At 68.2% G+C, this 230,686-nt stretch carries 201 protein-coding genes, 5 tRNA genes, 3 rRNA genes, 4 pseudogenes and 2 riboswitches (2 of these 215 only partly in view); of the genes and pseudogenes, 122 read left to right on the top strand and 91 right to left on the bottom strand.

The features are described from left to right. The 6 genes from G4H71_RS03230 to G4H71_RS03210 all read right to left on the bottom strand — a co-directional run. Positions 1-1,019, bottom strand: the 5' portion of a protein-coding gene (locus tag G4H71_RS03230) for an isopenicillin N synthase family dioxygenase (protein ID WP_072736974.1). 13 nt of this gene lie to the left of the window's left edge; 1,019 of the gene's 1,032 nt are visible here — the first part of the coding sequence; the start codon lies at positions 1,017-1,019; the stop codon falls past the left edge of the window. Next, positions 1,016-1,813, bottom strand: a complete 798-nt coding sequence (locus G4H71_RS22505) for a hypothetical protein (RefSeq protein ID WP_246442610.1) — start codon at positions 1,811-1,813, stop codon at positions 1,016-1,018. The genes G4H71_RS03230 and G4H71_RS22505 overlap by 4 nt, the downstream gene beginning before the upstream one ends. Before the next feature lie 282 nt (positions 1,814-2,095). Beyond that, positions 2,096-5,323, bottom strand: coding sequence for an arabinosyltransferase domain-containing protein (locus G4H71_RS03225; RefSeq protein ID WP_083343175.1), 3,228 nt, complete (start codon positions 5,321-5,323; stop codon positions 2,096-2,098). A gap of 47 nt (positions 5,324-5,370) precedes the next feature. Beyond that, positions 5,371-6,339: a GTP pyrophosphokinase gene (locus G4H71_RS03220; protein ID WP_072736977.1), complete on the bottom strand. Its 969-nt coding sequence runs from the start codon at positions 6,337-6,339 to the stop codon at positions 5,371-5,373. Between the two features lie 31 nt (positions 6,340-6,370). Then, positions 6,371-7,765 (bottom strand): dicarboxylate/amino acid:cation symporter, encoded by a 1,395-nt coding sequence (locus G4H71_RS03215; RefSeq protein WP_072736822.1) that lies wholly within the window; start codon positions 7,763-7,765, stop codon positions 6,371-6,373. A gap of 228 nt (positions 7,766-7,993) precedes the next feature. Beyond that, positions 7,994-8,365, bottom strand: coding sequence for a VOC family protein (locus G4H71_RS03210; protein WP_072736978.1), 372 nt, complete (start codon positions 8,363-8,365; stop codon positions 7,994-7,996). Between the two features lie 115 nt (positions 8,366-8,480). On the opposite strand from G4H71_RS03210, the gene nhaA reads away from it, so the two are divergent. The 9 genes from nhaA (at position 8,481) to G4H71_RS03165 (ending at position 15,318) form a co-directional block, all read left to right on the top strand. Continuing rightward, complete coding sequence (gene nhaA / locus G4H71_RS03205) at positions 8,481-10,322, top strand: Na+/H+ antiporter NhaA (protein ID WP_072736823.1); 1,842 nt, start codon at positions 8,481-8,483, stop codon at positions 10,320-10,322. A 94-nt stretch (positions 10,323-10,416) separates the two neighbouring features. Beyond that, positions 10,417-11,586 (top strand): WXG100 family type VII secretion target, encoded by a 1,170-nt coding sequence (locus G4H71_RS22770; RefSeq protein ID WP_072736824.1) that lies wholly within the window; start codon positions 10,417-10,419, stop codon positions 11,584-11,586. After that, positions 11,583-12,338, top strand: a complete 756-nt coding sequence (locus G4H71_RS03195) for an ESX secretion-associated protein EspG (protein WP_072736825.1) — start codon at positions 11,583-11,585, stop codon at positions 12,336-12,338. The genes G4H71_RS22770 and G4H71_RS03195 overlap by 4 nt, the downstream gene beginning before the upstream one ends. Positions 12,339-12,393: 55 nt before the next feature. Continuing rightward, positions 12,394-12,840: a hypothetical protein gene (locus G4H71_RS03190; RefSeq protein ID WP_072736826.1), complete on the top strand. Its 447-nt coding sequence runs from the start codon at positions 12,394-12,396 to the stop codon at positions 12,838-12,840. Beyond that, positions 12,837-13,376, top strand: a complete 540-nt coding sequence (locus G4H71_RS03185) for a DUF3558 domain-containing protein (RefSeq protein ID WP_072736827.1) — start codon at positions 12,837-12,839, stop codon at positions 13,374-13,376. Before G4H71_RS03190 ends, G4H71_RS03185 begins: the two co-directional genes overlap by 4 nt. A gap of 148 nt (positions 13,377-13,524) precedes the next feature. Then, a complete protein-coding gene (locus G4H71_RS03180; RefSeq protein ID WP_072736828.1) occupies positions 13,525-13,971 on the top strand; it encodes a hypothetical protein in 447 nt (148 codons plus the stop codon). Then, positions 13,971-14,507, top strand: a complete 537-nt coding sequence (locus tag G4H71_RS03175) for a DUF3558 domain-containing protein (RefSeq protein WP_072736829.1) — start codon at positions 13,971-13,973, stop codon at positions 14,505-14,507. The genes G4H71_RS03180 and G4H71_RS03175 overlap by 1 nt, the downstream gene beginning before the upstream one ends. A 29-nt stretch (positions 14,508-14,536) precedes the next feature. Continuing rightward, positions 14,537-14,842 carry a hypothetical protein gene (locus tag G4H71_RS03170; protein ID WP_072736830.1) on the top strand — a complete coding sequence of 102 codons (306 nt, stop codon included), beginning with the start codon at positions 14,537-14,539 and terminating at the stop codon, positions 14,840-14,842. A 23-nt stretch (positions 14,843-14,865) separates the two neighbouring features. Continuing rightward, entirely contained in the window at positions 14,866-15,318 is a 453-nt protein-coding gene (locus tag G4H71_RS03165; protein WP_139183296.1) for a hypothetical protein, read from the top strand. 6 nt (positions 15,319-15,324) lie between these two features. Here the strand turns inward: G4H71_RS03165 and G4H71_RS03160 are convergent, their stop codons facing one another. The 4 genes from G4H71_RS03160 to G4H71_RS03145 form a co-directional block, all read right to left on the bottom strand. After that, a complete protein-coding gene (locus G4H71_RS03160; RefSeq protein WP_072736832.1) occupies positions 15,325-16,338 on the bottom strand; it encodes an MBL fold metallo-hydrolase in 1,014 nt (337 codons plus the stop codon). An 88-nt stretch (positions 16,339-16,426) separates the two neighbouring features. Beyond that, a complete protein-coding gene (locus G4H71_RS03155; RefSeq protein WP_072736833.1) occupies positions 16,427-18,001 on the bottom strand; it encodes a bifunctional 3-(3-hydroxy-phenyl)propionate/3-hydroxycinnamic acid hydroxylase in 1,575 nt (524 codons plus the stop codon). Further along, complete coding sequence (locus G4H71_RS03150; protein WP_072736834.1) at positions 17,994-18,668, bottom strand: YceI family protein; 675 nt, start codon at positions 18,666-18,668, stop codon at positions 17,994-17,996. Before G4H71_RS03150 ends, G4H71_RS03155 begins: the two co-directional genes overlap by 8 nt. Before the next feature lie 39 nt (positions 18,669-18,707). Beyond that, the gene (locus tag G4H71_RS03145) at positions 18,708-19,988 is read right to left on the bottom strand and encodes a glycosyltransferase (RefSeq protein WP_072736835.1); all 1,281 of its coding nucleotides are present in this window, start codon (positions 19,986-19,988) and stop codon (positions 18,708-18,710) included. Positions 19,989-20,204: 216 nt separating this feature from the next. Between G4H71_RS03145 and G4H71_RS03140 the strand changes: the two genes are divergently transcribed. From G4H71_RS03140 to G4H71_RS03125, 4 genes and pseudogenes are all read left to right on the top strand, one after another. After that, positions 20,205-21,254, top strand: a complete 1,050-nt coding sequence (locus tag G4H71_RS03140; RefSeq protein WP_072736836.1) for a type III polyketide synthase — start codon at positions 20,205-20,207, stop codon at positions 21,252-21,254. A gap of 142 nt (positions 21,255-21,396) precedes the next feature. Then, positions 21,397-22,194, top strand: coding sequence for an SDR family NAD(P)-dependent oxidoreductase (locus G4H71_RS03135; protein ID WP_072736837.1), 798 nt, complete (start codon positions 21,397-21,399; stop codon positions 22,192-22,194). Positions 22,195-22,356: 162 nt separating this feature from the next. Beyond that, positions 22,357-23,298, top strand: a complete 942-nt coding sequence (locus G4H71_RS03130; protein ID WP_072736979.1) for a TauD/TfdA dioxygenase family protein — start codon at positions 22,357-22,359, stop codon at positions 23,296-23,298. A gap of 55 nt (positions 23,299-23,353) precedes the next feature. Further along, positions 23,354-24,414, top strand: a pseudogene (locus G4H71_RS03125) (NtaA/DmoA family FMN-dependent monooxygenase); the annotation flags it as partial. A gap of 3 nt (positions 24,415-24,417) precedes the next feature. Here G4H71_RS03125 and G4H71_RS03120 read toward each other — a convergent pair. The 3 genes from G4H71_RS03120 to G4H71_RS03110 are packed head-to-tail and all read right to left on the bottom strand — an operon-like array spanning position 24,418 to position 27,965. Then, the gene (locus G4H71_RS03120; protein ID WP_072736838.1) at positions 24,418-25,350 is read right to left on the bottom strand and encodes a TIGR03564 family F420-dependent LLM class oxidoreductase; all 933 of its coding nucleotides are present in this window, start codon (positions 25,348-25,350) and stop codon (positions 24,418-24,420) included. Positions 25,351-25,362: 12 nt separating this feature from the next. Next, on the bottom strand, positions 25,363-26,739 hold the full coding sequence (locus G4H71_RS03115; protein ID WP_072736839.1) for an NtaA/DmoA family FMN-dependent monooxygenase: 1,377 nt from the start codon (positions 26,737-26,739) through the stop codon (positions 25,363-25,365). 14 nt (positions 26,740-26,753) lie between these two features. Continuing rightward, positions 26,754-27,965, bottom strand: a complete 1,212-nt coding sequence (locus tag G4H71_RS03110; protein WP_072736840.1) for an LLM class flavin-dependent oxidoreductase — start codon at positions 27,963-27,965, stop codon at positions 26,754-26,756. Positions 27,966-28,300: 335 nt separating this feature from the next. On the opposite strand from G4H71_RS03110, the gene G4H71_RS03105 reads away from it, so the two are divergent. Further along, positions 28,301-29,026, top strand: a complete 726-nt coding sequence (locus G4H71_RS03105; RefSeq protein ID WP_072736841.1) for a GNAT family N-acetyltransferase — start codon at positions 28,301-28,303, stop codon at positions 29,024-29,026. 4 nt (positions 29,027-29,030) lie between these two features. Here G4H71_RS03105 and G4H71_RS03100 read toward each other — a convergent pair whose 3' ends face one another. Further along, positions 29,031-30,452 carry a purple acid phosphatase family protein gene (locus G4H71_RS03100; protein ID WP_072736842.1) on the bottom strand — a complete coding sequence of 474 codons (1,422 nt, stop codon included), beginning with the start codon at positions 30,450-30,452 and terminating at the stop codon, positions 29,031-29,033. A gap of 100 nt (positions 30,453-30,552) precedes the next feature. Next, on the bottom strand, positions 30,553-31,158 hold the full coding sequence (locus G4H71_RS03095; protein ID WP_072736843.1) for a hypothetical protein: 606 nt from the start codon (positions 31,156-31,158) through the stop codon (positions 30,553-30,555). 117 nt (positions 31,159-31,275) lie between these two features. Between G4H71_RS03095 and G4H71_RS03090 the strand changes: the two genes are divergently transcribed. The 5 genes from G4H71_RS03090 (at position 31,276) to G4H71_RS03070 (ending at position 34,785) form a co-directional block, all read left to right on the top strand. Next, entirely contained in the window at positions 31,276-31,728 is a 453-nt protein-coding gene (locus G4H71_RS03090) for a YbaB/EbfC family nucleoid-associated protein (RefSeq protein WP_072736844.1), read from the top strand. Beyond that, a complete protein-coding gene (locus tag G4H71_RS03085; RefSeq protein ID WP_072736845.1) occupies positions 31,725-32,075 on the top strand; it encodes a type VII secretion target in 351 nt (116 codons plus the stop codon). Before G4H71_RS03090 ends, G4H71_RS03085 begins: the two co-directional genes overlap by 4 nt. Further along, a complete protein-coding gene (locus tag G4H71_RS03080) occupies positions 32,072-32,833 on the top strand; it encodes a hypothetical protein (protein WP_072736846.1) in 762 nt (253 codons plus the stop codon). The genes G4H71_RS03085 and G4H71_RS03080 overlap by 4 nt, the downstream gene beginning before the upstream one ends. A 107-nt stretch (positions 32,834-32,940) precedes the next feature. Beyond that, positions 32,941-33,762, top strand: a complete 822-nt coding sequence (locus tag G4H71_RS03075) for a hypothetical protein (RefSeq protein ID WP_139183295.1) — start codon at positions 32,941-32,943, stop codon at positions 33,760-33,762. A 51-nt stretch (positions 33,763-33,813) separates the two neighbouring features. Beyond that, positions 33,814-34,785 (top strand): LLM class flavin-dependent oxidoreductase, encoded by a 972-nt coding sequence (locus G4H71_RS03070; RefSeq protein ID WP_072736848.1) that lies wholly within the window; start codon positions 33,814-33,816, stop codon positions 34,783-34,785. On the opposite strand, the gene G4H71_RS03065 is transcribed toward G4H71_RS03070, so the two are convergent. Genes G4H71_RS03065 through G4H71_RS03050 form a run of 4 tightly spaced genes read right to left on the bottom strand, consistent with a single transcriptional unit; the run spans position 34,745 to position 39,644 of the window. Beyond that, on the bottom strand, positions 34,745-36,145 hold the full coding sequence (locus G4H71_RS03065; protein ID WP_072736849.1) for an ABC transporter ATP-binding protein: 1,401 nt from the start codon (positions 36,143-36,145) through the stop codon (positions 34,745-34,747). The two genes, G4H71_RS03070 and G4H71_RS03065, sit on opposite strands and share 41 nt — an antisense overlap. Further along, entirely contained in the window at positions 36,142-37,047 is a 906-nt protein-coding gene (locus G4H71_RS03060; RefSeq protein ID WP_083343173.1) for an ABC transporter permease, read from the bottom strand. Before G4H71_RS03060 ends, G4H71_RS03065 begins: the two co-directional genes overlap by 4 nt. After that, on the bottom strand, positions 37,044-37,985 hold the full coding sequence (locus tag G4H71_RS03055; RefSeq protein WP_072736850.1) for an ABC transporter permease: 942 nt from the start codon (positions 37,983-37,985) through the stop codon (positions 37,044-37,046). The genes G4H71_RS03060 and G4H71_RS03055 overlap by 4 nt, the downstream gene beginning before the upstream one ends. 12 nt (positions 37,986-37,997) lie before the next feature. Then, a complete protein-coding gene (locus G4H71_RS03050) occupies positions 37,998-39,644 on the bottom strand; it encodes an ABC transporter substrate-binding protein (protein WP_169847119.1) in 1,647 nt (548 codons plus the stop codon). A gap of 15 nt (positions 39,645-39,659) precedes the next feature. Beyond that, a riboswitch (cobalamin riboswitch) is annotated at positions 39,660-39,849 on the bottom strand. A 61-nt stretch (positions 39,850-39,910) separates the two neighbouring features. Here G4H71_RS03050 and G4H71_RS03045 point away from each other — a divergent pair. After that, a complete protein-coding gene (locus G4H71_RS03045) occupies positions 39,911-40,231 on the top strand; it encodes a hypothetical protein (protein ID WP_072736852.1) in 321 nt (106 codons plus the stop codon). A gap of 237 nt (positions 40,232-40,468) precedes the next feature. Here the strand turns inward: G4H71_RS03045 and G4H71_RS03040 are convergent, their stop codons facing one another. The 4 genes from G4H71_RS03040 to G4H71_RS03025 form a co-directional block, all read right to left on the bottom strand. Next, complete coding sequence (locus G4H71_RS03040; RefSeq protein WP_072736853.1) at positions 40,469-41,323, bottom strand: NgoMIV family type II restriction endonuclease; 855 nt, start codon at positions 41,321-41,323, stop codon at positions 40,469-40,471. Positions 41,324-41,368: 45 nt separating this feature from the next. After that, entirely contained in the window at positions 41,369-42,442 is a 1,074-nt protein-coding gene (locus G4H71_RS03035) for a NaeI family type II restriction endonuclease (RefSeq protein ID WP_072736854.1), read from the bottom strand. Positions 42,443-42,644: 202 nt separating this feature from the next. Beyond that, positions 42,645-43,739 carry a DNA cytosine methyltransferase gene (locus G4H71_RS03030; RefSeq protein ID WP_072736855.1) on the bottom strand — a complete coding sequence of 365 codons (1,095 nt, stop codon included), beginning with the start codon at positions 43,737-43,739 and terminating at the stop codon, positions 42,645-42,647. 279 nt (positions 43,740-44,018) lie between these two features. Next, a complete protein-coding gene (locus G4H71_RS03025) occupies positions 44,019-45,263 on the bottom strand; it encodes a PucR family transcriptional regulator (RefSeq protein WP_072736856.1) in 1,245 nt (414 codons plus the stop codon). A gap of 130 nt (positions 45,264-45,393) precedes the next feature. On the opposite strand from G4H71_RS03025, the gene G4H71_RS03020 reads away from it, so the two are divergent. Genes G4H71_RS03020 through G4H71_RS03010 form a run of 3 tightly spaced genes read left to right on the top strand, consistent with a single transcriptional unit; the run spans position 45,394 to position 48,537 of the window. After that, complete coding sequence (locus tag G4H71_RS03020) at positions 45,394-46,257, top strand: SGNH/GDSL hydrolase family protein (RefSeq protein WP_139183294.1); 864 nt, start codon at positions 45,394-45,396, stop codon at positions 46,255-46,257. A gap of 41 nt (positions 46,258-46,298) precedes the next feature. Beyond that, positions 46,299-47,648, top strand: coding sequence for a spinster family MFS transporter (locus G4H71_RS03015; protein WP_083343171.1), 1,350 nt, complete (start codon positions 46,299-46,301; stop codon positions 47,646-47,648). A 28-nt stretch (positions 47,649-47,676) separates the two neighbouring features. Then, positions 47,677-48,537, top strand: coding sequence for an alpha/beta hydrolase family protein (locus G4H71_RS03010; RefSeq protein WP_072736857.1), 861 nt, complete (start codon positions 47,677-47,679; stop codon positions 48,535-48,537). On the opposite strand, the gene G4H71_RS03005 is transcribed toward G4H71_RS03010, so the two are convergent. Beyond that, positions 48,534-48,776 carry a hypothetical protein gene (locus G4H71_RS03005; protein WP_072736858.1) on the bottom strand — a complete coding sequence of 81 codons (243 nt, stop codon included), beginning with the start codon at positions 48,774-48,776 and terminating at the stop codon, positions 48,534-48,536. The two genes, G4H71_RS03010 and G4H71_RS03005, sit on opposite strands and share 4 nt — an antisense overlap. 62 nt (positions 48,777-48,838) lie before the next feature. After that, positions 48,839-49,486 (bottom strand): hypothetical protein, encoded by a 648-nt coding sequence (locus tag G4H71_RS03000; RefSeq protein WP_139278256.1) that lies wholly within the window; start codon positions 49,484-49,486, stop codon positions 48,839-48,841. Between the two features lie 104 nt (positions 49,487-49,590). Between G4H71_RS03000 and G4H71_RS02995 the strand changes: the two genes are divergently transcribed. The 6 genes from G4H71_RS02995 (at position 49,591) to G4H71_RS02970 (ending at position 53,378) form a co-directional block, all read left to right on the top strand. Further along, positions 49,591-49,890 (top strand): hypothetical protein, encoded by a 300-nt coding sequence (locus G4H71_RS02995; RefSeq protein ID WP_139183293.1) that lies wholly within the window; start codon positions 49,591-49,593, stop codon positions 49,888-49,890. A gap of 16 nt (positions 49,891-49,906) precedes the next feature. After that, a complete protein-coding gene (locus tag G4H71_RS02990) occupies positions 49,907-50,653 on the top strand; it encodes a hypothetical protein (protein WP_139183292.1) in 747 nt (248 codons plus the stop codon). Between the two features lies 1 nt (position 50,654). Further along, positions 50,655-51,053, top strand: coding sequence for a hypothetical protein (locus G4H71_RS02985; protein ID WP_072736861.1), 399 nt, complete (start codon positions 50,655-50,657; stop codon positions 51,051-51,053). A 102-nt stretch (positions 51,054-51,155) separates the two neighbouring features. Next, positions 51,156-52,133, top strand: a complete 978-nt coding sequence (locus tag G4H71_RS02980) for an ABC transporter substrate-binding protein (protein ID WP_072736862.1) — start codon at positions 51,156-51,158, stop codon at positions 52,131-52,133. Between the two features lie 310 nt (positions 52,134-52,443). Continuing rightward, a complete protein-coding gene (locus G4H71_RS02975) occupies positions 52,444-52,785 on the top strand; it encodes a hypothetical protein (protein WP_072736863.1) in 342 nt (113 codons plus the stop codon). Next, positions 52,782-53,378, top strand: a complete 597-nt coding sequence (locus tag G4H71_RS02970) for a DUF3558 domain-containing protein (RefSeq protein WP_072736864.1) — start codon at positions 52,782-52,784, stop codon at positions 53,376-53,378. The genes G4H71_RS02975 and G4H71_RS02970 overlap by 4 nt, the downstream gene beginning before the upstream one ends. A gap of 122 nt (positions 53,379-53,500) precedes the next feature. Here G4H71_RS02970 and G4H71_RS22980 read toward each other — a convergent pair whose 3' ends face one another. The 8 genes from G4H71_RS22980 to G4H71_RS02930 form a co-directional block, all read right to left on the bottom strand. Beyond that, positions 53,501-54,199: a DUF5710 domain-containing protein gene (locus G4H71_RS22980; RefSeq protein ID WP_072736983.1), complete on the bottom strand. Its 699-nt coding sequence runs from the start codon at positions 54,197-54,199 to the stop codon at positions 53,501-53,503. Between the two features lie 93 nt (positions 54,200-54,292). Then, complete coding sequence (locus G4H71_RS02960) at positions 54,293-56,068, bottom strand: sulfite reductase subunit alpha (protein ID WP_072736865.1); 1,776 nt, start codon at positions 56,066-56,068, stop codon at positions 54,293-54,295. Next, positions 56,065-61,566, bottom strand: coding sequence for a glutamate synthase-related protein (locus G4H71_RS02955; RefSeq protein ID WP_072736866.1), 5,502 nt, complete (start codon positions 61,564-61,566; stop codon positions 56,065-56,067). The genes G4H71_RS02960 and G4H71_RS02955 overlap by 4 nt, the downstream gene beginning before the upstream one ends. 223 nt (positions 61,567-61,789) lie before the next feature. Next, entirely contained in the window at positions 61,790-62,395 is a 606-nt protein-coding gene (locus G4H71_RS02950; protein WP_072736867.1) for a DinB family protein, read from the bottom strand. Positions 62,396-62,451: 56 nt separating this feature from the next. Next, complete coding sequence (locus tag G4H71_RS02945; protein ID WP_139183291.1) at positions 62,452-63,252, bottom strand: hypothetical protein; 801 nt, start codon at positions 63,250-63,252, stop codon at positions 62,452-62,454. After that, positions 63,230-64,390 (bottom strand): DUF1269 domain-containing protein, encoded by a 1,161-nt coding sequence (locus tag G4H71_RS02940; RefSeq protein WP_072736869.1) that lies wholly within the window; start codon positions 64,388-64,390, stop codon positions 63,230-63,232. Before G4H71_RS02940 ends, G4H71_RS02945 begins: the two co-directional genes overlap by 23 nt. After that, entirely contained in the window at positions 64,387-64,674 is a 288-nt protein-coding gene (locus G4H71_RS02935; RefSeq protein ID WP_072736870.1) for a hypothetical protein, read from the bottom strand. The genes G4H71_RS02940 and G4H71_RS02935 overlap by 4 nt, the downstream gene beginning before the upstream one ends. After that, complete coding sequence (locus G4H71_RS02930) at positions 64,671-64,973, bottom strand: SAV_915 family protein (protein ID WP_072736871.1); 303 nt, start codon at positions 64,971-64,973, stop codon at positions 64,671-64,673. The genes G4H71_RS02935 and G4H71_RS02930 overlap by 4 nt, the downstream gene beginning before the upstream one ends. Positions 64,974-65,251: 278 nt before the next feature. Here G4H71_RS02930 and G4H71_RS02925 point away from each other — a divergent pair, with 278 nt between their 5' ends. The 6 genes from G4H71_RS02925 to G4H71_RS02900 are packed head-to-tail and all read left to right on the top strand — an operon-like array spanning position 65,252 to position 73,047. Then, on the top strand, positions 65,252-66,505 hold the full coding sequence (locus G4H71_RS02925; protein ID WP_072736872.1) for an aspartate aminotransferase family protein: 1,254 nt from the start codon (positions 65,252-65,254) through the stop codon (positions 66,503-66,505). Next, a complete protein-coding gene (locus tag G4H71_RS02920) occupies positions 66,502-69,393 on the top strand; it encodes an FAD-binding and (Fe-S)-binding domain-containing protein (RefSeq protein WP_246442821.1) in 2,892 nt (963 codons plus the stop codon). The genes G4H71_RS02925 and G4H71_RS02920 overlap by 4 nt, the downstream gene beginning before the upstream one ends. Beyond that, positions 69,390-70,853 (top strand): NAD-dependent succinate-semialdehyde dehydrogenase, encoded by a 1,464-nt coding sequence (locus G4H71_RS02915; RefSeq protein WP_072736874.1) that lies wholly within the window; start codon positions 69,390-69,392, stop codon positions 70,851-70,853. The genes G4H71_RS02920 and G4H71_RS02915 overlap by 4 nt, the downstream gene beginning before the upstream one ends. Positions 70,854-70,855: 2 nt before the next feature. Then, positions 70,856-71,554 carry a GntR family transcriptional regulator gene (locus G4H71_RS02910; protein ID WP_174561824.1) on the top strand — a complete coding sequence of 233 codons (699 nt, stop codon included), beginning with the start codon at positions 70,856-70,858 and terminating at the stop codon, positions 71,552-71,554. Further along, positions 71,551-72,504 carry a D-2-hydroxyacid dehydrogenase gene (locus G4H71_RS02905; protein WP_072736875.1) on the top strand — a complete coding sequence of 318 codons (954 nt, stop codon included), beginning with the start codon at positions 71,551-71,553 and terminating at the stop codon, positions 72,502-72,504. Before G4H71_RS02910 ends, G4H71_RS02905 begins: the two co-directional genes overlap by 4 nt. A gap of 3 nt (positions 72,505-72,507) precedes the next feature. Then, positions 72,508-73,047 (top strand): GNAT family N-acetyltransferase, encoded by a 540-nt coding sequence (locus G4H71_RS02900; RefSeq protein WP_072736876.1) that lies wholly within the window; start codon positions 72,508-72,510, stop codon positions 73,045-73,047. Between the two features lie 135 nt (positions 73,048-73,182). On the opposite strand, the gene G4H71_RS02895 is transcribed toward G4H71_RS02900, so the two are convergent. Further along, positions 73,183-73,677: an FBP domain-containing protein gene (locus G4H71_RS02895; protein ID WP_072736877.1), complete on the bottom strand. Its 495-nt coding sequence runs from the start codon at positions 73,675-73,677 to the stop codon at positions 73,183-73,185. A gap of 128 nt (positions 73,678-73,805) precedes the next feature. On the opposite strand from G4H71_RS02895, the gene G4H71_RS02890 reads away from it, so the two are divergent. Both G4H71_RS02890 and erm read left to right on the top strand, forming a co-directional pair. Beyond that, complete coding sequence (locus G4H71_RS02890) at positions 73,806-74,321, top strand: GNAT family N-acetyltransferase (RefSeq protein WP_072736878.1); 516 nt, start codon at positions 73,806-73,808, stop codon at positions 74,319-74,321. 240 nt (positions 74,322-74,561) lie between these two features. Next, positions 74,562-75,425, top strand: coding sequence for a 23S ribosomal RNA methyltransferase Erm (gene erm / locus G4H71_RS02885; RefSeq protein ID WP_072736879.1), 864 nt, complete (start codon positions 74,562-74,564; stop codon positions 75,423-75,425). Here the strand turns inward: erm and G4H71_RS02880 are convergent. Next, a pseudogene (locus G4H71_RS02880) lies at positions 75,344-76,063 on the bottom strand (maleate cis-trans isomerase family protein); the annotation flags it as partial. The gene erm and the pseudogene G4H71_RS02880 overlap by 82 nt on opposite strands. A 65-nt stretch (positions 76,064-76,128) precedes the next feature. Here G4H71_RS02880 and G4H71_RS02875 point away from each other — a divergent pair. Next, positions 76,129-76,632: a DUF3830 family protein gene (locus G4H71_RS02875; protein ID WP_072736881.1), complete on the top strand. Its 504-nt coding sequence runs from the start codon at positions 76,129-76,131 to the stop codon at positions 76,630-76,632. 111 nt (positions 76,633-76,743) lie between these two features. On the opposite strand, the pseudogene G4H71_RS02870 reads toward G4H71_RS02875, so the two are convergent. Continuing rightward, positions 76,744-77,265 (bottom strand): annotated as a pseudogene (locus G4H71_RS02870) (maleate cis-trans isomerase family protein); the annotation flags it as partial. A gap of 258 nt (positions 77,266-77,523) precedes the next feature. Here G4H71_RS02870 and G4H71_RS02865 point away from each other — a divergent pair. Further along, complete coding sequence (locus tag G4H71_RS02865) at positions 77,524-78,969, top strand: amidase (RefSeq protein WP_072736884.1); 1,446 nt, start codon at positions 77,524-77,526, stop codon at positions 78,967-78,969. Positions 78,970-78,988: 19 nt separating this feature from the next. Here the strand turns inward: G4H71_RS02865 and G4H71_RS02860 are convergent, their stop codons facing one another. After that, positions 78,989-79,279 (bottom strand): hypothetical protein, encoded by a 291-nt coding sequence (locus G4H71_RS02860; protein WP_072736885.1) that lies wholly within the window; start codon positions 79,277-79,279, stop codon positions 78,989-78,991. Between the two features lie 290 nt (positions 79,280-79,569). On the opposite strand from G4H71_RS02860, the gene G4H71_RS02855 reads away from it, so the two are divergent. The 6 genes from G4H71_RS02855 to G4H71_RS02830 all read left to right on the top strand — a co-directional run bounded on the left by G4H71_RS02855 (position 79,570) and on the right by G4H71_RS02830 (position 85,724). Continuing rightward, a complete protein-coding gene (locus G4H71_RS02855) occupies positions 79,570-80,946 on the top strand; it encodes an NAD-dependent succinate-semialdehyde dehydrogenase (RefSeq protein WP_072736886.1) in 1,377 nt (458 codons plus the stop codon). 46 nt (positions 80,947-80,992) lie between these two features. Continuing rightward, entirely contained in the window at positions 80,993-82,327 is a 1,335-nt protein-coding gene (locus tag G4H71_RS02850) for an NAD(P)/FAD-dependent oxidoreductase (RefSeq protein ID WP_083343185.1), read from the top strand. A 69-nt stretch (positions 82,328-82,396) separates the two neighbouring features. Continuing rightward, a complete protein-coding gene (locus G4H71_RS02845) occupies positions 82,397-82,828 on the top strand; it encodes a pyridoxamine 5'-phosphate oxidase family protein (RefSeq protein ID WP_072736887.1) in 432 nt (143 codons plus the stop codon). Positions 82,829-82,927: 99 nt separating this feature from the next. Then, on the top strand, positions 82,928-84,550 hold the full coding sequence (locus tag G4H71_RS02840) for an FAD-dependent oxidoreductase (RefSeq protein ID WP_072736888.1): 1,623 nt from the start codon (positions 82,928-82,930) through the stop codon (positions 84,548-84,550). Continuing rightward, positions 84,547-84,900, top strand: coding sequence for a 4Fe-4S dicluster domain-containing protein (locus G4H71_RS02835; protein WP_072736889.1), 354 nt, complete (start codon positions 84,547-84,549; stop codon positions 84,898-84,900). Before G4H71_RS02840 ends, G4H71_RS02835 begins: the two co-directional genes overlap by 4 nt. Positions 84,901-85,043: 143 nt before the next feature. After that, positions 85,044-85,724 (top strand): hypothetical protein, encoded by a 681-nt coding sequence (locus G4H71_RS02830; protein ID WP_072736890.1) that lies wholly within the window; start codon positions 85,044-85,046, stop codon positions 85,722-85,724. 41 nt (positions 85,725-85,765) lie between these two features. On the opposite strand, the gene G4H71_RS02825 is transcribed toward G4H71_RS02830, so the two are convergent. The 10 genes from G4H71_RS02825 to G4H71_RS02780 all read right to left on the bottom strand — a co-directional run bounded on the left by G4H71_RS02825 (position 85,766) and on the right by G4H71_RS02780 (position 94,909). Next, entirely contained in the window at positions 85,766-86,224 is a 459-nt protein-coding gene (locus G4H71_RS02825; protein WP_072736891.1) for a 6,7-dimethyl-8-ribityllumazine synthase, read from the bottom strand. A gap of 63 nt (positions 86,225-86,287) precedes the next feature. After that, a complete protein-coding gene (locus G4H71_RS02820; RefSeq protein WP_246442611.1) occupies positions 86,288-87,667 on the bottom strand; it encodes a T3SS (YopN, CesT) and YbjN peptide-binding chaperone 1 in 1,380 nt (459 codons plus the stop codon). Between the two features lie 47 nt (positions 87,668-87,714). Next, positions 87,715-88,446 (bottom strand): ESX secretion-associated protein EspG, encoded by a 732-nt coding sequence (locus G4H71_RS02815; protein ID WP_072736892.1) that lies wholly within the window; start codon positions 88,444-88,446, stop codon positions 87,715-87,717. Positions 88,447-88,449: 3 nt separating this feature from the next. Beyond that, positions 88,450-89,370: a PPE domain-containing protein gene (locus G4H71_RS02810; protein ID WP_139183290.1), complete on the bottom strand. Its 921-nt coding sequence runs from the start codon at positions 89,368-89,370 to the stop codon at positions 88,450-88,452. A 100-nt stretch (positions 89,371-89,470) separates the two neighbouring features. After that, the gene (locus G4H71_RS02805; RefSeq protein ID WP_072736894.1) at positions 89,471-90,091 is read right to left on the bottom strand and encodes a hypothetical protein; all 621 of its coding nucleotides are present in this window, start codon (positions 90,089-90,091) and stop codon (positions 89,471-89,473) included. A 108-nt stretch (positions 90,092-90,199) separates the two neighbouring features. Further along, complete coding sequence (locus G4H71_RS02800; RefSeq protein WP_072736895.1) at positions 90,200-91,288, bottom strand: alpha/beta hydrolase; 1,089 nt, start codon at positions 91,286-91,288, stop codon at positions 90,200-90,202. Positions 91,289-91,503: 215 nt separating this feature from the next. Then, entirely contained in the window at positions 91,504-92,322 is an 819-nt protein-coding gene (locus G4H71_RS02795) for an ABC transporter ATP-binding protein (RefSeq protein ID WP_072736896.1), read from the bottom strand. Continuing rightward, a complete protein-coding gene (locus tag G4H71_RS02790; protein ID WP_083343169.1) occupies positions 92,315-93,151 on the bottom strand; it encodes an ABC transporter permease in 837 nt (278 codons plus the stop codon). Before G4H71_RS02790 ends, G4H71_RS02795 begins: the two co-directional genes overlap by 8 nt. Beyond that, positions 93,135-94,166 (bottom strand): ABC transporter substrate-binding protein, encoded by a 1,032-nt coding sequence (locus G4H71_RS02785; RefSeq protein ID WP_072736989.1) that lies wholly within the window; start codon positions 94,164-94,166, stop codon positions 93,135-93,137. The genes G4H71_RS02790 and G4H71_RS02785 overlap by 17 nt, the downstream gene beginning before the upstream one ends. Further along, positions 94,163-94,909: a TenA family protein gene (locus G4H71_RS02780; RefSeq protein ID WP_083343184.1), complete on the bottom strand. Its 747-nt coding sequence runs from the start codon at positions 94,907-94,909 to the stop codon at positions 94,163-94,165. Before G4H71_RS02780 ends, G4H71_RS02785 begins: the two co-directional genes overlap by 4 nt. Beyond that, a riboswitch (TPP riboswitch) is annotated at positions 94,903-94,998 on the bottom strand. Its footprint overlaps the gene before it by 7 nt. Before the next feature lie 64 nt (positions 94,999-95,062). On the opposite strand from G4H71_RS02780, the gene G4H71_RS02775 reads away from it, so the two are divergent. Together G4H71_RS02775 and G4H71_RS02770 are read left to right on the top strand one after the other, a co-directional pair. Then, entirely contained in the window at positions 95,063-96,619 is a 1,557-nt protein-coding gene (locus tag G4H71_RS02775; RefSeq protein WP_246442613.1) for a carboxylesterase/lipase family protein, read from the top strand. A 272-nt stretch (positions 96,620-96,891) separates the two neighbouring features. Then, positions 96,892-97,218: a hypothetical protein gene (locus tag G4H71_RS02770; RefSeq protein ID WP_072736898.1), complete on the top strand. Its 327-nt coding sequence runs from the start codon at positions 96,892-96,894 to the stop codon at positions 97,216-97,218. A gap of 38 nt (positions 97,219-97,256) precedes the next feature. Here the strand turns inward: G4H71_RS02770 and G4H71_RS02765 are convergent, their stop codons facing one another. The 3 genes from G4H71_RS02765 to G4H71_RS02755 form a co-directional block, all read right to left on the bottom strand. Further along, a complete protein-coding gene (locus G4H71_RS02765; protein ID WP_072736899.1) occupies positions 97,257-97,943 on the bottom strand; it encodes a Type 1 glutamine amidotransferase-like domain-containing protein in 687 nt (228 codons plus the stop codon). A gap of 3 nt (positions 97,944-97,946) precedes the next feature. Next, positions 97,947-98,783: a maleylpyruvate isomerase family mycothiol-dependent enzyme gene (locus tag G4H71_RS02760; RefSeq protein ID WP_072736990.1), complete on the bottom strand. Its 837-nt coding sequence runs from the start codon at positions 98,781-98,783 to the stop codon at positions 97,947-97,949. A gap of 172 nt (positions 98,784-98,955) precedes the next feature. Continuing rightward, positions 98,956-99,351: a DUF488 domain-containing protein gene (locus G4H71_RS02755; RefSeq protein ID WP_072736900.1), complete on the bottom strand. Its 396-nt coding sequence runs from the start codon at positions 99,349-99,351 to the stop codon at positions 98,956-98,958. Positions 99,352-99,597: 246 nt separating this feature from the next. On the opposite strand from G4H71_RS02755, the gene G4H71_RS02750 reads away from it, so the two are divergent. From G4H71_RS02750 to G4H71_RS02740, 3 genes are read left to right on the top strand one after another with little or no spacing between them, the layout of a single operon-like run. Then, on the top strand, positions 99,598-100,710 hold the full coding sequence (locus tag G4H71_RS02750) for an NAD(P) transhydrogenase subunit alpha (RefSeq protein ID WP_072736901.1): 1,113 nt from the start codon (positions 99,598-99,600) through the stop codon (positions 100,708-100,710). Next, entirely contained in the window at positions 100,711-101,037 is a 327-nt protein-coding gene (locus tag G4H71_RS02745; RefSeq protein ID WP_072736902.1) for an NAD(P) transhydrogenase subunit alpha part 2, read from the top strand. Beyond that, complete coding sequence (locus G4H71_RS02740; RefSeq protein WP_072736903.1) at positions 101,037-102,467, top strand: NAD(P)(+) transhydrogenase (Re/Si-specific) subunit beta; 1,431 nt, start codon at positions 101,037-101,039, stop codon at positions 102,465-102,467. The genes G4H71_RS02745 and G4H71_RS02740 overlap by 1 nt, the downstream gene beginning before the upstream one ends. Before the next feature lie 115 nt (positions 102,468-102,582). On the opposite strand, the gene G4H71_RS02735 is transcribed toward G4H71_RS02740, so the two are convergent. After that, positions 102,583-103,224 (bottom strand): hypothetical protein, encoded by a 642-nt coding sequence (locus G4H71_RS02735; protein WP_072736904.1) that lies wholly within the window; start codon positions 103,222-103,224, stop codon positions 102,583-102,585. 420 nt (positions 103,225-103,644) lie between these two features. On the opposite strand from G4H71_RS02735, the gene G4H71_RS02730 reads away from it, so the two are divergent. Beyond that, positions 103,645-104,673: a phosphotransferase family protein gene (locus G4H71_RS02730; protein WP_072736991.1), complete on the top strand. Its 1,029-nt coding sequence runs from the start codon at positions 103,645-103,647 to the stop codon at positions 104,671-104,673. A gap of 20 nt (positions 104,674-104,693) precedes the next feature. Here G4H71_RS02730 and G4H71_RS02725 read toward each other — a convergent pair whose 3' ends face one another. Beyond that, a complete protein-coding gene (locus tag G4H71_RS02725; RefSeq protein ID WP_072736905.1) occupies positions 104,694-105,155 on the bottom strand; it encodes an acyl-CoA thioesterase in 462 nt (153 codons plus the stop codon). Positions 105,156-105,251: 96 nt separating this feature from the next. Beyond that, entirely contained in the window at positions 105,252-105,983 is a 732-nt protein-coding gene (locus tag G4H71_RS02720; RefSeq protein ID WP_371842142.1) for an HNH endonuclease family protein, read from the bottom strand. 189 nt (positions 105,984-106,172) lie between these two features. On the opposite strand from G4H71_RS02720, the gene G4H71_RS02715 reads away from it, so the two are divergent. The 5 genes from G4H71_RS02715 (at position 106,173) to G4H71_RS02695 (ending at position 114,267) form a co-directional block, all read left to right on the top strand. After that, the gene (locus tag G4H71_RS02715) at positions 106,173-108,002 is read left to right on the top strand and encodes an ABC transporter ATP-binding protein (RefSeq protein WP_072736906.1); all 1,830 of its coding nucleotides are present in this window, start codon (positions 106,173-106,175) and stop codon (positions 108,000-108,002) included. 59 nt (positions 108,003-108,061) lie between these two features. Further along, on the top strand, positions 108,062-109,885 hold the full coding sequence (locus tag G4H71_RS02710) for an ABC transporter ATP-binding protein (protein ID WP_246442615.1): 1,824 nt from the start codon (positions 108,062-108,064) through the stop codon (positions 109,883-109,885). Between the two features lie 78 nt (positions 109,886-109,963). Next, complete coding sequence (locus tag G4H71_RS02705) at positions 109,964-110,623, top strand: TetR/AcrR family transcriptional regulator (protein WP_246442618.1); 660 nt, start codon at positions 109,964-109,966, stop codon at positions 110,621-110,623. 75 nt (positions 110,624-110,698) lie between these two features. Continuing rightward, positions 110,699-113,500: a DEAD/DEAH box helicase gene (locus G4H71_RS02700; protein WP_072736907.1), complete on the top strand. Its 2,802-nt coding sequence runs from the start codon at positions 110,699-110,701 to the stop codon at positions 113,498-113,500. Beyond that, the gene (locus G4H71_RS02695) at positions 113,497-114,267 is read left to right on the top strand and encodes an SWIM zinc finger family protein (RefSeq protein WP_072736908.1); all 771 of its coding nucleotides are present in this window, start codon (positions 113,497-113,499) and stop codon (positions 114,265-114,267) included. Before G4H71_RS02700 ends, G4H71_RS02695 begins: the two co-directional genes overlap by 4 nt. Here G4H71_RS02695 and G4H71_RS02690 read toward each other — a convergent pair. Next, positions 114,260-114,898, bottom strand: a complete 639-nt coding sequence (locus G4H71_RS02690; RefSeq protein WP_246442621.1) for a TIGR03086 family metal-binding protein — start codon at positions 114,896-114,898, stop codon at positions 114,260-114,262. The genes G4H71_RS02695 and G4H71_RS02690 overlap by 8 nt on opposite strands. 245 nt (positions 114,899-115,143) lie before the next feature. Between G4H71_RS02690 and G4H71_RS02685 the strand changes: the two genes are divergently transcribed. Genes G4H71_RS02685 through G4H71_RS02665 form a run of 5 tightly spaced genes read left to right on the top strand, consistent with a single transcriptional unit; the run spans position 115,144 to position 120,597 of the window. Continuing rightward, on the top strand, positions 115,144-116,646 hold the full coding sequence (locus tag G4H71_RS02685) for a CoA-acylating methylmalonate-semialdehyde dehydrogenase (protein ID WP_072736996.1): 1,503 nt from the start codon (positions 115,144-115,146) through the stop codon (positions 116,644-116,646). Positions 116,647-116,659: 13 nt separating this feature from the next. Then, complete coding sequence (locus tag G4H71_RS02680; protein ID WP_072736909.1) at positions 116,660-117,814, top strand: acyl-CoA dehydrogenase family protein; 1,155 nt, start codon at positions 116,660-116,662, stop codon at positions 117,812-117,814. After that, entirely contained in the window at positions 117,811-118,863 is a 1,053-nt protein-coding gene (locus G4H71_RS02675) for an enoyl-CoA hydratase/isomerase family protein (protein ID WP_072736910.1), read from the top strand. Before G4H71_RS02680 ends, G4H71_RS02675 begins: the two co-directional genes overlap by 4 nt. A 55-nt stretch (positions 118,864-118,918) precedes the next feature. Next, the gene (mmsB, locus tag G4H71_RS02670; RefSeq protein WP_072736997.1) at positions 118,919-119,824 is read left to right on the top strand and encodes a 3-hydroxyisobutyrate dehydrogenase; all 906 of its coding nucleotides are present in this window, start codon (positions 118,919-118,921) and stop codon (positions 119,822-119,824) included. Further along, positions 119,821-120,597, top strand: coding sequence for an enoyl-CoA hydratase (locus G4H71_RS02665; protein ID WP_072736911.1), 777 nt, complete (start codon positions 119,821-119,823; stop codon positions 120,595-120,597). The genes mmsB and G4H71_RS02665 overlap by 4 nt, the downstream gene beginning before the upstream one ends. Before the next feature lie 26 nt (positions 120,598-120,623). On the opposite strand, the gene G4H71_RS02660 is transcribed toward G4H71_RS02665, so the two are convergent. Next, entirely contained in the window at positions 120,624-121,154 is a 531-nt protein-coding gene (locus tag G4H71_RS02660; protein WP_072736998.1) for a MarR family winged helix-turn-helix transcriptional regulator, read from the bottom strand. Between the two features lie 130 nt (positions 121,155-121,284). On the opposite strand from G4H71_RS02660, the gene G4H71_RS02655 reads away from it, so the two are divergent. Then, positions 121,285-121,355, top strand: a tRNA-Cys gene (locus tag G4H71_RS02655). Between the two features lie 63 nt (positions 121,356-121,418). Continuing rightward, positions 121,419-122,156, top strand: a complete 738-nt coding sequence (locus G4H71_RS02650) for an esterase/lipase family protein (RefSeq protein ID WP_072736912.1) — start codon at positions 121,419-121,421, stop codon at positions 122,154-122,156. A 40-nt stretch (positions 122,157-122,196) separates the two neighbouring features. Here G4H71_RS02650 and G4H71_RS02645 read toward each other — a convergent pair whose 3' ends face one another. From G4H71_RS02645 to G4H71_RS02625, 6 genes are all read right to left on the bottom strand, one after another. Continuing rightward, positions 122,197-123,282, bottom strand: coding sequence for a YeiH family protein (locus G4H71_RS02645; RefSeq protein WP_072736999.1), 1,086 nt, complete (start codon positions 123,280-123,282; stop codon positions 122,197-122,199). Positions 123,283-123,338: 56 nt separating this feature from the next. Continuing rightward, positions 123,339-123,473 (bottom strand): hypothetical protein, encoded by a 135-nt coding sequence (locus G4H71_RS22485; protein WP_255314906.1) that lies wholly within the window; start codon positions 123,471-123,473, stop codon positions 123,339-123,341. Between the two features lie 83 nt (positions 123,474-123,556). Next, the gene (locus G4H71_RS02640) at positions 123,557-124,114 is read right to left on the bottom strand and encodes a hypothetical protein (RefSeq protein WP_217631330.1); all 558 of its coding nucleotides are present in this window, start codon (positions 124,112-124,114) and stop codon (positions 123,557-123,559) included. A gap of 453 nt (positions 124,115-124,567) precedes the next feature. Next, entirely contained in the window at positions 124,568-125,719 is a 1,152-nt protein-coding gene (locus G4H71_RS02635) for a sulfotransferase family protein (RefSeq protein ID WP_072737001.1), read from the bottom strand. 19 nt (positions 125,720-125,738) lie between these two features. Further along, complete coding sequence (locus G4H71_RS02630) at positions 125,739-126,530, bottom strand: SDR family oxidoreductase (protein ID WP_072736913.1); 792 nt, start codon at positions 126,528-126,530, stop codon at positions 125,739-125,741. Further along, a complete protein-coding gene (locus tag G4H71_RS02625; protein ID WP_072736914.1) occupies positions 126,527-127,693 on the bottom strand; it encodes a DUF1214 domain-containing protein in 1,167 nt (388 codons plus the stop codon). Before G4H71_RS02625 ends, G4H71_RS02630 begins: the two co-directional genes overlap by 4 nt. A gap of 159 nt (positions 127,694-127,852) precedes the next feature. Here G4H71_RS02625 and G4H71_RS02620 point away from each other — a divergent pair, with 159 nt between their 5' ends. The 5 genes from G4H71_RS02620 to G4H71_RS02600 all read left to right on the top strand — a co-directional run bounded on the left by G4H71_RS02620 (position 127,853) and on the right by G4H71_RS02600 (position 133,628). After that, positions 127,853-128,779, top strand: a complete 927-nt coding sequence (locus G4H71_RS02620) for an IclR family transcriptional regulator (RefSeq protein WP_072736915.1) — start codon at positions 127,853-127,855, stop codon at positions 128,777-128,779. Positions 128,780-128,890: 111 nt separating this feature from the next. Next, positions 128,891-129,820, top strand: a complete 930-nt coding sequence (gene cysD, locus G4H71_RS02615; RefSeq protein WP_072736916.1) for a sulfate adenylyltransferase subunit CysD — start codon at positions 128,891-128,893, stop codon at positions 129,818-129,820. Beyond that, positions 129,820-131,661 (top strand): adenylyl-sulfate kinase, encoded by a 1,842-nt coding sequence (gene cysC / locus G4H71_RS02610; protein ID WP_072736917.1) that lies wholly within the window; start codon positions 129,820-129,822, stop codon positions 131,659-131,661. Before cysD ends, cysC begins: the two co-directional genes overlap by 1 nt. Next, entirely contained in the window at positions 131,658-132,773 is a 1,116-nt protein-coding gene (locus G4H71_RS02605) for a 3'(2'),5'-bisphosphate nucleotidase CysQ (protein ID WP_072736918.1), read from the top strand. Before cysC ends, G4H71_RS02605 begins: the two co-directional genes overlap by 4 nt. Positions 132,774-132,926: 153 nt before the next feature. Then, a complete protein-coding gene (locus G4H71_RS02600; RefSeq protein WP_083343182.1) occupies positions 132,927-133,628 on the top strand; it encodes a GTP pyrophosphokinase in 702 nt (233 codons plus the stop codon). Positions 133,629-133,743: 115 nt separating this feature from the next. Here the strand turns inward: G4H71_RS02600 and G4H71_RS02595 are convergent. Further along, positions 133,744-133,816 (bottom strand) — tRNA-Arg (locus tag G4H71_RS02595). A 203-nt stretch (positions 133,817-134,019) separates the two neighbouring features. Between G4H71_RS02595 and G4H71_RS02590 the strand changes: the two genes are divergently transcribed. Then, the gene (locus G4H71_RS02590) at positions 134,020-136,413 is read left to right on the top strand and encodes a phosphoketolase family protein (protein WP_072736920.1); all 2,394 of its coding nucleotides are present in this window, start codon (positions 134,020-134,022) and stop codon (positions 136,411-136,413) included. 42 nt (positions 136,414-136,455) lie between these two features. Here G4H71_RS02590 and G4H71_RS02585 read toward each other — a convergent pair whose 3' ends face one another. Then, a complete protein-coding gene (locus tag G4H71_RS02585; RefSeq protein WP_072736921.1) occupies positions 136,456-137,199 on the bottom strand; it encodes a DUF305 domain-containing protein in 744 nt (247 codons plus the stop codon). After that, positions 137,199-138,131 carry a thioredoxin-like domain-containing protein gene (locus G4H71_RS02580; RefSeq protein WP_072736922.1) on the bottom strand — a complete coding sequence of 311 codons (933 nt, stop codon included), beginning with the start codon at positions 138,129-138,131 and terminating at the stop codon, positions 137,199-137,201. Before G4H71_RS02580 ends, G4H71_RS02585 begins: the two co-directional genes overlap by 1 nt. Positions 138,132-138,343: 212 nt before the next feature. Between G4H71_RS02580 and argS the strand changes: the two genes are divergently transcribed. From argS to G4H71_RS02475, 21 genes are all read left to right on the top strand, one after another. Then, positions 138,344-139,996 carry an arginine--tRNA ligase gene (gene argS, locus G4H71_RS02575; protein WP_072736923.1) on the top strand — a complete coding sequence of 551 codons (1,653 nt, stop codon included), beginning with the start codon at positions 138,344-138,346 and terminating at the stop codon, positions 139,994-139,996. Continuing rightward, positions 139,996-141,417, top strand: a complete 1,422-nt coding sequence (gene lysA / locus G4H71_RS02570; RefSeq protein WP_072736924.1) for a diaminopimelate decarboxylase — start codon at positions 139,996-139,998, stop codon at positions 141,415-141,417. Before argS ends, lysA begins: the two co-directional genes overlap by 1 nt. Beyond that, positions 141,414-142,724: a homoserine dehydrogenase gene (locus G4H71_RS02565; protein ID WP_246442622.1), complete on the top strand. Its 1,311-nt coding sequence runs from the start codon at positions 141,414-141,416 to the stop codon at positions 142,722-142,724. The genes lysA and G4H71_RS02565 overlap by 4 nt, the downstream gene beginning before the upstream one ends. Then, on the top strand, positions 142,721-143,812 hold the full coding sequence (gene thrC / locus G4H71_RS02560) for a threonine synthase (RefSeq protein ID WP_072736925.1): 1,092 nt from the start codon (positions 142,721-142,723) through the stop codon (positions 143,810-143,812). The genes G4H71_RS02565 and thrC overlap by 4 nt, the downstream gene beginning before the upstream one ends. A gap of 45 nt (positions 143,813-143,857) precedes the next feature. Then, positions 143,858-144,802 (top strand): homoserine kinase, encoded by a 945-nt coding sequence (thrB, locus tag G4H71_RS02555; RefSeq protein ID WP_072736926.1) that lies wholly within the window; start codon positions 143,858-143,860, stop codon positions 144,800-144,802. 349 nt (positions 144,803-145,151) lie between these two features. Further along, the gene (rho, locus tag G4H71_RS02550) at positions 145,152-147,227 is read left to right on the top strand and encodes a transcription termination factor Rho (RefSeq protein ID WP_072736927.1); all 2,076 of its coding nucleotides are present in this window, start codon (positions 145,152-145,154) and stop codon (positions 147,225-147,227) included. A 274-nt stretch (positions 147,228-147,501) separates the two neighbouring features. Then, positions 147,502-147,759 carry a 50S ribosomal protein L31 gene (rpmE, locus tag G4H71_RS02545; protein WP_072736928.1) on the top strand — a complete coding sequence of 86 codons (258 nt, stop codon included), beginning with the start codon at positions 147,502-147,504 and terminating at the stop codon, positions 147,757-147,759. A gap of 136 nt (positions 147,760-147,895) precedes the next feature. Continuing rightward, on the top strand, positions 147,896-148,975 hold the full coding sequence (gene prfA / locus G4H71_RS02540; protein WP_072736929.1) for a peptide chain release factor 1: 1,080 nt from the start codon (positions 147,896-147,898) through the stop codon (positions 148,973-148,975). Positions 148,976-149,002: 27 nt separating this feature from the next. Beyond that, positions 149,003-149,995, top strand: coding sequence for a peptide chain release factor N(5)-glutamine methyltransferase (gene prmC / locus G4H71_RS02535; RefSeq protein WP_083343167.1), 993 nt, complete (start codon positions 149,003-149,005; stop codon positions 149,993-149,995). Then, positions 149,992-150,660, top strand: coding sequence for an L-threonylcarbamoyladenylate synthase (locus G4H71_RS02530; protein WP_072736930.1), 669 nt, complete (start codon positions 149,992-149,994; stop codon positions 150,658-150,660). Before prmC ends, G4H71_RS02530 begins: the two co-directional genes overlap by 4 nt. 91 nt (positions 150,661-150,751) lie before the next feature. Further along, on the top strand, positions 150,752-151,960 hold the full coding sequence (locus tag G4H71_RS02525; protein WP_174561826.1) for a glycosyltransferase family 4 protein: 1,209 nt from the start codon (positions 150,752-150,754) through the stop codon (positions 151,958-151,960). An 82-nt stretch (positions 151,961-152,042) separates the two neighbouring features. Next, positions 152,043-152,540, top strand: coding sequence for a Cg1360 family ATP-synthase-associated protein (locus G4H71_RS02520; protein ID WP_072737004.1), 498 nt, complete (start codon positions 152,043-152,045; stop codon positions 152,538-152,540). Between the two features lie 324 nt (positions 152,541-152,864). Then, entirely contained in the window at positions 152,865-153,656 is a 792-nt protein-coding gene (atpB, locus tag G4H71_RS02515) for a F0F1 ATP synthase subunit A (protein WP_072736931.1), read from the top strand. Between the two features lie 96 nt (positions 153,657-153,752). Further along, positions 153,753-153,995 (top strand): ATP synthase F0 subunit C, encoded by a 243-nt coding sequence (locus G4H71_RS02510; protein ID WP_072736932.1) that lies wholly within the window; start codon positions 153,753-153,755, stop codon positions 153,993-153,995. 9 nt (positions 153,996-154,004) lie between these two features. After that, positions 154,005-154,568: a F0F1 ATP synthase subunit B gene (locus tag G4H71_RS02505; RefSeq protein ID WP_072736933.1), complete on the top strand. Its 564-nt coding sequence runs from the start codon at positions 154,005-154,007 to the stop codon at positions 154,566-154,568. A 5-nt stretch (positions 154,569-154,573) separates the two neighbouring features. Then, positions 154,574-155,401, top strand: coding sequence for a F0F1 ATP synthase subunit delta (locus tag G4H71_RS02500; RefSeq protein WP_072736934.1), 828 nt, complete (start codon positions 154,574-154,576; stop codon positions 155,399-155,401). A 74-nt stretch (positions 155,402-155,475) separates the two neighbouring features. After that, positions 155,476-157,119, top strand: a complete 1,644-nt coding sequence (gene atpA, locus G4H71_RS02495) for a F0F1 ATP synthase subunit alpha (RefSeq protein ID WP_072736935.1) — start codon at positions 155,476-155,478, stop codon at positions 157,117-157,119. Positions 157,120-157,167: 48 nt separating this feature from the next. Beyond that, positions 157,168-158,148: a F0F1 ATP synthase subunit gamma gene (locus G4H71_RS02490; RefSeq protein ID WP_072736936.1), complete on the top strand. Its 981-nt coding sequence runs from the start codon at positions 157,168-157,170 to the stop codon at positions 158,146-158,148. Positions 158,149-158,151: 3 nt separating this feature from the next. Then, positions 158,152-159,600, top strand: coding sequence for a F0F1 ATP synthase subunit beta (atpD, locus tag G4H71_RS02485; protein ID WP_072736937.1), 1,449 nt, complete (start codon positions 158,152-158,154; stop codon positions 159,598-159,600). A 6-nt stretch (positions 159,601-159,606) separates the two neighbouring features. Beyond that, positions 159,607-159,975, top strand: a complete 369-nt coding sequence (locus tag G4H71_RS02480; protein ID WP_072736938.1) for a F0F1 ATP synthase subunit epsilon — start codon at positions 159,607-159,609, stop codon at positions 159,973-159,975. Positions 159,976-160,036: 61 nt separating this feature from the next. Next, on the top strand, positions 160,037-160,465 hold the full coding sequence (locus G4H71_RS02475) for a DUF2550 domain-containing protein (protein ID WP_072737005.1): 429 nt from the start codon (positions 160,037-160,039) through the stop codon (positions 160,463-160,465). Positions 160,466-160,474: 9 nt separating this feature from the next. Here G4H71_RS02475 and G4H71_RS02470 read toward each other — a convergent pair whose 3' ends face one another. Beyond that, a complete protein-coding gene (locus G4H71_RS02470; protein ID WP_072736939.1) occupies positions 160,475-161,047 on the bottom strand; it encodes a cob(I)yrinic acid a,c-diamide adenosyltransferase in 573 nt (190 codons plus the stop codon). A 54-nt stretch (positions 161,048-161,101) separates the two neighbouring features. Here G4H71_RS02470 and murA point away from each other — a divergent pair, with 54 nt between their 5' ends. The 5 genes from murA to G4H71_RS02445 all read left to right on the top strand — a co-directional run bounded on the left by murA (position 161,102) and on the right by G4H71_RS02445 (position 171,067). Further along, positions 161,102-162,376: a UDP-N-acetylglucosamine 1-carboxyvinyltransferase gene (gene murA / locus G4H71_RS02465; protein ID WP_072736940.1), complete on the top strand. Its 1,275-nt coding sequence runs from the start codon at positions 161,102-161,104 to the stop codon at positions 162,374-162,376. A gap of 636 nt (positions 162,377-163,012) precedes the next feature. Further along, positions 163,013-164,532: ribosomal RNA gene (locus G4H71_RS02460) — 16S ribosomal RNA — on the top strand. Positions 164,533-164,869: 337 nt separating this feature from the next. After that, a 23S ribosomal RNA gene (locus tag G4H71_RS02455) occupies positions 164,870-168,003 on the top strand. 129 nt (positions 168,004-168,132) lie between these two features. Continuing rightward, positions 168,133-168,249: ribosomal RNA gene (gene rrf / locus G4H71_RS02450) — 5S ribosomal RNA — on the top strand. The 16S, 23S and 5S rRNA genes sit together here, the layout of an rRNA operon. Before the next feature lie 130 nt (positions 168,250-168,379). Then, complete coding sequence (locus G4H71_RS02445; RefSeq protein WP_072739166.1) at positions 168,380-171,067, top strand: cation-transporting P-type ATPase; 2,688 nt, start codon at positions 168,380-168,382, stop codon at positions 171,065-171,067. Between the two features lie 43 nt (positions 171,068-171,110). Here G4H71_RS02445 and G4H71_RS02440 read toward each other — a convergent pair whose 3' ends face one another. Continuing rightward, the gene (locus tag G4H71_RS02440) at positions 171,111-172,652 is read right to left on the bottom strand and encodes an adenylate/guanylate cyclase domain-containing protein (protein ID WP_072739168.1); all 1,542 of its coding nucleotides are present in this window, start codon (positions 172,650-172,652) and stop codon (positions 171,111-171,113) included. A gap of 43 nt (positions 172,653-172,695) precedes the next feature. Between G4H71_RS02440 and nucS the strand changes: the two genes are divergently transcribed. Further along, positions 172,696-173,355 carry an endonuclease NucS gene (gene nucS, locus G4H71_RS02435; protein WP_072739169.1) on the top strand — a complete coding sequence of 220 codons (660 nt, stop codon included), beginning with the start codon at positions 172,696-172,698 and terminating at the stop codon, positions 173,353-173,355. 5 nt (positions 173,356-173,360) lie between these two features. On the opposite strand, the gene G4H71_RS02430 is transcribed toward nucS, so the two are convergent. Continuing rightward, a complete protein-coding gene (locus tag G4H71_RS02430; protein ID WP_072739308.1) occupies positions 173,361-174,845 on the bottom strand; it encodes a flavin monoamine oxidase family protein in 1,485 nt (494 codons plus the stop codon). A gap of 266 nt (positions 174,846-175,111) precedes the next feature. Here G4H71_RS02430 and G4H71_RS02425 point away from each other — a divergent pair, with 266 nt between their 5' ends. Beyond that, positions 175,112-175,480, top strand: coding sequence for an Rv1322 family protein (locus G4H71_RS02425; protein WP_072739171.1), 369 nt, complete (start codon positions 175,112-175,114; stop codon positions 175,478-175,480). A 7-nt stretch (positions 175,481-175,487) separates the two neighbouring features. On the opposite strand, the gene G4H71_RS02420 is transcribed toward G4H71_RS02425, so the two are convergent. Together G4H71_RS02420 and mce are read right to left on the bottom strand one after the other, a co-directional pair. Continuing rightward, on the bottom strand, positions 175,488-176,573 hold the full coding sequence (locus G4H71_RS02420; protein WP_072739172.1) for a coiled-coil domain-containing protein: 1,086 nt from the start codon (positions 176,571-176,573) through the stop codon (positions 175,488-175,490). Between the two features lie 65 nt (positions 176,574-176,638). Next, positions 176,639-177,112, bottom strand: coding sequence for a methylmalonyl-CoA epimerase (gene mce, locus G4H71_RS02415; protein ID WP_072739174.1), 474 nt, complete (start codon positions 177,110-177,112; stop codon positions 176,639-176,641). Positions 177,113-177,218: 106 nt separating this feature from the next. Here mce and G4H71_RS02410 point away from each other — a divergent pair, with 106 nt between their 5' ends. From G4H71_RS02410 to G4H71_RS02400, 3 genes are all read left to right on the top strand, one after another. Then, a complete protein-coding gene (locus G4H71_RS02410; protein ID WP_072739175.1) occupies positions 177,219-178,412 on the top strand; it encodes an acetyl-CoA C-acetyltransferase in 1,194 nt (397 codons plus the stop codon). An 81-nt stretch (positions 178,413-178,493) separates the two neighbouring features. Further along, positions 178,494-178,853, top strand: a complete 360-nt coding sequence (locus G4H71_RS02405; RefSeq protein WP_072739309.1) for a DUF3817 domain-containing protein — start codon at positions 178,494-178,496, stop codon at positions 178,851-178,853. 222 nt (positions 178,854-179,075) lie between these two features. Next, positions 179,076-179,978, top strand: a complete 903-nt coding sequence (locus tag G4H71_RS02400) for a tetratricopeptide repeat protein (RefSeq protein ID WP_072739177.1) — start codon at positions 179,076-179,078, stop codon at positions 179,976-179,978. 54 nt (positions 179,979-180,032) lie between these two features. Here G4H71_RS02400 and G4H71_RS02395 read toward each other — a convergent pair whose 3' ends face one another. Genes G4H71_RS02395 through G4H71_RS02385 form a run of 3 tightly spaced genes read right to left on the bottom strand, consistent with a single transcriptional unit; the run spans position 180,033 to position 185,725 of the window. Next, positions 180,033-181,487 (bottom strand): neutral zinc metallopeptidase, encoded by a 1,455-nt coding sequence (locus tag G4H71_RS02395; RefSeq protein WP_072739178.1) that lies wholly within the window; start codon positions 181,485-181,487, stop codon positions 180,033-180,035. A gap of 3 nt (positions 181,488-181,490) precedes the next feature. Continuing rightward, entirely contained in the window at positions 181,491-183,770 is a 2,280-nt protein-coding gene (gene glgB / locus G4H71_RS02390; protein WP_083342894.1) for a 1,4-alpha-glucan branching protein GlgB, read from the bottom strand. Then, positions 183,686-185,725 carry a maltotransferase domain-containing protein gene (locus G4H71_RS02385; protein ID WP_072739180.1) on the bottom strand — a complete coding sequence of 680 codons (2,040 nt, stop codon included), beginning with the start codon at positions 185,723-185,725 and terminating at the stop codon, positions 183,686-183,688. The genes glgB and G4H71_RS02385 overlap by 85 nt, the downstream gene beginning before the upstream one ends. Before the next feature lie 192 nt (positions 185,726-185,917). On the opposite strand from G4H71_RS02385, the gene glgP reads away from it, so the two are divergent. Beyond that, positions 185,918-188,545 (top strand): alpha-glucan family phosphorylase, encoded by a 2,628-nt coding sequence (gene glgP / locus G4H71_RS02380; protein WP_072739181.1) that lies wholly within the window; start codon positions 185,918-185,920, stop codon positions 188,543-188,545. A 53-nt stretch (positions 188,546-188,598) separates the two neighbouring features. Here the strand turns inward: glgP and G4H71_RS02375 are convergent, their stop codons facing one another. The 5 genes from G4H71_RS02375 to G4H71_RS02355 all read right to left on the bottom strand — a co-directional run bounded on the left by G4H71_RS02375 (position 188,599) and on the right by G4H71_RS02355 (position 195,361). Further along, positions 188,599-190,188 carry an ABC transporter permease gene (locus G4H71_RS02375; RefSeq protein WP_072739312.1) on the bottom strand — a complete coding sequence of 530 codons (1,590 nt, stop codon included), beginning with the start codon at positions 190,186-190,188 and terminating at the stop codon, positions 188,599-188,601. Then, positions 190,188-191,108 (bottom strand): ABC transporter ATP-binding protein, encoded by a 921-nt coding sequence (locus G4H71_RS02370; protein WP_072739183.1) that lies wholly within the window; start codon positions 191,106-191,108, stop codon positions 190,188-190,190. Before G4H71_RS02370 ends, G4H71_RS02375 begins: the two co-directional genes overlap by 1 nt. Positions 191,109-191,172: 64 nt before the next feature. Next, entirely contained in the window at positions 191,173-193,236 is a 2,064-nt protein-coding gene (locus tag G4H71_RS02365; protein WP_072739184.1) for an ATP-dependent DNA helicase, read from the bottom strand. A 146-nt stretch (positions 193,237-193,382) separates the two neighbouring features. Continuing rightward, positions 193,383-193,976 carry an isochorismatase family protein gene (locus G4H71_RS02360; protein WP_072739186.1) on the bottom strand — a complete coding sequence of 198 codons (594 nt, stop codon included), beginning with the start codon at positions 193,974-193,976 and terminating at the stop codon, positions 193,383-193,385. Further along, entirely contained in the window at positions 193,973-195,361 is a 1,389-nt protein-coding gene (locus G4H71_RS02355; RefSeq protein WP_255314917.1) for a nicotinate phosphoribosyltransferase, read from the bottom strand. The genes G4H71_RS02360 and G4H71_RS02355 overlap by 4 nt, the downstream gene beginning before the upstream one ends. Positions 195,362-195,433: 72 nt before the next feature. Here G4H71_RS02355 and clpS point away from each other — a divergent pair, with 72 nt between their 5' ends. The 10 genes from clpS (at position 195,434) to G4H71_RS02305 (ending at position 202,327) form a co-directional block, all read left to right on the top strand. Then, a complete protein-coding gene (gene clpS / locus G4H71_RS02350) occupies positions 195,434-195,772 on the top strand; it encodes an ATP-dependent Clp protease adapter ClpS (RefSeq protein ID WP_174561878.1) in 339 nt (112 codons plus the stop codon). Positions 195,773-195,828: 56 nt separating this feature from the next. Beyond that, positions 195,829-196,404 carry an oxidative stress transcriptional regulator AosR gene (gene aosR, locus G4H71_RS02345; RefSeq protein ID WP_072739190.1) on the top strand — a complete coding sequence of 192 codons (576 nt, stop codon included), beginning with the start codon at positions 195,829-195,831 and terminating at the stop codon, positions 196,402-196,404. A 34-nt stretch (positions 196,405-196,438) separates the two neighbouring features. Next, positions 196,439-197,533, top strand: a complete 1,095-nt coding sequence (locus G4H71_RS02340; RefSeq protein ID WP_072739192.1) for a P1 family peptidase — start codon at positions 196,439-196,441, stop codon at positions 197,531-197,533. Positions 197,534-197,594: 61 nt separating this feature from the next. Then, positions 197,595-197,999, top strand: coding sequence for a M67 family metallopeptidase (locus G4H71_RS02335; RefSeq protein WP_072739193.1), 405 nt, complete (start codon positions 197,595-197,597; stop codon positions 197,997-197,999). 55 nt (positions 198,000-198,054) lie between these two features. Next, positions 198,055-198,327, top strand: coding sequence for a MoaD/ThiS family protein (locus G4H71_RS02330; protein ID WP_072739195.1), 273 nt, complete (start codon positions 198,055-198,057; stop codon positions 198,325-198,327). A gap of 6 nt (positions 198,328-198,333) precedes the next feature. Next, positions 198,334-199,296 carry a PLP-dependent cysteine synthase family protein gene (locus tag G4H71_RS02325; RefSeq protein WP_072739197.1) on the top strand — a complete coding sequence of 321 codons (963 nt, stop codon included), beginning with the start codon at positions 198,334-198,336 and terminating at the stop codon, positions 199,294-199,296. 40 nt (positions 199,297-199,336) lie between these two features. Further along, entirely contained in the window at positions 199,337-199,969 is a 633-nt protein-coding gene (locus tag G4H71_RS02320; protein WP_072739314.1) for a rhomboid family intramembrane serine protease, read from the top strand. Between the two features lie 133 nt (positions 199,970-200,102). Further along, the gene (locus G4H71_RS02315) at positions 200,103-200,861 is read left to right on the top strand and encodes a cyclic nucleotide-degrading phosphodiesterase (RefSeq protein ID WP_072739199.1); all 759 of its coding nucleotides are present in this window, start codon (positions 200,103-200,105) and stop codon (positions 200,859-200,861) included. Positions 200,862-200,913: 52 nt separating this feature from the next. Beyond that, positions 200,914-201,696 (top strand): ribonuclease PH, encoded by a 783-nt coding sequence (rph, locus tag G4H71_RS02310; RefSeq protein ID WP_072739201.1) that lies wholly within the window; start codon positions 200,914-200,916, stop codon positions 201,694-201,696. Continuing rightward, positions 201,689-202,327, top strand: a complete 639-nt coding sequence (locus G4H71_RS02305; protein WP_072739203.1) for a non-canonical purine NTP pyrophosphatase — start codon at positions 201,689-201,691, stop codon at positions 202,325-202,327. The genes rph and G4H71_RS02305 overlap by 8 nt, the downstream gene beginning before the upstream one ends. A gap of 148 nt (positions 202,328-202,475) precedes the next feature. Here G4H71_RS02305 and G4H71_RS02300 read toward each other — a convergent pair whose 3' ends face one another. The 6 genes and pseudogenes from G4H71_RS02300 to G4H71_RS02275 all read right to left on the bottom strand — a co-directional run bounded on the left by G4H71_RS02300 (position 202,476) and on the right by G4H71_RS02275 (position 205,491). Beyond that, complete coding sequence (locus G4H71_RS02300) at positions 202,476-202,859, bottom strand: DUF3817 domain-containing protein (protein WP_072739205.1); 384 nt, start codon at positions 202,857-202,859, stop codon at positions 202,476-202,478. After that, complete coding sequence (locus G4H71_RS02295) at positions 202,856-203,278, bottom strand: transcriptional regulator (RefSeq protein WP_072739207.1); 423 nt, start codon at positions 203,276-203,278, stop codon at positions 202,856-202,858. The genes G4H71_RS02300 and G4H71_RS02295 overlap by 4 nt, the downstream gene beginning before the upstream one ends. Positions 203,279-203,356: 78 nt before the next feature. Next, a complete protein-coding gene (locus tag G4H71_RS02290) occupies positions 203,357-204,079 on the bottom strand; it encodes a GOLPH3/VPS74 family protein (protein WP_246442624.1) in 723 nt (240 codons plus the stop codon). Between the two features lie 76 nt (positions 204,080-204,155). Then, positions 204,156-204,238: transfer RNA gene (locus tag G4H71_RS02285), tRNA-Leu, on the bottom strand. Between the two features lie 129 nt (positions 204,239-204,367). After that, positions 204,368-204,829: pseudogene (locus tag G4H71_RS02280) on the bottom strand (HNH endonuclease signature motif containing protein); the annotation flags it as partial. A gap of 2 nt (positions 204,830-204,831) precedes the next feature. Further along, entirely contained in the window at positions 204,832-205,491 is a 660-nt protein-coding gene (locus G4H71_RS02275) for a DUF8548 family protein (RefSeq protein ID WP_072739210.1), read from the bottom strand. A 414-nt stretch (positions 205,492-205,905) separates the two neighbouring features. Here G4H71_RS02275 and G4H71_RS02270 point away from each other — a divergent pair, with 414 nt between their 5' ends. Both G4H71_RS02270 and acpS read left to right on the top strand, forming a co-directional pair. After that, positions 205,906-215,226: a type I polyketide synthase gene (locus G4H71_RS02270; protein ID WP_072739212.1), complete on the top strand. Its 9,321-nt coding sequence runs from the start codon at positions 205,906-205,908 to the stop codon at positions 215,224-215,226. A 32-nt stretch (positions 215,227-215,258) separates the two neighbouring features. Beyond that, positions 215,259-215,651 carry a holo-ACP synthase AcpS gene (gene acpS / locus G4H71_RS02265; protein WP_072739213.1) on the top strand — a complete coding sequence of 131 codons (393 nt, stop codon included), beginning with the start codon at positions 215,259-215,261 and terminating at the stop codon, positions 215,649-215,651. Between the two features lie 26 nt (positions 215,652-215,677). Here acpS and G4H71_RS02260 read toward each other — a convergent pair whose 3' ends face one another. The 3 genes from G4H71_RS02260 to G4H71_RS02250 form a co-directional block, all read right to left on the bottom strand. Then, positions 215,678-216,358, bottom strand: coding sequence for a TetR/AcrR family transcriptional regulator (locus G4H71_RS02260; protein ID WP_072739215.1), 681 nt, complete (start codon positions 216,356-216,358; stop codon positions 215,678-215,680). Positions 216,359-216,467: 109 nt separating this feature from the next. Next, the gene (locus G4H71_RS02255; RefSeq protein WP_072739217.1) at positions 216,468-217,274 is read right to left on the bottom strand and encodes an ABC transporter permease; all 807 of its coding nucleotides are present in this window, start codon (positions 217,272-217,274) and stop codon (positions 216,468-216,470) included. After that, positions 217,271-218,278, bottom strand: a complete 1,008-nt coding sequence (locus tag G4H71_RS02250; protein WP_072739218.1) for an efflux ABC transporter ATPase subunit, DrrA-related — start codon at positions 218,276-218,278, stop codon at positions 217,271-217,273. Before G4H71_RS02250 ends, G4H71_RS02255 begins: the two co-directional genes overlap by 4 nt. Before the next feature lie 108 nt (positions 218,279-218,386). Between G4H71_RS02250 and G4H71_RS02245 the strand changes: the two genes are divergently transcribed. Next, entirely contained in the window at positions 218,387-219,172 is a 786-nt protein-coding gene (locus G4H71_RS02245; protein ID WP_246442625.1) for a TetR/AcrR family transcriptional regulator, read from the top strand. Positions 219,173-219,204: 32 nt separating this feature from the next. Here G4H71_RS02245 and bcp read toward each other — a convergent pair whose 3' ends face one another. Next, positions 219,205-219,678 (bottom strand): thioredoxin-dependent thiol peroxidase, encoded by a 474-nt coding sequence (gene bcp / locus G4H71_RS02240; RefSeq protein WP_072739317.1) that lies wholly within the window; start codon positions 219,676-219,678, stop codon positions 219,205-219,207. A 220-nt stretch (positions 219,679-219,898) separates the two neighbouring features. Here bcp and G4H71_RS02235 point away from each other — a divergent pair, with 220 nt between their 5' ends. The 7 genes from G4H71_RS02235 (at position 219,899) to G4H71_RS02205 (ending at position 225,013) form a co-directional block, all read left to right on the top strand. Next, the gene (locus G4H71_RS02235) at positions 219,899-220,120 is read left to right on the top strand and encodes a DUF3618 domain-containing protein (RefSeq protein ID WP_072739318.1); all 222 of its coding nucleotides are present in this window, start codon (positions 219,899-219,901) and stop codon (positions 220,118-220,120) included. A gap of 99 nt (positions 220,121-220,219) precedes the next feature. Beyond that, positions 220,220-220,292: transfer RNA gene (locus G4H71_RS02230), tRNA-Lys, on the top strand. A 330-nt stretch (positions 220,293-220,622) separates the two neighbouring features. After that, positions 220,623-221,858 (top strand): L,D-transpeptidase, encoded by a 1,236-nt coding sequence (locus tag G4H71_RS02225; RefSeq protein WP_083342892.1) that lies wholly within the window; start codon positions 220,623-220,625, stop codon positions 221,856-221,858. 112 nt (positions 221,859-221,970) lie between these two features. Continuing rightward, entirely contained in the window at positions 221,971-222,612 is a 642-nt protein-coding gene (locus G4H71_RS02220; protein ID WP_072739221.1) for a TetR/AcrR family transcriptional regulator, read from the top strand. Continuing rightward, the gene (locus G4H71_RS02215) at positions 222,609-223,382 is read left to right on the top strand and encodes an SDR family NAD(P)-dependent oxidoreductase (protein ID WP_072739223.1); all 774 of its coding nucleotides are present in this window, start codon (positions 222,609-222,611) and stop codon (positions 223,380-223,382) included. The genes G4H71_RS02220 and G4H71_RS02215 overlap by 4 nt, the downstream gene beginning before the upstream one ends. Further along, entirely contained in the window at positions 223,379-224,257 is an 879-nt protein-coding gene (locus tag G4H71_RS02210; protein ID WP_072739225.1) for an ABC transporter ATP-binding protein, read from the top strand. Before G4H71_RS02215 ends, G4H71_RS02210 begins: the two co-directional genes overlap by 4 nt. Positions 224,258-224,272: 15 nt before the next feature. Then, complete coding sequence (locus G4H71_RS02205) at positions 224,273-225,013, top strand: ABC transporter permease (RefSeq protein WP_139183161.1); 741 nt, start codon at positions 224,273-224,275, stop codon at positions 225,011-225,013. A 66-nt stretch (positions 225,014-225,079) separates the two neighbouring features. On the opposite strand, the gene G4H71_RS02200 is transcribed toward G4H71_RS02205, so the two are convergent. Together G4H71_RS02200 and orn are read right to left on the bottom strand one after the other, a co-directional pair. Beyond that, positions 225,080-225,155 (bottom strand) — tRNA-His (locus tag G4H71_RS02200). Between the two features lie 85 nt (positions 225,156-225,240). Further along, complete coding sequence (gene orn, locus G4H71_RS02195; RefSeq protein ID WP_072739321.1) at positions 225,241-225,840, bottom strand: oligoribonuclease; 600 nt, start codon at positions 225,838-225,840, stop codon at positions 225,241-225,243. A gap of 105 nt (positions 225,841-225,945) precedes the next feature. On the opposite strand from orn, the gene G4H71_RS02190 reads away from it, so the two are divergent. Beyond that, positions 225,946-227,730: a helicase HerA-like domain-containing protein gene (locus G4H71_RS02190; protein ID WP_072739228.1), complete on the top strand. Its 1,785-nt coding sequence runs from the start codon at positions 225,946-225,948 to the stop codon at positions 227,728-227,730. Between the two features lie 232 nt (positions 227,731-227,962). Here the strand turns inward: G4H71_RS02190 and cmrA are convergent, their stop codons facing one another. Next, the gene (gene cmrA, locus G4H71_RS02185) at positions 227,963-228,766 is read right to left on the bottom strand and encodes a mycolate reductase (RefSeq protein ID WP_072739230.1); all 804 of its coding nucleotides are present in this window, start codon (positions 228,764-228,766) and stop codon (positions 227,963-227,965) included. Between the two features lie 19 nt (positions 228,767-228,785). Further along, positions 228,786-230,686, bottom strand: partial view of an NADPH-dependent 2,4-dienoyl-CoA reductase gene (locus G4H71_RS02180; protein ID WP_072739231.1) — the 3' portion only. It continues 124 nt past the right edge of the window; the window shows 1,901 of its 2,025 coding nt (coding positions 125-2,025); its start codon lies off the right edge, out of view; it ends in the stop codon at positions 228,786-228,788.

Raw genomic sequence — 230,686 nt, 5'->3', positions numbered from 1 at the left:
GCGCCGGCCTCGCGGCCGAGCGAGTACAGCGGGCGGGCGCCTTCGGGCAGAGTGATCTGGCCGCGGGCCCGGCGCTGTTGGAGGTAGCGGAAGCTCTGGGCGGTCTGCGCGAAGAGGTGTTCCCCGGCGACGACCGGTGCGTACCCGGGTCCGTCCGCGCCGACGAACCGCTCGAGCGGTGCGACCGGGGTGTCGTAGTCGACGTTGAAGAACAGCGGGAACGAGTACCGCTCCTCGGCGACCTTGCGCACTCGGTGCGACGTCGCGACGAAGACGCCGTTCGTCCAGATTTCCAGCAGGTCACCGGTATTGAGGACGAACGCGTCGTCACGGTAGGGGACGTCGATCCACTCGCCCCGCCCGTTCATCACCTCGAGCCCGGGCGCGGTCGGCTTGAGGAGCGTGAACACCTCGTAGTCCGTGTGGGCGCCGATACCCGGCCGGTCGTCGGCGGAGGCGTCGTACGGATAGTGGATCAGCCGCAGCTGGGACGGGGGAGTGCCGACGAAGCGGTCGAACAGGTCCTCCGGTTCACCGAGCGACGCCGCGAAGGCACGCAGAACGCTCCGGCCGAGGGCGAACACCGCGTCGTAGTAGGACATGACGGACTCCGCGAATCCGTCGAGTTCGGGCCACTGGTTCGGTCCGAGCAGCGGGTTGCCCGCGAGGTAGTCGGGATGGTCGGCGGGCAGATCGAGCGAGAGATCGAATGCTTCCTTGCGGTCGGGTGTTCCGCCTGCGAACACCTCCTCGCCCGCGGGTACGTACCCGCGGTGGTTGGTCGAGTGGCCGATGTAGACCCGCATCTTCTCCTCGTGGGGCAGCGCGAAGAACCGTGTCGCCGCCGTCGTCAGGGTGTCGAACAGTCGGGGACTCACGCCGTGGCCGACGATCTGTGCGAAGCCGACCTCCCTGGCCGCTCGGCCGAGTTCGTCGATGGCGGCCCGACGTACTGCCGAGTCGGCGGACTGCAGGCCCGAGACGTCGATCGTGGGAATGGTGGTGAACGTGTCGGTCACGCGATGCTCCTTCGGGGCCGGGCCACGCGCCACCGCCGGGTGGCGGGCCGGCCGGACGGTTCGATGTCGGAGGTGGTGACCTCCGTGCCGTCCACGACGACGGCCAGGTCGGTGCCCTCCCGGAACGGCAGGGTGGAGCGGGTGATCGTCCACCGGTCGTCCCCGACGATTCCGAGGGACACCTCGCAGTCGAGCAGGCTCCGCGCCTCGGCGACGGTCACCGACGCGTCGAGGAGAGCGGAGAGCGATGCCCGTGCCGGGAGCGCTGTGCTGCGGGGCCGGGCGTACCCGAAGTTCCGGCCCGCGCGGAGCAGGACGGCGCGCGGGCTCTCGGTGTCGGCATCGGCATCGGCATCGGCGAGAAGGAACTCGGTGACCGGACCGGTCGAGTCGACCCGCCATTCCTCGATGTAGTCCGCGTGGAAGCCTCGTTCGAGGACGGTGTCCACGTCGAGGTGTTCGAGGGTGCCGGCGTCGGGGGCGACCGCCGGGTGCAGGTCGACGTCGCGGATCCATTCGACGTGGTCGGGGTGTTCTGCCAGTCGTCCGGCAAACGCTTCCTGGCGGGCGAGCAGGTGGAGGTCGTCGAGCGTCATCTCGTCCAGGCACCGCGCCGTCGGAGGCACGAAGCCTTCCGGCCGACGGAGATCGCAGTACAGGGCGTGGCCCTGCAGCCAGGTGACCGCGGATGTGACGTCTTCGCGGCCGTCCCCGTCGCGGAGCAGTGTGCGCTCGAGCCGGGTGCCACGGAGCGCGCTCACCACTCGCTGCTCGTGCGCAGTAATACCTGTCATGCGAAAGGAAACTACGCATCGCTGCACGTCAGCGGGTTACGCAACCGTAAAGGCTGATGAAGTGCAGATGCCGCCCGTGTTACGGGCGTGTGTTCCCGCAGCCCGCGGCCCCCACTGACCGTGCCTTTACCTCACCCCACCCCGCCCCACCCCCCTCAGTGGGTGAAGGTGGCCTTCAGCTCCTCAGACCGGTCGAAGGCCACCTTCACCCAGGGGGTGAGCGGGCGGATGTGGGGTCGGGCGGCGGGGTAGGCGGTGACGGTCAGGGGTAGGCGGTGACGGTCAGGGGTAGGCGGTGATGATGGGTGCGGGTGTCCACATCCCGGACCGGCGGACGGTCTCCGTGTCGAGCTGCGCGGGCGCCGCATCAGGGGCGAGGCGCTCGTATTGCTCGAGTCCGCCCCAGTCGCGATCCCAGTCGTCGCGCAGATAGGTCGGAATCGTCCGGCCCGACTGCAGCAGATCGATCCATCCCAGCGGTCCGCCGCCGAAGTGGTCCTGCCACAGCGTCGTCATGATCGCCGCAGGCCGGTCCGGGAGGATGCGGTACTCCGGCACCTCCGCCACGCCGAGGCGATGATCGAACGGCCGCTGGCACGGGAACTGCAGACCCACCGACCAGTCGATCATCACCGGCGTCGACGAGCCGAGAAGATCGTTCAGCGTCTGGGTCCGGGGCACTCGCGGCGGGGTGACGGCGACCCAGTCGTCGGCACCGGAGCCCTCGTCGGCGACCACCAGTCGGACCGCGTTCGCCTCGAGCGGCAGATCGTCCAGCGGGACACGCAGATTCCGCCAGGACGGCCGGGGGCCGATGTCGAGTGGCTGGGCGCGCCCGAGGACGTCGACCGCGCCGTCGGTGCGGCGCGAACCGTACTCGACCTCGACCGACGGGCCGTCGGTGACGATGCCGTCCGAGTTGACCGAACGCACACTCCCGGCGACGGCGATCGAGATGATGTCGCCGTCCCGGTCCAGTTGATACCAACTCGACGTCAGCGACGCGGGCTCGGGAAACCCGAAACTGCCGAGCACCGGGGTGGTCGCCGGGTCGAGCCCGAACGGCAGCGCCACGGTGCTGGCGTTGACGCCCACGGCACCCTGTCCGCCGCCGGTGCCGGCGGCGCTGCTGGATTGGCCGTCCTCGTTGTCCACCGAGTTCGCCATACCTTCCGAGGCGGCCTGCTCGTCCGCTCGCAGGTCTCCGGCGACGCCGTTGGGATCGAATCCGACGTTGGTCTCCGCGCCGAGCGCGCCCGGGACGTCGCCGGTGAGCGGCATCAACATCGAGGCGTTCGGATCGGTCTCGACGAGCACGTCGCGGGCCAGCCCACACGAGTCCCCGGCAACCGCCTCGACGTTGGACCGGGCCAGCGAGAACGCCGGGTACTGGGACACCGCTCCCTTGGACAGGGACAGCACCTCGAACAGCACCATGGCGGCGGCGGCCACGGTGAGCGGTGGGATCGCCCACCAGCGGGAGACCGGTTCGTCCCCGCCCCGGAACGGCTCGCGGAAGAAGCACCACGCCGCGAGCAACAGCATCGCCACGGTTGCGGCCAGCAGGATGGTTCCGGCGCCGAGCCCGGCGATCGACACCGGCTTGTCCCACCAGGGCACGCTGTAGGCGGAGACGTACCACCAGCCGTTGCTGCCCGTGAACGACAGTGCGAGCACGAACAGGACGGCGGCGCCGAACAGCGCACGGTTGCGTCGGGAACGCATCACCGCCGGAGCCACCGCGACGGCGGTGAGGATCGCCAGTGACCCCGCGAGACCGGCATAGATGCCGAAGTGGTGGGTCCACTTCGTCGGCGTGAACATCATCAGCAGCATCGCGGCGAGGGTGATCCCGACGATGCGCCGCGACGGGCCCGCGGACGTGCCCGGAATGCGTCCGCCCTTGCGCAGCATCACCAGGGTGCAGACCAGGATCGACAGGATCATCACCAACACGCCGAATCGACGGGCCAGCGAGCCGTCGGCGCTGATGTTGAACAGCCACTGGTAGCGCATGTGCTCGCCGAACCACGGCTCGTCCGGCCCGATCGCGTGCACCTTCTGCATCTGGAGCACCGCGGCCAGGGTCTGGTCGGAGAACACGACGGCGAGGATCACGGTGCCGGCCGCGATCAGCGGCCCGACGGCGGCGAGGTAGCCGATGCTGCGGGCGCGCGCGGTCACGATCTGGATGACCGGGCGGGCCCCGGCGATCAGCGCGCCGAAGCAGATCAGGCCGGACGGTCCCGAGGTCACGGTGATCGCGCCGATGAGGATCGCCGCCGCGGCCGGGAGCAACCGCCGGGTGGCGATGGCGCGTTCCACCGAGCACCAGGTGAGCAGCACACCGACGGCGACGATCGGTTCCGGGCGCAGGCCGTTGTTGTACGGCAGCCAGAAGGCGAGGAACACCAGGGCGCCGGTCCACAGCGGTATCCGGCTGCCGCGCACCGCGGCCCCGAGCCGGGGTGCGACCTCCCGGCTGATCACCAGCCACCCGACGATGCCCGCCAGCAGTGCAGGCAGCCGCATCCACGGACTCGCCGTGCTCACGTTCGCCATGAGTGCGAGAAGGTCGTAGTAGGGGGTGCCGAACGGGGCCTCCGGGACACCGAACCAACGGAAGTAGTTGGACATGTACCCCGCGTGCTCGGACGCCCGGGCCATCGTGAACTGGTAGCCGTCGTCGGACGTGGTGGCACCGATGAAGTGCCACAGCACCAGCGTGCCGATGACGACCGCGTCCAGGCCGGTGAAACTCCACCACCGCTGGGGGAGGAACCGGCGCGAGCGCCTGCCGTCGCTCGCGTCCAGCCGGTGCAGTGCGAGGAGGGCGAGTGCCGTGGCCAGGATGCCCACGACCATCGCGACCAGCTTGATCGCCGACGGGCTCGAGGAGAAGCGGGAGTCGAGTTCGGCGTCCACCCGCATGCCGGTCGGGGCGGCGCCGTCGAGGTCGGTGAAGATACCCACCATCTGGGGGCGCAGGTCGCCCTCGAACACGGTCGGTGCGCGGTCGGAGACGCCCACCGTGGTCCGGGACGAGTCCGCGCGGATCTCGACGGTGCAGTCGGTGAGCGTGGTCACCGGCTCGGACAGCATGATGCGGTCGCGCACGGTGACCTGGAGTTGTGCCGGTTCTCCCGCGGTGACCCGGGCGACGAGACCGTAGCGCTCGGCGTCGGCGGCTCCCGGTGGGGCCGTCGAGAGCAGCACCCCGCCGCCGCCGGCGGCGAGCGGGGCGACGGCGGTGCAGGGGATATCCGCGTCGAGGCTCAACGGCGCGTACGAGACGAGGGGGGCCTCGACGCCGGTGGTGGTGCCGTCCTGCGGCCAGGACAGGGACGCGGCCTCCTGCTGGACCGGCAGGAACGGGATCGAGAGCGTCGAGACGATCGCGATCAGCGACGCGAGCACCGCGAGCAGGCGCGGCTTCGACAGATCGGGGACGGTCTTCTCGATCGCCGGGGTGGGAGGGCGGATCGGATCGTCCACAGCGCTGTCGGTCACGACGCCCGATGCTAGCGAACCGGCCAGTAGCTCGGCCGGAGGGTCGCTCAGCTGGGGTTCTTCCGATCGGGCAGCGCCGCGGGATGGAAGTAGAGGGCGTCCTCGGTCTCGTCGACGAGCACCGCGACCCGGTCGCCGACGTCGAGGTGGTCGCTCACCCGGATCCGGTCGGACGTCCCGAGGACTGCGCGCACCGACTTGGCGGGAATCAGCCCGCGGCGTCCGTCCGGTCCCACGGCGAGCGCGTAGCGCGGCCCGGTCCGGGTGACCCGGGCGAGGATCGTCCGCTCCTTCGCCGCGTCGAGATCGTCGCCGACGAGCGGACGGCTGGGATCGGCCGTCGTCTTGGTGTCCAACTCGATCGCCAGGGTGTCGGCCATGTCGTCGACCGTGGTGAGCAGATCCGCCATCCGGCGCGCATAGTCCTGGTGCACCGGGTCCGCTTTGAGTGCTTCGCCCGGTCGGTACATGTCCTCGTGGGTGAGTTCACTCCACGCGTCCTGTAGCCGGGTCTTCACCTGGACCTCGATCTTGACCATCTGGTCCCCGTGGTTGGTGGCCACCGGGACGTCGAGCACCGCGTGGTACGCGCGGTAGCCGCTCTCCTTCGGGTTCTCCACGTAGTCGATCGGCGGGACGGCGAAGCGCACCGACGAATCGCCCGCCGTGCACGCCGACTCGAGGGCCGTGGTGAACGCGCGCAGATCACGTGGGCTCTTGCACAGCACCTTGACGCCGAGCAGATCGTGGAGGGCCGCCTCCACGTCTTCCATCGTCCGGGGTGCCGGAAAGACGCCCTCGGCGATCTTGCGGCGCATCTTGTCGGCGGCGCGGCTGCGCTTCTTGATCCGCGACGTGCTCGCGTCCAGCCGGTCCCGATCCTGGCTGTCGAGGACGTCGTCGGAAATCGACTCGAGGAACTGGGTGCCGGCGACCATCGCGACGTCCCAGGCCCGTGAGCGGGCGCGATACAGCTGCGCCACGAGCCGCTCGATGCTGGGTGTGTCTGCTGCCACCGTCGTTCCTTCCGCCTGTTCAGCGGTGAGGTTACGCGGGTGCGGCCACCGACCGTTCGTCAACGGTGGTCGTGTCGTCCGCGAACGGATCGCCGTCGCGCGGCGCGTCGTAGAGTTCGCGGTTCAGCAGCCCTTCCCGCTTGGCCACGATGGTCGGCACCAGCGCCTGCCCCGTCACGTTGACGGCGGTGCGGCCCATGTCGACGATCGGCTCGACCGCGAGGAGCAGGCCGACGCCGGCGAGCGGCAGCCCCAGGGTCGACAGTGTCAGCGTGAGCATGACGGTGGCACCGGTGGTCCCCGCGGTGGCCGCGGAGCCGATGACCGAGACCACGATGATCAGGAGGTAGTCGGTGACGGACAGCGGCACGTCGTAGAACTGGGCCACGAAGATCGCCGCGATCGCCGGATAGATGGCGGCACAGCCGTCCATCTTGGTGGTCGCGCCGAGGGGCACCGCGAACGACGAGTACTCACGTGGCACACCGAGGTTGCGTTCGGTGACCCGCTGCGTCAGCGGCAGGGTGCCGATCGAGGAACGGGAGACGAATCCCAGTTGCGTTGCCGGCCAGACACCGGAGTAGAAGCTACGCACCGACAGTCCGTGCGCCCTGATGAGAACCGGGTAGACCACGAAGAAGACGAGGGCGAGGCCGAGATAGATGGCGGCGGTGAACCAGCCGAGTGAGCCGATCGCGTCCCAGCCGTAGCTGGCGACCGCGTTGCCGATCAGCGCTGCCGTGCCGATGGGCGCCAGGCGGATGATCCACCACAGCACCTTCTGGATGATCGCCAGCAGGGATGCATTGAAGTTCAGGAACGGCTCGGCCTTCTCGCCGACCTTCAGTGCGGCGATGCCGATCGCTGCCGAGATGACCAGCAACTGAAGGACGTTGAAGCTCAACGACGTCGTCGCGACGTCGTCGGCAACGGTGGTCCTCGCGTTCAGCCCGAGGAAGTTGCTCGGGACCAGGCCGGTGACGAAGGCCCACCACGAGCCGGTGCTCGCGGGTTCCTTCGCGGCCTCGGCCGCGACGCCGGCGTGGTTGCCGGGCTGGGTGATCAGGCCGACGGCGATGCCGATGATCACCGCGATGAACGCGGTGATCGCGAACCACAGCAGTGTCTGCACTGCCAGGCGCGCGGCATTGGCCACCTCACGCAGATTCGCGATCGAGCTGACGATCGCGGTGAACACCAGCGGGATCACCGCCACGGTGAGGAGCTTGACGTAGCTCGAACCGATCGTGCTCAGCGTGCCGATCAGCCAGTTGTCGTTGCCGTCGGCGGCGTCGGGCATCGCCCGGGCGACCAGCCCGAGGACGACACCGATCACCAGGCCGGCGAGGACCTGGGGGCCGAACGAGGTGGCCCACCGGGGGAAGCGGGACTTCTCCGCGAGCGTGGGCGCAGCAGAATCGGACACGGGTGTACCTTTCGCGCGGCGGCGCACGGCAGACGGGCGCGGCCGAAGGAAGTGAAGTGAGGGGGAAGGGTGTTGCCGACGATCAGGCCGAGCGCGGACAGATCGCGCTCGCCTGGAGGCGAAGGTCGACGTAGCGCCGACAGGTCAGGAACAACACTCGACAGAGGGTACTCCCGGCTCACGGTAGGTCGTCGCGGGGTGTGAGCAGCGGCTCTCCCGGCGTGTTCGTCAGTCGGCCGAGGGCCGTTGGTGCAGGCCGAACGGTGAGCCCTGATCGTCTCGGCACAGCCGGAATCGGCCGAACCGCGGGACGGTGTCGGGGTCGTCCTCCACGTGGTCGTCGCCGAGCGATTCGATGCTGCCGCCGAGTTCGCGGACGCGGGCCACGGCCGCGTCGAGATCGTCGACCGCGAAGAACAGATACGGGCCACCGCCCGCATCCCCGCCGTGCATGCCGCCGGGAATGTTGGGGGTGTCCACGACGAATCCGTCACCGCCGGGGCTGGGCTCGAACGACCAGCCGAACAGCGACCGGTAGAACTCCCGGCCCTGGGCCGGGTCGCCGACGCCGAGTTCGAAGAAGGACAGTTCGCCTGCCATGGTCCGCTCCTTCATGTGCGGTCGCGTGACGTCCGTCGCCTCCCGACGGTACTCCCGGGCGCGGGCTCTCCGGATGGTTACGCTGAGCGAACGTCGAGTTCGGGAGAGGAGTTCGATGGTCGCCGAGCAATCCCGGCTGCGCCGGGCGTCGATGCGGCTCGCGGTACTGCGCGACGACACCGGCGACGACAAGTTGGCGGCGGGATTCCTGCTCGCGGCGACGGCACTCGCCCTTCTCTGGGCGAACATCGGGGATTCGTACGCGACGTTCTGGCACACCCCCGTGTCGGTGCAGATCGGCGACTACGGCATCACCCTCGACGTCAAGCACTGGGTCAACGACGCGTTGATGACGCTGTTCTTCTTCGTCGTCGGTCTCGAGGTCAAGCGGGAACTGGCGATCGGAGAGCTCACCGACCGGAGCCGGGCCGCGGTGCCGCTCGTGGCCGCGGCGGCCGGGCTCGCGCTGCCCGCGCTGGTGTTCCTGCTTCTGAATCCGACCGGAGAGGAAGCACGGGCGTGGGGCGTCGTCGTGTCGACCGACACCGCCTTCGTGCTCGGTGCGCTGGCCCTGGTCGGCCCGAAGAACGCAGCGCGGCTGCGGGTCTTCGTGCTCACCCTCGCGGTCGCCGACGACATCGGGGCGCTCACCATCATCGCCGTCTTCTACACCGAGGACCTGTCGTTCGGGTTTCTGATGCTCGGCGGACTCGGACTACTCGTGATCATGCAGTTGCGGCGGCTCGAGGTGTGGCGTGGGGTCGCGTACTTCGTGGTGGCCGCCGCCACCTGGGTGGCGTTCTTCGAGTCGGGCGTACATCCCACCCTCGTCGGTGTGTTGATCGCGCTGATCCTCCCGGTGTACGCGCCGCGCCGCAGCGAGGTCGAGCAGGCTGGTGCGCTGGCCCGGGCGTTCCGGCAATCACCCAGCTCCGATCATGCACGCGCCGCACAACTCGGGGTGCTGCGGGCGGTGTCGATGAACGACCGGCTGTTGCGGTTCTATCAGCCCTACACCGCATATCTGGTGGTGCCGATCTTCGCGCTGGCGAACGCGGGAGTGGAGTTGTCCGGACAGACTCTGCGCCAGGCGATCTCGTCTCCGCTCACCTGGGGGGTGGTGCTGGGATTGGTGGTGGGAAAGTTCGTCGGGATCACGGGAGCGACGTGGCTGATGCGCCGGCTACAGCCGGCGAGCGTGCCGCCGGGCCTGCCGTTCGCTCATGTGGCCGGAGGCGCGGCCCTCGCCGGCATCGGGTTCACGATCTCGTTGTTCATCGTCGATCTCGCGATCGAGTCCCCTCTGCTCGCCAACGAGGCCCGGGTCGGGGTTCTGTTCGCGGCGATACTCGCGACCCTGTCGGGCTGGGCCATCTTCCGGATCTCGGACTGGCGCACTCCGCCGACCGAGCCGGCGGGCACCCATCTGCTGCGTCCGGTGGACCCGGCGCGGGACCACATTCGCGGCCCGGTCGACGCACCGCTGACGCTCGTCGAGTACGGCGACTTCGAGTGCCCCTTCTGCAGCAAGGCCACGGGCAGTCTGCGGGAGGTGTTCGAGCACTTCGGTCCGTCGCTGCGCTACGTCTTCCGGCACCTGCCGAAGGAACAGGAGCATCCGTCGGCCCGCTATGCGGCGGAGGCGAGCGAGGCTGCCGGAGCCCAGGGCCGGTTCTGGGAGATGCACGACCTGCTGTTCCGGCACAGCGACGCACTCGGCGAGGACGACATCTACCGGTATGCCGAGGCACTCGGTCTGGACCTGGACAGATTCGAGAAGGATCTGCGGACCGACGAGTACGGTCTGCGCGTCGACGACGACGTCCTCGATGCCCGCACCAGCGAGATCGGGATGACCCCCACCTTCTACCTGGGCGGGCCCGGGCAGGATCCGATGCGGCACACCGGACCGTTCGATGCGGCGTCGTTGATCGCGGGGCTCGAGCGGAATCGTTGAGCGGTCGCCGGGCTCGGGCCGATGGGAACCGGTTAGGGTGTCAGCGCGTCATATACTTCGAGCGCTGCGACTTTTCTCGCCGAGGGGGGACCTCATGACAGAACCGATCTATGTCCAGGACGTGGAGCGCTTCGACGGCTCGGAGTGGAGCCTGGAACAGCTGCGTGATCTGGCCCAATCGATGAACCCGGGGACCGTCGAACAGGTGCAGCGCACGTGGCGGGCGCTCGGGGCGGAGGCGAACACGAAGATCGTCGAGTTCGCCGACGCGGTCCGCCGCGAGATCGCGGCCTCCTGGCAGGGCGACGCGGCGAGTGCCGCGGACCAGAAGACGGCGAATTACTCCAGGTCGGCGGAGGCCGTGTCCACGCAGCTCGACGGGGTCGCGCTCTCGCTGGACCCGATCTACCAGGCGGCCTCGTCGCTCAAGGGCGGCGCCGTGCCCGAGGTCATGCCGCTCACCTGGTGGGACAAGATCACCCCGTGGAAGACCGACAGCGATGACGAGTACTACCGCAGGCGCGACGAGGCGCTGGAGGCGATCAACACGATCTATCCCCCCGGCGTGAAAGGCACCGACGGATCGGTGCCGGTGTTCCCGCCGTTGAAGGACGTCGTCGAACCGCCGGACCCGGGTGCGGACCCGCGGGGCCGACCGTTCACGGGTGGGACGGGTGGTGGATCCGGGGGAACTTCGGGTGGGGGTTCCGGCGGAGTGCCGGTCGATCCCACCGGCGATATCTCCGGGGACGTGGGCACGGGAGTGGACCCGTCGGGACCGTCGCCGACGGACTCCGGCGTCTCCGGTCTCGATCCGTCCACGGCGCCGCAACTCGGCGGCGATCCCGCATCGACGGCTGCCGCATCCGCCGGTGCGCCGCTCGGGGGCGGACCGGGTGCAGGCATCGGCGCGGATGGCTTCCGTCCCTCCGGCGGAGGCGGCGGCGGTGGACTCGGTGCTGCCGGAACCGGTGGGGCCGGTGGTGGGCTCGGTGGAGGTGGCCTGCTCGGCGGCGTCCCCGGCGGGCAGCCCGGCGCGGGCGGCACCGCGCCGGCGTCGGGCGCTCGGCCCGGCGCGATGGGCGCGGCACCGGGCCGGGGAATGGGCGGCGGGATGGGCGGAATGATGGGTGCGCCCGGAGCGAGGGGCGGCGGCAGTGACGACAAGGAACACAAGACGCCCGACTACCTCGTCACCCTGGACAACGGCAACGAACTGATCGGCAAGCTACCGACCACTGTGCCGCCGGTGATCGGCGCATGATCCGCAACTGGCAGATCCGCGGCGACCAGTTCGGTGCTCTGTGGCACGGTGCGGGCCAGGACCGATCGCCGCTTCCGTTCTCTCTCGTCGGGTCGGCTCGTACCCACGATGCACACGAGCGTGAGCAGGAGGCGATCCGCGCCGCATTCGCCGTCGAGGAACGCGAAGGAGTCCGGGACGCAGTACGGGTGCTGGCCGACCCCGAGGTGTACGTGGAGATTTCGGGTGAGACCGTCGACGAGCGTCCGCTGCGCATCATCGGTGCACAGGTGCAGCGATGGTCCGCGGTCGCCGTGCAGCTGCCGGGTTCGAATCCCGAGGTGGGCGGGGACGTGGTGCTGGGCGCCGGCATCACCGACGATCTCGCGCCGTTGCTGATCGGTGTGATTCCCCAGAACGCCGGAGGCTCGAAAACGTTCGCCCGCAACGACGAACCCGAACCGGACCACTTCTCCGGAAGCGTCCTGCAGAGCGCGGGTTCCGTCCCCGCCGCTCCTCGGTTCGAGGACGCAGTGCGGGCCGGGTACGCCGGGCGCGGGACGATCCGGGTGTTCCGGGGGCCGCGGCACACCCGCGCCGACCTCGCGATGATCCGGTGGTTCGACCTCGCCGGTGACGGCCGCTACATGATCGGCCCGAGCGATCCGCATGCTGCGGTCCCGGCCGGGCCGCGGGTGCTCGTCGACACCCTGTCGACGACTCTGCGGCGCGGTATCCGCGTGCAGCGGGAGATGGCGGAGCAGCGGTGGTAGGGAAATACGTTGGTAGCGGGCGTGTATGGGCAGAGCCCGAGCGAGGAGGACGGTCATGAGCGGTCCGGAAGATCAGCAGCCGGCAGCGCCGGGCACGGAGAATCCGCTGGCGAGTTCGTGGAAGCCGGTGCTCGATTCCGCGTTGAGCGGTGGACCGCTCAGTGTCGATCCTGAGGGGTTGCGGCGGTGCATTCAGCTGTGTCAGGACCACGCCAAAGAGATGGGCGACTGCGCGGAGCGTGCGAGAGATGAACTGAGAGTGGATGCATTGGGTATCGGGGAGGCTGATCTGGACTCGGCCCGTCTGCTGGTGGAGAAGTTCAATGACAAGGCGGTCGGTGGCGGGAAGATCCCTTTCGGCAGTTCCGCGGTCGGTATGTTCCGCGCCCACGAGGCGTTTGCGCTCGATATGAAGTCGACCTTCGAGGGTGTACTGCGCGCGTACGAGGAGCAGGAAGGGATAACGGTGGACAACCTTGGCAGCGCGGGTGGCGACCTGTGACGAACTTCAAGACGATCCGTTCGTTCGGCGTGGTGATGGCCGTGGTCGCGATCGGAACTTCATCCGCGGCATGCGGGGCATCGCAGGGCGAGGATGTGCCCGAGCCGCAGGCGAGTCTCACCTCTCACCCGTGTGATGTGTTCGGACCGGACGCGTTGTCGGCCGCTGGTTTCGACCCCTCTGAGTCGGAGCGATACGACGATCGTGAGGAGCCGTTCCAACGTCGTGCGTGCTCGTACTACGCCGGCGAGTCGCACAAGAGAGCGTTGGTCTCGTTCAACGGCATGCCGCTCGCCGACGTGGAGAGCGACGAGCGGTTCACCCTCGTGGAGGATGTCGAGGTAGCCGGGCACCGCGCGTTGGTCCACGATTTCCCCGGCGGGGTGCAGTGCCTGGCATCGGTGGAGATCGACCCGGGCGTGCTCGAGGTGATGGTCGGGTACAAGGCGATCGGCATGGAGACGCCCGAGGAGGCGTGCTCGTTTGCGCTGCAGGTCGCTGAGGATCTGGCCCCGTACTTCCCCGAGCATCTCTGACCCGCTGTACCGCGGGTGCTCGTCGACACTCTGGCGGACACCCTGCGGCGTGGCATCCGCGTGCAGCGGGAGATGGCGGAGCAGCGATGGTAGGGAAATACGTTGGTAGCGGGCGTGTATGGGCAGAGCCCGAGCGAGGAGGACGGTCATGAGCGGTCCGGAAGATCAGCAGCCGGCAGCGCCGGGCACGGAGAATCCGCTGGCGAGTTCGTGGAAGCCGGTGCTCGATTCCGCGTTGAGCGGTGGGCCGCTCAGCGTCGATCCGGACGGGCTGCGGCGGTGCATTCAGCTGTGTCAGGACCACGCCGATGCGATGGGGCGTTTCGCCGAGCGGGCCCGACACGAGCTGCGAGTGGACTCCTTGGGAATAGGCGAGGCGGACTTGGAGTCTGCACAGCTGTTGATGGAAAAATTCAATGACAAGGCCCTCGGCGGAGGGCAGATTGCATTTGAAAGCTCAGCTTTGGGTCTGTTTCGTGCTCACCAGAGCTTCGCCAGGGACATGAAATCGACCTTCGAGGGTGTACTGCGTGCGTACGAGGAGCAGGAGGGTATCACCGTGGACAACCTCGGCAGCGTAGGGGGCGATCTCTGATGGGAGCGACAGCCGTTCGTTCGTTCGGTGCCATGATGGCTGTGGTGGCCATCGGTACTTCGTTGGCGGCGTGCGGGACATCGCAGGATGAGAAGCCACCCGAGATCGAGGAGAGTTTGACGTCGCATCCGTGCGATGTATTCGGCCCTGAGGCATTGTCGACTGCGGGGATCGATGGATCCTCGGCGGAACGCTACGACGACCGTGAAGAGCCGTTCCAGCGGCGGACATGCGCCTACATTTCTCGAGACCCGTACTCGATGGTATCGGTGTCATTCAACGGGCTGTCGCTGTCCGAGGTGGAAGGTGACTCCCGTTTCACCGTGAGTGACGAGGCTGATATTGCCGGCCATCGAGCAGTGGTCCATGACTATCCACGCGGGTTGCAGTGTCTGGCGTCTGTCGAGATCGAGCACGGTGTATTGGAAGTAATGGTCGGATACCAACAGAGCGATATCGAGACGGCCGACCAAGCTTGCTCGTTGGCCCTGCAGGTCGCTGAGGATCTGGCCCCGTACTTCCCCGAGCATCTCTGACCTTGGAGCGGAAAGCAGGACTCACCCCCGTGTATCCACAGCAGCTGCAGGGCGGCTACTTTCCTCCGCCGCCCGGCACATTCGCACAGGCCGCGCCTGCGCACTTCGGTGGCCCGCCGCCGACCGGGTTCGTCGGAGTTCCCCCGCAACGAACCGGGCGGAGTATCGGGAACAAGATCGCACACGGCGTCGCCGTCACCGTGCTGTCGCTGGGTCTTGCCTTCGCCACGCTCCTCACCGTCGGCTATGCGATCCATGTCGCGACCACCGAGCGGACCGTGTACGAGAAGGCCGAGCACCTGGGATTCGGCCTCGCGGCGGGGCAGGGACGGTGACCGGCTCCCGGCAGCCGCCGTACGTGCCTGCGTATCCAGGAACGGCTCCACAGCTTCCGGCCGCACCCCCTCGTCGGCGACGTTCCAAGCTCGCGATCTTCTACGTCGCGGCAGCGGTGTGGTCGGTGGTCCTCGCGGTCACCGTGGCGATTTCCCTCCACATCGACGGTCGGGCAGCGCATCACGCCGTCCGCTTCGAGGTCGACGGCGGTGGTTTCGCAGCGCCGGTCGAGATCACCTACGGCGCCGCCGGTCTCGGCAGTGTCACCCAGGCCGTCCCCCGGCTGCCCTGGGTACACGACACCGAGGTTCCGGACGGAACGAACGGGATCACGCTGAGAGTCGCGCCGATCGAGGGCTTCGACGCATCGGGCATCACCTGTCGGATCTTCGTCGAAGGCGAGCTGTACGAGGAAGAGACGAGCACCGGGACGTCCGCACCCTACTGCTCCGTACGGGCCCGATCACGCTTCTGATCGACGTCAGGTCCGCACGAAACGGGCCGGATCGCTGCCGGGCACCTGTGCCACCTGCCCGCGGGCGACCAGGTGGCGGAGGTGCGCTGCGCCCTCGGAGAGGGCCATCGTCTTGCCGAGTGGGGAGATCGCGTCCCACGGCCGGTACCACTTCATCCGCGCGGCCACCTGCCACACGGTGAGTTCGTCGTCCGAGAAGGCGCCGACCAGGTGGGCCAGCCGCTCCTCGTGATGATCGATGAGGTCACCGGTGCGTCCCGCGACGTCCTCGATCGGCAGACCGTGCGCACCGAGGCCTCGGGTGACGTCCATCTTCTGCACGCGCCGCAGCGATTCCAGGAAGTCCGCGAGAGCATCCCGCTCGTCGAGGGGATAGACGAAGTTCCCCACGTGCGGTGTGGTCTTCTGCAGGACGTGGTCGCCGGTGAACATCGTGTCCACGTCTTCGAGGTAGAAGCAGACGTGACCGGGTGTATGTCCCGGTGTGTAGACGGCGCGCAGGTTCCGGCCCGCGAGCGGGATCACCTCGTCGTCGCCGAGTACCCGGTCCGGTCGGGAGTGGGCACCGGTGGGCGTCCCGCCGCGGGAGGACTCCTCGAAGGCGTCGAGATCCGTGGGGCTCGCTCCCGCCGCGGCGAGGTTGGCCCGCTGGACGTCCAGCCAGCCGCGATCGTGGGGTTCGACCATCTTCTCGAACATGTCGTAGTCGTCGCCGTGCATCGCGATCCATGCGCCGGACGCATCCCGCACCCGCCCGCACAGGCCGGTGTGGTCGGGGTGGAAGTGGGTGAGGACGACTCCCTCGACGTCTCCGACCGAGTGCCCGATGTCCTCGAGTCCGCGGACGAGGCCGTCCCACCCGTTGTCGTCGTCCCACCCGGCGTCGACGAGGACCAGGCCGCCGGGCGATTCCAGGGCGTAGACCAGGGTGTGTCCGAGCGGATTGCCCGTGATGGGCACCGGAATCTGGTAGATCCCGTCGCCGAGGGACGACGCACTGGACGGTGACCTGTCGGACATGGACACAACCTCGGGTGGGAGTAGATCGTTCAATCGGGTAACTACATACTCACCACATCGGCGTTCTCGACGCCACCCGGGGTCCCGTTCAGTGGTTCGGGCCACCGTCCGGAACGCAGTCGTCGACGCCCAGCACGCTTCTCCACGACTCCGGTTCCCGGAGGCGTCCGCGCTGGTCCACGGTGGCGAGCACGGCGCGATCCGGCCGGATCAGAACCTCCCGCAGCCGCCGGCTCCGCATCCACGAGCCGACCGTCGGCAGGGTGGTCTCGGTGACCGTCACAGTTCGCGCGCCGAGGCGTGTGCCGACCTCTGCGAGAGCGTGGTCCGTGTCGGAGCGTCGGAGCAGGGCGAATCCCGGGCCCAGCAGTTCGTCCGATCGGGTGCCGTCGGCAGCCACGTCCTGGGGGAGGGGCCGGCCGACCGCGACGGGGCCGATCCGGCGCCGGACCCGGGTCAACGCGCTGCCTCGGAGCGGGGGTTCGAGCAGACGGCGGACGATCGGATCGGGACCGGGTAGCCGTCCGGCTCCCCTGAGCGCGATGTGTGTCGCCCGGCCGGGCACGCCGGGGGGAACCGACATCACGTGCCCGATGAGAGTTGCGGCTCCGACCGCGCGGAGTACGTGTCGTCTCCGTTCCGGCCCGTAGGTGTCGAGCAACGCCTCGGACGCTCCACCGCGCAGGACGGCGGCGACCTTCCACGTGAGGTTCGCAGCGTCGCGCTGGCCGGCGCCGAGGCCCTGGCCGATGAACGGCGGAGTCAGATGCGCGGCGTCGCCGAGAACGAACAGCGGGCCCGCGCGCCAGGTCCGTGCGACGTGGGCACGGTGCGAGTAGGTGGTGTGCCGGAGGATTCGTAGCGTCGACCCGCCCGGAGGCGCCCAGGGCTCGAGCAGCGCGTGGATCTTCTCCTCGTCGAACGGGATTCGGGGATCGTGAGCCGCGGGAAGACGGAACTCCCAGCGGTATCTGGTGTCCGAGATCTGCATGAAGGTCGCGGAGTCGAGGCCGCCGCACACCTGGTGCACGCCGGCCCACATACCCAGGTCTGCCTCGCACTCGGCATCGACCACGAGCCACCGCTGAGAGAAGCCGAGATCGGTGGACCCGTCCGCGATGTGCGTGCGCACGACGCTGTGTGCGCCGTCGCACCCGAGGACGAATCGTGCGGTGACAGTGGACGTGGCACCGGTCGCGATGTCCCGGACGGTGACCTCGGCGACGCCGTCGGGGCGTATCCGGATTCCGGTGACCTCGATTCCGGGGCGCACCGTGACTCCGGTGAGGTCGCGAAGGTTCGCCCGCAGCACGTTCTCGAGGTGCGGCTGATCGAACATGTTGGTCTGCGGCCACCCGTGGACACCCACCCGCAGATCGCGCCTGATCTCGAGCAGCTCACGAAGATCGGTGTCCACCAGCCGCATTCCGAGGGCCGGACGGCAGAGGGAGGAGACCTCCTCGCCGACGCCCGCGGCCTGGAGGATACGCAGGACCTCGTCGTCCAGGTGGACGGCGCGGGGGAGTGGATACGGCGTCGAGGATCGTTCGAGGACGGTGCAGGGCACTCCCTGGCGGGCGAGCAGTGCAGCGGCGGTCAAGCCGGTGGGTCCGGCCCCGACGATCAGGACCGGGACCGTCGGATACGAGCTCGGGTCAGTCACGGTCGAGCACGATGGCGAACTGCACCTGTCCGGCGTCCTCGACGACGATGTTGGGGAACATGGTGGGCTTGGGAACCTCGTAGTCCGTCCAGACGACGTCGATCGCCCCAGCGGTCTCGAGGCGATCACCAGACTGGCGGATATCGAAATCTGCTGTCACCGGCCGTGTCTGGCCGCGAATGGTCAGTTCGCCGGTCACCGGGACGGTGGCCGAGGTGCCGTCCGACGGCAGCGACGACAGGTCGACGGACTCGGTGAGGGTGAACGTGGCCTCGGGGTACTGGGCGGTGGCCATGATCATCGTGTCGAACATCGAGTCGCGGCGGCTGTCGTCGGTGGCGATCGAGGCGACCGTGACCGCCACGGACCCGGAGATCAGGGTGGAGTTCTCGATGACGGCCCCGCCGGTGACGTCCTCGGTCTGTCCGCGGACGAACACGCGCTGCCCGTTGAGGGTCTCCCACACCTCGTAGCCGGCCTGGGAGCCGGGCCCGGCCACCCAGCTGCCGTCGAGCGGTCCGGACGCGGCGCTGGCCTCGTCCGACAATCCGAGGGCCTCGGGCTGATCGCCGTGCAGGAAGGTGGCGTAGACCCACGGGCCCACGCCGATCACGAGTGCGGCCACCACCACGAGGCCGCCGACGATCCACAACAGTCGCTTGCGCATGAGAAGAGAAGGTAGCGGACAGATCGCCCAAATGGGGAGCTACGTTGTTCGAGCGTCAACTTGCCGCGAGATTGCGTCCAGCGAGTCGAGTTCTCCCAGCTCGCGCTGGAGCTCCTCCGCCCGAGAACGATAGTGGCTGTTGCTAATTACCTCGTCGATGGCCCGCCCTAGAACCGCACTGGACGGTCTGCCGGAACGAATTCGCAGTCCGGCACCGGCTCGTTCCAGGCGTGCGCCGACCTCGGCCTTGTCCTCGGTGCTGCCCGCGACGACGATCGGGACTCCGTGTGCGAGCGCGAAGTGCACGCCGCCCCACCCGCCGTTGGTCACCATCACGTCGACGCGGGGAAGCAGCAGGTCGAAGGGCACGAATTCGGAGACGATCAGGTTCGGGGCGTTCCGGCGAACCGCATCGACCGGCCGGCCTCCCGTGGTGGCGACGATCAGGACGTCCTGGCCGGCGAGGGCGTCGATGGTGGGTTCGATGAGGCGGCTCAGGTCGTCGTTGTCGAGCGTGCCCTGTGTCACCAGCACCACCGGGCGGTCCGTGTCGAGCCGCGTCCACCACGGGGGGACCGCCGAGTCGGCAGGGGCCGGGGGGAGGATCGGGCCGACGAAGCTCAGGCGGTCACCGATATCGCTACGGGGATACTCGAAACCGGGTGTGGTCAGCACGAATACCTTGTCGGCGAGCAGTGGCCAGTCCAGCAGAAAGGTCGCTGCGCCGCGGCCGGTGACCGACCGGGTGCCCGCGTCGGCGACCTGCTGTGCCCGCCGCAGGACCAGTTTCCTTGCCCCGGTGTTGAGAAGTCCGTTGACGGTCTTGCGGAGCCCGGACGCTGCGGGCGGCAGCCCGGGGCCGAACGGGGCGGTGTCCACGCTGGTCGCCATGAGTGGAGATGTGCAGACCGCGAACACCTTTGGCCGATCGGAGACTGGACGTTCGACCAAGGGGAGGGTGCCCATGAAGAGATTCTCGGCGAGTACGAGGTCCACGTCGAAGGCATCGATCGCCTCGTCGATCGCCCGGTACTGCTCGGCGAGGGGAGCGGCGAACATGTGCTCGGCATCGAACCGGGACCGGAGGAACGCCGGCCTGCGGCCCCGGCCGGGGAAGTGATCGTCCAGCCTCGATTCGTCGTAATCGCAGGTGGAAGGCAGTGGCTGGAAACGGATTCCCGAGCGCTCGGCGCGTTCGCGGAACTTGCGGCCGGTCAGGATCGTCACGTCGGTTCCGCTCTCCACGAGGCGGCGCCCGATGGCGAGCATGGGCTGGACATGGCCCGTGAGCGGCGCACTGCACAGCAGAACGGATTGCATCGAAGTTTCCCTTCGGAGCGGAGCCGACGGAGTCGGAAGCCCGGGTGACGGGGCGTCGACCTGGGCGATGATGGACGACCGTACAACGCGGGTGGCGGAAAAACGAACGTCTTGCGCACCGGTGCGAGCTGCGTCTACGTTGAGCGCTCGCCGGGTTCGACGTCGAACCAGTGCTGCACACCCTGCATCCCTACTCCCGTCACGGAGCCCCCTGCCATGACCACTGCCTACATCAATCGCATCAGTACCGCGGTGCCCGAACACGATGTCCACCAAGCCTTCGTCGACTTCGCCGACAACACGTTCACCGAGCGCCGCAAGCAGCTGTTGTTCCGACGCATGGCCGACCGGGCTCAGATCTCCCACCGCTGGGCGGGAATCGGATCTCCGGATTCCTTCTACGGTGACGACCCCAACTCGGTGACCACAGAGACCCGGATGATCGAGTTCGAGCGCAACGCTCCGGGATTGGCGACCCGCGCAGTCGACGGGTTGAACCTCGGGGACCAGGCAGCGGAGGTCACTCACCTCATCGTCATCTCGTGCACCGGATTCTTCTCGCCGGGAATCGACTTCGAGATCATCGAGAAGTGTGGTGTCCCGATGTCCGTGGAGCGGACGACGATCGGGTTCATGGGTTGCTTCGCGGGAATCAACGGGCTCAAGACCGCACACCACATCGTGCGCTCCGAGCCGAACGCCAAGGTGCTCGTGGTCAGCCTCGAGCTGTGCTCGCTGCACCTGCAGCGCTCGGACTCGCTCGAGACCATGCTGTCCTTCCTCGTGTTCGGGGACGGCTGCGCGGCGGTGCTGGTGTCCGCGGAGGAGGAGGGCATCGCGATCGACTCCTTCAAAGCGCTCATGGTTCCGGAGAGTGCGGAACTCATCACCTGGCGGATCGGGGACATCGGGTTCGACATGGTGCTGTCGGGCAAGGTTCCCGGTGTCCTGTCGCGGACTCTGGACGAACCCAACGTGAAGTCGATTCTCTCCGGTGCGGAGAAGGACTCGATCAATCTGTGGGCTGTCCACCCCGGAGGGCGCTCGATTCTCGACGCGGTGGAGGAGGCAGTCGGGCTCGAGCCGGAGGCGCTGTCCCCGTCGCGGCACGTACTGGACAACTATGGCAACATGTCCTCGGCGACTGTGCTGTTCGTCCTCGCCGAGATGATGGAACGGGCGAAGAACGGCGGTCCCACCGGTTCGGGCTGCGCCATGGCGTTCGGTCCGGGCCTCACCGCGGAGACGATGCTCTTCCACATCTGATCCGCGCGCTCCGCAGCCGCGTCCCCCCGTCCGTGCCGTCCTTTCGGTGACCTGGCCCTTTCGGTCACCTCGCGCCGAACACGTGACCGACCCGTCGTCGTTGCCTACCGTCGGGGGTAGCAGCGACCACGAGGAGTGCGGGATGGATCTGGGATTGACGGGCAAGCGGGCGATCGTCACCGGCGGTAGCAGGGGGATCGGGCTGGCGACGGCTCGGGCGTTGGCCCGCGAGGGCGCGGACGTGGTGATCGCGGCGCGCGGTGTCGACGCACTGGAACTCGCAGCGAAGACACTCACGGCCGAGACCGGCAGCACGGTGGTGCCCGTCGCGGTGGACACCGGGGACGAGGAGTCGGTGCGGGCGCTGGTGCGTCGTACCGTCGACGAACTCGGGGGTGTCGACATCCTGGTCAACTCCGCGGCAACGCCGTGGAGCGCGGGCAAGCCCACCGATTTCGAGGCGATCACCGACGACGTGGTGCGCGAGGAGATCGAGATCAAGGTGCTCGGCTACCTGCGCACCGCGCGGGCCGTCGCGCCGCACTTCGTCGCCCAGGGCTGGGGGCGGATCGTGAACATCAGTGGTCTGGGTGCACGGCAGGCGAATTCGATCGCCCAAACCGTACGGAACGTCAGTGTCGCGGCACTGACGAAGAATCTCGCCGACGAGCTCGGCCCGAAGGGTGTCAACGTGACCGTCGTTCACCCCGGGATCACCCGCACCGAGCGGCTGGTGGACCGGCTCGCGGCGCAGTCGGCCGAGCAGGGGGTGTCGGTGGACGAACTCGAATCGCGTCTGGCGACCAACTCGATCCGACGGATCGTGGATGCGAGCGAGGTCGCGGACGTCGTGGCGTTCCTCGCGTCTCCGCGCAGTATCGGCATCACCGGCGACGCGGTCGCGGTCGGCGGAGGTGCACCGGGCGCGGTGTACTACTGAGGTGAATCGGCGCGCGGGCGGCCGTCCCGAGACTGATGTCACGTTGTGCTCCATGGCATCACGGTGATCGCAACTCGTGGCTTGCCGGCGCGCCACCCTTACGGTCGTGGACACGCCGGTGGGGCGTCCGCCCCGCCGAACCGTCCCCTGTGAGGAGTGTCGATGACGACATCGGTCACCGAATCCCGTATCACCGTCGAACCGCAATCGGGCTGGACCGGTGCCCTGATCTCCGGTGTCGACCTGTCGAAGCCGCTGTCGGAGGAGGCCGTCGCCCGGATCCGGGAAGCCCTCCTGACATGGAAGGTGGTGTTCTTCCGCGATCAGGACCTCGACCATGCCGGACAGATCGCCTTCGGCAAGCAGTTCGGTGAGGTCACCCCGGGCCATCCGTACGAGGGTGACGCTGCGCCTCCCGGTTTTCCGGAGATCCACACCGTCTCTCCCGAGGCGTACGACCAGCGCTACGGTGTCGCCTACCGAAAGAAGCAGGGTGCCAACGGTCCTGGCTGGCACGCGGACGTCACCCCACTGATCAACCCGCCGTCGCACTCGATACTGCGGGCCGAGGTGGTTCCGCCCTACGGCGGGGACACCCAGTTCTCCAATGTCGCCGCGGCCTACGACGGCTTGTCCGCGCCGCTCCGTCGGTTCATCGACGGACTGCGTGCCGAGCATCGGTTCGGGAGCAGCTTCTCGGCCGAGCGCAGCAAGGAGAAGATCGGCGAACTCGTCCGCAGCAGCCCGCTGGCGTCCGTCCACCCGGTGGTGAGAGTGCACCCGGAGAGCGGCGAGCGGGTGATCTACGTGAACCCGTCGTTCACCCGCGAGATCGTCGATCTCTCTCCCCGGGAGAGCAGGCACATCCTGGACCTGCTGTTCGAGGAGGTCGCTCGGCCCGAGTACACGGTGCGGTTCAAGTGGGAGCCGGGCAGCGTAGCATTCTGGGACAACCGTGCCGTCCTCCATCTCGCGCCCAAGGACGTCGAACATCTGGGACACGACCGGGTGCTTCACCGCATCACCCTGGTCGGCGATGTCCCGGTGGGAGTGGACGGCGAGGAATCGCAGTCGCTGGCCGGTGAGCGGTTCGGGGCGGCCTGAATCGAGGTGAGCGAAACCCTGGCACGCGAGAGACGGGATTCCCAGCGTCGAAGGAATGGGATACCAGCCTCGACGCAGACCGCTCGAGACGGTGACCGGGGTCAGCGGCGGAGAGGACATCTATTCGGCTGCAGTGGATCCGGCGAGGTCGACGCTGGACACCTCGCTCGAGATCGCGAGGATCGCCGAGGAGCACAGGTTCGATGCCCTCTTCGCCGCAGATCTGTTGAGTTTCGGGGCCCAGGGGGCGATCGGCGCTCAGGAGCCGATCGTCTACCTGGCGGCGCTCAGCGCCGTCACCTCGCACGTGGGGTTGATCGCGACGGTGACCACCACGTTCCACCACCCGTACAACCTGGCCCGGTTGTTCGGCACCCTCGACCACGTGAGCAACGGCCGGTCGGCGTGGAATGCGGTCACCTCCTCGGTCGGGGAGGAGAACTACAGCGATCTCGATCTCCCTTCGCCGGAGGAACGGTATGCACGGGCCACCGAGTCGCTCGAAGTGGTCAACGCGCTCGTCGATTCGTGGCAGGAGGGTGCACTCGCCCCGGACGGTCGGGGCGGGGCGATCCTCGACGCGCACCGGGTACGTCCGATCGAAACACACCGGGCAGTACTTCACGGTGCAGGGGCCGCTCAACATTCCGCCGGTGCCGCAGCGACGCCCGGTGCAGTTCCAGGCGGGTCAGTCCGCCGGCGGGGTCGAGCTCGGCGCGCGTTTCGCCGAGGTCGTCTTCACGTCGCTGCCGACGCTCGAGGACGCCGTCACCTACACCAAGACCATCCGGGCCCGCGCCGTCGATCTCGGTCGGGCGGAGGGTCTGCCACTGATCTTCAGCTCGTTCCACGCCACCTACGGGGCTTCCGAGGAAGAGGTCGCGAGGCTGGTGCGTGAGCAGGAGGAATCGATCGACCTCGATGCCGGTCGTCGGCGACTCGAGGACATGCTCGGAGGTGCCGACCTGTCGGATCTGCCGTTGGACAAGCCGATTCCGGAGAGCATGCTCCCCGAGGTGAACTCGGTGAACCGGCGTCGCGGCAGGGTGGAGATCTTCAGCCGGCTCGCCGCTACGGGGCGCACGCTCCGGGAGCTGATCGTCGCGTCGAAGGCCGCCGCTACCCGAGTGACCGCGCGATCTCGCCGAGCGCCTTCCAGGCGCGCGAACGAGACTCCGGACCGAGCAGATCGGTTTCGGTGACGACGATGTCGGTCGCGCCCGCGTCGCGGTAGCGCCGGACGGCGTCCTCGAGAACCTGCTCGTCACCCACGACGGCCAGGTCGGCGGCGCGGTCGTGTCCTTCCAGTGCCACCACCCGCTGATAGGACGGAATCCCGTCGTAGAACGCGGTGTGCTCTGCCGCGGCTGTCTTCCCGGCGTCGATGTCGTCGGTGACGACTGCGGCGAGGAAAGCGAAGATGCGGGGCGCGGGGCGCCCGGCGTTCGTTGCGGCGGCCGTGATCGTGGGCACGATGTGCTGTTCGAGGGTCCGGGGGCCGGCCAGGAACGGCAGTGTGCCGTCGGCGAGTTCACCGGTGACGCGCAGGGCCTGCGGGCCCATCGCGGCGACGAGCAGCGGCGGCGGTGGCTGGGCTCCCGCAAGCGGTGCGGGCCGGACCGTCACCGCGGTGAGCGTCTCCCCGTGGTAGTCGACCACTCCGTCGACGGTGACGGAGCGGGTGGCGATCAGGAAGTCCCGCAGGCGGGTGATCGGACGCTCGTAGGGCACGCCGAACGCCGGCTCGATGAGGCTTCGCGCCCCCAGGGCGAGTCCGAGGCGGAACCGGCCGTGGGTGGCGGCCTGGGCAGTGTTCGCCTGGCCGGCAACGAGAAGCGGATGCCGGGGGTAGATGGGTACCGCGGAGGTGCCGACACGGATCTCGGGCACTTCCCGCCCGACAGTGGCGGCGAGCGCGATCGCGTCGTAGTCGAATCGCTGCCCGAACCACGCTGCCTGAAGTCCGGCATCGGCAGCCTCCCGGGCTTGCGCGACGACATCGTCGACGGCGTTGCCGGTGGTGGCCGGGGACAGGGACACACCGATCTCCATGCTGTTGTCTCCTTATGCGTGCGCAGCGTGGGTGGGCGCGGCGTGCGCCGCGCGCACGTCGGGTAGGCCGAGGTTGTCGCGCAGGGTGGTGCCGGTGTAGTCGGCGCGGAGCGCGCCGCGGTCCTGCAGCAACGGCACCACCTGGTCGACGAACTCGTCCAGACCCCACGGCACCAGGTGTGAGCCGATGATGAAACCGTCCGATCCGTCGCTCTGTACGAACGAGTCGATCTTCTCCGCGACCTGGGCTGCGGTGCCGACGACGGGGCCGCGCTCGAACTGGTCGATGACGACCTCGCGCAAGCTCAGCTTCTTCGTCTCGGCGACCTGGCGCAGCCGGGCCACCGTGTCGAACCGGTCCTGATGGACGAAGGCGCGACCCTGGATGATCGGTGGTGCATCCGGGTCCGGGTCGACGTCGGGCAGCGGGCCGTCCGGATCGTAGCCGGACAGGTCCCGGTTCCAGATCTGTTCCAGCAAGATCTGCGCCGTCTGGCCGGTGACCTGCTCCTCGCGGACGGCGTGATACTTCTCCAGAGCGTCGGCCTCGCTGTCGCCGAGCACGAAGCTCGCCGACGGCAGGATCTTGATGTCGTCCGCGCTCCGTCCGGCGGCGACCGCACGCGACTTGATGTCGCGGTAGAAATCCGCGGCTTCGGGGAGTGCGCCGTACGGGGAGAAGATCGCGTCCGCGTTGGCGGCGGCGAAGTCGCGGCCCTGCGGCGACACGCCTGCCTGCAGGACCACCGGGCGACCCTGGGGGCTGCGCGGCACCGTGAACCGACCGGAGATGTCGAACTGGTTGCCGTGGAACTCGAACTCCCCGGCCTCGGCCCGGCGCAGGTATCGGCCGGACTCCTTGTCGGCCACGATGTCGTCGACGTTCCACGAATCCCACAGTTGTCGCACGGCCCGCAGGGTCTCCTCGGCTCGCTCGTATCGCTGCGACCGGTCCAGGAAACCGCCGCGCCGGAAGTTCTGTCCGGTGAAGGCGTCGAACGACGTCACCACGTTCCAGGCGGCTCGCCCGCCGGAGAGGTGATCGAGGCTCGCGAACTGCCGGGCGAGTTCGTACGGCTCGTTGAAGGTGGTGTTGATGGTGCCGGCGAGACCGAGATGTTCGGTGACGGAAGCCAGGGAGGCGAGCACGGTGAAGGTGTCCGGGCGACCGATGACGTCCTGGTCGAATATCCGGCCCGCGCGTTCGCGAAGGATCAGCCCCTCGGCGAGGAAGAAGAAGTCGAACTTGCCGCGTTCGGCGGTGCGCGCCGTGTGCTCGAACGTCCCGAAGTCGATCTGACTTCCGGCGTCCGGGTGCCACCACGCGGTGTGATGGTTGACGCCGCCGAGGTAGGCGCCGAGGATGACCTGCTTGCGGACGGTGCTCATGGGAACCTCGATACTCAGACGGTGGCGTAGCGGTTGGGGACGTCGGTGGGCAGGCCGAGCAGCCCACGCAGCGGGAGATCCGGATACGCGGTGCGGAACAGGCCGCGCCGCTGCAGGATCGGGACCAGTGTGTCGCTGATCGTGGCGAGATCGTCGACCGCGACACCGGGCCGCAGCCGGAAGCCGTCGAACCCCAGGCCCCGCCAGTCGGTGAGCAGATCGGCGAGCGTCTCGGCACTCCCGGTGAACACGGCGGCATCCGAGTGGAATTCGCGGCCGTCCAGGGTGTTCAGCCGGTCCAGCCGGGACGCCCCGGGCTCCTGCGACGTATCGAGGAACACGACGAGATCGGCGTACACCCGTAGAGGCTCGCCCTCACGACCGGTCCGCGCGAGCGCGCCGGCGACGTCGTCGAGAACGGTCTGGGGCCCGTCGACGGACGGTGTGACGAACACGAGATCGCCGCCGCGGGCGGCGAGCTCGTACGGAACCCGCTGGTGCGCCAGCGCCGCCACCACGGGCTGGCCCTGCGGCGGCCGGGGCGTGATCGACGGTCCGCGCACGTCGAAGAACCGGCCCTCGAAGTCGATGTAGTGCAGCTTGTCCCGGTCGATGAACCGGCGGGTCGCGACGTCACGGATCTCCGCGCCGTCCTCCCAGCTGTCCCAGAGGCGCCGCACGACCTCGATGACGTCCTGCGCCTCGTCGAACAGCTCGAGCACACCGGCGGGGAGGTCGCCGCCCGCCAGCACGTTCGCGATCTCCTCGTCGGCGGGACTGTGGACTTCCCGCCGGCCGAAGTGTGCGGCTTCGTCCGCGGTGCCCGAAATCCGCACCTGCCACCCGGCGCGACCGCGCGAGGTGTAGTCGAGCGTCGCCAGTGCCTTCGAGACGTGGAACGGTTCGGTGTGGGTGGTCGTGATCGTGGGGATCAGGCCGATCCCCGACGTGACCGGCGCGACTCGGGCCGCGATCAGGTGCGCATCGATCCGCGCGCGGACCCGGTCCACGGCATCGTCGGCGCGGAGGTGGCGCTCGGTGGGCGCTGTCAGGGTGTCCTCGATGCTCACGAAGTCGAGCAGCCCCCGCTCTGCCGTGGCGACGAGATCGGTCCAGTACGACGGGGCGAACAGTTCAGTGGGGCGCGAGTTCGGCTCGCGCCATGCCGCCGGGTGCCACCCGGCGCCGTCGAGTGCAACGCCGAGGTGGAGGGAAGTCGATGCCATCGTGGTGGGCTCCTGGGATGCGCCGGACGGGTCTCCCGTCAACGTAGGAACGACCGTTCGCGGGATCAACGGTTCGGATCACGGTGATACCCGGGGAATAGATCGGCGCGAGCGTGAAGACCGTGGTCGGGGCGGCGGCGCGTCCGGCCGGTGTCGGCTGCCCGGCGCCGGGCCGGGATGCCTGCAGCTGGTGTGTGCCGTCGCGGACGGACGGAGGAGACGGCGGTGAGCGGGACGCGGGGTTTCGGAATCTCGGTGAGTGCAAACGCTGCCATGCTCTCGTGTGCGTGGCTAACGTTCGGGATGGTGTCGGGTGTTCGGTACGGAGGACTGTGGTGACTGCTGATTCGACCGTCGACCTCGATACGTCGTTGCATCCGTTGGACGACCCGGTGCGAGCCTCGCTGCGGGGCGCGCACAGTGGATTCGCGCAGTGGGTCGGGCGGATCGGCCGCTATGAACCGGAGGTCGCCCGATTCGTCGGTCACCCACCGGTCCTCGCCGATCGGGACTGGGCGGATCTGGCCACCCTGATCGGCCCGGGCGCCGTGACCGCGCTGCGCGGGCCGGGCCACGTCCCTCCGGACGGGTGGACGGTGCTCGAGCAGTTCGGCTCGGTGCAGATGGAGGGTCGTGGCCTCCGCGTCGCCGGCCCGGAAGTCGGTGACGAACCCGAACCGGAGGTGCTCACGGCGGCCGACGTGCCGGAGATCCTCGACCTCGTCGCCCGCACCGAGCCAGGGCCGTACGCGCCGCGCACCATCGAGATGGGCACCTATCTCGGCCTGCGGGTGCACGGGCGTCTGGTCGCGCTGGCAGGCGAGCGGATGCACCCGCCCGGCTGGACCGAGATCAGCGCCGTGTGCACCGATCCCGAGTTCCGCGGCCGTGGCTATGCCTCGCGGCTGATCCGCGCGGTGGGGGCGGGGATCCGATCCCGGGGAGAGGTGCCGTTCCTGCACGCCGTCGCTCACAACACGACGGCGATCAGCCTCTACGAGACACTGGGATTCACCCTCCGCAAGCGATCGATGCTCACGCTGGTGCAGACCCCCGCCTGACCGATCAGCGCGCGGCGGGACCGTCCACCACACGCTTGCCGGCCGCCGTCTTCTCGATCGTGAACTCGTCGAGCACGGAACCGACGTCGCCTGCTCCGATCGGCCGGTCACCGATGTGCGCGTCGTCGCCGACCGCGGCGATCACCGAGCGGTAGGAGAGGGTGCTGCCGTCCACGGTGATCTGCTGGAACGTCGACGTCTCGTTCGCGGTGACCACGCGACGGGCGCCGTTGTTCAACCAGTTCGAGTTCTCGTCGCTGTCCACGTCGTAGTACTTCGGCCCGGCCACCGTGACGGCATACACCGGACCGGTGCTCTCCGACGGCGTCGCACCGTCGTTGGCGAAGAGGTGTCCGCGCGTGTACGCGTGATCGTGGCCCATCAGGACCAGGTCCACGTCGTGGCGTTCCAGTACCGGCACCCACGCCTCGCGCAACGTCGTGTTGTCGCGGCCGCTGGTGGCCGAGAAGACGGGCTGGTGGAACGTGACCACCGACCACCGATTCGGGTTCTCCGCGAGCACCGCGTCCAGCCAGCGGGCCTGCAGGTCCTCCCACACCGTGAGGAAGCCCGATGCGCTGCTCCCGGTCGGCAGGTAGCTCAGCAGCTGACCCGGGGTGTTGGCGTTCATCGAAATGAACCGCACCCCTTGGTAGTCCGTGTAGTAGGTACCGCCACCGAGATACTCGGACAGCAACCGCTCCGTGTCGTCGACCGGCTGCGGTCCGTTGTCCGGGAACCGGAAGTGGCTGCGGAACTGTTCGATCCGCGCATCGCCCACGTACTCGTGGTTGCCCGGCGTGGCGAACACGTTGACCTCGCGGCCGTGCTCACCCAGGGCGTCGAACCACTCGCCCCACTCGCTGTCCGTGCTCGAGGTGTTGATGAGATCCCCTGCGTGCAGGTGCAGCTTCGCACCGGGGGTGGCGGCGAACGCGGCGTCCACGACGGGCGTGAACGTGGCCGCGACATCGTTCTGCGCGTCGCCGAAGTAGAGGAACGTCAGCGCCTCGTCGGCGGATGCGGTGGTGAACGTGGCCCAGTCGCTCCAGTGCGCGTCGGACCCGACACGGTACCGGTAGTCGGTGCCGGGTGCCAGACCCTCCGCGACGGCGGAGAAGTGACGGGCTCCGACCGGCCACCCGGCCAGTTGGACATCGTTGCTCCGGTCGGCGGCGAAGTCGACGGTCCCGGACCCGGGGACCTCGACCTGCAGGACACCATCGGTGGTGTCCGTGGACACTCGCCAGGACACCGCCTGGGACGTCTGCGGATTCGCGGTCGGGGTCAGGACGATTCGATCCGGGACGGCGCTGACCGCGTAGCCGGTGGACGGATCCGCGGCGGCCACGGTCGGAGCCACGAGTGTGGCGCCCAGGATCAGTGCGGCGTAGGCCGCGAACCGGCGAGTCCTCGTCAGATACATGAAATTCTCTCCGTGTTCGGCGGGTGGTGAGCGAAGCGTACGAGTGCCCGGTGAACGGAATCTGTCGAATCGGTGATGTGGGGGTGGGTGGCCGCCCGGGTCACGAGGACGACGGCGTCGAGGAATGGAGAACCGGGAGGTAGCCCGCACGCAGCGCGTCGATCGTCGTTTCAGGAGTGAGGATCGGGACCTCGCCGGTGGGCAGCGGCCCGGGGTCGACGTACCCGGAGGGGGTCCACCGGGCGACGCTGGTGCCGAGCACCAGGTGCGGCACGTGCTCCACGAGGATCATCGAACCCGGTGGCAGATCTGCTGCGTTGCCTCTTCTCGGGCGCGCGCGGCGTTCAGCCGCCAGCATCAGATCCATCTCGTCGGCGGAGGGCGGTGCCGTGAGGCGGCGAGCGCTCGCCCAGGCCGCTCGGTAGGAGTTGTACTCGGGCCGACGGCACTCCGCACACGGTCGATGTCCCGCGGCGAGTGCGGTGGCCTCGTCGAGGAAGAATAGTTCCGTGTAGCGGTGCGGTGTCATCACGGTGCGGCGTCGGCCTTTGAATTCGAGTAGGCAGATGATCCAGCGGCGGGTCTGACCGTGACGGACGATCCGGCGGTGATCGTCGTGCAGCACACCCCGGTTGCCCATCAGCGTGCCCCGTGAGGTGGTGGCGATCAGTTCACCCGTCGGGGTCACGCGGTTGCGCAGCGGCATGGTGTCCAGGCTAGGAGATCGGTGGCGCAATGGTGGCGTGTGATCCGTGGTGCTAGCGTGGCGCGGTCGACGCTGAACCACTGCCGGGGGCAGGGGCAGGACCATAGGGGGGAAGTCGTGATCAGTACCGATCCGCATCGCGCCGCGGACGAACTCGCGAGCTGGGCCGAGGGCTTGGAGCGCAAGGCACAGCAGTTCCGCGAACTGCATACACAGATGGCGTCCGCGCACGTCACGCACACATCCAGGTCCGGGCGGGTGCAGGTGTCGATCGACGGCAACGGCCTGCCGTCCGACATCCTTCTCACCGACTCGGCTCGCGGGGTGGACCCGTCGTCGCTGTCCGCGGAGATCATGGAGACTCTGCGCGAGGCACAGGCACAGCTCCGTGAATCCGTGGCATCCGCCGTGCAGGCCACGGTGGGCGACGATCCCGCCGGGGCGGACATCCTCAACCAGTATCGGCAGCGTTTCCCCGATCCGGCCGAAGGGGAAGAGCGTCCTGCCGACGACGACGAGTACTTCGAGAATCGGTCGATCCTCGACAACGGGGACGAGGGCCGACGATGACTACCCCGTTGTCGGTCGACCTCGACCAGTTGACCTCACATTCGGAATCCGTCGCCGACTTCGGCGGGCGAACCGGAAGCGCGGCGGACGATGCGAATCAGTTGTCCTCGATGGACGAGGCCTACGGAGTCTTCTGCCAGGTGTTCGGTGCGATGCTGGTCGAACCCCAGCAACAGGGTGCGGCGAGTATCCGCGCGACGGCCGAGGCGATGAAGGACGTCAGCGTCAAGCTGCGTGAGGCGGCCGTTGCGTACAAGGAGGCCGACGAGAGGCTGGCAAAAGCACTCGGAGAGATTCTCGAGAGCCTCGGTCCGGCTGGCGGCCCGGGTCGTGGGGGTGGACGATGACGGACAGTCTGATCGCCGAGTATCAGCCGACAAGTACCGGACTCACGACCGGCTTGACACTGTTCGAGGCAGCCTGGCAGGTATCGGATGGAATTGAGGCCGGAGACCTGGGTTCGGCGGCGTCGGGCAGGCTGGGTGTCGCAGTGGATACCGCCTCGGCGGTGATCGACCCTATCGGTTACGTGGCGAGTCAAACTATTTCCTGGATGCTCGAACACATCGAGCCTGCTCGTGAGGCTCTCGACAACCTTGCAGGAAACCCGGCAATGGTGGCCTCCTACGCGCAGTCCTGGAGCAACATCGAGAACGAGCTCACTTCGGTGCGCGAGTCGATGGGCAGCGAGGTGAAGTCGGGTACCAGTGATTGGTCCGGGCAAGCTGCCGAAGCCTATCGCGCTCGCGCAGATGACATTGCGAACATCGCCGGGGCGGCGGCTGCCGCGGCGAACGGCCTCGCAACGGCGACGGAAGGCATGTCCAAAATCGTGGCCGGCGTGCGGACGGCTGTACGTGACCTGCTCGCCAGCATTGCGGCCTCGCTGCTCAGTTGGACAGCTCAGATCCTTGCGTCGGTCGGTTTCGCCGCTCCCGCTGTCGTGGCTCAAGCGGTGACGCGTATAGCGCAGGTGGTCAGGACTGTAGGGAACCTGTTGGGTGACCTTGCCAAGTACGTGCAGCTGGGACTGGAAGCGATCGCCATGATTCGGAGTCTCCTCGACGGGTGTTACAACGCACTCCAGGTGACGACCGCACAGTGATCCCGGCTCCTGTTCCTACCCGTCCGCCGGGACTTGTCGCTGATCCTGCTCCCGACGTCGCCGCACTGTGGGCACGAGTTCGGATGCTCCTCGCCTGTGTTTACGTCGTGGCTCCCGCGCTCATCGTCACATTGGTGCTCGTCGTCACGACCATGGCGCGGGGTGGTGTTTTCACGGGTGACCTGCTGATCGGCCCGGCTGTGGGTGCGCTCCCCGCGGTGGCCGCCGGCGTCTGGCTCCGACGTACGGGCTACCAGGAGCCTGCGGCGTGGGCGTCGACGGCTTTTCTGGCAGGGCTGGCACAGGCATTCGGTGGTGTCGTCAGTTCGGTGTTGATCCGCGACGATTCGGGGGTCGACGTCTCGGTCGCACTCGAGTGGATGTGGCTATGGATATGGCTGCTGCCCATGGTGTCCACGTACGTCGCGAATCAGGCACGCAAGTTGATCGTGCCTCCGACGACATCTGCGCTCGGCGACACGTCGCTGCGCCTGCCTTTCCACACGCGATACCTCGGACATCCCAAGGGGCATACGATGCGTCCCTTGTTCCGGTTCGAGCGTTGGAACAAGGGAATTCAGCTCGCCACGATCGAGCTCACAGGCGAGCAACTGGAACTGGCAGTCGTCAGCCCCGGGAACCTCGGTCCGGCCACACTCCCTGACGAGGGGTTGTACGCGTCGGTGCCGTACAACCAGATCCGCAGGTGCCGCACCATCACCCTCGGCCCCGAGGTGAGTGCGTCGCCGTGGATGGTGCTGCGTACCGGCACGCAGCTGTGGGCAGTGCCCGGCGAGGCAATCCTCCTGACCACCGACGAGTTCGAGCGGTACATCCCGGTCGACAACGCCACCTTGATCTGCCAGCTGATCGAGAGAAGGATCCGCCGCGCCCACCTCATCGAGGCCGGGGCGCAGACGCTACGGTGAGCATCGGCAAGAGGCCTCGGTGGTGGCCCCGGTGACGAGGAGTGCGAGGCAATGCGGTTCGGATTCATCTCGCACGTCGTCGGTGACGGCGACTCGGCTGCCCTTCTGCGAGAGACCGTCGAACTCGCCGTTCACGCGGAGGAACTCGGCTTCGATTCGTTCTGGGTGGCGCAGCACCACTTCGGCGCGCAGCGTGCGCACTGTCCGTCACCCCTGATCCTGCTGACCGCGATCGCCCAGCACACCGAACGACTCCGCCTGGGTACCGCCGTCGTCGTCGGGTCGCTCGAGGATCCGATCCGTTTGGCCGAGGACGCCGCGACGCTCGACGCACTGAGCGGTGGCCGCCTCGAACTCGGCCTCGGTGCCGGTGCGGACGAGGCGACCTCCCGGCGCTTCGGGAGTGACCACGACCGTCGCCACGAACGCTTCCTGCACACCGTGCAGGTGCTGGGGGAGTTGTTGGCGGACAACAGCGATCTGGTGCCCGCCACTGCGGGACTACGTGACCGGCTGTGGATCGGCACCGCGTCCGAGTCCGGTTTCGCCCTGGCCGCCGAGCACGACCTGGGCGTGCTCACCGGGCGCTCGTCCTCACCGCACGGGCCACGAGACGAGATTGCGGCCGACCGGGTGGCGCGCTATCGAGCCGCGCAGGAGGAGCAGGGCCGGGTGCCACGTGTCGGGGTGTCCCGATCCGTGCTGTGCGCGGACAGCGGTGACGCCGCGTTCGCGCAGATGCGGCCGGGCATCGAGCGATGGGTGACCACATCGATTGCGGCCGGACGGTTTCCGGAGGGGTTCACCGCACGTGACTACGTCGGCACCGGGCACAGCTACCTCGGTACCGGCGCCGAGGTCGGTGAGGCAATCGGCCGCGACCTCGTGGTCCCGGATGCCACCGACTTCCTCTGCAACGTCCAGCCCGCGGGGCCGTCGCAGGCGGCCGTCCGCGAGAGCCTGCGCGTGTTCGCCGACGAGGTCATTCCACGCTGGAACGCTCCTCGGTCGGTTCGATTCTGACCACGGTGTCGGCGACCCGCCGGAGCATGCGGTCCGCGTGCGAGACCATCACGACGGGCAGACCGTCGTCCGCGAGGCCGCGGAGGATGTCGAGTATCCGCTCCGAGGTGGCATCGTCCAGGGAGGCCGTGGGCTCGTCCGCGAGCAACAGCCACACGTCTCCCACGAGTGCCCGGGCGATGGCCACTCGCTGTGCCTGACCGCCGGACAACTGTCTCGGTCGCCGGGTGGGGTCGAGGTCGCCCAGCCCCACCCGGTCGAGCGCCGTGCGAGTCACGGACAGTGCTTCGGTCTTCGCGAGTCGGCTCCGCAGCCGCGGGGCCAGAGGTTCGGTGAGGCTGCGGTAGATCGGCCAGTGCGGGTCGAGACTGCCCACTGCGTTCTGGAACACGATGCCCACCTGCCCGGGGCGCGGCGGTCCGTCCAGCCCGTCCCAGGTGAGTGTGCCACCACTTGCCGGCTCGATTCCGGCGAGCACCCGCAGGAGGGTGCTCTTGCCTGCTCCGGACGGGCCGGCGAGGCCGACGATCTCGCCTCGGTGCACGTCGAGATCGGTCGGGTGCAGCCCGCCGCCCGTCGGGTACTTCTTCGTCAGCCCGCGTGCCCGCAGAATCGGTTCCGTGTCGGGGCGCGCGGTGTTCCGCGGCGGAACCTGTTCGGAGACAACGCGGACCGACGGCGCGGCCTCGACGAGGGTGCCGTGATCAGCCACGTAGACCCGGTCCGCGTACTGCTCCACCAGCGCCCGGTCGTGGCTGACGATCAGCAGCGCCGCCGCACCGTCGGTGAGCGTCGCCATCACCCGGTGGGCGTTGGCCTCGTCGAGTGCGGACGTCGGCTCGTCCGCCAGGACCAGCTTCGGCTCCAGGGCGCGGGCAGTCACCACCGATCCCCGTTGCAGCATCCCGCCGGACCAGGTGAAGGGGCGCTCGCGCACCCGAGCGGAGGCGTCGGCGATGTCCACCGCGGCGAGATCGGCAACGATGCGGCCGTCCGGGACCGGGCGCTTCTTGATCCGCCATGCCTGGGCGATGTTGGTGCCCACGTCCATGATCGGGTCCATCGCGCCGAACGGGTCCTGGCTCACGTACCCGACGACGGATCCTCGTAGGTCCCGTCGTTCGCGTTCGGTGCAACCGGTGAGGTCGACGCCGTCCACGACGACGGAGCCGCCGACGCGCGCCGAGGCGTCGAGCATTCCGAGGATCGCGCGGACCACGGTGGTCTTGCCGCTTCCGCTCGGACCCACCACTGCGACGGTCTCGCCGCGTCGGACGGTGAGGTCGATGTCGTGGAGAACCGGAGGCTCGTCGCCGAACGAGACGGTGAGCCCGCGGATCTCGACGATCGGGGCGCTCATCGGACGGCCCCCATCCCGCGCCTGCTCTGCATGCCCTCGGCGATGAGATTGGCCGCAGTCGCCATCGCGAGGATCGCCAGCGACGGTGCGAGGAGGAGCCACGGTGCGGCGGTGAGGAATCGGCGGGCGTCGCCGAGCATGGCACCGAGTTCGGCTTCCGGCATCTGCACCCCGAGCCCCAGGAACGACAATCCGGCCAGTGAGACGACGATTCCGCCGAGGCGCAGCGTGGTGACGATGAGGAATTGCGGAAACACCGCGGGCATCAGATGCCGGACCCCGATCGCCGGGCGGCTCACCCCCGCGACCCGCGCGGCCACCACATAGGGGCGGGTGCGGGCCTCGAGAGTCAGCGCCCGGGCGATCCGGGCGTCGGCCGCCCAACTGGAGATGACCAGGGCGATCAGGAGGTTGACGTAGCCCGGGCCGAGGAGCCCGACCACGGCCAGTGCCAGAACGAGGCCGGGGATGGCGAGGACGATGTCGATGCAGCGGGACACGGCCCGGTCCAGGCGGCCGCCGTAGAGGGCGGACAGCAAGCCGACCAGCAGGCTGATCGTCGCGGAACCGGCGAGGACGAGGAACGCCGACAGCAACGACAGCCGCAGGCCGTGCACCACCCGGGAGAACTGGTCGCGGCCGTACTGGTCCGTGCCGAGCCAGTATTCGGCGTTCGGGGCGACGAGCTTGTCCGCGTAGTGCGGCTCGTCGGGCGGGTATTGCGCGATCCACGGACCCACGATCGCGACCAGGATCAGCGCGGCGAGCAGCACGATCCCGGCGCGGACCGACAGCGGAAGGGAGTGGCCGGGCAGCCGGAACCGCCGTGGGTCGCGGGGCTGTTCTCGGTGCGGCGGCGTGGTCGTCGTCGGCGCCGGAGTGGGGCGTCGGGTTCGAGTCATGCGTCCACCGTGATTCTGCGGTCGACGACGGCCGACACGATGTCGGCGGCGACACTGGTGACGATGTAGGACAGGGTGGCGAACACGGTGAACGCCTGGATCACCGGCAGGTCCCGGTGTTTGACCGACTCCACGACGTAGGAGCCGAGTCCCGGCCAGGTGAAGACGGTTTCGACCACGGTGGCTCCGCCGATGAGGATCGCGACGCCGACTGCCAGCGCGTGCAGGGAGGGCACCGCGCTGTTGGGCAGCCCGTGCCGCCACAGGATTCGCCGGCGGGAGGCGCCCCGGGCCGCGAGTACCTGCGCGGTCGGTGTTTCCATGAAGGCGAGGAGATTGGCGCGCAGCAGCCGCGACCAGGTGTCGGACAGTCCGACGGCCAGGCAGAGCGCGGGCATCCACACCTGCTGCCAGGTGCCGTCCAGTGCGGCTTTGCCCACGCCGAAACCGACTACGAACACCTGGATCAGCAGCAGGGCGATGACGAACCCCGGGATCGAGGCGAACAGCAGTGCCAGGCCTCGGGTTCCGTGGTCCGGCCAGCGTCCGGGGAACTGGGCGGCGGCGACACCGAGCGCAACGGAGAGAACCAGTGCGAGAACCAGGGACGCCGCCGCCAACGTGAGGGTGGCCGGGAGGCGACCGGCGAGCTCGTCCGAGACCGGACGCCCGGAGGCGAAGGAGAGCCCGAAATCGCCCCGCACGGCGCCCCACAGCCAATGCACGTACTGCGAGAGCAACGGCTGGTCCAGGTGCAGCGCCCGCTCGAGGTCGCTGATCTGCTGCGGCGTCGGTTCCGGGATGCCCTGCGCGACGAGGATCATTCGCGCAGGGCTGCCCGGAGCCAGCGGCATGAGCGCCCAGATGAGCACGCTCGCACCCAGCAGGGTGATCAGCGCCTCGACGACGCGGCGCCGGGCGATAGCCAGGACACGCATCGTGAGGCGGTGTTACTTGCCGGTCTGGCTGGTGATGTGCCGGCGAACGCTCGACACGTGGTAGTCGGCCCATTCCGGACCGGTCACCACCGTGAAGTACTTGAACGTCCCGGCCACCACGTAAGCCTGCTCGGCGACGAGGATCTCCTGTGCGCGCTCGAGCAGCTCGTCCCGGCGCTCGGTGTCGAACTCGCCGCGCAGCTGCTCACCGATCGCGTCGATCTCCGGGTTGCTGATGCCCTGGGCATTCGAGGAGCCGTCGGTGGTCCAGCGCACCAGGTACGGCTGGATCGGGTCCGCGGTGCCGGACAGCGAACCGCTCAGTGCCACCGATGATTCCCACGCCGTCGGATCGTTCTTCACCGCTGCGGAGTCCTCGGCGTTGTCGATCTGCAGGTCGAACCCGGCGCGCGAGACCTGGTCCTTCATCGCGATGGCGACGTCGTTGGTCTCCGGTCCCTGCGCCTGGGTGACGAAGCGCACCACCAGCTTCTGGCCGTCCTTCTCCCGGATGCCGTCACCGCCGGTGACCCAGCCCGCCTCGTCGAGGAGGCGGTTCGCCTCGTCCAGGTCGTGGACCTGGTTGTCTACGGCGAAGGACATGGTGTCCGGGTAGAGGCCGGCCGCGGGGGCGAACTGGCCGTTGCCGACGTCCGCGGCGATGCCTTCGTAGTCGATGGCGGCGGTGAACGCCTTGCGCACGTCGGTGTCGGTGAAGATCCCGTCCTTCAGGTTCATCTCCACCAGCAGCGACTGGAGAGCGAGTTCGGAGGACAGCACGTGCATGTCGTCGTTGCCCTGGAGCTCGAGCTTCGCCGACGTGGACGGGTAGAAGGCCATGTCGGCCTCCCCGCTCTGCACGCCCGCGAGCCGGGCCTGCTCGTCGGGAACCACGCGAACGGTGATCCCGGTCAGCGGGGGAGTGCCCTCCCAATGGTCCGCGTAGGGGGCGAGGACGAGGTTGTCCGGGTTCCACTCGGTGATCGCGTAGGGGCCGGAGTAGGCGCCGGCGTTCACGATCTGCGCTGAGTCTCCTGCCGCTGCTTCCATGGCCGCGACGTCGTAGATCTGCAGCGAGTTGTCGCGGGCGGCGAGGGCCGCGGGAACCATCGCGTTGGGTTCGGGCGTGGTGAGCACGACCTTGCCGTCGTCGACCGTCGCGGTCGTCGCAGGGTCGAGGTAGACCTGCGCGTTGGAGGATTCGGCGATCTGGCGGGACAGGGCGGCCGCGACGGCCTCCGCGTCGACGGGCTTGCCGTTCTGGAAGGTGACGCCGTCCCGCAGGGTGATGATCCAGCGGGTGTCGCCGTCGCGGGAGACGTCCTCTGCGAGCCACGGCTCGATGTCGCCGTCGTCGGTGACCTGCAGCAGGTTCTCCGCGATGCCCCAGTCGAACAGCCAGTTCGTGCCGGTGCCGATCGGGTCCAGGCCCGCGATCTTGTACGAGTTGTAGATGGTCAGGGAGCCGTCGCCCTCCTCTCGGAGCTGCTGCGCCGAGGCGGTCGCGTCGTCGGCGGTGTCGCCGGACGCGCAGCCGGCGAAGACCAGCGCGACGGCCAGCATCCCGGCCGCGAAGATCGAGCGGCGCCGGGCCGGGGTGGGGGCATGGTGGGGTGGCCGCGCGGCAGACTGCCGGGTGCGGCGAGTGAACACTCGCATCTTCATCCTCGTGAACTCGGTCCTGACTACGGTGCAGGTGTCCTGGCTCCCGGATCAACACTCGCCTTCGGCCTTCCAACCCAGGGAGGTCGTGGCCATCGGATGAAGGTCTGCTACTCGGTGACAGTTGCGGGACAGCCCCGGATTCGCACCGGTGTTCCCTGCGGAAGTGAACCTAGCATCCGCTCCGGATTCGGGTATACGGCCGACCTGCGCTGAAGTAGCATGCCCAGCCAAGGGGAGGAAGATTTCGACGGGGGGATACCGTGACATTTCGCTTGGACGACGACGCGATCGAGCAGTGCGTCAGGATCTGCGATCAGATGTTGGAGATGCTGCGCGAGGCGCAGAGCGAGGCCTCACGCCTCGACCAGCTCACCGGCCTGGGCGACTTCGCGACCGGCCGACAACTCACCGCCGGGTACGTGGCGAAGGCTGCGGTGGTCCGCACTCGCATCGGGCAGTACGAAGAGGTCATCGTAGCCATGCGTGAGGCATTCGCGGCCGGTGGTGAGGCGTTCGCCGATGTCGATGGGCGGATTGCTCGGACGTTGGGGGTGGTCGAGGGGCGGGTGGGTATGGGTTGAGGGGTCCGCACCGGGCGATCGCTGGTGCCACAGGGTCGAGCTGCCCCTGCTATGTAATGATCGGATCATCGGCGACGGCGCGCGCGAGGTTGGGATCTGACGAGTGGGAGATAGTTAGCGCACACAGCACGGTTCAGTGAGGCCCCTGGCTAGTGGTACAGGAGCCGCAGGGGTGAACAACGGGAATGACCTGCTTACTGCGTGGAATAACCCAGACTGGACGTCCGTGGGTTGTGACTATGGCAGGAGATTGATCTCATCGAGGAGCGCCGAAAATGGTCTGATGCGATTCTGCTTGATCATCCGGTCGAGTAGATCAAGCTGCTCCGGCATTCTCGGGATCGATTGCTTAGAAAGACTGTTGGCGGCGGTCTTGAGGGCGCCGAAGGCAACGTGATAGACGCAATCGACGGATCCAGAACCATCTGTGAGCAGGCGGAGCATCGATGGACGAGGTTCCATCGTGATGACTGCGAAGTGTGGCATATGGCCTCTACGCAGCGATACGAGTTTGCTTCCCTGCGACACGCAATCCTGTGCTCGGTCAGTCCGCAGCGACCATTTGGAGCTGAGTGCGACTAGTAGGCGCTGGCCACTTCGAGGGGAAGTTACGGCGATGTCCGTCCTCAACATTGACTCTTCGGCGAGGTTCTCCTTCAGCGCGCAAAAAAAGCCGCGGTTCGAGGCGGCATGGTTCCGAATGGTGTTCAGCTGCCGCCGTAGCGCTGTTACAGATTTCGAGGTATCGAGTTGTTTCGTTTCAGCGATTGCCATCTCGATACGATCGAGATCATCGTGAAAGCTGGACATATAGTTCTTCAGCTGTGAAAGATGTCGATACTGATCGAAATCGGTAGCGATACGTGACCGATCAACGATTAGGTCGGGGCGCCGCGCGCGGAGATCCTCGACAACGGCGACTTCGAGTGCCGTGCCGACATCTGAGATTTCGGGTGTTGCGTGGGCGACACCTAGCGCATCGAACATCGCTCGGCCCCATCGGATCGAGTTGACATCACCCTTGTCAGAGGTCGATGGCAATGCCGTCCCTGCGCGGTACCCGCAGAGAGTACGCGCGAACTTAGGATCCATGCCTTGAACCTGCCAAATTGTGCTCTCTCTCGGGTCTGAGAACGGTCACGGCGCCCATGTGATATCCGTTCGGCTGGTTCCTGTAGCGGCCGGAGGGGCGAATCGGAGCCCATCCCATTTTTTCGTCGGGAAGGTCGGCGCTTCGCTCTCGTCGTCGCCGGTGGCTCGTGCCCACCACTGTTCATCGAGGAAGAAGCTGCTGCGTACGTCGTCAGGCGGGACAGGGGCAACGCGCGTGGAAATCCACGAGCCTTTACTAGGAATCTCAAGTCCTAGCGAATCGGCGATCCTCTGGTGTGGCCGGTCGTGTCCGAGCACAATAATACCGTGCGGTCTCAAGTGTATGCGGGCGTCTCTTGCCCGTTTGGGCGCGTCATCCTGTTGTCCGACCGTAAGGACTACATTGCGATTGATCAGTCGATTCTGGACGTGGCGGAAAAGCGCGTCCACGCGACCCTGCCCACTCGATCCCGGTTTGAGGATTTCGTCACGGGTTGATTTGGGTAGGTGGCGGAGGAGATTCGTGGGCAGATCGGTCTGTATCCCTCCCCATAGCCAGTAGATGTCTGCCAACGAGCTCTCAGAGATTCTGCGTTTGAAATCTTTATTGTAGGCGCGGACGTCTGCTCCCGACTTGTCCCGCCGCCAACGGAGGCGGCTGTCGGAAATTCGAAGAAGTCCAGCAGCCCACTCTTTGGTGTCATCGTTCAACCAGGTTAGGAGGGCAATCTGGTCGTAATCTGCTGACTGCTCTCCGTGGTGTGCACAGACGTACATCTCTGTGGGAATTTCCCATCCTCCCAGATCGCGGGAGAACTTGCAGTCGACTTCAGTGTCAAGGATCCTCCAGTCGAGGTCGTGCCCATCCGAGATGTCGAACTCGCGAGTCAGGTTGATTTCGACAGCCGTTCCGAGATAGGTCTTTTCCGTCTTCCGGAGGTGTTGGTAACACCATCGACCGGTGCGTTGACCGTCGAGGGCTTCATCGAGTGAGTCTCTCAGGGTCCAGCGGAAACGCTCGCGGCCGTCTGGAGCACTCTCGAAGAACGAAGCCACATGCTCGAGGTCGTTCGGTGGGGATGGTGGAGCTTGCTTCGGCCGATAGCGAACCGTGGACATCGGGCTCGTTGGGTCGGGGTGCTTTCGGAACCCATTCCGAACGCGACGCATTGCCGTTGCTCGTGCATCTGACGGACGCTTCGAGGCTCCTGTGCTGGGAACGGTATCTACCTCGAATAGTCCTGTGCTGTCGGTCATGTGTCCAAGCATGCTGGTGGTGGACTCCAATGAGTAGCTGAGGCAATCGGCAAGTGCGGACGCATCACAGGTAATCTGAAATGTGCTTGGCTATAGCACGAGCTAGCCCGACGGGCACCGCGTTGCCGATCTGCTTGGCTATCTGAATTTTGCTCCCACACCATAGGAAATCCTCGGGAAAGTCTTGTAGTAGTGCAGCCTCGTAGTGTGTTATTGGACGGTTGACGCGGTGCTTGCCGAGGGCGTCCCACTGGGGATGCAGATATGCACCCTTTTCGGGCTTGAAGAACTCAGTCCGAATCGTATGAGATGGCATGTCCCACCGCATCCTGCCCATGACATCGGTCGTGCCGGAAGGCTTTTCGCGCCAGCACCGTGGAAGGAGATGGTCAGGTACATCGAAACGACCCCCGCCGGGCGGGACGTGGTCGTAACGTTGCAGGGACAGGGGTGTCGGTGTTCGTCCAAGGTGGATGTCGAGGCCTTTAAAGACACCGGGAACATTCTCACCGAAGACCCTGACAGTAGAATCGGGAAGCGATGTTGAGGTCGGTGTCTCAGGTGCATCGCCAATGCGTTCGCGAGTTGTCACCCAGGGGGCCACGTTGCGGGCATCCGGCACGCGGGCGTGCGTCGCAGCAGGCAGCTCGATCTTTCCGATGCGGGAGCCGATGACTATCGTGCGCTTTCGTCGTTGGCCTACGCCGAAGTCTGCCGCATTGAGGTGACCGTACGACAGCTCATACCGTTTGAGTGAACCGTGGTCGGCCTCGGCGAGGAGCAACTCGAACTCCTGCGACCGCATGAATCGGTCAACATTCTCAATGACGAAGACCTTGGGGTTCGCCGCACGAACGACACGTAAGTACTCGCGCCATAGCTGGTTGCGGGGATCGTCGACGTCTCTTGAACCTAGGTTCGAGAACCCCTGGCACGGTGGACCGCCGATGACCACATCTGCCTTCGGAATCTGCTGATTTCTGACCGCACCGATATCTTTCCACAGTGTGTGATCCTCGCCGAAGTTGGCAGCGTAAGTTGCCGCGGCATGGAGGTCGAACTCGATAGCGAGTGTTGACGTGAATCCCTCGGCGGTGAAACCGCTGGTCATGCCCCCGCAGCCGGCGAAGAGATCGATGAGTGTGCGCACGCTGTTCATGGTAGGGCTCGGGTATGACGAACTCTGTCTGGGCGCGCCAGTCAGGAGTGATCTCACATCTCGGTTGGCTGCTTCTGGAGCGAGTGAATGGCACGGCGCTTGCACTCTCCATCCCAGGTGTCGGCGGCGACGGTTCGTGAAGTGGCCGCCGGATCAGCGCTGGCTCGCCGGTTTGAGGGCGGGCGATACCGCCCGAGGGTAGCGCGAAATTCGACCTACGGTTGGCTTCAGATCGCGACGAGTTGGAGGCCGCGCAGTGTCGTAGTGCGGACCACTCACTCACTCACGCACCCGCCGCGCCGCCAACGCCGCGACGAGCCGCACCAGATCGGGCGCCGAGCCGACGTCCAGGCCGGTGAGAGTGGCGACCTTCCGCAGTCGATAGACCACCGTGTTCGGGTGCACGTGCAGCGCTGTTGCCGCGGCGGCGCGGTCGCAGCCGGCGTCGAGGTAGGACTCCAGGGTCTCGAGGACGGCGGGGTGAGAGTTCAACGGGGACAGCAGGTCTGCGAGCAGCGGCGTCGCGGCGCTCGGCCGGGTGAGCTGGTATTCGAGCGCGACGTCGCGCAGCCGCACCGCGCCGCTGGCCCGGCCGTAGTGGCGGGCGACATCCAGGACGGCCCGCGCCTGCTCGTATGCACCCGGCACATCCGGAGGCGCCGCCACCGCCACTCCTGCCACCACGGCGGCGCCGATCGTCCGTTCCATGTCCCGCAGGTTCCGATGCAGTAGCGCGTACTGCGGACTGTTCTGCCAGTCGTCCACGCCGGGCTCCGCCTCGAGGATCGGAATCAGTACTCCGCCACCGCTGCTGGTCACCATGCTCAGTGCGTTGTCGCGGCCGACATTGTCCAGCTCCCGCTGCAACCGCCGCACCTTGCGGCGTTCGGCGACGACGGCATCGACCTCGGCGGATTGCTCGTCCGGATGGGGGTCGATGTGAAGCGCCGCCACCCAGTACAGGCGCGGCAGGTCGACCCCCACACGCTCCGCCGTCCCCGTCGCGTCCGTCCCGGACGTCAGGGCCAGGAACAGGGCGCGCCGCGCCGAGTCGTCCTCGCCTGGCGTCGCCCGATCCGACCCGTAGCCGGCCAGCACCGCAGCCGTGGCCGCTTGCAGGTGAGTCTGCAACAACGCCCCCGCGCGCCCCAGGTCCGCGACATCCCCCGGCTCGGCGAGCTCGGTGATCGCGGCCCACCAGTGCTCGGTGCCGAGGTGATACGCGTGCAGTACCTCCGCGAGCGGCACCAGCTCCTCGGCCCGTCGCCCCGCGGACTCGCGGACCCGTACCAATTCGTCGTCGCTCGGTGGCCGCAGCGACCGCAGGCTCGCGATGAAGACCTCGAGGTTACGTCGGATGATCGCGGTGACATCGCTGCGCACGGCTTCCTCGGGCAGCGACCGGTAGAACGGCACCTGCGTCCACACCGTGTCGACGGTCTCCGCCACGATCGCGTGGGTGCGCTGGGCGAGCTGATCCGCCAGCGGCCGGCCACCGAGCACGATGGTTTTGTCTGCAGACACAAATTCCTCCCGATAGTCGAGCCGCCCGAACAAGGACGACCTGTCACTTTCCAGAGAATATGTAATCCACGCCACTCCGGAATCGACAAATCCGATCGTACGGTGGCGCCGACCAGAGGAGACCAGCCCCGTGCCATCCGTGCGCCGAACCGCCTACACCGTCACCGCCGCGGCGTGTCTCCTGGCCGCCGCAGCAGGCCCCGCCGCGGCGGGGCCGACGGAGCCGCTCGAGTACGTTGCGCTCGGCGACTCGGCAGCCGCGGGGCCGCTGATCCCGGACCAGGACCTCACGAGCCCCGGCTGTCTGCGCTCGCATCTGAACTATCCGTCCGTGCTCGCCGCGTCCCTGGGCGCGCAGCTCACCGACGTCACGTGCTCGTCCGCGCGCAGCGCTCACGTCACGAGCAGCCCGCAAGCCACCGTCTCCGGCCCCGTTCCGCCGCAGATCCACGCACTGAGCGAGGAGACGGACCTCGTCACCCTCACCATCGGTGCCAACGACATCAACCTGTTCGCGACCGCGCTCGGCTGCCTCAACCCGCTCCCGGAACCGAACGGGACGTCGTGCGCCGACGCGTCCACCGTCGACGGCGTCGACCGGCAGCAGGCGCTCGTCGACGACGCCGCTCCGCAGTGGGGCGCGGCGCTCGACGAGGTGCGCGCTCACGCGCCGAACGCCGAGATCGTCGTCATCGGCTACGGGACGTACACCCGGCCGGGTGGATGCCCCGACCGTCAACCGATGTGGCCACGCGACGCCGACTACCTCCAGGGCGTCATGGACGCGGTCAACGACGCGATGGCCGAGCAGACACGCGCGCGGGCAATGACATTCGTCGACATCCGTCCGGTCACCGCGGGGCACGACATCTGTGCCGACCCCGGACAGGCGCACTACGCCGGCGCCGTGCCGACCGAATCCGCGGCACCGCTGCATCCCACGGCGCTGGGAATGCAGGCGATCGGTGCCCACGTCGCCGACCGGCTCCGCTGACCACCACCCCACCCGTTCACTGTCGTCAACGAGGACCCTCCATGTCACTGCACCAGACCGCGCCGACCACCCCTGCCTCGGGTACCGGCCGCACCACCATCCTCGGCGGGGCGCTGATCGCGCTGTTCCTCGCCAACCTGCTCAACTTCTTCGACCGTGCCATTCCGGCCGTCGTCGCCGAACCCATCAAGATCGAATTCGGGCTCAGCGACCTGCAACTCGGGCTGATCACGTCGGCGTTCACCGTCGTCTACGCGATCGCGGGACTGCCGCTCGGCCGCCTCGCCGACCGCGCGCATCGCCCGAAGATCATCGGCGCCGGGCTGCTGGTGTGGAGCGGATTGACCGCTGCCACCGGTGCCGCCGGCAACTATCTGTTGTTCATCCTCGCCCGGCTCGGTGTCGGCGTGGGTGAGGCCAGTTTCACCCCGGCCGCCAACTCGATGATCGGTGACCTCTACCCGGCCGACCGGCGTTCCCGCGCCCTCGGAATCTTCATGCTCGGGCTCCCGATGGGGCTGATGCTCGCGTACTTCACCGTCGGTAAGATCGCCGAGTCGTTCGATTCCTGGCGCGCACCGTTCTTCGTTGCCGCTGTTCCCGGAGTGCTCCTCGCGCTCGTCATGTTCCGGATGCGCGATCCCGAACGCGGTGGGGCCGAAGAGGTGTCGGCCACCGCATCGGAGCCCGTCACGCAGCCGATCCGGAAGCTACTCACGATCCCTACCCTGCGCTGGCTGATCCTTGCGGGCTTGACCTTCAATTTCGCTGCCTATGCCGTCAATTCGTTCACCGTGCCGCTGCTGATGCGACAGTACGAGCTGAAGCTGACGTCCGCGGCGGTCGTCACCGGAGTGATCGTCGGGCTCACCGGACTGCTCGGCCTGCTGATCGGCGCCCGCTACGCGGACCGCGCATCGGCCACCTCGCCCCGCGCCCGGCTGATGATCGGCGTGGTCACCAGTGCTGTCGCGGCGCCGCTCACCGCGCTCGCGCTGATGCAGAACGGGGGCAGCGTCTTCCTGTTCACCCTGCTGTTCGCGCTCGGATGGCTGCTCGCCTACGGCTTCTACATCAGCGTGTACCCGGCGATCCACGACATCGTCGTCCCACGGCTGCGGGCCACCGCGACCGCACTGTTCTTCGCCGCGATGTATCTGCTGGGTGGGTTCGCCGGCCCGGTGGTGGTCGGCGGAATCTCCGACTGGTTCGCCGAACGCGCCGCAGCCGACGCAGGCGTGCAGGAAGTGACCGCGTTCGCGGGGGAGGGGCTCAACTCGGCGCTGTACCTGGTGCCGTTGACGCTAGCGCTCACCGCGGTGTTCATCTACCTCGCCACCCGAACCGTGGGGGCGGACTCCGCGCGCATGCGGGCGAGCCTCACCGACTGACCGGCCAGATCCCGAAAGGTGCACTCCCATGCGGAAACCCCTCGCGCTGCTCCGAAGAACCTTCGTAGCCGTGGCCCTGTGCATGACACTCGGGGCAACCGGGTGGGTCGGGACGGCTGCCGCGGAACCGGCGGCCGTCCCGAGCGTGGGACACCGATGGGCCGAGATCGGGCCGTACACGCCGGAGGTTTCGATCGGGCTGGTGCACACCCTGTACTACCCGCGTGACCTCGGTCAGCGCGGCGAGAAGCATCCGATAGTCCTCTGGGGCAACGGCACCGGAGCACTCCCCGGTGCCTATGCGTCCCTGCTGCGTCACTACGCCAGCCACGGGTTCGTGGTCGTCGCGGCGAACAGCCCGAACGTGAACTTCGCGATCACCATGCGTTCCGGGATCGACCTCATGGAACGCGAGGCGGCGGACCCGAACAGTGTGTTCTTCGGGAATGTGGACCTGGACCGGATCGGTGCGGCGGGGCACTCACAGGGCGGCTCGGGCGCGATCAACGCGGCGATCGACAAACGCGTCGATACCGTTGTCGCCATTCAGCCCGGCCCGCTCAACGACGTCGATCTCATCGACGTGCCCGTCCTCTACCTTGCCGGGCAGTTCGACCTCATCGTCCGGCCGGCACTGGTACGTGCGTTGTATGAGGACGCCGATCACGTACCTGCCGAGTACCTGGAACTTCGGGGGGCCATCCACTTCGGGACAGCCATCACCGGAGGTGCCAACCGCGGACCGAGCACGGCATGGTTGCGGTACTGGCTGCTCGACGACCCGAACGCCGCCACCGAGTTCTTCGGCGAGAACTGCGGCTACTGCTCGGATACCCGGCAGTTCTCGGGATTCGAGCGCAACGAGCTGGCGCGGCAGATACCGGGCTAAGGCGTGCGCTCGCTGGAACCTGGCGCGAGGCGCTCCGCGCCCATCGCCAGGGCGGCGTTCACGTAGTCGGGGTGTGCGTCCCTGATGACCAGGTGGCTGCCGTCGTCGCTGACGGAAGCCCGGGAGAAGTCGACGACCCAGTGCCAGGACTTGGCAGCCAGAGCGACGGCGCCCAGGCTCGCAAGCAGTGAGAAGAAGACGAACTGTGGGATCGACGCCAGGACCCTCGCACGTGGCACGGCGAGAAAAAAGCTTGTGTTCTGTTCCGCCGCAATCGATGTCTGGATTCGTCCTCGCCTCGTCAGGATTGCGAATCCCTGGATGCGGCAGGGGCAAGGTGCGCGCCCGCAACCAATGAAGCCCTCACATAGTCCGGGTGTGCGCGACTGATGATCAGTCGGGTGCCGTTGTCGCTGACCGAGGCCCGCGAGAACTCAACGAGCCAATTCCACGACTTCGCAGCGAAGAGAAGGACGATGATTCCGGCAATCAGGGACAGTTGCGCCAAGCCGTGCTGAGACGCCAGAACCAACGCGCGTGGAACGGCGGTCAGTAGGCAGATAGCGACAATCGCCAGCAGCGCGGTCTGCGCCCGTCGGCGCCAGACCCACCGCGTGCACTCGCGGCAGCCGTGAGCAGTGACGGCAACAGACGGTGCGGTCTTTGCTCGCTCGATGCCGCGGTTCAGGCGACGCGGCCCAGGCCCCAAGTCATGCAGGATTCTGCGTAGGCGAGATTTTCGATGGTAGTCGGTCTCGGGGTCCGCCCAGATTCGCAACTGCTTGGACCAGACCGAAGGGGCGCCGTGAGCCGGGCACAGTTCTGGTAGTGGGACAACCTCGAACCTCATGAGTCTAGGTACGTGCCGGTGCGAGATCCAGCGGCCGAGTTCTTCTTCCGTTCCCTCGCGCAGTGGAAAGGCCACTCGGTCGTCCGTCTGCTGGTGCACGCCACTCAGTCAATCGCCGGCGGTTCAGTTTCGCAAGTTCGCCCCTGGTACTCTCGCAGCCGATGTGCGACCCGGGGTGGGGTCGGACTGAGAAGGGGGCGCTGATGGATGTCGATGCAGCTGAGCTCGACGTGTTTGCAGCCAGGTTGGATGATCTGGCAGGGCAAGCCGCTGAGGCAGTGAGGTATCTGGAGGAACACCTATCGATCGGCATGGGTGACGCACGGATATTCGCCACAGTTGCACCCGCGGTTGCCGACACGCGGACGCAGCTTGTCGACAACACGAACGAGATAAAGCGGCTCATTGAAGAATCTGGCAAGGAAATGGCCAAGGTTGCCGACCACTATCGCACTACTGACCGTGTCACCACGTCGAACCTGGCCCAGATTCAGCCAGGCTGACTTCCAGGAGCGCTGAATGTTGAGTAATCCGTACAGTGCTCTCGTCGCTCCAACTGCGACGGATCCAGTTCCCGATATCCTGGAGAACGCGCTGAGCGGCTCCTACCTCAGCCCGACGTATTGGCTGACAGCTCCAGTCAATGCAGCGTTGGGTTTCATCAATGCGCCGAATCCGATTGACTGGATTGCTGATTTCGTTGCCGGCGACTGGATGTCTGTCCAGGAGGCCGGCCTCGCCGTGGCACATCTCAGCAAGTTCAACGGGCTCCTGTCCGGTGAACTGTCTTCTGCTATGGAAGTGGCAACGAAGACTTGGCAGGGGGACGCCGCGAACTCGGCCTCCCAGTACTTCGATGGGCTGGCGCAAGCGATCGAGTCTCAGAAGTCGGCGATCAATTCACTGGGCAAGCAGATCGAACAGACAGCGATCGGCATGTACGAGGCATCCCAAGCCATCAAGGGCGGCCTCGCGATTGCTACCGACAGCATGATCGAGTTCCTCATCACCCTCGCCGCGGCGAAAGCGTCGACCGCACTGGCAGCGACGGGGGTGGGCGCAGCGGTGACGGCCAGTGCGTGGGCGGCTGCTGTCGCGATGGGCTATCGCGTCTACAGCAAGATTGACAAGGTTCTCGATCTCCTCAACTACGCCTTCCAGGGTGCGCAGGCCACCGTTGGTGTCATTGCCGGCTATATGGCCACCGTCAAAGATGTGAAGCTCCCCAACCTGCCGGACGCCGCGTACGATCACGGCGAGGTCTGAGATGGCTGACGAACGCCCACTGCTCCCCTCGTTGGACGACGACCCGGCGGCAGCTTTGCACCTGCGGAAGTCGCTTCGGACACTCGCGGCGGTCACCCCCGACCCGGCTTTCAAGAAGCTTGTCGGCGAGGTGCTGGACGGTCGCGCCGACCTGCGCGACGTCTTCGACTCCCAGACTTTCACCGGGGTCGTCGGTCCGCTCGTCACCGGCGCCGTCGAGGAATTGTCTGCTCTGAGCGACGAGGAGCGCGAGGCGCTGGCCGAGCAGGGGCGGCAGCAGATCGAGGACGCCTACGCCGCGGAGAAGGCGGCACAGGCGAGTCGCGATCGAGCGGTCGACAGCAGTGATGACGACGACTATTTCGACGACCCGCCATCGATCTTGAGCACCGACTGGTAGCAGAGGGTTCCCCGGCCACTGAGCGCAGCGGGGAGAGGGGCACTGCACGTCACTCCGGCGACACGTTAAGGTAAGCCAACCCTGATGCGAGGAGTCTGTTCGATGACAGTGGCGTATGCGGCGAAGACGGTCGACGACGTGCGATGGAATCAGATCGTGGACGACCTCACCCGGCGGCAGTTCGGTGCAGGTCTCGGCGTCGCGGCGCTGGCGGCATTGGCCGCCGCATGCAGCGGATCCGACGCGGCCACCGGCGACACGTCGGGGACGCGGGCGGTGGAACATGCTCGTGGTGTCACCGATGTGCCGTTCCGCGCGGAACGAGTGGTCGTCCTCGACAGCCTCCCGATCGACACCGTCGTCAGTCTCGGCGTCACACCTGTGGGTGCGGCGGAGGCCGGGTCCGCCTCCTCGTTGCCCGAGTACCTCGGCAGCGGGCTCGACGGCACCGAGTCCGTCGGCAAGATCGCGGAGCCGAACCTCGAATCGATTGCGCGCCTGCAGCCCGACTTGATCCTGTCCAACGATCAGCGGCACGGCGAGATCTACGAGTCCCTGTCGAACATCGCACCCACCGTGTTCGCCGCATCGCCGGCCGTCGACTGGCAGGGCAGCATCCACCTCTACGCCGACGCCCTGGGACGCACCGAGACGGCGGACGAAGCACTCACTCGCTACCACGAGCGGACCGCGGCGCTGAAGGAACGTTTCGCGGCGAATCCCCGTACCGCGCACATCCTGCGGGTCGTCGACCCGGGAGTTCGGCTGCACGGCCCGCGCACGTTCGGCGGATCCGTGCTCACCGAGGCCGGTCTGCTGGTCACCGGGCACGAGTGGGATGCCAAGAACGACATGGCCGAACTGTCACTCGAGCATGTCGGTCTGGTCGACTCGGACCTACTGTTCATCGCCAACAACCTGCCCGAGGGCGATCTCGGTCTGCCGCCCGAACTGGTCTCGCAGTTCGGTGCGGCCGAGAGCGGGGGTATCCGCCAGGTCGACTACCGGATCTGGATCACCGGCATCGGACTCGCAGGCGCCAACCGCATCCTGGACGATCTCGAGACGGCGCTCGCCTGACCACGTGACGGCGCCGCAGGCGGCCGGGGCGACACGATCATGCTGGTGGCTTGCCAAGCGGACGAGGTTCGCTCAGCACTGGTCTATCCTGCCCATGGAATCCTCGCCCCAGGGTGAGGTGTCGGGCACCTTCCACCCTGTGCCGAGCCCCGCACCACCACACTGGTGAACCGATCGTGAAGTTCGGCTGCTGACTCCTGCGATGGGCACTGGCCCACGACACCATCCTGGTTCGGCAGCGTTCTCTGTTTCGCTTGTCGACTAGCATGTCCACAGATCGGACGTAATGAGCAGCCAGGGGGGATGAACCGTGAGTGAGCAAAAGCCGTTGCGCCTCGAGGAGGGGACGATCGAGGAGATCGTCGGGATCTGTGACGAGATGCTGGCGAAACTGGACCAAAGAATAGTCGACGCGTCCGAACTCGGTTCGGTGTCCGGATTCGGCGGATTCGAGTCGGCACAGCAACTTGCCGAGGGATATCGCCGCAAAGGGGTCGACGGGCCTGATTCCGTACTGGGACGGTTGGTGCAGTTCCGCGAGGCGATCGAGGCGATGCGAGCCGCATTCGTGGGCGGTGGCGAGGCCTTTGCGGATCAGGACAGTGCCGTAATGCAGCAGATCACCACCATTTCCCAAGGGTTCGCCTCATGACACTGCGGCGCTGGGCCGGTTCGGCCGGGATCGTCACCGTTCTCGGACTGTCCCTTGCCTCGTGCGGCACGGACAGCGACGATCCCGACGCATCCGGGGACACTCTCGCGGTAGCAACCTCGACAACTCGCGAACCCCGGTCCACCGATGAATCGGGGCGGCCTCCGGTGCTTTTCGACCCCTGCCTCGACCTCCCCGACGACGCGATCGAGGCGGCGGGGCTGGACCCCTCCACGGAGAAGGTCAGCGATCTGACCGGCGGCGAAGACCGGACCTTTCTCACCTGCGCGTACATGGATCCACGAGTGAAAGGCGTCAATGTCATCTCCACGAATACCACATTCGAGGAGTACGTCGAGAGAGACGAACGCGCCCAGATCACCGATATCAGCTACGCCGACATCGACGGCAGACGCGCCATGTTCAATGCCGACCGGCACTTCGACAAATGCGTGCTCACCGTCGAAACCTCGTTCGGAGCTCTCACGATCACGCGGGACGTCTTCGGCGGCGATACGCCCCCCGGAGAGAGATGTGCGGGGATGGACGGGATGATGCGAGTGTTCTTACCGTACCTGCCGGTGGGCGCATAGGTTGGGGGCCGCCGACCTGCTATCGCAACGTCGTCCCGGCTGGCGCACGCTGGTCGGATCGACCGGGATTACGGCGGCTCATGTCGTAGTGTCGCTGCGCGCGGCTTGCGGCGAGAAGACTACTATGCGCCGGAAGTGTGGGGGATGGCAGCTTCGACCCGCTGCTGCGGTGATGGAGGTCGCTGAAGGCCGATGCCCGCATTGATCAAGATGGAAAGGTCGAGATGCCAAGCGTACTGCGACCGTTGGTTCCAGAGACGGAATGCGTCGGATACGTGCGCGTTCGCCTGATCGCGATTCATACGTGTGACGATCGACAGGTGGGTGAGTGCCTCAACGTCGTGTCCTCGTAGTTGAGCGAGACCAAAATGGGTTGCTTGATGACATGGAGTGCAGAGCACGATCAACCGACGCAGACTCTGGGTGAGGCTGGCGTTGTCATAGTTCCAACGTTCGTGGGCTTCGAGCCAGCGTCGGGCAGCACGGTCCTCACCGCTGCCGCATGCCTCGCAACGCTGCTCCGCGCGGGTGATCAGCATTCGACGCAATCGATCCCAATCTTGCTGTGAGACGCACGACCTGACGTTGGTGAACCAGCAAGAACTTGGCACGAGGTCGACGAACAGGCCCGATCCGAATGTCCTATCCTCCCCTGGAAGAAGTGCTGGCACTGGAGGCTTCGGTGCCCATCGTCCGAGCTGACTCATGGATTGCGGTGTCGGTGCAAACCAGCGCCTCGCGCCGCCGTCCCACCGTGCTCCACTTGCCTTCGCGTCGTCCTTTTCACTGAACGGAACGTCGAGCCACAAACGCTCAGCCATGGTTGCCCTCGCTCTGTTGATCGTGCCGGTGTTCTCCAACAACACAGAGCATAGAAGCTGACACCGACACAGCGTTGCGATCGCGGCTGTCGGTCAGTACACGTCGCGCAGGTACCGCTTCTCCCGCTTGAGGGTGTTCACGTACTCGCTCGCCGCGTCCGCGGACATGCCGCCGTGGGTTTCGATCACCGCGTGCAGTGCCCGGTCGACGTCCTTCGCCATCCGGCTCGCATCGCCGCACACGTAGAAGTGCCCACCTTCCTCGAGCCAGCCGAACAGTTCCTTGCCGTGCTCCGCCATCCGCGTCTGTACGTACACCTTGTCGGCCTGGTCGCGGGAGAACGCCAGGTCCAGCCGGTGCAGCACACCCTCGTCGGCGAACTGCGTCAGCTCGTCCTCGTAGATGTAGTCCGACGCCCGGTGCTGATCACCGAAGAACAGCCAGTTCTTCCCGGACGCACCGCGTGCCCGGCGCTCCTGCAGGAAGGCCCGGAACGGTGCGACGCCGGTACCCGGGCCGACCATGATCATCGGCGCGCCGTCGTCGGTGGGAACGCGGAACGACTTGTTGGGCGAGACGAAGATTCCCGCACACTCGCCGTCCCCGATCCGGTCCGCGAGGAACGTCGAGCACACACCACCCCGGTCGCGTCCGTCGGTGCAGTGCCGGACACTCGCCACGGTGAGGTGGACGGAGCCCGGGACCGCCTTGGGACTCGACGAGATCGAGTAGGCGCGGTGCTGCAGAGGCCGCAGTAGTCCGGTGAACTCGTCCACCTCGAACGCCGGGGACGGGTCGAGGAGGAGAAGATCGAGCACATCCTTGCCCCAGAGCCAGGCGTCCAGGGCTTCCTTGTCGCCGTGCCGGACCACGTGGCTGAGTTCGTCGTCGCCGGCGCGCTGTTCGATCTCGGTGATCAGCTCGTGCGACGGGGTCCGGATCTCGAGGCTGTACGCCAGAACGTCGCGCAGCGGCCGATCGTGGCCGGCCACCGAGGTGTCACCGTCGATGCCGAGCCGGTCGATGACGGCCTGGACCAGGACCGGGTCGTTGATCGGCATGACCCCGAGCGCGTCCCCGGCCTCGTACTCGAGTCCCGACTCGGCGAGGGCGAATTCGTAGTGCCGGATTTCCTTCGCGGAGCCGGGCTTCGACAGGCAACGGTTGACGGCGACGGTCGAGGCGTACGGGTTCTTGCGGGTCCACTGTGAGCGCTTGCGCTTCGGCTTCGCCGCGACCTCGGGCAGTGTGGCGTCGGCTCCGGCCCCGGCCCCGGCCCCGGCCCCGGCCTCGGCAGCCAGCAGCGGCACGGTCTCGGCGACCCATGCGGCCGCAGCGTCCTCGTAGTCGACGTCGCAGTCCACCCGGGCGGTCAGACGCCTGGCACCGAGCTGCTCGAGCCTGGTGTCGATCACCTTGCCGGCCTGACAGAAACCGTCATAGCCGGTGTCGCCGAGGGCGAGCACCGCAAACTCACACTGCTCGAGTCGCGGCGTGCCCTCGGCGGACAGCGCCTCCCAGAACAGTTCGGCGTTGTCGGGCATCTCGCCCTCGCCGTACGTGGACGTGACGACCAGGAGTCGCTCGACCGTCGTCAGCCGATCGAGGTCCATGTCGTCGAGTGCGGACACGACCGGGGAGAGGCCCTGTGCGCGAGCCGCTTCGGCGGCGTCCTCGGCGACGGACTCGGCGTTGCCGGTCTGGCTGCCGTACAGCACGTGCACGACCGGAGCCGAACTCGTTGCGCCGGACCCGGCGGCGTCGGCGGCGACGAGGAGCCGCGATTGCACGCCCGCGAGGAACCCGGACAGCCACACTCGCTGGTCGGTGCTGAACGGGGCATCCTGCGGGATGTACAGCGCGGTCACGACGCCGGTGCGATCGTGCGGGCCGCCGCGGCGGCGACGTCGGGGAGCGCGTGCTGGGCGAACAGCTCCTCGAACCCGGGCAGGCGGCCGATGCGCTCCCGGTTCTTGGTGTCCTGGTGCAGGATCCAGCCGTACGTTCCCGGGCTGTCCATGGACCGCACGTCACGGCGGCGCAGGGACTCCTTGTAGTCGCCGACCCGCTTGGCCGCCACCATCACCGCGAGCTCCTCGTCTCCGTACCCGGCCAGTGCCTCCCGGGCGTACCGCTGCAGCTTCTGGACCAGGAAGAAATCCTCGGTGAGAAGCAGGTTCCGGACAGCCTTGTCCACGGCCGGATCCGACGTGTCGGTGACGCCGGGGAGCTTCGACAGCGCCAGCTCCTGCGCGGCGCTGAGCACCGTGTAGTTGTTGAGCAGCGCGAACATGGTCTCCGTGTCGGTCTCGCCGTAGGAGGGAACGGCCCCGCCCAGCACGCTGCGCCCGGCGCGGTAGTCCTCCTTGAACTTGCGGACCTGATGGGCGACCAGTGCGGATCCCAGCTCGTCGACGAGTTCCTTGCGGGGCTTGGCTGCCAGGATCTCGTCCGCGTCCTGGTACTGCAGAAGCGCCCGCGGCATGCCGTACACGAAGTGCACCTGCTCGGTGTCCCAGTGCTCGAGCAACCACAGGGCCTTGGTGGATCCGGTGGCCTCGGCATGCCAGGCCAGCAACAGGTGCACCGCCTCGCGGTGCAGCACGGCCTGCTCGTCGTCGCCGACGATCGACCCGAGCAGGATCGAATCCACACTGGCCTTGCCGGACAGCAGTCCGTGCGGATCGTACTGGTAGAAGAAGCCACCGGACATGCCGTTGCCGACGCCCTTGCCGAACCCGCCGAGATTGAGGACGGCGCCGTTGGTCATGTACTCGCAGGCGAAGTCGCCGACGCCTTCGACCACCGCGGTGGCGCCGGAGTTGCGCACCGCGAAGCGGTCCCCGGCCGCGCCCTCGACGAACGTGCGTCCGCCCGTGGCGCCGAACAGAGCGAAGTTCCCGATGAGGACGTTCCCTCCGGTGGCGGGGGAGCCGCCGCCGGGGGAGCGCACCACGATCACGCCACCGGACGCGCCCTTGCCGACGCCGTCGTTGCAGGTTCCGGTGTGCGTCATCCGCATGCCGTCGTTGCAGAACGCGGCGTACGACAGGCCCGCGGACCCGGTGGTCTCGATCCGCACCGAGTCCGCTCGCAGGTACCCGCGGCCACGGTCGTCCCGCAGAGCCGCCGGCGGAAGCTGCTCGCCCAGTTCGTGGTTGAGCATCCGCTCGATGTCGACCGACAGCTGACCGCCGACCGTCTTGTTCCGGTTGCCGAGCACGACTCCGCCGCCCAGCCGCACAGTCTCGGCGCCGTCGTCGATCAGGGCCGCACGCAGTTCGGTGAGCCAGCCGTCGTCGAGGGTGTAGTCCTTCTCGAGGTACACGGGGTTCTCCACGCGGATCTCGTCGACGACGGTGAGCATGGCCCGCAGGTCGAGCGCACCGACACCCGAGGGGTGGTCGAGAAGTTGCAGCAGGTCAGTGCGACCACGCGCTTCGCGGAGCGAGCGCAGGCCCAGTTCGGAGAGCAACTCGCGGGTCTCGTGCGCGATGTTGAGCAGGTACTGCGCCATCGCCCGCGGATCGCCGTCGAAGACCTCCGGGTTGGTGGTGAGCCCGGCCGGGCACTTGACGTTGCAGTTCTTGGCCATCACGCACTTGAGCATCATCAGTGCGGTGGTGCCGAACTCGAAGCTGTCCGCGCCGAGCAGCGCCGACTTGACGACGTCGCTGCCGGTCTGGTGCGCGCCCGAACAGCGCAGCAGCACCTTGTCGCGCAGCCCGTTCGCACTGAGCGCCTGATGGACCTCGGCGACACCGATCTCCGCGGAGCGGCCCGCGTACTTGAGGCTGGTGACGGCGGCGGCCCCGGTGCCGCCGGTGTTTCCGGCGACGTTGATGACGTCCGCCCCGGCCTTCGCGACACCCACCGCGATGGTGCCGATGCCTTCCGAGGACACCAGTTTGACGATGACGCGGACCCGGGAGGCCTTGCAGTCGTGGATCAACTGCGCCAGGTCCTCGATCGAGTAGGTGTCGTGATGTGGTGGGGGAGAGACCAGTTCGACTCCGGGAGTGCCGCCGCGGGCGGCGGCGATCTCGACGGTCACCTTCGGTGCGGGCAACTGCCCGCCCTCGCCGGGTTTGGCGCCCTGCGCGATCTTGATCTCGAGTTCCTCGAGCATCGGGTCGGCCAGGTAGCCGGCCCACACGCCGAACCGGCCGGACGCGAACTGCTTGATCCGCGAGCCGCGGATGGTGCCGAAGCGGGAGATGTGTTCGCCGCCCTCACCGCAGTTGGACATGCCGCCGACCATGTTCGTCCCGTGTGCGACGGCCTCGTGGGCGTTGGCGTTCAGTGCGCCGTGGCTCATCGCACCGGACGTCAGGCGCGGGGTGATCGCGCCGGCCGGCTGCACCTCGTCGAGGGAGATCGCGGCGGGCGCGGCCCGCAGCAGCCCGACGTACGCCAGAGCCGGCCCCGCCACCCGCACCACGAGTGCCTCGCCGTCGACCACGCGCTCGAGCACGTCGGCACCGAAACGTGCGGCCAGCGACGTGCCGAGCGCCTCGAGGCGTCCGCCGTCGCCGCGGTGCGGACCGGTGAGGCGGAGCCGGAAGCGGTCCTCGCCCAGCGCCTCCGGTTCCAGTCCGCGCACCACGTAGTGGTTGTTCCCGGTGCGGCTGTACGGGCCCATCTCGCGGGTGAAGTCGTCGGCCGTGACCGCGAACGTCACGTCGGCAGGCAACTCGAGCACGTCCCGCAGCGCGGCGGGGCGGCGGGAGCGCTCCTCGGCCATGGTCCGGGAGAAGGCCCGGTAGCCGGGGGTGATGGTGAAGCCGTCGACCGCCTCCGGTGTGAGTGCTCGGAACCCGGCGTTGCGGTAGGCGTCGTCGTCGATGCCGAAGGCATCCTCGAGCCGGTGGAGCGGTAGCAGACGCAGTGCGTCGGTGTGGTCCTGCGACCCGGAGGTGTCGAACGAGATGGGCTCCTCGGTGAGGTCGACGAACCCGCGCACCGCAGTGGTGCCGTACGAGTGACCCGCGCCTTCGGCTCGCTCCTTGAACAGCCCGAGCAGAGGAATGTCCTTCTCACCCTGGACGGTCCGTGCCCGCTCGTGCCAATCGGCGACGGCCTGGGCGACGGTGGTGAACCCCACACCACCGACCGGGGTCTTCATGTTCGGGAAGTACCGGTGCAGCACCGGGTCGTCGGTGTCGAGGTAGTTGGGCTCGAAGAACTCGCCGCCGATGTAGCTCTCCACGGTGCACAGTCCGACGCGTCCCATGGTCTTCATGAGCGACTTCTCGGATGCCTTCGCGAACTTCCGGAACGCGGCGTCCGGGTCGGCGGCGAACTTCTCCTCGGCGCGCAACTGCACGGCCAGCGGGTAGATCGCGGACGCACCGAAACCGAGGGCGGTCGCGACATGGTGCGAGGACGAGATCTGGCCGGACTCGGCGACGAGGGAGGCACGCAGCCGCAGGCCCTCCTCGATGAGGCGTTGGTTGATCGCCGAGACGACCACGATCAGCGGCAGGGCCGCCGCATCGGACGCCACGTGGCGGTCGGTGACGATGACGATGCCCCCGCGCTCCCGGGCGAACGCCTCGACTTCGTCGCAGAGCGCATCGATCGCGGCGACCACCGCGGCGGCATTGGCGTCCCGGTCGCCGTACACGGGGGTGTAGAGCATCGGGAACCGCTGCACCGGCGTGGCCGTCTGCTTGCGGATCCTGAGCATGTCGGCATGCGTGAGGATCGGTGTGGGCACCACGATCTGGGGAGCGTCGACGGCGCCGCTGCCCGGCCGCGCGCCGAGCGCCACCCGCAGAGTCATGCCGTCCGCCTCGCGAATACTGTCCAGTGCCGGGTTGGTGACCTGGGCGAAGCGCTGCGAGAAGTACTTGGCCACACCGCCTTCGACGTCGGAGAGTGCGTTGATGGCGTTGCCGTACCCCATCGCGGAGATCTTCTCCTGGCCCGACGCGAGCATCGGGTCCATCATGAACTTGAAGCTCTCCTGGTTGTGCGAGTACGCGACGTACCGTTGATGGCGCTCCAGGTCGCCGTTGTAGCGCTGCGGCCCGGGTTCGACCGGGATCTCGGGCAGCGACTCGAGAGTGTTGCGCGCCTGCGCGACGAGCGCCGCGTAGTCCTCACGAGCGGCGAGCAGTTCGAGAGCCTCGTCGGTCGAATACGCCCGTCCGGCACGGTGATCGAAGTACAGCATCCCACCGGCTTCGATGCGTCCGCGGTGCAGGACGGTCTGTGGGTCGAAGTCGAACTGACCCGCCTCGGAGGTGACGCAGAGGTACTCGTCGGTCTCCACCGAGCGCAGCGGCCGCAGCCCGAGCCGGTCGAGCCGAGCGCCGACGACCGAGCCGTCGCCGAAGATCAGCGCGGCGGGGCCGTCGTTCTTCTCCTCGTAGAGCGAGAAGAACTCGAGCATCGCGCGGACGTCGGGCGACAGCGACGTGTCGTTCTCCCAGGCGGGCGGCATCATCGACACGACGGCGGCGACGAGACCGAGGCCGTCCTCGACGACGCGGCTCTGCAAGGTCTGGTCCAGCCGGCAGCTGTCGGACTGTCCGGGCGGACGGATGATCTCGCGGTTGCGAGCGCGGGCGACCGCCGCCTCGGAGAGACGGTTCTTCTTGTCTGTGTTGAGCTCACCGTTGTGCGCCATCAGCCGGAACGGCTGCGCCATCGTGGGGTGCGGATCGGTGTTGGTGGAGAAGCGAGTGTGGAAGTACAGGGTGTGCACTTCGTGATCCGGGTCGACCAGATCCCGGAAGTAGGGGATCACCTCTCCCGAGTTGAGCCGCCCCTTGAGGACCTGGGTGCGGGCGCTCAACGAGAGTGGATAGAGACCGGTCAGCGCCGGATCGGTGTAGGCGACGGACTCGATCTCGAGCAGTGCCTCGTGGATGCGCAGATCGAACTCGGTCGCATCGGTACAGCCGTCCGGGGCGGCGAACACCCACTGTCGGATCGGCAGCTGGTATGCGGCTGCCGCCGGCCGCAGGGCCGCGGCGTCGACGGGCACGTTGCGGGTGAGCAGCACGGTGAGGCCCTGTGCGGCGAGCCCGCGGGTGATCACCGACTCCGCGTCGGGGTACGACTCCGGGTTGTTCGGGAGGAAGAAGTTGCCCACACCGAAGCGGCCGGCCTCGAGGTCGGCGATACCGGTGAGCTTGCGGAACAGGCGCACCGACAGGTCGACGCTGACCCCGGCCCCGTCTCCGACACCCTCGGCGTTCATGCCGCCTCGGTGGGGCACCTCACACAGTGCGGCGTGCGCCTTGGCGAGAATCTCGTGGGTTTGCGTGCCGTCCTTGCGGGTGATGAAACCCACACCGCAGCTACTCTTCTCGAGCACGGGGTCGTACAGGCCCGTCCGGGCGGCACGTGTCGTCAATCGACCGTCTCCTCATGTGTGTCATCGACAGAAGGTGGTTCCCGGAAAAGGGGACCGGTGGCCAGCGGTGAGAGGTTCGTGTCGGATGACCGGCCTCGAAACCGATAGCCGGTGAGGCAGACGTCGTTGTCTGAAATGGTGCAGATCGGGCCGAAACCCGGGCACAACGGCAGAGTAGTCCTGCCTGGGTAAATTCGGCAATACGCTCGCGTTACGACGTCCGTCACACAGGGTGATCAGCGCGTTCGGCGGCGAAATGGACCCGATCCCAGTGTGCCTGTAGTTCGGACCGCGTGCGCGGGGAGGCGGGATCGTCCGGTAGCCGGCCGACGGAACCGTCGACGAGCTCGCGAACGATGTCGGCATGCCCCGCGTGGCGGTGGGTTTCGGCGATGGCGAGGACGAGCATCTCGTGCAGTGTCACGTCCCGCCGGTCCGGCGGCCAGGGCTCTACCCGGCCGGCGGCATCGAGGGGTAGGGCCGCGATGGTGGCGTCCGCGTGGGCGCGGGCCGCGCGGTAGTCGTCGAGGATCTGTTGCCGGGTCTCCGTCTCCTTCGCCCACATGTCGACGTTCTCCTCGGCCGTGCTGTCCTCCGCGCCGGGAACCAGCCACGCGGGCAACCGGCGGGCCGGCCGCCCGAACGGCTCACCGAAGTATCCGAACTCGACTCCGGTGAGATGTTTGACGAGACCGAGGAGATTGGTGCCGGTGGGTGTCAGCGGGCGCCGGGCGTCGTACTCGCCGAGGCCGTCGAGCTTCCACAGCAGCGCATCCCTGGCCTCGTCCAGCGTGCGATGCAGGACGGTCTTCGGGTCGGCGGGTGCCATGGCTTCTCCCTTCGCGGGTGGCCTCCAGTGTCCACGAGGGCCTGTCCGAGTAGGCTTCAACGTCGCAACGGGCGCCTGTTTCGTTCCACCTGTTCCACGATGAACGCGTGGACGAGGGCCGCGTCGTCACCGATCTTTCGATAGTCGATGTCCATCATCGGGGTCGGGGGAATGCGATCGATTCTCCAGAGACGCGCGGTATATCTTCTGCGCCAACCCTCGTCGTTGTAGGCGATGATCAAGGTCATGGGGAATCCCTGGTAGCCGGCGCTGACGCCCATGACGGAGTCCCACGGCAGAAACGATTCGAATGCCCAGCCGCGCTGGTGGATTCCTTCGGTCGTGAACGCAATGTAGCCACGGCGAAGACGTCCCAGCAGGTAGCTGAGCGGGAAACTGCCGAAGAAGAGCGCGATCGCCGCGAAGATGACTGTGGAGCCGTACCCGTCCGACTCCGCTTCCAGCGAGTAGTCGTAGGCGCCGAGTCCCATCATCAGCGAGACAAACCCGGTGAGGATCGACATCACTGTGAGCGGACCCGAAGAGTACTCGATAGTGGTAGCGGGGCTTCCGTTCAGCGTGCGCTCCGTGGGGGCGAGTCGTCCGTTCGCTTTCGGTTTGTATACGAGTGGGAAGGCCAGGATTGGCACCCAGAGCAGGCCGAACAGCACGAAGTACTTAGCCGACTGAGGGCTTCCCTCGTCGAGCATCACTACCACCCCGGCCGCACACACGAACATGACTACCGCGCCGAACACGGCCGCCAATGCCAGTTTGATCCGCTCCCGGAGGGTTCTCCAGTTTCCCGACGGCCATTCCGCCGGTCGGGTGGCTTCAGAAGATTGCATTCCACGCACCGCTGAACACCCCCCCGACCGCTTTCGTCGTGTCCGCGACTGCGCTGCCTCCGCTGCTCAGCGCCTTCCCGACGTCGAGCCCATTGTCGAACACTGAATCAATCGCTCCCGAGGTGAAGATGCCGACACCGGCACCGACAATTGCGCCGGTTGCGGTTCCTAGCACAGGAACCGGGATGGCGGTACCGATGAGTGCGCCCGCAGCAACCGATGCTCCGAAACCGAGCCCGCCCGAAACCAGAGCCTGGTCGACCGGCTTTCCGTCGTAGATGTCGTATGCAACACCTGCTGCGGCGAATGCGCCGCCGAGCTTCAGCCCACGAGCGTCAGTCGCTTTGGCGCTGTCCGCGGCTGCATCGACGAGTTCGTCAGCTTGCCGGAGGAACTGTCTGCCCAGGTCGACATCGCGATACACGGTTGCGGCCGGGGTTCCGGGGCCGGCGTTCCGCGCCAGTTCGAGGTACTTGATTCCGTCTATGCGTAGGAGTTCGGCACGCTTACCCATGAGATAGGGATTCAGGTCGGTCCATGCGTTGGCATGGGCGCTGATCATGTCCGCGATCAGGAACCATGTCTTGGTGGTCGATGCCTCGAAGGCGCCGACCAAGAGTTTCAGCGCTTCCTCCCAGTTCGAGCGGGCAGCCGCGGCTTCGACCTCGGCAACCTCGTACGCCTCGGCCTTCCTCGCGTACTCCTCCGCCGCGATCACCGCGGCGTTGTAGGCGCTGACGGCGGCCGGTGTCGCGGCATCGCCGGTGGGTGGCGAGATCGGCGTCGGAGGAGCGTCGCCGGGGTGTTCGATGACGGTTCCGTTGACGGTGAGGCCCGCGGCAGCAGCGTCGGAGCGGATCTGTTCCATCATCGATTGCGCCGTCTGTAGGGCGGCTGCCGCATCGTCGATGGACGTTGCGGACTCGCGGGCGGCAGAGGAAAGGTCGTTGCCCTTGTTGCCGGCCGACTTCATCTTCTCGGAGAAATTGTCTCCCGCTTCCCCGTCCCAGCCGCCGTCCGCCGCCGAGCGCGAAGCATCTATCGACTCCACTGCGGTGTCGATACCGGTGGCGAGAGACCCGCGCAGCCAGTCGGACGCGGTGCGAATACTGTCCGGATTTCCCTCGATGAGCGTCTCGATACTCATTCGTGATCCGACCACGCCTCGATCAGGGCGTCGGCGGTCTCGACATCCTGTTCCCGATACTTCGCGTCAGCGTCTGCGACGGCCTGCCCGGCGGCATCGAGGCCGACAACCAATTGCCCCGCATCGTGCATCAGTCGGGACAGGATTCCCAGGACGGCGGCAGTGGCGTCCCCTCCGTCGATCGACTCCGGCGCGGAAGCCGCAACTCCGTCCAGTTCGCTGCTCGCGCCGCTGAACGATTGAGCGATTGTGTCCAGGGTCGCGTGGTCGACGTAGACGGTCACGTCGTCGACCTCCGACGCTCGTGCTCGGGGATCTCCACGTCGAGCAGAACGAGATCGAAGGGCCGGATCGCGCGAAGCTGCTCGAGGAACGCAGAGGGAGCCACCAACCACGGCTGGTCGTCACCGCAGCAGGACTTGAGCCGGTCCAGCGCCGAGTAGGTGAGTACCGCTGTCCGTCCGTCCCGTGTCGTACGCATGTCGATCACGGCGTCCTGCGGATCGCTGACATGTTCTTGGCACGGTAGGTACACCACGGGTGGAAACTCGGCCGTGACGTCGCGCAATTGCTCGTCGCTCAACGTGCCCCCCTGAAGACGAGATGGAGAATGAACGGCCAAAGGCTATCGCATCTGCGCAGGTTCCTGCCGCGTCGCGCAGGGTGCAACGTGCGCGGATGCTCGGGGGCTGCGCTACGCGCCACCGACCACGGAGTCGTCGCACGCGCTCTGGAACGTCGCAATGGCTGTACCGGTAGCGATTGTCCACACCGCCTGCGACGACCGCCTCCTGGTGCACCAGTCCACGCCAGAGTTGTCAATTGTTGACAATCCTCGCCCGCGCCACGACGATGGACCCCATGACCACGCTGAGCCCCATCCTCAAGCAGGCCACTCCCGTGGTGGTCGACCATGCGCTGGGCAGTTGGATCTACGGGACCGACGGCCGCAGCTACCTCGACTTCACCACCGGGATCGGGGTGACCAGCACCGGTCACTGTCATCCCCGCGTGGTTGCCGCCGCGCAGGAGCAGGTCGGCAAGATCGTGCACGCCCAATACACGACCGTGATGCACAAGCCGCTGCTGGAGCTCACCGACAAGCTGGGCAACTACCTGCCTGCCGGTCTCGATTCCGTCTTCTACGCGACGACGGGCGCGGAGGCGGTGGAGGCTGCGGTCCGGCTCGCGCGCATGGCCACCGACCGGCCCAACATCATCGCCTTCCACGGTGGTTTCCACGGCCGCACCGTCGCCGCCGCATCGCTCACCACCGCGGGTACGCGTTTCCGCAGCGGCTTTGCCCCTCTGATGAGCGGCGTGCACATCGCGCCGTTTCCTTACGCCTACCGCTACGGGTGGGACGTGGACACGGCCGTCGACTTCGCGTTGCGCGAGCTCGACCACATTCTGCAGACCGTCTCGTCTCCCTCGGACACCGCGGCATTCCTCATCGAACCGGCGCTCGGCGACGGTGGCTATCTGCCCACCCCACCGTGCTTCCTCGACGGGCTCCGGGAGCGGGCCACCGCCCACGGCATCGCCCTCGTCATCGACGAGGTGCAGGCCGGTGTCGGACGTACCGGCAAGTTCTGGGGGCATCAGCACTCGAATGCGACCCCGGACATTCTCATCACGGCGAAGGGGATCGCCTCCGGATTCCCGATCTCCGCCATCGCGGCCTCGACCGAGACGATGAGCAAGGCATGGCCCGGGTCGCAGGGCGGCACCTACGGCGGCAACGCAGTGTCCGCGGCGGCTGCGGTCGCCACGCTCGACGTCATCGAGGACGAGCAGCTCGTCGAGAACGCGCGTGAGCGCGGCGAGCAACTCGCCGCCGGGCTGCGGGAGCTGAAGGAGCAGTACCCGCGCATCGGCGACGTCCGAGGCCTCGGACTCATGCAGGGTGTCGAGTTCACCGCAGCCGACGGGACCCCCGATGGCGCAGCGGCTCTGGCCGTTCAGCAGGCCGGCGTCGACGAGGACCTGCTGCTCCTCACCTGTGGCGGGTACGGCAACGTCGTCCGCGTCATTCCCGCACTCACGGTCACGCCCGACGAGATCGACCAGGGCCTGGCCAGGTTCGGTGCGGCATTGAAAGCGGGGCTGCACTGACCGGATACGCCGACCTGCAGGCCGAGCTGGCCGCCCAGGGTGTCGCGCTCGACACGTCGAGCCGCCGCCGCGCGGAATACTCCTACGACGCCTCGAACTACCGGGTGCCGCCGGTCGGCGTCGTGTTCCCGCGAACCCCGGCCGACGTCGTCGCCGTCGTCCGCGGCTGTGCGTCCCGCGGGCTGGCGATCACCGGGCGCGGCGGCGGAACCTCGCTGGCAGGCAACGCCATCGGGAGAGGAGTTGTCCTCGACTTCTCCCGGTACATGAACCGTGTCGTCGAGATCGACGCCACCGCGCGCACCGCGGTGGTCGAGCCGGGCATCGTGCTCACCGACCTGCAGGCGGCCGTGCAGGCCGAGAGCAGCGGCGACCTGACCTTCGCACCCGACCCGTCGAGCAAGTCCCGCGCCACGGTCGGCGGCGCCATCGGCAACGACGCGTGCGGCAACCACTCGGTCCGGTACGGGCGTACCAGTGATCACGTGCTCGCACTCGATCTGGTCACCGCTGCCGGACATCGCCTGACCGCCACCCGAACCGGCCTGCGGGCCACGGATCCCGCCGACGACGCGGCGGTCGAGGCGGCGGAGATGCTCACCGACGAGTTGACGGCCCTGACCGCCGACCACCTCGCGGACTTCCGGCTCGAGCTCGGCCGCATCCCCCGGCAGGTGTCCGGATTTCACCTGGCGAACCTGCTCCCCGAGAACGGCTTCGACGTCGCCCGCGCCCTGGTGGGCAGCGAGGGAACCTGTGTGATCGTGGTTGCCGCGACGGTACAGCTGGTCCCGGTGCCGCCCAACGCGATCCTGCTGTGCCTCGGCTACCGGGACATCGTCGATGCGGCTCGGGACACCACCACGATCCTCGACTATCACCCGGCCGCACTCGAGGGCATCGACTCCAAGATCGTCGACACCATGCGCTGGCGCCGGGGAACCGATTCCGTCGTCGGGCTTCCGGACGGCGCGGCCTGGCTGTACGTCTCGCTGGACGGCGACGACCCCGCCGAGGTACGTGACCGCCGTGACGACCTGATCGCGAAGCTCCACGCGAACGGACGGCTGGTCGACTCCCGTGTGGTCGACGACGCGGGGGAGCGTGCCTCCCTGTGGCGCGTGCGCGAGGACGGCGCCGGGCTTTCGGGACGGCTCGAGGAGGGCGGCGAATCCTGGACCGGGTGGGAGGATTCGGCCGTCGCGCCCGATCAGCTCGCCGACTATCTGGTCGCGATCACCGCCCTCCTCGACGAGTTCGGGCTCACCGGAATCTTTTACGGCCACTTCGGCGCCGGCTGCATGCACATCCGGATCGACTTCGATCAGCGCACACCCGAGGGACGCGACGTGATGGAACGGTTCGTCCGCCGCGCCGCGCAGCTGTGCGTCGACTTCGGCGGGTCGATGTCCGGCGAGCACGGGGACGGCCGGGCCCGCTCCGAGCTGCTGCCGATGATGTACTCGTCCCGGATGATGCAGGCCTTCGCCCGGTTCGCGCGGATCTGGGATCCGAATGCCCTGCTCGGCCCGCACGCGATCGTCGATCCGGAACCGTTCATGGCCGACCTGTCCCAGGAGGGCATCAGCCCCCGTGAGTGGCAGACCAGCTTCGATCTCACCCCGAGCCACCGCGTTCCCGTCGCCGACTTCGTTCACGCGGTGCAGGGATGCATCGGCGTGGGTCGATGCCGCGCCGACACCGGGGGAGTGATGTGCCCCAGCTACCGGGCCACCCGGGACGAGAAAGACTCCACCCGCGGCCGCGCCCGTGCCCTGCAGGAGATGGTGCGTACCGCTCCCACCGTCGCCGACGGGTGGGCGTCCGAGGACGTGCGTGAATCGCTGGACCTGTGCCTGTCGTGCAAGGCGTGCGCGACGGACTGCCCGGTGGGCGTGGACATGGCGACGTATCGGTCCGAGTTCTTCGATCACTACTACCGGACACATCGCAGGCCGCTCTCGCACCACTCGCTGGGACGTCTCCCGTTGTGGCTGCGCCTCACCGAGCGGGCCGCCCCGGTGGTCAATGCACTCGCCCGCACCCGGCTGGCCGGCATCGGCGCCCGGCTCGGTGGGCTCACCGACCGCCGGGAGATCCCGGAGTTCGCCTCGCGCAAGGCCGTCCGGGCCAATCTCGGCCCGCGCGACGAGTCGGCGGCCGTCGTCCTGCTCGCCGACACCTTCACTCGCGGCTTCCGGCCGGAGGTGATCGGCGCGGCCCGGCGAGTACTCGGCGACGCCGGGACTACCACCGACTGTCGTGCCGACGCGTGCTGCGGGCTCACCTACATCTCCACCGGGCAGCTCGACACCGCCCGCACACACCTGCGCGCGGCGGCGCAGATTCTCGACGACGGTACCGAGCGGCCGATCGTGGTGCTGGAACCGAGTTGCGCCGCCGCGTTCCGGACGGATCTGCCCGAACTCGTGCACACCGACTCCGCCCGTCGCGTCGCCGCTCGCGTCCGCAGCTTCGCAGACCACGTCGTGCACCTCGCTGCCGACGGCTGGGTGCCGCGCACGGCGGTGCCGGACGCGGTCACCGTGCAGACCCACTGCCACGAATACTCGGCGTTCGGCGCGGCCACTCAACGCAAAGCGCTGGCCGCCGTCGGCGTCACCCAGGTGCGGGAGGCCACCGGATGCTGCGGCGTGGCCGGAAACTTCGGATTCGAGAAGGATCATTACGAGTTGAGCATGAAGGTCGCCGAACAGGCACTCGCCCCGGCTCTGCGCGCGGACACTGCACCCGTACTGACGGACGGCTTCTCCTGCCACATGCAGGTACGCCAGCTCGACCCCACGCGGAGTTCGCTGCACCTGGCGCAGATACTCGACCCCGCTCCACCCACACCCTCGACCCTCGACGGAGGCGGATACCGATGACCACCACCGAACTCCAGCCGGCCACGCTCCCTGCCGTACCCACCGGTCTCTTCATCGACGGCCGCTGGCGCGACGGTGCCCGGACGTTCGACGTCGAGAACCCTGCCACCGGCGTCGTCCTCGCCTCGGTCGCCGACGGCACCGCCGACGACGCGCGCCGGGCGATCGACGCCGCCGCGGCAGCCCAGGACCAGTGGGCCCGCACCGCGCCCCGCGAGCGCAGCGAGATCCTGCGCCGTGCCTACGAACTCGTGATCGCCCGCACCGAGGACTTCGCCACTCTGATGACCCTCGAGATGGGCAAACCGCTCGCCGAGGCCCGCGGCGAGGTCGCCTACGGTGCCGAATTCCTGCGCTGGTTCTCCGAGGAGGCTGTCCGCATCGCCGGGGACACCACCGTCACCGGCGACGGCCGCAACCGCATCCTCGTCGGCCGCGCCCCGGTCGGGCCGTGTGTGCTCATCACCCCGTGGAACTTTCCGCTCGCGATGGGCACCCGGAAGATCGGGCCCGCCGTCGCGGCCGGGTGCACGATGGTGTTCAAGCCCGCCCCGCAGACACCGCTGACGGCTCTGTTGCTCACCGAGGTCCTCCGCGAGGCGGGCTTGCCGGACGGTGTTCTCAACACCGTCGCCACCACCGATGCGGCGGCGGTGGTCACCGAGTGGGTCGAAGGCGGAAAGGCGCGCAAGATCAGTTTCACCGGCTCCACGAACGTCGGGAAGATCCTGCTCGGGCAGGCGGCGAAGACGGTGATGCGGACCTCGATGGAACTCGGCGGAAATGCGCCGTTCCTGGTGTGTGCCGACGCCGACGTGGACAAGGCCGTGGACGGCGCGATGGTGGCCAAGCTCCGGAACATGGGCGAGGCGTGCACCGCGGCCAACCGGTTCTACGTGCACCGTGACGTCGTCGACGAGTTCACCACCAAACTCGCCGAACGTATGTCGGCGTTGACCGTCGGCGACGGCACCGCACCCGGCACCGATGTCGGCCCGCTGATCGACGCGGCCGGTCTCGGGAAGGTCGAGCGCCTCGTGGCGGACGCCGTCGCGAAGGGCGCCCGGATCGTCACCGGGGGCGAACGGGCCGGGGAGACCGGGTACTTCTATCGGCCCACCGTGCTCGCCGACGTGCCCGCCGACGCCGAGCTGGCGGCCACCGAGATCTTCGGCCCCGTCGCCCCCGTCCACGTCTTCGACGACGAGGACGAGGCGATCGCCGCGGCCAACGACACCGACGCCGGCCTCGTGGCGTACCTGTTCACCCAGGACATCGACCGCGCATGGCGGCTGAGCGACCGCATCGAGGCCGGCATGGTGGGCCTCAACACCGGGCTGGTCTCCAACCCGGCCGCCCCGTTCGGTGGTGTCAAGCAATCCGGTCTCGGCCGTGAAGGCGGCCGCGTCGGAATCGACGAGTTCCTCGAATACAAGTATCTCGCCATACCGAAGGGCTGAGCATGAACCGACCACTCTCACCCCTCAACGCCCCGCAGACGGCGGTGGTGATCGCCGATCAGCTCCGCGAGCGGATCCTCGACGGCTCGTACGGGCCGGGCGAACAGCTGAGCGAGGCGAACCTCGCTGCGCAGCTGGAGATCTCCCGCGGCCCCGTGCGCGAGGCACTGCAACGGCTCGCGCAGGAAGGGCTGCTGGTGAGCCACCGCAATCGCGGCGTGTTCGTCGTGGAACTGTCCGCCCACGACGTCGCGGAGATCTACGCTGCCCGGGAGGCAGTGGAGACGGCCGCAGCGCGGACGGTGTTCGAGTTCCCGGACGAGCGGCGCGGATCCGCCGTCGACCGGCTGGCGGCGATCGTCGCGCGGATGCCGCCGCTGATCGAGGCAGGAGACTGGACCCGGCTGGCGAAGCTGGATCTCGAATTCCACACCGCGCTGGTGGAAGCGGCCGGAAACAGTCGTCTGGCGCGGATCTACTCGACACTCGCCGCCGAATCCCGGATCTGCATGGTGCATCTGGAGAATGCCTACCATCGCCCCGGTGCGCTGACCGAGGAACATCAGCGCCTGGTCGACCGGCTCGCCGGCGATTCCTGGGACGATCTGGCGAAGGCCATCCACACCCACCTGGTCACCGCCGTGGAGGATCTCACGCTGCTCATGGCTCGGCGTGACGCCCAGCGGGAGGATCGACAGTGATCGTCGTCGTACTGCATGCCGACAACCGCCCGGAAGGGCTCGACAAGGTCGCGGAGTTCGCCGAGGTGCGGCACGCGACCGCGGACACGCTCGCCGACGCGCTCGACGGCGCCGACGTGCTGCTCGTCTGGGACTTCTTCTCGGATGCCCTGAAAGAGGCCTGGCCGCACGCAGGTTCGCTGCGGTGGGTGCACGTCGCCGCCGCAGGAGTCGACACTCTGCTGTTCGACGATCTGGTCGACTCCGACGTCGTCGTCACCAACTCGCGCGGCATCTTCGACCGGCCGATCGCCGAGTTCGTGCTCGGCGCGATCCTCGCGTTCGCCAAGGACGTCCCCACGTCGCTACAGCTGCAACGCGAGCACGAGTGGCGCCACCGCGAGACCGAACGGATCGCGGACGCCCACGTCGTCGTCGCCGGGACCGGAGCGATCGGACGGGAGATCGCCCGGCTGCTGCGTGCGGTCGACATGCGCGTCAGTGGGGCCGGACGGCGGGCCCGCAGCGACGACCCGGACTTCGGCGAGGTGCGGCTCAGCGAGGAACTGCCCGACTATATCGGTGAGGCCGACTACCTCGTCCTGGTCGCCCCGCTCACCGAACAGACCCATTCGATGGTGGACGCGACCGTTCTGGACGCGATGAAGCCCACCGCGCGGCTCGTCAACGTCGGCCGCGGAGAACTCGTGGTGACCGACGATCTGGTGGACGCGCTGCGGACCGGGAGGATCGCCGGTGCGGCCCTCGACGTCTTCGACACCGAGCCCCTGCCGGTGGACTCCCCACTGTGGGCGCTGGACTCGGTGCTGATCTCGCCGCACATGAGCGGCGACGCCGTGGGCTGGCGAAATCGGTTGGCCCAGCTGTTCGTCGACAACGCCGAGCGGTATCGCAGCGGCGAGCAACTACACAACGTGGTGGACAAGAAGCGAGGATACGTAAGCTCCTGAGCCATGTGTGAGATCCGCACCCAGCGCCTGATCCTGCGTCCCTTCACCGTGGCCGACGAGGCGACCGTCCTGTCGATCCACTCGATCTACGACGTCATCCGCTGGCTGAGCAACCCGCCCTGGGTGCCGATGGAAACCCTGGCCCAGGCCGAGGAATGGATCGACCGCACACACGAGCGGCACGCCGTCGACCCGCACCAGCGCACCCTGGCCATCGAGGTCGCCGAGATCGGCACGGTGGTGGGTGCCGTGAACGTGACCAGGCTGCACCGTCTCGACGGCGGGTTCGTCGGCGAGTACGAGACCGGCTGGCACCTGCACCCGGATGCTGCCGGTCGTGGGTACGCGACGGAGGCCGCGCGGGCGATGATCGCCAGTGCCTTCGACGGCGGACTGGACGAACTGACGATCGGGATGTGGCCGGACAACGAGCCGTCCGCCGCACTCGCTCGGCGGCTGGGTGCCGAGGAACTCGGCGTCGACGACGATCCCTGGTACGGCGGGCAGACGCTTCTGTTCCGGATCAGCCCGCCGCACCTGTGAGGGCGCGCTCACGATCCGTCGACGAGGCCCGCGTCGAGTGCCAGGACCGCCGCATGGGTGCGGTTGCGCGCGCCGGGATCGACGAGACGTGGGTCTTCACCGTCTTGTGCGTGATGTCTTCCGCGAGCGGGTGAGTCACGCCGCTCCCACCACGGACAGGAAGCTGGTGAGCCGGTGTACGAGACCGTCGATACGGTCCGGCACCGGCACCGACTTCTCGGGCTGGGTGCCCGGGAGGGTGCGGATGCCGCGTACGTACAGCGAACAGTTCAGGTCCGTGCAGATGTATGTTCCGGCGCTGTTGCCTGCCCTCCCGGCCGGCCCCACCTTCGTCGCGCTGAACAGGGCGGTGCCGCCGCGCCGGTGCACCGACCGGCAGAGCGTGCACATCGACGCCGATGCCCGGGCGCCGCCGCCCTCGGAAACCCGCATCTCGATCGCGACGAGTCCGCTCCCGGTCGGCGCGACCAGGTAGGCGCGGCGAGGTGACTTGGGGTCGATCCAGCCCAGGAAGTCGAGTTCCTCCCAGGCGGTGGCCTCCAGGCCGGCGGGATAGGTCACCGATCGGACCTTGCTTCGGCTGCTGTTCCGGAAGGCGCCGGCGATCTCCGCCGTGGTGACGGCGTCCATCTTTGATCCTTACTCGAGGAAACGATCTTGACCCGGATCAGTGTCGTCGCCGGGCCCTCGGGGACGCAACCGAGTTTTCGGCCGGCGATATTTCGCTGGACAGCGGGCCGGCCGCGCCGGATGCTGGAATGGTGCCGAATGCCGAATGGAACTCCCGCGTCGAGAGACGGTCCGACATCGCAGCCGTTCGAGCGATCAACCTGGCTGCATTCGAGACTGACGAAGAGGCCGACCTCGTCGATGCCCTGAGAGGTGACCCGGCGTGGATCGACGGGCTGTCCCTGGTGGCGACGGGCACCGACGACACTCCCGTGGGATACGCGCTGTTGACTCGCTGCCACGTGGGCGACGTCCCGGCTCTGTGCCTGGCGCCGTGCGCCGTCCTGCCCGAGTATCAGCGCACCGGAGCAGGTTCCGCGGCCACTCGTGCGGCACTCGACGCCGCGACGAGGCAGGGCGAGCAGTTCGTCATCGTGCTCGGCCATTCCACCTACTACCCGCGATTCGGGTTCACCCGCGCGTCGGAGGCAGGTATCCGGCTGAGTATCGAGGTTCCCGACGAGGCGCTGATGGCGCTGTCCCTGAACGGGGAGGCACTGCCGGCCGGCACCGTGCGGTACGCCGCGCCGTTCGGGATCGACTGACGGTCGGCCGTTCGGGTGCGGGATCGACGCGATATTCGGTTGCTCCCGGCGCCGCGCTCTCGTAGCTTCTGCGTCATGTGTTGTACAGGTGCCGTCTGCTGCATCGCCATGGCGAGGATCCGCCGCCCCTAGCGGCGGTCGATCCACGCATCGAATCACGGATACGTACCGCCGCACCGGTGAATTCGCCGGGCGGCGTCTTGTGCTGCCCGGGTCACTTTCCGAACTGCGGAGATACCTGTGCACACCTTTCACTCAGGCCGACACGAACTCGGCCAGAACTTCCTCGTCGACACCTCGGTAGCGCGCTCGATCGTCGATCTCGCCGCCATCACGTCCGGACCCATCGTGGAGATCGGAGCGGGCGCCGGCGCCCTGACCGTGCCCCTGCAACGCCTGGGCCGGCCGCTTACCGCCGTCGAGATCGATGAGCGCCTGGTGCGAGAGCTACGGCGGTCGACAGTGCCTCCCACTCGCGTCGTGCATGCCGACTTCCTGCGCTGGCGATTACCCACGGCCCCCTACGTCGTGGTCGGGAACCTGCCCTTCCATCAGACCACCGCTGTGCTGCGTCGGCTGCTCCACGCCGGGCACTGGACCGACGCCGTACTGCTCGTGCAATGGGAGGTGGCGCGGCGCCGTGCCGGTGTCGGCGGGGCATCGATGATGACGGCGCAGTGGTGGCCGTGGTTCGAGTTCCGGCTCGTGTCCAAGGTTTCCGCCTCGGCGTTCGTGCCGCGCCCCGGGGTCGACGGTGGTCTGCTCACGATCACCCGGAGAGCGGAACCGTTGGTGCGGTCCGAAGACCGCGATGCCTATCAGCGCCTCGTGCACCGGGTGTTCACCGGACGCGGGCGTGGACTCACGCAGATAGTGCGTTCGGCGCGGCCGGGGGTGCCGAAAGCCGCTGTGGCCTCGTGGATGCGAGCGAACGGTCTCGTCGACAGCGATCTGCCGAAGTCCCTCGCGGCGCATCACTGGGCGGAGCTGTTCGCCCTCGCGTCGCCGGTCCGGACCGCTGGGCGCTCCCGGAACAGTGCACCCAGGCCGGGACGCACCAGGGGGGCGTCGACGAGGCGCAACGCCTCCCACACGGACACCTGATTCGCCGTCAGTACCGGCTTCCCGAGGTGTGTGTCGAGAGCCTCCAGATGTTCCGCGGTGTGGAAGGCGGTGTCCGGCAACAGGACTGCCTGGGCGTCGGGGTGGTCGCCGGACTCGGCGACGGCGAACAGGCGGTGGCGGTCCAGGGTGCCGACCTCGGCAGCGGTGACGATCTCGTGACTGGACACCGCGACGACGTCGATGCCGCCGTCCTCGAGGAACGCGCGGAACAGGTCGGCGACGTCGGCGGGGTAGGTCGCCGAGATCGCGACCCGCTCGATGCCGAGCGCATCGAGTGCGTGCGCGAAAGCGAGTGACGTGCTCGATGCGGGGACACCGGCGTGCGCGGCCAGCGCCGCGGCCTGGTCATGGGCGCCGGCCCACCCGTAACAGAAGCTGCCGGACGTGCACGTCCACACCAGGGCGTCCACCGGTCCTGCGGCATCTGCTCCCGCGGCGAGCGTGTCGTCACGGCCCCAGTCGAGCAGGGCGTCGAGCCGGTGCGCGTCCTCGTTCATGAGGGTGTGCTGGACCGGGAGGGCGACGTCACCGCCGAGAAGTCCTTCGAACCTGGGGAAGTCGTCCTCCGCGGAGAAGCCGGGGTAGAGGATGCCCACAGTGGGTCGACTGGCGGCCATGTCACCTCCGTTGCATGATGATTGTCAACAATATACATCTCGAGAGTGGACGGGGAAGGGCGCGGATGACCAGGTACATCGACATCACACTCACCAAGCGAGGCGTCACCTGTGTAGCCGAACTGCTCGACGACGTGGCGCCGAAAACCTGTACGGCCGTGTGGAATGCGCTCCCTCAGGGCGTGAACGCCTATCACGCGAAGTACGCGCGCAACGAGATCTACACCCTGGTGGACGCGTTCGCGGAGGACGAACCACCGCTCGAGAACCCGACGATCACCCCGATCCCCGGCGACATCATGTACTTCACCTTCGCGCCCTGGCAGCTCAGTCCGAAATCCCACGGATACGGTGACGCCGGCGACGAAGCGGTGGGCAAGATCGATCTCGCCCTCTTCTACGAGCGGAACAATCTGCTACTCAACCCGGACTTCGGCTTCGTGCCGGGCACCGTGTTCGCCTCCGTGGTGCGTGGCCTCGACGCGATGGCCGCCGCATCCCGCGACATGTGGATGCGTGGCGTCGAAGGTGAGGTTCTCCGGTACAGCCGCCACGAGGGTCCGCTCTGACGGCATCGGCACCAGGGCGGTGGTCGGGGTGTGGTCGTCGGAAAGGTGCTGGTCGGGGGATCGGGTGTCGAGAAAGAGGCGCTGTTCGAGGTTCGGCTGTGTGATTCCGGCCACGCGCAGTGCGTTCCAGACGGATACCTGGTTGGCGGTGAGGACGGGTTTGCCCAGCTCTGCTTCGAGTTCGCGGATGAGCCCATACGTGCGCAGGTTCGTGCAACTGATGAAGACCGCGTCGGCGTCGGGCCGGTCGGCGGCGCGGACCAGGCGGCGGATCATCTTCGTCTCGATCTGCCAGATTCGTTCGTCCCGTCCCAATCGGGAGTCGCCCACGACCTCGAGGCCGGACTCGCCGAGGAAGTCGCGCAGTTTGTCCGTGACCGTGTCGATGTACGGCGTGGCCACGGCGAGTCGCCGGACGCCGAGGGCGTGTGCCGCCGTGACGAGGGAGCCCGAGGTGGTCACGGCCTCACGCGCACCGGCGTCGATCATGACCTCGCGCATCTGCCTCTCGGCGTCGGCCCCGCGTACGAAACTGCCTGATGTGCAGAGGTAGAGGACGACGTCGGGTTCCGCGGTGAGTAGCGCCTGGGTGCGGCTGCGCAGGGCGTACTCGCTGCTGATTCCCTCCGCCATCGCGACCGTGGACGGCAGTCCGAGGTGCGAGGTGCGGGTGAGCATGAGCGTGACCCGCTTGGGGGCCCACTTCCAGATCTCGCGATCGAGCGCGAAGTCGTACGGCGCGATGACCCCGATGTATCGCTGTCGGGTAGTTGCCTTACTCATCATCTCACCCCATTATTGTTGACAATCTACCATCGACGAAGCGACGGCCGATGCCGTGCACTGTGTGTATCGATGAAGTAGACGGGCCGATGGCGAAGGAAGTGTTCCGTGACCGAAAGACTCGCATCCGATGAACTCACCGGCCTCACGGCCACCGAGCTGGCCTCCGCGTACCGGCGAGGGGAACTCTCACCACTCGAGGCGACCCGGGCAGTGCTGGAACAGATCTCTCACCGTGACAACACTGTCAACGCCTATTGTGTGCTCGATCCGGACTTCGCGCTAGAGGAGGCGGCGGCCTCGGAGAAGAGATGGCTCGCGCGGGAGCCGCTCGGGCCGATCGACGGGGTCCCGACCTCGGTGAAGGACATTCTCCTCACCAAGGGGTGGCCGACCCGGCGCGGCTCGCTGAGCGTGAACCCGGACCAGGAGTGGATCGAGGACGCGCCCGCGGTGGCGCGGCTGCGCGAATCGGGCGCGGTCATCGTGGGCAAGACCACCACGCCGGAGCTCGCCTGGAAAGGCGTCACCGACAGTCCGCTGACCGGCATCACGCGCAACCCGTGGAACACCGACCGCACCTCGGGTGGGTCGAGTGGGGGAGCAGCGGCCGCGGTGGCCGCGGGCATGGGGCCGCTCGCGCTCGGCACCGACGGTGGCGGCTCGGTGCGTATCCCCGGGAGCTTCTGCGGAGTCGTCGGATTCAAGGCGACGTACGGGGCCGTCCCGCTGTATCCGCCGAGCCCGTTCGGCACTCTCGCACACGTCGGGCCGGTGACCCGCACGGTCGCCGACACCGCCGTGTTGATGGACGCCGTCACCGGACGGGACTCTCGGGACTGGTCCGCGCTGGCCCCGCCCGCAGAGAGTTTCGCCGCCCGCCTCGCGACGGCTCTACCCGGCTCCGGGGACACCCCACTGAGCGGCTTGCGCGTCGCCTACAGCCGGGATCTGGGCTTCGTGTCGTCCCTGGATCCGGAAGTCGGACGCGCGGTGGACGAGGCCGTCGGCGTGCTGGCAGACCTCGGAGCCCGGATCGAGGGGGTGGATCCGGGCTTCACCGATCCGGTCTGGGCTTTCGAGTGCCTGTGGTTCTCCGGGGCGGCGAAAGCCACCGAACATCTCACCGACGCCCAGCGCGCCGAACTCGATCCGGGCCTGGCCGACATCTGCGAGCAGGGGCGCGCCTTCAGCGCGCAGGACTACCTCGAGGCCATGGCGCAGCGGATGAACCTCGGAGTGAAGATGGGTGCCTTCCACGAGCGCTACGACCTGCTGGTCACCCCGACCATGCCGATCACCGCGTTCGAGGCGGGAATCGAATCGCCCGCCGACGGCCGATGGACGCGGGGCCGGTGGACCGAATGGACGCCCTACACGTATCCGTTCAACCTCACCCAGCAGCCCGCGATCTCGGTGCCGTGCGGGTTCACGGCGGAGGGCCTGCCGGTGGGGTTGCAGGTGATCGGTGCCAGGCACGACGACGCACGAGTGCTCGCCGCCGCCGCGGCCTTCGAGAATGCCACCGACTGGTGGCGTCGTCGTCCGTCCTGATCCAGGCAGACTGGGTAGGTCAGGAGCGGGCGGCGCGATCCTGCCGCTCCTCCTCGCGCTGCACCCGTCGGTGTTCGAGCAGGACCAGGGCGACGCCGACGATCATCAGGCCGGCGAACGTCCCGCCGGTGATGGCCGCCCAGCCGGTGAAGCCGTACCCGGCGGCGACGAGGAAGAGCCCGAGCACGGCGATGGCCGTGCCGATCATGGCGTATCCCGGCCAACCGCGGGTGTCGGTGAGCGCCTCGCCGACATGGCTGCGATTGGTACGGACTCGGTCCTGCTGCGGAAAGCTACGGGAGACGGTCACTTCGGAACCTCCTCGGGAGGGGACACACTGGCCGTACCCGGATCGGCCGGAACCGAAACGGTGGATCCATCAGAGCATGTTCTGCTGCACCCCCGCCGGGGAACGGGCGACAATTGCCCGGTCGGACGAGCCGGGCCCCATCTGGGGTGGGCCGACGCGGGGCATCTCCTCCGCTTCGGGGTGCTTCCGGTAGATGCGCAGTGAACTGCGCCGGGCCCACGAGGTGACCGTTCGGTCGACTATGGCTGATTCCGTGGCACGGGCAGGTGTGATGCCTACGCTGGAGAGGCATGACCACTTACGCGACCGTCAACCCTGCCACCGGACGCGAGGAGCGTCGTTTCCCGACCCTCGACGACACGGGCGTCGAGGACGTGCTGTCCCGCAGCAGTGCCGAGTACCAGCGCTATCGAGCGACCGATCCGCAGCAGCGTGCCGCGATCCTGGCCCGTACCGCGGATCTGTACGAGCAGCGCGCCGAGGAACTCGCCCGATCCATCACCACCGAAATGGGCAAGCGCCACAAGGAGGCTCTCGGTGAGGTCCAGCTCGCCGCGGCGATCTACCGCTGGTATTCCGAGCACGGCCCGGACCTGCTCACCACCGAGCAACTCGACGTCCAGGGTGCCCTCGAATCCGTCGTCCAGCTCGAACCCGTGGGGCCACTCGTCGGGGTGATGCCCTGGAACTACCCGTACTACCAGGTGGCCCGGTTCGCGGCGCCCAACCTGATGCTCGGCAACACGGTGATCCTCAAGCACGCCGGGATCTGTCCGGCGTCGGCGCAGCTCATGGAGGGACTGCTGCACGAGGCCGGACTGCCCGCCGATGCCTACATCAACGTCTTCGCCTCGACCGATCAGATCGCGGAGATGATCGCCGACCCCCGGATCCAGGGCATCTCTCTCACCGGCAGCGAGCGTGCCGGCGCCTCCGTGGCCGAGACGGCGGGCCGCAACCTCACCAAGGCGGTGCTCGAACTCGGCGGGTCCGATGCGTTCATCGTGCTGGACAGCGACGACATCGGCGCGCTCGCGACCACGGCCGCGAAGGCCCGGCTGTCCAACACCGGGCAGGCGTGCAACTCACCGAAGCGATTCATCGTGCCGGGCGAGTACTACGACGACTTCGTGCGCGGGGTGACCGAGACGTTCGAATCGGCCACCGTCGGTGACCCGGCCGAGCCCGATACCGGAGTGGGTCCGCTCTCCTCGACCTCGGCACGAGACACCGTGGTCGAGCAGGTGCAGCGCGCGGTGGAGCAGGGCGCGACCCTGCACACCGGCGGGGACCCGCTGCCCGGCGACGGCGCCTTCATGCGCCCGGCGGTCCTCACCGGCGTCACGCCGGACATGGACGCCTACCGGGAGGAGATCTTCGGGCCCGTCGCCGTCGTGTACCGCGTCGATTCCGTCGACGAGGCGGTGCAACTCGCCAACGATTCCGACTTCGGCCTGAGCGGCTCGGTGTGGGGCACCGACCTGGACGCCGCGCAGGAGGTCGCCGACCGTCTCGAGGTCGGTATGGCGTACGTGAACGAGCACGGTACGACGCTCCCGGGCTTGCCCTTCGGCGGTGTCAAACGGTCCGGGTTCGGTCGCGAACTCGGCAAATGGGGGCTCGGTGAGTTCGCCAACATCCGGTTGCGGCGCACGTCGAAACGCTGAGGCAGCACAGGCCGCACGACGGAGAGACCGGCAGGAAGGAGTGTTCGTGACCGAACGATCGGTACCGAGGATCGTCGTCGTCGGAGGAGGATTCGCCGGCTTCGAATGCGCACGACACCTGGTGCGGGGTGCGAGGAAGGCCGGCGTGGACGTGTCGGTGACCCTGGTGTCCGCCGACGACTACATGCTGTACACGCCGCTGCTCCCCGAGGTCGCCGGAGGGCTGTTGGACCCGAGATTCGTCGCGGTGCCCCTCGCCAACAGCCTGCCCGGGGTGGACCTGGTCACCGGGAGGGTGGACGGTGTCGATCTCGAGGCGAGGTCGCTGCACCTGACGTCCCGGAGCGGTGAGACCGAGACGCTCGGCTGGGACCGACTCGTGCTCACCCCGGGCTCGGTGACCCGGCTGTTCGACATTCCGGGGCTGGCCGACCACGCTCGTGGCCTCAAGACGACGACCGAGGCGCTCTACCTGCGCGACCAGCTGATCGGTCAGCTGGAACTGGCCGGGCGCGAGACCGACTCGGAGGTGATCCGGCAGCGACGCACCGTCGTCGTGGTCGGCGCCTCCTACGCCGGCGCCGAACTCGTGTCGCAGATGCGTGCACTGGCCGACGAGGTGGCCCGTCAGCGCGGATTCGACCCGACCGAGGTCCGGTTCGTGTTGCTCGACACGTCCGCGCAGGTGATGCCGGAGGTCGGCGACAAGCTCAGTGGCAAGGTGCTGGACGTGCTGCGCAGACGCGGTATCGACGTCCGGCTCGAGACGACGCTCGAGAGTGTCGCCGACGACCACGTGGTCCTCACCGACGGGACGACGGTGCCGACCCGCACCGTCGTGTGGGTCGCAGGTGTGACTGCGAGCCCGTTGATCGAGACGCTGGGGTTGCCGACGGAGGGGGGACGGCTGAAGGTGCGGCCCGATCTCACCGTGCCGGGCCGTGCCGACGTCTTCGCCGGGGGAGACGCCGCCGCGGTGCCCGATCTCACCGCCGACTCAGGGGATGTCACACCGCCCACCGCGCAGCACGCCGTCCGGCAGGGAAAGGCATTGGCGCGCAACGCTCTCGCCAGCATCGGGATCGGGACCGCGAAAGCGTACCGGCACCGGAACCTGGGGCTCGTCGTGGACCTCGGGCCCGGGTTCGCGGTGGCGAACCCGATGGGCGTGTACCTGTCCGGGCTGCCTGCGAAGGCCGTTGCCCGCGCCTATCATCTCCTCGCCCTGCCGCGAGGAGTCAATCGCTGGGCGGTCGGGCTGGCGTACCTCACCGATGTCGTCGCCCCGCGTTCGCTGGTCTCCTTCGGGCTCGTGTCCGACGACGAGGCCAGATTCTCGGCCAGCCAGGCCATTCCGACGCCCTCGTCGAACGGCCCGTAGCCGTGACGGATGTCGGCGGTCGACGCCGGCGCGTGTACGGGAGATACAGCCACTGTAGGGAAGGAACCCATGTCGACAACCACGATGACCCGTGCCGAACGTGAAGAATTCCTCGCCGGACTGCACGTCGGGGTGCTCTCGGTGGCACGCGCCGGGCGGGCACCGCTCACCGTTCCGATCTGGTACGCCTACACGCCGGGGGAGGACGTGTGGGTGTGGACCGAACACGGAACGGTCAAGGAGAAACTCATTCGGGAGGCGGGCCAGTTCAGTCTCGTCGCGCAGCAGGAGGAACTGCCCTACAAGTACGTCGGTGTCGAGGGCCCGGCGACCTTCGTCGAGTCCCCGTCCCTCGCGGACGTACGCCCGATGGTGGAGCGCTATCTCCCCGCGGACGCGGTCGATCCCTATCTCGAGCAGATGTTCGACGATCGCGCGCTGATCATCCGGATGCAGCCGCAGCACTGGCTCAGCGGGGACTACGCGAAGGCGGGATTTTGACCGCGTTCCGTTCACGCTGATTCTGACTGTGGTGGCTACCAGCGTATTTCGCGATGCTGGCGGAGCGAACCGTATGTTCCCCTGCCGACAGGAGCCCCCATGTCCGACCCGTTGGAACTGGACACCGACGTCCTCGTGATCGGTGGAGGCCCGGCGGGAACGTGGGCTGCGCTGCGGGCTCGTCGGCAGGGCGCGGAGGTCGTCCTCGTCGACAAGGGGTACTGCGGGACCAGCGGCGCCACGGCGCCGGCAGGTACCGGCGTCTGGTACGTGGCCCCGGACCCGGCACTCCGGGCAAAGGCCAAGGCGGGACGCGAGGCGCTCGGCGGGTTCCTCGCCGACCACCACTGGATGGATCGCGTTCTCGAGCAGACCTGGGAGAACATGAACCTCCTGGGGACCGAGGGGCGCTACCCGTTCCCGATCGACCCGGAGACCGGGCTTCCGGTCCGTACCGGCGTTCAGGGGCCCGAGTACATGCGTCGCATGCGCGCGTGGATCCGGCGCGCCGGTGTCCGTATCCTCGATCACTCTCCCGCGCTGGAACTGCTCGTCGACGAGGACGGGGTGGTGCGCGGAGCCGCGGGCCACCAGCGGCAGGAGGACCGCGACTACACGATCACCGCGGGAGCCGTCGTGCTCGCCAGCGGTGGTTGTGCATTCCTGTCCCGCGCGCTCGGAACCAACGTCGACACCGGGGACGGCGCACTGATGGCAGCCGAGGTCGGTGCACGCTTCTCCGGGATGGAGTTCTCCAACGCCTACGGGATCGTCCCCGCGGGATCGACGATCACCAAGACGGCCTACTACTCGTATGCGACGTTCTTCCACGCGGACGGACGGGTCCTGGAAGGCGCCGGGTCCACGGCAGGAAGGTCCGTCATCGCACGCACCCTGCTCACCGAGCCCGTGTACGCGCAACTCGATCGCGCCGACTCCGACGTACAGGCGAAGATGCGCCTCGGCCAGCCCAACTTCTTCCTCCAGTTCGACCGCCGTGGCATCGATCCGTTCACCGACCGTTTCGAGGTCGACCTGCTCGCCGAGGGCACCGTGCGAGGCACCGGAGGGATCGACGTCCTCGGCGACGACTGCTCGACCACCGTTCCCGGCTTGTACGCGGCGGGGGACGCGGCCACCCGGGAACGGATCTGCGGTGGATTCACCGGCGGCGGTAGCCACAACGCGGCGTGGGCGATGTCGTCCGGGACCTGGGCCGGCGAGGGTGCGGCGCGGTTCGCCCGCGATCAGCGCCACACCGTCGCCGCACCCGAGGTACGACGTACGGGTACCGTCGGCCTCCGGCCCACGAGTCGCCCCGTTCTCGATGCCGCAGCGGTGGTCGCCGCGGCGCAGGCCGAACTGATCCCGTACGAGAAGAATTATCTGCGCGACGGCGCTCGCCTCCGGCCCGCCCTCGGCGAGCTCGAGAACCTGTGGACCGCCCTGGCCTCCGGTCTCGGTGGCAGCAGCGGAGACGAGCGGATCCGGGCGCGGCAGGCCGCCGCGATCACCGCCGTCGGCAGGTGGATGTATCACTCCACACTCGCACGTACGGAGACGCGGGGGATGAGCAAGCGCGCGGACTACCCGGACCAGGACCCCGGACAGCATCGGCACGTGTTGACCGGCGGCCTCGGCACCGTCTGGACCGGCACCCGCGAGGCCACCTCCACGCCCGCGAGTTCGGCACCGGCACCGGCACTGCGAGCGGCCTCGTGATCGAACTCCTCCTGGCGGAGCCCTGCATCGAGTGCGACAAGTGTGTCGACGTCTGCCCGACCAACGTGCTCGATCGCACCACGTCGGGTGTCCCGGTGATCGCGCGGCAATCCGACTGCCAGACCTGCTTCATGTGTGAGGCGTACTGCCCCGCCGACGCCATCTACGTGGCTCCGGATGTGGCGCCGGTCGGTGACGCGGCGCTGCCGCTGCCTCTCCTCGGCAGCTACCGGGAGCGGATCGGATGGGGTGGCGGTCGCGCACCGGGTGCGCTCGTCGCCGTCGGGCCGGAGCTGCCCAAGGGCTCGCCGCCACCGCGTCTTCCCGGCACGGGCACCCGGACCGACTGACCGGGTCCCGGGCTGCGCCTGCCGCCACCTGCATGTCCGCTACCGTGTGTACCGTTGTGTGCAGGGAGTTTCCACAGCGGACGCTCACCGGGGTCCCGTGATCGCGGGGCTGGGCGGACAACGAAGGGTGGGCACGAGGAACCATGCGCATTCGCACCATTGTCGAGGCCGAAACCACTGCGGCCGAACGGATGCGCGAGTGGGGGTACTCGGACGCCACACCGTTGTTCGGCGGAGCGGGTGGGGGCATCGACGTGTACTCGTCGGGTGCGTACGCCGTCGTCTGTTGGCGCGGTAAATCTGCGACCGCGCACGACGTCGAGCGCCTCTACGGTGCGCGGGGCCTCGGCCGGCGCGATCTGCTGTTCTTCTCGGGCAGGGGCTACGACGACGACGCGTACTCCTACGCCGATTCGGTCGGTATCGCGCTGTTCGAGATCGACGCTTCCGGTACCGCGGAACCGGCCAACGATCAGGCCCGCGCCGTCGTCGAAGCGGCACGCTCGAGGGCTGCCGCCGATACGGCGCCGGCCGATGCTCCACCGGACCCCGCCGAATCGCGGTCGCTCCTCCGTCGACTGGAACCCGCTGCACGGGTGGCCCGTTCGATACTGCGTCCGGTGGTGGCTCCGCTCGCCGCCGTGGGCCGGGCGCACTGGCGGATACTCTCGGCGGTGTTCTTCACCGTGCTCCTGGTGATCGCACCCTTCGGGAGCGACATGGTGGCGTTACGGGTGTTCGCCACCCTCGTCGCCGTGGTCGGCGCGCCCGTGTGCTGGTTTCTGGCCTACCAGTATCGGCAGACCCGCGCCCGACGTCGCTGACCCCGGGGTGTCTCCGACGCCTTCGCCGCCGCCGGCTCCGCTCAGTGGGGCAGTTCGTGCAGGGCGGTCAGCGTTGCGTCGCACGCACGTGCGGCCTCGGCGCCCTTCTTCACGAAGTGCTCCGTGAAGTACCGGATGTGCTCGTCGTGCTCATGGAAGTGATGCGGCGTGAGGACCACCGAGAAGACGGGGATGTCGGTGTCGAGTTGGACCCGCATGAGCCCGTCGATGACGGCACCGGCCACGAACTCGTGCCGGTAGATGCCCCCGTCCACGACCAGCCCGGCCGCGACGATGCCGTCGTAGCGGCCGGTGGCGGCCAACCGCCGTGCATGCAACGGGATTTCGAATGCGCCGGGGACCTCGAAGAAGTCCAGCGAATCACGGCTGTATCCGAGCGAGAGCATCTCGTCCGTGAATCCGTTCCGCGCCTGGTCGACGATGTTCCGGTGCCAGGTTGCCTGGACGAAGGCGACCCGCCGCTTCTCGACTGAACTCATGCACTCAACCTAGTCGATGGGCACCGTGGATTCCTCCCCGGTCGCGAGATCGCGGCCGGGGAATCACGGTGACGGGTCGTCGAACAGCGTCGGCTCGCCCGGGCTGCTGAACAGGCCCGGCTGTTCGCCGCGAGGGAGTTCCCCGGAAGTGTCCGGTCGGGGTGCCACCAGGCGCAGTGCAGTACGCAGATTCGAGACCACGTTCTCCCAGGCGTCGCCGAGGCTGTCGATGGCTTCCGCCTCGAACTCGTCTCCCCGGGCACTGGCCTCGCTGGCGTCTCGACGGTGCTGGGCGACCCACTCGTTGCCGATCTGCAGCACCTGCAGGATGCGGTCCCGGTCGCCGCCGCAGATGGCCGCGACCGCAGCGCCGTCCAGCGCGCCGGAGCAGCCCGGATCCACACGGAACAACTCGGTGAGTTCGTCCGGGAGATCGGTGGCGCGCAGTCGGGATCGTCCCGGCGCCTCCCGGGCGTCTTCGTGCAGGAAGTAGGGCGTGCCGCCGAGCCGGTGCGCGAGCGAGGCATCGACCGTCTCGAGGAAGGTGGAGAACATCTCCACGGCATCCGTGAGGTGGCGCGGGACGAACGGATTTCCGGACACCACGAGCAGTGCGGTGAGGCGGTCGTCGAGCAGGAGGAACTTGATCCGTGACCAGCGGCGGTTGAGGTCGGCGGTGACCTCGGCGGCCCGTGTCCGGTCGCTGATGGTGTGGACCAGTGGGGCGAACACCTGGATGTCGACGGTGCCGGCGAGCGGTCCGACGAACATGATCGCGGAGCCGACCCGGATCGGGACGTCGCCGTCCGAATCGCGTTCGGGGAGCAGGCCCAGAGCGGGAATCAGGGTGCGGGTGACGAGATCGTGGAGGTGGTCGTGGTCGAGGGGCTCGACGGCCAGCGACGGGTCGAGAGAGGGCAGGACCTCCGCCTCCCGGACCACGAAGGTGCTGCCGCGCCCTTCGCTGCGGAGGAACGACGGGTGTGTCACGCCCCAGACGTCGCGGAAGGCGGAGACTGCCATCGCGGCGAGGTGGGCCGACCACGAGCGGTGGTGGTCCACATGGAACGCAGGTGATCCGTTGACCACGGACTCGCGGGGAGCATCCTCCCCCGGGGAAGGGGTCGGCGGATTCCAGCCCAGGTCGAGCAGTTTTCGCTCATCGGAGCGGGACAGCGCGCGGGTACGGTCCAGGAAGGCGTTGGACGGAACCTCGCAGCGCACGATGTTGCCGTCCCAGACCAGGAACTGCACGCACGGCAGGACTCCCGGGGCCTGTGGTTCGGTGTCGAAGCCGGTTTCGAGGAGCAGAACGTCGTTGTCGAGCATCGCGGCGACGTGGTCGGCCAGCCGACGTTGGAACGACGCCCAGGCGAACGCGACGCTGCGATCGAGGTCGAACTCGGGCATTTCCGGCATATCGGAGCTGTGGTCGTTGTTCATCGCACCCCCTTCGTAGAAACCGTATCGTCGTCGGCCGACAGAATGTGTCAGCGTGCCTGCCCCGCGGGTACCTCGCCGACGACCGCGGTGATCCCGGCGAGCAGGTCCCAGGCCGTGCCGGGCCGGACCGTGACCGTCGATTCCCCGAACACCAGGTAGCGGCCGTCGCCCACGATGTCCCGCCACGCCGCCCCACCGACGCGGCGGCCGGACAGACGGGAGCCCCGCACCACCGTGACCACCCCCTGGCCGAAGTCCGGACGGTTCACGACGGCCTCGAACTCGCGGCGGACGTGGGCATCGTCCTGCGCACCGCGGGTGGCTCCGGCGGGAGACGACCCGCGACGGGGGACCGCCACCGGTCGCGCACCGCCCGCGTCGACGTCGGGGATCTGGGAGACCAGCTGCCGGACGAGGTCGTACGGTTCGCACCCGCGCAACACCACGGGTCCCGAGCGCCCGTCGACATCGGGTTGCTGCACGGCGACGACACCGTGGCCTCGGCTCATCGCTCCGAGCATCCGGATCGGCACCCGGTCCGGTCCGTACCGTCCGGCGACTTCGATCCGAAGTTCGGGTTCGGCGAGGATCAACAGGGCAGCCTCGAGCAGATCGTGCGCGGGACCGCCGAATCGCTCGCGGTCCACGCGGCGGCACGTCTCGTACTCGGCGGCCGTCAGGGCGTCGCTGACCACCCGGACCGGGTAGGGCAGACGATCCTGCCCGGTGCCGTGCCAGAGAGCGGCGAACTGATCGGCGGTCAGGCCCCAGTGACCCACCTGCTACTCCCCGATCACCGGGGGAGCCACCCGCGGAAGCTCACCGACCAGGGGGCTGTCCGCATCGATGGTTTCGAGCACCGAGTCGGGATCGTCGGCGAGTGCGTCCTCGGTGTCGGAGAACAGCAGCTGGTCCACTGCCTGATCCGCCGACTGTTCGGTGGCCTCCGCGCGGTGTGCTGCGACGACGCGCCCCGCGTACTGGGCCATTCCGCCGCCGAGCGCCCCGGCGATCGCGCCGGTCGCGAGTGCGGAGCCGTACGCATCCGCCGAGCGGGGGGCCGGGGCCGGGGCATCGGCGGGCGCCGAGAGGACGGCACCGGACTCGGGGGAGGCCTGGGACACGGACGGAACCGCGTGAATCCCGTTGGGGCCGACGTCGAAGCCGGCGGATCGGGTCGACGTGTCCGGCACCGACGCCGGCGCGGCGAAATCCGGCGTGCTCTGTGCCGCCGCAGTGAGCGCAGGGCCGAAGACCGATTCCATGGTGGAGCGGGCGGCCTGTTCCGCGGCAGCCGCCTCCTCCGGACGTGACCAGTTCCAGGGCAGCACCGAGGTCCAGTCGTCGGGTACCGGTACCGGATCCCCGACCGACGCCCGGGCGGACTCCGCGGCGCTCGCGACCCCGGACACGGCGGTGGACATCGTGGCGAAGCCGGTGCTCGCATCGAGCGAGTCGCTGACGTGCCTGGACACCGCGGATCTCACGGAATCGGCAGCCGGGCCGCTCCATCCGCCCGCACCCGCGGAGTCGACCGATGCGGCGAATGCCGCCATCGCGGCGTCGTACCGGGAGCCGAGAGTGCGCCACACCGTGGCGATCCGCTCGGCCTCGACCGGATCGACCGCACGGAGCGCATCCGTGATCGACGCATGATCCCAACGGGACGCTCGGAAATTCTCGGTGTCGAATGCTCCGGCCACCACTGCCTCCATCCACGGACGTCGCGAGCCCGGAATGGATCCCCCCAATCCGGCAACGCACACACCATACCGGCGGCCCCGGGTGTGGGAGTGACGGGCCTCAGCGGGGCCGAGTGGTGATCGGGGGCATCGTGACGACGGGCCGAGTGGTCGTGGTCGTCGTGACCGCAGGGGGCTGGGGCGGGCGTTCGGCGGCGACCGGAGGTGCCGTGGCCACGGGGGGCGCAGGGGCGGCGGAAGGTACAGGGGCGGCGGGAGGTACAGGGTCGGCGGGAGGTGCGGGTGCGACGGGCGCCTGGGCGACGGGTGGCTCGGCAGGTGGCGACGGCGGGATCGTCACGGTGGTGGGAGCGACGGGCTCCACGGTCGCCTGCTCCACTGCCGGGGGCTCGGGGGCCGGGGGCTCGGCGGGACCGGGAGGAGGTTCGGGTGTCGGCAACTCGGCGGCGACCGCGTCCACGGCGGCAAAGGTCGGTTGTGGACGCGGAGCGGTCACGTCCGCGACCCGCCACGTCGGCGAGGGTGGGACGACGACCGCGCGGGTGACGGGTTCGGCGGTGTAGGAGTCCCCCTGCTGGAGATCGGCGGTTGCCAGCGGCGGCGGTGGGACGTAGACGTCGTCGCGACCGAACACGCCGCCGCCGGCACCGACGGCGAGGCCCGAGGTGACGAAGAGGCTCGCAAGTGTCAGCGCGCCGATCATGACCGTCTTGTCTTTCATGGCTACCCGTCGTCGTCCGAAGGTCGAGGCTGCCGTCCGGGACGGCGCTGCGGCCACCGATCCGGCCGGTGGGGGAACCAGCTCGGTCGGCGTCGTGGTGGATCCACCTTAGAGGGTCGATGCCCGCGGTGCCCGGCGACCTCGCCGCGACCGAGACGACGGACTGTCGACCTGCGAGGATGCGGTGTCCGCCCCGTCGGCGGACTTCGTCGCGGAACGAACGAAGCGGCCGACCTCCCGGATGGCACCCGTGCCCTCGGGCACGAGTCCGGCTGCGGCCTGGAAGACGTGTACCTGGCGCTCCCAGACCTGGAGGCGGCAGTGCACCCCGGCCTCGGCCAGGCGCTGCGCCATGAGTTCGGCGTCGGCGTAGATCATCTCCTCGGACCCGGTCTGGATCAGCGTCGGAGGCAGACCGGTGAGAACCCCGTCCACCGGTGACGCGGACGGGTCGCCGCCGAGTCGGGTGTCGACCCGGGCGATGACGTCGGTGAGTGCGCCGACCGCGCGCCGGGGGAACACGGCGCATCGGTCCGCGTTGGCATGTGCGAGCTTTCCCGCGGGGTCGAGGTCGGTCAGGGGCGAGAGCGCCGCGGTTCCCGCGGGCCGCGGCAGGCCGCGGGCGACCGCCTCCATCGCCACCATGAACGTGAGGAAGCCCCCTGCCGAATCGCCCATCATGACGATCCGTTCGGCCGGGTAGCCGTGGTCGAGGAGCCAGCGGTAGCCGTCGATCCCGTCGTCGACGGCCGCGCGGATGGGGTTGCGCGGGATCATCCGGTAGCCCACGTTGAGGATGCGCGCTCCCGAGGCCGCGGCGATGCGGGAGACCATCTGCCGGTGCGAGCGGACTCCGCAACAGATGAACGCGCCGCCGTGCAGGTAGAGGATGGCGCGCTCGGGGGCCGTTGCCTCGGGGTTCTTGCCGAGCGACGGAGGGGTGATCAACTCCGCCCCGACCTGCGGGAGGCGGACGGTCTCGCGTCGGGTACCGCGAACGGGCGCCAGGGAGGTTCCGAGGTAGTCCACCAGCCCGGCGGGCCAGGGGAGTTGAGGATGCCGGGCCCAGGCCTCCAGGAACGGCTTGACCGTGTGACGCAGGGATTCCGCGAGAATCCGGGACTGGAAGCTGACCCCGTCGACCTCCTCGCGAACGAGCGGCGCGGATTCGGGGCGCAGGAGTGGAGCGGTGGTCATCGCAGCTTCCCTTCGTCCGCGCGCTCCGTTGCGCGCACCCGGCGGGTCTTCTCGAATCAACACACCGATCGGCCGGCGTATTTCGTACATCGGTCCGTCGGATCCGGACGCTACCGCCCGTCCTTCGATGGGAACCCCGCTGTGACTCGATAGAGACTTGGCGACGAGATCCGCCCAGCTCGGCGACCTTCGGGTTACCGATTCGAGATCGGCCGTCAGAGGGAAGCGGCGCGTGCGCGGCGCGATTCGTCGTGCAACACCGCGAGCAGTTCGCCTTCGAGGCGCACGAACTCCGACGAGGTCGTCACCGACAGTTCACGAGGCCGAGGCAGATCCACCACCATCTCGCAGCGCACGGACGCCGGCCGCGCGGACAAGACGATCACGCGATCCGACAGGTACAGCGCCTCCCGGATGTCGTGGGTGATCATCAGGGCGGTCCAGCGGTACTTCTGCCACACCTCGAGCAGCCACGTCTGCATGTCCGTGCGGGTGAGTGAATCGAGGGCGCCGAAGGGCTCGTCCAGCAGCAGGATCGGGCGATCCTGCACCACCGTGCGCAGCAGCGCTGCCCGCTGGCGCATCCCGCCGGACAGCTGTGACGGACGCGCATCCTCGAATCCGGAGAGACCGAAGGCGGGGAACAGCTCCCGCGCCCGCTCGCGTGCCTGCCTTCTCGACACACCCTGGACCTCGAGGCCCAGCGTGGTGTTGTCGAGAACCGTCCGCCACGGAAACAGCAGGTCCTTCTGTGGCATGTACGCGCAGGACGAACGGCCGTCGGCGGGTTCACCACCGATCGTCACCGCCCCGGAATCCGCGGATTCGAGGCCGGCGAGGGTATTGAAGACGGTGCTCTTCCCACAGCCGCTGGGCCCGATCACCGAGACGAATTCTCCTGCCCGCGCGGCGAAGGAGACTCCGTCCAGCACCCTGCGCGTGCCGAACGACTTGCGCAGAGCCGTGACCTCGACGGGCAGTGCGCCAGGACGTGCGGCAGTCACGGGACCGGGGTGTGTTCCGGTGTCAGTCATTGCGATACCTCTGTTCCCGAACCCACGGCGTGACGAGGCGTTCGACGGCGAAGGTGGCCAGGTACAGCGTCACCGACACGACTGCCGTGACCACCACAGCCGCCAGCACCAGGTCGGTACGGAAGGAGTTCTTCTGCGTGGCCATGTAGATGCCGAGTCCCGAAGTGGCGCCGACGTACTCGGCGAACACCGCCCCGACGACCGCGTAGGTGATGCCGATGCGCAGCGACGTGAAGAACCGCGGCATTGCCGACGGCAAGCGGACGTACCGGAACTCCTGCCATCGCGACGCGCCCATGCTGCGCAGCAGGGCACCCGCTTCCCGTGGGGCGGAGGCGAACCCCTCGATCAGGCCGACCGTCATCGGGAAGAACGTCACGAGCGCGATCACCAGGATCTTCGGCAGGAGACCGAAGCCGAACCAGATGATCATCAGTGGGGCGATCGCGATGATCGGGAGTGTCTGGGACACCACGAACAGTGGGACGAACGCCCGGCGCAGCCACGGAGAGAAGTCGACCGCGATCGCCAGGAGCCAGGCGCAGACGAGCGAGACGGCGAAGCCCGCCACCGTCACCTGCAGTGTCGCCGCGGCGTGTCCGGCGATCACCTCACGCGCCTGCCACCCCTGACGGACGACGCGGAGGGGTGAAGGAAGAACCTGGGGGCGGATGCCGCTCACCGTCACGTAGAGCTGCCAGACTCCGAGCAGCACGGCGACGACCACCGTCGCGGGCAGGACCCGCCGGATCAGCCCGACCGCCGCCGAGCCGGTCTCCCGCTCGGCGGCGCGGCCGGAATCCGGCGTCGTGTCAGTGGAGGTACTCATCGGTGAAGTACGTCGACCAATCCGGTTCCTCGGTCAGCGCGTTGCCGTCCGGGCCGGTCAGCAGGCCGGAGTCGTAGAGGAACTTCGAGAAGCCGCGCCACTGCTCCAGCGTCTGACCGCCCACCGCGCCGTTCGCGTCTCGCATGTACCTCTCGGCGAGCATCCGCTGACTCTCCCGGACGAGTTCCTCGTCGGGGAACGCGCCGGGCGCGGAATCGACGAGGATCTGCGCCGCCTCGTCCGGGTGGTCCGCCGCGTACTCGTAGCCACGTTGTAGTGCCTGGACGAAAGACCTTGCCCGGTCGGGGTTCTCGTCCAGCCAGTCGCGGTTCGCGTCGATCAGAATCGCATAGGATTCGGGGAACCCGTAGTCGGTGTACTCGAAGTAGCGCATCGGGGTGCCTCGATGCTCGGCTTCGATTCCCTCCCAGGCGAAGAACGACACGGTGAAGTCGGCCGTTCCGGAGTACACCGCCTCGTACGCGGAGGTACCCAGGGTCACCGTCTCGAACTCGCCGGCACCACCGTCGTTGCGGATCACCTGGCGGAGCACCGCTTCGCCGTCCGGATTCCCGAATCCGGCGTACGTCGTGCCGTCGAGTTCGCTCGGCCGCGTGACGTCCGAGTCGGCGCGTACCCCGATCGCCGTCGCCCACCGCTGCAGCGGCGCGAGCACGGAGACGGTGTTCGCCCCTGCCGCCTTGGCGAAGGTCGACGATCCGTGGAAGCTGACGCCGAATTCGGCGTTGCCGGAATCGACGAGCGTGTCCGGGGCGGTGTCGTTGTACGGCAGGATCTCCACGTCGATCCCGGCATCCGCGAAGTAGCCCTCGGCGATGGCCACGTAGAGGCCGGTGTGGTTCGTGTTCGGGGTCCAGTCCAGGGCGAAGCGGACGGTGTTTTCCGAGCCGGACGCGGCGCAACCGGTGACGGCGGTCAGTGCCGCCGAGACGAGTGCGATCAACGCCACGAGACGCCGCCGGTGTCGCGCCGTGACGGCGCCTGCCCCGCTCATGCCGGCCACGGCTGCGGGTGCAGGGCGGTGTCCCAGAAGAGGAACTCGTACCGACTCGCCGTCGTGAACGCCGCGGTCATCGCGGCTCTCTCGGCGTCGGTGGCAACTGCGGCGGCGTCGTCCACCAGCGACCTGGCGGTCGAGACCGCGTCGTGGAACGCGGGGTCGTCGTAGGTCGTCACCCAGCGCGCGTAGGGGTGTCGCGGGTCGCGGGCGAGTACCTGCTCCGCCTCGGCCGCGAGCCGACGGCCGACGTCGGCGTAGATCCAGAAGCACGGCAGCACCGCGGCGGCCGCGACGGCGTACGACTCGGTGGCGGCCGTGGCGATCAGGTACGAGACGTACCCGAGGCAGGCCCGAGAATGCTCCGGCTCCGTTGCGGCGGGCGGGAGCGCGTCGCTCCCGAGCAGATCCTGGTGCAGCGAGGCCTCCACCGAGGTCGCGCTCGCTGCGGCCCCGGCCCAGAACCCGGACGCGACAGGATCGGGAGATGTGGCGGCGACCAGTGCCAGGGCCTTCGCATAGCCGGTCAGGTAGAGCAGATCCTGCTCCATGTAGGTGCGGAAGACGTCGAGCGGCAGCGTGCCGTCGCCCAGTCGGCGCAGGAACTCCATGTCGTCGATCGACGCACGGAGAGCGGCGGTCTCCCGCCACAGGTGGTCGGTGAATCGTTCGGTGTTGTCGATGTGCCCCGCACCGGAGGAGGATCCTCCGGCCACGGCGGCACCAGTCGGCGCAGTCATCGCCTTGACATCCCTTCGTCAGCATTACCTGAGCAGGTTCCCGGGTGTGATCTCAGCCCCGCCCGTGCGGAGCACCCCGTGTCAGAACACGCCGACGATAACACCGCCGGGTTGGTACGTTGGCGACAGGCTCGCTGCGTGAGGAGGCCGGACGTGGGAGAGACGACGGAAACGGTGTCCCTCGTGGTGCACACGACACGGGGTGCGGTGCGTGGCCGAGTCGACGGCGACACCTATGCTTGGAAGGGCATTCCGTACGCCGCGCCGCCGGTGGGCCCCCGGCGGTTCCGGGCACCGCAGCCACGGGAGCCGTGGGACGGGGTGCGTGAGTGCGGCGCCTTCGGGCCCATCGCTCCGCAGGGGCACAACTCCGGGGTCCCCATCGATCCCGAACTGCAGACGGACGAGGACTGCCTGTCCCTGAACGTGTGGGCGCCCCCTTCCGCGGCGGGTGGACTCGAGCCGGTGATGGTGTGGATTCACGGCGGTGCGTACTGCCTCGGCTCGTCGGCGCAGGCGATCTACGACGGGCGCCATCTCGTCGAGACCGGTGACGTCGTGCTCGTGACGATGAACTATCGCGTCGGTGCGCTCGGCTTCCTCGACCTCTCGTCCTTCTCGACCGAGGAGCGCACGTTCGACGCCAACTGTGGCTTGCGCGATCAGGTGGCGGCGCTCGAGTGGGTGCGCGAGAACATCGCTGCCTTCGGTGGAGATCCGGACGCGGTGACCCTGTTCGGAGAATCGTCCGGTGCGGGATCGATCACCACGTTGATGACCTGCCCGTCGGCGGCCGGGCTCTTCCACCGGGCGATCGCCCAGAGCCCGCCCGCCACCTCGGTGTACGGCGCGGAGCGGGCAGCGACCGTGGCCGGCCGGTTCCTGGACATCCTGCACTTGACTCCCGACGAGATCGCGACGGTCCGTGAGCTGCCGGTGGAGGAGATCGTCGCCGCCAGCGACACGCTGGTCGACGAGGTGCCCACCCGCATCCCCGGCACGCTGGCCATGGCTCCCGTCGTCGATCGTGAGTTCCTCCCGCGGTATCCGGTCGCGGCTTTCCAGAAGGGGTATTCGCACCGGATTCCGCTGATCATCGGGACGAACAAGGACGAGGCGTCGATCTTCAAGTTCATGAAGTCACCGCTGCTTCCGGTGACGAGCGATTCGGTGCAGGCGATGCTCGAGGCGCTCGCCGCCGATCATCCGGAACTCCCGCACGAGCGCCTGGCCGAGATCATCGCCGCATACCCGGACCGGGAGAAGTCGAGCGGTGCGCTCGCGGTGTCGCGGGATGCGGCGTTCCGGATGCCGGCGCTGTGGGTGGCCGACGCGCACAGCCGCCACTCACCGACCTGGATGTATCGCTTCGACCACGCGACGCCGGTGCTGCGTGCGGCCCGGATCGGTGCCGGGCACGCGACGGAGCTGCCGTACGTCTTCGGCAACTTCGGCACTCTCGACGTCGACCCCACGTTCTGGTTGGGCGGGCGCAAGTCGGCCCTCGACGTGGCCGGTCGTATCCAGCGCCGATGGCTGGCGTTCGCACATCACGCGGTGCCGGCCGCGTTGGACGGCTCCCGGCACTGGCTCCGCTACGACGACGAGTCTCGCTCGACCCTGCTGATCGACCGTGTCGATTCGGTCGTCTCCGACCCGGATCACGACCTGCGCGTGGCGTGGGGCGACGAGGTGATGGGCTTCAACTGACGTCGCACCCGGCGCGAGGGCGGGTCTCGGCGTTGTGAGTTGTCTCGAGCATTGTGAAATGCCTTGAAACAACTATCTCTCGAGCCCCACAAGTCACTCTGTTACCAGATCGTATCGGCTAGGTGCTGCAATTTCGATCATGCCGGGTTAGCGTCATACATCGTCAGGCAGCGGTGAGGTGTTACGGACCCATTCGAGGTTTCTCAGAATGTGGAATCGGCACCATTCTCGGCCCCGGTGCCTGCGGCGACAACCACGGAAGGACCCGCACGATGAACGCTTCCTCGACGCAACACAGCGCGTATCTGTCCGCCATCTTCTCCTACGAATTCCTCGACGGTGGCCCCGCCTACGACGCCATCGAGCGGATCCACAGCGGCGATTTCGGCGACTGGGTGGAAGTGCTCGAGGGAACCGGGTTGCTCACCCGGACGGAGATCGACGTGCTCGAGGCCGAGTGGCGGCGTGCCCCGCGACTTCTGCTGGATCTGCTGCTCGCCGAGGCCGACGAGGTCACCGCCCGTCGATGCGAGGTCACCTGGGCCGCCCTGGACCGGGTCGCTCCCATCCCGGCCGGTCCCGTCGCCGTTTTCGGCTAGCCACGATCTGCGGCCGGGCGGGCCGTGCCGCGCTCCGGTCAGGGCGAGTCGATTCCCCCGACGACGCGTCGCGTCCCGTCCTCGACGATCACCACCTGGTCGTCGGTGAGCGTCAGGTAGGGGACGGCCGCCTTCGTCAGGGACCTGGCGGTGGCGCGAACACTGTCGGCGTCCTCCAGGTTCACCGTGAGTTCCTGCCTCGTACCCGACGATCGTGGTGCGTGCGGAACGATCGCGACATCGATCCACCCGAGTCCGTCCCAGCGCGGTGTCATCGCGCAGGCAGCACGCACTTCCGAGGGATCGTCCGCGCTCTCGAGTCCGCGCAGCGTCGGTCCCGCGACGCAGGCGCCCGCACTGTAGCCCGCATACGCGAGCCGGCCCTCGCCGAGCAGGTCCGTGAGCACCACATCCGCTGCGCTCCTGGCCAACTGCGCCCGGAGCACGAAGGTGTTCCCGCCGCGGACCCAGACTCCGTCACAGTCGGCGAGCCGATTCGCCACCCCTCCCGGATCCGCCGCGTACTCGCGCAGGTCCAGCTCCTCGGCGGCGTACCCGAGCCGGGTGAGGGGAACGAGATCACTGGTCACCGCGGACCGACGAGCAGCTTCCGGCCAGGCGTCGGTTGCCGCGGCGATCACCGCGATCCTGGCAGGTGCCGGGAGGAACTCGGTGAACGTGGCGGGAGCCGGGCCGAATCGATACGAAGCGAGGAACAGCCGCACGAGTCAGATGGTGAAGGCGAGGTTGTCGACGACCTGCTTGCCGAGCCGGACGTCGCCGGTCACCTCGATCTCGTCGGAATGGTCGACACCCCGTACCCGGCCTCCCGCCAGACGGATGAACAACCCCCGGCCCAGCCGCAGAGTGGTCGTCGCCGGTGCAGGCAGTTCCTCGACCACGGACGCTCGCTCGTCCACGGCCACGTGAACGGTGCGCGGAGCAGGTCCGGTCAACTCGAACGTCACCGAGGATCCAGCGGGCGCCTTCGCCCTCTTTCCCACCACGAAACCCAGCGCGCCGAGGACTTCCTCGAAGGCGACGGCTGCGCGAGGCCCGTCCTCGGTGCCCGGGCGGCCGAGCGCATCACGCAGATCCAGTTCGTGCATCCAGCAGTCGAACACTCTTATCCGCATGAACCGCAGGTACGGTGCGGGCCCCACCGGGGTGGCCGTGGTTGCCGAGAGCTCCTCGTCGGACATCGCGTCGAGTGCGGTCCGGCGGCGCTCGACGACGTCGCGGAACAGGTCGACCATCTCTGTGCCGGGTCGGCCACGCAGCCCCTCCACCCAGCGTTCGTTGAAGGCGCCGATCTCGTTGCGTACGTGGGGGAGGGCATGCACGTCGATGTCCGTGTGCGGTGCCGCCACCCCGGCGAGCATCGACTCCGTGCCGATCAGGTGTGCGGTGATGTCGTGCACCGTCCAGCCGGGCAGTGCGGTCGGTGTGAACCAGGCGTCCCCGGACACTCCTGCCAGGAATTCGGTGAGCACACTCCACTGTTCGTAGAGGGCGGGGAGCACGATTTCTCGTTCGGCGGTGACTCCGCGATCGTTCGGACTCATCAGCTGCATCCTTCGGGTGGAGGGGCCGTGGCTGCCCACCCTAGCCGTACCGGCACTCGGGTGTGCGCCACGTCATATTCCCGGGCGAGTTCGAGCGTGGCGTCGAGCTGCGGTGGGCCGCATCGGATTTCCGGGTTCCCGTGGATCGGCAGGTCAGTACGTCGGTGCGTGGTCAATGCTCCCTCAGGTACTCGGCCAGAACCTCGGCATTGCTGTGCTCGACGTCGCGGGTCGCGGTGAGCAGCACGAGTGGCCGCCCGTCGGCGAGTGTGCGGATCCGGTCGGTGGCGGCGCGGGCCTCCGCCGAGCCGAGTTCGGCGCGATAACGCTCCCGGAATTCGCTGTAGAGAGCGACGTCGTGGGAGTACCAGTGTCTGAGTGGGGTGGACGGTGCCAGATCCTTGGCCCATTCGTCGAAATGGAAGGCATCCTTGCGGAGCCCGCGGGGCCACAGTCGATCCACGAAGACCCGGAAGCCCTCGCCGGTGTCCACGGGATGGTCGTAGACCCGTTCGACAACCACCTCGCCGGCGTCGGGCGGGAGGGCGTCACTGCGATCCGTACTCATGCGAAACCTCCGTCCACCCGTCTTTTCGAGGTCCGACGGGCGCTGTGAGGGGACTCACACGCCTGGCCGTCACGCTGTGAGTTCGAGGTCTTCTTTCTCGATTCACCCCTCGTAGCGGCCGCACGAGTGTTCCCTCCGTCACGATCGGTCTGGTTATCATCATCCATTCATCCGAGGGGGAGTGTGCTGATTCCCGCTCATCCGCTGGGTTCCAGCGGCATCCGAACTACTCGAGAAAGTCGATACATGGAGACAACCGAGAGCGCGGCGGTACCGCGTCCGGTGGTCGGCGTGGTCCGCGAGACGGACGACGGCGAACGCCGGGTTGCGCTGGTCCCGAAGGTCGCCGGTTCGCTGATCGGCAAGGGTTTCGACGTCGTCGTCGAAGCAGGAGCTGGTGAGGCGGCGCTGATTCCGGATTCGGCGTACGAGAAGGAAGGTGCGTCGATCGGGGACGCGTGGGCGGCCGACATCGTGGTCAAGGTGGCGCCGCCGTCGGACGCCGAGGTCACACGCCTGCGATCGGGACAGAGCTACATCGGATTCCTGGCGCCACGCAACGAGACCAACCAGGTCGGCGCACTGGCGTCGGCGGGAGTACAGGCGTTCGCGGTGGAGGCGATTCCGCGGATCTCGCGCGCCCAGTCGATGGACGCCCTGTCGTCCCAGGCCAACGTGGCCGGCTACAAGGCCGTTCTGCTCGCGGCGATGGAATCGACCCGGTTCTTCCCGATGCTCACCACGGCCGCGGGCACGGTCAAGCCGGCGACGGTCCTGGTACTGGGTGTCGGCGTCGCCGGATTGCAGGCACTGGCGACCGCGAAGCGGCTCGGCGGTCGCACCACCGGGTACGACGTGCGTCCGGAGGTCGCCGACCAGGTTCGGTCGGTGGGAGCGCAGTGGCTGGATCTCGGTATCGACGCGGCCGGTGAGGGCGGGTACGCCCGCGAGCTCACCGACGACGAGAAGGTACGGCAGCAGCAGGCGCTCGAGGACGCGATCACGGGCTTCGACGTGGTCATCACGACCGCGCTGGTGCCCGGACGCCGGGCACCGATTCTCGTCACCGCCGCGGCGGTCGAGGGGATGAAGCCGGGCAGCGTGGTCGTCGATCTGGCCGGCGAGACCGGCGGCAACTGCGAGCTCACCGACCCGGGCCGCACGATCGTCACCCACGACGTGACGATCGCGTCCCCGTTGAACCTGCCGGCGACGATGCCCGAGCACTCGTCCGAGCTGTACTCGAAGAACATCGCCGCCCTGCTCGAACTGATGGTGGTCGACGGCCGGTTCGCACCGGATTTCTCGGACGAGGTGCTCGCCGCCTCGTGCGTCACTCGTGAGGAGGTGCAGTCCTAGATGTACACCGAACTGCTGTCGAACATCGCGATCCTGGTCCTGTCCGGGTTCGTCGGTTTCGCGGTCATCTCGAAGGTGCCGAACACGCTGCACACTCCACTGATGTCGGGCACCAACGCGATCCACGGGATCGTCGTCCTCGGTGCCCTGGTGGTGCTCGGCAAGGTGCACGACCCGAGTTGGGGTCTGCAGGTGGTCCTGTTCGTCGCGCTGGTGTTCGGCACCATCAACACCGTCGGTGGATTCGTGGTCACCGACCGGATGCTGGCGATGTTCAAGGCGAAGCCCGCGGCTCCCGCGGCATCGGAGAAGAGTGGTGATCGGTGATGGAATACGTGGTCAACGGTCTCTACATTCTCGCGTTCTCGCTGTTCATCTACGGACTGATGGGCCTGACCGGCCCGAAGACCGCCGTGCGCGGCAACCAGATCGCTGCGGTCGGCATGTTCATCGCGGTGGCCGCGACCCTGATCTCGATCCGTGATGCCGATGCCTGGAACTGGGTCGTCATCGTCGTCGGATTGGCCGTGGGTATCGCTCTCGGCGTGCCCCCGGCACTACGGACGAAGATGACGGCGATGCCACAGCTGGTGGCGCTGTTCAACGGTGTCGGTGGTGGCACCGTCGCGCTGATCGCGTACGCCGAGTTCCTCGACTCGTCCGGGTTCACCAATTTCCACGGGCAGGAGCCGACCGCGCACATCGTCGTCGCATCGCTGTTCGCGGCGATCATCGGTTCGATCTCCTTCTGGGGATCGGTGATCGCCTTCCTCAAGCTGCAGGAGACCCTGCCGGGCCGGCCCATCGGATTCGGCAAGGCCCAGCAGCCGATCAACGGCGTGCTGCTCGTCGGTGCGGTCGCGCTGTCGGTGATCATCGGCATCAAGGCGATCTCGCCGGAGGCGGCCACGAGTCAGTGGTGGATCGTCGGTGTGCTGGTCCTCGCCGGCGTCCTCGGACTGATGGTGGTGCTGCCGATCGGTGGCGCCGACATGCCCGTCGTCATCTCGTTGCTCAACGCGTTGACGGGTCTGTCCGCCGCAGCGGCCGGTCTGGCGCTGGACAACCAGGCGATGATCGTGGCCGGCATGATCGTCGGCGCGTCCGGTTCGATCCTGACCAACCTCATGGCGAAGGCCATGAACCGGTCCATCCCGGCGATCGTGGCCGGCGGATTCGGTGGCGACGGCGGGACGACCGGCGGTAGCGCGAGCGACGAGGGACGCACCGTCAAGGCCACCTCAGCCGCCGACGCCGCGATCCAGATGGCGTACGCGAACCAGGTCATCGTCGTCCCGGGCTACGGCCTGGCCGTCGCGCAGGCTCAGCACGCGGTCAAGGACATGGCCAAGCTGCTCGAGGACAAGGGCGTTGCGGTCAAGTACGCGATCCACCCGGTCGCGGGCCGCATGCCCGGGCACATGAACGTCCTGCTCGCCGAGGCCGACGTCGAGTACGACGCGATGAAGGAGATGGACGACATCAACGACGAGTTCGCCCGGACCGACGTCACCCTGGTGATCGGCGCGAACGACGTCACGAACCCGGCTGCGCGCGAGGACTCGTCGTCCCCGATCTACGGGATGCCGATCCTCAACGTCGACCAGTCGAAGTCCACGATCGTGCTCAAGCGGGGAATGAACTCCGGGTTCGCAGGGATCGAGAACCCGCTCTTCTTCGCACAGAACACGTCGATGCTCTTCGGCGATGCGAAGAAGATGGTGGGAGAGGTCACCGAGGAGCTCAAGGCGCTCTGATCCCGGGGGCTCCCCACTGCCCCTGTTCCCACTGCCCCTGTTCCGAATGGGTGAAGGTGGCCTTCGACCGGTCTGTCCGGTCGAAGGCCACCTTCACCCGTATGTGGGGGTGGGATCAGAAGGGGAGGCTCTGGCTGTGGCTGTGGCTGCGGGAGAGGGCGATTGCGGCGGTGTCGGGCCGCAGGCTCTCGCGTTCCGCGGCCACGGGGGAGAACTGCATGAGCGCCGACGCCACGGTCCACCAGAACACGCTCACCGCGATCGCGGCGAGTGCGCCGGCAGGGGAGGTGGTCTCCACTGTCACCGCGGCCGCCGTGACTGCCACGACAGCGACGAAACCGAGTCCGGCGAGCACCGGGCGGAACCGGGGAGCGCAGACGAGCAGGGCGGACCCGTAGAGGGCCGTCACCGCGACGACGTGACCGTTCGGAAGCAATGCGGCGGGGGCGTCGGGCACCCAGTTGCGGGCGAGTGCGGCCGTGAGGTTGGCGCCGACCGACACGATCAGCACGGCGGCCACGCCGTACGGCAGACGTCGGATCATCGCGACGACCGACAGTGCGACGGTCGCGGCGAGGACGGTAGTGAGATCGACCAGTTCGACGAGAGGTTCGGCGAGGGTGCGCAACTCCGCGGGGACGGCCAGCGGGGACGCCGCAGGCCGCAGAATATAGAGCACGACGAGCCCGCAGGCAATGGTCGCGGCAGCAGCGAGTCGGCCCGCGGCGGTGCGGGCGCGTTCGGTCGAATCGATCACGCCCCCAGGATGCCAGCCGTTTCCGGGCGTAATATCCACGCACTGTGTGAGATTCGTCAACTTTTCCTCGACGTGTCCGATTCCTCCGGATTCGCTCGCCCTCCGGAAGGGGGCTGGGGGTTCAGGGAGAGTTCAGGGGTTCAGGGAGAGTTCAGGGGGTTCGGGGGAGGGTTCAGGGCGAGGGGGTCGGCGGCAGTGGGGCTCCGGCTGATTGCCGCATGTTCGCGGCGCCGCCGCCGGGGCGACGGCGGCTGTGGCGACGGCGGGTCCGGGATTCGGGAAGCCGTTCACTGCGAGTACGCCGACGATCCCGGCCCGGGCGCGGCGCGGCAGGCACTCGACGTCCCGCTCGCACATCACACTCCCCGACGAACACGATCGACCCCGGCGCCGTCACACACTCGGGTTACAGTCGTGCGCGTGAATGCAGTAGGGCTGAACGAGGAAGCTGTCTCCGCGTGGATCGCGGGTCTGGGTGTCGGGGCGATCGCACCACTGACGTTCGAGAGGATCGGCAACGGTCAGTCGAACCTCACGTACGCCGTCAACGACGCCGGTGGCGGGCGGTGGGTGCTGCGACGCCCGCCGCTGGGCACGCTGTTGTCCTCCGCGCACGACGTCGTCCGTGAGCATCGGATCCTCTCGTCGCTGCAGGGCTCCAAGGTTCCGGTTCCGAAGATTCTCGGCCTCACCGAGGATCCGGAGATCACCGATGCGCCGCTCGTGCTGATGAGTTACGTGGCGGGCGTGGTCCTCGACGGGGTGCCGGCCGCGGAGAAACTCACACCCGAGCAGCGGGGCGCCGTCGGCCTTGCGCTGCCGAGGACGTTGGGGCGCATCCACGGCGTCGACCTCGAGGACACCGGATTGACCGATCTCGCCAGCCACAAGCCGTACGCGGAGCGGCAGTTGCGTCGTTGGTCGGCTCAGTGGGAGAAGTCCAGGACTCGTGACGTGCCTGCCGTCGAGGAACTCGCGGCGGTGCTGAGCCGGAACATTCCCGAGCAGTCCGAGGTGGCCCTGGTGCACGGCGACTTCCACCTCAACAACGTGATCGTGGACCCGGACGAGGGCGAGGTCCTCTCCGTCGTGGATTGGGAACTGTGCACGCTCGGTGAGCCGCTCGCGGACCTGGGGGCGTTGCTCGCGTACTGGCCCGAAGCCGGCGACGGCGTGGCAGGGCCGTTCATGGCGTCCACGCTCGAGGGTTTTCCGAGCCGGGCCGAACTGGTCGAGGCGTACGCCGAGCGCACCGGTCGGGACGTCGCGAATGTGGGCTACTGGCACGTGCTGGCGCTGTGGAAGCTCGCGATCATCGCCGAGGGCGTGCTCCGGCGGATTCTCGACGATCCGCGCAACACCGCGAAGGACGGCGGGCCGACGGCGACGCTCGTCGACGGCATCATCGACCGCGCCGTGCGTACCGCGGCGGACGAGGGCCTCGCCTGAATCGAGGGAGCTGCCCGTGATCAGGCGGGCGGAGTGACCAACTGTTCGGCGGCTGCCCGGATCCGTTCGGGGATCGGTACCGGCGTGCGGGTGACCGCGTCGACGTAGACGTGGACGAAGCGTCCGGTCGCGGCGAGGGTGAGGTCGTCGTCGTCCTCACGGAAGATGGCGAGCGCGTAGACGATGCTGCGTGTGCCCAGGCGCTCGACGGACAGGCCCACCCGTAGCCGATCCGGGAACGACAGTTCCGAGTGGTAGCGGCACGAGGTCTCCGCGACGACGCCGATCGCGGGAAGGGCGCGGATATCGCGACCGGTCGCGTCGATGAGCCAGGCGTTCACCGCGGTGTCGAAGTACGAGTAGTAGACGACGTTGTTGACGTGCCCGTAGTGGTCGTTGTCGTCCCACCGGGTCGGCACCGGCCAGAGGACAGGGAAGTCGGACGCGATGGGTGGGGCGAGGGGCGTGCGGTTCTCGGTCATCGAGGCAGAACGATAGCCCACGCCACTCGGCCGACTCCGGGCCCTTTCGGCAGGCGCCGCGTTTCTCGGTAGCCGCCATGGCGGGGCTGGTGGTGCTCAACAGCGTGCCGCCACGTCGGCCAACGCTCGTCGATCGGCGTCGGTGACGGGCAGCGCGTACTGCACCGCCACCGTGAGGTACTTGCCGGCGTAGAAGCAGTGGTACGCGGGGTGCGGCGGCAGCCAGTCCGCCGGGGTCTTGTCGCCCTTGTCCATGTTGTCGCGGCGGTTGACGGCCAGCAGATTGAACTCGACGTCGTTGGCGAAACGGATGCGCTGCTCCCGGGTCCACTCCGACGCGCCCATGTCCCACGCCGTGGCGAGGGGATAGACATGGTCGACGTGCACGGCGGCACCGTCCGCCCGAGTGAAGTCGACCAGCACCCCCGAGTACGGGTCGGCGAGGGTTCCCGATGCCACCACGCACTCGCCCGTTCCGGGTTGGAAGGCCACCGACGTCAGCGTCGTTCCCAGCACGTTGTTGCGGGTGTCGCAGCCGTCGCGGCCGTGCGCGGCATCGTTCGCGTCGGTCCAGGCCGGCCCGAACACGCACGCCTGTCCGCCGCTGCATCCTCGCTCGTAGCCGCCGGGACGGGGCCGGCTGGGCACGGATTCGACTGCCGCGAGGAGTGTGTCGAGTTGTTCGCGGGTGGGGCTGCCGGGCGCAGGTGCGGTGCGGAACGGATCGAGGACCGTGTCGCATGTGGCCGCGTAGGCGACCACCACGAGCACACACGCCGCCCAGCGCAGGCGCCTGCTGTTCCGTTGGAAACCCTGATCGATCCTCACGACATCCCCCCGAAAGCCGTCCCCGTGGCGACCAGTATCGCCTGAGACACCGACGCGCACATCCGGGTCCGGTCCCCGTTCGAGTTCGCTCTTGCGGGTTCTGCCGACCGGCTCTAATGTGAAGCCCGTTCATTATTAAGTATGGGCAACCTAACTCGACCAGACTCGTAGGACACAGGAGCGTCGCGAATGACGACAGACACCGCGGTGGCGGACGAGGCGTCAGCGGAGCAGGAACCCGATTCCCTGCAGCAGCAGAATCCCGGCGGGAAGCCGCTGAAAGCACTGCTGAGGCCGGTCGCTCCGAAATTGGCGATCGGCCGAATTCTGGCCGTGATCTCCGCGCTCCTCGCGGTGGTCCCCTATATCGCACTGGTCCACATCGGGGACATGCTGCTGCGGGCGGTGGCGGCGGGCGAGCCGGTCGACGGTGACGAGGTCCAGCGCTGGTTGCGCATTCTGGTCATCACCTTCACCCTTCGGCTCCTCGTCTACTTCGTGGCCCTGACGATCACGCACGTCGCCGACATCCAGCTCGGTCACGTCATCCGGCAGCGGATGGTGGAGCGGTTCGCCAGGGTGCCGCTCGTCTGGTTCACCTCCACCAACTCCGGCCGGGTCCGCAAGGCGCTTCAGGACGACATCGGCACCGTGCACAATCTCATCGCGCATCAGCCCGTCGACGGAACGAACGCCGCCGTGATGCCGCTGGCACTGATGGTGTACGCCTTCGTCGTCGACTGGCGGCTCGGTCTGCTCACCGTGGCCACGATTCCGCTGTACGTCGCGGCGACGGCCTTCTCGATGCGAGGTATGGGCGCGAAGACGGCCGAGATGGATCAACGCCTGTCGACGGTGTCGGCCAGGATGGTCGAGTTCGTCACCGGCATCACCGTCGTCAAGGCCTTCGGCCGGGTGGGCCGTGCGCACCGCCGATACCAGGACGCTGCCGAGGAGTTCCAGCAGTTCTACTACTCCTGGGTGGGTCCCCTCATCCGGGTCAGTTCGCTCGGAAGCTCGTTGCTGGCCGTGCCGCTGATCCTGCTCATCAACATCGGCGGGGGCACCTGGCTGGTCCATCGTGATCTCGTGACTCCGGCGAACGTGCTGGCGACCTCGCTGATCGCGCTGCTCGTTCCCTACGGCATCGAGGTGCTGATGAACTCGATGTGGGCGCAGCAGATGGCTGTCGCCTCGGCGCAGCGGATCGTCGACCTGCTGGACACGCCCGTCCTCGACGATCGCGCCGGTGACACCCTCCCGGTCGGCCACGAGGTGGTCTTCGATCGGGTCAGCTACTCCTACGGCTCCGGAGACGACGCCGAACTCGCCCTGGACGAGGTCGGTTTCACGTTGCGGGAGGGGACCGTCACCGCGCTGGTCGGTCCGTCGGGTTCCGGCAAGTCGACCATCGCGACGCTCCTCGCTCGGTTCGACGACCCGCGGTCCGGGCAGATCCGGCTCGGCGGCGTGCCGGTGGCAGCCATCGGCGATCTCTATTCGCACGTCGGTTTCGTGCTGCAGGATCCACAGCTGCCGGCGATCAGCATCCGGGACAACATCGCGCTCGGTCGTCCCGACGCGACCGACGAGCAGATCCGCGAGGCCGCACGAGCGGCGCAGATTCTCGACGAGATCGATTCTCTTCCACGGGGGTTCGACACCGTGTACGGATCCGACACGGGACTGTCCGGCGGCCAGGCCCAGCGCATCGCGATCGCCCGCGCCATCCTGGTCGACGCCCCCGTCCTCGTCCTCGACGAGGCGACCGCCCTCACCGATCCCGAGTCGCAACATCAGATCCAGCAGGCGTTGTCCCGCCTGGTCCGAGGGCGCACGGTGCTGGTGATCGGTCACCGACCCGAGGTGATCAGCGGTGTCGACCAGATCGTTCTCGTCGAATCCGGGCGCGTCGTCGCGACCGGAACCCACGACGACCTGCTCGAGGAACCAGCCTATGCCCGGCTGTGGCGCTTCGCCGACGCGACGTCGTCGGCCGGCGCGGAAGGAGGACTGTGATGTCCCGCAGTGAGAACTCCCGCAGTGAGAATTCCCGCAGTGAGAATTCCCGGAGTGAGATGCCCCCGAGCGACAAGGTCCGGTCCGGCCGGGCGAGTCTGCCGCTGCTCGACATCGTCCCGCGGATGCGCAGGATGGTCTCGCGGCCCGAGGCGATGCGCCCCGCTCTCGCGGTGGCCGCGGTCTCCGGGCTCACCGAAGGCCTGGCGTTGGCGGCGATGCTTCCGGCGATCAGTTCACTGTCCTCCGGCGAACCGGTGTGGGGGATGCGAGTCGGTGGCTGGCTCACGGTGTTCGCGGTCCTGGCGTCTGCGAGTTTCGGCCTCAACTACCTGCAGAGCCGGAAGACCTACGCGGTGGCACTGGACTTCCTCCACAGCATTCACCGGCTCGTCGGTGACCAGGTCTCCAAGCAGCCGCTCGGCTGGTTCGGGCGACCGATCGCAGGACGCCTGTCCCGGATGGTCTCGACCGAGCTGATGTCGGCCGGGGAGATCTTCGCGCACATGATCGGACCGCTCGTGGCCCGCACCGCCTCGGGTCTGGTGGTGGTCGTCGCGGCATGGTTCTGGGACCCGCTACTCGGCCTGATCCTCACCGTCGCGGTGCCGGTGTTCGTCGTCATCACGCTGGCGGCGACGGCTCTGATGCGCCGAGGACGAGCCGTTCACGAACCGGAGGAGGTGATTCTGTCGAACCGGATCGTCGAGTATGCGCAATGCCAGGGAGCGCTGCGCTCGTGTGGCCGATCCGACGACTTCCCGCCGCTCACGGACGCTCTCGATCGCACCCGGTCCGCCAAGATGCGTGCCCACTGGGTCGAGACCGTCGGCATGATGCTCAGCGGCATGGCCACGCAGGGGGTGGTCGTCGTGCTGATCGTCGTCACCGGTTCGCTGGCGGTTTCCGGCACGCTCGAACCGATTCCGGCCCTGGCTTTCATCGGTCTGGCGCTGCGATTCACCTCGATCCTCTCGGCCATCACCGAGAGCGCGATGGCTCTCGAGTCGAGGCGCCCACTACTCGACGCCCTGGACGACGTCCTCACGGCGGAGGCACTGCCCGAGCCCGCTACTCCCGCCGAACTCACCGCACCCGGAACCATCGAGCTCGAGAACGTGACCTTCGGCTACGCCGAGGGCACGGAACCGGTGCTGAAGGGTGTCTCCCTCTCGGTGCCGTCCAGGTCGATGGTGGCGCTGGTCGGCCCCTCCGGGAGCGGCAAGACCACGATCGCCCGGCTGATCAGCCGGTTCCACGACGTCGACTCCGGGACCGTGAAGGTGGGTGGAGTGCCGGTCACCGAGCAGACCGGCGAGCAACTGATGGCGCAACTGTCGATGGTCTTCCAGGACGTCTATCTGTTCGACGACACCCTCGCGGCCAACATCGCGATCGGCAGGGCCGGGGCTACCGAGGGCGAGATCCGAGCCGCCGCCGACCTCGCCGGTGTCTCCGAGATCGCTCGACGGCTGCCCGACGGCTGGGACACCCGGGTCGGCGAGGGAGGACGTGCGCTGTCCGGTGGTGAGCGTCAGCGCGTCGCGATCGCTCGTGCGCTGCTCAAGCAGGCTCCGATCGTGCTGTTCGACGAGGCCACCTCGGCGCTGGACGTCGAGAACGAGGCGAACATCGTCGCCGCGATCGAGAAGCTCCGCGAGCAGGCGACCGTTCTGATCATCGCGCATCGGCTCGACACCATCGTCGCGGCGGACCGGATCATCGCGCTGGACGACCGTGGCGGCGTCGAGGCGCAGGGCACGCACGAGGAGCTGTTGTCGACGGTCGGCGCCGACGACGCGGCCGGGGCGTCGCGGAGCGGGACCTATCGGCGGTTCTGGGAGCGGTTGCGCAGCGCACAGGGCTGGCAGCTGACCGGGTAGCGGAGCGAGGAGTGTGTTCCCGCTCCGGATCGCCGCAGGGATGTGGGCGGCCCGGCGGGATATCACTAATCTGAATACGTGAATGTGTCGCCGCGTGCCACGCGCAGAATCCCGGGTGCCAAGAAGGTCGGGCGCAAGCCCGCCTTCACCCGCGAGGACGTGGTGGCCGCGGCGATCGCCGAAGGGATCGACCGGTTCCGCCTGTCGGCGGTCGCGGATCGGCTCGGGGTGGTCCCGGCGGCGATCTACCGGCTCTTCCCCTCCCGCGACGATCTGGTGGTCGCCTGCCTCGACGCCGCCGGTGCGACCCTGCGGATGCCGGAGCCCGGCATGTCCTGGCGCGAGACGCTGAGCCTCTGGGCGGACGAGTGCTGGCGTGTGTGCGAGGACTTCCCGGGGTTGAGCGGGCTCGTGTACGCCTACCCGTCCGCATTCACCAGGATCGAGTACGTGTTCGCCGCGTATGCCGCGAACCTGAAGGCACAGGGGAAATCCACCCGGCAGGCGATGTTCGCTCTGGACTTCATCGGCGACTCGGTCTTCGCCTCCCACCTGAGCGTCGAATCGATGCGGTCCGTCGACGAGGACGGCACGTCCGGCCTCGACCGGGTTCGCGCGGCGATCGGTGACGCCGACGTCGTGATGGAACCGCAGGATTCCTGGACCGACAGGGGCGCCGTCGACACGAAGATCGACTTCATCCTCACCGGACTCGAACGTCACTGGCCCGAACTGTGAACCCGACCGGCCGAGCCCGGGAGAGGCACTTCGGTCGGATGCGGTGTTGTCGGTTCGTACTGATTGGATAGGGGCATGCTGCACGGCCTCTGGACCTCGGAATCGGGGCTCATGCTGTGGGTGGACGATTCCTCGGTACCCGTTCCGGACGGATCCACCGACCCCGTGGACCGTGTTCTCGGGCGGAAGTTCCGGCATCGGGTTCCCGTCCCCGTCCCGGAGGGTGCGGGGACGGTCTCACAGCCGGCGACGGCGATGGATCCGCGCACCGCCGCCGGGTTCCTGTTGTCGCTGCCGCCGCGCGATCACCGAGTGGCCGGGGACCTCCGGTATCTGGCGCACGTCACCCGCGGTATCGACCGGTGGGCGAGGGCCGGCCGCGTCGTCCCGGAACTGCATCGTGTCGAGGGGCAGTGGTGGCCGCGGTGGCGGTTGGTCGGTGGGGAGCGGCAGCGGGCGTGGCTCACGGAACTGGCGGTCGCCATGCCTCCGGTCCAGCGGCGGGACGCCACCGCTCGCGAGGTGCTCGAACACTTCACCGCGGAGATCACCGACCCGGTGGTCCGTCGGATCGTCGGCTTCGCCGACGTGGAGGGGCCGTTCACGGAGGCTCTGGTGGCGGGTGAGTCGCTGGAGCAGGGGCACGCGAAGCTCGCCGCCGGGCTCGACGCGTGGCGGGCAAGCCTGACGGTCGACGAGCCGGAGCTCGTGCTGCGGCTGCTCGAACCGGAGGACGCCGTCGTGGAGGGGGCCGATCCCGGGGAGACGTTGTGGCGGCTCCAGGTATGTCTGCGACCGGAGGGAGAAGCCCCGGAACCGGTGGCGTTGCACCGCAGTGAACCGCAGCGGCTGCAACTCGGTGTCCGGAAGCTCGCCGAGGCGGTCGCCGCGTACCCCCGGCTGCGCGACGTGCCGTCCGACCCCGACAGCCTCGATCTCCTGCTGCCGCTGCCCGTCGTGACCGACCTGGTGGCGCACGGGGCGCACGCGCTGAAGGAGCGGGGGATCGGCGTGTTGCTGCCACGGGAGTGGAGCGTCGTGACGCCGTCGCTGCGGTTGCGGGTGGCGCCGGCGACCGCGGCCACCGCCGAGAATCGGGCAGTGGGCAAGGACCAGTTGGTCGACTTCCGTTGGGAATTGGCGCTCGGCAACCTGGTTCTCACTCCGGAGGAACTGGCCCGGCTGGTCGAATCCAAGAGCGACCTGGTGCGGCTCCGCGGACAATGGGTCCAGGCGGACAGCCGGGCGCTCGCGCGGGCGGCGCGCTATGTCGCGGACCGTCACGCCAGCGGGGACCGCGCCGTCGTCGATCTGATGAAGGACCTGATCGCCGACGACGCCCGGGAGTTGCCCGTCGACGAGATCACCGCCACCGGGTGGGCCCGGACCCTCCTCGACGTGCATGCCGCGCCGGAGCCGGTGGCCCTGCCCGCCACGGTGCACGCCACGCTCCGCCCGTACCAGCAACGGGGCGTCGACTGGTTGGCGTTCATGAGCCGGGCCGGCTTGGGTGCAGTCCTCGCCGACGACATGGGACTGGGCAAGACCTTGCAGGTTCTGGCACTTCTGGCGCACGAGAACCACCCGCTCCCGACGCTGTTGGTGTCCCCGATGTCGGTGGTCGGCAACTGGCAACGGGAGGCCGAGAGGTTCGTGCCCTCGCTTCGGGTGCTCGTGCATCACGGCCCCGACCGGCTGCGGGGTCCGGCGCTCGCCGAGGCGGTCGCCGGATCGGACCTGGTGGTCACCACCTACGCCCTGCTGGCCCGCGACGTCGCGGAGCTGAAGGAACTCGAGTGGCGCCGGATCGTCCTCGACGAGGCGCAGCACATCAAGAACCCGGCCACCTCCCAGGCGCGCGCGGCGCGGGCGGTACCCGCCCAGCACCGGATCGCGCTCACCGGTACTCCCGTGGAGAATCGGCTGGACGAGTTGCGGTCGATTCTCGACTTCGCCAATCGAGGCATCCTCGGATCGGCGTCGCTGTTCCGCAAGCGATTCGCGATACCGATCGAGCGCGAGCAGGATGCGCAGGCGGTGTCCCGGCTCCGTACCGTCACGGCGCCGTTCGTGCTGCGCCGGGTCAAGACGGATCCCGACGTCATCGCCGATCTGCCGGAGAAACTGGAGATGACGGTGCGGGCGAACCTCACCGCCGAGCAGGCCGCGCTGTACCGCGCCGTCGTGGACGAGATGCTCACCGAGATCAAGGGTGAGTCCGGGATCTCCCGCAAGGGTGCGGTGCTGGCGGCGCTGACGAAGCTCAAGCAGGTGTGCAACCATCCGGCGCATTTCCTGCACGACGGATCCGGCGTGTTGCGACGTGGTCATCACCGTTCCGGCAAGCTGGGTCTGGTCGAGGACATCGTGGATTCCGTTCTCGCGGAAGGGGAGAAGGTCCTGCTCTTCACACAGTTCCGCGAGTTCGGCGACCTCGCGGTGCCGTATCTGGTGCAGCGCTTCGGTTCCGACGTGCCCTTCCTGCACGGCGGGGTGAGCAAGAGCAGGCGGGACCGGATGGTGGAGCGGTTCCAGTCGGAGGAGGGGCCGCCGATCATGGTGCTGTCCCTCAAGGCGGGGGGAACGGGGCTCAACCTCACCGCGGCCAATCACGTCGTGCACCTGGACCGGTGGTGGAATCCCGCGGTGGAGAACCAGGCGACCGATCGGGCATTCCGGATCGGGCAGCGTCGCGACGTGCAGGTCCGCAAGCTCGTGTGCGTCGGCACGCTCGAGGAGCGGATAGACACGATGATCGCGAACAAGCGTGAGCTGGCCGATCTCGCGGTGGGCACCGGAGAGAACTGGGTGACGGAGATGAGCACCGACGAACTCGGCGAGTTGCTGCGGCTCGGCGACGAGGCGGTGGGCGAGTGAGCGAGCGTGACCCGCGCGGGAGCTTCCGCGACTACGGCCGTCGACGTCCGGTCGTCGGCGGTGTCGAAGCCCGTTCTCGGCGTGGCGCGTTCGCCCGGAACTGGTGGGGGCGCGCCTTCGTCGACGCCGTGGAGGCGGTCGGTGACGCCGGCAGGTTGTCGAGGGGACGCACCTATGCCCGCAGCGGACAGGTCGTGGCCCTCGACATCACGCCGGGACTGATTCGCGCGGAAGTGCAAGGCAGCCAGATCCAGCCGTTCACGGCGTCGGTGTCGGTGCGCCCGCTCACCACCGACGAGATCGAGGAGTTGTCCGCGACGGTGCGTCGACAGCCGGGAGCTCTGGCGACGTTGGCCGGTGGCACGGTCCCGGAGAACCTGGCGCCGTTGCTCCTGCCGGACGGTGCCGCGGCCTTCGACTTCGACTGCACCTGCCCGGACGACGGGTGGCCGTGCAAGCACGCCGCGGCGATCGTCTATCTCGCGGCCGAGCGTATCGACATCGATCCGCTCCTGGTGCTCACCCTGCGGGGTGTGCGCCTCGACGCGTTGATGGACGCGGTCGGGGGAGGCGGCCCGGGAAGCGACGAGGACTGGTACGGCGAGAGCACCCGGCTGCCCCGACTGCCCGGGGTGGAGTTCTCGGCGGCGATCGAGGACCTCGATCCCCTGCTGCTGCGGGGAGCGCTGAGGACGGTCGACCCGGACGGTCGGGAGGTCGAGCGGACGATCGCCGAACTGGCCGACCTGTACCGCAGGCTCAGGTGACGGTCGGGGCCCACACCGGGTCCCGGCCTGAGAGCGCGATCAGCCGTTCGAGCTCGGTGGCGTGCGCCGGTGGGTCGACGGGCGGACCGAAGCGGCCGTGCCGCATAGGCTCCGGAAGTCGGGCGAAGAACGAGGTGGCGAAGCGGACGGAGTGGGGATCGCAGTCGAAACCCTGACCGCTGGCGCGGGCGATGTCCCATCCGTGCACGACCAGTTCGTCCAGTGCGATCAGCCCTGCCGTCGCGGAATCCAGCCGCGTGCCGGCGGCCGTCGTCTCACCGGTCCATGCCGTCGGTGTACGCCAGGCCAGGGCGAGGCCGAGTACGTCGGCACGCACCCGTTCTCGGAGGGCCTTCGCGGACGCCGTGTCGTCGTCGCCCTCGCGCACGGGTGAGGCATCACGTCGCTTGCGGGCTGCGGCGGTGAAGGTGGTGGCCATCTCCCCGACATGACGGAGGAGTTCCCCGAGAGTGAACTCGGAGCACGGAGTCGGGGCGGCGAGTTGAGCGTCGCCGATGCCGGCGACGAGGCAGGCGGTACGACGGGCGGCGGGGCCGAGGTCGACCATGGCGGCCTCGGTCGGGGCTCGGGAACGCAGGTCTGCTCGTTCGAGGTCGAGATGGTCCGTCATCGGTGAATCCTTCCGGCCCGCCGAGCGCGCGGGTACGACGGCCGCGGACCGCATCGGAGTCGGCCGCCCCGGCGACGTCGTCCGCAGGCTCCTTCCAATGTAGGCCGGATCGGGCGGGGAGAGTAGACATACATGGACATCCAACTATAGGATGAGCGAGGTAATTCGGGTCACATTCGCCGAGGGCCGCCGTCGCGGTCGGCCACCCCGGGGCAGTAATTCAGGAACAAGGAGCGGTGCGCATCATGGTTCAGGAGCTCACGCATTTCGTCGGAGGCAAGCGGCTGCCGGGCACATCGGGACGATTCGCCGACGTCTACGACCCCAACACCGGCGAGGTGCAGTCCCGCGTGCCGCTGGCGAGCGCCGCCGAGGTGGATGCGGTGATCGCGAACGCGGCGGACGCGCAGCGCGAGTGGGCCGCGTTCAATCCGCAGAGGCGGGCTCGCGTGCTCATGAAGTTCCTGCAGCTCGCGCAGGCCGAGATGGACTCACTCGCGCGGCTGCTCTCCGCCGAGCACGGCAAGACGATCGCCGACGCCAAGGGTGACATCCAACGCGGACTCGAGGTCATCGAGTTCGCCGTCGGGGCCCCGCACCTGCTCAAGGGGGAGTACACCGAGAGCGCGGGCACCGGGATCGACGTGTACTCGATGCGCCAGCCGCTCGGCGTCGTCGCCGGTATCACCCCGTTCAACTTCCCGGCGATGATTCCGCTGTGGAAGGCGGGTCCGGCGCTGGCCTGTGGCAACGCGTTCGTCCTCAAGCCCTCCGAGCGGGATCCGTCGGTGCCGCTGCGGCTCGCGGAACTGTTCCTCGAGGCGGGACTCCCCGCCGGGGTGTTCAACGTCGTCAACGGCGACAAGGAGGTCGTCGACGCGCTGCTCACCGACGACAGGATCAAGGCCGTCGGCTTCGTCGGGTCCACCCCGATCGCCCAGTACATCTACGAGACCGCTGCCGCGCAGGGCAAGCGGGCACAGTGCTTCGGTGGTGCGAAGAACCACGCGATCGTGATGCCGGACGCAGACCTCGACGAGGTCGCCGACGCGCTGATCGGTGCCGGGTACGGCTCCGCGGGTGAGCGGTGCATGGCGATCTCCGTCGCGGTGCCGGTGGGGCAGGAGACGGCGGACGCGCTCGTCGCCAAGCTGGCCGAGCGGGTCGCCGACCTGACGATCGGGCGCAGCGACGACGAGGGTGCCGACTTCGGCCCGCTGGTCGGGCGGGACGCGCTGGACCGGGTGAACGACTACGTGCGGATCGGCATCGAGGAGGGCGCCGAGGCCGTGGTCGACGGCCGCGGATTCACCCTGGCCGGCCACGAGAACGGGTTCTTCGCCGGGGCCACCCTGTTCGACCAGGTCACCACCGACATGCGGATCTACAAGGAAGAGATCTTCGGGCCCGTGCTGTTGGTGGCGCGTGCCGCGGACTACGAGGAGGCGCTGCGCCTGCCCACCGACCACGAGTACGGCAACGGCGTCGCGATCTTCACTCGCGACGGAGACACGGCCCGCGACTTCACGAACCGGGTGAACGTGGGCATGGTGGGCGTCAACGTGCCGATCCCCGTTCCCATCGCGTACCACACGTTCGGTGGCTGGAAGCGGTCCGGATTCGGTGACCTCAACCAGCACGGGCCCGACTCCTTCCGCTTCTACACCAAGACGAAGACGGTGACCCAGCGGTGGCCTTCCGGCACGAAGGAGCAGGCCGACCACTTCGTCATCCCGACGATGAACTGAGCGTGGAGTTTTCGTGTTCACACTGACCGATGACGAGAAGGCGATCCGCGACACCGCCCGCGACTTCGCCGACGAGTACCTGGCACCGCACGCCGTGGAATGGGACCAGAGCAAGCACTTCCCGGTGGACGTGCTGCGCAAGGCGGCGGCACTCGGGATGGGCGGGATCTACATTCGCGAGGACGTCGGCGGTTCGGGCCTCACCCGGGTCGACGCCACGCGGATCTTCGAGCAACTCGCCACGGGGTGCCCGTCGATCGCGGCCTACGTCTCGATCCACAACATGGTCACCTGGATGATCGACGCCTACGGCTCCGAGGAGCAGCGGCGGCGCTGGGTGCCGGGTCTGTCCGCGATGGACCTCCTGGGCAGCTACTGCCTCACCGAACCCGGTGCCGGTTCGGATGCGGCGGGGCTGCGCACCAGGGCCGTGCGGGACGGCGACGAGTACGTCCTCGACGGGGTGAAGCAGTTCATCTCCGGCGCGGGCGTCTCCGACGTGTACGTCGTCATGGCGCGCACCGGAGAGCCCGGGCCGAAGGGGATCTCGGCGTTCGTCGTCACCAAGGATTCCCCGGGCCTGTCGTTCGGTGCGAACGAGGTGAAGATGGGTTGGAACGCCCAGCCCACCCGACAGGTGATCCTCGAGGGTGTGCGGGTCCCCGCCTCGCACCGGCTCGGTGCGGAAGGAGCGGGCTTCGCCATCGCGATGAACGGGCTCAACGGGGGCCGGCTCAACATCGCGGCCTGCTCCGTCGGCGGTGCGCAGGCCGCCCTGGAAGCCGCCACCGCCTACGTCACGGACCGCTCGGCCTTCGGCCGGCCCGTCTCCGAACTGCAGACCGTGCAGTTCACACTCGCCGACATGAAGACCGAGCTCGAGGCCGCACGCACCCTGCTGTGGCGCGCCGCCGAGGCGCTCGAGACGGGCGCCCCGGACCGGGTCGAGTTGTGCGCCATGGCGAAGAGGTTCGCCACCGACACCGGGTTCGACGTCGCGAACCGGGCGCTCCAACTGCACGGTGGGTACGGCTATCTTGCGGAGTACGGGATCGAGAAGATCGTCCGGGATCTGCGCGTGCACCAGATCCTGGAGGGAACCAACGAGATCATGCGGGTCGTCATCTCCCGCAGCATGATCGAGTCGAACAGACGAGGAGCAGCATGACCAAGCCCGGTGACGCCGAGGTGTCGATCGAGGTTCGGGACGGGATCGGGCACATCACCCTGAACCGGCCGAAGGCCATCAATGCGCTGAACCACGAGATGGTCCGGGCGATGGCCGGAGCGCTCGAGCAGTGGCGGGGTGACGACGCGGTGCGGGCAGTTCTCGTCCGGGGTGCCGGTGAGCGCGGTCTCTGCGCGGGCGGCGACATCGTCGCCATCCACCACGACGCGAAGGCCGGTGGCGCGGGCTCACTCGACTTCTGGCGCGACGAGTACGTCCTCAACGCGGCGATCGCGCGGTACCCGAAGCCCTACGTGGCGATCATGGACGGGATCGTCATGGGTGGCGGGGTCGGTATCTCCGCGCACGGTTCCGTGCGTGTCGTCACCGAACGGTCGATGATCGGAATGCCGGAAACCGGAATCGGATTCATCCCCGACGTCGGCGGAACGTACCTGCTGGCGCGGGCACCGGGGCAGCTCGGGACGCACGTGGCGCTGACGACGGCGAGGATGAGCGGCGCGGACGCGATCGCCTGTGGTTTCGCCGATCACTTCGTCCCGTCGGAGTCGATCGACGAGTTCGTGGCCGCGCTCGCGGCAGGGCCGGTCGACGCAGCGGTCGCGGCCTTCGGCCGCCCCGCCCCGGAATCGGATCTGCTCGCGCAGCGTGAGTGGATCGATGCGGCGTACTCGGCGGACAGCGTCCGCGAGATCGTCGACCGACTGCAGGCGAGCCCGATCGAGGAGGCACGCAAGGCGGCCGAGCAGGTGCTGTCGAAGTCGCCGATCGCGCTCTCGGTGACCCTGCGATCCCTGCGCCGGGCGGAGCGGTCGCCGAGCCTCGAGGAGACCCTGAACGAGGAGTACCGGGTCTCCACCGCGAGCCTGCGTTCGCACGACCTGGTCGAGGGCATTCGGGCGCAGGTCATCGACAAGGACCGGAGCCCGAAGTGGTCGCCGGCCACGCTCGAGGAGGTGACCGGCGGCGCGGTCGACGCCTACTTCGCTCCGCTCGGCGACGCCGAACTGGGTCTCACCGCACCGTAGTCCGCATTCCGTCGTCGCGGATACCGCGGCGCACACACGTCTGGAAGGACACATGATGAGCACGACAGTCGCGTTCCTCGGCCTCGGCCACATGGGTGGCCCGATGGCGGCGAACCTCGTGAGTGGGGGATACGCCGTCACCGGATTCGATCTGGCCGCACCGGCACTCGAACAGGCCCGCCGGGACGGGGTGGCCGTCGCGGACACGGCCGTCGACGCGGTGGCGTCCGCCGATGTCGTCGTCACGATGCTGCCCAGCGGCGCTCACGTCCTCGGTCTCTACGACGAGATCCTGCCTGCGGCCCGGCCGGGAACCCTGTTCGTCGACTGCTCGACGATCGACGTCGCCGACGCCCGCGCCGCTCACGACAAGGCTGTCGCCGCGGGGCACCGCAATGTGGACGCGCCGGTCTCGGGCGGCGTCGTGGGCGCCACGGCGGGCACCCTCGCGTTCATGGTCGGCGGGTCCGACGAGGACTTCGCTGCCGTGTCACCGCTCCTGGATGTCATGGGCCGCAAGGTGGTCCACTGCGGTGGGCCCGGGGTCGGTCAGGCGGCGAAGATCTGCAACAACATGATCCTCGGCGTGTCGATGATCGCGGTGAGCGAGGCGTTCGTGCTCGGGGAGAAGCTGGGCCTGAGCAATCAGGCGCTCTTCGACGTCGCGTCGAACGCGTCCGGGCAGTGCTGGGCGCTGACCACCAACTGTCCGGTGCCCGGTCCGGTTCCCACCAGCCCGGCGAACAACGATTACCAGCCAGGATTCGCGGTCGCGCTCATGGACAAGGATCTGGGGCTGGCGGCGAATGCCCTGGAATCGCACGGCGTCGCCGCCGAACTGGGGCGGCGGGCGGCCGACATCTATCGGCGTCTGCACTCCGACGGCGCGGGCGGACAGGACTTCTCCGCCGTCGTCAACGCCATCCGCTCCCACTCGACCACCGACAAGGACGTGAAGTGACCGATTTCGAGACCATTCTGCTCGAGCGTCGTGGACGTGTCGGGGTGATCACCCTCCACCGGCCGAAGGCGCTCAACGCGCTCAACTCGCAACTGATGCGCGAGGTCGTCGCCGCCGCGGAGGAACTCGACGCGGACGAGGCGATCGGTGCGATCGTGCTCACCGGTTCGGAGCGAGCGTTCGCGGCCGGTGCGGACATCAAGGAGATGGCGCCCAAGACCTACATGGACGTCTATCTGTCGGACTTCTTCTCCGCCTGGGATCGGCTGGCAGCCGTCCGCACCCCCACGATCGCGGCGGTGTCGGGGTATGCGCTCGGCGGCGGCTGCGAGTTGGCGATGCTCTGTGACATCCTGCTCGCCTCCGACACCGCGGTGTTCGGGCAGCCGGAGATCAAGCTCGGAGTCATCCCGGGCATCGGTGGCTCGCAGCGCCTGACCCGGGCGGTCGGAAAGGCCAAGGCGATGGAGATGTGTCTGACCGGCCGCAACATGGATGCCGCCGAGGCGGAGCGGGCCGGGCTCGTCTCGCGGATCGTGCCGGCTGCCGACCTCCTCGACGACGCGCTGCGCACCGCCGAGACCATCGGGTCGATGTCTCTGCCGGTCGCGATGATGGCCAAGGAGGCGGTGAATCGCTCGTTCGAGTCGACCCTCGCCGAGGGTGTGCGGTTCGAGCGCCGGGTGTTCCACTCGACCTTCGCCACCGAGGACCAGAAGGAAGGCATGGCGGCATTCGTCGAGAAGCGTTCGCCGAACTTCACCCACCGTTGAGGTCCGCGCGAGTGAGCGGCCCCGGATCAGCGACGGTCCGGGGCCGTCGTGTCGAAGTCGCCCGCGCCGGCGCGTAGTTCGGTGAGGATCGACACCAGCTGCAGCAGCTTGTCGCCGGACACACCGGGGTGCGCGAACACCTGCTCGTTGAGCCGCTCGGTCGATTCGACAGCGAGCTTGCGCCCGGATTCGGTGATCTCCACGAGCGTCGCGCGGCGGTCGCTCGGGTGAGGCACGCGGCGCACGAGGTTTGCTGCCTCGAGCCGGTCCACCGCATTGGTGACACTGGTGGGGTGCACCTGTAGACGTGCGCTGGCCTTCGCCATCGGCAGGGCGCCGGTGCGGGTGAACGTCAGCAGGGTGAGCAGTTCGTACCGGGCGAAGGTCAGACCGACCGGCCGCAGCACCTCCTCGACCCGCGCCATCATGATCTGCTGTGCGCGGACCACCGAAGTCACCGCCGCCATGCCGTCCGCGACGTCGCCCCAGCCGTGCGCCGTCCACTGGCGATGGGCCTCGGCGATCGGGTCCAGGGGCAGGGGTGACGGTGCCGGCATGTCGTCGATCATCCCATGCTGTGCGACGTCCGACGAACGACGCGCACCGGTGCGCATGTTCGCCCGGGAAGAATCACGATGAGTGAAACCCTCGGCTGGGAGTTCGTCACAGGGCACTGTGGTCCGTGATGCGGGTGTGGCTGAGTGGCTAGGCACCGGCCTGCAAAGCCGTTTACACGGGTTCGAATCCCGTCACTCGCTCGAAGTGGGTCCTTCACGGAGGTGGGGTGTGGGCGGGGCGTACGTGCACTAGCGTCGAGGGGCATGTCGGGATCTCGGAAATTCGGAAGCCGCCCCACGCCATCCATACTTCTCGCCGCACTGTCGACGCTTCTCTTCCTGTCGGCGACGCTCCTGGTCGACACCGGCACCGCGCGGGCCGCCTCGTCCGAGGCGGTGGAGGATCCCCCGGTCGCGGTTCTGGTACACGGCTGGCGCGGCACCGCCGAGTCGTTCGCCCCGATGACCGCGGCCCTGGCCGACCACGGGATCGACAGCCGTGCCCTCACCCTTCCCGGTGACGAGAACCGCGCCAACGCGCAGGCCGTCGCGGATGCGGTGGACGAGGTGCGAGCCGAGTTCCCCGGGCGCCCGGTGGCATTGGTGACGCACAGCATGGGCGGGCTGTCGGCACGCCACTATCTGAAGTTCCTCGGCGGTGACGAGGTGGTGGCCGATTACATCGCGATGGGGACCAGCCAGAGCGGGTACTGGCCCGCGTGCCTCCTCCCCGAGGACGGCGGCGGCCAGATGTGCCCGACCAATCCGTTCCTGGCGGAGCTCAATGCCGGCGACGACACCCCGGGTCCGGTGCGGTACACGGCGCTGCGTTCGACGGAGGACGAGAGCGACGGCGCGCTGGACGGCGGCTACTGCGCCGTGCCTCCCGTCGACGGTGTGCCGCACGCGGACGAGCCGGGCGATCCCGAGTTCGCGCGCCTGGTCACGCAGAGCCTCCTCGAAGGCTGCCCCGGCGAGTACGTGGACCTCCCGATCGAGTAGCAGCGAACCCTTCGTCGCCGGCCGACGGTACGAGCGAGGATCAGGAAGGCAGCTCGAAGTTGCCGAACAGGATCGTTGCGAGACCGAGTGCGACCACGATGTTCACCACCGTCGCCGAGCCGAACACGGCGATCGGGCGCCAGCCGGCGTCACGTAGGCCCTTCGCCGAGAACTCCAGGCCGATCGAGACGAAGGCGAAGATGAGGAACCAGGTGCGCAGATCGTTGATCACCGCGATGTCCGCCTTGCCGTCGGCGGCGAACCGCACCCACAGCGTGCCGATCACCGAGGCGGCGATGAAACCGAGGACGAACTTGGGGAAACGCTCCCAGAACTCGCGCACACTCGGCCGCGCTGCCCCGGGCTTCCGCTCGACCCGCAGCGCGAAGTACGCGGTCAGGGCCACCGCCACGAAGCCGATCAGGGCATTCTGGGTGGTCTTCACGATGGTGGCGATCTGCAACGCCTCGTCGCCGAGGATCGCGCCCGAGGCGGCGACCGCCGCCGTGGTGTCGATGTTGCCGCCGATCCAGGCGCCCGCGACCACGTCGGAGAGGCCGAACACGCCTGCCAGCCACGGCAGCAGGAAGATCGAGGGAAGCGCGAACACGATCACCAGCGACGCGGCGTAGGCGAGCTGCTCGCGCTTGGCCTGCACCGCACCCGCGGCGGCGATGGCGGCACTGACGCCGCAGATCGACACCGCGGCGGACAGCAGCGCTCGCAGCTTCTCGTCCAGCCCGAGCTTGCCGCCGATCCACCAGCTGAACGCGAAGACGATCGAGATCAGGAGCAGACCCTGCAGGATCGCCGGGCCCGCCGCGGTGACCAGCACCGTGAGATTGATCGAGGCGCCGAGCAGGACGAGCCCGGTCTTGATGAAGAACTCGGTACGGAAGCCGCCGGACAGGCGATCCCGCCATCCGGTCCGGCTCAGGATGAGGTTGCCGAGGAGTCCGAGGGCGATGGCGTACACCGGGAACTCGATCGAGCCGGCGACGCGTTCGAACGGGCCGCCCTCGGCCCACTCGGGGACCTGTTGTTCGAGGAGACGGGTGAGGGCGCCCAGGACGACGGCGACCGCGACGCCGGCCGCCGCGAGGGTACGGCCGGAGACGCGGCTGATCCACGCGGCCCGGTCCTGCCGGTCTGCAGTGGTATCGGTATGGGTATCGGGTTCGGTCACGGCACGAGCCCCGCAGGAATCACGCCGAGCAGGACGAGCGCAATGATCGCGAGGCCGGCCACCACCGCTGCCCAGTCTTCGTCGAGCAGGGTGGTGCGCGCGGAATCCACCGGCGGCTCGTCGTTCGACATGCGGGCAGCCAACCAACCGGCGGACGATCCGTCGCGGGTTCCGTTCAGAAAGATCGGAACCCGCGACGGATCGCGTTGCTACGTCACTTCAGCCAGGAGTTGCTCTGCACGAACGGCAGATCGGCCCAGAGCTTTCCGAGGCCCCAGGTGTTCCCGGCCGCGAACAGGGCGAGCAGGACGACCCCGAGGCCGTAGATCACGTGCGAGTCGACGATCGGATTGGAGGATCCGGATTCGAGCGGCCACTGCGCCAGGTACATCAACCCCATCAGGAGCGCACCGGACACGGCGGCGACGCGCAGTCCGATACCCAGGATGGCGGCCAGGCCGATGCCGAACAGTCCGGCCATGAACAGGATGTCGGTCACCGGGCTCGCGATGGATTCGAAGAAGCCCTGGAAGGGGCCACTGACGCCACCGGTGAGGAAGCCCTGGGTGGGCTTTCCTCCGTTGATCCAGGCGCGTTCGGACACGGTCGAGTAGCCGAGTCCGAACGTCTTGTCGAGGAAGGGCCAGAAGAAGATGAAGCCCAGCGCGATGCGGAACAGCGCCAGCACCTTCCAGCGTGCACTGCCGTCGTGGACGGCGCGAGCGTCTGCGGCTGCGGGCCGGACGACGCTCTCTTCACGGGTGTCGGTCACAGGGGGAACCTTTCGCATCGGTAAGGTTAGGCAAACCTCGTCGTTGAAGCGAAGAGACCATAGCGGATCGATCGTGACCGCGGGGGAGGCACGATTCGTCCGCTCGGGGTGAACGGGGCTGCGGGCAGCCACGCCGGATGTGAGACTCGGCCCGTGAGCGCGCGCCCGCGCCTCACCGTCGTCGGTGACGGCAGGGTTCGAGGGGCCCGCAGGTCGTCGGACCCCGGCTCCCACGGACGCCCTGCTGCGGGAGGTGTACGGCGAGGTGTTGCGGGCCGGCCTGACGCGTCACCGGCTCGACGAGTGTGTCGGCGACGGTGGGGCGCAGGAACCGCGTGGTGTCGTGGATCGCCGGCATCGCGGTGGTCGATCCGCGAAGGGAGTTGATGTGCAGGGCCGATCTCCCGCTCCGGATCGTCCGCCTCTGCGCGACGTCTGCCCAGGGCAGACAGCTCACGCGGTGAACTGGTAGTTCGCGAACCGTTCGTCGACCTCCTCGGCGGTGAGCCCGAACTGTTCGAGGGTGTAGCGGTGGGCCGGCCGGCGAGCTCCGGTGCGGCTCTCGGCGTGCATGGATTCCATCGCCGACTGGGCAGCCGGGGTCAGGTCCAGCCCGAACCGGCCGTAGATGTCCTCCACTGTGCCGAGGGGATCCTCGACGAACCGGGTGTAGTCCACGTCGACGAACTGGGCCGGGTCGTACCGGCGGCGAGCCTCGGTGAAGGTCTCGAGTCCGCGCGCCCACAACTCGAGTTGGCTGCGTCCGATCACCTCACCGCGAAAACGATCCGACCAGCCGTCGGTGGCCTGCTCGGCGAGGCTGCACACGGACGGCACGATCGTGCGGGGTGGCCGGTGGGTCTGGATCACCAGCGCATCCGGATACACGGCCATGAGTTCGTCGAGCGCGAACAGATGACTGGGGTTCTTGAGCACCCACCGCCGATCGCGATCCGGCAACCCGATGAGCTGGAGGTTGCGCCGGTGCCGTCGATACGCGTTCGTCCAGTCCTGGTTCCGGAGCCAGTCCGAGTACGTCGGCAGATGCGCGAGGCACTCGTAGGACACGGACTTGAACGTCTGGCGGAGCAACTGCCAGCACTCCTCCACCTCGCCCGCGGACATGTAGTGCACCCCCATGAACTCGGGATGCTCGACATGATGCCGGGCGAACTGGTCGTCGATCCGCCGGAATACGGGGTTCGACTCCCAGCTCTCGCGCGGCGGCCGCGGCTGTGGCATCTCGGTCAACCACATCTCCAGGCCCTGGTGGCCGGGGTCCGCGGTGAGCAGCCGATGCAGCGCGGTGGTGCCGGTGCGGGGGAGCCCGGTGACGAAGATCGGGCGCTCCACCGCGACCTCCGCGTGTTCGGGGTGCTGTTTCCATGCTGCTTCGCCGAGCAGTCGGGCCACCAGGGCGCCGCGCAGGAACACCCGGGAGATCTTGCTGCCGAACGGAGTCAGCTGCTCGTCGCGACGATACGACTCGAGCAGCACCCCGAGTGCCTCCCGGTAGTCGTCCTCGCCGAAGTCGTCGAGGCCGGTGATCCGTGTCGCCGATGCGTGCAGGTCCTCGATCGTGCCGACGGTCGTTCGCTCGCTCACGTGCATTCTCTCCTCGCTGTCAGTGATGGAACTCGCCGCAGTTCACGTCCAGGCACTGCCCGGTGATCCCACTCGCGAGCGGAGACGCGAGGAAGAGCACGGCGTCGGCGACCTCCTCGGTGGTGGGAAGCCGCCCCAGGTCGGTGTTCGCGGCCGTCGCCTCGTAGATCTGCTCGACGGTGGTGCCGTACTTGCCGGCCTGGTGTGCGAAGTAGCCCTTCAGCGTCTCGCCCCAGATGTATCCCGGTGCCACGGAGTTGACTCGGATGCCGTGGCCGCCCAGTTCCGATGCGAGGGACTGGGACTGTGCGAGCAGGGCCGATTTGGCGATCTTGTAGCTGCCGTATCGCTGCTGCGAGTGTCGAATCACCATCGAACTGATGTCGACGACCGCGCCCCGTGATTCGGCGAGTGCCGGAGTGAACAACTGGGTGAGCCGCAGGGCACCGAGCACGGTGAGTTCGAAGCTCGCCCGGATGCGGTCGAAGTCGGTGTCCGCGAGCGGCTTCATCGACGGTACGGAGAAGGCGTTGTTGACCAGTACGTCGACTCGTCCGAAAGCGTCGATCGCCTCCCGGACGAGGTTCTCGGCCGAGGACCGATCGGTGATGTCGGTCGGAACGGCGACCGCACGCCCCCCGGATGCGGTGATCTCCGCGACGACCTCGTCGAGGCGTTCCTTCGTCCGCGCGGCGAGCACGACCGCAGCCCCGGACTCGGCGCAGCGGACCGCGAGCGTGCGGCCCAGCCCCGGCCCGACCCCGGAGAGGACGACCACCTTGTCCTGCAGGAGTGTCGGCGTCTCGGTCATGCGAGCATCCGATCGGCGACCGCCGCGCGGCGCGCGGCGATGCGGGAGGCGAAGTCCTCGGGATCGATGACGTTGGACCCGTGGTAGGGCAGGTGGTCGGCGATCTGCTCGAACGGGACGACCTGCGCGACGGGGCCGTCGTCGGCGGTGAGCTCGCGTGACAGACGCTGCCAGCGGAACTGGAGATATCCGCGGCGGTGACCCACCGTGTCGATCCAGTTGGTGATCCCGGGATTACGTTCGGACACCACGAGCCGGATCATCCCGTCGGGGTCGGTCTGGGACTGCGAGGTGTTCAGCGAGGACTGGTGCCCGGTGTAGTCGAGGGAGATATACCAGAGGCTTCCGAGCTGAAACCCCTGGTAGGGGGCATCCGAGTGCGGGACGGTGATGATCATCGCCTCGTCCGGCCCCAGGGAGTAGTGGCCCACCGACGAATACTGCGTCGCGAGGCCGCCCGGCGTGGACCGCGGCTCGGTGAGTTCGTTCGCCGGCTGGTCGAGATAGAACCGTTCGGGGAACTTCAGCCACGTCCGCACCCGCGACACGAGCGCCTTCCCGGCCCGGGCGTAGCGCTTCTCGACGTCTTCGGGGGTCAGCGGCACCGCGGGCTCACCGGCCGTGTCGGGTCGGGTGATCCGGAGAGTGCCCCGCCGCTGGCTCCAGTCGCCGTAGACCTCGCGGACGACCAGTTGCGACGAACCGGGCGCGAGGGTGACGTAGTTGCGTCGGCCCGCGGCCGGCTCGGGACCGAACCGGATTTCGAAGCTGCCGTCGGGTGCGATGTCGATCGCGCGGTCGTCGAAGGCGGACTCGCTGCCGGGTACGTTCGCGGCGGTGTAATTTCCCGACAGCACCTGGAAGCTGAGATCTGTTGTGGTTCCCCGTGTTCCGGTGACCACATACTCGGCGTCGTCGCTGATGACGGCCCCGAGGTAGAGGGTGTCGGGATTGTCCAGGCCCATCTTGGTGTACGGCCCGGTGCCCGAGATGAAGGTGGGGTGCCTCCGGTCGACCGCCCAGGCGGCGTGCGTGGTGGCCAGGATCCCGCCCGCCAGATAGCGGTAGCCCTCGACGAGATCCTGTTCGCTCTCGACGTGCGGTGCGGCGGCGATCAGTTTCTCGGCCTCGGCGAGGGATTCGGCGAAGGCATCGGTCAGCACGTGCTGCTCCTGACTCGCGGGACGGACACGGCGGGCCCCGCGGGGGATCGATGAACAGCCGCCCGAATCGTGACGACGCGACGGGCGGTGGTACACATCTGTACCTCTGTGGTAGAAGTTGACGTATCCGACAATAGAACGCGTTCTAGGAGCTGGTCAATGGACGACATCGAATCCGCGCCCCGGACCGGCCGTCGCTCCCCGCCCACCGAGCGGGTCGTGCAGGTGCTGGACTTCCTGGTGGCACACCGCGGCAGGCGCTTCGGCCTGTCCGAGCTCGCCCGTCGGCTCGACCTCAGCAAGCCCACCTGCCTCGGGATCCTGTCGGTACTGGCCGAGGCGGGGTACCTCCATCGCGATCCGGCGTCGAAGACCTACGGTCTCGGTCCCGCGCTGGTGGCGGTCGGGCGCGCCGCTCAGGAGGGATACGTCGCCGGTCCGGTCGCGCGGGCGCACCTGGCCGTGCTGAGCGAGCGCTACGGCACCACGTGCACCGCGTCGGCGGTGGTGGGTGATCGGATCGCCGTCCTCGAGGTCACCAGCCCGCCGGGTGTGCGGGCCGGGGTCAAGGTCGGGGAGAGCTACCCGTTCGCGCCCCCGGTCGGACTGATGTACGTGCTGTGGGACGGGGCGGAGGCCCTCGAGTCCTGGTTGCGCCGTGAGCCCGCGCTGCCCGTGCGTCACGATCGCACCCGGCTCGCGAGCGTCGTCGAGGAGTGTGTCCGGACGGGGTACCTCGTGGAGACGCTGACGCCGGTGGGTCGGCAACTGCACACGCTCATGGCGGGAGTGGCCGACCACGACCTGTCGGCCGAACTGCGCGCCGCGTTGGGCGACCTGGTCTCGAGCCTCGGCGAGCGGGTGTATCTGCCCGACGGTGACGGGGAGAGTGCCGTTCACCTGATCGCCGCCCCGACCTTCGACGCCGGCGGGCATCAGGCGATGGTCCTCACGCTCTACGTCGGGACCACGCTGTCGTCGGGTGAGATCGCACGGCGGGGGCGGGATCTGGCGGCGACTGCCGCGGCGATCACCTCCGACGTGGGCGGTCGTGCGCCGGTGGCTGCCGCGGCACCCGGCCATTGACCGACAACTGAAACGCGTTCTATTGTCGAGGTGTTCCGCTTGGACCGGCCCGATACAAATATGTACCGACGTGGGCGTCGATACTCACGGGCCGCAGACGAGGAGACCTCGATGTCATCCACGATCCATCCGCCACCGGCTTACGAGCTCTCGCACCTCGACGCGCTCGAGGCCGAGTCGGTGCACATCTTCCGTGAGGTGTCGGCCACCTTCGAACGACCGGTGTTGCTCTTCTCCGGCGGCAAGGACTCGGTGGTGATGCTGCACCTGGCCGCGCGGGCATTCTGGCCCGCGGCCGTGCCCTTCACGGTCATGCACATCGACACCGGCCACAACTTCGACGAGGTGATCGATTTCCGCGATCGCACTCGCGAGCACCTCGGCCTGGATCTCGAGGTGATCCGGGTGCAGGACGACATCGATGCGGGGCGGGTCGTCGAGGATCACGGGCCGGGTGCCAGCCGCAACCGGCTGCAGACGACCGCCCTGCTCCGGGGCATCGCCGAGCACAGGTTCGACGCGGTGTTCGGCGGTGCGAGACGGGACGAGGAGAAGGCACGCGCGAAGGAGCGGATCTTCAGCTTCCGTGACCGCGAGGGGCGCTGGGATCCGCGGGCCCAGCGGCCCGAGCTGTGGTCGCTCTACAACGGCCGGCACCGGCGGGGCGAACACATCCGGGTCTTCCCGCTCTCGAACTGGACCGAGCTCGACATCTGGCAGTACATCGACCGTGAGCGGATCGACCTGCCGCCGCTGTATTACGCGCACCGCAGGCCGGTGGTGCTCCGCGACGGAATGCTCCTGGCGCACACTCGATTTCTCGAGCTCGCGCCGGGCGAGGAGCCGGTGGAGGCTTCGGTCCGGTTCCGGACGGTCGGCGATGCCACGTGCACCGGCTGTGTGGAGTCGACCGCGAGCAACGCGGCGCAGGTCGCCGTGGAGGTCGCGGCCAGCAGGGTGACCGAGCGAGGTGCGACCCGGGCCGACGACCGGATCTCGGAGGCAGGGATGGAAGACCGCAAGCGGGAGGGCTACTTCTGATGCAGCAACTACTCCGGGTCGCGACGGCAGGAAGCGTCGACGACGGGAAATCCACCCTCATCGGCCGGCTGCTCTTCGATTCCAAGGCCGTGTTCGAGGATCAACTCGACGCGGTCGAGCGCACGAGCCGAAGTCGCGGCGCCGATCACACCGATCTCGCACTGCTCACCGACGGGCTGCGGGCCGAGCGGGAGCAGGGCATCACCATCGATGTCGCGCACCGCTACTTCGCGACTCCCCGGCGTAAGTTCGTCATCGCGGACACCCCGGGCCACGAGCAGTACACCCGGAACATGGTCACCGGAGCGTCGACGGCGGATGTGGCGCTCGTCCTCGTCGACGCACGCAACGGCGTGGTGGAACAGACGCGCCGGCACGCGTTCATCGCGAGCCTCCTCGGAATCGCGCACCTGGTGGTGTGCGTCAACAAGATGGACCTGGTCGACTGGTCGCAGTCGAGATTCGAGGAGGTCGTCGAGGAATTCCGCCGGTTCGCGATGAAGCTCGACGTCCAGGACCTGTCGTTCGTGCCCGTCTCGGCACTGCACGGGGACAATGTCGCACAGCGCACCGTGAACATGCCGTGGTACGACGGCTCGTCCCTCCTCGGTCATCTCGAGAGCGTCCACATCGCCTCGGACCGCAACCTCGTCGATGCGCGGATGCCGGTGCAGTGCGTCATTCGGCCGCAGCGGCAGTCGGATTCGTCGTTGCACGACTTCCGCGGGTACGCCGGCACCGTGGTCGGTGGCGTGTTCAAGCCGGGGGACGAGGTGATGGTGGTCCCGTCCGGGCGGACCTCGACGGTCCGGGCGATCTGGGGCCCGGGAGGGGCCCCGCTTGCCGAGGCCTTCGCGTCGAGTGCGGTGGTCGTCGAGCTCGAGGACCAGCTGGATGTCGGGCGCGGCGACCTGCTCTGCCGTCCCGGGAACCGGCCGCTGATCGGTAGGGAGATCGATGCGATGGTCTGCTGGCTCAGTGACCGTCGTGAGCTGCATTCGGGCGACCGGTATGTGATGTTGCACGGGACTCGCAGCACCGGCGCTCGCGTCGGCGGGCTGGACTACCGGCTGGACGTCAACACCCTGCACCGCGACACCACCGCGGAGTCCCTGGAGCTCAACGAGATCGGACGGATCCGGGTGACGACGACCGACCCGTTGACGTTCGATCCGTATCGCCGGAATCGGGGCACCGGCAGCTTCGTGCTCGTCGACGAGGTCACCGGAGACACCGTCGCCGCAGGAATGATCACCGGTCCGTCGCTGTCGGGTACGCCTGTGGTGTGGCACCGTGGGACCGCGGCGGACGGCGAACGACCCACGGCGGCAACCATCTGGCTCACCGGCCTGTCCGCCTCGGGGAAGTCGTCCGTGGCAGTGGAACTCGAGCGTGCCCTGCATGCGAAACACGTCGCCTGTCATCGACTCGACGGGGACAACCTGCGTCACGGGCTCACTGCGGATCTGGGTTTCGCCCCCGAGGACCGCGCCGAGAACGTCCGCCGGGTCGGTGAGGTCGCGATCGTCCTGGCCGAGGCCGGAGTGGTGGCGATCGCCTGTCTCATCAGTCCCTACCAGCAGGATCGGGAGCGGGTGCGCGAGCGGCACCGTGCCGCGGGCATCCCCTTCGTCGAGGTCTTCGTGGACACCCCGCTCGCCGAGTGCGAGGCGCGTGATCCCAAGGGTATGTACGCGCGGGCCAGGGCGGGGGAGATCACGAGGTTCACCGGCGTGGACGACCCGTACGAGCCGCCGGAGCATCCGGAACTCGCGCTGCGCCCGTCCGACGGCGATCCGGCCGACCAGGCGGCCGCGATTGTGGGATTCTTGGGACTGTGAGCACCGACGCGAAATTCGCCGCCGACATCGCCCAGGGGGCAGGAGAACTGCTGCTCGAGATCCGCGACGCGGGTATGGGCACCGTGGACGGCAGGGAACTCGGCCGCCGGGGGGACGGGGCCGCGCACGCCTTCCTCGCCGGCCGACTCGCCGCCGAGCGCGGTGACGACGCCGTCCTCTCCGAGGAGTCCGCGGACGACAGTGCGCGGCTGTCCGCCGACCGCGTGTGGATCATCGATCCGCTGGACGGGTCCAAGGAGTACGGGCTCGCCGGCCGGACGGACTGGGCGGTGCACGTCGCACTGTGGGAACGCGACCGTGGGATCACCGCCGCCGCGGTGGCCCAGCCGGCGCTCGGGGTCGTCTACGACACCGAGAACGGCGACCACGACCGCGATCGTCTGGGTGCGGGCGCGGCACATCCCCGGATCGTGGTCAGCGACAGCCGCCCGCCGGCGTTCACGGATGCGGTGGCGACCGACGTGGGCGCCGAGGTCGTCGGGATGGGTTCGGCAGGGGCCAAGGCGATGGCCGTCCTGCGCGGTGAGGCGGACGCGTACGTGCACGCCGGCGGCCAGTGGGAATGGGATTCCGCCGCACCTGTCGGGGTGGCGAAGGCAGCCGGGCTGCACTGCTCGAGGATCGACGGAACACCGTTGCTGTACAACGAATCCCACCCGTATCTGCCGGATCTCGTCATCTGCCGCCCGGAACTGGCCGAGGCCTTGCTCGGGGCACTGGCACGGCATGCCCTGGACACACCGGACACCGGCCGTGTCGCGCTCGCCCGTGCCTACATCGACGCTCTCGTCAGCCACGACGCCTCGAAGGTCCGGTTCGCCGAGGGCGCGTGGCGGGTGGAGAACGGGCAGCGTACCGGTGACTCGGGCCGGTTCATCCGTGACGAACTCGAGAACGGGGCGCAGTACGAGGCGATCCACGGGGTGCGGGAGGCTCGCTTCCACGAGTGGGGTGAGAACGTCGTCGCCAGGTATCTGCTCGATGTCGGTGCCACCCCGGCAGAGTCCACGGCGATCCACGTCACCGAGTACTTCGCGATTCCTCGCGCCGAGATCGCGTCGATCGTGGCGATCATCGAGCCGCACCGGTGACGGCGCCGGCGCCGAGCACGGCTACCGCCGGTTTCCGGGCATCCTCGGTGCCCGGGTTCGGCTGGCAGACTGGACGGCGTGAGCCCTGACGACAGACCCGAGCCGGATCCCGTGCGGCAACTCGCCCAATTGCGGGACGAGTTCACCCGATTCATGATGTCGTACGAGTTCGGTGTCGCGGAGATGCTCACCAAGATCAACATCCTGCGCGAGGAGTTCACCCACATCCATCGGTACAGCCCGATCGAACACGTGAGTTCCCGGGTCAAGTCGGCCGAGAGCATCCTGCGCAAGGTGCAGCGCAAGGACGTGCCGTTCACCCTCGACGGTATCCGTGAGGGCATCCAGGACATCGCGGGTATCCGAATCACGTGCAGCTTCATCTCGGACACCTACCGGCTCGCGGAGATGATCGGCGGCCAGTCCGACGTCACGGTGCTGGAGACGAAGGACTACATCGCCCGCCCCAAACCCAACGGCTACCAGAGCCTGCACTTGATCGTGGAGGTGCCGGTGTTCCTCACCGACCGAGTCCAGCCGGTACGCATCGAGTTGCAGATCCGCACCATCGCGATGGACTTCTGGGCCAGTCTCGAGCACAAGATCTACTACAAGTACGACCGCAACATTCCCGAGCGGTTGCTCGACGAGCTCACCGAGGCCGCGACGGCGGCGACGATGCTCGATCAGAAGATGGAGCGGTTGCACACCGAGGTGGAGCAGTGGAAGGGGACGACCGGCGGTACGACCGACCGATTCGACATCCCGGTGCCGGCGGAATTGGTGGAGTTGCTGGCGCGGCACCGGCCGATCATCGACGGGAAGAACGGTGACGGGAGAATCGGGGGACAGTGACCGGGCACCATCGAGATACCGGGCACCATCGAGATACCGGGCACCATCGAGATACGAGAGATCGGGCCCCGGAGATCTCGTTCGGCCGGACGAGGAATCCGATCGAAGAAGTGGGTGCCCCCGGCAGGATTCGAACCTGCGACCTTTCGCTCCGGAGGCGAACGCTCTATCCCCTGAGCTACGGGGGCGCACCGGGAATCCCGGTGTACCTGTTGGGCGGGCCTAGCGTAGCGCATGACCCGTGCCCGACTGCAAATCGGCTCGCCGTCGGGTGTCGGTGTGGCCGAGTTCTCCGCCGGGCGCTGCGCGGAAGCACTGCGAGGTGCGTGGGCGGAGCCATAGGCTCGGGGAGCCCGAGCACACGTGCGAACTCCCAGGGAGACGTCGAAGCATGGCAGATCAGCTCACAGCGGACTCGGAGTACACCGACGCGGAACTCGAACTCGATCTGCGATGGTGGGCGGCAGCGAACTACCTGACCGTCGCGCAGATCTACCTGCAGGACAACAGCCTCCTGCGGGAGCCGTTGCGGCCCGAGCACATCAAGCCCCGGCTCCTCGGACACTGGGGAACCAGCCCCGGGCTGTCGATGATCTACACCCTCCTCAACCGGCACATCCGTCGGACCGGATCGGATTGGCTCTACCTCACCGGGCCCGGCCACGGCGGGCCGGCGCTGGTGGCGTCGACCTACCTCGAGGGGACCTACTCCGAGGTGTACCCCGACGTCTCGCCGGACGCCGCGGGCATCCACCGGCTGTGCCGGCAGTTCTCGACGCCGGGTGGAATCCCGAGCCACGTCAGCGTGCAGACGCCCGGCAGCATCCACGAGGGCGGCGAGCTCGGCTACGCACTGGCGCACGCGGCGGGCGCGGCCTTCGATCACCCGGACCTGCTGGTGGCGTGCGTCATCGGTGACGGAGAGGCCGAGACCGGCCCGCTGTCGGGCTCGTGGAAGTTGCCGGCGTTCCTCGACCCCGCGCGCGACGGGGCCGTTGTTCCGATCCTTCATCTCAACGGCGCCAAGATCGCCGGTCCCACCGTCTACGGCCGGAGCCGGGACACCGACATCGAAGCCTTCCTCACCGGCCAGGGGTGGGCACCGATCCTGGTCGAGGGCGACGACCCGCACACGGTGTTCCGCGAACTCGAGTCGGCTCTCGGCGTCGCCCACCGGGAGATCACCCGGATCCAGGGCGCCGCCCGCGCGGGGGAGACACCGGATCACTACCGCTGGCCCGCGATCGTGCTGCGCACCCCGAAGGGATGGACCGGGCCGCACATCGTCGACGGGAAGCTCGTCGAGGGGACGTTCCGGTCGCATCAGGTGCCGCTGTCCGGAGTGCGGACGAACGAGGCCCACCTGCACCAGCTGGAACAGTGGCTCCGGTCCTACGGCCCGGACACCCTGTTCGACGAGAACGGCGCTCTGGCGCCCGAGCTGGCCGCCCTGGCGCCGGAAGGCGACAAGCGCATGGGATCGTCCCCGTACGCCAACGGCGGGCGGTTGCGTGCCGAACTGCCGATCCCGGATCTGTCCCGCTACGAGGTGGAGATCGAGAAGCCGGGTGCCGCCTTCCACGAGACGACCCGTGTCCTCGGCGAACTGATGCGGGATCTCTACCGCGAGACGACGACGGAGGACGGCGGCGGAACCTTCCGGCTGTTCTGTCCCGACGAGACGAACAGCAATCGGCTCGGTGCGGTGTTCGAGGCGACGGACCGCTGCTGGCAATTGCCCACCACCGAGTACGACGAGGCGCTGTCGCCGCACGGTCGTGTCATGGAAGTGCTCAGCGAGCATCTCTGCGAGGGGTGGCTCGAGGGGTATCTGCTCACCGGTAGGCACGGGATCTTCGCGAGCTACGAGGCGTTCGCGATGGTGGCCGCGTCGATGATCATCCAGCACACCAAATGGCTCCAGCATGCCACCGAGCTGCCGTGGCGCGCCCCGGTGTCGTCGCTGAACATCCTCCTCACGAGCACCTGCTGGCGGAACGACCACAACGGGTTCAGTCACCAGGGGCCGGGCATGATCGACTCCGTCACTCTGCTGGCGCCGGACGTGGTCCGGGTCTGGTTGCCGCCGGACTCGAACACGCTGCTGTCGATCTCGGATCACTGCCTACGCAGTACCGACCGCGTGAACCTCATCGTCGTCGACAAGCAGCCGCACCTGCAGTACCTCACGCTCGCCGAGGCCAACGAACACTGCGCGGCGGGTGCCTCGGTGTGGCAGTGGGCCGGAACCGAGGAGACGGTGGGCGGCGACGGCCCCGATGTCGTGCTCGCGGCCGCGGGAGACGTCCCCACCCAGGAGCTGCTCGCGGCCGCTCAACTGCTCCGGGACTGGACGCCGGATCTCGTCACCCGCGTGGTCAACGTCGTCGATCTGATGGGGCTGCTCCCGCCCGCCGACCACCCGCACGGGTTCGCGGAGGAGAAGTTCGCCGAACTGTTCACCGAGGACACCGACGTGATCTTCGCCTTCCACGGATACTCACGCGCCGTGCACGAACTGCTCCACGGCCGCCCGGACCCGGGCCGTTTCCACGTTCGCGGGTTCAGCGAACAGGGCACGACGACAACGCCGTTCGACATGGTCGTGCTCAATCGGATGAGCCGCTACCACCTGGTGATCGAGGCGCTGCGCCGCTCCCGTCGGGCCCCGGACGGCGCGGAGGAACTCGCCGCGCACTGCCGCGATCAACTCGAACGGCACCGTACCTACGTCGTCGAACACCTCGAGGACATGCCCGAGGTCCGTGACTGGGTGTGGTCCTGAATCGGGACGATCGGTGGAGAGGCTGATCAGTCGAGGGGCTGATCAGTTGAGCGGAAGGGGTACCGCGCCGCGCTGGGCGAGCATCGACGTCATGAGTTCGGACTCGCTGGTCTGGGTGTCGACCATCTTCTGGGCAATGTTCCGGACCACCGACTCCGACGCGTACTGGGCGCCGTACTCCATCATCGGCAGGCCACCCTCGTGGTGGCGCAGCATCAGCTGCAGGAACAGCACGTCCACGTCCGTACCGGATGCCTGACGCAGTGCCGCGAGGTCCTCCGACGTGGCCATGCCCGGCATCCGGTTCATCGGGCCCTCGCTCGTACCGTGCCCCGCGGAATCGGGGTCTTCCTGCGCACCGTGACCCGTGGATTCGTCGCCGTGCGCCCCGTGCCCGCCGTTCCCTTCCGTCATCCAGCCCATGTAACCGCCGGTCGGCAGTGCCGGCTGGTCCCACATGGCCAGCCAGCCCTGCATCTGCCCGATCTGGTTCTGCTGGGTGGTGAGGATGTCGTAGGCCAGGTTCCGTACGGCCGGATCGACCGCGGTGGTCATCGCGATCGCAGACATCTCCACGGCCTGGTTGTGGTGCACGCTCATGTCCTGTGAGAAGCCCACGTCCACCGAGTCGGCGCCCGGGACACCGTCGTCACCGAGCGGAATCCTCGCCAGGACGCCGATCGCGAAGCCGAGGACGATCGCCCCGAGAAGGCCGACCACCAGCAGCGCGGTGCGCTGGCTGCGGGGAGCCCGCCGGGCGTCGTCCGTGTCGGTGTCGTCCGCCATCACTGACCTGCCGGGGCGGGCGCGCCGTCGGCGGGGAGCTCGAGCTGCTGCTGCAACTCCGGCGGCAGCTGCGCGCCTCCGGGCAGTCCGCCCGGCAGTCCGCCGCCACCCGGTACGAGCTCGCTCGGATCGGGCTGGATACCGCCGCCGTCCATCGGCACCGCGTCAGGTCCCGGCGGGTTCGGGTCGAAGGCGGGCGGGGTGTCGGTGTCGAAGCCGGAACCGGGGATGGTCGAGCAGCTGGCGCCGACCTCCGGGTGAGTGTTCGGGTTGAGGCGCAGGGCGTTGACGAACTGGTCGACCCGCTCGTCGTCCGCGGAGTCGACGGCCAACTGGTGGCCCCACGACTGCAGCGAGATCGGGGTGTCCTGGCCCGGGAAGGGGGACAGCATCATGTAGGTGTTTCCGTCCACCTTGTCGACGAGCACCTCGCGCTGGTCGTCCGACAGCGCGTCCGGGTCGTAGGTGATCCAGACCGCGCCGTGTTCGAGTGAGTGGACCGCGTTCTCGGTGCGGATCGGCTCCGGGTACACGGTTCCGGTACACGTCGCCCACACCGCGTCGTGCGGCCCGCCGAACGGGGGAGTGTGGTCGTAGGCGACCCGCTGGGTCGGCTCCACGTGGATGCCTGCCGGGTAGTCGATCTTGGTCACCCCGGCGATGTCGTCCGACGGGTCCGGGTTGTCGGCGGTGGGCGCCCACCGCTGAGCTTCCTCGTTGGCCTGGTACTTCGGATACAGGTTCACCGCGAGTACCGCGATCAGGGCCGCGACGACGGCGACCGCACCGATCGTCATCCACGGAACGTTGCGGGGGGCCGGGCCGCCACCGCTCTTGCCGCGGGGGTTGCTCTTCTTCTGGGCCGCCTTGATCGCCTTCGCGGACTTGGCCGACTTCTTGCTCGGTCCGTGACCGTCCGAACCACTGGGCATGGATGTGTGCTCTTTCGCTGTGAGGAAACCGGCGGTGTGCTGGAACCGGCGCCTGCCGGAAGTGCGGTGGCACCGGAGCTTGCCGGGTGCACGGTACAGGGCCTCACCACTGTACTGACAGAACCTGAACGGAAGCTGGGAGAGGCCCGGCCGAGTGTGGCGTGCCCAGGTCGTTCACGGACGGCGCGCTCAAACCCATAGGATGGACACCTGTGACTCCAGTTGACCTTGCCGAACTCCTGCGCGCGACCGCGGCGAAAGTGCTCGCCGGGCGTGGCCTCGACGCGTCCGTCCTGCCCGAGACGCTCACCGTCGAGCGTCCGCGCAACCCCGAGCACGGTGACTACGCCACGAACGTCGCGATGCAGGTGGCGAAGAAGGTCGGGACGAATCCGCGTGAGCTGGCCGGATGGCTGGCAGAGGAATTGTCCCAGGTGGACGGGATCGACAGCGCCGAGATCGCGGGCCCGGGCTTCCTCAACATCAAGCTCGCCGCGGACGCACAGGGGCGCATCGTCGAGAGCGTGCTCGCCGCCGGCCCCTCCTACGGGTCGGGATCCTCCCTCGCCGGCACGAACATCAACCTCGAGTTCGTCTCGGCCAATCCGACCGGCCCGATCCACCTCGGCGGCACCAGGTGGGCTGCCGTCGGAGACGCCCTCGGACGCATCCTCGGCACCCAGGGCGCGACGGTGGTACGCGAGTACTACTTCAACGACCACGGTGCGCAGATCGACCGGTTCGCCCGGTCCCTCGTGGCTGCCGCACTGGGACAGCCAGCGCCCGAGGACGGATATGCCGGTGCCTACATCTCCGACATCGCCACGCAGGTGCTCGCCCAGCGCCCCGACGCCCTGGACCTGCCCGAGGCCGAACGTCAGGAAGTGTTCCGCGCCCTCGGGGTGGACCTGATGTTCGCGCACATCAAGAAGAGCCTGCACGACTTCGGTGTCGACTTCGACGTGTACTTCCACGAGAACTCGCTGTTCGAATCCGGGGCCGTCGAGCGGGCCGTCGAGACGCTGAAGACGTCCGGCAACCTGTACGAGAAGGACGGCGCCTGGTGGCTCGAGAGCACCCGGTTCGGCGACGACAAGGACCGCGTCGTCATCAAGAGCGACGGCAACGCGGCCTACATCGCCGGTGACATCGCCTACTTCCAGGACAAGCGCGCCCGCGGCTTCGACCTGTGCATCTACATGCTCGGTGCGGACCACCACGGCTACATCGGACGGCTGAAGGCGGCTGCCGCGGCGTTCGACGACGACCCCGCGACGGTGGAGGTCCTCATCGGCCAGATGGTCAACCTCGTTCGTGACGGCGTGCCGGTGAAGATGTCCAAGCGCGCCGGCACCGTGATCACCCTCGACGACCTCGTCGACGCGATCGGCGTCGACGCGGCCCGGTATGCGCTCGTGCGCTCCTCCGTCGACTCCGGTATCGACATCGACCTGGAGCTGTGGACCTCCACGGGCAACGAGAACCCCGTCTACTACGTCCAGTACGCCCACGCCCGGCTGTCGGCTGTCGGCCGCAACGCCGCGGATCTGGGAATCACCTCGGCGGACCCGGACCTGTCGTTGTTGACGTCCGAGCAGGAAGGCGACCTCGTCCGGACCCTCGGTGACTACCCGAGGGTCGTCTCCAGCGCCGCCGCGCTGCGGGAACCCCACCGCATCGCCCGGTATCTCGAAGAGCTCGCCGGCGCGTACCACCGCTTCTACGGTGCCCACCGCATCCTCCCGCAGGGTGACGAGGAACCGGCCCCCATCCACACCGCCCGGCTCGCGCTGTGCGATGCCACCCGCCAGGTGCTCGCGAACGGTCTCGAGCTGCTCGGCGTCAGCGCCCCGGAGCAGATGTGATGAATGCGCACCCCGCAGGACCCCTTCACGCCGAACAACTGCACGCCCCGGGGCTGCCCGAGCGCCCGGTGGACGCGGCCGCGTACAGCGCGCTCGCTCCCGCCGTGTGGCCGCGCAACGCCCGCCGGGACGACGACGGCCAGGTGAGCGTCGCCGGCGTCCGGGTGTCCGAGCTCGCCGAGAAGTACGGCACCCCGCTGTTCGTGATCGACGAGGACGACTTCCGCTCCCGCTGCCGGGACATGGTCGGCGCGTTCGGCCCCGACGCGAAGGTGCACTACGCCTCCAAGGCGTTCCTGTGCGGCGAGATCGCGCGATGGGTCGCCGACGAGGGGCTGTCCCTCGACGTGTGCTCGGGTGGCGAACTCGCGGTGGCCCTGCACGCCGGCTTCCCGGCCGAACGGATCGCGATGCACGGCAACAACAAGTCCGTCACCGAACTGCGGGCGGGCGTCGCGGCCGGGGTCGGCCACGTCGTGCTCGACTCCGCCACCGAGATCGACCGGCTGGACACCGTCGCGGCCGAGGCCGGACGGGTGCAGGACGTCCTGATCCGGGTCACCGTCGGCGTCGAGGCCCACACGCACGAGTTCATCTCCACCGCCCACGAGGACCAGAAGTTCGGCTTCTCGCTCGCCGGTGGGGACGCGATGGATGCGGTACGCCGCGTCTTCGCGGCCGATCACCTGCGGCTCGTCGGCCTGCACAGCCACATCGGATCCCAGATCTTCGACGTGGACGGTTTCGAACTCGCCGCGCACCGGGTCATCGGTCTGCTCCGCGACGTCGTCGCCGAGTTCGGTGTGGACAAGACGAAGCAGATCTCGATCGTCGACCTGGGCGGCGGCATGGGAATCTCCTACGTTCCCAGCGACGATCCGCCGCCGGTGGACGAGCTGGCGGCGAAGTTGCGGGACATCGTTCGCAACGAGTCGGCGGCGGTGGGGCTGCCCGAGCCGACGATCGCGGTCGAACCCGGACGTGCCGTCGCGGGACCGGGGACGATCACGCTGTACGAGGTCGGCACGGTCAAGGACGTCGCGGTCGGCTCCACGGCACGCCGGCGCTACGTGAGCGTCGACGGCGGCATGAGCGACAACATCCGTACCTCTCTGTACCAGGCCGAGTACGAGTGCAAGCTGGTCTCGCGGGTGAGCGGGGCAGACCCCGTGGTCGCGCGTGTCGTCGGCAAGCACTGTGAGACGGGCGACATTGTCATCCGCGACACGTGGATGCCGGACGACGTCGGGGCGGGGGACCTGCTCGCCGTCGCGGCGACCGGTGCATACTGCTACTCGATGTCGAGTCGGTACAACCTGCTCGGCAGGCCCGCCGTCGTGGCGGTACGCGACGGATCGTCGCGAGTGATCCTGCGTAGGGAAACTGTGGAAGATCTGCTGAGCTTGGAGGTGTCGCAGTGAGCGAGTCGGCGCATCGCGCTATCGGTGTGGCCGTCCTCGGCCTCGGCAACGTCGGGAGCGAGGTCGTCCGGATTCTGCGTGAGCACTCCGCCGATCTCGAGGCGCGCGTCGGTGCGCCACTCGAGTTGCGCGGCGTCGCGGTGCGGACGGTGGGAGCGGACCGGGGTGTTCCCGAGGAACTGCTCACCACGGACGCCGAGGCGCTCGTCGCCCGCGCCGACGTCGACCTCGTCGTCGAGGTGATCGGCGGAATCGACCTGCCGCGCAAGCTGATTCTCTCCGCGCTCACCTCCGGCAAGTCGGTCGTCACGGCCAACAAGGCGCTGCTGGCGGATCACACCGGCGAACTCGCGGAGGCAGCGGAGGCGCAGAACGTCGATCTGTACTTCGAGGCATCCGTCGCCGGTGCGATTCCGGTGATCCGGCCGCTCACCCAGTCTCTGGCCGGTGACCGGGTCACGAAGGTGGCCGGAATCGTCAACGGCACAACGAACTTCATTCTCTCCGCGATGGACGAGACCGGAGCGGACTACGCCGACACGCTGGCGGAGGCGGGGCGACTCGGCTACGCGGAGGCCGATCCCACGGCGGACGTCGAGGGCTTCGACGCGGCTGCGAAGGCGGCGATCCTCGCGTCGATCGCGTTCCACACGCGGGTCACCGCCGCGGACGTGTACCGCGAGGGGATCAGCCGGATCACCGCCGCGGACCTCGAGGCCGCGCGCGCGCTCGACTGCACGGTCAAACTGCTGTCGATCTGCGAGCGGATCTCAGGTCCGGACGGCCGCGAACGGATCTCGGCGCGGGTGTACCCGGCGCTGGTACCGCTGCAGCATCCGCTGGCGTCGGTCAACGGTGCCTTCAACGCCGTCTTCGTCGAGGCCGAGAACGCGGGCCGGCTGATGTTCTACGGCCAGGGCGCGGGCGGTGCCCCCACCGCGTCCGCCGTGATGGGCGATCTGGTGATGGCGGCGCGCAACCGCGTCAACGGTGGTCGCGGCCCGCGGGAATCGAAGTACGCGAACCTCGAGGTCGCACCGATCGGTGACATCCCCACCCGCTACTACGTGAACATGCAGGTCACCGACAAGGCGGGTGTCCTGTCGGCGGTGGCCGCGGAGTTCGCCCAGCACGGCGTGAGTATCTCCACCGTCCGGCAGGAGGGCGCCGGTGAGGGGGCCCACCTGGTGGTCGTCACCCACACCGCCACCGATGCGGCCCTGTCCGAGACCGTGGCCGCGCTCAGCAAACTCGAATTCGTCCTCGCTGTGACCAGCGTGCTGCGATTGGAAGGCACCGAACAATGACCGGCATCGACTCGAAGAACTCCGCCGTCCACACCCCGTGGCCCGGTCTGATCGAGGCGTACCGCGATCGCCTCGCGATCGGTCCGGATTGGACGACGGTGACGCTGCTCGAGGGCGGTACACCGCTGGTGCCCGCCGGGCACCTGTCCGAGCTCACCGGCTGCGACGTGTACCTGAAAGTGGAGGGGCTCAACCCGACCGGGTCGTTCAAGGACCGCGGCATGACGATGGCGGTCACCGACGCCCTCGCCCGTGGTCAGCAGGCGGTGCTGTGCGCGTCGACCGGTAACACCTCCGCCTCGGCCGCGGCCTACGCCGCGCGGGCGAAGATGACCTGCGCGGTTCTGGTCCCTCAGGGCAAGATCGCCATGGGCAAGCTGGCCCAGGCGGTCATGCACGGCGCCAAGATCATCCAGGTCGAGGGCAACTTCGACGATTGTCTCGAGCTCGCTCGCAAGACCACGGCGGAGTTCCCGACGATCGCGCTGGTCAATTCCGTGAACCCGGTCCGCATCGAGGGGCAGAAGACCGCCGCGTTCGAGATCTGCGACGCGCTCGGTAAGGCACCCGACGTGCACGCCCTGCCGGTCGGCAACGCGGGCAACATCACCGCCTACTGGCGCGGCTACTCCGAATACCGAGCAGACGGCATCACGTCGTCCTCGCCCCGCATGCTCGGGGTGCAGGCCGCGGGTGCCGCACCGCTGGTGCACGGTGCGCCGGTGAAGGATCCGGAGACCATCGCGACGGCGATCCGGATCGGTTCACCCGCCTCCTGGCAGGGTGCGGTGTCGGCGAAGGAGGAGTCGGGCGGTGCGTTCCGTGCCGCGACCGACGAGGAGATCCTCGAGGCGTACCGGCTCGTCGCGGCCACCGAAGGGGTGTTCGTCGAGCCGGCCTCCGCCGCGAGTATCGCCGGGCTGCTCGCCGCGAAGAAGGAGGGCTGGCTCGATTCCGGTCTCACCGTCGTGTGCACCGTGACCGGCAACGGTCTCAAGGATCCGGACACGGCGTTGACCGGTATGCCGCACGTGGAGCCCATCCCCGTCGACCCGGTGGCGGTCGCCTCGGCCCTCGAGTTGGCATAAGTGGCCGCATCCCCGTCTCGCCAGGCGGAGAACCGGACTTCACCGATGACACAGACACTTCCCACCGGATTGACCGTCACCGCCCGTGTCCCGGCATCGAGCGCGAACCTCGGGCCGGGGTTCGACACGCTGGGTCTCGCTCTCGGAATGTACGACGAGATCGTGGTGACAACAACGGATTCGGGTTTGAACATCCGTGTCGAGGGTGAGGGTGCCGACGACGTCCCCTGGGGTCCTTCCCATCTCGTGGTGCGGGCCATCGAGCGCGGACTCGAGTCGGCAGGTGTGTGGGCAGATGGCTTGGATGTCTTGTGCCGCAACGCTATCCCGCATTCGCGAGGCCTCGGATCGTCGGCGTCGGCTGTCGTCGGCGGGCTGGCGGCCGCCAACGGGCTGGCCGGAAAGCTCGACCCGGAACTGGCACTCGGCAGTGATCAGCTGGTGCAGTTGTCCTCCGAGTTCGAGGGGCACCCCGACAACGCCGCCGCATCGGTTCTCGGTGGGGCAGTGGTGTCCTGGAGCAGTGTGACGTCCTCGGCCGAAGGGGCCTCGGCCGTGCCGCGGGAGTATCGCGCGGTCCGGCTGGCGGTGCATCCGAGTGTCCGGGCCGTCGTGCTGGTACCGAGCGAACGCTCCTCGACCGCGCACACCCGAGGGCTGCTGCCGGACTCGGTGCCGCACCGCGACGCCGCGTACAACGTCAGCCGCGGCGCGCTCGCCGTCGTCGCGCTGACCGAGCGGCCCGATCTGCTGATGCCCGCGACGGAGGACCGGCTCCATCAGGCTCAGCGGGCGCCCGCGCTCCCGCACACCACTCGATGGATCGAGCGCCTTCGTGCGGAGGGAATCGCCGCTACGGTCTCCGGCGCCGGCCCCACCGTGCTGGCTCTCACCACGGCGGAGTTTCCCGAGTGGCTCCGGCGAGATGCCGAGGCGGACGGGATGCAGGTCCACGAACTCGGCATCTCCGACGGCGTCGCGGTCTCCTGAGAGGCCCGTCCCGAGGCCGGAACGGGCCGACACGGTTGCCCGCCTCCTTGCCCACTCGAACGTTCGAGGCTATTCTGGGCACTGTCCGTACATCGTGCGCATCAGACGCCGGTGCTTCACCAGGGCGAATACTCCAGTTCATCCGGGGTTGACGCGTCCTGGCAGGATCCTCCGCACTTTCTATTTGTGATGGATTTTCGAACACGCGCCTGCTCTTCGGTGGTGTGGCGGGCAAGCCGGCAGTTTCTTCGAAATGCAACTACGTACGGCACATCCGAATCCGGTGGACCGGATTACGGGACGAACCCTCGGCTCTGCGCAGCGCGAGCGAGGGAAGGAAAGGACCTCCGTGACCGATACGGAACTCATCGCCAGCCCCGCAGACGCGGACGTGCAGGTGACGCAATCTCCCCAGGCCGGTGCGGCGCGCAGTGATGCCGTCGCGGCCTCGGCCAAGCGAGCGGACGCCCGTCGTGGCACGGGGCTGTCCGGCATGGTTCTCGCCGAACTCCGTGCCCTCGCCGCCGAACTCGGCATCAAGGGCACGTCCGGCCTGCGTAAGGGCGACCTGATCGCGGCCATCAAGGAACGCCAGGGTCAGTCCGGCGGAGACAGCACCCCGGCCCCCGAACGTCGTGAGCGGGCCTCGCGCGCCAAGGCTCCCGCTGCCGCCGCCGAGGCCGGTGCTCCCCAGGCACCCGCCGCCGCCCCGCGCACCGAGTCGGCGCCGGTCGCCGAGAGTGCCGAGCAGCCGTCGTCGGACGAAGGCGCCGCGGACTCCGACCAGGGCGGTGGACGCCCCCGGCGCCAGCGCCGTGGATCCGCACGCCGCGCGGGTGCTCCCGAGCAGGGCGATCAGGCCGCGGATCAGGGTGCGGACAGGCAGCGCCCGGACAAGCAGGGTGACAAGCAGGACGGCGGCAAGCAGGACGGCCCGAGGGCCGAGGGCGGCCGCGAGAACGCCGGCAAGTCCGATGGCCGCGACAACGCCGGCAAGGGTGACGGCCGGGACAACGCCGGCAAGGGCGACGGCCGGGACAACGCCGGCAAGGGCGACGGCGGCTCCGAGCAGGGCGGCAACCGTCGCGAGCGCGGCGACCGGAACCGCAACCAGGGCAATCAGAACCAGAACCAGGGTGGCGGTCCTCGCCAGGACAACCGCAACGACGACGACGAGGAAGGCGGCCGCGGGCGCCGGGGACGTCGGTTCCGTGAGCGTCGTCGTGGGCGCGATCGTGGCGGCGAGAGCAACGAGCGCGACGTCGAGATTCGTGAGGACGATGTCCTGCAGCCGGTGGCCGGGATCCTCGACGTGCTCGACAACTACGCCTTCGTCCGTACCTCCGGGTACCTTCCGGGGCCCAACGACGTGTACGTCTCGATGAACCTGATCCGCAAGAACGGTCTGCGCCGCGGAGACGCGATCACCGGTGCGGTCCGGGTTGCGCGAGAGGGCGAGCAGAGCAACCAGCGGCAGAAGTTCAACCCGCTGGTGCGCATCGACACTGTCAACGGTGGCAGCATCGACGCCGCCAAGCATCGTGCCGAGTTCAACAAGCTCACGCCGCTCTACCCGAACCAGCGCCTGCGGCTCGAGACCGAGCAGAACCGCCTGACGACCCGTGTCATCGATCTGGTCATGCCGATCGGCAAGGGGCAGCGCGCGCTCATCGTCAGCCCTCCGAAGGCCGGTAAGACCACGGTCCTCCAGGACATCGCCAACGCGATCGCGACGAACAATCCCGAGTGCCACCTCATGGTCGTCCTCGTGGACGAGCGGCCCGAGGAAGTCACCGACATGCAGCGTTCGGTGAAGGGTGAGGTCATCGCCTCCACCTTCGACCGTCCGCCGAGCGATCACACCCTGGTGTCCGAGCTGGCCATCGAGCGGGCGAAGCGCCTGGTCGAAGCGGGCAAGGACGTCGTGGTGCTGCTCGACTCCATCACCCGGCTGGGTCGCGCCTACAACAACTCGTCGCCGGCGTCGGGGCGAATCCTGTCCGGTGGTGTCGACTCGACGGCGCTCTATCCGCCGAAGCGGTTCCTCGGCGCGGCCCGCAACATCGAGAACGGTGGCTCGCTCACCATCATCGCCTCGGCGCTGGTGGAGACCGGTTCCACCGGTGACACCGTCATCTTCGAGGAGTTCAAGGGCACCGGTAACGCCGAACTCAAGCTCGACCGCAAGATTGCCGAACGGCGTGTCTTCCCGGCCGTCGACGTCAATCTGTCGAGCACCCGCAAGGACGAGTTGCTCATGACGCCGGACGAGTTCGCCGTGGTGCACAAGCTGCGCCGGGTGCTCTCCGGGCTGGATTCGCAGGCGGCGATCGACCTGCTCGTCAACCGTCTCAAGAAGACGCAGAGCAACGTCGAGTTCCTGATGCAGGTCTCGAAGACCGCGCCGGGCGCTCTCGACGACTGACCGCCGGGACACTGCGGAACAAACCCGACCGGGTCGCCGTTGACATTCATTGTCAGTGGCGGCCCGGTTTCCGGGTGAAAGGTCCGTTCGACCGGTTGATCCGGCTGAAGGTGCCCTTCACCCACAGGGAAAAGGGGGCAGGTGCGGTCGATCCCGTTGATCCGGTACGGATTGGGGCGCTCGCAGCAGCTCTGGCATACTGAACGGCTGAGTCCGGTTCCGGTTCACGGCTTCGAACGGCGAAGGCGACCCGGCGACCATCGAAAGGGACACCATGAAGGCAGGAATTCACCCCGACTACGGGACGACCACCGTCGTCTGTGGTTGCGGCAACACGTTCGAGACCCGCAGCACCGCCGACGGCGGACGCATCACCGTCGAGGTCTGCTCGCAGTGCCACCCGTTCTACACGGGTAAGCAGAAGATCCTCGACACCGGTGGACGTGTCGCGCGCTTCGAGGCCCGCTACGGCAAGGGCGGCGGCCGGCCCGCGAAGAAGAGTGCCGAGAAGGCGGATTCCGCCAACTCCTAGCTACCCCGCCGACGCCCGTCCTGTGTATGTCACAGGTCGGGCGTCGGCTTTTTCGTGCCGTCGGCCGGCAGGTGCGGACGGGCACCTCCGACGACCGGACTCGACAGGCCGTCTCGACAGATAATGGAGCACACCCATGGCGGGAAGGACGCAACCGTCGGCGATCGACGACATCCTCGCCGAACACGCGGGCCTGGAGCAGCAGCTCGCGGACCCGGCACTGCACAACGACGCCGGTGCGGCCCGGCGGGTGGGCAAGAGGTTCGCCGAGTTGGCGCCGGTGATGACGGCCTACACGAAGCTGAAGGCGGCTCGTGAGGACCTCGAGGCCGCCCGGGAACTCGCCGCCGACGATTCCGCGTTCGCCGCCGAGATCCCTGCGCTCGAGGCTCAGGTCGACGAGCTCGACCGCACCCTCACCGATCTGCTCGCCCCGCGGGACCCCCACGACGGTGACAACGTCGTACTCGAGGTCAAGTCCGGCGAGGGCGGCGAGGAGTCCGCACTGTTCGCCGCCGATCTGGCTCGCATGTACATCCGCTACGCCGAACGCCACGGCTGGCGGGTGGAGATGCTCGGCACGACCCTGTCGGATCTCGGTGGGTACAAGGACGCGACCCTGTCGATCACGTCGCGCAGCGACACCGCCGAGGGCGTGTGGTCGAAACTGAAGTTCGAGGGCGGGGTGCACCGCGTGCAGCGGGTCCCCGTCACCGAGTCCCAGGGCAGGGTGCACACATCCGCCGCCGGTGTCCTCGTCTACCCGGAGCCGGACGAGGTCGAGGAAGTCCAGATCGACGAATCGGACCTGCGGATCGACGTCTACCGTTCGTCCGGGAAGGGTGGTCAGGGCGTCAACACCACCGATTCCGCGGTGCGGATCACGCACCTGCCCACCGGCATCGTCGTGACCTGCCAGAACGAACGCTCGCAGCTGCAGAACAAGGCCCGCGCGATGCAGGTCCTGGCGGCGCGTCTGCAGGCCGCGGCGGAGGAAGCCGCGGAGGCCGAGGCATCCGCGGACCGCCAGAGCCAGGTTCGCACGGTGGACCGTTCCGAGCGCATCCGCACCTACAACTTCCCGGAGAACCGGATCACCGACCACCGGGTGGGATTCAAGGCACACAACCTCGACGCGGTACTGGACGGCGAACTCGACGCCCTGTTCGACGCACTCGGAAAGGCGGACCGTGAGGCTCGGCTCACTGCGGAGTGACACCCCCGGCGTGGCAGGCTGTAGCTCGTGACCCGGCAACCGCTCCGACTGGCCCTGGCGGAAGCGACCGCGCAGCTCGAGGCCGCAGGCGTCGGGAGCCCGCGCGTGGACGCCGAGCTGATCGCCGCCCACCTGCTCGGAGTCGAACGGACCCGGCTCGGGCTGGTACCGCTCGTGGACGCCGCGGTCGCGCAGCAACTGACCGAGCTGGTCGCGCAGCGGGCCCGGCGGATCCCGCTGCAGCATCTGCTCGGTACCGCCGCGATGGGCAACATCGATCTCGAGGTCGGGCCTGGCGTGTTCGTCCCGCGTCCCGAGACCGAACTGCTCCTCGGCTGGGCTCTGGCCTTCCTCGAAGGCACTGCCGGGCGGCCGCCGGTCGTGCTCGACCTGTGTACCGGTTCGGGCGCCCTCGCCCTCGCGATCGCCCACGCCCGCCCGGACGCCGAGGTCCACGCCGTCGAGATCGACCCCTCCGCTCTGGCATGGGCTCGGCGCAACGCCGCGGCCCGTGAGCAGGACGGGGACACCCCGATCGCCCTGCACCAGGGTGACGTCACCGACCGGGCGCTGCTCAGCCGACTCGACGGCACCGTCGATCTGGTGGTGGCGAATCCGCCCTACGTTCCCGAGGATGCGGTCCTGGAACCGGAGGTCGCCGACCACGATCCCCACCTCGCGCTCTTCGCCGGTACCGACGGACTGTCGGTGATCAAGCCGATGGTCTCCAACGTCGCGCGCTGGCTCCGGATCGGGGGAGCGGTCGGCGTCGAGCACGACGACAGCAACGGTGCCGAGGTGGCGGCACTCTTCGCCGGTCGCCGAGTGTTCGGCGACGTCGTCGAACACCCTGATCTCGCGGGTCGGCCGCGCTTCGTCGTCGCACACCGGGTGGCCACGGAGGTCGAGGCCGAACGCATCGCCGCCGCGAAGGAACGCCAGGAGCGCCGCCGCTCGTCACCGCCCGAGCCGCCGCCGGAGGATCCGAGCGAACACCGGAGTGAAAGAATGACGCCGTGAGTGTTGTGTACGACTGTGGCCGTCCCGATTCCCGCGCCGCCGGACTGAGCGCGGCGAAGAACGCGCTGAAGGCCGGCCGCCTGGTGGTGCTGCCCACCGACACGCTGTACGGGCTGGGCGCGGATGCCTTCGACGGAGACGCGGTGGCCTCGCTGCTGCGTGCGAAGGGCCGCGGACGGGACATGCCGGTTCCGGTGCTGGTGGGCTCCTGGGACACCATCGACGGACTCGTCTACACGGTGCGTCCGCAGGCCCGTGACCTCATTCGCGCGTTCTGGCCGGGAGGCCTCAGCCTCGTCGTGCGGCAGGCCCCGTCGCTGGCCTGGGATCTGGGCGACACCCAGGGCTCGGTCATGCTGCGCATGCCGTTGCACCCGGTCGCACTCGAGTTGCTTCGGGACGTGGGGCCGCTGGCCGTGTCGAGCGCCAACATCTCGGGACAGCCTCCGGCGACCACGGCGGCAGAAGCCAAGGGGCAGCTCGGCGGCATGGTGAGCGTCTACCTGGACGGGGGGCCGGCCGATCACGGTCTCGCCTCCACCATCGTCGACCTCACCGGTGACACCGTCCGCATCCTGCGCGAGGGTGCCGTCCGGACCGAGAACGTGGCCGAGGTCCTCGGTGTTCCGCCCGAGACCCTGCTCGACGGCGCGAGCCCTGCATGAGCCGCGACGCCTGCGGCGCCGGTGACGGATCTCGGGTGTCCTCGGAGTTTCGGCAGCCCGGTGGCCTCCCGGCAGCGGTAGCGTCGGCCTCGTGACCGCTCCCGTCCTCGCCGGCCCCGTGCCGGCACATGCCGCGCTGGCCCAGGCGGGGGGAGGGGCCGGAGTCCCGATTCGGGAGTTGCTGCTCGTCCTGTTCGTGGCGGCTGTGGTGACTTACCTCGCGACCGGGCTGGTGCGTGTCCTGGCCATCCGCTTCGGCGCCGTCGCCGTTCCCCGCGATCGGGACGTCCACGTCGCGCCGACTCCTCGCCTCGGGGGCACCGGCATGTACGCCGGAATGCTGGTCGCGTTGTTGTTCGCCACCCAACTGCCCGCCCTCACCAGGGGATTCGAGTTCACCCGCGACATACCGGCGGCACTGGTCGCCGGGTTCGTGATCGTGCTGGTGGGCGTCGTGGACGACCGTTGGGGCCTGGATGCGCTGACGAAGTTCGTCGGCCAGGTCACCGCGGCCGGAATCCTCGTCGTGATGGGGGTGAGCTGGTTCATCGTGTACGTCCCGTTCGGTGAGGGGACGACGGTGGTTCTCGACCAGTTGCAGGCCGGGCTGGTCACGATCGGCGTGTCCGTGGTGATGATCAACGCGATGAACTTCGTCGACGGGCTCGACGGGCTGGCCGCGGGACTGGGCTTGATCTCCTCTGCCGCGATCTGTGTCTTCTCTATCGGGTTGCTGCACGATCAGGGCGGTGACGTCAGTGCCTATCCGCCCGCGATGCTCGCCGCGGCCCTCGCCGGGGCATGCCTGGGCTTCCTGCCGCACAACTTCCAGCCGGCCCGGATCTTCATGGGCGATTCGGGCTCGATGCTCATCGGGCTCATGCTGGCGACCATCGCGACCAGTGCGTCCGGCCGAATCCCGCTCACCGCGTACGGTTCGCGCGATCTGCTCGGTCTGTTGTCGCCGTTGCTGCTCGTCGGTGCGGTCATGTTCATCCCCATCCTCGATCTGCTGCTCGCGATCGTGCGGCGTACCCGCGCCGGGGTGAGTCCCTTCAGCCCGGACAAGATGCATCTGCACCACCGCCTGTTGCAGATCGGGCACTCGCATCGCCGGGTGGTCCTCCTCATCTATCTGTGGGTCGGCGTTCTCGCCTTCGGTGCCGTGGGCAGCGCGTTGTTCGATCGTCGTGCGGTCGTGTTGCTTCTCGCCGGCGGGCTGGTGTTCGCGCTCGTGGTGACCGCGGTGCCCTCGCTCCGCACCCAGCACGAGGGTGCCCACGCCGACGGCGACGGCTGAGCGCACCGCGCGGGTGGAGCTCGCCCGCTGCGGGTGCGATCGGGAGCAGGGACGAATCGGGCATCCGTTACGCTGGGGCATCGTGACCTCCCCAGATCCGGATTTCGCCCTGTCCACCTCCGTACCCGGGGGATCCACCGCGGCGCTGCGGCGCGCAGTGCTCTACGGCGCACTCGGGCTGGTGGTCCTCGCCGTCGTGGGCGTCGTCGTGGGCTGGCTCGCTGCCGGACTGCCCGGTGTGTGGGGAGCGCTCCTCGGTGCCGGGATCGGCGGCGGTTTCGTCCTCGTCACTGCGGTCACCGTGCTCGCGACAGCCAAGCTCCCGCCGCTCACCGCCGCCGCGGTGCTGCTCGGGAGCTGGCTACTCAAGATGGCGATCGCGCTGATCGTGCTCGGCGTGCTCAATCCCCTGGACTTCTACAGCCGGCCCACCCTGGTCGCGGTGATGGTCGGTGCCCTGGTGCTGGTTCTCGGCGCGGAAACCTGGGGTGTACTGAAGAGTAAGATGCTCTATGTGGAACCGGCCACACCGCAGCGTGGGGCGGATCCCGAGGAGCCGAACTCCTCCGACGGTTCGTAGTAGTTCGGCGAACCAGCCGGTAACCCGACCGGACCCCCGTCTACACACTGTCGTAGATGTCTTGATAAGGTTCGGGCCAAGCGAGCACAATCAGGCGTTGCCCGGACACGGGACCGACGCCCCTGTGATTTGCAGGCGGAAGCCCCCGCGCAACCGCCGAGTCGACGAGAGTCGCCGACGCCGACAGCGAGTCCTTCGGGAGGAAGCTGACGAATTCGCGAGTCGATCTCGTCGGCTAGTAGATCGTCACTGTCCGATCGAACCACCACTGTCCGATCGAACCGCAGGCCGACACCGACTGCGGACCGACTACGGGAGAGACCGCTGAGCGTCACATTCACGGCCGAGGGCTATCACCCGCCCACATTGGCCGACTTCAACCCGCCTGCCATCCTGTTCGGTGGAACCCCGTTCGAAATCGATCGACTGGTCATGCTGCGGCTGATCATGTGCGGGTTGCTTCTGCTGTTCTTCGTGCTGGCCCTCCGTAGCCAGAAGCTGGTACCCCGTGGAGTCCAGAACGTCGCCGAGCTCGCACTCGACTTCGTGCGGATCAACATCGCGGAGGAGATTCTCGGCAAGGAACAGGGACGGCGCTTCCTCCCCGTCATCTCGACGATCTTCTTCGTCGTCCTCGCGACGAACATCTCGGGCGTCATCCCGTTCATGAACATCTCGTCCAACGGACGAATCGCCATGCCGATGGTTCTCGCGGCGTTCGCGTACGTCACGTTCCTCTACGTCGGCATCAAGAAGTACGGCTTCCTCAAGTACTTCAAGAGCAGCATCGTCGTCCCGAACGTGCCTCCGGCCCTGCACCTGCTGCTGATCCCGATCGAGTTCATCTCGACCTTCATCCTCCGCCCGTTCACGCTGATGGTCCGTCTCATGGCCAACATGCTCGCGGGTCACATTCTCTTGGTGCTGTTCTTCGGGTCTGCCTGGTACTTCTTCTTCGAGGCCGGGAACTTCACCGCGGTGTTCGGCGTGGCGTCGCTCGCGGCCGCCGTGGCCTTCACCTTCTTCGAACTGCTGGTCATCTTCCTGCAGGCCTACGTCTTCGCGCTGCTCACCTCGGTGTACATCGACACCTCGCTGCACGCGGATTCGCACTAGAACTTCCACTCCGGCCGGACCTACACATCCGGCTACACCGAGAACTGAGCCCCACACCGAACCCGGTGGGGGCCAACAGAAAGGGAAACAATCACCATGAGCCTCGCGTACCTGGCACAGGAAGCGGTCGAGACCAACGTCACCGGCTACGGCGCCATCGGCTTCGGCCTCGCCGCCATCGGCCCCGGCATCGGCATCGGCATCCTCGTCGGTAAGGCAATGGAGAGCATGGTCCGTCAGCCCGAGATGGCCGGACAGGTTCGTACCACCATGTTCCTCGGTATCGCGTTCACCGAGGCACTCGCCCTGATCGGCCTTGTCGCCGGCTTCATTTTCTAAGACACCGTCATGGCAGCAGCAACTATCGCACTACTCGCAGCGGAGGGTGAGGAGCAAAATCCTCTCATCCCTGCGGTATACGACATCGTCTGGTCGATCGTAGCCCTGGCTGTCGTCGCGTTCGTCTTCTGGAAGTTCGTTCTTCCCATGGCTCAGCGGGTTCTCGACGAGCGCACGGAGAAGATCGAGGGCGGTCTCGTCCGTGCCGAAGAGGCGCAGGCCGAGGCTCAGGCAGCGCTCGAGCAGTACCGCGCGCAGCTGGCCGAGGCTCGCACCGAGGCAGCACAGATCCGTGAGGACGCTCGCACGCAGGGCCAGCAGATCATCGCCGAGATGAAGGCACAGGCTCAGGAAGAGAGCGATCGCATCGTCGCGGCCGGGCACAACCAGCTCACCGCGCAGCGTCAGCAGATCGTCGCCGAATTGCGCGGCGACCTCGGACGCACTGCGGTCGACCTCGCCGAGAAGGTCATCGGCGAATCGCTGTCCGAGGACGTCAAGCGTGCCGGCTCGATCGACCGCTTCCTCGACGAGCTCGATTCCGTCGACACCAAGACCGCAGCAGGGAAGTGAGGCCCATGTACGCAGCGAGCCGTGAGGCCTTGACGCAGACACGTGCTGCGTTGTCCTCGGCCTTGGACACCGTCTCCCCGGGGGCGGCAACCGCGGCCGCGGCTCAGACCGGAGCGGACCTGTTCTCGGTCGTCGATACGCTGGACGGTGCGCGTGGCCTGAAGGCGGCGCTCTCCGACAGCTCGGCGCCCGAGGCGGCACGCTCAGGACTGGCTGAGCAGGTTTTCGGCGGCAAGGTCTCCTCCGAGACCCTCGCCGTCGTCAAGGCAGCGGTGACCAGTGACTGGTCCGCCCCGCGAGACCTGCTCGACTCGCTCGTGCTTCTCGGCCGGGAATCCCTGCTGAAGGCCGCAGCCGACCAGGACCAGCTCGACACTGTCGAAGACGAGCTGTTCCGACTGGGCCGCATCGTCGCCGGCAACCCGGAGCTCGAGCAGGCGTTGTCGGACCGGACCACCGAACCGCGCCGCAAGAGGGAGCTGCTCACCAGCGTCCTCTACGGCAAGGTGACCGCGGTCACCGAGGCGCTGGTGGTGCAGGCGGTCGGCAGGCTCCGTGGCACCGCTCCGGCGGACGTGTTCGACACGCTGTCGAACATCGCCGCGGCTCAGCGCGAGAACCTGGTCGCCAAGGTGACCAGCGTCAGCGCTCTGAGCCAGGCACAGTCCGATCGGCTGGCCACCACGCTCACCCGCCTGTACGGCAAGCCGGTGACCGTCCACGTCGAGGTCGACCCCGAACTGCTCGGTGGTCTGGTCGTCCGGGTGGGCGACGAGGTCATCGACGGCAGTGCGGCCGGGCGGCTCGCGGCATTGCGGAAGTCCTTCAACTAGTTCAGAACTAGTTTCGGGCAGAGACCATATTCCCCAGATCTTTTCGAAGACCAGACACCGAGAGCAGGAAGAACATGGCGGAGCTGACGATCTCCTCCGACGAGATCCGTAGCGCGATCGACAACTACACCGCGAACTACTCACCGGAGGCCTCCCGCGAGGAGGTCGGCGTGGTGACCGACACCAGTGACGGCATCGCGCATGTCAGTGGCCTGCCTTCGGCGATGGCCAACGAACTTCTGGAGTTCCCCGGCGGCGTCCTCGGCGTGGCACTGAACCTGGATGCCACCGAGATCGGTGCCGTCATCCTCGGCGAGTACGAGACCATCGCCGAAGGCCAGGAAGTCAAGCGCACCGGCGACGTCCTGTCCGTTCCTGTCGGCGATGCCTTTCTGGGCCGCGTCGTCAACCCGCTCGGTCAGCCGATCGACGGTCTCGGTGAGATCGAGTCCGACGAGAACCGCGCCCTCGAACTGCAGGCGGCCTCGGTGCTCGAGCGCCAGCCGGTCGAGGAGCCGATGCAGACCGGCATCAAGGCCATCGATGCGATGACGCCGATCGGCCGTGGCCAGCGTCAGCTCATCATCGGCGACCGCAAGACGGGCAAGACCGCCGTCTGCATCGACACGATCCTCAACCAGAAGGCGAACTGGGAGTCGGGCGATCCGACCAAGCAGGTGCGTTGCATCTACGTCGCGGTCGGCCAGAAGGGTTCGACGATCGCCGGCGTCAAGCAGGCACTCGAAGAGGCCGGCGCGCTGGAGTACACCACCATCGTGGCCGCTCCCGCTTCCGACTCGGCAGGCTTCAAGTGGCTCGCGCCGTACACGGGTTCGGCGCTGGGCCAGCACTGGATGTACCAGGGCAAGCACGTCCTGGTCGTGTTCGACGACCTGACCAAGCAGGCCGAGGCCTACCGCGCGATCTCGCTGCTGCTGCGTCGCCCGCCGGGCCGTGAGGCGTACCCCGGTGACGTCTTCTACCTGCACTCGCGTCTGCTCGAGCGGTGCGCGAAGCTGTCCGACGAGCTCGGCGCCGGTTCCATGACGGGTCTGCCGATCATCGAGACCAAGGCCAACGACGTGTCGGCCTACATCCCCACCAACGTCATCTCGATCACCGACGGTCAGGTGTTCCTCGAGTCCGACCTGTTCAACCAGGGTGTCCGCCCCGCCATCAACGTCGGCATCTCGGTGTCGCGTGTCGGTGGTGCCGCGCAGACCAAGGGTATGAAGAAGGTCTCCGGTTCGCTCCGTCTCGAGCTGGCTCAGTTCCGCGAGCTCGAAGCGTTCTCGGCATTCGCATCGGACCTCGATGCCGCGTCGAAGGCGCAGCTGGACCGCGGTGCACGTCTGACCGAGCTGCTCAAGCAGGACCAGTTCTCCCCGGTCCCGGTCGAGGACCAGATCGTGTCGATCTACCTCGCCGGCGAGGGCGTGTACGACAGCGTCCCGGTCGGCGACGTGCGTCGCTTCGAGGCCGAGCTGCTCGAAGACCTGCACCGCAACGCGGCGAGCGTCTACGAGTCCATCGACGGTGGCAAGGTCCTCGATGCGGACAACGCCGAGGTGCTCCTGACGGCAACCGAGAAGTTCAAGCAGGGCTTCATCGCGTCCGACGGCAGCCGCGTGGTCAACGAGCCCGAGGCCGAGGCTCTCGCTGCCGAAGAGGTCAGCAAAGAGCAGGTCAACGTCAAGCGGAAGACCATCAACAAGTGAGCCGCGCGGTCCTGACACTGCGACAGACGAAGGGAGAGTGATCGATCGATGGCCAGCATTCGCGAACTGCGTTCGCGCATCAAGTCGGTCAACTCGACCAAGAAGATCACCAAGGCGCAGGAGCTGATCGCGGCCTCGCGGATCACCAAGGCCCAGGCCCAGGTGGCGGCGTCCAAGCCGTACTCCGACGAGATCACGAAGGTACTCGGCGAGCTCGCCAGCGCGTCGACGTCGCTGGATCACCCGCTGCTCACCGAGCGCGAGCAGGCCAAGCGCGCTGCCGTGCTCGTCGTGACCAGCGACAGCGGCCAGTGTGGTGCGTACAACGCGAACGTCCTCAAGGAAGCGGAGGAGCTGTACCAGCTGCTCCGTAGCGAGGGCAAGGATCCGATCGTGTACGTCCTGGGCAACAAGGGCCTCGGCTACTACACGTTCCGCGAGCGCCCCGTGGCCGGTGCGTGGACGGGCTTCTCCCAGTCCCCGCGCTACACGGACGCGCAGAAGGCGGCCCGGCATCTCGTCGAGCTCTTCATGGCGGGATCCGGTGAGGCCGTGGAAGCGCCCAACGGCGAGGGAACCATCGAGGGGGTCGACGAACTCCACATCGTCTACACCCGTTTCGTCTCGATGCTCACCCAGCGTCCCGAGGTCCGCCGCGTCGCACCGCTCGAGGTGACGGTCACCGAGGAGGAAGTCGACCTCGGGGAGGACATGCTGTCCGACAGCGCACGCAGCGCGGACAGCGAGCCCACGCCGGACTACAGCTTCGAGCCGGACGCGGAGGAGCTGCTGGCTTCGCTGCTGCCGAAGTATGTGAACACGCGTATCTACGCGGCTCTGCTCGACGCCGCTGCGTCCGAGCATGCTGCCCGTCGTACCGCCATGAAGGCCGCGACGGACAACGCGAACGAACTGGTGAACACGTTGAGCCGCCAGGCAAATCAGGCTCGCCAGGCCCAGATCACCCAGGAAATCAGCGAGATCGTCGGCGGCGCGAACGCGTTGGCCTCGAGCGCAGGAAGTGACTAGACAATGACCGCAGCAGTAACCGAAAACAACGCGGCGGGGGCGACCGACGTCGCCGGCCGCGTCGTGCGGGTGATCGGTCCCGTCGTGGACGTTGAATTCCCGCGCGGGGCAGTGCCCGAACTCTTCAACGCGCTCAAGGCGGAGGTCACCCTCCCGTCGGTCGCCAAGACGTTGACTCTCGAGGTTGCTCAGCACCTCGGTGACAACATGGTGCGCGCCATCTCGATGCAGCCGACCGACGGCCTGGTCCGCGGCGCGGCAGTCGTCGACTCCGGCAAGCCGATCTCGGTTCCCGTCGGTGACGTCGTCAAGGGGCACGTGTTCAATGCCCTGGGCGATTGCCTCGACGCGCCGGGCACCGGGCGGGACGGCGAGCAGTGGGGCATCCACCGCAAGCCGCCGGCGTTCGATCAGCTCGAGGGCAAGACCGAGATCCTCGAGACCGGTATCAAGGTCATCGACCTGCTGACCCCGTACGTCAAGGGCGGCAAGATCGGTCTGTTCGGTGGTGCCGGTGTCGGCAAGACCGTTCTGATCCAGGAGATGATCACCCGTATCGCGCGTGAGTTCTCCGGTACGTCGGTGTTCGCCGGCGTCGGTGAGCGCACCCGTGAGGGCACCGACCTCCACCTCGAAATGGAAGAGATGGGCGTCCTCCAGGACACCGCCCTCGTCTTCGGCCAGATGGACGAGCCGCCGGGAACGCGTATGCGCGTCGCCCTGTCCGCACTGACCATGGCGGAGTACTTCCGCGATGTGCAGGGCCAGGACGTCCTGCTGTTCATCGACAACATCTTCCGTTTCACCCAGGCCGGTTCCGAGGTGTCGACCCTTCTCGGTCGTATGCCTTCCGCCGTGGGTTACCAGCCGACGCTGGCGGACGAGATGGGTGAGCTGCAGGAGCGCATCACCTCGACCCGTGGCCGCTCGATCACCTCGCTGCAGGCGATCTACGTTCCCGCCGACGACTACACCGACCCGGCGCCGGCAACGACGTTCGCGCACCTCGATGCGACCACCGAACTGTCGCGTCCCATCTCGCAGATGGGTATCTACCCCGCGGTGGATCCGTTGAGCTCGACCTCCCGCATCCTCGAGCCCGGCATCGTCGGTGCCGAGCACTTCCGGGTTGCCAACGAGGTCAAGCGAATCCTGCAGAAGTACAAGGAACTGCAGGACATCATCGCGATCCTCGGTATGGACGAGCTCTCCGAGGAGGACAAGGTCCTCGTCGGTCGGGCGCGTCGTCTGCAGCGCTTCCTGGGCCAGAACTTCATCGTGGCCGAGAAGTTCACCGGTCAGCCGGGTTCGGTGGTCCCGCTGCGCGACACGATCGAGGCGTTCGACCGGGTCTGCAAGGGCGAGTTCGACCACTTCCCGGAGCAGGCGTTCAACAGCCTCGGTGGCCTCGACGACGTCGAAGCTGCCGCCAAGAAGATCGCCGGAAAGTAGTCCGCCATGGCTGAGATGACCGTAGACCTCGTCGCTGTCGAGAAGCGGCTGTGGTCGGGCACCGCGAGCCTCGTGGTCGCCCAGACCACGGAAGGCGAGATCGGCGTCATGCCCGGTCACGAGCCGCTTCTCGGCCAGCTCCTGGACGACGGGATCGTCGCGATCACGACGGCGGACGGCGAGCGTGTGGTCGCCGCGGTGCACGGCGGATTCCTGTCCGTGACCGCGACGACGGTGACCGTGCTGGCGGAGTCCGCGGACCTGGCCGAGGACATCGACGTGGAGTCGGCGAAGGCGGTGTTGTCCGGCTCCGGTGCGGACGAGGCCGATCTCGCCGTCGCCAAGGGCCGCGTCCGAGCAGTCGAGCGCGCCTGACCGGCGAGACGACCGCGACCGAGACAACCGCGACAGGGGCCGACGAGCAGTGACGATCGGAATGATTCTGTTGATCATTCTGGTTGTGCTGCTCGCGGCCCTCGTCGCGGCTTTCTTGTATCGGCTGGTCGTGCTGCGACGCGGCGGAACCGCCGCGATTCTGCGGGTGTTGCCCGCCGCGGAGGGTGCCGGTTGGCGGCACGGAATCATCCGATACGGCGACTGTGACCTGGTTTTCTACAAGTTGTCGAGCCTGCGGCCCGGCCCGGACTCCAAGATCGCCCGGTTGGGTATCGAGGTCGACGGGCGGCGCAGCCCACGCGGCAACGAGTTCGACATCATGACCGAGGACATCGTGATCCTCGGAGTGTCCGAGGGAGCGGACCGATACGAGGTCGCCCTCGACGGGGGAGCCCTGACCGCCTTCCTCTCCTGGGTCGAGTCCCGGCCCTCCGGCCGGTCCCAACGGCGGAGACCGAACCCCGGCTGATCGTCGACGTCAGGCGCCGGCGCCTGGCTTCCACAGCACGTCGCCCTCGGGATTGGCGACCCGGCCGAGGATGAACAGCAGGTCGGAGAGCCTGTTGAGGTACTTCGCGGGAAGCACGCTCGTCTCTTCAGGGTGCTCGTCGTATGCGGCCCATGCCGAGCGTTCGGCACGACGAGTGACCGTGCGCGCTGTGTGCAGCAGGGCCGCGAGCGGCGTACCGCCCGGCAGAATGAACGAGTTCAGTGGCTCGAGTTGCTCGTTCCATTCATCGCACCAGCCCTCCAGCCGATCGATGTACGGCTGGGTGATCCGCAACGGCGGGTACTTGGGCGCGTCCACCACCGGTGTGGAGAGATCAGCGCCCGCATCGAACAGATCGTTCTGGATGCGACGGAGGACGACGGAGATCTCCTCGTCCGGATCGCCGATCGCGATGGCAGCGCCGATCGCGGCATTGGCCTCGTCGCAGTCGGCGTAGGCGACCAGCCTGGAGTCGTTCTTCGACACGCGGGAGAAGTCGCTGAGCCCCGTGGTGCCGTCGTCGCCGGTCCGGGTGTAGATCTTCGTCAAGTGCACGGCCATGGAGCCACGGTACCGGGCAACGCCTGAGCACCTCATGGCTCTAGGCTGTGGAGTGTGAGTGAACGGTTTCTGGTGACCGGCGGCAGCCGCCTCTCCGGTGAAGTGTCTGTCGGCGGCGCGAAGAACAGCGTGCTCAAGCTGATGGCTGCCGCACTCCTCGCGGAGGGCACCACCGAGATCACGAACTGCCCGGACATCCTCGACGTCCCGCTGATGGCGGATGTGCTCCGCGGGCTCGGCTGCGAGGTCGAGCTGGCGGGCGACGTGGTCCGGATCGCTACCCCTGCGGAACCGAAATATCACGCGGACTTCGCCGCGGTGCGCCAGTTCCGGGCGTCGGTGTGTGTCCTCGGACCCCTGGTGGCGCGCTGCCGACAGGCCGTAGTGGCACTTCCGGGCGGTGACGCGATCGGCTCGCGTCCCCTGGACATGCACCAATCGGGTCTTCGGCTCCTCGGTGCACACAGCACGATCGAGCACGGCTGCGTCGTCGCCCGGGCGGACGATCTGCACGGCGCGAACATTCGCTTGGCCTTCCCGTCGGTCGGCGCGACCGAGAACATCCTCATGGCTGCGGTGCTCGCCAAGGGCGAGACCGTCATCGACAACGCGGCACGGGAGCCGGAGATCGTCGATCTCTGCAACATGCTCGTACAGATGGGCGCGAAGGTCGGCGGGGCCGGGTCGTCCACGCTGACGATCCAGGGCGTGCGCCGCCTCGAACCGACATCGCACCGCGTGATCGGCGATCGGATCGTCGCAGCGACGTGGGGGATCGCCGCATCGATGACGCGAGGCGACGTCCGAGTGCGCGGCGTCAACCCCAAACATCTCGGGCTCGTGCTCGACAAGTTGTCGTCCGCCGGCGCAGAGGTCACCCCTGAGACCGACGGCTTCCGCGTCGTGCAGCGCGCCCGGCCGCGCGCCGTCAACTTTGCCACCTTGCCGTACCCGGGCTTTCCGACGGATCTGCAACCGATGGCGATCGGTCTGGCGACCATCGCGGACGGAACATCGATGATCACGGAGAACGTGTTCGAGGCACGGTTCCGGTTCGTCGAGGAGATGATCCGGTTGGGCGCGGACGCTCGCACCGACGGTCACCATGCGGTGGTGCGCGGGATCTCCCAACTCTCCAGTGCGCCGGTGTGGTCCTCCGACATTCGCGCGGGCGCCGGCCTGGTGTTGGCAGGGCTGGTGTCCGAGGGGGTCACCGAGGTGCACGACGTCTATCACATCGATCGCGGCTACCCGCGGTTCGTCGAGAACCTCCAGGCGCTCGGGGGCGGGATCGAGCGCGTGGGCACCGAGCCCACCGACGCGCGCTGACCCTCGGTAGCGCACCGGCGGCTGGAAGCTTCGCGGATCCGAGCCTGCGCCCCCCGTGGTGGGCATCACAGTCCCGATACCGTCTCCGATTCCGCGTCGAATGGGGGCGTGGGCGCCGCTGACCTGGGGAGTTTCCACGAGGTGGGGCGCGTGACCTGGGGATTTGGCAACGCGTACATCGTCGCGTAACTTATTCCAGGTCAGAGCGACACGGACACCGACTCCCGGCCCCGGCCGGTGAGACAACGAGGTTGGACGAAGGCGCCTGATTCGAGGAGTGACTCTGTCGTGTACAGTAGGAACTCCGGTCCGAGAAGTCATCCGGCCCCACTACTTGTGGAGCTGAGCCACTTCGGATAAGATGGAACGGTTGCCTCGGATCTGCCTTGGTGGGTGGTGATGGTGTGTGCGTGTTCTTTGAGAACTCAACAGTGTGTCGATGAATGTCAGTGCCATTTTTTGGTACTCTGCTTCGGTCTTTTGGGCCGGGGTGGGTATTTGCTGGCTCTTCTCCTTCTTCCGTCGGGGAGGGGTCAGTGTTGTGAATGCTAGTTTGAGTTTTTGTATGCTAGTGATTTGGCTCGATGTGTTTGACTGATTAGCCGGCCCTTTTGGGGTTGGTGATATCTAGAGTCTTCAACGGAGAGTTTGATCCTGGCTCAGGACGAACGCTGGCGGCGTGCTTAACACATGCAAGTCGAGCGGTAAGGCCTTTCGGGGTACACGAGCGGCGAACGGGTGAGTAACACGTGGGTGATCTGCCCTGCACTCTGGGATAAGCCTGGGAAACTGGGTCTAATACCGGATATGACTACCGGCTGCATGGTCTGGTGGTGGAAAGATTTATCGGTGCAGGATGGGCCCGCGGCCTATCAGCTTGTTGGTGGGGTAATGGCCTACCAAGGCGACGACGGGTAGCCGACCTGAGAGGGTGACCGGCCACACTGGGACTGAGACACGGCCCAGACTCCTACGGGAGGCAGCAGTGGGGAATATTGCACAATGGGCGAAAGCCTGATGCAGCGACGCCGCGTGAGGGATGACGGCCTTCGGGTTGTAAACCTCTTTCAACAGGGACGAAGCGCAAGTGACGGTACCTGTAGAAGAAGCACCGGCCAACTACGTGCCAGCAGCCGCGGTAATACGTAGGGTGCGAGCGTTGTCCGGAATTACTGGGCGTAAAGAGCTCGTAGGCGGTTTGTCGCGTCGTCTGTGAAAACCAGCAGCTCAACTGCTGGCTTGCAGGCGATACGGGCAGACTTGAGTACTGCAGGGGAGACTGGAATTCCTGGTGTAGCGGTGAAATGCGCAGATATCAGGAGGAACACCGGTGGCGAAGGCGGGTCTCTGGGCAGTAACTGACGCTGAGGAGCGAAAGCGTGGGTAGCGAACAGGATTAGATACCCTGGTAGTCCACGCCGTAAACGGTGGGCGCTAGGTGTGGGTTTCCTTCCACGGGATCCGTGCCGTAGCTAACGCATTAAGCGCCCCGCCTGGGGAGTACGGCCGCAAGGCTAAAACTCAAAGGAATTGACGGGGGCCCGCACAAGCGGCGGAGCATGTGGATTAATTCGATGCAACGCGAAGAACCTTACCTGGGTTTGACATACACCGGAAAGCCGTAGAGATACGGCCCCCCTTGTGGTCGGTGTACAGGTGGTGCATGGCTGTCGTCAGCTCGTGTCGTGAGATGTTGGGTTAAGTCCCGCAACGAGCGCAACCCTTGTCCTGTGTTGCCAGCACGTAATGGTGGGGACTCGCAGGAGACTGCCGGGGTCAACTCGGAGGAAGGTGGGGACGACGTCAAGTCATCATGCCCCTTATGTCCAGGGCTTCACACATGCTACAATGGCCGGTACAGAGGGCTGCGATACCGTGAGGTGGAGCGAATCCCTTAAAGCCGGTCTCAGTTCGGATCGGGGTCTGCAACTCGACCCCGTGAAGTCGGAGTCGCTAGTAATCGCAGATCAGCAACGCTGCGGTGAATACGTTCCCGGGCCTTGTACACACCGCCCGTCACGTCATGAAAGTCGGTAACACCCGAAGCCGGTGGCCTAACCCCTTGTGGGAGGGAGCCGTCGAAGGTGGGATCGGCGATTGGGACGAAGTCGTAACAAGGTAGCCGTACCGGAAGGTGCGGCTGGATCACCTCCTTTCTAAGGAGCATTCTCTTGTCTCGCTCACACAGTGGTGTGGGGGAGCAAGCAGAGCCCATTACGGACACGCATGTTGTCCGGTGGGAGCTCATGGGTGGAACGCTGACAAGTATTCTCTTCGTTGCTGCCGGCCCGAGTGCTGGTGGGGAAGAGGGTTATATCGATGCACTGTTGGGTCCTGAGAGAACACGTGAGTGTTTCTTCTCTGGATGAGTGACGACGATCAGGGAGTTTCGGTTATACCGCGGGTGGTGGTGACATCACGTGGTCTGGTGGCCGGTGGGGCTTTCTGGTTGTGTGTTGTTTGAGAACTGCACAGTGGACGCGAGCATCTTTGTTGTAAGTGTGTAAGAGCGTACGGTGGATGCCTTGGCACCAGGAGCCGATGAAGGACGTAGGAGGCTGCGATAAGCCTCGGGGAGCTGTCAACCGAGCTGAGATCCGAGGATTTCCGAATGGGGAAACCCAGCACGAGTGATGTCGTGTTACCCGCATCTGAATATATAGGGTGTGTGGAGGGAACGTGGGGAAGTGAAACATCTCAGTACCCACAGGAAGAGAAAACAACAGTGATTCCGTGAGTAGTGGCGAGCGAAAGCGGATGAGGCTAAACCATGGGTGTGTGATAGCTGGCAGGCGTTGCACTCGTGGGGTTGTGGGGCCTTTCTTCCCGTTACTGTCATGACGGGCGAGAGTAAGAAACCGAGTTGTTAGTCGAAGTGGTCTGGGACGGCCTGTCGTAGAGGGTGAGAATCCCGTAGACGAAAACATCTCGGCTCTCGTGAAGGGTTCCCAAGTAGCACCGGGCCCGTGAAATCTGGTGTGAATCTGTCGGGACCACCCGATAAGCCTGAATACTCCCTGGTGACCGATAGCGGACTAGTACCGTGAGGGAAAGGTGAAAAGTACCCCGGGAGGGGAGTGAAATAGTACCTGAAACCGTGCGCTTACAATCCGTCAGAGCCTGTGCCACTTCGGTGGGTGGGTGATGGCGTGCCTTTTGAAGAATGAGCCTGCGAGTTAGTGGCATGTCGCGAGGTTAACCCGTGTGGGGTAGCCGTAGCGAAAGCGAGTCCGAATAGGGCGTTTGAGTGGCATGTTCTAGACCCGAAGCGGAGTGATCTACCCATGGCCAGGGTGAAGCGACGGTAAGACGTCGTGGAGGCCCGAACCCACTTAGGTTGAAAACTGAGGGGATGAGTTGTGGGTAGGGGTGAAAGGCCAATCAAACTCCGTGATAGCTGGTTCTCCCCGAAATGCATTTAGGTGCAGCGTCGCGTGTTTCACTCTGGAGGTAGAGCTACTGGATGGTCTAGGGGGCCCACAAGCTTACCGAAATCAGCCAAACTCCGAATGCCAGGGTGTGAGAGCGCGGCAGTGAGACTGCGGGGGATAAGCTTCGTAGTCGAGAGGGAAACAGCCCAGATCGCCGGCTAAGGTCCCTAAGCGTGTACTAAGTGGAAAAGGATGTGGGGTCGCGAAGACAACCAGGAGGTTGGCTTAGAAGCAGCCACCCTTGAAAGAGTGCGTAATAGCTCACTGGTCAAGTGATCCTGCGCCGACAATGTAGCGGGGCTCAAGTACACCACCGAAGCCGCGGCACTCACACAATAGCCCGCCTTTCTCCTATGGGGGAGGGGCCAGGTGTGTGGGTGGGTAGGGGAGCGTCGTGCAGCCAGGGAAGCCACAGAGTGATCTAGTGGTGGAGGCTGTGCGAGTGAGAATGCAGGCATGAGTAGCGAAAGAAGAGTGAGAAACTCTTCCGCCGAATGACCAAGGGTTCCTGGGCCAGGTTAATCCGCCCAGGGTGAGTCGGGACCTAAGGCGAGGCCGACAGGCGTAGTCGATGGACAACGGGTTGATATTCCCGTACCCGTGTGAACGCGCCCCTGGTGAATCAGTGATACTAACCATCCTGAAGCGTCTTTACGCCCCTTCGGGGGCCCTGGACGTGGATGCATGGGACCTGATCTGGTAGTAGCCAAGCGATGGGGTGACGCAGGAAGGTAGCTGAGCCAGTCAGTGGTAATACTGGTGTAAGCGTGTAGGGAGTGTCCCAGGTAAATCCGGGGCGCACATATCCTGAGACGTGATGCGTAGCCGATTGAGGCGAATTCAGTGATCCTATGCTGCCGAGAAAAGCCTCTAGCGAGCTTTCACATGGCCCGTACCCCAAACCGACACAGGTGGTCAGGTAGAGAATACCAAGGCGATCGAGATAACTATGGTTAAGGAACTCGGCAAAATGCCCCCGTAACTTCGGGAGAAGGGGGGCCTCGGCTGGTGATCACCCTTGCGGTGTGAGCTGGTTGGGGCCGCAGAGACCAGTGAGAAGCGACTGTTTACTAAAAACACAGGTCCGTGCGAAGTCGTAAGACGATGTATACGGACTGACGCCTGCCCGGTGCTGGAAGGTTAAGAGGACCGGTTAGTTCCCTCGGGAGCGAAGCTGAGAATTTAAGCCCCAGTAAACGGCGGTGGTAACTATAACCATCCTAAGGTAGCGAAATTCCTTGTCGGGTAAGTTCCGACCTGCACGAATGGCGTAACGACTTCTCAGCTGTCTCAACCATAGACTCGGCGAAATTGCATTACGAGTAAAGATGCTCGTTACGCGCGGCAGGACGAAAAGACCCCGGGACCTTCACTATAGCTTGGTATTGGTGTTCGGTTCGGTTTGTGTAGGATAGGTGGGAGACTGTGAAGCGGGCACGCCAGTGTTCGTGGAGTCGTTGTTGAAATACCACTCTGATCGTATTGGACCTCTAACCTCGGACCATGATCTGGTTCAGGGACAGTGCCTGGTGGGTAGTTTAACTGGGGCGGTTGCCTCCCAAAATGTAACGGAGGCGCCCAAAGGTTCCCTCAGCCTGGTTGGCAATCAGGTGTCGAGTGCAAGTGCACAAGGGAGCTTGACTGTGAGACTGACAAGTCGAGCAGGGACGAAAGTCGGGACTAGTGATCCGGCACCGGCATGTGGAAGCGGTGTCGCTCAACGGATAAAAGGTACCCCGGGGATAACAGGCTGATCTTCCCCAAGAGTCCATATCGACGGGATGGTTTGGCACCTCGATGTCGGCTCGTCGCATCCTGGGGCTGGAGTAGGTCCCAAGGGTTGGGCTGTTCGCCCATTAAAGCGGCACGCGAGCTGGGTTTAGAACGTCGTGAGACAGTTCGGTCTCTATCCGCCGCGCGCGTTAGAAACTTGAGGAAGGCTGTCCCTAGTACGAGAGGACCGGGACGGACGAACCTCTGGTGTGCCAGTTGTTCCACCAGGAGCACTGCTGGTTGGCTACGTTCGGAAGGGATAACCGCTGAAAGCATCTAAGCGGGAAGCCTGTTCCAAGATGAGGTTTCTCTCCCCCTTTGAGGGGTTAAGGCCCCCGGCAGACTACCGGGTTGATAGGCCAGAACTGGAAGCGCAGTAATGTGTGGAGGTGACTGGTACTAATAGGCCGAGGGCTTACCACAAAGGTGTTACGCGTCCACTGTGCGGTATCTGAAACAACACACAGATACCCCCACCACTTGCTCTGTCCCCACGGTGACGTGGGAGACGGGTGCAGGTGTGTAGGGGGTGTGTGGATAGTTTCATAGAGTTACGGCGGCTATAGCGGAGGGGAAACGCCCGGTCCCATTCCGAACCCGGAAGCTAAGCCCTCCAGCGCCGATGGTACTGCACTCGACAGGGTGTGGGAGAGTAGGACACCGCCGTACAATCCGTTACCGGTAGCCCCCGACCTCATGGTCGGGGGCTACCGGCATTTCCGGACCCCGGAGGGGACTTTGGTCCCGACTTCGCTGTCCGGAATGCCGGAACCACCGGGGGTCGGTAGCGTCGGTGCCCATGCAGACCGTGTGGCATGCGGAGGACACGGACGCGGTGTTCGACGTTCTGGACACCGCGCCGTCCGGGCTGAGCACCGAGGATGCGGAGCAGCGGCTCCGCGAGTTCGGGCCGAACACGCTCCCCGCCGCCCGCGCCGATCGGTGGTGGTGGCGACTGCTGCGCCAGTTCCACAACATCCTCCTGTACGTCATGATGGGCGCGGCCGTGGTGACGGCGTTCCTCGGCCACTGGATCGACACCGCGGTCCTACTCGGCGCCGTCCTGATCAATGCGGCGATCGGATTCATCCAGGAGGGACGGGCCGAATCCGCCCTGGACTCGATCCGCGCCATGCTCGCGCCGCACGCCCGGGCACTCCGGAACGGCGAGTACGTGGAGGTCCCGGCCGCGGATCTGGTTCCCGGTGACGTGGTGCGGCTGATCTCCGGTGACCGGGTGCCCGCGGACCTGCGGATATTCGCCGTGCGCGAGCTACGCATCGACGAAGCAGCGCTGACCGGCGAGTCCCTCGCCGTGACCAAGAGTGTCGCCGCGGCGGCGGTGGATGCCGACCTGGGTGACAGATTCGGTACCGCGCACGCGGGTACCGTCGTCGTCTACGGCCAGGGCGACGGCGTGGTGACGGCAACCGGCGCAGACACGGAACTGGGGCGGATCAACGCACTGCTCTCCGCGATACCCAGGTCGGGGACTCCGCTGTTGCGGCAGATCGACCGATTCGGCCGGTGGCTCGCGGCAGTCATCCTCGGTACGGCCGCGGTCCTGTTCGCCTACGGGATGGCCTGGCGGGGAGAATCCGCGGCCGAGATGTTCACTCTCGTCGTCGCGCTGGCGGCTTCGGGTATCCCGGAAGGCCTTCCGGCCATCATGACGGTGACTCTCGCCCTGGGAGTACAACGGATGGCAGGGAGGAACGCGGTCGTGCGACGCCTTCCTGCCGTGGAGACGCTCGGGTCCGTGACGGTCATCTGCTCGGACAAGACCGGCACCCTGACCCGCAACGAGATGACCGTCCAGCGTGTGGTGTGCGCTGACGACGTGTTCGACGTCGGTGGCGTCGGCTACGCTCCGGTCGGTGAGGTGACCCGCGGCGGGTCCGATGTGCCTGCCGACAACGACCCGACACTGCGACTGGCCGTGCTCGCCGGCGTGTTGTGCAACGACGCGAAGGTCTGGCCCGAGGGCGAGATCTGGCAGATCTCGGGAGACCCGACCGAGGCGGCGCTGCTCGTGCTGGGGCTGAAGTGTGAGCAGTCACGCGCGACGGCCGAACGCGGCATGCCGCGGATCGACGAGATCCCCTTCGAGTCCGAGCGCCGCTACATGGCGACACTGCACCGGGCGCCCGGTGGGGGCCGAATCTTCCTCAAGGGTGCCCCCGAGCGAGTGCTGGCATACTGCGCGCGCCAGCGGGGGAGAGGCGGCGACACGGACATCGATCTCGAGTACTGGCGTGAGCGTGCCTCGGCCATGGCGGGCAACGGCCTGCGAGTCCTCGCGCTCGCCTACCGGGAGTTCGGTGGCGAACGACTCTCGCTCGAGGACGTCGAGTCGGGATCGACGATGCTCGCCCTGGTCGGGATTCTGGACCCTCCTCGTACCGAGGCGATCGAAGCCGTGCGCGAATGTCACCGCGCCGGCATCGCGGTGAAGATGATCACCGGTGACCACGCCGACACGGCGCAGGAGATCGGCGACCAGATGGGGATGGGCGTCGGCCGGCAGCCGCTCACCGGGGCCGAGATCGAGGACCTCGACGAGGACGGACTGCGCTCGGCCGCAACTGAAACCGACGTGTTCGCGCGGGCGAGTCCCGAACACAAGCTGCGGCTCGTCACGGCCTTGCAGGACGAGGGGCACGTCGTCGCGATGACCGGCGACGGAGTCAATGACGCGCCGGCACTCACCCGTGCCGATGTGGGCGTCGCGATGGGTCTCGGTGGCACCGAGGCAGCGAAGGAGGCTGCCGACGTCGTCCTCGTCGACGACAACTTCGCCACGATCGCGGCAGCGGTACGCGAGGGTCGTGGTGTCTACGACAACATTCAGAAGTTCATCCTGTTCATGTTGCCCACCAACGGCGGTGAGGCCTTGGTGGTGATCTGGGCGATCCTGTTCCACCTCACCTTGCCGCTCACTCCCGCTCAGGTGCTGTGGATCAACCTCGTCACCGCCAGCACACTCGGAATCGCGCTCGCGTTCGAGCCGACCGAGGACTCGGTGATGGACCGCCGGCCCCGGCCGCCCGGCCGATCCCTGCTGTCGCGATTCTTCGTGTGGCGAGTGGCGTTCGTGTCGGTGCTGATGATGATCGGTGCTCTCGGCCTGTTCCTGTGGGAACTCCGCAACGGGACGGACACCCCGGTGGCGAGAACCATCGCGGTCAACGCCATCGTCGTCGCGGAGATGTTCTACCTCCTGAACAGCCGGCACATCTACGGGTCGGTGCTCAATCGTGAAGGGCTGTTCGGCAACCGGGTCGCGCTCGCGGCGATAGCGACGTGCATCGTGCTCCAGATGCTCTTCACGTATGCGCCGCCGTTGCAGGCCGTATTCGGGTCCGCCGGCCTGTCGCCGGCCGACTGGGCCAAGGTCCTGGGGGCCGGAGTGTTCGTGTTCCTCGCGGCGGAGTGGGAGAAATGGGTCGTGCGACGACGTACGGGGGCGCGCGCGGCCACAGGATGAGTTCTCCACCGGCTTCGCCGTTCTCACCGCTGCGGCATACTCCTCATCTCGGTACCGCGACGAGCGTGGGTTCGGTGCGGCCGCGCAGCGTGGTCTCCCCGGTTGTCGTCCAGTGTTGTCGCTCGTCCGGCCCCGCGGCGTCGAGTGCCCGGCCCGATGCCACCAGGTGGCCGGACTCGGACTTGGCGAGTTCGGACAGGCGTGCCGCCTCGTTCACCGGATCTCCGATCACGGTGTACTCGAAACGCTCGTTCGCGCCGACGTTTCCGGCGACCACCCGGCCCGCTGCGACGCCGATACCGGCCTCGCACTCGGGAACGTCGACGGCCAGGCGCTCCCGGATCGCCCGGGCGGCGGCCAGTGCGTGCCCGGCGGCATCGTCGACCGTGACGGGTGCGCCGAAGATGGCCAGAGCGCCGTCACCCTCGAACTTGTTGACGAATCCGCCCCGCCGGTCGACTTCCTCGACCACGACGCTGAAGAAGCGGTTGAGCAGTACGACCACGTCGCTGGGTGAGCGCTGTGCCGTGAGGCCGGTCGATCCGATGATGTCCACGAACAGGACTGCGGCGTCGCACTCCTCTCCGCCGAGTTCGGGATTGCGAGCCAGGGCATTCGTGGCCACGTCCCGACCGACATGGCGGCCGAAGAGATCTCGGATCTGCTCGCGCTCGCGCAGGCCCTCGGCCATCCGGTTGAACCCGCTCTGCAGCGCGCCGAGTTCGGTGCCGTCGTAGACCACCACGGAGGCGGCGAGATCGCCCTCCGCGACCCGCGCCATGCCCTGCTGGACCGACCGGATCGGTGCCGCGGTCGCACGCACACTCACGAGGATGAGGAGCAGTCCGAAGCACAGGCTCGCGCCCCCGATCGCCAGGATCGACACGGCCAGGCTGGTGGCGCTGGTCTCGCGGATGAAGGAGAAGATCGCGATCGTCATAAGCCCCACGACGGGCATGCCGGTGCCGAGCAGCCACGCGAAGACGGTGCGTCCGGTGAGCCCGATGGTGCGGAGTTTGCGATGCCCACCCACTTCGAGGGCTCGTGCGGCAACCGGGCGCAGTGCGAATTCGCTGAACAGATAGCAGAAGGAACAGGCGGTGGCACCCGCGAACGCGATCGTGAACGCGACCTTGGGTACCACGTCGATGTCGACGAGTCCGTACAGCGGGGTGAGGATCAGCACGCCCAGCGCCCACAGCGTCGATTGCATGCGGGTGAGCCGGCCGGGGGCTCGGAATGCAGCCTTGCGATCGGCTTCGGTGGGGGTGCGCCCCTCGGTCGCCCACCGAAGATCCGCGACCAGCCGCCGGGTACCCCAGGTCACGCCGACGAACAGCGCGAAGACGACATAGACGGGCACGACCACGAAGTTCAACAGTGCGAACTCGCTACGCAGGACGGAAGGCCCGGGAACGACGACACTGATCAGGAGGATCACGATGAGTATGCCGAGCAGGTTCGTCACCACCAGCGGCACCGTCAACAGCGACTGCACACGGATCCGCTGGACACGGATGCCCTCGTCGGGAGTGCCCAGAAGCCACGACCCCATCGGGGCGGCAGATCGGCGTGGAAGCTTCATGGTCCTTGAAGAGTAGTCGGCGCGATCCCCTAGGGTGGCTACCGTGCGCCTCGTGATTGCTCGTTGCCAGGTCGACTACGCCGGTCGGCTCACCGCTCATCTCCCGATGGCCGAACGATTGCTGATGGTCAAGTCGGACGGATCGGTCCTGGTCCACTCGGACGGCGGGTCGTACAAGCCGCTCAACTGGATGTCGCCGCCCTGCTGGCTCACCGAGGAGCCGGGAACCTGGACGGTGGAGAACAAGGCGGGCGAGAAGCTCATCATCACGATCGAACAGATCGTGCACGAGCACACGCGGGATCTCGGTGTGGATCCCGGCCTGATCAAGGACGGCGTGGAGGCGCACCTGCAGGAGCTGCTGGCCGAGCACGTCACCACCCTCGGGGAGGGGTGGACGCTGGTGCGCCGCGAGTTCCCCACGGCGATCGGGCCGGTCGACCTCATGTGCCGGGACTCGACGGGTGGCTCGGTGGCGGTCGAGATCAAGCGGCGTGGTGAGATCGACGGGGTCGAACAACTCACCCGCTATCTCGAACTGCTCAACCGGGACCCGCTGCTCGCGCCGGTACGCGGAGTCTTCGCCGCGCAGCAGATCAAGCCCCAGGCCCGGACTCTCGCCGAGGACCGGGGCATCCGCTGTCTCACGCTCGACTACGACGCACTCCGCGGGACGGATTCCGCCGAGTTCCGGCTGTTCTGACGCGATCAGGACGGGCGGCTGAGCACTTCGGCTGCTGCGCGTCTCCCGGAGCGCACGGCGCCCTCCATGTACCCGGTCCAGAAGTCCGCCGTCTCGGTGCCGGCCCAGTGGATGAGGCCCACCGGCTCACGTAGCGCCGCTCCCACGGAGGTCAGGATCCCCGGCGCGGCCACCGCGACCGGCCCACCCCGCGACCACTGCTCGGCGTCCCACTTCATGAAGCCGTGGTCGATCATCTCGTCTCGTGCCTCCGGGCCGAAGTAGTCGACGAACGAGCGGGTGCACTCCTCGACGAACTGCTCGTCGGAAGCCGAATCGAGGCGCCGCATCTCGTCGGCGGAGATGAACCCCATGAGGAGGCTGTGTCCCTCGCCGTAGCTCTCGTAGGTGACGTCGACGGGCTTTCCGTCACCGATGGTCTGACCTGACAAGCCCTTCTCTCGCCACCACGGCCGCTCGTATGCCGCGACGAATTTCGCGATCGACCCCATGGTGTACCCACTGCTCAGGAGGTCTCGGGCAGGAGGGAGCGCCGGGGAGTAGTCGATCGCGGAGCTGACGGCCGGCGACATCGCGACGATCACCGATCGGGCGGTGAACGTTCCGGTGTCGGTGGTGACCCGAACAGACGTGGCGTCCTGCGCGATGGAGCGTACGGGCGCGTCGTAGACGATTGCCGCACTCATCGTTCGAGCCCATCGCAGGGGGATCAGTGCCGCTCCGCCGTCGAAGAACTCCTGCTGCGCTCCGCCGTCGACCATGAGCAGCCTGGCGAAGCTGCCGGGATGGTTCTCGTCTCCTGCGGCTGCGAAGTAGTTCATCATGTAGAGAGCCGACACCTCGTGTGGCCGTACCGACAGCACCGCCGAACAGCTCAGGCCCAGTAGCATTCTCGCGTTCGGCGAGGAGACCCGCTCGTTCACCCATTGTTCGAAGGTGATGCCGTCGAGGTACTCCGCCTGGGGATGACGCCAGGGTTCTCCGACCGGGAACCGCGCGCACAACAGGTCGATCTCGGCCATGGCCCGGGCGACCTCCGGCAGTGAATAGTCCAGGGGGAGAAGCTCGGCCGGGAACAGGGCCCGCTGCCCGTTCGCCCAGAAGACGCTGTGTCCCTCGTTGTAGGTAGGGTGCGCGACCACATCGAATCTGTGGGCCAGGTCTCGCATTGCATTCTGGGTCGGACCGACGAACTCGGCACCGCCGTCGATCGTCCGGCCACCGGCTGTGACGACGTTGTGTACTCGGCCACCGGCGCGACCACGGGCTTCGAGAACGACGACGCGCTTGCCGGCACGGATCAAGTCGTCTGCGGCGGCGAGACCGGACATGCCCGCGCCGATCACGATGGCGTCCGCGATCGCGTCGGAACCGGCCGCGGGGGGCGTGTCCGCGGTGCTCGCCGAGGCGACCGGGCCGACGGTCACCGCCGTGGTGCCTGCGGCGATTGCCCCCTGCAGCATCCGGCGACGAGTGATCGGATTCGTCATGAGTGTCCTTTCGTCGAGTGGGTGGTGGGAGAAACGCCGACGGTCGTGCCCGTGCGGAACGCTCCGCGGCGGGTCCGAGATCTGCCCGCGCCGAACCCGTCCGGCGTCGATCATTCGGAGTCGCTGGAATGACGCTAGGCCTCGAATTGGACAAGTGTCCAGGTGTGGCGAGCGGTCCTTACCCAGGGTTCACACGATGGACACGCCGGGCGGTCAGGGCGGTGGTGGGAGGCAGCGGGCCCTTCGCCCGCCACTATCCTGGAAGGGTGCCACGCCGGAACTCGCCCCAGCGCGGCCGGAGGGGGCGCCCCTCCGGCCTGAATCCCCGCTACGACAACTCTCGTGACGAGGCTGCGGGCGGCGAGGTCCCGGGCATCCGGTTCGGCGGCGCGCTCGAGCGCCGCGAGCCCGGACCCGCGGGTGCAGGCGACGAGATGTACACCGTCAGGAGCGTGCCGGGGGCACGCGCGACGAAGACCTACCGCTGCCCCGGGTGCGACCACGACATCCGGCCCGGTGTCGCGCACCTGGTGGCGTGGCCGTCCGAGGGCGCCGGTGCCGACGAGCGTCGACACTGGCACACCGGGTGCTGGTCGGGGCGCCGTACCCGGGGCCTGACCAGGAAATGGTCCTGACTCGTCGTCAGTGCGTCTTCGCGGGTGTATGACCGTTGGTGCGCTCGATCGTCACGGTGTCGTCCGACGGATCGGCTTCCTCGTCCCGGCTCTCGGCCCGGTCGTCCGCACCGGTCGCCGCGTCGTCGGCCTCGGTCCGTGCGTCGTCCTCCGCGGTGTCGGCCTCCGGCTCGACGGTGTCGTCCGCCGACTGTTCCGCGTCCTTCGAGGTGGCTGCCACGGGCGGTTCCGTGGGCGCGTCCAGTAGTTCGCTCTCCCGGTTCACCGACGCGAGCATCGCGGGCACCGAATCCAGCTGTCCGCGGATGCCCAACAGCTGGGCCAGGATACGGCCGCGGAGTACTCGCAGCTCCTCGGCCAGTTCCTTCGCGTGGGCGATCTTCCGCTCGGACTGATCTGTCGCGGCCTGGAGCCTGCGCTGCGCTTCGTGTGTCGCGTCGTCGAGCCGGCGCCGCGCCTCGGCCTTGCTGGACGCCTCGAGCTCGTTGACCGCGGCCAGCGTCTTCTGGCGCCGCTCGGACATCGCGAGGTCGAAGTCCTCCTGGATCTGCCCCCGCTTCGCGTCCGCCTCGGCGGCGAGGCGGTCACGCTCGGACTGGGCGGCTTCGACGATGCGCGCGGCCTCGGTGCGAGCCTTCGCCATGGTCTGGTCGTGCTCGATCTCGAGCGCGCTGCGCTTGTCCTCGAGTTCGGCGAGCAGGGACTCGTACTGCCCACGCAGTTGCGCCGCCTGCTGTTCGGCGACCGAGACCATCTCCGCAGCCTCGGCCTCGGCTTCGGCGCGCACCTCGGATGCCTCGTCGGAGGCGAGACGGAGCATCCGGGAGATGCGGTCGCTCATGCCCTCCGCGGTGGTCGGGGGGACCGACAGGCGGTCGACGTCCTTGCGGAGATCGTCGATCTCGCTCCGTGCTTCCTCGAGCTGCTGGGCGAGATCACGCGCCTGTGCTGCCGCCGCGTCACGGTCCGCCGCCGTGACGCGCAGTTCCGCGTCGAACCGCTCGAAGTAGTTGTGCACCTCGTCGCGGTCGTAGCCCTTGCGCACGACGGCGAAGGGGAGAGAAGTAGGGGCGCGGCCCGGCTCGTTCACCATGGCCGCCAATCTACCTGTGAGCAGCCGGAGTTGTCGTTCCGGATCCCGGTCCGGACCTGCATCGTCTAGTGGGACGCGGCCGGCTCGACCAGCTCGATCAGGACGCCCCCGGCGTCCTTCGGATGAATGAAGTTGATCCGTGAATCGGCGGTGCCGCGGCGGGGTGCGTCGTACAGCAGTCGCACCCCGGCTGCGCGCAACTGTTCCGACACCGCGTCGATGTCACTCACCCGGTAGGCGAGCTGCTGCAGGCCGGGGCCGCTGCGATCCAGGAACTTGGCGATGGTGGACTGCTCGTTCAGGGGTGCCAGCAACTGGATGGCAGCCGCGTCGGCCGGGGCGCCGACGACACCGAGCATCGCCTCCCGGACGCCCTGCTCCTCGTTGACCTCTTCGTGCGTGGACACCATTCCGAGGTGTTCGGAGTACCAGGCGATCGCGGCGTCGAGGTCGGGCACCGCGATACCGACGTGGTCGACCCCGACGATCAGGTCGGGGTTCACGAGAGTCTGTGCACGGACGGGGGAGGACTGTGTCATACCTTCGAAGGTAGCGTTAACTCTCGTGGAGTTCCCATCGGGATGTGGCTCACGTCGCCCCGAGCGCGACTCCGTGACCAATCTCACTTCGTCAGCGGAGGAAGCTGTGACCAGTTCTGTCATCGTCGCCGGAGCCCGTACCCCCATGGGCCGGCTCCTCGGGTCCCTGAAGGGCCTGTCGGGATCCGATCTCGGGGGCGTCGCGATCAAGGGTGCGCTCGACAAGGCCGGTATGGCGCCGGAGCAGGTCGAGTACGTCATCATGGGCCAGGTGCTCACCGCGGGTGCCGGGCAGATCCCCGCGCGCCAGGCGGCGGTCGCGGCCGGGATTCCGATGGACGTGCCCGCGTTGACCGTCAACAAGGTGTGTCTGTCCGGTGTCGACGCCATCGCCCTGGCCGACCAGTTGATCCGTGCCGGAGAATTCGACGTCGTCGTCGCCGGCGGGCAGGAGTCGATGACGCGGGCACCGCACATGCTCGAGAAGAGCCGGGAGGGCTTCAAGTACGGCGACGTGACCCTCGCCGACCACATGGCGTACGACGGACTGCACGACGTCTTCACCGACCAGGCGATGGGCCTGCTGACCGAGCAGCGCAACCAGTCGGAGTCGGCCCCGATCACGCGGGAGGAGCAGGACGCGTTCGCCGCGGCCTCGCATCAGAAGGCGGCGCGCGCCTGGAAGGACGGGCTGTTCGAGGACGAGGTCGTGCCCGTGTCCATCCCGCAGCGCAAGGGAGACCCGGTCGTGTTCGCCGAGGACGAGGGGATTCGTGCCGACACCACCGCCGAGAGCCTGGCCAAGCTGCGGCCGGCGTTCAGCAAGGACGGCACCGTCACGGCAGGCAGCGCTTCGCAGATCTCCGACGGCGCCGCGGCGGTCGTCGTGATGAGCAAGGCGAAGGCCGAGGAACTCGGACTGGACTGGATCGCCGAGATCGGCAGGCACGGCGTCGTCGCCGGGCCGGACTCGTCGCTGCAACTGCAGCCGGCCAACGCGATCGCGAAGGCCTGCGAGCGTGAGGGAATCGAGCCGAAGGACCTCGACCTGGTCGAGATCAACGAGGCGTTCGCCGCGGTCGGCATCGCTTCGACCCGTGCACTCGGCATCGATCCGGAGAAGGTCAACGTCAACGGCGGCGCGATCGCACTCGGCCACCCGCTCGGCATGTCCGGAGCCCGTATCGCCCTGCATCTGGCGCTCGAGCTGAAGCGGCGTGGCGGTGGAGTCGGCGCCGCGGCCCTGTGTGGCGGTGGCGGTCAGGGTGACGCCTTGATCCTCCGCGTTCCCGCCAGCTGATCGACCTCGGCCCGTAGTGGGGTGAGGCCCGTGGCCCACCCCACTACAGGCCGTCGTAGATATTCCGGCACAATGGACACCATGCCGAAGATCCTCGACGTGTCCACGCCCGCGAAACGATTCCGCCTGGTCGCGATCTGGGAGGCCGTCACCTGGGCCGCCCTGCTGGTCGCGATGTTCTTCAAGTGGGTCCTCGGATTCGAGGAGGCGGTCGCGATACCCGGCATGATCCACGGTGTCGCCGGGTTCATTCCGTTCGTCGTCGTCGCGCTGATCACGGCGTTCTCGCTGAAGTGGAGTCTGGCCACGACGTTCTGGGCCCTCGTGTCCAGCATCCCGCCGTTCGGCACCATCGTCTTCGAGCGCTGGGCGGTCAAGAAGGGGCACCTGGCGGAACTCTCCCGCGAGGCGGGCGTCGACACGGAGCCCGCCCGGGTCTGACCCACCCCCCGGACCCCTACCCCCCCGACCCCCCCGACCCTGCCGCCCGCCTTTCGACGCAGCTCCCGTGTCCCGGCTGCGAGGGTCAAGGTGGCCTTCGCCCGGTCTGATCGGTCGAATGGCACCTTCGCCCGAGACTGCCGGACGCGGACATGACAAACTGGAGTCGTGACTCGACCAGGTGCACGACCGTCAGCGCGTTCCACTGCCGTTGCCGCCGCGATGAGCGGTGCCGTCGACCTCTCGGGACTCAAGGAGCGGGCGACCGCACCGCCCCCGAGCCCGCCCGCCGCCGGCGGCGGAACCGATGCGGGCGGAACAGGACTCGCTCCGATCGTCGAGGTCACGGAAGCCACCTTCGAAGACGAGGTGCTGCGCCGGTCGACGCAGGTTCCGGTCGTCGTCGACCTGTGGGCGACCTGGTGCGAACCGTGCAAACAGCTGTCGCCGACGCTCGAGAAGCTCGCCCGCGAGGCCGGCGGTTCGTGGGTGCTGGCGAAGGTCGACGTGGACGCCAATCCGCGGATCGCGCAGGCGTTCGGAGTGCAGTCGGTGCCCACCGTGGTCGCGATCGCGGGTGGGCAGCCGCTCGCCGACTTCCAGGGTGCCCAGCCCGAGGCCCAGATCCGGCAGTGGCTGGCCGCGATCGAGCAGGCCACCGCGGGCAAGCTGAGCGGCCCACCCGCAGGTGGCGAGGAGCCGCAGCCGGAGCCGGAGGATCCGCGGCTGTCCGCCGCGGAGGCAGCCCTCGACGAGGGTGACCTCGCCGGGGCGGAGGCCGCCTATCAGGCCGTTCTCGACGCGGAGCCCTCTCACCCGGAGGCCACCGCCGCACTGCGGCAGGTCCGGTTCCTGGCCCGGGTCCAGGACATCGGCCCCGACGCCGTCGCGAAGGCCGACGCCGACCGCACCGACGTGGACGCGCAGTTCCTCGCCGCCGACGCCGAGCTGTACGCACAGGAGCCGGAGGCCGCGTTCTCCCGGCTCATCGGTGTCATCGCCCGCACCGCGGGGGAGGACAAGGACCGCGCGCGCACCCGGTTGCTCGAACTGTTCGAACTGTTCGACCCGGCCGAGCCGGTCGTCGTACAGGCTCGTCGCAAGCTCGCGTCGGCCCTGTACTGAGCCCGAGGTGCTGTACCCGCGACCCTGACCGACACCCCGGTGTCCGCGGCGACGCTATCCGCTGTAGCGGCCCTCGCACACGGCTTCCCCGCCGAGCACGCCGGTGCGAAAGGCGTCCACGCGGGAGAAGCCGCTCGGTACCGTCCGGCCGTCGACGTCGCTGGCGGCGAGCCCGTCGCTGAGCAGGCCCGAGACCGCCTCGTCGAGGTCGCCCGGCGAGAGCCACACCGATCCCGCGGCGAGGCGTTCGGGGTGGTCCGGGCTCAGTGCCCGCGTCACCACGCCGGACAGGCACGCGGCGCGTAGCGCGGTCCGCGGGGAACGCAGATCGTCGCCCCTGGCCTGCTGCAGCGCCAGGGTGTAACGCGAGACGAGAAGCACGTAGCCGTTGTAGTCGCCGGTGAGGTTGGCGGAGAACAGTTCCTGTCGCGTGGGCTCCTCCGGTGTGCCGCGGCGAGCGAGTTCGGCCACATCGACGCCGATCGTGTTCGTGGAAGGACAGTACGAGACCGGATCCGTCGCGCGGGCGTCCGGACACCCCAGGTCGGCCCCGCCGAGGCTCAGCGTGGGTGCCTCGTCGAGCGCGAGTACCTGCCCCACCGAGTCGACGAACGCACGCACCGACGCCTCGGTGATCGGTAGCTCGCCGTCGTCCGCGGCGTCGGTGAAACGCTGGGGCAGGTCCGCGCGTCGGGAGGCGACCTCCTTCGCATCCATCCGGGCACACGGCGCCGGCCCGTCGGTGAAGCCGATCTGGGTCGCCGTGACCCGCTCGAACGCCGAGCCGTGCACATTGGCGGGGTTGTGCGGATCGGTGTCGCCGATCGCCACCGCGGACGCCAGCACGTTGTTGAGGCCGTCCGAGGTGTTCAGCCGGAAGTGTGGGGCATTGCCCTCCGCGACGTGCCGCATGAATGCTCCGGCATAGCAGTCGGCCTGTTGCTCGCGGACGATGAGATCGGCCGGCTCGCGGCCGACGGTCCCCGCGGCGGTCTGGATCGCGTGCCCGTACTCGTGGGCGAGGACGAACACCATCGCCACCACCCCGAACCGTTCCGCGACCTGGGGCATCAGCACGGCGCGGTCCCAGCCGATCGTGTCGTCGTCGACGCAGTAGCCGGCATTGACCAGGCGTTCGGTGCTCCCTCCGCAGAAAGCGACCCCGCCGGTGTCGAACGGGTCCCAGGACAGCAACCCGGAGACCGGCTCGAAGGGCGAGCCGAACAACTCCGGGTACCAGCGGGACCAGTACTCCTCGATATCGCTGATCGCGTTGGCTGCGGCGACGTCGATCACGCCCCCGTCACCACCCTCGATGAACAGCGGGGCGTCGGGCACCCCCGTGCGCGCACCACTCGGCCCGGACGTCGCGTCCAGCCCGGCCACCCGGAACGGGTCGTCGTAGATCGAGGTCGCCGCGCCGCCGATCTCGCGGGCACAGCCGGACAGCACCAGGGATGCCACGGCCGCCAGTACACCGAACGAGACGGCCCACTGCCGACCTGCCATTCGTCAACGCTCCAGACTCATCCAGATCGCCCCGTTGGCAGGCAGCGCCACCGGAGCCGACGCCGGACGCCCGTGCCACGGTTGCGACGTCGCCATCACCGCACCGAGATTGCCCACACCCGAGCCGCCGTACTCCGCGGCATCGGTGTTGAGGATCTCACGCCATGTGCCCGGCTCCGGCAACCCCACCCGGTAGTCGGAGTGGTGGGAGCCGGAGAAGTTGAACAGGCACGCCACGATCGAACCGTCCGTGCCGTACCGCAGGAAGCTCAGCACGTTGTTCTCGGTGTCGTTCGCGTCGACCCACGAATAGCCGCCGGGGGAGGTGTCCAGCGTCCACAGTGCCGGATGCGCGCGATATGCGGCGTTGAGATCGGAGACCAGTCGGAGAATCCCGCGATGCAGCACTTCCGGGTAGTCCGGGGTGTCGAGCTGGTGCCAGTCCAGGCCGCGCTCCTCGGACCACTCCGCCGTCTGACCGAACTCCTGCCCCATGAACAGCAGCTGCTTGCCGGGGTGGGACCACATGTACGCGAGCAGTGCGCGTACCCCGCTCGCCTTGGCGTAGTCGTCTCCCGGCATCCGGGTCCAGAGCGTGCCCTTGCCGTGGACGACCTCGTCGTGGCTGATCGGCAGCAGGTAGTTCTCGCTCCAGGCGTACATCAGCGAGAACGTGATCTCGTGGTGGTGGTAGCTGCGATGTATCGGATCGTGCGCGAGATAGCCCAGGGTGTCGTGCATCCAGCCCATGTTCCACTTCATGGTGAAGCCCAGTCCGCCGACCGTGGTGGCCCGCGTGACGCCCGGCCACGCCGTGGATTCCTCGGCGATCGTGACGATCCCGCGGTGCAGTTTGTGCACGGTCGCGTTCATCTCCTGCAGGAATGCCACCGCCTCGAGGTTCTCGCGGCCCCCGTGGACGTTGGGCGCCCAGCCGCCCTCGGGGCGCGAGTAGTCCAGGTAGAGCATCGACGCGACCGCATCGACGCGGAGCCCGTCGACGTGGAAGTCCTCGAACCAGTACGCCGCGTTCGCGACGAGGAAGTTCCGTACCTGTGACCGGCCGAAGTCGAAGACGTAGGTGCCCCAGTCGAGTTGCTCGCCCCGACGAGGGTCGCCGTGCTCGTAGAGCGGAGTGCCGTCGAATCGGGCGAGTGCCCACTCGTCCTTGGGGAAGTGGGCGGGCACCCAGTCGACGATCACTCCGATCCCGGAACGGTGCAGTCTGTCGACGAACGCGCGGAAGTCGTCCGGCGAACCGAAACGTGCGGTGGGCGCGTAGTACGAGGTGACCTGGTAGCCCCAGGAGCCACCGAATGGATGCTCGGCGACGGGGAGCAGTTCGACGTGCGTGAAGCCGGTGTCGGTGACGTAGGTGGCGAGTTGCTCGGCGAGCTCACGGTAGTCGAGACCGGGCCGCCAGGACCCGAGGTGCACCTCGTAGATGCTCATCGGCTCGTGCAGCGGCTCGCTCGCGGACCGCCGCGACAACCAGGCGTCGTCACCCCATTCGTAGGAGCTCACCGTCACCCGTGACGCCGTCGCCGGGGGGACCTCGGTGCCGAACGCCATCGGATCGGCCTTGTCGCGCACGGTGCCGTCCGCGCCGTGCACGCGGAACTTGTAGAGGGCGCCGGCCGCGAGCCCGGGGACGAACACCTCCCACACCCCGCTCGATCCCAGCATGCGCATCGGCGCGGTTCGGGCGGTCCATCCGTCGAAGTCCCCGGTCACCGTCACCCCGCGGGCGTGGGGCGCCCACACAGCGAAGGAGACCCCGGGCACCGGTCCGTCCGGCGTCTCGTACCGCCTCGGATGGGCGCCCAGGATCTCCCACAGGCGCTCGTGGCGGCCCTCGCCGAACAGGTGCAGATCCAGCTCGCCGAGCGTGGGTAGGAAGCGGTAGCCGTCGGCCGTCGTGATCCGGTACCCGCCCGGGTAGGTGACGACCAGTCGGTAGTCGATCAGATCGTGGACGGGGACGAGGGTGGACCACACGCCGTCCGCGACGTGCCTGAGCGCGTGCTCGCGGTCGCCGATGCGGGCCGCCACCGACTCGGCGTCCGGGCGCAGGGCGCGGATCGCGGTGCCGTCGGGGTGGGGGTGGGCGCCGAGCACCGAGTGCGGGTCCCGGTGTTCACCACGCACCAGCAGGTCCAGATCGGCCGGTGTGGGCCGTGCGATCGGGTCGGTGGGCACTATGCACCTCCGCGGTGGGCCAGGGTGATCCGGGCCGGGTAGGGGATCGGTGGCAGGGTGACGATGTGAGCGACCGCGCGCCATGGCTCGAGCCGGATGTAATTGGCCTGGCCCCAGGTGAAACGCTCGCCGGAGACTTCGTCGACGACGCTCATCGTCTCGTGCCACTCCCGCCCGATCGCGGGCATGTCGATCCACAGTGTGCCCTGCTCCGCGGCGAACGGATCGAGGTTGACCACGACGAGCACCGCGTCCCCGGAAGCCGGGTCGAACTTCGAGTAGGCCAGGAGCGCATCGTTGTCCACATGGTGGAAATGCAGCGTCCGGAGTTGTTGCAGCGCAGGATGATCGCGGCGGAGGCGATTGAGGGCGGTGATCCAGGGCTCCAGCGACTCGCCTCTGGCGGCCGCACCCGCGAAGTCGCGTGGGCGTAGCTGGTACTTCTCCGAGTCCAGGTATTCCTCGCTGCCGGGTCGAACCGGAACATGCTCGTACAGTTCGTATCCGGAGTACATGCCCCATGTGGGGGAGAGGGTGGCGGCGAGTGCCGCCCGCAACGCGAACATGCCCGGACCACCGACCTGGAGGCTCTCGTGCAGGATGTCCGGGGTGTTGACGAACAGGTTGGGCCGGGCCTCGTCCGCCTTGGCGGCGATCTCCGTACCGAACTCGGTGAGCTCCCACTTCGCCGTCCGCCAGGTGAAGTAGGTGTAGGACTGGGTGAAACCACGTTTGGCGAGGCCGTACAGGCGCGCCGGGCGGGTGAAGGCCTCGGCGAGGAACAACACGTCCGGATCGGTGTCCTTGACCGCGCCGATCAGCCATTCCCAGAAGTCCGGCGGCTTGGTGTGGGGGTTGTCCACCCGGAAGATCCGCACGCCCAGGGACACCCAGTACCGGACCACGCGAAGCACCTCGGCGTAGATTCCCGCCGGGTCGTGGTCGAAGTTCACCGGATAGATGTCCTGGTACTTCTTCGGTGGGTTCTCGGCGTAGGCGATCGTTCCGTCGGGGAGCACGGTGAACCACTCGGGATGCCGATCCGCCCACGGATGGTCGGGAGCACACTGCAGCGCGAGGTCGAGCGCGACCTCGAGGCCGAGCGCATCCGCTGCCGAGACGAAATCCTCGAAATCCGCTCGTGTTCCGAGGAGTGGGTGCAGGGCGTCGTGGCCGCCGTCCTTCGAGCCGATCGCCCACGGCGAGCCCACGTCGCCGGGACCGGCGACGAGAGAGTTGTTCGGGCCCTTGCGGTTGACCTCGCCGATCGGATGAACGGGAGGCAGGTAGACCACGTCGAATCCCATCGACGCGATCCGGGGGAGGTCCGCCGCCGCGGTGGTGAACGTGCCGTGCCGTGCCGTGCCGTCCTCGTTCCAGCCGCCGGTGGACCGCGGGAAGAACTCGTACCACGAGCCGAACAGGGCGCGTCGGCGGTCGACCAGAACGCGGTGCAGTTCCCCACGAGTGACCGGTTCGCGGAGGGGATGGGCACGCAGCAGCGCCACGACGTCGGCGCCGAACGCGGGGGCGACCCGGGCGGCGACCTCGTGATCGGAGCGCAGGGACGCCACGACAGCGGATACGGCTGCCCGGTCCGCGCGGGGGACCCCCGCGGCCGCGCGCTCGAACAGCCGCGCACCGGTCTCGAGGTCGTTCGCCAGTTCCGCCACCCCCTGCCCGACCGCCATCTTGGCCTCGACGGCCCGGCGCCAGGTCGTGATCGGGTCCCCCCAGCCCTCGATACGGAACGTCCAGAGGCCCTCCGACGAGGGTGTGAACGTCGCGTCGAAAGTGTCGAGTGCCGCGGCCGGGGTCATCGGCACCCGCAAGGTCCGCGTTCCACCCGGCGCCCGAACGGCCAGCGTCGCCGCCACGGCGTCGTGGCCCTCGCGCCACACCACGGCCCGGACCGGGAACACCTCGCCGACCACGGCCTTCGCCGGATACCGCCCGCATTCGACCGCCGGTTCGACGTCGTCGATCCCGATCCGTCCGGCGCCCCCGCGCCCGGGTCGGCTGCCGTGGCGACCTGTCACGCTGGACTCCGTTCCGTCACCGTTGCATCTCGAGTGAAATCACCGGATTCAACCGTAATCGAGCGGGAGCCGCCACGCGGGGAAGGCGCCGGGACCCGCCACCCGGTGGCACCGTCGGGTAATGCGGGAACGGCGCCGCCGAGGCGATCCGACCCACCGCGGTCCGCCGCATTCTGCGTTATCGTTCCGGAGGTGAAAGCCTTGCGTCGGTTCACCGTCCGCGCCCACCTTCCCGAGCGTCTGGCCGCCCTCGGCCCGCTCTCGACCAACCTACGCTGGTCGTGGCACACCGCGACCCAGGATCTGTTCGCCCGGATCGACCCACAGCTGTGGGCGGACGTTCGGTCCGATCCGGTCCGGATGCTCGGCGAGATCGCGCCGACGCGCCTGGACGAGCTGGCTGCCGACGCGGACTTCCTCGCGGCCCTCGACCGTGCCGCCGCGGATCTGGACGACTATCTGGCACGCCCGCGCTGGTACCAGAACCAGATCGGCAGGAACGACGGCACCGGCGTGGACGTCGGGAACGGCGTCGCCTATTTCTCGATGGAGTTCGGTGTCAGCGAGGTGCTGCCCAACTACTCCGGTGGGCTCGGCATCCTCGCGGGCGATCACCTCAAGGCCTCCTCGGATCTGGGGATCCCGCTCATCGGGGTCGGGCTGCTGTACCGCGCCGGCTACTTCCGGCAGTCGCTGACCGCCGACGGATGGCAGAGCGAGCACTACCCGCCGCACGATCCGCAGGGCATGCCGTTGCGGCTGCTCACCGAGAGTGGCGCCGAGGGCCGCGACGTCCCGGTCCTCATCCACGTCGCGATGCCCGGTGGCCGGGTGCTGCGCGCGCGGGTGTGGATCGCCCAGGTGGGCCGGGTTCCACTGCTGCTCCTCGATTCCGACATCGCGGACAACGACACCGAGATGCGGCAGGTCACCGATCGGCTCTACGGCGGGGACCAGGATCACCGCATCAAACAGGAGATCCTCGCCGGTGTCGGCGGGGTGCGCGCGGTGCGGGCGTACACGCGTCTGCACGGGCTTCCCGACCCGGACGTCTTCCACATGAACGAGGGCCATGCCGGTTTCCTGGGTGTGGAGCGGATCCGCGAGTGGGTCACCGGTGCGGACCTGGACTTCGATGCGGCGCTCGCCGCCGTGCGGGCCGGCACGGTGTTCACCACCCACACCCCGGTTCCCGCGGGCATCGACAGGTTCCCGGCCGATCTGGTGCGGCACTACTTCGGCGGGGACAACGGACAGAACGAATCGGTGCTGCTCCCCGGCCTCACCGTGGACCGGATACTCGGCCTCGGCAGCGAGGGGGATCCCGCCGTGTTCAACATGGCGCACATGGGGTTGCGCCTCGGCCAGCGCGCGAACGGGGTGTCCCGACTGCACGGCATCGTGAGCCGCGACATGTTCCGCGACCTGTGGCCCGGCTTCGACGCCGACGAGGTGCCGATCGGGTCCATCACCAACGGGGTGCACGCACCCACCTGGGCCGCGCCGGAGTGGATGGAGCTCGCCCGCCGCCTCGTCGGCCCCGAACTGGTCGAGGAAGCGCGGGGGTGGGAGCGCCTGCAGGACCTGCCCGCGGCCGAACTGTGGCGCACCCGGGCGGCCTTGCGGGGCGTTCTCGTCGACGAGGTCCGTAGGCGGGTCCGCGCGTCCTGGATCGAACGCGGGGCGACCGCTGCCGAACTCGGTTGGACCGACGAGGTGTTCGACCCGGACGTGCTCACCATCGGATTCGCCCGTCGGGTACCGACGTACAAGCGGCTCACGCTGATGCTCCGCGACCCGGACCGGCTGCGGGCCCTGTTGCTCGACGAGCAGCGTCCCCTGCAACTCGTGGTCGCGGGCAAGAGTCATCCCGCCGACGACGGTGGCAAGGCCCTCATCCAGCAGATCGTCCGATTCGCGGACGAACACGAGGTGCGGCACCGGATCGTGTTCCTTCCCGACTACGACATGTCGATGGCCCGCTACCTGTACTGGGGCTGCGATGTGTGGCTCAACAACCCGCTGCGGCCCCTCGAGGCCTGCGGCACGTCCGGGATGAAGTCGGCCCTCAACGGTGGGCTCAACCTGTCCATCCGCGACGGCTGGTGGGACGAGATGTACGACGGCGAGAACGGCTGGGCGATCCCGACCGCGGACGGTGTCGTGGACGAGCACCGGCGGGACGATCTCGAGGCGTCGGCGATGTACGAGTTGCTCGAGCGTGCCGTCCTTCCCCGCTTCTACGACCGGGACGACTCCGGGCTGCCGGTGCACTGGGTGGAGATGGTGCGTCACACGCTGGAGAAGCTCGGGCCGAAGGTCCTCGCGTCCCGCATGGTGCGCGACTATGCCGTCCGCTACTACACGCCGGCGGCTGCGTCGGCAGCGCGCATCCGCGAAGACGACTTCGCCGGCGCTCGTGCGCTCGCGGAGTTCCGCCGGCGAGTGGACTCCGGTTGGCCCGGCGTCGCGGTCACCCGGGTGGACGGGACGGGACTTCCGGACACCCCGGAGATCGGTGACCGGCTCACCCTGCGGGCGCAGGTGCGTCTCGGTGACCTCGCCGTCTCCGACGTCGAGGTGCAGGCGGTGATCGGCCGCGTCAGTGAGCACGACGAACTCGTCGACGTCGTGGCCGTGCCGATGACCCACGTCGCGGTGTCCCCTGCGGATCCGGGGGCCGGGGCGGGTGAGATCTTCACCGCCGATACCGAGCTTCCGGTCTCGGGACCGGTCGGGTACACCGTGCGGGTGCTGCCCCGTCACGAGTTGCTCACCGGCCCGGCCGAACTCGGCCGGGTCACCGCGGCTGCGAACTAGCGGGCAGCCCGGGACAGCGGGACGGCGGGACGGCGGGACGGCGGGGGAATCGGTCAGCGAGTCAGGTCCCGACGCTGGAACCCGGCGAGCCCGGCGGCGGTCAGCGCCACCGCCACCAGGAACAGCGCGAGCAGCGGCAGTACCCGCACGTCTGCCGCAGGCAGAGCCGGGGTGTGGTGGAAGGGGGACGCGGCGGCGAACCATCCGGGCAGCACCTCGTCGAACATTCCGACGACGAGGACGTACCCGAGGTAGCCCCACACGACGGGAAAGGCACGGGGTGCCCACCCATACACCGCGACCGCCACCGCGGTGACGACGAGCACGGCCGGGACCGAATTCGCTGCCGCGCCCAGCAATCGGAGGAACGCTCCACCGTCCGACAGCGTGGCCGCCGCCGTGATCCCCATACCGGCCCCCGCGACGAGAACGACCACCACGGCACCGCAGGCGATCACTGCGGCTTGCTCGCCCAGCCACCGGACCCGGGCGACGGGCCCGGCCAGCGTCTGTCCCGCGCGCCCGGCCTCCTCCTCGGAACGGACGAGGGACACCCCCGCGGCCGCGTACATCGCCGCGAGGATCGCCAGGAACACCACGTAGAGCGCGTAGGCGCCGTCCGCCGCGGAATCGACGCCGCCGGGCAGCATCGTGGTCAGCGTGGGATCCTGCTCGAGAAACGTGCTGATCTGCTGTCCCAGCGCGCCGACCGGCACGGCGAGTGCGAGTACGCCGAGCCCCCAGGAGAGCAGGATCCCGCGCTGTTCCCGCAGGGCCAGCGCGGCGATTCCGTCGAGCCGCGGGCTCGCCTCGGCGCGCCCGCGTCGTGGTCGCAGTATCCCCGCGCCGAGATCGCGGCTGCGGGCCGCCACGTAGGTGGCACCGACCAGTCCGACGGAGACCAGGAGACCCAGCGCCAGCGGCCACCAGCGGGTGTCCACCCAGGCGCGTGTCGCCTGGCCCCAGCCGATCGGCGACAGCCACGACAGGACGCTGCCGCTCTCCTTCGCCCGCACGTCCCCGACGGCGCGCAGCAGGTACGCGAGCGCCACCGCACCGAGGCCGACACCGACCGCCGTGCGGGCGTGTTCGGTGAACTGGCACAGCAGAGCCGCCGTGCCGGTGAAGACCAGGCCCACCACGAACACCGACGCGGCGAGCACCACGCCACCGCCCGGCGGCACCCCCGCCACCAGCAGCCCGATCGCGAGCGACAGGGCAACGAAGACGTTGGCGACGACCGAGGCGGCGAGCCCGGCACCGATCGGTGCGAACCGCCCGACGACGCCCGCCAGCACCAGTTCGGATCTCCCCGATTCCTCCTCGCCCCGCAGGTGGCGGGTCGTCAGGAGCACCGACATCACCGCCGCGGCGACCATCGCCATCGCGCCGATCTCGTTGGCGACCATCGCCCCCAGCGTGTAGTCGTCGAGACCGTAGCCGGGACCCGCCAGTGCTGTCGCCGCCGGGGACGAGACCAGTTCGGCCCGGGCGGCGCGTGCAGCCGCGTCGGGAAAGAGGGTGGCGTAGCTCGATGCGGTGAGCGCGGTGAACCCGGCGATGGCCAACGCCCACACCGGAATCCGGAACCGGTCCGATCGCAGGGCGAGCTCGGCGAGCACGGTGAATCCGCGGAACTGCATCACTTCGCCGACCCCGGTCCGCCGTGTCCGGACGCGTCGAAGTACTCGCGCAGGAAGAGGTCCTCGAGTGTCGGTGGCTGCGCCTTCACCGCGACGATGCCCAGCCCGGTGAGCGTGGTGAGCACCGGATCCAACTGATCCGAATCGACGTCGAAGGTCACGGTGTTCGGCGTCGCGCCCACCCGGAGATGGTGCACGCCCGGCGCTCCCGCGATCGGATTCGGCTTGATCCGGGTCGTCGCGGTCACCGTGGTCCGGGTGAACTGACGCAGATCCGCGAGCGTCCCGGATTGGATCGTCCGGCCGGCGCGGATGATGGTGACCGACTCGCACAGCGCATCGACCTCGGCGAGGACGTGGCTCGACAGCAGGGCGGTGTGCCCGGCGCTCGCGAACTCGGTGATGCAGTCCCGGAACACCGCCTCCATCAACGGATCCAGGCCGGTGGTCGGTTCGTCCAGGACGAGCAGATCGACGTCCGCGGCCAGCGCGGCGATCAGAGCCACCTTCTGCCGGTTGCCACGCGAGTACGTGCGCCCACGCCGGGTCGGGTCGAGGTCGAACCGCTCGATCAACTCGTCGCGTCGGCGCCGGTCCACTCCACCGCGCAGCCGCCCCAGTAGGTCGATCGCCTCTCCACCGGTCAGGTTCGGCCACAGCGTGACATCACCGGGAACGTAGGCGAGCCGACGGTGCAGCGGTACGGCCTGCGTCCACGGATCCGCGCCGAGGACGCTCGCCCGCCCGCCGTCCGCCCGGATCAGGCCCAGCAGGATGCGGATGGTGGTCGACTTTCCGGAGCCGTTCGGTCCCAGGAACCCGTGGATCCGGCCTACCGGAACCTCCAGGTCCAGCCCGTTCAGTGCGCTCACGTCGCCGAACGTCTTGGTCAGTCCCCGAACTGAGATCGCTAGGTCCATCGGACGAGCATAGGGTGGGTGACCGGCTCGCCGCGAAACGGCAGGAACGCGGCCGTCGCGAACCTCAGGAGAGACGCGAGTCGCGAATGCGTCCCAGTGCTTTCCGGACCACCGCGGGGTCGGAGGTCTCCCAGAACGGTGGCAGCGACGCGCGCAGATAGCCCGCGTAGCGGGCGGTCGCCAGCCGCGGATCGAGCACCGCGACCACGCCGCGGTCGTCGGTGCTGCGCAGCAACCGGCCCACTCCCTGGGCGAGCAGCAAGGCGGCATGATTGGCTGCGACCGAGAGGAATCCGTTGCCGCCGCGGGATTCGATCGCACGCTGCCGCGCCACCAGCAGTGGATCGTCGGGGCGCGGGAACGGGATCCGGTCCAGGATCACCAGGCTCAGCGACGGGCCCGGCACGTCCACGCCCTGCCAGAGGGACAGGGTGCCGAACAGCGACGTCGGCTCGTCCGCGGCGAACGCGTCGATCAGCGCCCCCGTGGTGTCCTCGCCCTGACAGGACACCGGAGTGTCCAGGCGCTCGCGCATGGCCTCCGCGGCCGCCTTCGCCGCCCGCATCGAGGAGAACAGGCCGAGGGTGCGCCCGCCCGCCGCCTCGACCAGTTCGGCGATCTCGTCGAGGTACGACGGCGCCAGCCCGTCCCGGCCGGGTGGGGGCAGGTGCGTCGCGACGTAGAGGATGCCCGCCTTGGCATGGTCGAACGGTGACCCCACGTCCAGGGAGTTCCAGGTGATCGATTCGTCGTCCGACGGTGCGCGTTTGCCGGTCGCCGTCGCCGGGTCGATCACGGCGGAGGATTGCGCGGGCAGGCCCCAGTTGACGGCCAACCCGTCGAAGGAGCCTCCCACGGTGAGCGTGGCCGACGTGAGGACCACCGTGGACTCGTCGAACAGGCGGGTGCGCAGCAGCCCACCGACCGACAGCGGTGCCATCCGCACCGTGCGACGCACGGTGCCCCGCTGCTCGTCGGCGGCGAGCCACACCACGTCCTTCCGCTGCGCCGGATCCGGCTCGTCGAACGCGGTGAGGATCCGTACCGCGCCGTCGTGCACCTCCTCGACGGCCACCAACGCGGCGTTGCGCGCGGCAGCGGCCTCGGGGTCCATTGCTCCGGACCGGATCGGCCCGATGGCCGTGCGCAGTGCCCACGCGGCGTCCCGGATCGCGGCGAGCGCCGGGCCGGCCCCGTCCGGCAGCGCCTCCCACCGGCCGGGCCGGAGTTCTTCCAGCAGTCCCGCCCAGCCTTCGGCCGCCGCTTCCAGACGGTCCGCGTCCTGTTCCTCGACGAGCTTTCCGCACCTGCGTGCCGTCGCACTGACGGTGGCGGGCGCCAGCTCGGCCGTCGCCACACCGGTGACGCGGTCCACCAGCTCGTGCGCCTCGTCGATGATCACGACGTCGTGTTCCGGGATCACCGAGATCCCGGCGATGGCATCGATCGCGAGCAGGGCATGGTTGGTGACCACGACGTCGGCACGACCGGCATGCGCGCGGGAACGCTCGGCGAAGCAGTCCTCGCCGATCGGGCAGCGGGACTTGCCGATGCACTCTCGCGCCGACACGCTGACCTGACGCCACGCCCGGTCGCTGACTCCCGGGGACAGGTCGTCGCGGTCGCCGGTCTCGGTGTTCGAGGACCAGTCCACCAGGCGCTGTATCTCGCGGCCCAGACGGGACACGGCGAACGGGTCGAACAATTCGTCGTCGGCGGGCTCGTCGGCCATTCCGGCGTGCACCTTGTTCAGGCACAGGTAGTTGCCGCGACCCTTGAGGATCGCGAACTCCGGCCGTCGGCCGAGTGGTTTCTCGAGCGCGTCGGCCAGCCGGGGCAGGTCGCGGTCGACGAGCTGGCGCTGCAGGGCGATCGTGGCAGTGGACACCACGACCGTCTTTCCCGACTCGACCGCGTGCCGCAGCCCCGGGACCAGGTAGGCGAGGGACTTGCCGGTGCCGGTGCCCGCCTGCACGGCGAGGTGCTCGCCGGTGTCGATCGAGTGCGCCACCGCGGACGCCATCGTCAGCTGATTGGTGCGCTCCCGGCCGCCCAGCGCGGACACCGCCGTCCGCAACAGGTCGGGGACGGCGGGCAGGGTTCGGACGTCGGGAGCATCGAGGGCCACTCGAGCAGGCTAGTCCAGGCCACCGTCACCACCGAGCGATGCGGGTGTCTCGGGACATGTACGCGCCCCCTTTCCGAGCCGTGCCCTCGAAACTTCGAGAGCACGGCTCGGAGAAAGGGCGCAGTTGTGAGTTCAGGGCTGTGAGTTCAGGGCTGGGGATCGGACTCGGCAGCCGACGGCAGTACCGTCTCCAACCGGACCCCGGCGTCGGCGAGCTCGGTCAGCGCGCTCTGCACCGTCGCGGGGGACACCCCGGCGGTGAGGGGGAGCAGGACCGTCGTGGTGAACCCCTCCCGTGCGGCGTCGAGCGCGGTGGCGCGCACACAGTGATCGGTGGCGAGGCCGACCACGTCGACCTCCTCGATACCGCGTGCCCGCAGCCACCTCGCGAGCTCCGCACCGTCCTCCTCGGAGCCCTCGAACCCGGAGTACGCGGCCGAGTACTCACCCTTGGTGAACACGGCTTCGACCGCCGAGGTGTCGAGAGCCGGATGGAACTCGGCACCGGGAGTGCCGACCCGGCAGTGCACCGGCCAGGAGTCGACGAAATCGGGTTCGTCCGAGAAGTGGTCGCCCGGATCGATGTGGTGGTCCTTGGTGGCGACCACCGCGTCGTAGGAATGCTCCGCGATGTGCGTGCCGATCGCGGCGGCGACGGCGGCACCACCGGCCACCGCGAGCGATCCGCCCTCGCAGAAGTCGTTCTGCACGTCGACGACGACGAGCGCCCTTGCGGTCATTGCGCACCTCCGGGGTGGGAGTGGGCCGAACTCTGTTGCCCGCCGGCGACGAAGCGGACCGGGATCGCGGGTTCGCTCTCGGACAATCCCAGACCCTCCCAGGGGAGAGCATGCAGGCCGGCGGCCAACAGGTCCCGTCCCTGTTCGAGGGTAGGAGCATCGTCGACGATCTCGCCACCGCGGACCAACGGGACCGTCACGGCCCGCGCCGTCAGCCCCGACGCCGTGGCGCCACGCACCACGTCCTCGACGGGGATCGACGCCGGGTACACGAGTTCCTCGACGATCGTGCCGGTGGCACGGGACACCCGGACCGACCGCTTCGCGCCACCCTTCGATTCCTTGTGGCTCGACCGCTTCTCCACCGGGAGGCCGTCGACCTCCACCAGCTTGTAGACCATTCCGGCGGTCGGCGCACCCGACCCGGTCACCAACGACGTCCCCACCCCGTACACGTCGACCGGCTCGGCGCGCAGGGCGGCGATCGAATACTCGTCCAGATCTCCGGAGACGACGACCTTCGTGTCGGTGGCTCCGAGATCGTCGAGCTGGCGGCGCACCTGGTGGGCGAGGACACCGAGCTCGCCGGAGTCGATGCGGACCGCGCCGAGCCCGGTCCCGGCCACGGCGACCGCGTTCGCCACGCCCTCGGTGATGTCGTAGGTGTCCACGAGCAGCGTGGTCCCCACCCCGAGAGCGGCGATCTGGCTGCGGAAGGCGGCCTTCTCGTCCGGGCCGTCCGCCCCGGTGTGCAGCAGGGTGAAGGCGTGCGCGCTCGTGCCCGCGCCCGGCAATCCGTAGCGACGGACGGCCTCGAGGTTGGACGTGAAATCGAAGCCGGCGAGGTAGGCGGCCCGCGAGGCCGCGACCGCGGCCTGCTCGTGGGTGCGGCGTGAACCCATCTCGATCAGGGTGCGGCCGCCGGCCGCACTGACCATGCGGGCGGCCGCGGTCGCGATGGCGCTGTCGTGATTGAGCACCGACAGGACCAGGGTTTCGAGGACGACACACTCGGCGAACGTGCCGGTCACCGAGAGCACCGGAGAACCCGGGAAGTAGAACTCCCCCTCGGGGAAGCCGTCGATGTCCCCGGTGAACCGGTAGTCCCGCAGCCAGGCGACGGTGTCCGGGTCGAGGAAGGACTCCGCCACGGCGAGCTCCTCCTCCCCGAAGCGGAACCGTCCGAGCAACTCCAGCAGACGCCCCGTGCCGGCGACGACCCCGTAGCGTCGCCCTCCGGGAAGCCGGCGGGCGAACACCTCGAACGTGCATCGCCTGTTCCAGGTGCCGTCCGCGAGCGCTGCGGACAGCATCGTCAGCTCGTACTGGTCGGTGAGCAGAGCGCTGCTGCCCGGCCCGTCCGCGGAGGTGAATTCTGCAGTCACAACCGTCACTTTATGCACTTCCGGGCGCCGTGCGGGTGTTGCCGTCGCGTCGAGGCGTCGTACCCTTGAACCATGGCTCAGAACTCGACAGCACCACCGCTCCGAGATGCCATGCCAGCATCCCCGCAGGTGACCCCTGCCGAATCGGAGGCGACGGACCTCGACGAGGCGATCGATCGACCCTGGGTCACGATCGTCTGGGACGACCCGGTCAACCTCATGCATTACGTGACGTACATCTTCCAGAAGCTGTTCGGCTACAGCAAGGCCAAGGCGACGGACCTGATGATGCAGGTGCATTCGGAGGGCAAGGCGGTCGTCTCGAGCGGTTCGCGCGACAAGATGGAGAACGACGTGCGCAGGTTGCACGGCGCGGGACTGTGGGCGACCATGCAGCGCGACGACAGTTGACCCGACAGCCGGCCTGACGGTCGGGACGAGGCGACGGAGAAGGACTCGGTAGCGACGTGCGGATGTGGAACAGGAAGAACTCTCTCGGCGGCGTGAAGCTTCGCTCCGAGATCGACGCGCACGAGGCGGCGGTGTTGCGCTCCCTCGTCACCTCGGTCCTGGGTCTGCTGGACGAGCGAGCGAAGTCCGCGCCCGACGACGAGCTGGCCGAACTGACCGGGCTGCGCAGCGGGAACACCGCGCCGCCCGAGGACCCGGTCGTCGCTCGTCTCCTCCCGGACTTCCAGCGCAGTGATCAGGGCGGTCTCGACGACGCGGACGCCACCGCCGACGCCAACGGCGCGCTGCGCGGCCTGCACGAGCCGGAGATCATCGACGCCAAGGTCGCCGCGGGCTCGGTGGTACTCGACACCGTGCCGCCGGACGGCGGCAAGCTGGTGTTGACCCCGGAGCAGGCCGACGCCTGGCTCTCGGCCATCAACGACGTCCGGCTCGCGATGGGGACGAATCTCGGCATCGATTCCCAGACCCCGGACGAGGTGGATCCGGACGATCCGCGGGCACCCCATTTCGACGTCTACCACTGGCTGACCTGGATGCAGGACTCACTGGTCCAGGCGCTCGCTCCCTGATCGTCAGCGATACACCGACCCGGATCGAGGCCCGATGACCGACACCACACCGGGAGCCACCGACTCGATCGTCGACGTCGAGGGCCTGCGGGTCGGGCACCACTCCCGACTCGACGAGGACGCCACCGTCGGAGTCCCGGGCGTACCGGGCCGGGGCGCGGCGTGCGGGGTGACCGTGGTCCTCGCTCCGGACGGAGCTGTCGCCGGGGTGGACGTCCGGGGCGGTGGGCCGGGGACACGGGAGACGGATCTGCTGTCGCCCGAGAACAGTGTCCGGCACGCGCACGCGATCGTGCTCTCGGGCGGCAGTGTGTACGGACTCGCCGCCGCCGACGGCGTCGTCCGGTGGCTCGAGGAACACGGCCACGGTATCGAGATGGGTGGCGAGGGCCTGGTGGTCCCGATCGTGCCGGCCGCGGTGATCTTCGATCTCCCCGTGGGTGATTGGCAGACGCGACCCGACTCCACCTTCGGCTACCTCGCCGCCGCTGCCGCGTCCTCCACCCGGTGTGACACCGGATCGGTGGGAGCGGGCACCGGCGCCCGGGCCGGTGCGATCAAGGGCGGAGTCGGATCGGCGAGCGCGACGATCTCCTCCGGGCCCGCCGATGGAGTCACCGTGGCGGCGTTGATGGTGGCCAACCCGGTGGGTGCGGTGTTCGATCCCGGTACCGGAGTGCCGTGGGGGGCCGGAGGCGACCCGGGACGCTTCGGGTTGACCGCGCCCCGGCCCGCGGACGTGGACACGGCCGCCGAACTGGCCGCCAAGGGAACGGTGTTCAACACCACCATCGGCGTCGTCGCCACCGATGCGGCACTACCCAAGGACGCGTGCCGCCGGATCGCTGTCGCCGGCCACGACGGCCTCGCCCGTGCGATCCGTCCCGCGCATTCGCCGCTGGACGGGGACACGATCTTCGCGGTCGCCACCGGTACCCGCCCGGGTGGAGCGGAAGGCGCGATGCCGTCGGCGTTCGCTCCCGACCTGGCGGTGCGGGCCGCAGTGTGCGAGGTGGCGGCCGAGGTGGTCGAACGAGCCGTCGTGAAGGCGATTCTCGAGGCGACGACGGTGGCGGGAATTCCGAGCTATCGGGACGTGTTCCCCTCGGCATTCGCCGGTCCCGGCTGACCGGAGCCGACGAAGCTGGAGTCGGGAAGCTGCGGGGTCGTCACGGCGAAAGGGGAAGGACGTGCTGGAGATTCGATCCGATCTCGTCGACGCGATGGTGCGCCACGCGCGGACCGACCATCCCGACGAGGCGTGCGGGGTACTCGCCGGCCGCGAGGGTACAGAGGTGCCCCTGCGGCACGTTCCGATGATCAACGCGGAGCGGTCGCCGACGTTCTATCGATTCGACTCGCTCGAGCAGCTGAAGGTGTGGCGGGAGATGGACGAGGCCGACGAGACGCCCGTCGTGATCTACCACTCGCACACCGCGACGCAGGCGTACCCGAGCCGCACCGACGTCTCGCTCGCCGCGGAGCCGCACGCGCACTACGTCCTGATCTCCACCCGTGATCCCGACCATGCGGAGATCCGCAGCTTCCGGATCGCCGACGGGGAGATCACCGAGGAAGAGATCCGGATCGTGTAGACGTCCCGACCCGCCGGCGTCGTCGGCGGGACCCCTCTCGCGAAGGAGCCCCACCATGGCGGTCACCGTATCGGTCCCGACCATCCTGCGTACGTACACCGGCGGTGCGAAACGGGTGGAAGCCACCGGGTCCACCCTGGCCGCGATCGTCGACGACCTCGAGGCACACCACGGGGGAATCCGGGAACGGCTGCTCTCCGACGGCGCACTGCATCGATACGTGAACGTCTACGTCAACGACGAGGACGTGCGCTTCACCGGGGGCCTGGCGACCCCCGTCGCCGACGGCGACTCGGTGACGATACTGCCCGCCGTCGCCGGCGGGTGAACCCCGATGGCCCGCTTCGCTTCCTACCTCGACACGGTCGGTGACACCCCGCTCGTGGGCCTGCCCCGGCTCTCGCCCGGCTGGGATTCCGAAGTCCCGGTGCGGTTGTGGGCGAAACTCGAGGACCGCAATCCGACCGGTTCGATCAAGGACCGGCCGGCGCTGCGGATGATCGAGGAGGCTGAGCGGGACGGCCGGCTCACCCCGGGAGCGACCATCCTGGAGCCGACCAGTGGCAACACCGGGATCTCGCTGGCAATGGCGGCGAAAGTAGCGGGCTATCAGCTGATCTGCGTGATGCCCGAGAACACCTCGGTGGAGCGTCGGCAACTGCTCACGATGTACGGGGCACGCATCGTCGACTCGCCCGCGGAGGGCGGGTCCAATCGGGCGGTCGCCGTGGCGAAGGAGCTCGCCGCGCAGAATCCGGACTGGGTCATGCTCTACCAGTACGGTAATCCGGCGAATGTGCGTGCGCACTACGAGGGAACCGGTCCCGAGATCCTGCGCGATCTGCCTTCCGTCACCCACTTCGTGGCGGGGCTGGGGACCACGGGCACGTTGATGGGCGTGGGCGCCTTCCTCCGCGAACGGGTTCCCGGTGTCGAGATAGTCGCCGCCGAACCGCGTTACGGAGAGCTGGTCTACGGCCTGCGCAATCTCGACGAGGGATTCGTGCCCGAGCTGTACGACGAGTCCGTGCTCACGTCACGGTTCTCCGTCGGACCCGGCGACGCGGTACGGCGCACGAGGGAACTGGTCGAACAGGAGGGAATCTTCGCCGGGATCTCCACCGGCGCAGTCCTGCATGCCGCGCTCGGCGCCGCACGCAAGGCGGTCGCGGCGCAGCGGCGTGCCGACATCGTGTTCGTCGTCGCCGATGCCGGATGGAAGTATCTGTCGACCGGTGCGTACGCGGGTACCCTCGAGGACGCCGAGGAAGCGTTGGAGGGGCAGCTGTGGGCCTGAGGAGAATGCCGTGACCGTACCGAACTTCCCTCCGCCGAACGTGCCGTCGTCGAACGGCCCGGCCGGCGGTGGGCCCCCTGCGCCGCGCCCGTCGTCGCGTCCCGCATGGCAACAGGCCGCGGCGGTGGTCGGCGGGTTCACCGTTCTGCTCTACGTCGTCGAGATCCTCGACGTGCTGTCCGGGGACCGGATCGAGCGTGCCGGAATCACGCCGCGCTCATTCGACGGCCTGTGGGGTGTGCTGTTCGCTCCCGTGCTGCACGACGACTGGGCCCACCTGTTCGCGAACACCGTTCCGGTGCTCGTCCTCGGGTTCCTCGTCCTGGCATCGGGACTGGTCCGTGGACTGGCCGCGACCGGAATCATCTGGGTCGTCGGCGGACTCGGTACCTGGTTGATCGGTGGTGCCTACACGAATCACATCGGTGCCTCCATCCTCGTGTTCGGATGGCTCGCGTACCTCCTGGTGCGCGGGGTCTTCACCCGCAGTCTCGGCCAGATCCTGATCGGCGTCGTGGTGTTCGTGGTCTACGGGGGCCTGCTGTGGGGCGTCCTGCCGGGAACACCGCTCGTGTCCTGGCAGGGACATCTGTTCGGCGCGGCCGGCGGGGTACTCGCCGCCTGGGTGCTCTCCGCCGACGATCGCAGACGTCGGGCACTGGGTTCGGCCTGACCGGTATGTGACCCGCAACCACGTCGGGGGAGTGGTGTACTCGCGGGTCACAGTCGGACTGTAGGTGTGAGTCTGACGCGCCGCCGACATCGGAGGCTTTTTCCCGGGCCCCTCGGCGTGGCAGCATGACCCTATGCGCCTCACCGTCCTGGGATGTTCGGGCAGCGTCTCCGGACCGGACTCGCCCGCCTCGGGTTATCTGCTGACCGCTCCCGGTACGCCTCCGGTGGTGCTCGATTTCGGCCCGGGCGTCCTCGGTGCCCTGCAGCGGTACGCGGACCCGGGGGAGGTGTCGGTCCTGCTCACCCACCTGCACGCGGATCATTGTCTCGACCTTCCCGGGCTCCTGGTGTGGCGGCGCTACCACCCGTCGCCGCCCACCGGACGAGCTCTCGTCTACGGGCCCTCCGACGCGGCCTGCCGCATCGGGGTGGCGTCCGCCGAGTGCGGTGGCGAGATCGACGACATCTCCGACACGATCGATCTGCGGCAGTGGACGGACGGTGCTGCCGTCGAGTTCGGTGAGTTGACGGTTCGTGCCGGCCGGGTCGACCATCCTCCCGAGTCCTACGGGCTGCGCATCACCGACGCGGACGGACGCATCCTCACCTATACCGGCGACACCGGAATGTGCGACGAGGTCGTCGAGCTCGCCCGCGGAGCGCACGTACTGCTGTCCGAGGCGTCCTGGACCCACAGTCCCGACCGCCCCCAGGGGATCCACCTGTCCGGGACGGAAGCGGGCCGGGTGGCAACGCTCGCGGGGGTCGGCGAGCTGCTTCTCACACACATCCCGCCGTGGACGTCTCGCGAGGACGTCATCGCCGAGGCGAAGGCCGAGTTCGCCGGACCGGTGCACGCGGTCACCGCCGGTGGCGTCTACGAGATCTGACCGGGCGCCGAGGTCCAGCCGGGCGCCGCAGGGGCTGCACTAGGCTCTGGCTGTGACCACACGAGAAGACGGTAGGGCGGACGACGAGCTCCGCAAGGTTCGGATCACCCGAGGATTCACCGCACATCCCGCGGGCTCGGTGCTGGTCGAGTTCGGGCAGACACGGGTGATGTGCACGGCCAGCGTCGAAGCAGGAGTGCCCCGGTGGCGGCAGGGCTCCGGTCTGGGCTGGCTCACCGCCGAGTACGCGATGCTGCCCGCCGCGACACACACCCGCAGCTCCCGTGAATCGGTCAAGGGCAAGGTCGGTGGCCGCACCCAGGAGATCAGCCGGCTCGTCGGGCGGTCCCTGCGCGCCTGTATCGACCTCGCCGCGATCGGCGAGAACACCATCGCGCTCGACTGCGACGTCCTGCAGGCCGACGGAGGCACGCGCACCGCGGCGATCACCGGCGCCTACGTCGCGCTGGTGGACGCGGTGACCTACCTCCGGGCAGCGGGACGTCTGGCGGATCCGCAGCCGATCTCGTGCGCCATCGCCGCCGTCAGCGTCGGCGTCGTCGACGGCCGGGTACGGCTCGACCTTCCCTACGAGGAGGATGCGCGCGCCGAGGTCGACATGAACGTCGTGGCCACCGACACCGGGACGCTGGTGGAGATCCAGGGAACGGGCGAAGGGGCCACCTTCCCGCGCTCCACGCTCGACAAGATGCTCGACAGTGCGTTGGCCGGTTGCGTCGAACTGTTCGAGGTGCAGAAGGCAGCCCTCGAACTGCCGTACCCCGGGGAACTTCCGGAAGCGCCCGCGGAGTCGAAGAAGAAGTTCGGTGTCTGAGGTTCGGGTCCTCGTCGCCAGCCGCAATGCCAAGAAGCTTCGCGAGCTCGAGCGAGTCCTGATCGCGGCGGACGTCTCGGGGATCGCCCTCGTCGGGTTGGACGACGTCCCGGCCTACCCGGAGGCCCCGGAGACGGGTGCGACGTTCGAGGAGAATGCGCTCGCGAAGGCGCGGGACGGCGCGGCGGCAACAGGTCTCCCGTGCGTCGCCGACGATTCCGGGATCGAGGTCGATGCCTTGAACGCGATGCCGGGTGTCCTCTCGGCCCGGTGGGCGGGGCGGCACGGTGACGACGAGGCCAACACCGCGCTGCTGCTGGGACAGCTCACGGACGTTCCGGACGAGCGGCGCGGAGCCGCCTTCGTGTCGGCGTGTGCGCTGGTCCTCCCGGGCTCGGGGCAGGACGCGGGTGATCGGGAGATCGTGGTGCGGGGGGAGTGGCGCGGGGAGATCGTGCGCGCACCACGCGGTGCCGGTGGATTCGGCTACGACCCGGTGTTCCGGCCCGAGGGCGAGGACCGTACCTCGGCAGAGCTCAGTCCGCAGGAGAAGGACGCTGCCTCCCATCGCGGAAAGGCTCTGGCACTGCTGGTGCCCCGCCTGGCCGACCTCGCGGCCCGAGGCGACTGACAGATTTCTCGCCGACGGCCCGTGGGCGCCGATATCGTGGGGAGATGGCTCCCTTCATCGCGCCCACGACGCCGTTCGGCTTCCTCGTCTACCTCATCGGGATCATCACGGGCGGCCCGGTCATCCTCTGATTCCCGGCGGGTCCGGGTCAGACGCCGAAGTCGCGCTTGACCTGCTGGGTCCGCCAGTGCTCGACGAAGAACGACAGGAACGGGACGGTACCGGCCAGCAGTGTGCCGATGGTGCGCCCCACCGGCCACCGCACCTTCACCGCGAGATCGAGCGTCACCAGCAGGTAGGCGAAGTAGACCCAGCCGTGCACGATCGCGATCCACGACGGCAGATCCTCGACCTTGAAGATGTACTTCGCGACCATCTCCGCGGTGAGTACCAGCAGCCAGAGCCCGGTCGCATATGCGAGGACGCGGTATCGCAGCAGCGCCGAGCCGACCTTCTTGCGTGTCGCCGGGTCGACGGCGGCGGGGGCGGCCGACGTGTCCTGTCCGGTGCTCTCGTCCTGTCCGGTGCTCACGGGGTGCTCCTGTCGGAATCGCGAGCGGCGAGCTCGGCGAGGTAGTGGTTGTACTCGATGGCCTGGGCGACGTCCGGGTCGTCCTCCGGATCGTCCTCGATGCGCGGTGCCTGGGGGCGCGCGGGAAGCAGGTCCGCGGGGATCTCTCGGGGCGTCGGGGCGGTGTCTGTCACCGTCGGCTCGGCGGGGCCCTCGTGGACGCCGGCCTGGCCGTTCTCGAGCTGGACGAACCGCCGGTAGGCGAACACCAGGAAAGCCGCGAAGAGTGGCCACTGGAGCGCGTAGCCGAGGTTCTGTCCGGTTCCGGACGCGCTCTCGAAACGCTCCCACTGCCACCAGCCGAGCGCCAGGCAGCCGAGTGCCCCGACCGCGACCAGCAGGATCAGTGCCGGTCGACGGCGCTTGAGATTGTCGGACACGACAACGACGGTACCCGAACGGCCGATTCACCTGCGAGGAGAGGGCGGTCGGTGATGGCTGCGATCACATCGGGTCCGTCAGCTCCGGGGCTGCCCGGTGACCGCGACCACGGCGTTGACGACGGTGGCGGCCACCGTGCGGGAGAGGGCCGCGGAGGCTGCGTCGGCACCCCAGTCGCCACGCTCGAGGTCCTTGGCGCGAGTGATGACCGGGGATGTCCACGGGATCTCCTTGTGGAGCACCGGCAGGGAGCCACTCGCGGACACCAGTGCGGCTGTCGGCCCAGTCCGCGCGTCGGGCTCGACGCCGTCGACGAGGACGGCACGGACTCGGGCGAGGAGTGCGGCGCGCCGCCCGGTGGTGCCTTCCTCGAGCGCCGTCGTGGTGAAGAGACCCATCCTCTTGCGGCGCGTGCGGCGGAGGTCGCCCCTCGCGACGAGCCGGTCGAGGAGCGGGCCGCGCAGTGACGGCCCGATCGCAGCGAGCGCGGTCGGTATGCCACGGGGCTTCTCTCCGAGGTACTCCCACGCGGAGCGCAGGACGTCGTCGGACGGGGGAGAGTCGCCGACAGGCCGGACGAGGGTTCGGCGTAGGCGAGCGCTCTCCGTCTCGACGCGGTCGGTGAGTGCGAGTTCGGTGAGGACGGCGCCGCCGAGCACGTAGAAGAGTGTGCCCTCTCCGGCGATGGTTCCGGAATCGGGCTGGAACAACAGGAGGAGAACATCCTCGGCGATCAGTGGCACGCCGACGCGAGGCCCGGGATCGTCCGGTGGGGTGTCGCGGTCGGGTGGCAGGGACACGGTGTTCACCTCGTTCGTCGAGGGGACGAGGCTCCCCGGCCTGGATGCGGGATTCAGGTCCGGGAGCACCTCGCTGTGCGCGAGGGGGGACTCGAACCCCCACGCCCTTCCGGGCACCGCGTCCTAAGCGCGGCGCGTCTGCCGTTCCGCCACTCGCGCGCGCTGGAAAGACTACGCGACGGCACCGGAACTGCGCGACTGTCCGGAAGTGGGGCGCGGAGAGTGGCGTTCCTCGGCCGCGGTCAGCCCCTGCGGGAAGGGTGATTCGGATTCCGGCCACCATCGATTCCGTCCCGCCCAGGTCGGCGTCTGGCTGTGGCAGTTCGGGCAGAGAAACCGAACGTTGGTCGGGCGGGAATCCAGATGATTGCCATCGATGTGGTCGACGTGCAGAGTCAACGGGCCGTCTCGCCACCGAGCCGGAAGCTCACACCGAGCGCAGGAGTAGGGCACCCCCGATTCCACCAGCGCCCGGCGGAGCATGTGTGGCTTGACCCGCGCGCTTCCGTCGGGGCGTAGGACGAGGATTTCCTGCCACGCTCGTCGGCGCACGCCTCGTTGTCCGCGGTTGTGCGCCCGCCCGGTGAAGTGCGTCGTGTCGATGCCCAACTGCTTGATCCGGCGGCTCAGGTGCGACTGCATTCCGCCGGACTGCCGGAGCCCGAGGTACCGCAGTACCCCGGCCACGCTGCTCGATCGGGCCACCGCTTCCTCGAGGATCTCCCGCGTGTACTTCTCCTTGCGCGGCACGATCAGGCCGCCGACTCGCCGGGGACCCGCGCCGACGGGCGTGCGGACCGCCGCACGATCGCGTGGGTGAGTGTGCGCACGGTGATGTGCAGTGCGGGAGCAACGGCGTGCAGCAGGTGCGAGGCGCTCGCCGCGTCGACGGGCTCGTCCAGAGCATCCGACACGAACGAGGTGATCCGTGCGACCGCAGCCTCGTCGAGGATCCCGAGGGCAGCCGAGAGGAGCTCCCACGTCCGGGCACCGAGTCCGGGAACCGACATCAGCGCAGCGCAGTGGGTGGGTCCGATATCGGTGGAGTGTCGGCAGCCGGCGTCCACGAGTGCCCGCGCCGCGAGAGCTGCCGCCGCTGCCTTGGTGGAGTAGTTGCCCGGGACGCGCTGGCGATTGCCGAGCAGTGGGACCAGGGCGTCCGGCCCATCGGTACGGCAGGCGAGCATCTCGAGATCGTCGAGCACGGACTCTCCACGGTGTGCGCGCCAGCGCCCGACGACGGCGCGCACTCCCGAGTGCTCGCCTCCGTACGTGGCGCGCGCGGAGAAGACCGCGTCCAGGAGCGCGGCCTCGCTCTCGCCGGGCCAGCCCTCGGACCAGACCGGTGGCACCCGCTCCGGGAACTGCGCGTCGATGTGGTCGAAGAGAACGCGTACGTGCGTGGAGTTCATGTCTGCCCCCTGATGCTCGAAGTTTCGCCTGCTCGAACAATAGTTCGACCCACCGACACGCTCCCGCCCCGCACCATGACGCCACGAAAAATGCAAGATGGTCACGAAATTATAACGATCAATATGAGGTTTTCCTCAGGTTCTAGGACGTCCTCGCAGGCCGACGCGCTGCGGGTATGCGACCTACCCGGGAGTCACAACGTCGACGACAAGTGACGAACCTCACTGGCCTTCGGCGAGGTGTGGTCCGCCCAGGCGGCAAACGTGAGGAAATCCTCATGATCCTGTGTCAACCTGGGTATCGCCCGGTGATGCCGTGCTCGCGGTGCCGCCGACCCGCGTCGCACAGGGGAGCACCACTCGGGCAAGACAGCAATCACACCCTGCTCCAGGGTGAAACGAGAGGACGCTCGCGTGACGATCGACGACACCACACCCGAAGGCCAGGGCCGGTTCACGAACAGCGCGCGGGATGCGGGGGCCTCCGGTCGGCCGGCGCTCGTCGATCAGCTGCGCGGCGGGCAGGCATACGCGCTCGCCTTCGGCGGACAGGGTGCCCCGTGGTTGGGGACGCTCGCCGAGTTGAGCCGGGACAGCGGGCTGGAGCCGGCCGTGACCGCGCTGGTCGGTGACGCCGCCGCCAAGCTGGCCCCCGTGGCACACGAACTCGTGGTCGCTCGTCCCCTCGGCTTCGACCCTGTGGCCTGGATGCTCGAACAGGAACTCGCCGACGGCGAGCCGGTTGCGGACGAGCCCGTCTCCGTCGACCTGCCCACCGAGGCGTACCTGCGCTCGGCGGCGATCTCCCTCCCCGGCGTGCTGCTCACCCAGCTCGCCGCATTGCGTGCGCTCGCCGCGGGCGGTCTCGATCCCGCCGACACCCCGCCGGTCTCGGTGATCGGCCACTCCCAGGGCGTACTCGCCGTGGAATCGGTGCGTAGCGAAGGGCGGATCGACGCGGAACTGCTCGCCGTGGCCCAGTTGATCGGTGCCGCTGCGGCTCTCGTCGGCCGCCGCCGGGGCCTGATCGGTGCCGCCGACTCGGCGCCCATGCTGGCCGTCTCCGACGTCGACCCCGAGCGGATCGCTCGGATCGTGGCAGAACTCGCCGAGGACGTCGATCCCGAGAGTGCCCCTGTCGTCGCCATCCGCAACGGACGGCGCCGTGTCGTGCTCTCCGGCCCGCCGGCCCGCCTGGCCCGGGTCCGGGAGCAGTGCGAACAGATCGGCGAACGGGAGACCCGTGAACGCGAGGCGAAGAAGCGTGGCGGTGCCGTCTTCTCTCCGGTGTTCGAGGACCTTCCCGTAGAGGTGGGCTTCCATCACCCGGCCTTCGCCGAGGCCGTGGAACTCGCCACCCAGTGGGCGGCGCGATGCGGGCTCGACGGGGACCGGGCCGGCCGCCTGGCCGCGCAGATCCTCACCGAACCGCTGGACTGGGTCCAGGCGGTGGACGGCGCCGTCGACGCGGGAGCCCGGTGGGTGCTGGATCTGGGCCCGGGCGATCTGCTGACCCGGGTGACCGCACCGAGCCTGCGCGGGCAGGGCGTCGGCATCGTCGCGGCCGCCACCCGCGGCGGCCAGCGCAACCTGCTCGTCGCCGGTGCCACTCCGGAAGTGCTTCCCGCCTGGACGTCGTTCGCCCCTCGCCCTGTTGCTCTCCCGGGAGGCGCCACCGGCGTCGAGACCGCATTCACGCGCCTGACCGGTCGCTCGCCGATCCTGCTCGCGGGCATGACCCCGACCACGGTCGACGCGAAGATCGTCGCCGCTGCCGCCAACGCCGGCCACTGGGCCGAACTCGCCGGCGGTGGCCAGGTCACCGAGGAGATCTTCGGTGACCGGATCGCCGAGCTGAAGACCCTGCTCGAGCCGGGGCGGTCGGTCCAGTTCAACTCGCTGTTCCTCGACCCCTACCTGTGGAAGCTGCAACTCGGCGGCAAGCGGCTGGTGCAGCGGGCTCGCGCCGCGGGTGCGCCGATCGACGGCGTCGTCGTGACCGCGGGCATCCCGGAGCTGGACGAGGCGATCGCGCTGATCGAGGAACTCTCCGATGCCGGTATCGCCCACATCGCCTTCAAGCCGGGGACCGTGGCCCAGATCCGATCGGTGATCCGGATCGCCAACGAGGTTCCGGACGTGCCGGTGATCGTCCACATCGAGGGCGGCAAGGCCGGGGGCCACCACTCGTGGGAGGACCTCGACGACCTGCTGCTCGACACCTACTCGGAGCTGCGGGCGCGTCCCAACCTGATCGTGTGCGTCGGCGGCGGTATCGGCACCCCGGAACGGGCCGCGGACTACCTGACCGGCCGTTGGGCCCGCGAGCACGGCTTCCCCGCCATGCCTGTCGACGGAATTCTCGTCGGTACCGCCGCAATGGCGGCGCTCGAGGCCACGACGGCTCCCGACGTCAAGCGGCTTCTGGTCGAGACCCCCGGCACGCCCGACTGGGTCGGTGCCGGCACCGCGAACGGCGGTATGGCGTCCGGCCGCAGTCAGCTCGGCGCGGACATCCACGAGATCGACAATGCCGCATCCCGTACCGGCCGCCTGCTCGACGAGGTGGCGGGGGATGCCGACGCGGTCGCGGCACGCCGCGACGAGATCGTCGCGGCACTCGACGCCACGGCGAAGCCCTACTTCGGCGACCTCGCGGCGATGACGTACGAGCGGTGGCTGCGCCGCTACCTCGAGCTCGCGGTGGGCATCGACGCCGCACGGGAATTCGACTGCGGCGCCGAGTTCCGGGCCGCGATCTCCGAGGCCATCACCAGCCCGTGGATCGACGTGAGCTGGCGCGATCGGTTCCGCAAGATGCTGCAGCGCACCGAGGCCCGCCTGCACCCTGTGGATCGCGGACCGATCCCCACCGCCTTCGCGGACGACCAGACGCTCGAGCACCCGGAGGCGGCGATCTGCACTCTCGCCGCCCGGTTCGAGGATTTCGGGACCACACTGCTCCATCCCGCCGACGTCTCCTTCTTCGTCTCCCTGTGCAAGGCGCCGGGCAAGCCGGTCAACTTCGTCCCGGTCGTCGATGCGGACGTGCGGCGCTGGTGGCGCTCGGATTCGTTGTGGCAGGCCCACGACCCGCGTTACGACGCGGATCAGGTGTGCGTCATTCCCGGAACGGTCGCCGTCGCCGGGATCACCCGGGCCGACGAGCCGGTCGGTGAACTCCTGGACCGGTTCGAGAAGACGACCTACGACGAACTCGTCGCCGCCGGTGCCCGTCCGGAACCGGTGGCCGCCCGGCGGCACGGTGACGGCGAGGGCATCGTCGACACCGTCCTCGCGGCCCCCGACATCGCGTGGGGGAGCCGGGTGACCCGCAACCCGGTCCATCGATTGGGGGACCTCGACCGGTGGAGCAGCTACGGTGCCGGTGCAGTGCACGAGAGCAGCGGCGCGGAGTTGTCGGTCCTCGGCGACGAGCACGTGCTGCTCTCCGTCCCGCTCGGACACGACCGCACGGTCGACATCCGCATCACGGTGCCCGCCTCCGTCCGGGACGGCGGCGCACCCGTCGTCACCGAGGCCGACGCCGAGGAATCGATGAGGGCACTGCTCGGGGTGGCCGCCGGCCAAGAGCTGCCCAAGGTGCGTGCCGGTGTCGCCCGCAGCAGCCTGGCCTGGATGCCGGACCGCATTGCCGATCACTCCGGAGTCACCGGATCGGGCCTGCCGCAGTCGTTGTCGGTGAGCGGCCGGGCCGTCCCCGACGTCGTCGTCGGTGCGTGCTGGCCCGCCGTCTTCGCCGTTCTCGGCGACGCGAAGACCGGAAGCGGCGCCGACGCGGCGTCGGTCATCGAGGGCATGCTCGACCTCGTCCACCTCGACCACAGTGTGCGGATGACCGGTGAGCTTCCCGCCGACCCGGCGATCCTCGTGGTGAGTGCCGAGGTCGTCTCGGTCGGCGACACGGACCTCGGCCGCGTGGTCGAGGTCGCCGTGGAGGTCGGTGCGATGGTCGGTGACGACGGGCTGGACGCGCCCGCCGTGGTCGCCATGACCGAGCGGTTCGCGATCCGCGGTCGTACCGGCACAGCCGAACTCGCCGATCCGCCGCGCGCAGGTGGGGCACTCGGCGACTCGGTCACCGAGACACCGCGTCGCCGTCGCCGCGACGCGACCGTCGTCGCGCCCCGGTTCATGGACGCGTTCGCCCAGGTCTCCGGCGACCACAACCCGATCCACACCTCCGGTAACGCCGCGCTGCTCGCCGGCCTGGGCAGCCCCATCGTGCACGGCATGTGGCTGTCCGCCGCCGCGCAGCAGGTCGTCACCGCCGTGGACCCGGCGGAGGCGAAGATCCCGCCGCGCCGCCTGACGGCCTGGACGACGCGCTTCCTCGGCATGGTTCGTCCCGGTGCCGCGATCGACGTGCGGGTCGACCGTGTCGCCACGGACGGCCCCGCGGAGGTCGTCGAGGTGGGCTGCCGCATCGACGGCGAACTGGTGATGGTGGCCACCGGCCGCATCGCCGTGCCGAAGACCGTCTACGCGTTCCCCGGCCAGGGCATCCAGCGCCCGGGGATGGGCCTCGACGCCCGCTCCCGGTCCAAGGCGGCCAGGGAGATCTGGGACCGTGCCGACAAGCACACCCGCGAAGCGCTCGGATTCTCGATTCTCGCTGTGGTGCGCGACAATCCGACCAGCGTCAAGGCACGAGGAGTCGAGCATCGCCATCCCGACGGTGTCCTCCACCTGACCCAGTTCACCCAGGTCGCGATGGCGACGCTGGGCGTGGCGCAGATCGCGGAACTCCGTGAGGCGGGCCTGTTCGACTCCGACGCTCTGCTGGCGGGCCACTCGGTGGGTGAGTACAACGCGCTCGCGGCGGTCGCGGGCGTACTGCCGCTCGAGGCGGTCCTCGAGGTGGTGTTCCAGCGCGGTTCGGCGATGCATCAGCTGGTGCCGCGGGACGCGGACGGGCGTTCGGACTACCGGATGGCGGCGATCCGTCCCTCGCAGATCGGTGTGTCCGACGACGATGTCCACGACTTCGTCGCCGCGGTGGCCGCCGAGTCCGGCGAGTTCCTCGAGATCGTCAACCTGAACCTGCGGGGATCGCAGTATGCGATCGCCGGGACCGTTGCCGGTCTCGACGCGCTCGAGCGCGAGATCGAGGTGCGGCGAGCCGAGTTCGGCGGCAAGCCCGCGTACATCCAGGTCCCCGGTATCGACGTGCCGTTCCATTCCACGGTGTTGCGGGACGGCGTCGCCGACTTCCGCGGACGCCTCGAGGAGCTTCTGCCCGCCGAGATCGACCCGGACATCCTGATCGGGCGCTACGTGCCGAACCTGGTGCCGAAGCCGTTCTCGCTGCATCGTGAGTTCGTCGCCGAGATCGCCGATCTGGTGCCGTCCGAACCGCTGCGGGAAGTGCTGTCGGACTTCGAGTCCTGGGCCGGCAGGCCGAGCGCGCTCACCCGCGTGGTCCTCATCGAACTGCTCGCCTGGCAGTTCGCGAGTCCGGTGCGGTGGATCGAGACCCAGGACCTGTTCTTCCGCGACGAGTCCGAGGGCGGCCTCGGGGTCGAGCGCTTCGTCGAGGTCGGGCTCGCTGCCGTGCCGACGGTGGCGAACCTCGCCTCGCAGACGCTCAAGCTTCCCGGCCGCGTGGGGCATCCGGTCGAGGTGCTCAACATCGAGCGGGAGGCGTCGGTGGTCTATGCCACGGACGTGGACCCGGCACCGGTGGAGGACGACGAACCGGTGGAGGCGGCGCCCGCGGAGAACGCGGCCCCGGCCCCGGCGGCAGCTCCGGCCCCCGCGCAGAGTTCCGGCCCGCGCCCCGAGGACATTCCGTTCACCGCCGCCGACGCGACCGCCGTACTCATCAGCCTGTGGACCAAGCTGCGTCCCGACCAGGTCGGTCCCGCGGACACGATCGAGGCACTGTGCGACGGCGTGTCCTCCCGCCGGAACCAGTTGCTCGTCGACCTCGGTTCGGAGCTGTCGCTCGGTGCGATCGACGGTGCCGCGGATGCCGACATGGGCGCGCTCTCGGCGACCGTGAACCAGCTCGCCCGTACCTACAAGCCGTTCGGCCCCGTGCTCTCCGATTCGATCGGTGACCATCTGCGCAAGGTGTTCGGCCCGTCCGGTCGCCGCCCGGCCGCGATCGCCGATCGGGTGCGGAAGGTCTGGGAACTGGGCGACGGCTGGGCCCACCACGTCACCGCGGAGGTGGCATTGGGCACCCGGGACGGATCGAGTATCCGTGGGGGTGACCTGGGTGGTCTCGCCGCGGGTGCGCTGTCCGACGGTGCCGCGGTGGACGCGGCCGTCGATGCCGCGGTCGCTGCGGTGGGTGCACGGCGCGGGGTCACCGTCACGATGCCCGCCACCGGCGGAAGCTCCGGCGGCACCGTCGATGCGGCGGCCCTGGGCGAATTCACCGAGCACATCACGGGACGCGACGGAGTGCTCGCTTCGGCGGCGCGGCTCGTGCTCGAACAACTCGGTCACGCAGACATCGCCGTCCCCGCGGCCGAGGACGGCACCGGGGCCGAGTTGGTCGATCTGGTCTCCGCCGAACTGGGCGCCGACTGGCCCCGGCTGGTGGCGCCGGCGTTCGACGAGCGCAAGGCGCTGCTTCTCGACGACCGGTGGGCCAGTGCCCGTGAGGATCTCGCACGTCTGTGGATCGACGAGGGACGAGGTGACGCCTTCCCCGGCGCCGAGTCGTTCGCCGGTGCGGGCCGGGCCGTCGCCGCCCAGGCGCAGTGGTGGCACGATCGCGCGGTCGCGGAAGGCCGCACCGCACTGGCGGCGCGCTACCGCACCGTCGTCGACCGGGCCGCGGCGGACGACACCGCGGGCGATACGCCCGCGCCGTGGTCCGACGAGGTGGCGGTCGTGACCGGCGCGAGCAAGGGTTCGATCGCCGCCTCCGTGGTGGGTGAGCTCCTCGCCGGTGGCGCCACCGTGTTCGCCAGCACCTCGCGACTGGACGAACAGCGCATCGGCTTCTACCGCGATCTGTACCGCAGGCACGCACGTGCCGGAGCGGCGCTCTGGGTGGTGCCCGCGAACATGGCGTCCTACGCGGACGTCGATGCACTGATCGACTGGATCGGCAGCGAGGCGGTCGAGACCGCCGGCGGCGCGAAGAAGGTCGTGAAGCAGCCGTTCACGCCCACCCTGCTGTTCCCCTTCGCGGCGCCGCGGGTCGCCGGTGACCTCTCCGCCGCCGGCGCTCGCGCCGAGATGGAGATGAAGGTGCTCCTGTGGTCGGTCGAGCGGCTGATCGGCGGGCTCTCCGCCATCGGCGCCGACCGCGACGTGGACACCCACCTGCACGTCGTGCTGCCCGGCTCGCCGAACCGCGGCACGTTCGGCGGTGACGGCGCCTACGGCGAGGCCAAGGCGGCGCTCGACGCGGTGGTGAACCGCTGGCGTGCCGAGCGCACCTGGTCCCAGCGCGTCACCCTGGTGCACGCGCTGATCGGCTGGGTCCGTGGTACCGGCCTGATGGGCGGCAACGACCCGCTGGTCGAGGCCGTCGAGACGGCCGGAGTCCGGACCTGGTCGACGGACGAGATGGCGTCGGAGTTGCTGCGGACGTGCACGGCGCAGGCCCGGGCCGACGCCGCCTCCGCACCGGTGTCGGTGGACCTCACCGGCGGGCTCGCCGAGGCCGACCTGGATCTCGCCGCTCTGGCGAAGCAGGCAGCCGATGTCGCCGCCGAGGAGATCGTGGACGAGTCCACCGAACCCGACAGTGTGCCCGCGCTCCCGGCACCGCCGCGCGCGGACGACGCTCCGGCACCGTCCTGGCCCGAGCTCGACGTCGATCCCGCCGATCTGGTGGTCGTCGTCGGGGCCGGCGAACTCGGTCCGCTCGGTTCCTCGCGCACGCGCTTCGAGATGGAGGTGAGCGAGCAGCTGTCCGCTGCCGGAGTCCTCGAACTCGCATGGAACACAGGGCTGGTCACGTGGGAGTCGACCCCGGCGCCCGGGTGGTACGACGCGGAGACCGGCGAACTCGTGGCCGAGGAGGACATCGCGGACCGGTACCACGACGTGGTCGTGGAACGCTGCGGCATCCGCAGGTACGAGGATGACGGCGCGATGGTCGACAACGCGGCGCCGCTGCTGACCTCGGTGTTCCTGGACAAGGATCTGAGCTTCGTCGTCGGCGGTGAGGCGGAGGCTCGTGCCTTCGTCGACGCCGACCCGGAGAACACGGTCGCCGCACCCGATCCGGACAGCGGTGACTGGCGGGTCACCCGACGTGCCGGGACCGAGATCCGCGTGCCGCGGAAGGTGACCCTGACCCGCCAGGTCGGCGGGCAGATTCCGACCGGGTTCGACGTCACGAAGTGGGGCGTCCCGGCCGACATGGCCGACTCGGTGGACCGAGTCGGACTGTGGAACATCGTCGCGACGGTGGACGCGTTCCTCGGCGCGGGCTTCACCCCCGCCGAACTGCTGCGGTGGGTCCATCCGGGCCTCGTCGCCAACACGCAGGGCACCGGCATGGGCGGAATGACGTCGATGCGCTCGCTCTACATCGACACCCTGCTCGGTGAGAGTCGTCCCAACGACATCCTCCAGGAGGCGTTGCCGAACGTGATCGCGGCGCACGTCGTCCAGTCCTACGTCGGCGGCTACGGCGCCATGGTGCATCCGGTGGCCGCATGCGCGACGGCGGCGGTGTCGGTCGAGGAAGGCGTGGACAAGATCACCCTCGGCAAGGCGCAGTTCGTGGTCGCCGGCGGATACGACGATCTCGGAATCGAGGGCATCGTCGGCTTCGGCGACATGTCGGCCACCGCCGACACCGAGACGATGCGGGCCAAGGGCATCGACGACCGCCGGTTCTCCCGAGCGAACGACCGTAGGCGCGGCGGATTCGTCGAGTCCCAGGGTGGCGGCACCGTCCTGCTGGCTCGCGGCGACGTGGCGCTGGAGATGGGCCTGCCCGTCCTCGGCGTCGTCGCCTGGGCAGGATCGTTCGCGGACGGAGTGCACACCTCGATCCCTGCCCCGGGTATCGGTGCGCTCGGTGCCGGGCGTGGGGGAACGGAATCCCCGCTCGCCCGCTCGCTCACCGCGCTCGGTGTGGGACCGGACGACATCGCCGTGGTGTCCAAGCACGACACCTCGACGGCGGCGAACGACCCCAACGAGTCGGAGCTGCACGAGCGTCTGGCAGATGCGCTCGGCCGCAGCGCCGGGGCGCCCCTGTTCGTGATCTCGCAGAAGTCGCTGACGGGGCATGCCAAGGGCGGGGCGGCGGCGTTCCAGCTGATCGGCCTGTGCCAGGCGCTCGCCGGCGCGGTGGTGCCCCCGAACCGGTCTCTCGACTGCGTCGACGACGCCATGGCCGAGTACGAGCACCTGGTGTGGGCGCGTGAGCCGTTGCACTTCGGGGACTCGTTCCCGTTGCGGGCCGGTCTGCTCACCTCGCTCGGCTTCGGGCACGTGTCCGGACTCGTCGCGGTGGTGCACCCGCAGGCGTTCGTCGCCGCGGTCCCCGCGGAGCGGCGCGAGGCGTACCTCGACGCGGCCCGTGCGCGCACGGTCGAGGGACGTCGCCGGCTCGCGGCGGCCATGTGCGGCTCCGCGACGCTGTACGAGCGGCCCGAGGGTCGACGGTTCGGTGGCAGCGAGGTGCACGCGGCGGCGGCACGCACGCTCGAGGCCGACGTCCTGCTGTCCGGCTCGGCGCGGCTCGGTGACGACGCCGTGTACCGCGCCGAATCCCCGGGCTGCAGCTGACGGCCGGAACGGCGGGAGCAGGAGTACCGGATATGGCGGTGCGGGGTGTCGGGATCGATCTGGTCACGGTGTCGGAGTTCGCTGAGCAGCTCCGACGGCCCGGCACCGCCGTGCTCGGGAACTTCACTCCCGGTGAGCGTCGGGACTGCGCGAGTCGCAGCAGCGAGCCGGCTCGCCACTACGCGGCACGGTGGGCGGCCAAGGAGGCGCTGATCAAGGCGTGGTCGGCGGCCCTGTTCGCGTCACCGCCGGTGCTTCCGGAAACGATCCACCCGCTCATCGAGGTGGTCACCGACGCCTGGGGGAGGCCCCGGCTGCGGCTGCACGGCGAGGTGGCCGAACACCTCGCCGGGATGACCGTGCACGTCTCGCTCACTCACGACGGGGACACCGCGGCCGCGTTCGTGGTCCTCGAGGGCGACTGACCGGACCGGTCGGTCGCCCTCGCCGGTCAGTCCTCCCCGGGCCCGGCGGTGTCGGCCGTCCCGCGAGATTCCTTCTCCGCCACCAGGAGGTAGGCGACCATGAGCCGCTTGAGTTCGGCGACCGCGTCGTCGGGACTCTGATCGCCCTGGACCGAGAAGTTCAGCATCGAGTACACGACGTGGACGAGGACCTCGGCCATCATCTTGCGGCGTTCCCGCGACGTTCTCGGGGTGAGCGGCGCCAGCATCCGGGCCACCTGCTCCGCGAAGGCCTTCTCGTGGATCGCGCCGGTGGCCCGGGTCGACGGGGTGGACTGCATCGCGAGCCACACCTCGCGTCGGGAGGGGTCGGACATCCACAGGCCCGCCAGGTGGTCGACGAAACTGTTGAGGAACCGGAGCCAGTCGAGCGAGGGCACCTCGCCGTCGAACTGTGCCAGCTCGTGCTGCACTCCGACGAGGTCCTGCCGGTTGAGCTCGCAGACGATCACGTACTTGTTCGCGAAGAACTGGTAGAGCGTCCCGATCGGCACGTCGGCGCGGGTCGCGACCTCCTCGCAGGTGAACGACTCGAAACCGACGTCGGTGAGCAGTTCCCGGGAGGCGGTGAGCAGCGCCTCGAACTTGCGGCGGCTGCGCTCCTGCGTCGGCCGACGGCGTGGCATCAGCTCCTGGGGGTCGGACTGCAACTCCAGTGCCGGATCCATCCGCCGCGGCGCATCCACCGCGGGGTCGGCACGTCGAGGCGCGTCCTGCTTCGCTGAAGAGTCCACCGGCCCAGGTTATCCGCCTCGGTCCGGATTGCCGAAGAAGCACCTACCGCGTCGCTCCGGCCCGGCGCCGGTACATCGCGGCCGCGAACAGCGATCCGACGACTCCGATACCGGTCACCCAGGCCAGCGCGAGCCATCCCGTGCTCCCCGCGGGTGTGCCCGAGAGCAGGGACCGCAGGGTTTCGATGACGGGTGTCATCGGCTGGTGCTCGGCGAACCCGTGCAGCCACGTCGGCATCGTGTCGGTGGGGACGAACGCGCTCGAGATGTACGGCACGAACAGGATGACGAAGGTGAAGCCGCTCGCTGCCTCCGGGGTGCGGGCGATCAGGCCGAGGCCGCACGAGAGCGTCCCGACGGCCACGATGAACAGCGAGAGCAGTCCGAGCGCGGCGAGAGCACCCACGAGTCCGGGCTCGGGGCGGAATCCCATGATCACCGCGATGGCGAGCACGAGCGCCGTCGAGACGAGGTTACGGACGAGGCCGGCGAGGACGTGCCCGACGAGCACGGCGGACTGGGCGATGGGCATGGTGCGGAATCTGGCGATGATGCCCTCGTACATGTCGGTGCTCACGCTCACCGCCGTGGTGGAGGCCCCGAACGCCGCGCACAGCAGGATGATGCCGGGGACGACGTAGTTCAGGTAGTCGGTCCCCGTGTCCATCGCGCCGCCGAACACGTAGACGAAGAGGAGCAGCAGCATTACCGGCAGCATGACGGCGGTGAGCATCGAGTCCGGGCTGCGCAGGGTGTGGAGCATGTTTCGCCAGAGCAGGTATCCGACGTCGCCGATCGGTCCGCCGGTGCGATCGTCGGAGCGTGCTGCGGGGGAGTGCGTGGTGGTCACGACAGTGCCGCCTTTCGTTCGTCGGAGGCCCGGGGGTCGACGTCTGCCTCGCGTGACGGCGGGCCGTCGCCGGTCAGAGCGAAGAACACGTCCTCGAGATCGGGGGTGTGCAGTGCCATCGATTCGACGCCGACGGCGTCCGCGTCGAGCAGGTCCAGGACGTTCTTGACCTGCGCGACGCTTCCGTCGGTGGGCACGGAGACGGTCAGGGCGGACCTGTCGTCGCGGACGGTGAGTGGATGCAGTGCCCGCAGCGCACGGTCGAGGTCGGCGTCGTCGTACAGTCGCAGCTCGAGGTGACCGCCGGGCACGAGGCGCTCGAGTTCCTTCCTGGTTCCCTCGGCAGCGATGCGGCCACCGTGGATCACTGCGATGCGGTCCGCCAACTGCTCGGCCTCCTCGAGGTATTGGGTGGTGAGGAAGACGGTGACGCCGGTGTCGACGAGTTCGCGGACGAGCTCCCACACGTCGCGTCGGCTGCGTGGATCGAGGCCGGTGGTGGGTTCGTCGAGGAAGAGCACCGAAGGCTCGCCGACCAGGCTCATCGCGATGTCCAGGCGGCGCCGCATGCCGCCCGAGTAGGTGGAGGCCTGTCGATCGGCGGCACCGTCGAGGCCGAAGCGGGTCAGCAGATCGGTGACCCGCCGGCGGGCGGCCGGGCCGCGCAGGCGTTGCAGCCCCGCCGTGAGTCGAAGGTTCTCGCGGCCGGTGAGCATGTTGTCGACCGCGGCGAATTGACCGGTGACGGCGATCCGTCGACGGACGTCGCGGGGCTGGGAGCCGGGGTCGAACCCGGCGACCCGCACGGTTCCGGAATCGGCAGGGAGCAGGGTGGACAGGATCTGGACGGTGGTCGTCTTTCCTGCCCCGTTCGGTCCGAGCAGTGAGAAGACGGTTCCGGGGGCGATCTCGAGGTCGATCCCGTCGAGGACGGTGTGGGTTCCGAACGACTTGCGCAGTCCCGTCACCGACACCGCGGCGTCGCGGGGAGGTATGGGTGGCATGGCGTCCTCCTAACTGTGTGTCACATAACTGTGTATGCCATATACCGACGTGTACAACGTACACAGTTTTAAGCTCGACGTACACCCCCGAAGGAGATGTGGACGATCGTGACGCGTGAGCACCCCGAGTTGCCCGAGGACGTGCGACCCCCGGAGTTGCCGAGGATCATGCGAATGGCGTGGGGTCGGCTACCGGAAGGCACCCGCGGGCCCAGGCGAGGGCTGACCGTCGAGAAGGTCGTCGAGGCGGCGATCGCCGTGGCCGACGAGGAGGGACTGGCGGCGCTGTCGATGAGCCGGGTGGCGAAGCGGCTCGGCTTCACCACCATGTCGCTGTACCGCTACGTCGACAGCAAGGACGACCTGCTCGAACTCATGATGGATGCCGTTCCCGGTTCGCCGCCGGACATCGGCCCGGAGGTCGGCTGGCGCGAGGGCCTGAGGCAATGGGCGATGGCGTACCTCGCCAGGATTCTCGAGCACGTCTGGTTCGTGGACCTGCCGATCAAGTCGGCGCCCCTGGGGCCGTCGAGCATGCGCTGGCTCGAGTGTGCGTTGCGGATGCTCGGCCCCACCGGGCTACCCGCGCCGCAGAAGATCGACATGGTCAGCAGTCTCTCGCTCTACGTCTTCAGTCGGGCCCGGGTGCTTCGCGATCTGCGCGACGGTACCGAGGTCGACTATCCCGCGTTGCTCTCCCAGGTCCTCGATCGCGGCGAGTTCCCGGCGATCTACGAGGCGATCGAGGAGGGGGCATGGGACGGGCCGGAACTGGACTCGTCCGATCCGGCGGATCCCGACTGGGAGGAACACGACCTGATGTTCGGGCTGGACCGCATGCTCGACGGGTACGAGGTGTTCGTGGAGCGGTGGCGGGACGAGGGTACGGACTGACCCCGCCACCGGCTCCGGTGGCGTGCCGAGGCTCAGACGGACAGGTCGCGGCGCAGCTTGGCGACGTGCCCGGTGGCGCGCACGTTGTACTGGGCGACCTCGATCCTGCCGTCCTCGTCGACCAGGAAGGTCGAGCGGATGACACCCTGCACGGTCTTGCCGTACATCTTCTTCTCGCCGAAGGCGCCCCACGCGGTGAGCGTCGTCTTCTCGGGATCCGACAGGAGCGGGAAGGTGAGCTGCTCGGTGTCGCGGAACTTGGCGAGCTTGGCCGGCTTGTCGGGAGAGATGCCGAGCACGTCGATTCCGGCACCGTTCAGGTCGGCCAGGTTGTCCCGGAAATCGCAGGCCTGCTTGGTGCATCCGGGGGTCGAGGCGGCGGGATAGAAGTAGACGACGACCTTGCGCCCGCGGTAGTCGCTGAGCGAGACCTCGTTCCCGTCCGCGTCGGGGAGGGTGAAGTCGGGGGCGGCGTCGCCGGCGGCGAGTCTGCTGTTCTCGGTCACGGACGTCACGGTATCGCAGCTCGCCGACGACTCCCCGGGGCGACATCGCGAGGGTGCGGGGCGGGGACCATCCGAGGGTGACGCTCCGTAAGGCGGGTGGGAGGCACTCGTGTGGTACCTGGTCCTCTACGGTTGAGCCTGGCATGCGGCGACGTCGTGTGCCGGCATGCATGATCTGCCGAACACCGGGACTGATTCGAACGACGAGGATGGAGGACACGTGGCCAGGGACACCGACAGCATCGAGCGCGACATCGAGAGCGCACGCAACCAGCTCGCGGGGACGCTGGACGAGCTCGCACTGCGGGCGAACCCCAAGCGGGTCGTCGAGAACACCAAGCAGACGCTGATCGCGAAGCTCAATCAGCCGGCGGTGAAGTACGGGCTGATCGCCGCGGGGACGGTCATCGGACTCCTCGTCGTGCGCAAGGTGCTGCGCTGAGCCGATTCCCAGGCTGGACGAGATCGGGATGGATGTGGCTGACCAGCTGATTTGTGTTGGATGGAAACGGTCCGCTAATGTTCTGTCTCGCAAGAGCGAGCGCCTATAGCTCAGCTGGTAGAGCAAGTGACTCTTAATCACTGGGTCCGGGGTTCGAGTCCCTGTGGGCGCACTTGCAGGGAAAGCCCCGACTCCGCGAGGAGTCGGGGCTTTCCTCATTCTCGCGGTGGGATTCTCGCGGTGGGCCGGGTGGAACCCGCTCCGTGGGGACCGCGACAGTTGCCGATCCCGTACGATGTCCGAAATTCGCCGTAACGAATCTGCCCCCTATGCACGATTCGATATGTGAACGTAACCAACCGGTCTCGTGGTTGGTTGGAACGGGTCTCGAGTGGCTGGCATCATGGGTGGAACACGGTCTCGACGTGCCGCTTCGCCTCGCACCTGCGAGCAACGTGCCGGCGTGAACGTGATTCGATCGGGAACGTGAAGTGGGGTACTCATGACTGTGTGGCGCGGTGGATTCCGGCGTGCGCTAGCTGCGAATTCGCTGTCGGGGCGGACTGCGCTCGTGGCGGTCGCGCTCGTCACCGTGGTGGTGACGGCGTCGTGTGCCTCGGCATCGGGGAACGTGTCGTCGCCCGGCCAGGCTCCGATCGACTCGAACCCGGTCACCGAGCTGATCAAACCGAAGGTCACGACCTCCGCCGCGGACGGCGCGGTGGGCGTGTCACCGGGAGTGCCGGTCACGGTCGGTGTGGAGGACGGAACCCTCGCCGGCGTGAGCCTGTTCAATCCGGAAGGCCGGGAAGTGGCGGGTGCGATCTCGCCCGACGGCCTGACCTGGTCCAGTACCGAGCCGCTCGGCTACGACCGTCGGTATCGCCTCGAAGTGCAGGCCAACGGCCTGGGCGGCGCGGTCACCACGGTCTCGAACTTCGCGACCAGTGCGCCGGGTAACGTCACCAAGCCGTACGTGCTTCCGTGGCAGGACGCGGTGGTCGGCATCGGTCAGCCGGTGGCGGTCCAGTTCGACGAGAACATCCCGGACCGCCGGGCCGCCGAGGAGGCGATCACGGTCGTGACGACGCCCCCGGTGGAGGGTGCGTTCTACTGGGTCAACAACCGTGAGGTCCGGTGGCGCCCGGAGAACTACTGGGCGCCGGGTACCCGCGTGGACGTGACGGTCAACGTGTACGGGCGCGATCTGGGCAAGGGGCTGTTCGGCCAGGAGGATGCCCACACGGCGTTCACGATCGGTGACGCGGTGATCGCCCACGTCGACGACAACACCAAGCAGGTGTCGGTCGAGCGCAACGGCGAGGTCGTCATGACGATGCCCACCTCCATGGGCAAGGCGGACACACCGACCCCCAACGGCACCTACATCATCGGTGACAAGTTCGACCACATGATCATGGATTCCTCCACCTATGGAGTGTCGGTCAACTCGCCGGACGGCTACCGGACGCCGGTGGACTGGGCGACGCGGATGTCCTACAGCGGCATCTTCTTCCACTCGGCGCCGTGGTCGGTGGGGCAGCAGGGGTACACGAACGTGAGCCACGGCTGTCTCAATCTCAGCCCGTCGAACGCGAAGTGGATCTACGACAACCTCAAGCGCGGCGACATCGTGATCGTGAAGAACACTGTCGGCGGCACGCTCTCCGGCACCGACGGGCTCGGTGACTGGAACATTCCGTGGGACGTGTGGAGGGCCGGCAACGCCAACGCCTGACACCCTGCTTCGGCGCATCGTCGCTGGTTGTGGGCTTTGTGTCTGATCCGCGAGCCCGCCTGACGCCGGAATAGTGCACCTGGAGCCAGTCGCTATGTGCTAAATTTTGGCTATGCTGCCAAATTCTGATCGTGACGGCCAGTCTCGGTCGTTCATCGAGGAGGCGCGGCGGGCTCAGATCGTGACCGCCGCCGTCGAGACCATCGCCGAGGTGGGCTACCACCGCGCGTCGATGGGACGGATCGGCACCCGTGCGGGGATCAGTCGCGGGCTGATCTCCTACCACTTCGCGGGGAAGTCCGAGCTGATCAGTCAGGTGATCACCACCGTGTACAGCGATGCGGCCGCGTTCATGACACCGGTGATCGACGCCGAGGCGACGCCCGCCGGTCAGCTGCGGGCCTACATCGGCTCGAACCTGGAGTACATGCGCGCCTACCCGGCCCGGATGGTCGCGATCGTCGAGATCCTCACCGGCGGCGGGTTGGCGGACCTCCCCGACGCCGACCCGGCCGAGTTCGACCGGCAGATGCTGTTGCCGTTGGAGCAACTGTTCGCGGCGGGGCAGGCCAGCGGCGAGTTCCGGGACTTCGACGTCACCGTCATGGCCCGGATCGTCCGTAGCGCGATCGACCTCGTTCCTACCGCGCTGTCCCGCGACCCCGATCTCGACATCGACCGCTACCTGCGGGAGATCACCACCGCCCTCGACCACGCCACCCGGCCGGTCCCGTCCACCTCGGAGGAGACATGAACACCCTCGACGGCAAGGTCGCGCTCGTCACCGGGGGCGCCGGTGGAATCGGTGCGGCCATCGCCCGCCGGTTCGCGTCCGGCGGCGCGCGTGTGGTCATCGCCGACGTCGATCCGACCGGGGAGACCATCGCCCGGGAGATCGGCGGAGCGTTCGTCCGCACCGACGTCGCCCGACGAGCGGACAACACCGCCGCGGTCCGAACCGCGACCGAGCGATTCGGAGGCCTCGACATCGCCGTGCTGAACGCCGGAATCGGTGGACAGGGCGGCTTCGTCGAGGACTTCCGGCCCGAGCACTACCGCGACCTGGTCTCGGTCAACCTCGACGGAGTGGTTTACGGGATGCACGCAGCCCTGGAGGTGTTCACCGAACAGGGTTCCGGCGCGATCCTGGCCACCTCCAGCCTGGCCGGTGTGAGCGAGAGCCCGATCAACCCGCTCTACGCGGCCACCAAGCACGCCGTGATCGGGCTGGTCCGTTCGGTCGCACCGACCGTGGCCGACCGGGGCGTCACCGTGAACGCGCTGTGCCCGACCTTCATCGACACCGCGATCCTCGGAGAGGCGATCCCGTACATCACCGATCTCGGAGTCGCGGTCCTTCCGCCCGAACGGGTCGCCGAGGTCGCCGAGCTGGTACTGGTGCGCGGCGGCACCGGAGAGGCCTGGCCGGTCGTACCGCACGGCGAGCCCGGTCCCTTCGCCTTCCCCGAGCTCCCGTCGATCATGACCGACCCGAACCGGCAGTTCGCGGAGGACGACTCATGACCGTCCTCGCCCGTGCGCGCGACCTCAGCCGCCGATTCCACGGCGCGACTGCGCTGGACGGCGTCTCCCTGGATATCCGGGCCGGGGAGGTGCTCGGGCTGTTGGGTCCCAACGGCGCCGGCAAGTCCACCCTGATCAACGTCATGACAGGTCTGTTGCGGCCCGGTTCCGGCAGTGTCGAGCTGTGCGGCGGTGACCCGCGCAGCGAGGCGACCCGTCGGGTGATCGGTGTGACGCCGCAGGAGACCGGGTTGCCGGAGACGTGGCGGGTCGCCGAGTTGGTGGATTTCGTCTCGGCACACTTCCCCGACCCGGTGGACCGTACCGAGTTGCTCGACCGCTTCGACCTCGTTTCGCTGGCCGATCGGCAGGCCGGCGGACTGTCCGGGGGACAGCAGCGGCGGGTGGCGGTCGCACTGGCCTTCGTCGGACGGCCCCGGCTGGTGTTCCTGGACGAGCCCACCACCGGTCTCGACGTGGACGCCCGGCGCGCGCTGTGGGAGGGCATCCGTTCCTTTCACGCCGAGGGCGGAGCCGTCCTGCTGACCAGTCACTACATCGAGGAAGTGGAGGCGCTCGCCGACCGGGTCGTGGTGATGGACCGCGGCCGGATCATCGCCGACGGCGGTATCGCCGAGATCCGCGGCCGGGTCCGCCTCAAGCGGGTCACACTCACCGACCCGGTGCTGCCCGAGCTGATCGGGGTCACCTCGATCGAGCGAGACGCCGACCGTGCCCATCTGCTCACCAACGATGCCGGCGCGCTGGTCCGGGAACTGGTGACCGCCGGCGCGTCCTTCACCGACATCGAGATCGAGTCCGCCTCGCTGGAGGACGCCTTCCTGGCGATCACCGGCCACCGGCGGGCCACCTGACCGAAAGGCCGTTCCGTGTCCTCCTTGACCATGACCTACACCCGGCGGAACCTCGTCGAGAACATCCGGACGCCCACGATGTTCCTGACCGTGGCGCTGGTCCCGGTCGGAGTCATGGTGTTCTTCGTCGTCCCGTTCATCGGGCAGGACGCGGTGGCGATCACCTCGGCCACCGCAACCCTGGTGGTGTTCGGGGTGCTCATGGCCTGCGTCGGCCACTTCAGCGTCGCGGTTGCGGCGCAACGGGAGTCCGCCTGGGGGAGCTATCTGCGCACCCTCCCCGGCGGAATCACGCCGCAGATGCTCGGATATCTGCTGGTCGGTCTGGTGATCGTCGCCGCGGCGATCATCCCGATCCTGCTGGTGGCCGGGTTGTTCACCGCTGCCTCGGCTCCGGCGCCGCGGGTGCTGCTGGCAGCGGGGGCGTTGCTGATCGCGGTGGTGACCTTCACCTTGCTGGGGCTGGCGATGGGCTACCTGATGTCGCTGCGGGCGGCCGTCATCGCCAACAGCATCGGCTTCCTGCCGCTGGCGGTGGCAGGCGGAATGTTCTTCGACGAGGCGGACACGCCGGAGATCATCGGGCAGATCGCGCCCTTCGTACCCACCCGGGGCGCGACCGACCTGGTGCTGGTCGCGCTCACCGGGGAGTCCGTCGGGCCGTTGTCACTGGTGATGCTCGCGGTGTGGATCGTGATCTTCGCCGGGCTCACCGTCTGGGGCCATCGCCGCGACCAGGTCCGCCGGTTCGACTGAGGCCACCCCACCGATCGTGCCGTGAAAACAAAACCGGCCCCAGTGTGAAGACACTGGGGCCGGCTATGGGGTGACCGACGGGACTCGAACCCGCGACAGCCAGGATCACAACCTGGTGCTCTACCAACTGAACTACGGTCACCATCACCGTTGCGACCACCCGTGGGCGGTAACAGCAGCGAGAAAGATACTAGCGTGTCCGATGCGCAAAGGGCCAATCGGTTATCTCACGCCGGCCCCAGATCCTCGACGATCGCCGAGATATCGCTGGTCGACGGCCCGGGATCGGGCACGAACGCGGTCTTGCGGTAGTACCGCAGCTCCCGGATGGACTCGCGGATGTCGGCGAGAGCCCGGTGGGCGAGGCCCTTCTCAGGCTGGCCGTAGTAGATCCGCGGATACCAGCGTCGGCACAGTTCCTTGATCGAGCTCACGTCGATCATCCGATAGTGCAGGTGCCCGTCCAGCTCGGGCATGTCCCGCGCGATGAAGCCGCGATCGGTGGCGATCGAGTTGCCCGCCAGAGGAGCGGTGCCCGCGGTGGGTACGTGCTCGCGGATGTAGTCGAGGACCTGCTTCTCCGCCTCGGCCAGCGTGACCGTCGAGCGGCGCACCTCGTCGGTGAGGCCGGATTTCGCGTGCATGTCCTGCACCACGTCCGGCATCGCGGCGAGCGCGTCGTCGTCGGCGTGGATCACGATGTCCACGCCCTCACCGAGGATGTTGAGGTCCGCATCGGTGACGAGCGCGGCGATCTCTATCAGTTTGTCGGTGCCGAGCCTCAACCCGGTCATTTCACAATCGATCCATACAAGTTTGTCCTGCACGAGCATCACAGTAGTCACGTCCGTGTCCGGCTAAGGTCTGCGGTGGACACATTCCGTCGATGTCGAGTGGCTCCGGGTAGCGCAGCCACACCCCGAGGAGAGTCGATGAGCGAGAACTCCCAGGCGACTCCGGCCGCCGGCGCCGACGATGCGAACTCCCGGCTGGAGGCTGCCCGCGCCGCTGCCGCGGACGCAGCACGGGCCGCGGCAGAGGCCGCCGCCGCGGTGGAGGCCGCGGAAGCCGAGGCGCGTGCCGCCGCACAGGCTGCGGTGGATACGGCCGGGACGACGGCGCCGGACGGTGCCGGGTCCGGCCCGGACAGCGTGAGCGCCGAGATCGCCGCGGGATACGCCTTCGACGGCGCCTCGGTCGAGTTGGGCACGGTGGTCGCCGGAGGGGCGGTGGACCCCGCGGCACGCGTACGTATCCCGCTGTCGATGATGAACCGGCACGGTCTCGTCGCCGGGGCGACCGGCACCGGCAAGACGAAGACCGTGCAAGGTATCGCCGAACAGCTGTCCGCCGCCGGAGTTCCCGTCGTGATGGCCGATATCAAGGGCGACCTGTCCGGGCTGTCGCACCCCGGGGAGTCGGGGGAGAAGATCACCGACCGTGCCCGGGAGACCGGCGACGAAGCGTGGACGCCGACCGGATACCCGGTCGAGTTCTTCTCGCTCGGCACCGGGGGGATCGGTGTGCCGGTGCGGGCCACGGTCACGGCCTTCGGTCCCATCCTGCTCAGCAAGGTGCTGGGGCTCAACGCCACTCAGGAATCGACACTCGGCCTGATCTTCCACTGGGCCGACACCCAGGGCCTGGCGCTACTCGATCTGAAGGATCTGCGCTCGGTCATCACCCACCTGACCAGCGACGAGGGCAAGGCCGATCTGAAGGGCATTGGCGGAGTGTCCGCCGCCACGGCGGGCGTGATCCTGCGGGCGCTGGTCACTCTCGAAGCCGCCGGTGGTGACACATTCTTCGGTGAGCCGGCACTCGAGACCGAGGATCTGTTGCGTGTACTCACCGGGCAATCCGACAGTGGGCAGGGGGTGATCAGCCTGTTCGAACTCGGTGCCCAGGCCGCCCGTCCGGTCCTGTTCTCCACCTTCCTGATGTGGGTGCTGGCAGACCTGTTCCAGTCGCTCCCGGAAGAGGGAGACCTGGACAAGCCCAAGCTGGTGTTCGTCTTCGACGAGGCGCACCTGCTGTTCACCGATGCGTCCAAGGCGTTCCTGCAGCAGGTGGAGCAGACGGTCAAGCTGATCCGGTCGAAGGGCGTCGGTGTCTTCTTCTGCACGCAACTGCCGACGGATGTGCCGAAAGCGGTGCTGTCCCAGCTCGGTACGCGGATCCAACACGCGCTGCGGACGTTCACTCCCGACGATCAGAAGGCGCTGTCGAAGACGGTGCGCACCTATCCCGTCACCGCGCACTACGACCTCGAGGAGACCCTGACCACATTGGGCACCGGCGAGGCCGTCGTCACCGTCCTGTCGGAGAAGGGAGCGCCGACGCCCGTGGCGTGGACCAGGATCCGTCCGCCGCGGTCACTGATGGACACGATCGGTGACGCCGCGATCGCGGATGCGGCCCGCGCGAGTTCACTGGCCGCGAAGTACGGCGAGACGATCGATCGCGAGTCGGCCTACGAGAAGCTCACCGCGAAGGTCACCGGCGCCCCGGATCTGGACCCCGGACTCGGCCTGCCGCCACTGCCGTCGGACCTCCCCGGCACCCCGCCACCTGCGCCGGCGCCGGAAGGTCCGACGGTGGCCGAGCAGATCCTCGGGAACGCTGCCGTCAAGAGCTTCCTCCGCTCCGCCGCGTCGTCGGCGGGACGGGAGATCAGCCGCAGCGTCTTCGGCACCGGCCGCCGTCGCCGTCGCTGATCGTCCCCCGCTGGTCCTGATCGTCCCCCGCTGCCGGCACAATGTCACACCGGTTTCGTTCCACCGAACCGATGTGACATTGTGCTGGAATCCGTTGTCGGGCATGGTGTCACACCGTTCCGTTCAGATCGAACCGGTGTGACATCGTGCCAGGGTCGGGGGGCGCGGCAGGGGCAGGGGGTGCGGCAGGGGCGTGCGGACGCGGGGGAGCGGGTTACCCGACCGAGCGGGGTCAGCCGCCGAGTTTGCGGTAGAACGTCCCGACGATGGGGGCGACGACGGCGCGGGGGCTGTACTGGCCGGCGGTGGACATCGCCTTGCTGATGATCCCCGGCACGATGCGCATCTTGTTGTCGGCCAGCGCGTCCAGGGAGACCTTCGCGGTGTACTCGCTCGAGATCCAGAGGAAGTCCGGCACCAGCTTGTCGACGATCGAGGCCTCGGCGGGGTCGGGGGTCTCCGTCCGCACCGGGCCCGGGGCCAGCAGCGTGACGTTCACGCCGGTGCCCTTCAGCTCGCCGCGCAGCGACTCCGAGAACGTGTTGACGAACGCCTTGGTCGCCGCGTAGGTCGCGTTGTTCGGAATCGGCATGTTCCCGGCCGCGGAACCCACCATGAGGATCCCGCCGGACCGGCGCTCGACCATCCCGGGCAGCACGGCGAGGGTCAGGTCGTGCACCGCGACGGCATTGAGCTCGACCTGCGCGCGCTCGTATCCGGCGTCGAGTTCGGCCACCGGGCCGAACGTCGCGATCCCGGCGTTGTTGCACAGGATCGAGATCTCGCGCGTGGACAATTCGTCCACCAGCGGGGCGCGCTGGTCCCGATCGGACAGATCGCACGCGCGGACCTCGACGTCGACGCCGTGACGCTCACGCAACTGCGCGGCCAGCTTCTCCATGACGTCGCCGCGGCGGGCGACGAGGATCAGCGAGTGGCCACGTCCGGCGAGATCGGTGGCCAGCGCCTCCCCGATTCCGGAGGAGGCGCCGGTCACGACGGCACGGGCGGTGGGGGTGGGTGTCGGCAGGCTCACGGTCAGCCAGACTAGCGGCTCACAGCCGCGCCGCCAGCCGGGTGCCCTGCTCGATCGCGCGTTTCGCATCGAGTTCGGCCGCGACGTCCGCGCCGCCGATGACGTGGGTGACGACCCCCGCGACGGTGAGTTCGTCCACCAGGTCGCGTACCGATTCCTGGCCGGCGCAGATCACGACCGTGTCCACCGCCAGCGTGCGGGGCTTCTCGTGGTTCTCACCGAAGGTGATGTGCAGCCCGGCGTCGTCGATGCGCTCGTAGTTCACCCCGGACAGCTCGTGCACGCCCTTGGCCTTCAGCGCCGCCCGATGCACCCACCCGGTGGTCTTGGCGAGCCCGGCGCCGATCCGGCCCTTCTTGCGTTGTAGCAGGTACACCTCGCGCGGCGACTTCTCCGGAACGGGTGTGGTGAGGGCGCCGGGTGCGGCGTCCGGCTCGGTGACGCCCCACTCCTGCTTCCATTCCTTCAGGTCGAGGGTGGGGGAGTTCTCGGTAGTGAGGAACTCGCTCACGTCGACGCCGATCCCGCCGGCGCCGATGACGGCGACGGTCTTGCCGACGGGCTTTCCGTCGCGGACCACCTCGGGGTAGGTGAGCACCGACGGGTGCTCGATGCCCGGGATGTTCGGCACGCGTGGGGTGACGCCGGTGGCGAGGACCACCTCGTCGAAGCTGCCGATCAGGTCGGCGGCCTCGACTCGCGTGTTCAGCCGGACGTCGACACCGGCGAGTTCGAGCTGGCGGGTGTAGTACCGGATGGTCTCGGCGAATTCCTCCTTGCCCGGAATGCGTTTGGCGATGCCGAACTGGCCGCCGATCTCGGGTCCGGCCTCGTAGAGAGTCACCGCGTGCCCCCGCTGCGCGAGGTTGAGTGCTGCGGCCAGACCGGCGGGGCCCGCGCCGACGACGGCGAGGCCCTTGGACCGGCGGGTGGGCAGCAGAACCAGTTCGGTTTCCCGTCCCGCGCGCGGGTTGAGCAGGCAGGATACGTGCTTGTTGCCGAAGGCGTGGTCGAGGCACGCCTGGTTGCAGGCGATGCACGTGTTGATCTCGTCGGCGGAACCGGCGGCGGCCTTGCGGACCCAGTCCGGATCGGCCAGCATCGGGCGGGCCATCGCGATGAGCTGGGCGTCCCCTCGGGTGAGGATCTCCTCGGCCACCTCGGGCATGTTGATCCGGTTCGCCGCAGCCACCGGGATGTTCACGTGCTTCTCGAGTTTGCCGGTGATGTCGGCGAAGGCGGCGCGGGGGACCGAGGTCACGATGGTCGGGACGCGGGATTCGTGCCAGCCGATGTCGGTGTTGATGATGGTGGCGCCGGCTTCCTCGACTTCTTTTGCAAGAGCGACGATCTCGTTCCACGTCTGCCCGCCCTCGACGAGGTCCGCCATCGAGAGTCGATAGACGATGATGAAGTTCCTGCCCACCGCCTCCCTGGTGCGGCGGACGATCTCCACCGCCAGGCGACGCCGGTTCTCGGGGCTTCCCCCCCACTCGTCGCGACGCTTGTTGGTGCGCTCACTGAGGAACTGGTTGATGAAATAGCCTTCGCCGCCCATGATCTCGACGCCGTCGTACCCGGCCTTCTTCGCCAGGCGGGCGCACCGCACGAAGTTGCGGATCTGCCAGCGCACGCCTCGTCCGGTGAGTCGGCGCGGCCGGAACGGGTTGATCGGGGCCTTGATCGACGAGGCGCTGACGCTGAACGGCTGGTAGCTGTACCGCCCCGCGTGCAGGATCTGCAGCGCGATCTTGCCGCCCTCGGCGTGGACGGCGGCGGTGATCTTGCGGTGGCGGCGGGCCTCCCAGCGATTGGTGAGTTTGGCGCCGAACGGGAGCAGCCAGCCGGTGCGGTTCGGGGCGTATCCACCGGTGACGATGAGGCCGACACCGCCGCGGGCGCGTTCTGCGAAGTAGGCGG

Origin of the sequence: Rhodococcus triatomae (genome assembly GCF_014217785.1) — a bacterium.
GTDB classification, from domain to species: Bacteria; Actinomycetota; Actinomycetes; order Mycobacteriales; family Mycobacteriaceae; genus Rhodococcus_F; species Rhodococcus_F triatomae.
Note: the sequence above shows the minus strand (reverse complement) of the source record. Positions and strands in the feature narration are given on the sequence as shown.

What these genes read in the sequence shown, in the direction of transcription:
- G4H71_RS22980 (WP_072736983.1), bottom strand. Translation starts at nt 54,199, where the DNA reads ATGGCTGAGCGTTTGTGGCTCGACGTTCCGTTCAGTGAAAAGGACGAC.
- G4H71_RS02800 (WP_072736895.1), bottom strand. Translation starts at nt 91,288, where the DNA reads ATGACCACCGCTCCACTCCTGCGCCCCGAATCCGCGCCGCTCGTTCGC.
- G4H71_RS02805 (WP_072736894.1), bottom strand. Translation starts at nt 90,091, where the DNA reads ATGAAAGACAAGACGGTCATGATCGGCGCGCTGACACTTGCGAGCCTC.
- G4H71_RS02360 (WP_072739186.1), bottom strand. Translation starts at nt 193,976, where the DNA reads ATGACCGCAAGGGCGCTCGTCGTCGTCGACGTGCAGAACGACTTCTGC.
- G4H71_RS02620 (WP_072736915.1), top strand. Translation starts at nt 127,853, where the DNA reads ATGGACGACATCGAATCCGCGCCCCGGACCGGCCGTCGCTCCCCGCCC.
- G4H71_RS02215 (WP_072739223.1), top strand. Translation starts at nt 222,609, where the DNA reads ATGAACACCCTCGACGGCAAGGTCGCGCTCGTCACCGGGGGCGCCGGT.
- G4H71_RS02950 (WP_072736867.1), bottom strand. Translation starts at nt 62,395, where the DNA reads ATGGCACCCGCCGACCCGAAGACCGTCCTGCATCGCACGCTGGACGAG.
- G4H71_RS03130 (WP_072736979.1), top strand. Translation starts at nt 22,357, where the DNA reads ATGACGACATCGGTCACCGAATCCCGTATCACCGTCGAACCGCAATCG.
- G4H71_RS03145 (WP_072736835.1), bottom strand. Translation starts at nt 19,988, where the DNA reads ATGCAATCCGTTCTGCTGTGCAGTGCGCCGCTCACGGGCCATGTCCAG.
- G4H71_RS02840 (WP_072736888.1), top strand. Translation starts at nt 82,928, where the DNA reads ATGTCCGACCCGTTGGAACTGGACACCGACGTCCTCGTGATCGGTGGA.
- glgB (WP_083342894.1), bottom strand. Translation starts at nt 183,770, where the DNA reads ATGGCGCGCGGTCGCTCACATCGTCACCCTGCCACCGATCCCCTACCC.
- G4H71_RS02315 (WP_072739199.1), top strand. Translation starts at nt 200,103, where the DNA reads ATGCGCCTCACCGTCCTGGGATGTTCGGGCAGCGTCTCCGGACCGGAC.
- G4H71_RS02325 (WP_072739197.1), top strand. Translation starts at nt 198,334, where the DNA reads ATGGCCCGCTTCGCTTCCTACCTCGACACGGTCGGTGACACCCCGCTC.
- G4H71_RS02700 (WP_072736907.1), top strand. Translation starts at nt 110,699, where the DNA reads ATGCTGCACGGCCTCTGGACCTCGGAATCGGGGCTCATGCTGTGGGTG.
- G4H71_RS03055 (WP_072736850.1), bottom strand. Translation starts at nt 37,985, where the DNA reads ATGCGTGTCCTGGCTATCGCCCGGCGCCGCGTCGTCGAGGCGCTGATC.
- G4H71_RS02585 (WP_072736921.1), bottom strand. Translation starts at nt 137,199, where the DNA reads ATGGCGGACGACACCGACACGGACGACGCCCGGCGGGCTCCCCGCAGC.
- G4H71_RS02770 (WP_072736898.1), top strand. Translation starts at nt 96,892, where the DNA reads ATGAACGCTTCCTCGACGCAACACAGCGCGTATCTGTCCGCCATCTTC.
- G4H71_RS02505 (WP_072736933.1), top strand. Translation starts at nt 154,005, where the DNA reads ATGGCAGCAGCAACTATCGCACTACTCGCAGCGGAGGGTGAGGAGCAA.
- G4H71_RS03120 (WP_072736838.1), bottom strand. Translation starts at nt 25,350, where the DNA reads ATGGAGATCGGTGTGTCCCTGTCCCCGGCCACCACCGGCAACGCCGTC.
- G4H71_RS02895 (WP_072736877.1), bottom strand. Translation starts at nt 73,677, where the DNA reads ATGGACGCCGTCACCACGGCGGAGATCGCCGGCGCCTTCCGGAACAGC.
- G4H71_RS03065 (WP_072736849.1), bottom strand. Translation starts at nt 36,145, where the DNA reads ATGAGCGCCCCGATCGTCGAGATCCGCGGGCTCACCGTCTCGTTCGGC.
- G4H71_RS02790 (WP_083343169.1), bottom strand. Translation starts at nt 93,151, where the DNA reads ATGAGTACCTCCACTGACACGACGCCGGATTCCGGCCGCGCCGCCGAG.
- G4H71_RS03140 (WP_072736836.1), top strand. Translation starts at nt 20,205, where the DNA reads ATGACCACTGCCTACATCAATCGCATCAGTACCGCGGTGCCCGAACAC.
- G4H71_RS03100 (WP_072736842.1), bottom strand. Translation starts at nt 30,452, where the DNA reads ATGTATCTGACGAGGACTCGCCGGTTCGCGGCCTACGCCGCACTGATC.
- mce (WP_072739174.1), bottom strand. Translation starts at nt 177,112, where the DNA reads ATGACACAGTCCTCCCCCGTCCGTGCACAGACTCTCGTGAACCCCGAC.
- G4H71_RS02275 (WP_072739210.1), bottom strand. Translation starts at nt 205,491, where the DNA reads ATGAACTCCACGCACGTACGCGTTCTCTTCGACCACATCGACGCGCAG.
- G4H71_RS02795 (WP_072736896.1), bottom strand. Translation starts at nt 92,322, where the DNA reads ATGACTGACACCGGAACACACCCCGGTCCCGTGACTGCCGCACGTCCT.
- G4H71_RS02755 (WP_072736900.1), bottom strand. Translation starts at nt 99,351, where the DNA reads ATGAGTACGGATCGCAGTGACGCCCTCCCGCCCGACGCCGGCGAGGTG.
- cysD (WP_072736916.1), top strand. Translation starts at nt 128,891, where the DNA reads ATGTCATCCACGATCCATCCGCCACCGGCTTACGAGCTCTCGCACCTC.
- G4H71_RS02405 (WP_072739309.1), top strand. Translation starts at nt 178,494, where the DNA reads ATGCCGAAGATCCTCGACGTGTCCACGCCCGCGAAACGATTCCGCCTG.
- G4H71_RS02940 (WP_072736869.1), bottom strand. Translation starts at nt 64,390, where the DNA reads ATGAGTATCGAGACGCTCATCGAGGGAAATCCGGACAGTATTCGCACC.
- G4H71_RS02890 (WP_072736878.1), top strand. Translation starts at nt 73,806, where the DNA reads ATGGTGCCGAATGCCGAATGGAACTCCCGCGTCGAGAGACGGTCCGAC.
- G4H71_RS02710 (WP_246442615.1), top strand. Translation starts at nt 108,062, where the DNA reads ATGCCCCCGAGCGACAAGGTCCGGTCCGGCCGGGCGAGTCTGCCGCTG.
- G4H71_RS03095 (WP_072736843.1), bottom strand. Translation starts at nt 31,158, where the DNA reads ATGCCGCTGCGCAACCGCGTGACCCCGACGGGTGAACTGATCGCCACC.
- G4H71_RS02210 (WP_072739225.1), top strand. Translation starts at nt 223,379, where the DNA reads ATGACCGTCCTCGCCCGTGCGCGCGACCTCAGCCGCCGATTCCACGGC.
- G4H71_RS02980 (WP_072736862.1), top strand. Translation starts at nt 51,156, where the DNA reads ATGACAGTGGCGTATGCGGCGAAGACGGTCGACGACGTGCGATGGAAT.
- G4H71_RS02630 (WP_072736913.1), bottom strand. Translation starts at nt 126,530, where the DNA reads ATGACCGAGACGCCGACACTCCTGCAGGACAAGGTGGTCGTCCTCTCC.
- G4H71_RS03115 (WP_072736839.1), bottom strand. Translation starts at nt 26,739, where the DNA reads ATGAGCACCGTCCGCAAGCAGGTCATCCTCGGCGCCTACCTCGGCGGC.
- G4H71_RS03030 (WP_072736855.1), bottom strand. Translation starts at nt 43,739, where the DNA reads ATGAACAGCGTGCGCACACTCATCGATCTCTTCGCCGGCTGCGGGGGC.
- G4H71_RS03080 (WP_072736846.1), top strand. Translation starts at nt 32,072, where the DNA reads ATGACGGACAGTCTGATCGCCGAGTATCAGCCGACAAGTACCGGACTC.
- G4H71_RS02825 (WP_072736891.1), bottom strand. Translation starts at nt 86,224, where the DNA reads ATGAGTTCAGTCGAGAAGCGGCGGGTCGCCTTCGTCCAGGCAACCTGG.
- G4H71_RS02370 (WP_072739183.1), bottom strand. Translation starts at nt 191,108, where the DNA reads ATGGACCTAGCGATCTCAGTTCGGGGACTGACCAAGACGTTCGGCGAC.
- G4H71_RS22485 (WP_255314906.1), bottom strand. Translation starts at nt 123,473, where the DNA reads ATGTCGAACGACGAGCCGCCGGTGGATTCCGCGCGCACCACCCTGCTC.
- G4H71_RS02875 (WP_072736881.1), top strand. Translation starts at nt 76,129, where the DNA reads ATGACCAGGTACATCGACATCACACTCACCAAGCGAGGCGTCACCTGT.
- G4H71_RS02510 (WP_072736932.1), top strand. Translation starts at nt 153,753, where the DNA reads ATGAGCCTCGCGTACCTGGCACAGGAAGCGGTCGAGACCAACGTCACC.
- G4H71_RS02470 (WP_072736939.1), bottom strand. Translation starts at nt 161,047, where the DNA reads ATGGCCGTGCACTTGACGAAGATCTACACCCGGACCGGCGACGACGGC.
- G4H71_RS02395 (WP_072739178.1), bottom strand. Translation starts at nt 181,487, where the DNA reads ATGGCAGGTCGGCAGTGGGCCGTCTCGTTCGGTGTACTGGCGGCCGTG.
- G4H71_RS02400 (WP_072739177.1), top strand. Translation starts at nt 179,076, where the DNA reads ATGAGCGGTGCCGTCGACCTCTCGGGACTCAAGGAGCGGGCGACCGCA.
- lysA (WP_072736924.1), top strand. Translation starts at nt 139,996, where the DNA reads ATGAATGCGCACCCCGCAGGACCCCTTCACGCCGAACAACTGCACGCC.
- G4H71_RS03210 (WP_072736978.1), bottom strand. Translation starts at nt 8,365, where the DNA reads ATGGCAGGCGAACTGTCCTTCTTCGAACTCGGCGTCGGCGACCCGGCC.
- G4H71_RS02750 (WP_072736901.1), top strand. Translation starts at nt 99,598, where the DNA reads ATGGAGACAACCGAGAGCGCGGCGGTACCGCGTCCGGTGGTCGGCGTG.
- G4H71_RS02250 (WP_072739218.1), bottom strand. Translation starts at nt 218,278, where the DNA reads ATGCCACCCATACCTCCCCGCGACGCCGCGGTGTCGGTGACGGGACTG.
- G4H71_RS02650 (WP_072736912.1), top strand. Translation starts at nt 121,419, where the DNA reads ATGTCGGGATCTCGGAAATTCGGAAGCCGCCCCACGCCATCCATACTT.
- mmsB (WP_072736997.1), top strand. Translation starts at nt 118,919, where the DNA reads ATGAGCACGACAGTCGCGTTCCTCGGCCTCGGCCACATGGGTGGCCCG.
- G4H71_RS03175 (WP_072736829.1), top strand. Translation starts at nt 13,971, where the DNA reads ATGGGAGCGACAGCCGTTCGTTCGTTCGGTGCCATGATGGCTGTGGTG.
- G4H71_RS02580 (WP_072736922.1), bottom strand. Translation starts at nt 138,131, where the DNA reads ATGCCCAGTGGTTCGGACGGTCACGGACCGAGCAAGAAGTCGGCCAAG.
- G4H71_RS02660 (WP_072736998.1), bottom strand. Translation starts at nt 121,154, where the DNA reads ATGCCGGCACCGTCACCCCTGCCCCTGGACCCGATCGCCGAGGCCCAT.
- acpS (WP_072739213.1), top strand. Translation starts at nt 215,259, where the DNA reads ATGGCGGTGCGGGGTGTCGGGATCGATCTGGTCACGGTGTCGGAGTTC.
- G4H71_RS02375 (WP_072739312.1), bottom strand. Translation starts at nt 190,188, where the DNA reads ATGCAGTTCCGCGGATTCACCGTGCTCGCCGAGCTCGCCCTGCGATCG.
- G4H71_RS02330 (WP_072739195.1), top strand. Translation starts at nt 198,055, where the DNA reads ATGGCGGTCACCGTATCGGTCCCGACCATCCTGCGTACGTACACCGGC.
- G4H71_RS03060 (WP_083343173.1), bottom strand. Translation starts at nt 37,047, where the DNA reads ATGACTCGAACCCGACGCCCCACTCCGGCGCCGACGACGACCACGCCG.
- G4H71_RS02785 (WP_072736989.1), bottom strand. Translation starts at nt 94,166, where the DNA reads ATGAGCGGGGCAGGCGCCGTCACGGCGCGACACCGGCGGCGTCTCGTG.
- G4H71_RS03135 (WP_072736837.1), top strand. Translation starts at nt 21,397, where the DNA reads ATGGATCTGGGATTGACGGGCAAGCGGGCGATCGTCACCGGCGGTAGC.
- G4H71_RS02995 (WP_139183293.1), top strand. Translation starts at nt 49,591, where the DNA reads ATGGATGTCGATGCAGCTGAGCTCGACGTGTTTGCAGCCAGGTTGGAT.
- G4H71_RS02600 (WP_083343182.1), top strand. Translation starts at nt 132,927, where the DNA reads ATGATGTCGTACGAGTTCGGTGTCGCGGAGATGCTCACCAAGATCAAC.
- G4H71_RS02225 (WP_083342892.1), top strand. Translation starts at nt 220,623, where the DNA reads ATGACTGTGTGGCGCGGTGGATTCCGGCGTGCGCTAGCTGCGAATTCG.
- clpS (WP_174561878.1), top strand. Translation starts at nt 195,434, where the DNA reads ATGGCTCAGAACTCGACAGCACCACCGCTCCGAGATGCCATGCCAGCA.
- G4H71_RS02260 (WP_072739215.1), bottom strand. Translation starts at nt 216,358, where the DNA reads ATGGATCCGGCACTGGAGTTGCAGTCCGACCCCCAGGAGCTGATGCCA.
- G4H71_RS02820 (WP_246442611.1), bottom strand. Translation starts at nt 87,667, where the DNA reads ATGAACAACGACCACAGCTCCGATATGCCGGAAATGCCCGAGTTCGAC.
- G4H71_RS02740 (WP_072736903.1), top strand. Translation starts at nt 101,037, where the DNA reads ATGGAATACGTGGTCAACGGTCTCTACATTCTCGCGTTCTCGCTGTTC.
- G4H71_RS02590 (WP_072736920.1), top strand. Translation starts at nt 134,020, where the DNA reads ATGGCAGATCAGCTCACAGCGGACTCGGAGTACACCGACGCGGAACTC.
- cysC (WP_072736917.1), top strand. Translation starts at nt 129,820, where the DNA reads ATGCAGCAACTACTCCGGGTCGCGACGGCAGGAAGCGTCGACGACGGG.
- G4H71_RS02925 (WP_072736872.1), top strand. Translation starts at nt 65,252, where the DNA reads ATGACCACGCTGAGCCCCATCCTCAAGCAGGCCACTCCCGTGGTGGTC.
- G4H71_RS02900 (WP_072736876.1), top strand. Translation starts at nt 72,508, where the DNA reads ATGTGTGAGATCCGCACCCAGCGCCTGATCCTGCGTCCCTTCACCGTG.
- G4H71_RS22770 (WP_072736824.1), top strand. Translation starts at nt 10,417, where the DNA reads ATGACAGAACCGATCTATGTCCAGGACGTGGAGCGCTTCGACGGCTCG.
- G4H71_RS03180 (WP_072736828.1), top strand. Translation starts at nt 13,525, where the DNA reads ATGAGCGGTCCGGAAGATCAGCAGCCGGCAGCGCCGGGCACGGAGAAT.
- atpD (WP_072736937.1), top strand. Translation starts at nt 158,152, where the DNA reads ATGACCGCAGCAGTAACCGAAAACAACGCGGCGGGGGCGACCGACGTC.
- G4H71_RS02190 (WP_072739228.1), top strand. Translation starts at nt 225,946, where the DNA reads ATGAGCGAGAACTCCCAGGCGACTCCGGCCGCCGGCGCCGACGATGCG.
- G4H71_RS02420 (WP_072739172.1), bottom strand. Translation starts at nt 176,573, where the DNA reads ATGGTGAACGAGCCGGGCCGCGCCCCTACTTCTCTCCCCTTCGCCGTC.
- G4H71_RS02475 (WP_072737005.1), top strand. Translation starts at nt 160,037, where the DNA reads ATGATTCTGTTGATCATTCTGGTTGTGCTGCTCGCGGCCCTCGTCGCG.
- G4H71_RS03010 (WP_072736857.1), top strand. Translation starts at nt 47,677, where the DNA reads ATGCGGAAACCCCTCGCGCTGCTCCGAAGAACCTTCGTAGCCGTGGCC.
- G4H71_RS02500 (WP_072736934.1), top strand. Translation starts at nt 154,574, where the DNA reads ATGTACGCAGCGAGCCGTGAGGCCTTGACGCAGACACGTGCTGCGTTG.
- G4H71_RS22505 (WP_246442610.1), bottom strand. Translation starts at nt 1,813, where the DNA reads ATGACAGGTATTACTGCGCACGAGCAGCGAGTGGTGAGCGCGCTCCGT.
- G4H71_RS02745 (WP_072736902.1), top strand. Translation starts at nt 100,711, where the DNA reads ATGTACACCGAACTGCTGTCGAACATCGCGATCCTGGTCCTGTCCGGG.
- G4H71_RS03160 (WP_072736832.1), bottom strand. Translation starts at nt 16,338, where the DNA reads ATGTCCGACAGGTCACCGTCCAGTGCGTCGTCCCTCGGCGACGGGATC.
- atpA (WP_072736935.1), top strand. Translation starts at nt 155,476, where the DNA reads ATGGCGGAGCTGACGATCTCCTCCGACGAGATCCGTAGCGCGATCGAC.
- G4H71_RS02480 (WP_072736938.1), top strand. Translation starts at nt 159,607, where the DNA reads ATGGCTGAGATGACCGTAGACCTCGTCGCTGTCGAGAAGCGGCTGTGG.
- G4H71_RS02915 (WP_072736874.1), top strand. Translation starts at nt 69,390, where the DNA reads ATGACCACCACCGAACTCCAGCCGGCCACGCTCCCTGCCGTACCCACC.
- G4H71_RS02830 (WP_072736890.1), top strand. Translation starts at nt 85,044, where the DNA reads ATGCGCATTCGCACCATTGTCGAGGCCGAAACCACTGCGGCCGAACGG.
- G4H71_RS02340 (WP_072739192.1), top strand. Translation starts at nt 196,439, where the DNA reads ATGACCGACACCACACCGGGAGCCACCGACTCGATCGTCGACGTCGAG.
- G4H71_RS02845 (WP_072736887.1), top strand. Translation starts at nt 82,397, where the DNA reads ATGTCGACAACCACGATGACCCGTGCCGAACGTGAAGAATTCCTCGCC.
- G4H71_RS03050 (WP_169847119.1), bottom strand. Translation starts at nt 39,644, where the DNA reads ATGCGAGTGTTCACTCGCCGCACCCGGCAGTCTGCCGCGCGGCCACCC.
- rpmE (WP_072736928.1), top strand. Translation starts at nt 147,502, where the DNA reads ATGAAGGCAGGAATTCACCCCGACTACGGGACGACCACCGTCGTCTGT.
- G4H71_RS02430 (WP_072739308.1), bottom strand. Translation starts at nt 174,845, where the DNA reads ATGACGAATCCGATCACTCGTCGCCGGATGCTGCAGGGGGCAATCGCC.
- G4H71_RS03150 (WP_072736834.1), bottom strand. Translation starts at nt 18,668, where the DNA reads ATGCGCAAGCGACTGTTGTGGATCGTCGGCGGCCTCGTGGTGGTGGCC.
- G4H71_RS02220 (WP_072739221.1), top strand. Translation starts at nt 221,971, where the DNA reads ATGCTGCCAAATTCTGATCGTGACGGCCAGTCTCGGTCGTTCATCGAG.
- G4H71_RS02970 (WP_072736864.1), top strand. Translation starts at nt 52,782, where the DNA reads ATGACACTGCGGCGCTGGGCCGGTTCGGCCGGGATCGTCACCGTTCTC.
- G4H71_RS03070 (WP_072736848.1), top strand. Translation starts at nt 33,814, where the DNA reads ATGCGGTTCGGATTCATCTCGCACGTCGTCGGTGACGGCGACTCGGCT.
- G4H71_RS02855 (WP_072736886.1), top strand. Translation starts at nt 79,570, where the DNA reads ATGACCACTTACGCGACCGTCAACCCTGCCACCGGACGCGAGGAGCGT.
- G4H71_RS02725 (WP_072736905.1), bottom strand. Translation starts at nt 105,155, where the DNA reads ATGACCGAGAACCGCACGCCCCTCGCCCCACCCATCGCGTCCGACTTC.
- G4H71_RS03110 (WP_072736840.1), bottom strand. Translation starts at nt 27,965, where the DNA reads ATGGCATCGACTTCCCTCCACCTCGGCGTTGCACTCGACGGCGCCGGG.
- G4H71_RS02440 (WP_072739168.1), bottom strand. Translation starts at nt 172,652, where the DNA reads ATGAAGCTTCCACGCCGATCTGCCGCCCCGATGGGGTCGTGGCTTCTG.
- G4H71_RS02690 (WP_246442621.1), bottom strand. Translation starts at nt 114,898, where the DNA reads ATGACGGACCATCTCGACCTCGAACGAGCAGACCTGCGTTCCCGAGCC.
- G4H71_RS02910 (WP_174561824.1), top strand. Translation starts at nt 70,856, where the DNA reads ATGAACCGACCACTCTCACCCCTCAACGCCCCGCAGACGGCGGTGGTG.
- G4H71_RS03015 (WP_083343171.1), top strand. Translation starts at nt 46,299, where the DNA reads ATGTCACTGCACCAGACCGCGCCGACCACCCCTGCCTCGGGTACCGGC.
- thrB (WP_072736926.1), top strand. Translation starts at nt 143,858, where the DNA reads ATGACACAGACACTTCCCACCGGATTGACCGTCACCGCCCGTGTCCCG.
- G4H71_RS03035 (WP_072736854.1), bottom strand. Translation starts at nt 42,442, where the DNA reads ATGTCCACGGTTCGCTATCGGCCGAAGCAAGCTCCACCATCCCCACCG.
- G4H71_RS02985 (WP_072736861.1), top strand. Translation starts at nt 50,655, where the DNA reads ATGGCTGACGAACGCCCACTGCTCCCCTCGTTGGACGACGACCCGGCG.
- G4H71_RS03190 (WP_072736826.1), top strand. Translation starts at nt 12,394, where the DNA reads ATGAGCGGTCCGGAAGATCAGCAGCCGGCAGCGCCGGGCACGGAGAAT.
- G4H71_RS02675 (WP_072736910.1), top strand. Translation starts at nt 117,811, where the DNA reads ATGACCAAGCCCGGTGACGCCGAGGTGTCGATCGAGGTTCGGGACGGG.
- G4H71_RS03085 (WP_072736845.1), top strand. Translation starts at nt 31,725, where the DNA reads ATGACTACCCCGTTGTCGGTCGACCTCGACCAGTTGACCTCACATTCG.
- prfA (WP_072736929.1), top strand. Translation starts at nt 147,896, where the DNA reads ATGGCGGGAAGGACGCAACCGTCGGCGATCGACGACATCCTCGCCGAA.
- G4H71_RS03040 (WP_072736853.1), bottom strand. Translation starts at nt 41,323, where the DNA reads ATGGATCCTAAGTTCGCGCGTACTCTCTGCGGGTACCGCGCAGGGACG.
- G4H71_RS02715 (WP_072736906.1), top strand. Translation starts at nt 106,173, where the DNA reads ATGACGACAGACACCGCGGTGGCGGACGAGGCGTCAGCGGAGCAGGAA.
- G4H71_RS02685 (WP_072736996.1), top strand. Translation starts at nt 115,144, where the DNA reads ATGGTTCAGGAGCTCACGCATTTCGTCGGAGGCAAGCGGCTGCCGGGC.
- G4H71_RS02760 (WP_072736990.1), bottom strand. Translation starts at nt 98,783, where the DNA reads ATGAGTCCGAACGATCGCGGAGTCACCGCCGAACGAGAAATCGTGCTC.
- G4H71_RS03195 (WP_072736825.1), top strand. Translation starts at nt 11,583, where the DNA reads ATGATCCGCAACTGGCAGATCCGCGGCGACCAGTTCGGTGCTCTGTGG.
- thrC (WP_072736925.1), top strand. Translation starts at nt 142,721, where the DNA reads ATGACCGGCATCGACTCGAAGAACTCCGCCGTCCACACCCCGTGGCCC.
- G4H71_RS02445 (WP_072739166.1), top strand. Translation starts at nt 168,380, where the DNA reads ATGCAGACCGTGTGGCATGCGGAGGACACGGACGCGGTGTTCGACGTT.
- G4H71_RS02780 (WP_083343184.1), bottom strand. Translation starts at nt 94,909, where the DNA reads ATGACTGCGCCGACTGGTGCCGCCGTGGCCGGAGGATCCTCCTCCGGT.
- G4H71_RS02490 (WP_072736936.1), top strand. Translation starts at nt 157,168, where the DNA reads ATGGCCAGCATTCGCGAACTGCGTTCGCGCATCAAGTCGGTCAACTCG.
- G4H71_RS02990 (WP_139183292.1), top strand. Translation starts at nt 49,907, where the DNA reads ATGTTGAGTAATCCGTACAGTGCTCTCGTCGCTCCAACTGCGACGGAT.
- nhaA (WP_072736823.1), top strand. Translation starts at nt 8,481, where the DNA reads ATGGTCGCCGAGCAATCCCGGCTGCGCCGGGCGTCGATGCGGCTCGCG.